Raw genomic sequence first — 224,391 nt, 5'->3', positions numbered from 1 at the left:
CCGATGGCGCCAAGGAGCGTTTCCTCGAAGGCCGTTCCGACCGGGACGACTGGACGCAGGTGCGTGACATCCTCGACGTCTGGTTCGACTCGGGCTCGACCCATACCTTCACGCTGGAGGATCGCCCGGACCTGAAATGGCCGGCCGACGTCTATCTCGAAGGTTCCGACCAGCATCGCGGCTGGTTCCATTCCTCGCTGCTGGAATCGGCGGCGACGCGTGGCCGCGCGCCCTATGACACCGTCATCACCCATGGTTTCACCATGGACGAGCACGGCCGCAAGATGTCGAAGTCGCTCGGCAACACGGTCCTGCCGCAGGACGTGATGAAGGAATCCGGCGCCGATATCCTGCGCCTCTGGGTCATGACCACCGATTACTGGGAAGACCAGCGCCTCGGCAAGACGATCATCCAGACCAATATCGACGCCTATCGCAAGCTGCGCAACACCATCCGCTGGATGCTCGGCACGCTGGCCCACGATACCGGCGAGGACATCGCCTATGCCGAGCTGCCGGAACTTGAAAAGCTGATGCTGCATCGCCTGGCCGGGCTCGACCGGCTGGTGCGCGACGGCTACGACGCCTTCGATTTCAAGCGCATCACCCGCGCGCTGATCGATTTCTCCAATGTCGAGCTTTCGGCCTTCTATTTCGACATCCGCAAGGACGCGCTCTATTGCGACGCCCCGTCGAGCCTGCGCCGCCGGGCAAGCCTTGCGGTCATCCGCAAGCTGTTCGAATGCCTGGTGACGTGGCTCGCGCCGATGTTGCCCTTCACCACGGAAGAAGCCTGGCTGTCGCTGAAGCCGGATGCGGTCTCGGTGCATCTGGAGCAGTTCCCGGCCGTGCCCGCCGAATGGAACGATGCAGGCCTGGAAGCGAAGTGGGACAAGATCCGCGAGGTCCGCAAGGTCGTGACCGGCGCGCTGGAAATCGAGCGCAAGGACAAGCGTATCGGCTCCTCGCTGGAGGCGGCACCCGTTGTCTACATCACGGACAAGGATCTGCTGGCGGCACTGGAAGGCCAGGATTTCGAGGAAATCTGCATCACCTCGGGTCTGACCGTGGTCGAGGGCGATGCCCCGGCCGATGCCTTCCGCCTGTCCGAAGTGCCCGGCGTCGGCGTCGAGCCGAAGCGGGCGGAAGGGCGCAAATGCGCCCGCTCGTGGCGGATCACGGCCGATGTCGGCTCCGATCCCGACTATCCGGACGTCTCGGCACGCGACGCCGAGGCGCTGCGCGAGCTGGCTGCGCGCACACGGTAAAGACTCTGGAAACTCTGCCGGATGAATTGCTCTTTGGCGGTTCATCCGGTATTGCTGCCTGAAAATGGCCGGATTTCTCGGGCAAGCGCCAGAAAACGGGGATACGGCAAGACCTGTTCGAACCGGCGTGGCTGGAAGGGTAAGCATGAAGATCAAGCATGAGTTTCGAGTGGCCGCCGGCTTCGCGGCGCTGATGGGCGCCTGCCTGTCGCTCACCGGCTGCATGTCGAGCCCCACCTACGGCACCGACAAGACGGCGGCCGAGCAGCTTGTCGACGACCTCAGCTCGGCGGTGACCGTCGGCAGCTCCAAGCCGAAGAACAACATTGCCTATAGCCCGCGCCCGGGCCTCGTCCTGCCCAAGGACAAGCAGCAGGCGGCGCTGGTCGCGCCGCAGCAGTCGGTAGCCGGCAAGGACAATCCGCAATGGGTGGAATCGCCGGAGGAAACCCGTTCGCGCCTCGTCGCCGAAGCGGACGAGAACAAGAACAAGCCGCACTACCGCTCGCCGCTCGCCACCACCGGCGCCAATGGCCGGGCGCTGTCTGACAAGGAGCAGCAGGCCGCCTATCGCGCCGCGCGCGCCGAGCAGAACGGCGCCTATGAGGAGCGCCGTTTCCTCTCCGATCCGCCGAGCAAGTATCGCGCTGCCGATCCGGCAGCCCTGACCGATCTCGGCGAGCCGGAAAAGGCCAAGGAAAAGCGCCGCAAGAAGGCCGCCGTTTCCGACAAGCAGGATTCGAGCTGGTGGGTTCCCTTCCAGTAAGGATTTGAAATTCATTGGCAAGTTCTGCGGCGCTTCGGCGCCGCTTTTCGTTGGGGCATTTCCATGAAATGCACGAAGACAAAAAGACGGGGTGACGACATGGATGCGCGTGTAGACGAGAAGGCAGGCGGCGGGCTGCTGATCCGCGAGGCGGAGCGGGCGGATGCGGCCACGATCCTGCGCTTCGTTCGCGAGCTGGCGATCTACGAGAAGGCCGAACACGAGGTGGCGGCGACCGAGGAAACGGTGGCCGAATCGCTGTTCGGCCCGGCCTCGGTGACGCGGGCGCTGATCTGCGAGCGCGACGGTGTGGCGATCGGTTTCGCCGTCTGGTTCTTCAGCTATTCCACATGGCTCGCGAAGAACGGCCTCTATCTCGAAGACCTCTATGTGACGCCGGATGCGCGTGGTTCGGGCGCGGGCAAAGCGCTGATGAAGCGGCTCGCCCGCATCGCCGTCGAAAACGGCTGCGGCCGTTTCGAATGGAGCGTGCTTGACTGGAACGAGCCGGCCATCCGCGTCTACGACGCCATCGGCGCCGAGCCGCAGGCGGAATGGCTGCGCTACCGCATGGCCGGCGAGGCGCTGAAGGCCTTCGCCGCCGAGTGAGTTTATTCCTCCGGCCGCCGTCCCGCGAAGAAGTTTTTCAGCAGCGCCGAGGCTTCCTCGGCGCGAAAACCGGAATAGACGTCCGGAGCATGATGACAGGTCGGACGGGTGTAGAAGCGCACGCCATTGTCGACCGCGCCGCCCTTGGCGTCCTCCGCCCCGTAATAGAGGCGGCGAATGCGGGCAAAGGAAATGGCGGCGGCGCACATCGTGCAGGGTTCGAGGGTGACATGCAGGTCGGCGCCGTTGAGCCGCTCGTTGCCGAGCAGCCGCGCCGCCTCGCGCAGCACGAGGATCTCGGCATGCGCGGTGATGTCGTTCAACTCGCGGGTGCGGTTTCCGGCGCGCGCCAGCGGCCGGCCATCGAGCACCAGCACGGCGCCGACGGGGATTTCGCCGCGTTCGCCGGCGGCTTTGGCCTCCTCCAGCGCCATCCGCATGAATTGATTTGTCGGCGGCATGCCTCTATTTCCCTCTTAACCGAAGCCGCGCGACCTGATACGACAGCCAAAACCAAGGCAAACAGCAAATGACTTTCAAAGACAAGCCCCAGCGGGGCGGGGCGAAGCGTCCCGGCAGCGACAAGAAACACGGCGAGCGGAGCTTCAAATCCGCCGCAAAGGGCGCGGAGCGTCCGGCTAAGAGTTTTTCGGCCAAGCCGAAGGCGGAGGATGCCGCCCCCGCATCCGACAAGGCGGAGCGTATTTCCAAGCTGATCGCGCGCGCCGGCGTCGCCTCGCGCCGCGATGTCGAGCGGATGATCATGGAAGGCCGGGTGAAGCTGAACGGCAAGGTGCTGGACACGCCGGTCGTCAATGCGACGCTCGCCGACCGCATCGAGGTCGACGACATGCCGATCCGCGGCATCGAGCGCACCCGTCTCTGGCTCTATCACAAGCCGGCCGGCCTGGTGACCACCAATGCCGATCCCGAAGGACGCCCGACCGTCTTCGACAACCTGCCGGAAGGCCTGCCGCGCGTCATGTCCGTCGGCCGCCTCGACATCAACACCGAAGGGCTGCTGCTGCTCACCAATGACGGCGGTCTCGCCCGCGTGCTCGAACTGCCGGCGACCGGCTGGCTGCGCCGCTACCGCGTGCGCGCCCATGGCGCCATCGACCAGGCGGCGCTCGACAGGCTCAAGGACGGCATCGCCGTCGACGGCGTGCTCTATGGCGGCATCGAGGCGACCCTCGACCGCACGCAAGGACACAATGTCTGGATCACCATGGGCCTGCGCGAAGGCAAGAACCGTGAGATCAAGAACGTGCTCGGCGCCATCGGCCTCGAGGTCAACCGCCTGATCCGCATTTCCTATGGCCCGTTCCAGCTCGCCGACCTACCGGAGGCGCAGGCGCTGGAAGTGCGCGGCAAGACGCTGCGCGACCAGCTCGGCCCCCGCCTGATTGCCGATTCCAACGCCAATTTCGAAGCGCCGATCTACGAAGCGGAGAAGGCGGAAGAGGAAGAACGGGCCCCGGCCGGCTGGAAGGCCGAACGCGCCGATAGGCCGCGTGGCGACAAATCCCGCGACGAGGGGCCGCGCGGCGAAAAACCCTATCGCGAAAAGCCCGGTGACCGCCGCGAAAAGGCGCTTGGACGCCTAGACACCCGCCGAGAGGAGCGCGGCGAAAAACGTTTCGGCGGTGATCGCGACCAGAAATTCGGCGGCGACCGCGAAAAGCGCAGCGCCCCCCTGACGCGTCCGCGCACCTCCAATGTCTGGATGGCGCCCGGCGCCCGGCCCGTGGCCGAAAAGGCCGCCAAGCAGGGTGGCGAGGCCGCGACCGAGAAGCGCGCGCCGCGTCCGCGCCCCGAAGGCGCGCCGGCCACCAAGCGTTTCGGCCGTACCAAGGATGGCCAGCCCACCCGCACCACGACCAAGCACGATCCCGACCGCAAGGGCGGCGGAAGGCCGATGACGCGTGGCGCCGCTGCCGGCCCGCGCGTGCTGGTCAATCGCGCCGAGGAAGACCGCGACTGGATCCGCGCCGAGGCGCCGGCCCCGCGCAGCCGCGACGAGGCCGATGCCCCGCGCCGTGGCCGCGATTTCGGCGACCGCAAGCCCCGCGATTTTGGCGATCGCCCGCCGCGTGGCGACTTCGGCGACCGCAAGCCGCGGGATTTTGGTGACCGCAAGCCGCGCGAATTCGACGATCGCAAGCCGCGCGGCGAGCGCTCCTTCGGTGACGGCGAGCGTCCCGCCCGTTCGTTCCGCAGCGACCGCCCCGAGGGTGGCGAGCGCCCGTTCCGCTCGGACAAGCCGTTCAAGAGCCGGGAAGGCGCGGGCACCGGCAAGCCCTTCGGCGGCAAGCCTGGCGGTGGGAAATCCTTCGGCGGCAAACCGGGTGGCGGAAAGTCATCTGGCGGCAAGCCCGGCGCGGGCAAGCCGCGCTCGGACCGTCCTTCGGGCGGGGATCGCCCCTTCGGCGGCAAGCCGGGCGGTGGCAGAGGCAATGGCGGCGGAAAGGGCATGACGCGCGGTGCGGATCGTCGGCGGTGAATTTCGGGGCCGCGCTCTGGCCACGCCGCAGTCGAATGCCATTCGCCCGACGACGGACCGGACGCGCGAAAGCCTGTTCAATATCCTCTCCCACGCCTACCCGGAAAGCCTTGACGGCACGCGGGTGATCGACCTGTTCGCCGGCACCGGCGCGGTCGGGCTGGAGGCCCTGTCGCGCGGTTGCCGCCAAGCGCTGTTCGTCGAGAGCAGCGTCGAGGGGCGGGGCCTGCTCTGGGAAAACATCGAGGCGCTCGGCCTGCATGGCCGGGCCCGCATGCTGCGCCGCGACGCCACCAAGCTTGGCGGCGTCGGCACGGCCGAGCCGTTTCATCTGCTGTTCGCCGATCCGCCCTATGGCCAGGGCGCCGGCGAGAAGGCCTTCGAGGCGGCGCATACCGGCGGCTGGCTGCAACCCCAGGCGCTCTGCATCCTCGAAGAGCGCGCCGATGTCGTGCCGGCGCTCAGTGATGCCTTCCGCTTCCTTGAAAACCGCACCTTCGGCGATACGAAGATGCATTTTTATCGTTACGCGCCGTGACCTGTCCAACGGTAGCCGTCGCCTTCGGCGGCGGCGGCGCGCGCGGTCTCGCCCATATCCACGTCGTCGAGACGCTGGATGAGCTCGGCCTCAGCCCGGTGCGCGTCGCCGGCGCTTCCATCGGCGCCATTGTCGGGGCCGGCATGGCGGCGGGCATGCGCGGCGAAGACATCCGCGAGCACACGCTTTCCACCCTTGGCCGCAAGGCGGTGGTCGCCCATCGCCTGTGGAGCCTGCGCCCGCCCTCGATGCGCGCGGCCATGGGGCGCGGTTTCCGCTTGGGGCAGTTCGATCTGGAGCGCATCCTGCGCGCCTTCCTGCCGGCGCAGGTTCCAGGCAGTTTCGAGGCTCTGCCCACCCCGCTGCACGTCTCCGCCACCGATTATTACGGGCAGCGGGAAGTCGTGCTCGAGGCTGGCGACCTGTTTCCGGCGCTCGCCGCCTCCGCCGCCATTCCGGCGCTGTTCATGCCGGTGACGGTCGAAGGTCGCATCATGATCGATGGCGGCATCTTCAATCCCGTGCCCTACGAGCACCTGATGCCGCATGCCGATATCGTCATCGGCGTCGATGTCGTCGGCGCGCCGGAAGGGGACGGAACCCATGTGCCGAACCGCGTCGACAGCCTGTTCGGCGCCGGTCAGTTGATGATGCAGGCGGCGATTTCCATGAAGCTGCGGCTGCAGCCGCCGCATATCTTTCTGCGCCCGCCGGTCAACCGTTTCAGGGTGCTCGATTTCATGAAGGCGCGACAGATTCTGGCCGAAACGGCGGTCGTCAAGGACGAGCTGAAGCGCGCCCTCGACCTCGAATTCGAAAAGTGGGCCCGCTCATGATGCGGCGGCATCCTCGACGGCCGGATCGGGCATTTCGTCGTAGTCGTCCACCTGGCGTTTCGGCTTGAGCAGCGGCTCCGGCTTGACCGGGCGCGAAAAGAGCATGTGCCGCCCGGCCTGCAGGCCGTCGGTCGCCTGCAGCACCAGGCGCTCCTCGTCGCGGCGGCGGATGTCGTCGCCGATGGCGGTGGCCTGTTCCTCGCCGAGCCCCAGAGCCTCCAGCGTGCGCCGTCCGAACAGCAGACCCGATTCCAGCGTCTCGCGCAATTCGTAATCCACCCCTTGCGCCCGCAGCGAAAGGGTGTGGACGCGGTCGTAGGAGCGGACGAAAAGCTGAGCCTGCGGAAAATCCGAACGGATCAGCGCCACGATGCGGTCGGTGATTTCCGGCTTGTGGGTGCAGACGGCGATCAGCTTGGCCTTCTCGATGCCGGCGGCCAGCAGCACGTCCTTGCGGGTGCCGTCGCCGAAATAAATGCGGAAGCCGAAGCTCGAGGCCTGGCGCACGCGGTCGGCCGAGAAATCGATGACGGTGACGTCACGCCCGCCGGCCAGGAGAATTTGCGAGGCGATCTGGCCGAAACGCGAGAAGCCGATCATCAGCACATCGGAGCCGGCGCCCTCGAAATCCTCGTCCATCTCCTCATGCGCTTCTCCGGTGAGGAAGCGCCGCGACAGGCGCGCCGCCAGTGGCGTCAGCGCCATGGAGAGCGTGACGATGGCCGCGAGCAATGAAGCGTCGGCATTCGACATCAACGAATGCGCCGCAGCGGTGGTAAACAGCACGAAGCCGAATTCGCCGCCCTGCGGCAGCAGGAAGGCGATGCGCACGGCATCGTTATGGCTGGAGCCGCCGGCGCGGCAGACGCCGTAGATCACCAGCCCCTTGAGCAGCATCACCGCCGGCACGGCGATCAGGATGGTCGCCGCCTTGTCCAGGATGACGGCGAGATCGAGCGACAGGCCGACGCCGATGAAGAACAGGCCGAGCAGGATGCCGCGAAACGGCTCGATATCGGCTTCCAGTTCGTGACGATAGGAGGATTCGGCCAGCATCACCCCGGAGAGGAAGGCGCCCATGGCCATCGATAGGCCTGCCGCCTGGATCAGCGTCGCAAAGCCGATGACGACGAGCAGGGCGGCGGCGATCATCACCTCGCGCGCCCCGGTGCGGGCGATGACCTGGAATAGCGGCGTCAGCAGGAAGCGGCCGGCCAGCACCGTCACCGAAACCGCCGCCACCGCGATGGCGAAGCTTTGCAGCGGCGAGCCGCTGCTGTCCACGCCGCCGTCGAGAATGGTGATCAGCGCCAGAAGCGGCACGATCGCCAGATCCTGGAACAGCAGGATGCAGAAGGACAATTGCCCGTAGCGGGTGTTGAGATCGCCAGATTCGCCGAGGATCTGCAGCGAAAAGGCGGTGGAGGAGAGCGCGAGGCCGAAACCGGCGACCAGTCCCGCCTTCCATTCGACCCCGAAGACGAGCGCCAGCGCAAACAGCGCCGCGCCGCTCACCAGCACCTGCGCCAGCCCGATCCCGAAGATATCGCGGCGCAATTGCCAGAGCCGCGAGGGTTTCAGTTCCAGGCCGATGACGAACAGCAGGAAGACGACGCCGAGTTCGGCGACGCTCAATATGTCCTCGCCGTCATGGATGAGGCCGAGGAGGGGGCCGATGACGACGCCGGCGGCGAGATAGCCGAGCACGGTGCCGAGCCCCAGCTTCTTGAACAGCGGCGCGGAAACGACCGCGCCGCCGAGCAGGACAAGGGCTTCGGAAAACACGGGATGGGCGGATGACATGGGTTTCGTCTCGTTTGGTATGGCGTCTGCAAGGGCAGGCGCGGGGGAATCGGCCGCCTTGCCCTTGATGCTTTTGGATGCGCACAATAAATGGAACCGGAACGAAAGGCCAAATCATGTCTTCTGAAATCGATTCTGCCCCGCTTCTGTCCCGTGCCGCCGAATTGATCGAGCTTGCCCGCGCCGCCGGCGCCGACAAGGCCGATGCCGTGGTGGTGCGCTCGCGCGCTCGCTCGGTCAGCGTTCGTCTCGGCAAGGTCGAGGGCGTCGATGCCTCCGAAAGCGACGATTTCTCGTTGCGCGTCTTTGTCGGCGACAAGGTCGCCAGCGTCTCGGCAACGCCCGGCGCCGATCTCCGGGCGATCGCCGAGCGTGCCGTCGCCATGGCCCGCGTCTCGCCGGAAGACCCCTATGCCTGCCTTGCCGACGAGGCCGATCTGTCCCGCGACTATCCCGATCTCGACCTGTTCGATCCGACGGAGGTGTCGGCCGAGGAATTGACCGAGGCGGCGCTGGCGGCCGAAGCGGCCGCCCTCGATGTCTCCGGCGTCTCCAATTCGGCGGGCGCTTCGGCCTCCGCCGGCATGGGCGGGCTGGTGCTGGTCACCTCGCATGGTTTTTCCGGCAGCTATGCCGGCTCGCGTTTCGGCCGTTCGGTCAGCGTCATCGCCGGCGAAGGCACCGGCATGGAGCGCGACTACGATTTCGACAGCCGCCTCTATTACGCCGATCTCGACGGCGCCCCCGAGATCGGCAGGCGCGCCGGCGAGCGGGTGGTCAAGCGGCTGAACCCGCGCCAGGTGGCGACCGCGAAGAACGTCACCGTCGTCTTCGATCCGCGCGTGGCGCGCGGTTTCGTCGGCCATCTTGCCGGCGCGATCAACGGCGCGTCCGTCGCTCGCAAGACCAGTTTCTTGCGTGACATGATGGGTAAGCAAGTCCTTGCGTCGGGTATCAGCCTCACCGACGATCCGCTGATCCGTCGCGGTTCCGCCTCGCGGCCCTTCGACGGCGAGGGCGTCACCGGCCGCAGGCTCGCCATGGTCGAGGACGGCATTCTCAAGCATTGGTTCCTGTCGACCTCGACCGCCCGCCAGCTCGGCCTGAAGACCAACGGGCGCGGTGTGCGCGGCGGCAATCTCGTCAATCCCGCCTCCACCAATCTCCTGCTCGATCCGGGCAGCCGGACGCCGCAGGAACTGATCGCCTCGGTCGGCACCGGCCTTTACGTCACCGAACTGATCGGACAGGGGGTCAACATGGTCACCGGCGAATATAGCCGCGGCGCCACCGGTTTCTGGATCGAGAACGGCGAGCTCGCCTTTCCGGTCGCCGAGGTCACCATCGCCTCGAACCTCAAGGACATGTTCCTCAAGGTCACGCCGGCCGATGACATCGACTACAGCTTCTCGATCGCGGCCCCGACGCTCGCCATCGAGGGCATGACGCTGGCGGGCCTTTGATGGGCGATGCGGCCGGCTCCTGGGCGGAGGATCTCGATCTCATTCGCGCCGCCGCCAGCGCCGCCGGCGAAGTCGCGATGGGCTTCTTCGGCAAATCGCCGGAGGTCTGGTACAAGAACGAGAACCGTTCGCCGGTCAGCGCCGCCGATTTCGCCGCAAACGAAAAGCTGGCGCAGATTCTGCGCGCCGCCCGGCCGAATTACGGCTGGCTGTCGGAAGAAACCGAAGATGATGCCGCCCGCCTCGGCTGCGAGACGCTGTTCGTGGTCGATCCCATCGACGGCACCCGCGCCTTCATCGCCGGGCTGGACACCTGGTGCGTCAGCGTCGCGGTGGTGCATCGCGCCGTCCCGGTGGCCGGCGTGCTGGTCGCGCCGGCGCTCGGCGAGGATTTCTGGGCCGCGGCCGGCGCGGGCGCCTGGAAGAACGGCAAGGCCATCTCCGTTTCGGCGCCGGTGCGCGGCGCCCGCCTGCAGCTTGCCGCACCCGAAGACATCGTGTCCCGTTTCGAACCCGGTTTCCGCGCCGGGGTCGAGCGTATCCGCCATGTGCCCTCGCTTGCCTACCGGCTCGCCATGATCGCCGACGGACGCATCGACGGTACGCTGGTCAAGAAGAACTCCCATGACTGGGATCTGGCCGCCGCCGACATCATTCTCGCCGAAGCCGGCGGGCAACTGGTGGGATTGGAGGGCAGGCCGCTCGCCTACAACCGGGAAACCGTCGCCCACGATACGCTTTGCGCAGCCTCCGCCGAGGTTCTGCCGCATCTGCTGGCCAATCTGACGCGGATCTGAAACGTTGACCTTTCGGGAAAAATCTCGCATGTGACTTGCCGAGGGAGTGAAGTTCGGGAAAAGGCAAATGATGCAAACCAACGACAAGAAGCAGCTCCTCCACCTGGTATTCGGCGGCGAGCTGGACGATCTCACCAAGGTCGAGTTCCGCAATCTCAAGGATCTGGACATCGTCGGGATCTTTCCTGATTACGCGACCGCGCTGAGTGCCTGGAAGGCCAAGGCACAGCAGACCGTCGACAACGCGCATATGCGCTATTTCATCGTCCACATGCACAAGCTCCTCACTCCGGACGAGGCATGACGGGCTGGGCGGGATCGCTGTCGCGGTTCTGCCCGACATGACAGGCCGGGGCATTTCCACACGTCCCTCGGGACGGCGGAAATCCTCCGGACAAGGAAACGACTGGATTGCGGCGCAGGCGCGCCCCCACATCGTTTCGCCGCACCGGCACCGATCCGTTTACGACGTCGAAAAAGACTGATGACATTGGGGAGTTGGCATTTGAAGGCGATGATGGGCGCGGGCCGGAGCGACGGCCAATGAGCAGTGGTCTGGCGCGCGCGGCACTCACCGGCTATCGCTGGGCAGGCATGGTCGCCTATCCGCTGATCGGCCCCTATCTCGCGCTGCGCGCCGCCAAGGGCAAGGAAGACCGGGCGCGCCGCGGCGAGCGCTTCGGCCATGCCAGCCTGCCGCGCCCGCAGGGGCCGCTGATCTGGTTCCATGCGGCCAGCGTCGGCGAGACCAATGCGGTGGTGCCGCTGATCCGCGAGATGCGCCGCCGCGAAATCAACGTCGTGCTGACCACCGGCACCATCACCTCCGCCAAGGTTGCCGAAAGCCGGCTGGGCGCCGATGCCATGCATCAATACGTGCCGCTCGACCTCAAGCCCGCCGTTTCGCGGTTCCTCGATTACTGGCAGCCGGATGTCGCCATCATCGCCGAATCCGAGATCTGGCCGACGACCATCATGGAACTGGGCCGCCGTCATATTCCGCAGGTGCTGGTGAATGCCCGCATGTCGGATCGCTCCTTCGCCCGCTGGCGCAAGCGCCCCGCGATCGCCGAGGCGCTGTTCGAGCATCTGGCGCTGGTGATTGCCCAGTCGGATGTCGATGCCGAGCGCTTCCGCGATCTCGGCGCCCTGCCGGTGATGGTCTCCGGTAATCTCAAGGTCGACAACGACATGCCGCCGCACAACCCGGAGGATCTCGCGCGTTATCGCGGCCAGATCGGCGCGCGCAAGACCTGGGCGGCGATCTCCACCTTCGAGGGCGAGGAAATGGCCGCCGCCACCGTGCATCGCACGCTGAAGGAGCGCGACGGCCTGCTGACCATCGTCGTGCCGCGCCATCCCGAACGCTGCGACGAGCTGGAAAAGGCGCTGGTCGAAAAGGGATTGAAGGTGGCGCGCCGCACCCGCAACGATGCCCTGACCCCCGATGTCGATATCTTCCTCGGCGATACCATCGGCGAGATGGGGCTTTACCTCGGCCTGACCGAAGTCGCCTTCGTCGGCCGCTCGATGTTCGCCGAAGGCGGGCAGAACCCGCTGGAGCCCGCCATGCTCGGCTGCGCCGTGCTCTCCGGCGGCCATGTGCAGAATTTCCGCGACACCTATCAGCGGCTGGCGCGCAATGGCAGCGCCCGCATGGTGCGCGATGTCGAGATGCTGGTGAAGGCGGTGCATTACCTGCTGACCAACGACGCCGCCCGCCAGTCGATGATCAAGGCCGGGCTCGACACCGTGCAGGACATGCGCGGCGCGCTGATCTCCACCGTCAAGGGGCTGGAGCCCTATATCAATCCGCTCACCGTCAAGGCACGCCTGCATCCGCGCGCCGCCGCCCCGGCCTGAGCCGCATCCATTACCCGCAGGAGGAATCGCCCATGCCATCGCCCCGCATCAAGGCCATCCTGTTCGACAAGGACGGAACCCTGCTCGACTATGCCAAGAGCTGGCTGCCGGTGAATCGCGAGCTTGCCCTGTTCGCCGCGCGTGGCGACGAAACGCTGGCCGCGCAACTGCTGCTCGGCTGCGGCATGGATCCCGAAACCGGCCATGTGGTGCCCGACAGCCTGCTGGCCGCCGGCAATACGGTCGAGATCGCCCATGGACTGGTCGCCGCCGGCTCGCCGATTGCAACCGACGAACTGATCGCCGAGCTCGACGCCCTCTTTGCCACCGGCGCCGACCGGGCGGTGGCCGTCACCGATCTCGGCCCCTATTTCGCCGGGCTGAAGGCCAAGGGTTATTATCTCGGCGTCGCCTCCAGCGACAACGAGCGCTCGATCCGCGCCACCGCCGAGCGCTTCGGCTTCGCCGCCTTTCTCGATTACGTCGCCGGCTATGACAGCGGCTACGGCGTCAAGCCGGAGCCCGGCATGTTGCTCGGCTTCTGCGCCGCCGTCGGCGTCATTCCGGAAGAGGTGGTGATGGTCGGCGACAACAATCACGACATGCATATGGGCCGCAATGCCGGCGCCGGCATGACGGTTGCGGTGCTGACCGGCACCGGCTCGCGCGCCTCGCTCTCCGCCGCCAGCGACCATTGCCTCAACGACATCACCGAGCTGGAAAGCGTTCTCCCGGCCCTCGAAGTGGCGTGACCGGATGATTTCGGAAGCGCCGCCTTTCTGGTGGACAAAACCCGGCCTGCGGGCGTGGCTGCTCTGGCCCGCCTCGTTCCTCTATGGCCGCGTCGCCCGCTATCGCATGAACCACGGCAAGCGGGCCGCCATTCCCGTGCCGGTGGTCTGCGTCGGCAATTTCACTGTCGGCGGCGCCGGCAAGACGCCGACGGCCATGGCGCTGGCCAAGGCGGCGAAGGAGAAGGGGCTGAAGCCCGGTTTCCTGAGCCGTGGCTATGGCGGCTCGCTCGACGTGACCACGCTGGTCGATCCCGACCGCCACCGCGCCGTCGATGTCGGCGATGAGCCGCTGCTTCTGGCGCGCGAGGCGACGACCGTCGTCTGCCGCCGCCGGGTCGAGGGGGCGAAAAGGCTGGTCGCCGAGGGCGTTGACGTCATCATCATGGATGACGGCTTCCAGAGCGCGCGGCTGACGGTCGATTACGCGCTGATCGTGGTCGACAGCCGACGGGGCATCGGCAACGGCCATGTCGTGCCGGGCGGCCCGGTGCGCGCGCCGATCCGCACCCAGTTTCGCCATGCCTCGGCGCTGATGGTGGTCGGCAGCGGTTCGGCGGCGGACCGGCTGGTGCGCCAGGCGGCGCGCATGGGGAAAAGCGTGGTCATCGGCGCGCTCGCCACCCATCCCGAGCCCGATCTCGCGGGCCGCAAGGTCTTCGCCTATGCCGGTATCGCCGACCCGGACAAATTCTTCCGCACTGTCGAGGCGCTCGGCGCCGTCATCGCCGGAAAACGCGTCTTCGGCGACCACCATCACCTCTCCGACGACGAAATCGCCGACCTGATCGCCGACGCCGCCAAGCAGGACGCACTGCTGGTCACCACCGCCAAGGACCTCGTCCGCCTCACCGGCCATCACGGCAAGGCCGAGGAACTGGCCCACCTTTCCCGCGTCGTCACCGTCGAGATGACGTTCGATAATCCGCATGCGCCGGGGCAGATTCTGGATGCAGCGGCGAAAGTGGCGAAGGCGCGGATGCTGGCGGGGGGGAGGGATTAACCCCTCACCCTACAAGCGGGGCGAGGGACTTGCCCCACGCAGCGTCATCGTTTTTGGGAAGCCCATGCGGCATATCCCCTTCTCCTCATGAGGGAGAATGGGTTTGAGGCAAGCTTTCGTTCCATGCGGTCGACTTGTCGCGCGCGGAAAGGGACTTGGCCCGTAAGTCCCGCGTACGGGGAGACGGTGGCCGGCAAACCGGATGAGGGGCTATCGCGGTTCGATCAATTCCGCTGCTGGATCGGCAAAGCCCCGGCGCGCTTGTCGGCCTCCAGCGAGGCGGATGCGTCGGCATAGGGCTCCTGCCGGGCCACACTCCAGTAGCGCAGCTCGTCGAGCGGGATGTGCCTGCCGGTCATCGCGCAGGTGACATAGTGGCCGGGCGACAGGATCTGGAAGTCGGCATCGAGATATTTGATCTTCGCTTCCGTATTGCCGAAGCCTTCGAAACGGTTCATGCGCACTCTCCTGCCGCGGATCATCGGATTGCCATACTCCGAGCGTCGCCCGATTTCCAGTTTTTTCAGCTCCGCCCGAACAGCCGTTCGATATCGGAAAGTTTCAGTTCGATATAGGTCGGCCGGCCGTGATTGCACTGGCCGGAGCCGGGCGTCGCTTCCATCTGCCGCAGAAGCGCGTTCATTTCCTCGACCCGAAGACGCCGGCCGGAGCGCACCGAGCCGTGGCAGGCCATGGTGGCGGCGACGTAGTCGAGCTTGGCGCCAAGTCCGGAGGCCGTGTCCCATTCGGCGATCTCGTCGGCGAGCTGGCGGATGAGGCCGGCTGCGTCCACCTCGCCGAGCATGGCCGGCGTCTCGCGCACGGCAATCGCGCCGGGGCCGAAACGTTCGATCGCCAGCCCAAGCCGGTCGAATTCTTGCGCATGGACCATCAGCCTGTCGCAATCCTCTTCCGGCAGGTCGACGATCTCGGGAATCAGCAGCGCCTGCGAGGCGAGCCGCTTGTCCTTCATGCCCTTGCGTAAGGCTTCGAACACCAGCCGCTCATGCGCGGCGTGCTGGTCGACGATAACAAGCCCGTCGCCGGTCTGGGCGACGATGTAGTTTTCATGGATCTGCGCCCGCGCCGCGCCAAGCCGATGGTCGGCGTCTGGAACGGGCGCTGCGGTCGTAACCGGCTCCTCCGCTCGCGCCGAAGGCTGCGAAAAGGCGGCAAAGGGCTGTTGTGCCGGTTCGCGCATCGTGCCGCCGGAAAAGCCCGTGTCGAGCGGGCGCGACGGCGAGCTTTGCGCCGACCAGGGCTGCGTCGGCGCGGGCCGCGCAAAACCGGAAAATCCGGGGCGGAAGGCGCGCATCATGCCGTCGGCGCCGGTGGTCGCCGCCCGGTCGCCATGGCGCGCCAGCGCCTCGCGGATCGCGCCGACGATCAAGCCGCGCACCAGCCCGGGATCGCGAAAGCGCACATCGGATTTCGCCGGATGCACGTTGACGTCGACCAAAGCCGGATCGACGGAGAGCGCCAGCACCGCAATCGGATAGCGCCCCTGCGGAATGGTTTCGGCATAGGCGCCGCGGATCGCCGAGAGGATCAGCTTGTCCTGCACCGGCCGTCCGTTGACGAAGGCATATTGATGGGCGGAATTGCCGCGATTGAAGGTCGGCACCCCGGCAAAGCCGGTCAAGCCCACATCCTCGCGCATCGCGTCGAGTTCGATGGCGTTGTCGCGGAATTCCTTGCCGAGCACCTGCGCCATGCGGGCGAGATGGTCGTCGCCGGTCGCGGGAAATTCCAGCGTCGTCCGGTCGGCGCCGGAGAGCACGAAACGCACCTTCGGGAAGGCGATGGCCATGCGCTTGACGATCTCGGTGATCGCCCCGGCCTCGGCCTTTTCGGTCTTTAAAAATTTTAGCCGCGCCGGGGTGGCGAAGAACAGGTCGCGCACCTCGACCACGGTGCCGGGATTGACGGCGGCCGGGCGCGGCGGCGTCAGCCGGCCGCCGTGGACGGAAATTTCCGCGCCTTCGGACGCGCCGGGCCGGCGGCTGAGGATGGTCAGCCGCGCCACCGAGCCGATGGACGGCAGCGCCTCGCCGCGAAAGCCGAGCGTGCGGATATCGGTGAGGCTTTCCTCGATCTTCGAGGTGCAGTGGCGCTTCACCGCCAGTTCGAGGTCGGCGGGACTCATGCCGGCGCCGTTGTCGGAAACGCGCAGCAGGCTCTTGCCGCCGCCGGCGGTGGCGATCTCGATGCGGGTCGCGCCGGCGTCGATGGCGTTTTCGATCAGCTCCTTGGCGGCGCTGGCCGGCCGCTCGATCACCTCGCCGGCGGCAATCTGGTTGATGACGGTTTCGGAAAGCTGTCTGATGGCCATGCCGGCGCTTCTAGCGCAAATCCCCGTCGATGGAAATGCGGCCGGCGGCTGGGTTGTGGATGCGCCGAGGATTTCGCGCCGCAGCCGAGTGATTTTAATCTCGCCTTAATTGAAGCATGGCAATTGTCGATGAGGCGGGAAGGCATCGTGCGGGGAACCGTGCCTGGCGCCGGCAGCGGCCATCGGCCGCTTCCCGCGCAATCGACAACCGCCGCCCGACGCGCCGCGTTTGCGCGTCTCTTGAGACGGAGCGTATTGTCCCGGCGCGGCGGAGAGTGGCGTGGAGAGTGGAATGAATGACGCAATGTCATTCGAGGCGGGGCTTCAAGGGCAATGGCTGGACGCGGCCGGCGATGCGCTGACGGCTGCCTTCATGCTCTTTGACGCCGATGACCGCATCCTCGCCGTCAGCCGGCAATTGCTGGTTTATTTTCCGGTCAGCCCGCATGTCGTGGTGCCTGGCGCGAGCTTGCATGATTTCCTCGGTGCTGCCTATGATGTCGGGCTGCGCTCGATCTTCGGTGGCGCGGCCCAGCGGGGTGCTGGCGCGCGCGCTGACTGGATCGCCGACCGGCTGGCGCTGTTCTGGCGCGAGCGCGGCGACGTCACCGAAAAGCAGGGCATGGACCGCTGGCTGCGGCTGGTGCGCCGCCGTCTGGCCGATGGCACCGGCCTGCTGGTGGTCACCGATCCCAGCGAGACCAAACGCCGCGAGGAACAGTGGCGCAACGACCTGGAACGGGTGCAACTCACCGAGGAGATCCTCGATTCGCTGCCCTATCCGCTGTTCGTCAAGGATCGCAGCCTCACCTATGTCGCGGTCAACAAGGCCTATTGTACGCTGCGTGGCATGACGCCGGAGGATCTGCTCGGCAAGTCGCTGTTCGATACGCTGCCGGCCGCACTCGCCGCCCGCTTCGATGCCGTCGACCGGCAGGTGATGAATTCCGGCCTCGCCGCCACCGTCAGCGAAAAGCTGGTCCATCCGGACGGCCGCGAGATGACGGTGCCGACCCGCAAGTGGCGGCTCGGCCGGCCGGGGCATTACTTCCTGGTCAGCACGGTCGCCGACCCCTCGGATTTCGACACCCATGGCGATGCCGTCATCGTGCCCGATACCGCGCTCGCCGTGACTGAAGCGATACCGGAAACGGCGACCGAAACCTGGTTCCCGGATCGCCTGCTCGGCGGGCGGGTACTGGTGGCCAGCGCCGATGCGGCGCTGGCGGCTACCGCCCTGCCGGCCTTGAAGCGGCTCGGCATCGATGCGTGCGTGGTGCGCGATGAGACCGAGCTTGCCGCCTTCCTCGAAGCCGCCGCGACCGCTGGTGTCTGCGTCGATCTCGTCGCCATCGACCGGCGGCTGGGGCCACGTGCCCTCGATATCGCCCGGCGGCGCGGCCATGAGGCGGTCGGTCTGGAGGAAACGCAGTTCGCCGAGCGGCTCGGCTATCTCGCCTTGCGCCATTTCAACCGCCGTGAACCGTTGACGAGCCTGCCGGCCGCGCAGGATCGTCCGCCCGAGGCGGCGCCGGCCTCGGGCATCGACGTGTTGGTTGCTGAAGACAACGACATCAACCGCATCGTCTTCTCGCAGATCCTCGATAGCCTCGGCTATAGCTATGTGGTGGCGACCGACGGCGCCGAGGCGGTGGATTTCTGGGCGCTGCATCGCCCCGCCATCGTGCTGATGGACACGACCCTGCCGGGCATGAACGGTTGCGAGGCCACTCGCGCCATCCGCACCCAGGAGGCCGCGACCGGCACCCGCACGCCGATCGTCGGCGTGCTCGCCCAGGCCTTCGATCTCGACCGCCAGCGCTGCCTGGAAGCCGGTATGGACGACACGCTTCTCAAGCCGATCAGCCCCGATGTGCTCGAAGCCGTGTTCCAGCGGCATATCCCGCAGCGGGCGCTCGCCTCCATCGCCTGATCGATAAAGCGCCGAAAAACGTGTCAACTCCCAAAATTGAGGGATATGGGCAGGCCCGCGACAGGGTGGGGCTCTAAGGTACTTCTTAATATTCCTCGATCATTCTTCCCAGGTGGAGGAAGCAACAGGAAGTGCCGAAGTGCCCATGAGAGCCGTCGAGACTGGCCTGCCGCAGGTCAGCCAGAACGAATTGCAGGCGATGGCCTACACCGACCCGCTGACCGGGCTCGGCAATCGCTACCGGATGCGCGACAAGGTGCGGCTGCTGGCCGCCGAACGTGCCGAGGATCCGGCGCCCTTCGCGATCGGAATCGTCAATCTCGACGGGTTCAAGCCGATCAACGACCTGTTCGGCGCCGATGCCGGCGATGAGATTCTCTGCCAGGTGGCGCATCGGTTGAAGGCCTGCGTGCCGGAAGGCGCCTACGTCACCCGCCACGACGGCGACGAATTCGCTTTCGTTCTGCCGCTGGTCTTCGAGCGCTCCGGCGCCGAGCGCCTCGGCCAGACCATCCGCGACGTGCTCTCGGCCCCTTACGATCTCGGCGATCGCAACGTCCGTCTCTCCGCATCCTTCGGTTTCGCCATCTACCCCTTCGCCGGCGATCGGTTCGAGGATCTGGTCAAGAGCGCCGAGACGGCGCTCTACCGTTCCAAAAGACGCGGCCGCGGCCAGATCACCGTCTATTCGCGCGAGATCGCCGAGGAGATGAAGCGGGCGACGCAGCTCGAACAGGCGTTGCGCAACGCCATCATCAACGACCAGGTCGAGGTCTATTTCCAGCCGATCGTCAACCTGCAGAACGATACGGTGCTGGGTTTCGAGGCGCTGGCGCGCTGGAACGATCCCGATCTCGGCTTCGTCTCGCCCGCCGTCTTCGTGCCGCTGGCTGAGGAGCGCGGCTTCATCGACGCTTTGTCGGAGGCGTTGCTGCGCAAGGCGGCGGAGGCGGCCCTTTCCTGGCCGCGCGACCTGTTCTTGTCCTTCAACCTGTCGTCTGCCCAGCTCATGGATCCGGCAACGGCCAACAACGTCTTGTCGATCGTCAATCTCGTCGGGCTCGACCCCAAGCGGCTGGAGCTGGAAATCACTGAGACCGCGGTGATGGGCTGCGCCGACACCGCCCAGCGCATCATTGCCGAACTGCGCCAGGCCGGCGTCCACATCGCGCTCGACGATTTCGGCACCGGCCAGTCCAGCCTCGGGCGCCTGCGCGATTTCACCTTCGACAAGGTCAAGGTCGATCGCGCCTTCGTCTCGCGCATCGCCACGGATCGCACCAGCGAGGAGATCGTCAAGGCGATCATCTCGATGTGCGACGGGCTGGGGCTGGAGGTGGTGGCCGAGGGCATCGAGACCATGCGGGAGGCGACGAAGCTGAAGCAGCTCGGCTGCGGCATGGGCCAGGGCTATTTCTACGGCAAGCCGGCCGATGCCGCCGCCACCGTCGTCTGCGCCCGCCGTTTCTACCAGGATACCGGCGCCGACCTGGCGATGCGCGCCGCGCTCTGACGCATCAAGGCGCGGCGGTGGCGTCGTCGCGATCCCTTTGCCCTTCCTGCAGCAGCCAGTCGCGCACCCGCGCCGCATGGGCGTTCAGCTCGCGCCCGCGCGGCCAGACGACGTAGAACGCCTTGCCCGTATCCAGCAGGTGATTGCCCACCGGCACCAGCGCGCCGGAGCGGATCTGCAGGCCGGTCAGGTGCTTCCAGCTCAGCGCGATGCCATCGCCGGCCAGCACCGCCTGGATGACCAGCACGTAGTCATTGATCGCCAGCCGGCGCCCGTGCGGTGCATAGGCGACGCCGGCGCTGGCGAACCAGTCCGGCCAGTCGCAGGCGACGCGCACCGGCTCCTCCAGCCAGATCAGCCGGTGGCGGGCGACCTCCTCGGGCGTCGATGGAAAGCCATGCGCCTCGATGAAGGCGGGGCTGGCGACCGCGCCGATGATTTCCGGCGATAGCAGCGCCGCATGATAGCGCGGCCAGTCGGCGGGGTCGCCGCCGCGAATGCCGAGCGGAATCTGCTCCTCCTCCAGCTCGAGATCGCGCACGCCCGTCTGGATGCGCAGATCCACTTCCGGCAGGTCGGCGCGCATTCGCGCCAGTCGCGGCAGCATCCACATCGAGGCAAATGCGGTGGATGCGGCGAGCGTCACATTGACCTCGCGGCCCTTGGCGCGAATGTCCTCGGCCGATTTCTGGATGCGGGCAAGACCGGCCGAGACGTCGGCATGGAAGCGTTCGCCGACCTCGGTCAGTTCCACCGAGCGATGCAGGCGGTGGAACAGCGGCACGCCGAGCTGCGCCTCCAGCCCGCGCACCGCATAGGACACCGCCGCCTGACTCATGCCCAGCTCTTGGGCCGCGCGGGTGAAATTCTCGTGCCGCCCGGCCGCCTCGAAGACGATCAGGCTGGTGGCGGACGGCAGCAGGCGGCGGAAACTCGACATGACGGGAAAGGCTCTGCGATAAGATGAGCTTATATCATTCCTCGAATTTTTGCGGCGTCACAAGGGATTGTTTTATCCCTAGCATGAGCGGAAATGGAGGAACACGACATGGCCGCGGCATTGGGCGCTGAAATCGAAACACCCCGCAAGGCAAGAGGCGGGCGCAGCGGCCGCCGCGAAGGCACGGCCAAGCCGCTTGGGGTGCCCTATATCGTGCGCGGCATTCCGACCTATGACATTCTCTCCGAGGAAAACCTGCTCAAGATCGAGCGCACCGCCGATCGCATTCTCGCCGAAGTCGGCATCGCATTCCGCGACGACCCCATCGTCCTCGATTACTGGAAGCGCGCCGGCGCCAGGGTCGATGGCGAACTGGTCCGCTTCGAGCCCGGAATGCTGCGGGAAATCGTGTCCTCGGCGCCGGCCGAATTCACCCAACATGCCCGCAATCCCGCCAACAACGTGCAGATCGGCGGCAACAACGTCGTTTTCTCTCCGGCCTACGGCTCGCCCTTCGTCATGGATCTGGACAAGGGCCGGCGCTACGGCACGATCGAGGATTTCCGCAACTTCATCAAGCTGGCCCAGGCCAGCCCCTGGCTGCACCATTCCGGCGGCACGATCTGCGAGCCGGTGGATATCCCGGTCAACAAGCGCCATCTGCATATGGTCTACAGCCATATCAAATATTCCGACCGCGCCTTCATGGGCTCGATCACGGCGGAGGAGCGCGCCGAGGATTCCATCGCCATGGCGCGTATCCTGTTCGGCGCGGATTTCGTCGACAGGAATTGCGTCATCCTCGGCAATGTCAACGTCAATTCGCCGCTCGTCTGGGACGGCACGATGACGAAATCGCTTCGCGCCTATGCGCGCGCCAACCAAGCGGCGGTCGTCGTGCCTTTCATCCTTGGCGGCGCCATGGGGCCGGTCACCAATGCCGGGGCGATTGCCCAGTCCTATGCCGAAACGCTGGCCGGCTGCGCGCTGACGCAGCTGGAGCGCAAGGGCGCGCCTGTTATCTTCGGCAATTTCCTGTCCTCCATGTCGCTGCGCTCGGGCTCGCCGACCTTCGGCACGCCGGAGCCGGCCATCGGCTCGATGGTCGTCGGCCAGCTCGCCCGGCGGCTGAAGCTGCCGCTGCGCTGCGCCGGCAATTTCTCCAATTCCAAGCTGCCGGACGGACAGGCGATGCAGGAAGGGCTGATGTCCATGCTCTCGGCCGTGCATTGCGGCGCCAACTTCATCCTGCATTCGGCCGGCTTCCTCGACGGCCTGCTTGCCATGTCCTACGAGAAATTCGTCATGGATGCCGATCTCTGCGGGGCGCTGCATTCCTATCTCGCCGGCGTGACCGTCGACGACAATACGCTGGCGATGGATGCCTTCCTGCAGGTCGGCCCCGGCAGCCATTTCCTCGGCTGCGATCATACGATGCGCAACTACACCACCGCCTTCTGGGATTCGACGCTTTCGGATAACGAACCCTTCGAGAAATGGAGCGAGGAGGGCGGCTCGACGGATATGGCGACCCGCGCCAACCGCCAATGGAAGAAAACGCTCGCCGAATACGAAGCGCCGCCGCTCGACGTCGCCACCGACGAGGCGCTGCAGGATTTCATCGCACGCAAAACGCAAGGCGTCGCCGACGCCTGGTATTGAACGAAAGAAGGCGACACGCGCGTGCCGCCTTCTCTACGGAATGGATCAACCATCCCTCGTTCCGGACATCCTGCCTTACTGGGCCGGCTGGGCCGGAGCCGGAGCCGGGGTGACCGGTTCGGCGGGGGTCGTCGACGAGGTCGTCGTGTTGTCCATCGGGGTCATGCCGACGCCGGAATTGGCATTGTTGCGCTCGGCGCTCTGCATGGCGAGCGTCTTGAATTCCGGCGCGGCCTTCAGGGATTCGGCCGTTTCGGTGGTCGTCAGCTTCATGTCGGACCCTTCGGGGTTCTGCGATACGGCGATGTTTTCCATCGGTACGGCGACATTCTTTTCGCCGATGCCCAGGAAGCCGCCCACGCCGACGATGGCTGCGACGATACCGCCATCCTTCTTCATGATCAGGTCGTTGATGCTGCCGACATTGTCGTTATTGGCGTTATAGAGCTTCTGACCGATATAGGTGTTGGCGCTGATCTGGTCAGGGGCCTGCTGGGTCAGATAGCCGGCGCCGGAAGCCGTGGTGGTCGCAGGCATGGTCGTGCTGTCCTCCATCGTCGCCGTCGGCGCCTTGGGGGCGTTCGGATCGCTGGCGGTCTGCGCAAAGGTGGTCGTCGCGCCAAAAAGAAGAGCACCGGCGGCCGCTGTGGTGAGGAGTTTCTTGATCATGGGAATCTACCTTTCAGGTCATCGGTTTTCATTCTGGCACGCAAGCGATCGCTAAATCTGCTGGTCGTTTCCGCGCCGGTTCGAATGAGAAACCGGATGGGTGAAGGTTTGGTTCCGAGATGAATTTCCGAAAAATTTGCGGAACTTTTTATCCGTTTCGCGGTTGGAAGGTGCCGTTTCCCAATCCCGGCAGCCCGCATTTCTCGCCGCGCGCCAGCATGTGCTTTCGACGCGCGGCGGTTTTCTCAGAGGCGAAACAGCGGATCGGCGACGCCCTTGACGGCAATGCCGAGCTCGAAGGTGAAGCCCGCCTGCGGATCGGCGGCGCGCATCGCCTCGTCCATGCCCTGCCAGGCGGAGGTGACCAGCAGCCGGTCGAGCTTGGCGCCGATGAAGGCCGGGCAGGTCGTCTGCCGCGCCGGCAACGCGTGGCGGGCGACGAGCCTTCCGTCCGGCGCATAGCGCTCGATGGCGCCGCCGCCCCAGCGCGCGTTCCAGACATGGCCCTCGGCATCGCAGACCGAGCCGTCGAAATCCGCGCTGCCGCCGGCGGCGTCGACGAAGGGCTGCGGCGCGCCCGCCGGCAGGCCGGTTTTCGGGTCGAGCGCCACGCGCATCATCACATTGACCTTGCTGTCGACGAAATAGCCGGTTGCGCCATCCGGCGAGAAGCAGATGGAATTGGGAATGCTGACCTTGTCGTAAAGCCGCGTCACCGCCGTTCCCGCGACGTGATAGATCGCCCCGGCGCCGGTCTCGGCCGAACGGCCCATCGTGCCGATCCACAGCGCGCCCGACGGATGCACCCGCCCGTCATTGGAGCGGTTGCCGGGCTTGCCGTCCTCCAGCACGACGTAGCGCGTCAGCGCCCCGCTCGTCATATCGCGTAAAAACAGGCCGGCATCGCTGGCGATCAGCTGCCGCGTCCCGTCGATCCTGGCGAGCACGCTGCCCATGAAGGGCAGGGCGTGCACGCGTTTGACGCCCGAGCCGAGATGCAACTCGTGCAATTCCTTGCCGACGATGTTGAACCACCAGGCGGTGTCGGTGGCGGCGTCATAGGCGGGGCCTTCGCCGAGCGTCAGCGCGGCGTCGCAGAGGATGCGGCCGGCGAATTCCGAAGTCTCCACCATGCTCAGCTCCCGATGGCGGCGTCATAGGCCGCAAGCGTCAGTCTGGCGCGCTCGGAGACCTCGGCCGCGCTCATGCCGGGCTTGTAAAGCGAGGTGCCGAGGCCGAAGGCGAGGATGCCGGCAGTCGTGTAATCGCGGAAATTCCGGTCCGACACGCCGCCGACGGCCGCAATCAGCAGGCCGGTCGGCAGGATGGCGCGGATGGCGGTGATGCCGGAAGCGCCGAGCGCGCTGGCAGGGAAGAATTTCAGGCCCGTCGCCCCGGCCCTGGCGGCGAGCAGCGCCTCGGTGGCGGTGAATACGCCCGGCATGGTCACCATGCCGCGGGCGGAGGCTTCGGTGATCACGTCCGTATCGACATTCGGGCTGACCATCAGCCGGCCGCCCGCATCGTCGAGCCGAGCGACGTCCTCGACGGTCAGCACCGTGCCGGCGCCGATCAGGCAGTTCTTCGGCGCGATCCGCGCCGCCGTCTCGATGGAGCGGAAGGGGTCGGGCGAATTCAGCGGGATCTCGATGGCCGTGAGGCCGGCCTCGATCAGCGCGCCGACCACCGGCTCTGCCTCCTCCGGCTTCAGGCCGCGCAGGATGGCGATCAGCGGATACTTCATCTCAGGGAAGGGGATGCGGGTCATGGGCGTTTTCCTAAGAGCATTTCCAGGAAAAGTGTGAAGCGGTTTTCCGTCCGGAAATGCGTTGAAAGAACAGATGGAGCTTTTTCGCGTTTGAGGCGTAAAGGCTCTATCGGGTCAGGGGCCAGATCGAGACGGCGGCGGCATGCAGGCCGCGCCGCACCGCCTCGTCGGCATCGATGGTGGTGCAGGCGATCGACAGCGTCGCGAAAGCGGCCTCGTAGAGCGTCTGCAGCCGCCCGGAGGCGACGAGGCGCACGACGACGCCCTCGTCATCCTGCTCCAGCGCGCCGGCGATCTCCAGCCCGATCAGGTGGCCGGAGATCTGCGCCCGCGCCGCGTCGGCCGGCAGGCCATGCAGCAATTGTCCGGCGCGGGCGCGAAACAGGAGGTTGCTGATATCGGCCGGCTTTTCCCACGCCTCCAGCACCGCCGCGCCGAACCTGTTGTCGTCGAAACCGTCGGAGACGACGGCATGCGACAGGATCGAATGGCGGGTGACGACGTCGAACAGTTCGCCGGTCATGTAGGTGGAAAAGCCTTGCACGGTATCGCCATCGACCTCGACCCATTTCGAATGGGTGCCGGGCATGCAGACCCTGTGGGCACCCTCGCCGAAGGCGGTCAGCGCCCCCAGGAGCTGGGTTTCCTCGCCGCGCATGACATCGGGCGCTTGTGTGCGGCGCTGGGCGAGGCCCGGCAGGATGCGCACCTCGCGCGTCTGGCCGGGAACCGACACCGCCCCGGTGAGGATGGCATCGAGCGGCGCAGGCAGGTCGACATAACCCGCCTCGACCCAGCCCTGGCGGGCGCCGGCCATGCCGCAGACCAGCACCGGCAGCCCGGCCGGCGCGGCGATCGCGGCAAGATGGCCGTCGAGGATGGCGCCAAAACCGCTGGCGGCGGCCACCGTCATGCCTTCGCCGCTGCGGCGCTCGGCCAGGACATCGCCATGGCGATCGAGCATCCATAGCCGGAAGCTGCTGGTGCCCCAGTCCACGGCGATATAGGCGGGATTGCTCATGCGACGCCTCCACGGATGGCCATTGTTCCAATATTTGGAACTTGATTTGACTATATGGAATTATCGGTATAGACTTGGCGAAGTCAAGCAAAAGCAATTCCGGCAGAACCGTGCAGTGGTTTGCGCCTGGAATTGCGCAGGTAAGGACACGGGCATCATGGTCGACGACGGCGCGGCGACGGGAACGCTCGGCAAGGCGATCGCCACGCTATCGCTGGTTTGCGAGGCGGAGGCGCCGCTGCGCTTCACCGATATCCTCGAACGCTCCGGCCAGCCGCGCGGCACGCTGCACCGGCAATTGACGCATCTGGTCGCCGAAGGCCTGCTCGACATCGGGCGGGACCAGCTTTATGCGCCGGGGTTGCGGCTGTTGAGCCTTGCCGCCTCGGCCTGGTCGCGCAACGAGATGCGGCGGCTGGCCGAGCCGCATCTGCAGGCCCTGAACGCGCTGACCGGCGAGACCGTTCACCTGGGCGTGCTGCGCGGCTCCGAGATCGTCTACCTCGACAAGGTCGAAGGAAGGCAGGCGATCCGCATGTATTCGCAGATCGGCCGCGCCTCGCCGGTCTATTGCACCGGCATCGGCAAGGTGGCGTTGTCGGTTCTGGCAGCGCAGGCGCGCGCCGTGCTGCTGGAACGCCTCGACCTGCGGCGGTTTACGCAAAACACCCATACCGATCTCGCCGCGCTGGTGCGGGAGATCGAGGAGATTGCGCAAAATGGATACGGTTTCGACCGTGAGGAACATGAAGACGGCATTCACTGCGTGGCTGCGCCCATCGTCTCGCTGGATGCCTCTCTTGCCGGCGGGGTGTCCGTCACCGCGCCGTCTTTTCGTGTCGCCATGGCGCAGATGGCCGATTGGGCGCCGGCCGTGCGCGATGCCGGACGCGCCGTCAGCCGTGACATTGCCGTGCGGATGAGCCCGCGACCCGCATGGGGCTGATCGGCAAACCTCTCAGCGCCTGAACCAAAAATGGATAGGCGCGGCGATTTGTTAAGACTTGAAATAATAGAGTCGCCTTAGCAAAATCGCAGAGATTCGCTCTGGGGGGAGTGAGGTTCGTCAGGAGAAGCAGCCGGTGCGCCGGCAGGGATTCGCCGGACCATTTATCGAGATATGATGGTGGATATGGAAGATACGCCGCCGCGTAAGGGGGCTCGCTTTTTGCAGGAAATCGCCGGCCTGAAGACGCAGTTCGATATGCTGCGCTTCATGCGCCGGCTGGCCGAATCCTTCGGCGCCCGCGCTTTCATGGTGCTGAACCTGCCGTCGAAGACCTCGCTGGAACTCTCGGCCAATTCGGTGATCACCAATTGGCCGGTGGAATTGCTGACGCTCTACGATCGCGAGGGCATGCTGGCGGGCAGCCCGCTGCTGCGGCAGATGCGCAAGAGCACCGTGCCGTTTTCCTATGACCTCACGGCCGGCGACATGCGCCGTTCGGATGCCGCGGCGGATATCGTCATCGGCCTGTTCGAGCGCTTCAACATGCCGCGCGGCGCCTATTTCCCGACCCACGACGCGTCCGGCCTGCGCGGTGCGGTTTCGTTTTCCGGCGACCGGGCAACGTTCAGCATCGACGAGATGATGACGCTCGCCTTCCTCTCGACCTGCATCTACGACCGGTTGGCGGAGCTGCGCAGCCTCGATGCCGACGCCTCCTCGGCGCTCACCGACCGTGAGATCGATTGTCTCAACTGGACGGCCGCCGGCAAGACCAGCGTCGAGATCGCCGAGATCCTCAAGCTTTCCGAACACACGGTCAACCATTACCTCAATCGCGCGACCAAGAAGCTCGACACCGTCAATCGCACCCAGGCGGTCGCCAAGGCGTTGCGGATCGGCATTATCAAATAGTTGTTTCGGGTCATCGATCTGCCCGGCGATTGTGCATTGCACATATTTTCGGCGCGGCGCCATATCGCGACAGCCGGCCGGCGGAATGACCAAGGTATTGAAAAGGCGCCCTGTTTCGCCGCAGTGAAAACTGGCACGGAATCTGCTTCTGTCCTGGTGGTCCAGAGGGGACTTGTACCGATAGCGCCGAAAAACGGCTGCACGGCAAGACCGCCGGGTCGCGGAAATCGCCAGCCTCGAGGGAAGGCGTCGGTTCCCGTGGCCCGGCGGTCCTGTATCCGGATGCACCTTCCGTTCTCCCGTCCACATCGATTTCCGCCGAAGTTGCGTCGGGCGCCATTGGCGAAGCCGGCGCGGTCGATTATCTAGAGCTGTTCCAGCCGATGACGGCGCTTGTGCGCCTAGCCTTGCGGCAGGACAAAGAAGGGGAGGCGTTCGGCGATTACGCCGGAAGCATCCTCAAGCGGCAGACAGAATGGAGAAGACGCCATGAGCGACGTCACCAAGGATCAGGTCATCGCCAAGCTGAAGACGGTGCGCGGCCCGGATTTCGAAAACAGCATCGTCGATCTCGGCATGGTCTCGGATGTGTTCATCGCCGATGGCAAGGTCTATTTCTCGATCACCGTTCCCGCTGAGAGCGCCAAGGATCTGGAGCCGATGCGCCAGGCGGCCGAACGCGCCGTGAAGGATATCCCGGGCGTCAAGGGCGCCATGGTGGCGCTGACCGCCGACAAGAAGGCGGCGACCTCCGCGCCCGCGGCGCGTCCTGTCGCCTCCGCTCCCGGCGGCCATCATGGCCACGCGCATGGCCCGGGCGGCCACGGCGGCCCGCGCCCGCCCGCCAAAGCCGGCGTGCCCGGTGTCGGTGCCATCATCGCCGTCGCCTCCGGCAAGGGCGGCGTCGGCAAGTCGACGACGGCAGTCAACCTGGCGCTCGGTCTTCTCGCCAACGGCCTGCGCGTCGGCATCCTCGATGCCGATATCTATGGCCCTTCCATGCCGCGCCTGCTGAAAATCTCCGGCAAGCCGCAGCAGATCGACGGCCGCATGATTCGCCCGATGGAAAATTACGGCCTCAAGGTCATGTCGATGGGCTTCCTCGTCGACGAGGAGACGGCGATGATCTGGCGCGGGCCGATGGTGCAATCGGCGCTGCTGCAGATGCTGCGCGAGGTCGCCTGGGGCGAGCTTGACGTGCTGGTCGTCGACATGCCGCCCGGCACCGGAGACGCGCAGCTCACCATGGCCCAGCAGGTGCCGCTGGCCGGCGCGGTCATCGTCTCGACACCGCAGGATCTGGCGCTCATCGATGCCCGCAAGGGGCTGACCATGTTCCGCAAGGTCGAGGTGCCGGTGCTGGGCATCGTCGAGAACATGAGCTATTTCATCGCCCCCGACACCGGCAATCGCTACGATATCTTCGGTCATGGCGGGGCGAAGAAGGAGGCCGAGCGCATCGGCGTGCCTTTCCTCGGCGAGGTGCCGCTGACCATGCGCATCCGCGAAACCTCCGACGACGGCACGCCCGTGGTGGTCTGCGAACCCGACGGCGTTTCGGCGCGCATCTATCGCGAGATCGCCGCCAAAGTCTGGGATCAGTTGGGCGCCAGCCCGGCGCGCAGCGCGCCCGCCATCGTCTTCGAATAGCCGCCTGCAAGGCAGGCATGCAGCCGGGGGGCTTGATTCTTTCCCGACTTTCGGTCAGATGCGCTTGGAAACGGGGCAGGGGGGTGCCGCGCGTGGCGAAATGGCGAGGTCGCGGGTGGAACCCACCGACAGGTGCGACACGGCCTGAAGCTTTGCGCACCGGCATCGAAAAGCACGCGACGGCCAGAACGCACCCTTTGCCGGTGCAGGAGTGATTGCTTGATCAACGCCTATCGTTTCAGCGGTGCGCCCGTTGGCCTCGCGCTTGTCCGTTGATGGTGAAGCCGGTGCATTTGCTCGTTTTCCCTGATTTTTTCCGTTGGAAAGGCGGGCTTTAAGCCTGTTTCGTTTCATGTCTCATCCTGAAGGTCACGCCGCGACCGGCGACAAGAAACAGTCCGGCCTGCTGGCGCTGGCGCTCGGTTCCGTCGGCGTCGTCTATGGCGACATCGGCACCAGCCCGCTCTACGCCTTCCGCGAAGCGCTCAAGCCGATTTCGCATGACGGGCTCACCCAGTTCGAGATCATCAGCCTGATCTCGATGATGATCTGGTCGCTGACCGTCATCGTCACCGTCAAATACGTGCTGTTCCTGCTGCGCGCCGACAATGACGGCGAAGGCGGCACGTTGTCGCTGCTGGCGCTGTTGATGAAGACGGCAAACGGCCATGCGGCGCTGCTGATGCTGCTCGGCCTGATCGGCGCCGCACTTTTCCTCGGCGAGGTGATGATCACGCCGGCGCTGTCGGTGCTTTCGGCGGTCGAAGGGTTGAAGCTCGTCGCGCCGACCATGACGCAATATATCGTGCCGATCTCGGTGACGATCCTGGTCTGCCTGTTCGCCATCCAGTCGCATGGCACCGGCGCGGTCGGGCGCTTCTTCGGCCCGGTCACCGCGCTCTGGTTCCTGGTCATGGCCGGCGCCGGCGTCGCCCATATCGCCGACGATTTCTCGATTCTCGCCGCCTTCAACCCGTTCTACGCCTTCTCCTTCATGCATGAGGAAGGTTTCCTCGGCCTCATCGTGCTGGGCTCGGTGTTCCTGACGGTCACCGGCGCCGAGGCGCTCTATGCCGATCTCGGCCATTTCGGCCGCCGTCCAATCCAGATCGCCTGGTTCACGCTGGTCTTCCCGGCGCTGACGCTGAACTATCTGGGGCAGGGGGCGTTGGTGCTGAAGCATCCGGAAGCGGCCGGCGAACCCTTCTTCCTGCTCTTCCCGCATTGGGCGCTGCTGCCGGTCGTCATTCTCGCCACGGCGGCGACGATCATCGCCAGCCAGGCGGTCATCACCGGCGCCTTCTCGCTGACACGCCAGGCGATCAACCTCGGCTATCTGCCGCGCATGGAGATCCTGTTCACCTCCGAGACCAATACCGGGCAGATCTACCTGCCGGCGGTCAACACCATCCTGCTGATCGGCGTGCTGATGCTGGTCATCACCTTCCGCTCCTCCGAATCGCTGGCGACCGCCTACGGCATCTCGGTGACCGGGGCGATGCTGATCAGCTCCATCCTCGCCTTCGAATTCCTGACGGTGCGCTGGCATTGGTCGCGCATCGCCGCCGCTGCGACGCTGGCGCCCTTCGTGGCGCTGGAACTGGTCTTCCTCGGCTCGAACATCCTCAAGATCGAGCAGGGCGGCTACGTGCCGGTGATGATCGCCTCGACCTTCACATTGATCATGTGGACGTGGCGGCGTGGCACGCGCATCCTCGCCGCCCGCACCCAGCATACCGACATTCCGCTGTCGGCCTTCATCACCTCGATCGAGCGCAAGAGCGCTCACGCACCGGCCTCCGTGCCCGGCACGGCAATCTTTCTCACCAGCGATCCCGACAGCGCGCCGGCCGCGCTGTTGCACAATCTCAAGCACAATCACGTCCTGCACGAGCGCAACGTCATCCTGACGATCCGCACCGTCAACCGGCCGCGTGTCCGCCCCGAGGAGCGTTATGAAGTCGAGCAGATCAGCGAGCGCTTCTCGCGTGTGAAACTGACCTTCGGCTTCATGGAATCGCAGAACGTCACCTATGCGCTGGCGCAGTTGCGCAAAAGCGGGCTGAAGTTCGACATCATGTCGACCTCCTTCTATCTCGGCCGGCGCAAGCTGGTGCCGGATGCGAAATCAGGCATGCCGCACTGGCAGGACCGGCTGTTCATCGGGCTCGCCAATAGCGCTACCGATCCTTCCGACTATTTCCGCCTGCCGGCCAACCGCGTCGTCGAACTCGGATCGCATGTGATCATCTGACGCACGGAACCTTCGCGCCGCGGCGGTAAATCGTTAAAATTCCTGGTCAATTTCGCCCTGACGCCGGTCCCGGTTTCAGGGCGTTTCCGTTTCCGAAGCCCGAATTAGGCCACCTTCGGCGGGCAAGGGGCCCGGATTAACCAAGCATAAAGGTTAATGCGCGATTCTCCGATGCGTTGTCTCGCGTCGTCTTGTCCCCCGTGGAGTACCGTGTTGCGTCAGAAGCGTCGTCCGTCCCGGAAGCCTCGTTTTCGTGCTGAAAACTGGGTGTCTCCTGCCGTCTTCGGCCTGGCCATGTGGCTTGGTTTCCCCTCGGCCCCCGCCTATGGCGATCTCGCCGGGCTGCTTGCCGGTCTTGATCGCGGCAGCGAAAGCTGGCGCATGGTGCTGACCAATTCGCCCGCCGGCTCGATCCATCAGTCTGAATTGGCCTTTGCCGATCCGACGATCACCGGCGCGATCGGGCCCGATGCCGGCCTGGTGCTGCCCGATGGCCGCCGCGTGGCGATCGGACAGGTCAAGAAGGGCGACGGGACGCCGGACGAGGATCGGATCAACCGCCATGACAAGAAGGGGCGGGTGATCGCGGTGGAGAAGGTACTGCCGCCGAAGGATTTCTCGGCCGGTTCCGTGCTGCAGCGCACCTCCTCGCTTTTGACGCCGCAACTGGACGGCAAGGAGGCCCCCGGCTTCGTCAAGCCGAAGATCGGCGGCAAGGAGCTGCAGATCGCCGCCGCCTTCTATCGCAAGAAGGAACCGGCGGCAGCCGCCGGCGTGCCTTCGTTGCTTGCCGATCTCGTCACCAGCGACAAGGCTGACGTGCTGGCCACCGCCTATGCGCCGGCCGCCCCCGATTATTCCCGCGAATCGCCCTTCGATTCCATTCTCGCCAAGCCCGCCGATGACGGCCGTTTCGTGCCGAAGATCGGCCCTGAGGACCATGCCTGGGCCGCGAACGTGCTGCCGCCTTCCGTCTTTTCGCCGGCAGAGCAGCAATGCCTGGCCTCCGGCGTCTATTTCGAGGCGCGTGGCGAGTCGGTGAAGGGCCAGGCGGCCGTTGCCCAGGTCATCCTCAACCGGGTGCGCAATCCCGCCTATCCCAAGACCATCTGCGGCGTCGTCTATCAAAACGAGGACTGGCGCAACCGCTGCCAGTTTTCCTTCGCCTGCGACCGCATCAAGGACCGGGTCAATTCGGAATATCACTGGAAGATCGCCCGCGACGTCGCCATGGCGGTGACGGCCGGAAAAATCTGGTTGCCCGAAGTGGGCTCGGCGACGCATTATCATGCGATCTACGTCTGGCCGCGCTGGGCGCGCAGCATGGAAAAGGTCGGCCGCATCGGGCTGCACGTCTTCTATCGCACCCATGGCGGCGGCTGGAGCTGACGCGAGAATCGCCCGGTCCTCGCGCAGCCGGCGGCAGATTCTTTGCGCGATTGCGTCAGCATTCGCCTAAGGGTTTGAATTTTTACAGTAAAATAGACTCTGAACAACCGCAGCCCCCGCCTTGACTATGCGGGCTGTCAAAACTATGTTGCCGGCGACTTCAAAACGGGTCGAAAGGTGCTATTTACCTGTGGACCATCCCTTCCTGGCTATCGGCAGATTGAGGCAGGAAAAGGACGGCAACGCAGATGGAGAAGCACCATGACGGATAACCGGGACCAGGGTCTGGAGACGCGCCGCAAGCAGCTTGAAGCCGAATTGGCTGGGGTTCGCAAGCAGGCGGCGGATGAGCAGGGCAGCGAAAGACGCGCCGAGGAAAGCCGCAAGGGCTACGCCATGGCGATGAAGCTTTCCAGCGAGTTCATCGCGGCCATCGTCGTCGGCGCCATCCTGGGTTATCTGTTCGACCATTTCGTCGGCACCGCGCCCTGGGGGATGATCATTCTCCTGCTTCTGGGGTTCTGCGCCGGCGTGCTGAATGTGCTGCGATCGGCGGGTCTTGTGGCGAAGCCGCATCCCAGCGACAGGCAGCCGGGACATAAATAAGGCGGGCGGTCCTTCATGGGCCTTTCGTCTTCGAGAGAGGCCACCGCCTGACCGGCGGGAGACATGAAAGAGACCAGACCGTGTCAAACGATCCGATCCACCAGTTTGTGATCCAGAAGATTGTTCCGATCGAAATTGGCGGCATGGACTTCTCGTTCACCAATGCCTCCCTGTTCATGGTGGCGAGCGCCGCCGTCGCTGCGGGTTTCCTGTACTTTGCGACCTCGTCGCGCAGCCTCATCCCGACGCGGGCCCAGTCGGTCGCCGAAATGTCCTATGAGTTCGTGGCCTCGATGCTCAGGGAAGGGGCGGGCAGTCACGGGATGAAGTTCTTCCCGATGGTGTTCTCGCTGTTCATGTTCGTGCTGACTGCAAACCTGCTCGGCATGATCCCGTATTTCTTCACCATCACCAGCCAGATAATCGTCACCTTCGCCCTGGCCCTGCTCGTCATCGGCACGGTGCTGGTTTACGGTTTTTACAAGCACGGACTGCATTTCTTCCAGCTTTTCGTGCCCTCGGGCGTTCCACCGGTCCTGTTGATCCTCGTCGTACCGATCGAGCTGATCTCGTTCCTGTCGCGCCCGATCTCGCTTTCGGTTCGTCTTTTCGCCAATATGCTGGCGGGTCACATCACGCTGAAGGTGTTCGCGGGCTTCGTCGCCTCGCTCGGAACCCTCGGTGCGCTGGGTGTGGGCGGTGCCGTCCTGCCTCTTCTGATGACGGTCGCCCTGACCGGTCTCGAATTCCTCGTCGCCTTCCTCCAGGCTTACGTCTTTGCGGTTCTGACTTGCATGTACCTCAACGACGCGATCCATCCCGGCGGGCACTAAGGATAACGACAACGGCGCCGTGCCGGCGCCAGTCATTCGCCGCAACAATCCATTCTAAGGAGTTCTATCATGGAAGCGGAAGCAGCAAAGTTCATCGGCGCGGGTCTGGCTTGCCTCGGCATGGCCGGCACGGCTCTCGGCCTCGGCAACATCTTCGGCAGCTACCTCTCCGGCGCCCTGCGCAACCCGTCTGCCGCTGACAGCCAGTTCGGCCGTCTGGTATTCGGCTTCGCCGTTACGGAAGCTCTGGGCATCTTCTCGCTGCTCATCGCTCTCCTCCTGCTCTTCGCCGTCTGATATTCGGCTGGGAATAGGGATCACGGCTCGTTTCTCGCGAGCCGTGATCCCGCATGATGCAGGACACCTGGAGGTGAGCATGTTTGTGACTCCGGCTTACGCCGAAGAGACCCCGGCCGCAACCGCACCGGCGGGGCAGGACGCCGCCGCAACCGCGGCCCACGGCACAACCCCGGCTGCCGGCGAAACACACACGGAAACGGGCGTTGCCCACGAAGCCGGCCACGGCTCGGGCGTTTTCCCGCCGTTCGACACCACGACATTCCCGTCCCAGATTCTCTGGCTGGTCATCACGTTCGGCCTGTTCTTCATGCTGATGAAGAAGGTCATCGTTCCGCGCGTCGGTACCATCATCGACAATCGCCAGGACCGTATCTCCCAGGATCTGGATCAGGCTTCACGCCTGAAGGCCGAGGCCGACGCCGCCGTCGAGACCTATGAAAAGGAACTCGCCGCCGCCCGCGCCAAGGGCAACGAAATCGCCTCCGCCGCCCGCGACGCCGCCAAGGTCAAGGCCGATGCCGAGCGCGCCGCCGTCGAAGCCGATGTCTCGGCCAAGCTGGCCGCCGCCGAAGCGCGCATCGCCGACATCAAGGCAAAGGCATTCGCCGATGTCGGCACGATCGCGGAAGAGACGGCCGGCACCGTCGTCGAGCAGTTGCTCGGCAAGCAGGTTCCGCAGGGCGACGTCGCCGCCGCCGTTGCCGCCGCAAAGCAGGAGGCTTGAGACCAACATGGCATTCGATGCAACATTCTTTGCCCTTGTCGGCCTCGTTCTCTTCCTGGCGCTGATCGTCTATCTCAAGGTGCCGGGCATGGTGGCCAAGAGCCTCGACGCCCGCGCCGATGAAATCCGCAACGAGCTGGCCGAAGCCAAGCGCCTGCGCGAAGAGGCCCAGCACCTGCTCGCCGAGTATCAGCGCAAGCGCAAGGAAGCCGAAGCGGAAGCCGCCGGCATCGTCGCTTCCGCCGAGCGCGAGGCGCAGGCCCTGACCGCCGAAGCCAAGCAGAAGACGGAAGAATTCGTCGCCCGCCGCAACGCGCTGTCGGAACAGAAGATCAAGCAGGCCGAGACCGACGCGATCAACGCCGTGCGCTCCGCCGCCGTGGACCTGGCGATCGCCGCCGCCGAAAACGTCATCGCCAAGAAGAGCGATGCCGCCGTGCAGTCCGATCTCTTCAACCGCGCCGTCGGCGACGTGAAGACGCGCCTCAACTAAGCGGATGTCACCATCCTGGAATTTGAAGAACCGGCCTTAGTGGCCGGTTTTTTGCTGTTCGGGCACCGGATGGGAAGAACGCCTATTCCTCCGGACTGTCGGGCGCGGTCGCGCGAAACGGGCGGAAGCTGAGGCGGTGCAGCGGGCAGGGTCCGTGGGCATCGACGGCGCGGCGATGGGCGGGGGTAGGATAGCCGGCATGCGTCCCAAAACCGTAATGGGGATAGACGAGACCGGCGCGCGCCATCATCCGGTCGCGGGTCACCTTGGCGATGATCGATGCGGCGGCGATCGAAACCGAGCGGGCGTCGCCCTTGACCAGCGCCCTGCCGAAGCAGGGCAGGCCGGGCGGCACGTCGCGCCCGTCGACCAGCACCAGTTTCGGCGCGATGCACAGGCTCGCAACCGCACGGCGCATGGCGTCGAGGCTGGCCTTGCGGATATCGGTGGTATCGATGCGCCCCGGCCCGGAGGACGCGACGGAAACCGCGACGGCGCGGGCGAGGATAATCCCGTAGAGCGCTTCGCGCTCGGCAGCCGTCAGCTTCTTGGAATCGTTCAGCCCCTCTGGAATGGCGTCGGGGTCGAGGATGACGGCGGCAGCCACCACCGGGCCGGCCAGCGGCCCGCGCCCGGCCTCGTCGGTGCCGGCCACCGGCCATTGCCCGGCATGGCGGCCGGCAAGCTCATGGTTGAAATCCGGGACGAGGGGCAGGGGATCGAACAGCATCGGGGCATTCCGGAAAAAGCGGATTGCCGGTCTTCTACACGAAAACGCGGCAACCTGAAAAGCAGGGAGAATCGGGCGGCGTTCATGGAACGATGCGGCGGACCATGGACGCCCGCCCGATCTCCTGCAAGCCCCGCCGGAAGGACCGGTCATGGTCCGTCAGGGGCGGCGGACCGGCGGGGCATTCCGGCGGCGAGGCGGTGGAACGCCGACCGGAAATTTCTGTCTCCGAGCATTTCCTGGAAATGCTCCCGGCAAGGACGCTGCGCGGCTTGCCGGAATTGTAGCGGTTTACAGCAGTTGAAGCTGCACGCCGCTACCGCTCGGCGGCACGAACAGGTCATCGCGCAGATGCATGCCGCGCCGGCCGAGGCCGAGCCGCTTAACCGCCATCTCGAAGCGGCGGCCGATCTGCCAGGCATAGGGACCGCTGCCCTTCATGCGCTTGCCGAATTCGGCGTCGTAATCCTTGCCGTCGCGCATCGAGCGCACCAGCGACATCACATGCCGATAGCGGTCGGGATAGTGTTGCAGCAGCCAGTCGCGAAACAGCGGGCTGACCTCCAGCGGCAGGCGCAGCAGCACATAGCTGGCTTCGGTCGCGCCCGCGGCATGGGCGGCGTCGAGAATGCGCTCGATCTCATGGTCGTTGAGCGCCGGGATGATCGGCGACACCAGCACGCTGGCGGGAATGCCGGCCTCGGTCAGCGCCTTGATGGCGTCGAGCCGGCGGCCCGGTGTGGCGGCGCGCGGCTCCATCGCCCGCGACAGCTTGCGGTCCAGCGTGGTCACCGAGATGCCGACCTTGGCGAGGCCGCGCGAGGCCATGTCCTGCAGAATATCGATATCGCGCAGCACCAGCGCCGACTTGGTGACGATGGCGACCGGATGGTTGGCCTTCTGCAACACTTCCAGGATCTGGCGCATGATGCGCCATTCGCGCTCGATCGGCTGGTAGGGATCGGTGTTGGTGCCGATGGCGATGGTGCGCGGCTTATAGCCGGGCTTGGCCAGTTCCCTCTCCAGAAGCCTCGGTGCATCCGGCTTGGCAAACAGCCGCGTCTCGAAATCGAGGCCGGCCGACAGGCCCATATAGCTGTGGGTCGGGCGGGCGAAGCAATAGATGCAGCCATGCTCGCAGCCGCGATAGGGATTGACCGAGCGATCGAAAGGAATGTCGGGGGAATCGTTGCGGGTGATCGCCGTGCGCGGCTTCTCGACCTGGACCTCGGTCTTCAGCGCCGGCAACTCGTCGAGCGTCTGCCAGCCATCGTCGAAGGCGACATGCTCGCGCGGCTCGAAACGTCCCTCGGGGTTCAGCCCGGCGCCGCGGCCGCGGCGGCGCGACCCGTCGATCCTGAGGCCGGACGCCGCCAGCATCGCATCGGCGAACTCCGCCGTATTGGCGGGCTGAAAGGCAGCCCGACCCACATGAGACAGATCGTTCATTGGTCATCTCCGGTCGAGTGCGGTGCGACGCACTCCCTGGTTCCTGATTAAATTCCTATCCCGGAAACAAGAACATTGCAAGAACAAAATGCGGAACGCTTGCCCTTGGCCTTTTGTGCTGCGATGCGGTAAAGAGAGGTATGCTGACGATCCTGATGGAAACCCGCAATCACGAGGCCGAACTGGCGCAGACCCTGTCGGTGCTGGTCGCCGGCGCGGTCGAGGGGCTGGTCAGCGACGTGGTGATTCTCGATTGCGGTTCGCACGATGGTTCGTCGCGGGTGGCAGATGCCGCTGGCTGCCGTTTCTATCGTGACTGGGAGATCGGCACGGTACTCGAATCGGTGCGCGGCGACTGGCTGCTCATTATCGAGCCGGGCGCACGGCCGCTGAGCGGGTGGATTGACGAGATCGCCGATTATGTCGGCTTCGGCCGCCAGCCGGCGCGCTTTTCGCTGTCGCGGCATGATCGCCCGCCGGTGTGGCGGCGGTGGCTGAGGAAGGAAGGGCCGTTGGAATGCGGTTTGCTGATCGCCCGGCGCCAATCGCTGGCTTACGTCGGGCCGGGCATGCGGCTTGCCGATCTGGCGACGGCGGCAAAGCCGGTGCGGCTGAAAAGCGAGATCGTGCCGGCCCGGGCGATGCGGCAGGCGCGGGATGAGAGCATAATCCGACCGGAGTGAAACGAGGATCGAACAGCGCTCTAAGCCTTGCCGCGCTTCAGGTGCTCGTCGAGCCGCGGCATGATTTCCACGAAATTGCAGGGCATGTGGCGATAGTCGAGCTGTGCCGCCAGAATGCCGTCCCAGGCATCCTTGCAGGCGCCGGGGGAGCCCGGCAGCACGAAGATGAAGGTGGCGTTGGCGACACCGCCGGTGGCGCGCGACTGGATGGTCGAGGTGCCGATCTTGTCGTAGGAGATGCGGTGGAAGACTTCGGAAAAGCCGTCCATGCGCTTTTCGAACAGCGGCTCCAACGCTTCCGGCGTGACGTCGCGGCCGGTAAAGCCGGTACCGCCGGTAGTAATCACCACGTCGATGTCACAGTCCTTTGTCCAGGATTCGACCTGATCGCGAATCGTCTGCTTGTCGTCAGGGACGATGGCGCGGGCGACGAGGCGATGGCCGGCCGCCTCGATGCGGGCGGCTAAGGTGTCGCCGGAGCGGTCGTCGGCGGTTGTGCGGGTGTCGGAGACAGTGAGCACGGCGATGCCGACGGGGATGAAGGGGCGGTTTTCGTCCAGACGCGCCATCAATGATTTCCTGCTCGGGTTGCGGTCGCCTCGACGAACCAGTCCGGCTTTTCCGCACGAATCGCAGCGCAGGCATGCCCGGCGCTATGCGTATCGTCGAACACGCCGAAAGCCGTGGCGCCGGAGCCCGACATGCGGGCAAACCGCGCGCCGTGGGCGGCCAGCAGGCCGAGCGCGTCGCCGATCTCGGACACCAGTGCCCGCGCCGGGTTTTCGAGGTCGTTGCGCGTCGCTGCGAGCCAGGCCAGCCAACCGTCGTCGGCGGGCAGAGGACGCGGCAGCGGCGGGTTGGTCTTCGCCGTCAGGCGGCGAAAGATGTCCGGCGTCGAAACCGGCAGCAGCGGATTGACCAGAACCATTGGCAGGACAGGCAGGCTGGCGAGCGGCGTGATCTTCTCGCCGATGCCTTCGGCGAGGAGCGGCCGACTGGCAAAACACATCGGCACATCGGCGCCGAGTGTCAGCAGCAGCGCGTCGAGTCCGGCGACCGGGTTTTCCACCCGCCACAGGCGCATCAGCGCGCGGATGCAGGCGGCGGCATCGGCCGAGCCGCCGCCGATGCCCGATGCGATCGGCAGGTTCTTTTCGAGATGCAGGGAAACCGGCGGCGCCGGCCGCCCTTTGGCTAGAAGCAGGGCGCGCAAACCATCGCGGGCACGGATCACCAGATTGTCGCCCGCCTCCGATATCAGCCCCGCGCCGAAACGTCCCGACAGCGCGAAGACATCGCTGCCGGCCGGCATGGCGGTGACGCGGTCGCAGAGTTGCGCGAAGGCGACCACGCTTTCCATTCGATGATAGCCGTCGGGCCTTTGACCGACGACAGACAGCGCCAGATTGATCTTGGCCGGCGCCGCTTCGGTGATCGCCTGTTCATGCATGCGGGGGCGCTTACTTGACGCCCGCCGGCAGCTTGATGGTCTCGCCCGCCTTCAGTTCACCGGCGGCATCCTTGAGCGACGGATTGAGCTTGAGGATGTCGCTGGCGCGCTTGGCGTCGCCGAGCATCTTTTCGGCGATCTTGGCGACGGTGTCGCCTGCCAGCACCGTATAGTCGGCTGTCGCGCCATCGGCATTGGCCGAAGCCACCTGCTGCGCGGGATCGCTCAAGCCATCCTTGATCTTGGCCTCGATCTTGGGGATCTCGGTCATCTCAGGCTTCATGGTCAGCGCCCGCTGCCATTGGTAGCGCGCCTCGAACTTGCGCCCGACGCGCCAGTAGGCGTCGCCGAGATGGTCGTTGAGCGTGGGATCGCCGGCCTTGAGCTGCACGGAGCGTTCCAGTTCGTCGACGGCGTTGTCGTAGCGGCCGAGGCGATAATAGGCCCAGCCGAGCGAATCGACGATATAGCCGTCATCCGGGCGCAGCTCGGCGGCGCGCTTGATCATCTCGAGCCCTTCGTCGAGATTGCGGTTCATGTCGACCCAGGAATAGCCGAGATAGTTCAACACCTGCGGCTGGTCGGGGTTGAGTTCCAGCGCCTTGCGGAAATTCGGCTCGGCCTGGTCCCATTTCTTCAGCCGCTCATAGGCGATGCCGCGCTGGAAGAACACCGCCCAGTTGCTGCGATTCGGCAACGGGCCGATGGCGTCGACCGCCTTGTCGAAATTCTCGGCCATGGCGGCATAATCCTTGGCATCCGAAAGCACGCCGCCATAGGCGAGATAGCTGCGGATGTCCTTGGGATCGGAAGCGATCAGCGTTTGCAGGTGTTTCTTGGCTTCCTCGATATCGCCGGTCTGGGCGAGCGCCAGGCCGAGCTGCAGCTCGGAAATGCGCCGCATCGGCGAATCCTGCGGCACGCGCTTGTAGAATTCGATGGCGCGTTCGGGCTGTTCGGCGCCTTCCGCCAGCCCGCCGAGCAGCACCAGCGTATCGGCGCTTTGCGGGTCGAGCGCGAAGCTTGCCTGCAGGTAGAGCGCGACGGCATCGTCGGCGCCCTGCCGGTTCAGGGCGCTGCCGACCGAAAACAGCACGGCCGCCGCCCCTTGCGCTGCGGTCTGCACCTGCTGCTGCGGCTTGCCGCCCTGCTCGATGGTCTCGCGCAGGGCCTTCAGCGGCGCGTAATTGTTGATGAAGTTGTCGCCGGCGGCAATCGCGTTGAGAGCCTTCTGCTTGTTGCCCTGCTGCGCCTCCAGCGTCGCCAGTGCGATGACGGCGCGCACATAGGTGTCGGGCGCGGTCTGGCCGCCGTCGCGGTCGGCGACGGCTTCGTTGAGATGCGAGCGGGCCTTGGAGACATTGCCGGTGGCGGCGGCGAGCGCGCCGGCATGATAGTTCTTGAAGATGCCGAACCATTGCGGCCCCTTCATGCCCTCGATCATCGACAGGGCTTCCTTGCCCTTGCCGCTGCCCATGCGCGCCCAGGCGACGATGAGGCTGTTCATCATCCGCTCGAGATCGTTCGGGCCGCTATATTTGAGGATCTTCTCGGCCTCGGCGTAATTCTTGTCGTAGATGGCGTTGAGGCCGCGCACGACGGTGGTGATGCGCTCGACCGAAGGATCGTTCTTCATGTCCTCGGCCAGCTTCACGCCGTCCTTGAAATCGCCGTTCATGAACAGCGCGATCATCAGCCGCTGGCGGATCTCGGGATTGGCCGGCTCCAGCTCCAGCGCCTTGCGATAAAGGCTGATGGCGGTCTTGTAGTCCTTGTCGACATCCGCGGTGCGGCCGGCGAGGAAGGCGCCGGAAAACGTGTCGACGCCGGCCGGATCGAAGGGTTTTTCCGCGACGGCCGGCGTTGCCGTTTCGGCGCGCGCGGGCTGGAAACCAGCCGCGCCGAGCGCCAGGACGAACGCGAAGGCTGCACCGGAGAGAAGACGGATGGCAAATCTTTGCCGCATGAAAATGCCTTTCAACGAGGAACGGGCCGAACCCTGGACATGGACAGGTCGCGCGCGATGATTCCGCAACAGAATGGCTTTTTTGAAGCAGCGCTGCAAGGAAATCCGCGCCGGGGTCCGGTCGGGCGATGCGGGCGGACGAACCTCATCCGCCCGCATCGTCGTGGAGCCGGATGTCAGTTCACGCGCTGGATGGAGAAATCGATCACGTCCATCAGCGCCGATTTCCACGGCGATTGCGGCAGCGGCGCCAGCGCGTCGCGGGCGATCGTGCCGTAATGCTTGGCCCGCGCGATGGTGTCGGCAAGGCTGCCATATTTGGTGATCAGCCCGAGCGCCGTCTCCAGGTTGGCATCGTTGCTGTTGCCACCCTCGATGGCGTCGCGCCAGAAGGCGCGCTCCTCCTCGGTGCCGCGGCGATAGGCCAGAATGACCGGAAGCGTGATCTTGCCCTCGCGAAAATCGTCGCCGACATTCTTGCCGAGGTCTGCCGCCTTGCCGCCATAATCCAGCACGTCGTCGACGAGCTGGAAGGCAAGGCCGAGATTCATGCCGTAGGATTTCAGCGCGTTGCGGCCGGACTTGTCGGTCTTCGCCACGATCGGCCCGACTTCGGCGGCGGCGGCGAACAAAGCGGCGGTCTTGGCGCGGATGACTTGCAAATAGTCGTCCTCGGTCGTCTCCATGTTCTTGGCGACCGAAAGCTGCAGCACCTCGCCCTCGGCGATGACGGATGCGGCGGTGGAGAGCACGTCGAGCGCATCGAGCGAGCCGACATCGACCATCATGCGGAAGGCCTGGCCGAGCAGGAAATCGCCGACCAGCACGCTTGCCTGGTTGCCCCAGATCGTGCGGGCGGTGGATTTGCCGCGGCGCAGGTCGCTTTCGTCGACGACGTCGTCATGCAGCAGCGTCGCGGTGTGCATGAATTCGACGCTGGTAGCGAGCTTGACGTGATGGTCGCCCTCATAGCCGAACATCGAGGCGGAAGCGAGCGTCAGCATCGGGCGCAGGCGCTTGCCGCCGGAGGAGATCAGGTGGTTTGCGACTTCCGGAATCATCTGCACGTCGGAGCCGGCCTTGGAGAGGATGAGCTGGTTCACCCGTTCCATGTCGGCCTTTGTCAGGTCGACGAGCGGCTTCACCGATGCCGTTCTGTTCTTGTTTTCCTCAATCGGTATCACGACGCCCAACGATCCGGACTCCTGTTCAAATACGTCGGGGGACAATAGAAAGGGCGGGAGAGTGCGGCAAGAGGCGATTTGCCACGTTCCCTTGAAATCGACGGAAATTGACGAAAGGAAGGCCCCACGAATGCTCGAACTCATCCGCACCAACGATGCCGTGCTCCTGTCCTTTGCCGAAAGCCTGATGCGCGATGCCGGCATTCATTGCCTTGTCGCCGACCAGGGCATGAGCATCCTCGAAGGGTCGCTCGGCATGTTGCCGCGCCGCTTCCTGGTCGAGGCGGAGCGGGCGGAGGAGGCCAAGCGCATCCTGATCGATGCCGGGCTCGGCGGGGCGCTGCGCGATGGCGACGCCTGAGACGGTCGACGCCTTCCATTACGGCCGCTTCCATGTGGTGCAGCCGAAGGGGCGCGGCCATCGCTCCGGCATGGATGCCATGCTGCTGGCGTCGCTCGTCGACGACGAAAGACCGGTCCGGGTCGCCGATCTCGGCGCGGGGGCGGGTGCGGCCGGCATGGCCGTCGCCTCGCGCCTCGACCGGGCTGAGGTGACGCTGTTCGAGCGCTCGCAGGAGATGGCCGACTATGCACGCCGCAGCATCGACCATCCGCTGAATGCCCGCATCGCCCCGCGCCTGACGCTTTTCCAGGCGGATGTGACCGCGACCGGCAATGCCCGCCGCGCCATGGGGCTGGAGGACGACGTCTTCGACCATGTCATCCTCAACCCGCCTTTCAACGACGGGTCCGACCGGCGCACGCCGGATGCGCTCAAGGCCGAGGCGCATGCGATGACCGAGGGCCTGTTCGAAAGCTGGCTGCGCACCGCAGGCGCGATCATGAGGCCCGGCGGGCAAGTGTCTTTGATCTCAAGGCCGGAATCGATCGCCGAAATCATCGATGCCTGCGGCCGGCGCTTCGGCGGGCTGGAGATCACGCCGCTTTATCCGCGCGCAGGCGAAAACGCCGTGCGTATCCTCGTCACCGCGATCAAGGGGTCGCGCGCGCGCCTGTCGCTGCGCGCAGCCCTTACCATGCACGACGAAGGCACGCATCGCTTCTCGGCCTATGTCGACGATCTCAACAACGGCCGCGCCGCTTATGCCCGAAAGCGTTGAAAAGCGGTTTTGCGTCCGGAATCGCGTAAAGCAGGGAATACGTCCTTGTGTTTGCCGTGGCGATGCACACATAACCGGCAGTATTTACGGAAACGGAACGAGAGAATGGCGGGTTTTCTGAAACGGCTGGTCCCCAAACGGCTTCGCAAGCGAGAATTGGTGATCCCGGTCGTGCGCCTGCAGGGCGCGATCATGGCCGATGGCTCGCCGCTGCGCCCGGCGCTTAACCTCGCTTCCATCTCCGCCTCGCTCGACAAGGCGTTTTCGATGAAGGACACGCCGGCCGTCGCCATCGCCGTCAATTCGCCCGGCGGCTCGCCGGTCCAGTCGCGGCTGATCTATAGCCGCATCCGGGCGTTGGCAGAGGAAAAGGGCAAGCGTGTCCATGTCTTCGTCGAGGATGTCGCGGCGTCGGGCGGCTATATGATCGCGCTCGCCGGCGACGAGATCGTCGCCGATCCGTCCTCGATCGTCGGCTCCATCGGCGTCGTTTCCGGCGGCTTCGGTTTTCCGGAGTTGCTGCGCAAGATCGGCGTCGAGCGCCGCATCTATACGGCGGGCGAGAACAAGGCGATCCTTGATCCCTTCCAGCCGGAAAAGCCCGGCGATATCGAGCACCTGAAATCGCTGCAGCTCGATATCCACGCCACTTTCATCGACATGGTCAAGGCCAGGCGCGGCCATCGCCTGTCCGGCGACCCGGAGGTGTTTTCCGGCCTGTTCTGGACCGGCACGCGCGGCCTCGAACTCGGCCTGATCGACGGCCTCGGCGACATGCGCGGCGAATTGCGCAAGCGTTACGGCGAGACGGTCAAACTGGAGCTGGTGACGGCGACGCGCGGCCTGCTCGGCCGGCGCATTCCCGGCGTCGGCGGCTCCTCAGCGGCGGTCGACATTGCCGGTGCGGCCGCGGGCGGCCTGGCGTCGGTGCTGGAAGAAAAGGCATTATGGGCCCGGTATGGGTTATAAGCCAAGCGGGCAAAGCGATTCCAGCAAAAGTGCGAAGCGGTTATGCGTCCGGAATTGGGTCAACGAAAAGCAATTCCAGCAAAGGTGTGAAGCGGTTTTGCGTCCGGAATTGCGTCAACAAAAAAGGGGAGGGGCATGCCACAACTGATTCTCATCATTCTTCTCGCGGTCTGCGGATGGCTGTTCTATCGCCGCTTCATCCGCGATGCCGAGAGACTGACGACCCGCACGCGCCAGCAGGAGCGCGAACGCGAAACCGGGGCCATGGGCACGCTGGTCAAGGATCCCGCGACCGGCGAATATCGCGTGCGCCGCGACGGCGAGTAAGCCGGCCGGCCTCAGCTTGCCAGCCGGGGCCGGTTGATGATCTTCATGAAAAGCGCCTGCATCGCATCGGAAATGCCCTGTGTCGGGCTCACCTCGAAGAACAGGCCGGGCGAGGCGCAGGCTTGCATCTTGGTGGAAATCTCGCTCTGGAACGGCTTGATCCAGCTGTTGTACCAGCTGTTCTTCGGCAGCGGCAGATAGGTGGTGTAGAGCACCGCGATGGAGATGCCGCGATCCTTCAAGGGTTTGCAGAAGGAAGTGTCGATCGGCTCCTGGCAGCGGTTTCCGGTCAGCGTCTTGGTGCAGCCCTTCGGCTTGTAGCTGTCGCCGACGCCGTCGGCGACGAAGAACAGCACCTTCTGCCGGTCGCTGGGCCCGGTACCGAGGCCGGGGGTGTCGATGATCGCGTTCATCTGCGTCAGGGCGCTGTCGAAGCTGGTCTGCTGGTCGTTGTTGTAGCCCTGCTTGGGAATGGTCATCAGGTCGACGGCGTCGGTAAACTTGCGCACGGTGTCGAGATTGGCGTTGGGCGCGGAGATCGCCGTCAGCTTGGCGTCCTCGGCCATGGCGCCGAAAGTATAGACGCCCATGCGGTACTGCTCGGGAAAACGCATGACGGATTTCGCCGTCTGCGTCAGTTCCTGCGTCGCCTTGCGCACGGTGTCGATGCGCATGGAAACGCCCAGCTTCTTGGCAAGATTATAGTAATTGTTGGGATTTCCGGTCTCGTGGCAGGCGAACGCGCATTTGTCGCCGGTATTGGCTTCCATCGTGGCGATGTCGGCCGGCGTCGCGCCGACGCCCATCGAAGGCGTGTTGTCGAGCAGCATGAAGAAATCGATATAGGAGCCGAGCTGATAGAGCGCCTTCGCCGTGCCGGAAATCGGGATGTAGGACTTGCCGATGACGCCGAGGAAGGTGGTCGGCACGCGCGCTTCGAAACTGACGTTGGATGACACGGTATTGGCATTGCGGGTGACGTCGACGTCGAGTTTCAGCGCGCCACTTTCGAATTCTTTCTCCACCGGGTCGGCGAGGCCGCGCGCGGCGAGCTGGGCGGTGAACAGCTTGCGCGCGTCGTCGATGGCGGCAGCGATCTGCCCGTCGGTCATCATCTGGCGCGCGGCGGCGATGCCGCTGGATTTTTCGGCGATGGCGCCGAGTGCTGCGGCATCGGCCGCCGCCAGCATGTGTTCGCGCTGGTCCAGCGCCCGGCTGAAATCGATGGCCAGCCCGACGACGCCGCACAGCGGCAGCGCCAGAAGCGCGGTGATGATGCCGAAATTTCCACCCCTGTCGCGCAACAGCCGGGCGATCTGTCCTGTTCCGCTCATGTTTTCCTCTGATGTCGGGCCGGGCGCCGCCGGTGCATACCGTCGCATAGCATCCGCGCCTTAATACCCGTCTAAGCAACATCGTTAAGGAACTGCCTCCGCGCCCGCCGCCCGGCCCCAAAAGCCTTGACCCGTGGGCCGTGGCATGGCACCTGTCCGCGTAATTCCAAGACAGCTACAACAGTGATATCGCCGATGACGCCTTCGCTCCTGCCCGACCATATGCACCCGACCCGCTCGTTCCAGGGTCTGATCCTGACGCTGCATAACTACTGGGCGGACAAGGGTTGCGCCGTGCTGCAGCCCTACGACATGGAGGTCGGCGCCGGCACCTTCCATCCGGCGACCACGTTGCGCGCGCTCGGCCCCAAGCCGTGGAAGGCCGCCTATGTGCAGCCATCGCGCCGCCCCTCGGACGGTCGCTACGGCGAGAACCCGAACCGGCTGCAGCATTATTACCAGTATCAGGTCATCCTGAAGCCGAACCCGTCCAACCTGCAGGAGCTCTATCTCGGCTCGCTGGAGGCCATCGGCCTCGATCCGCTGCTGCACGATATCCGCTTCGTCGAGGACGACTGGGAAAGCCCGACGCTCGGCGCCTGGGGTCTCGGCTGGGAGTGCTGGTGCGACGGAATGGAAGTCTCGCAGTTCACCTATTTCCAGCAGGTCTGCGGCATCGAATGCGCGCCGGTCTCGGGTGAGCTGACCTACGGCCTCGAACGCCTCGCCATGTATGTGCAGGGCGTCGACAACGTCTACGACCTCAACTTCAACGGCCGCGAGGGCGACGAGAAGATCACCTATGGCGATGTCTTCCTGCAGGCCGAGCAGGAATATTCCCGCCATAACTTCGAATATGCCAATACCGAGATGCTGCATCGCCATTTCATCGATGCGGAAAAGGAATGCCAGGCGCTGCTCGCCGCCGGAGCGCCCGGCGATACCAACGCCCTGCACAAATGCGTGCTGCCGGCCTACGACCAGTGCATCAAGGCGTCCCACGTCTTCAACCTGCTCGATGCGCGCGGCGTCATCTCGGTGACCGAGCGCCAGGCCTATATCCTGCGCGTGCGCACGCTGGCGAAAGCCTGCGGCGAAGCCTTCCTGCTGACCGACGCCGGCGGCGCCAACTGGGTCAAGGCCGCCTGATCGGCAATCGCCCCTCTTCCCGCGCAAGTCGCGGGACTCATTCCCCGTAAAAGACCATTCCGTTTCGCCAAAACCTTAGGTAACACTAGGGGACGGCAAGCGCCGGTGCGGCGCGCCCGAAAGCAAAACGGGGACGAAACGGTGATCTATGTTCTGATTGTCGTCGCGGTCATCGCGATCTACGTCATTTTGATCTATAACGGTCTGGTCAAGGCCCGGCAGATGGCCCAGGAGGCCTGGTCGGGCATCGACGTGCAGCTCAAGCGCCGCGCCGACCTCATTCCCAATCTGGTCGAGACGGTCAAGGGCTATGCCTCCCATGAAAAGGACACGCTGCGCGAAGTGACGGAACTGCGCACCCGGGCGCAATCCGTGCCGCCGGGCGATGTCGCCGGCCGCGCGGCGGTGGAGGGCGCGCTGTCGCAGGCCATCGGCCGGCTGCTGGCGGTCGCCGAAGCCTATCCCGACCTCAAGGCCAACCAGAATTTCGCCGAGCTGCAACGCTCGCTGGAAGGCGTCGAAGGCGAGTTGCAGATGTCGCGCCGCTATTACAACGGCGCCGCCCGCGACCTGAACGTCAAGGTCGAGAGTTTTCCCTCGAACCTGATCGCCGGTCCCTTCGGTTTCAACAAGGCGGCCTTCTTCGAAATCACCAACGAGGCCGACCGCGCCGTGCCGACGGTGAAATTCTGAACCCGCGCCGGGGGAGTTGTCGTCATGACCCGCTTCTTCGCCGCCATCCTCGGATTTTGCGCGCTCTGCCTTGTCGCGGCCGGCGCCAGGGCCGAGGAGTATATCGCCGCCTTCGACCAGCAGATCGTGCTTTCGCGCGATGGCACGATGACGGTCACCGAAACCATCGACGCCAATGGCGAGGGCCGCGACATCAAGCGCGGCATTTTCCGCGATTTTCCGCTGACCATGGTCGATGCGAAGGGCCGCAAGCAGACGGTGGATTTCGACCTGCGCTCGGTCGAGCGCGACGGCAACAAGGAAGACTATCATACCGAAAGCATTTCCGGCGGCATCCGCATCTATATCGGTAACAAGGACGTGATCCTGCCGCCGGGCATGCATCGCTATCGCCTGACCTATACTACCGGCCGCCAGATCCGCTATTTCGCCGATCACGACGAGCTTTACTGGAACGTCACCGGCAATGGCTGGCTGTTCCCGATCAATGCCGTTTCCGCCAGCGTGACGCTGCCGGAGGGTGCGAAGGTGCTGGACACGATCTATTTCACCGGTCCCCTCGGCGCCACCGGCAAGGATGCCACGGCGAAGGCCTCCGGCAACCATGTCGATGTCTCGACCACCCGGCCGCTCGGGGCCGGCGAGGGCCTGACCTTCGCCCTCAGCCTGCCGAAGGGCGTGATCGACCCGCCGAGCGCGGCGCAGAACGCCGCCTGGGCGCTGCGTGACAGCATGGCCTATGTCTTCGGGCTCGGCGGCTTCGCCGCCGTCTTCTTCTATTACCTCTGGTCCTGGGTGAAGGTCGGGCGCGATCCGAGCGCCGGCGTGATGGTGCCGCGCTGGGATGCGCCGGACGGGATTTCGCCCGCGCTGGTCAACTATATCGACAACAAGGGATTTTCCGGCGGCGGCTGGACGGCCTTTTCCGCCACCGCCATCAATCTCGCCGTGCGCGGCTATGTGGTGCTGGAGGATCTGACCGGCTCGGTCTCCATCCGCCGCACCGAAAAGCCGGTGACCGAAAAGCTGGAAACCGGCGAAAAGCGCCTGCTCGATACGGTGCCTTCCCCCGGTGCGACGCTGAAGATCGACAAGGCCAATGGCGCGCGCATCAAGACGGTCGGCGAGACGTTTCGCGCCGCCATCGAGAAGGAGCATCGCGGCGAGTATTATAGGGCCAATATCGGCTATATCGTCCTCGGCGCGGCGCTGAGCCTCGCCGCCATCGCCGGCGTGGTCTTCCTCGGCGGCCTGTCGGATACGGCGATGGCGATGCTGGTCGGCGGCGTGGTCGTCGCCGTCGTCATCGGCTGGATTTCGCTGTCGCTGATTTCGGGGACGCGCAAGATGAATTCGCTGGTCGCCCGCATATTTCTGATCATCGTCGCCGCCGTGCTGATGTTCTTCGGCGCCGGCATCCTGCTGGCGATCGCCGCCGGCGCCTATGTCGAGCTTGGCGATCCGCATGAATACCTGCCGGTCTATGGCGTCGGCGGCATCGCGCTGCTCAACATCCTCTATTTCTTCATCATGGGTGCGCCGACACCGCTGGGACGGCGGATGATGGACGGTATCGACGGGTTGCGCCAATACCTGACGCTGGCCGAGAAGGACCGCATGAACATGGCCGGCGCCCCCGCCATGTCGCCGCAGCATTTCGAGACGCTGCTGCCTTATGCCGTTGCCCTCGGCGTCGAAAAGCCGTGGTCGGAGGCCTTCGAGACCTGGCTGAAGACGGCGGCCGCGGGTGCCGTCGCCTACAGCCCTGTCTGGTATGCCGGCAGTCATGGCAATATCGGCGAGCGCATAGGCGGCTTTTCCTCGTCGATGGCGAGCACGATCCGCTCGACGCTGCCGGCGCCGCAGTCGTCCTCCTCGTCAGGCTTTTCCGGCGGCTCCTCCGGTGGCGGCGGCGGCGGCGGGGGGGGCGGAGGCTGGTAACTGCCCGCCAGTTTTTGAAGCCTTAGCGGATGACAAGTGCGCGCCGGCTTGCTAAGTCGGCGGCTCTCCGTTTGCGAACCGAAAAGTCTGACCCGATGCCCGATCTTCTCATCGAACTCCGCTCCGAGGAAATTCCCGCCCGCATGCAGCGCAAGGCGGCGGGCGATCTGAAAAAGCTGGTCACCGATGCGCTGGTGGAAGCAGGCCTGACTTACGAGGGCGCCCGCGAATACTGGACGCCGCGCCGCCTGACGCTGGACATTCGCGGCCTGACCGCCCGCTCCGCCGATGTGCGCGAGGAAAAGAAAGGCCCGCGCACCGATGCCAACGAAAAGGCCATCGAAGGCTTTCTGCGCTCGGCCGGGCTTGCCTCGGTCAGCGAAGCGCAGGTGCAGAGCGATCCGAAGAAGGGTGATTTCTACGTTGCGGTCGTCGTCAGACCCGGCCGGGCGGCGGAAGAGATCGTCGCCGAGGTGATGCCCGGCATCATCCGCAACTTCCCCTGGGGCAAGCCGATGCGCTGGGGCGCGGCCTCGGCCGAACCCGGTTCGCTGCGCTGGGTGCGCCCCCTGCAATCCATCGTCTGCACGTTCGGCTCGGAGCATGACGAAACCGTGGTCATCCCCTTCGAGATCGACGGCATCGTCGCGTCCAACGTCACCTATGGCCATCGCTTCCATGCGCCGCAGGCGATCACCGTGCGCCGCTTCGACGATTACGCCGCCAGCCTCGAAAAGGCGAAGGTGGTGCTGGATGCCGAGCGCCGCAAGCAGATCATCGCCCAGGACGCCGCCAACCTGACCTTTGCCAACGGCCTCGATCTGGTCGAGGACGAGGGCCTGCTGGAGGAAGTCTCCGGCCTTGTGGAATATCCGCAGGTGCTGATGGGCACGTTCGAGGAGGATTACCTCGCCATCCCCGGCGAAATCATCCGCCTGACCATCAAGACCAACCAGAAATGTTTCGTCACCCGCCGCCAGGGCAGCGAAGACCTTTCCAACCATTTCATCCTCGTCTCGAACATCGAGGCCAAGGACGGCGGCAAGGAAATCGTCCACGGCAACGGCAAGGTCGTGCGCGCCCGCCTGTCGGACGCCAAGCATTTCTGGACCCGCGACCAGGGCGACCTGCCCGATCTCGACACGCTGAAGCCATCGGCCGAAAAATTCGGCCTGGATCTCAAAAAACCGCTCGACCAGCGCATGGCCAAGCTCGATGCGCTGAACGTCACCTTCCATGCCAAGCTCGGCACCCAAGGCGAACGCGTCGCCCGCATCCGCGCTCTGGCGGAAAAGCTGGCGCCCATCGTCGGCGCCGATGCCTCGCTGGTGGAGCGCGCCGTGGTGTTGGCCAAGGCCGACCTGCGCACTGAGGCCGTCGGCGAATTCCCCGAGCTTCAGGGCGTCATGGGCCGCAAATATGCCGGCCTACAGGGCGAGCCAGCATCGGTCGCCATTGCCATCGAAGACCACTACAAGCCGCAAGGCCCTTCGGATCGCGTGCCGGACGACAAGGTGGCGATCACGGTCGCCTTGGCTGACAAGCTCGATACTCTGAGCGGCTTCTGGACTATAGGTGAAAAGCCAACGGGCTCGAAGGATCCTTACGCGCTGCGTCGCGCGGCGCTTAGTATCGTCCGCATTGCATTGGAGCGTAAAGTCCGTTTGCCGCTGTTCGATCTATTGAAGAGCCAAAAAGAGAATATCCAAGAATCTATCCGTGCGACTCAGGCAAGAGAAAAAGCCGGATTTCTTGGATTGATAGTAGAAATACATGGGGTTGTTGGTGATGGACTGGATTGTGAACGCGACCTCCTGTCCTTCTTCCACGACCGCTTAAAAGTCTACCTGCGCGATCAGGGCGCGCGCCACGACATCATCGATGCCGTGCTGACGCCGGACGCCGACGATCTGTTGATGGTCGCCCGCCGCGCCGAGGCGCTGACCGCCTTCATCACCTCCGAGGACGGCAAGAACCTGCTGGCCGGCACCAAGCGCGCCACACAGCTTCTTGCGGCCGAAGAAAAGAAGGGCACCGTCGTCGCCGATGGCGTCTCGGAGGCGCTGCTGAAGCTCGACGCCGAAAAGGCGCTGTTTGCCGCGATCACGCAAGCCACCAAGGCCGCCGCCGAAGCGGTCGCGACGGAAGATTTCCGCTCCGCCATGCAGGCGCTGTCTACGCTCCGCGGCCCGGTCGACACCTTCTTCGAGGATGTTCTGGTCAATGACGAGGACGCCGCCATCCGCGCCAATCGTCTGGCACTGTTGAAGGCAATCCGCGAGGCGACCGGCACCGTCGCCGATTTTTCCAAGATCGCCGGCTGACATTGCGCGGGCGCGGGCCGGAAAAAATCCTGGTCAGCGCCTGCCTGATGGGGCAGGCGGTGCGCTATGACGGCGCCGCCAAGCCGCTCTCCCATCCGATCATGGACCGCTGGCGGGCCGAGAGGCGGCTGGTCACCCTGTGCCCGGAAATGTCCGCCGGCCTGCCCGTGCCACGCCCGCCCGCCGAAATCGAGGCCGGCGCCGATGGCGAGGCGGTGCTGGACGGCCACGCCCGCATCCTCGAAATCACCGGCGGCGACGTCACCGAACCCTTCCTCGCCGGCGCGCAAAATGCGCTTGCCCTCGCGCACGCCGAAAATTGCCGCTTCGCGCTGCTGATCGACGGCAGTCCGTCCTGCGGCTCCGGCTTCATCTATGACGGCACGTTTTCCGGCACCCGCCATGCCGGCAACGGCGTGGTTGCCGCGCTGCTGCGACGCGAGGGGATCGCGGTCTACGCCCATAGTGAGATCGAGGCATTGGCGGCGCGGATCATGGCGCTGGAAGCAGAGTAACCGGCGCCAGGCAAAGTTCGCTGATTTTCGCAGATGCGACCGGTGATGTGAAACGGAGCATCCCGAGGGAGAAGGGATTTGCGGCAGCGATGTGCTTCATACTGCAAAGCCGAAAGAGGGCGTTCACACCCGAAACGCAAAGCGCCTCCGATGGATGAGATCGGAGGCGCTGGGGCCCTTGGGCCGGTGGATCGGCTGGTGGGGCAGGGAACGGGGCGATTATGGCTGCAAACGAAGTTCAAATTTTGACGCGTCTAGCGGTTTGACGGCTGCGGCCGTTTCGACCGGTGCGGCAGCGGCCGGATCGGTGTCCAGCGCCGCCGTGGTGGCCGACTTGTCGATGCCGTCGCGCGGCGGCGCGGCGGTCGTGCCGATGGCGGCGGCTTCGATGGCCTGTGTCTGCGTGCTGATCATGGAGTCGGCGACGGGAACGGCCGTGGCGGGTTTGGTTGCCGGGGCTGTTGTCGCCGGCTGGGCGGTCTCGTCCTGCTTCGGCGGGTTGCTGATATAGACGACCGGCGAGCCGCCCATCCAGGCCTCGGTGCGCACCACTTTCTTCTCGCCGTTGATGTCCTTCAGTTCGATCGTCTGCGTGCCCGTGCGCAGCGCTGGCACGATATAGCTGTCGCGATGCACGACGGGCTTGGGGGCCGGGCAATCGGCGCAGGATTTGACGACGATGCTGCCGGCCTTCGTCGTCGCGCCGACCGTCTCAATGGACGAGGCGAGCGCCGGCCCGGCAAGGATCAGGGCGGTGGCGAGGGTGAAGTGAAAGCGCATGGAACGAACTCCCGTCGATCTTTGAACGGGAGACTATGCTCGCTTCCTTTCGATCCGGTCAGGATCTTCGGTAAAAATTGAACGAAGCGTCGGTTTTTCAGCCACGCTCGCGTTCGACCGCCCGCCAGCCGATGTCGCGGCGGCAGAAACCGTTGTCCCACTCCACCGCATCGACCAGCGCATAGGCGCGCGCCTGCGCCTCGCCGACGCTCGCGCCGCGGGCGGTGACGTTGAGCACACGGCCGCCGGTCGCGACGAGTTGCCCGTCCTTCAAGGCTGTGCCGGCATGGAACACCTTTGCTCCGTTCTGCGGATCGGGCAGGGCGCGGATCGGCGTGTTCTTGTCGTAGGCGCCGGGATACCCCTTGGAGGCCAGCACCACGGTCAGCGCCGCGTCGTCGCTCCATTCGGCGGAGACCCGGTCCAGCGTGCCGGTGGCGGCGGCGTTGAGCAGCGGCAACAGGTCGCTTTGCAGCCGCATCATCAGCACCTGGCATTCCGGATCGCCGAAGCGGACATTGTATTCGATCAGTTCCGGTCCCCTGGCGGTGATCATCAGCCCGGCGAAGAGCACGCCGGTGAAGGGGTAGCCGCTTTCGGCCATGCCGCGAATGGTCGGCTCGATGATCTCCTTCATCGTCCGCTCGACCATGTCGGGCGTCATCACCGGGGCGGGAGAATAGGCGCCCATGCCGCCGGTATTCGGACCGGTATCGCCGTCGCCGACGCGCTTGTGATCCTGAGCGGTGGCGAGCGCCAAAGCCGTCTTGCCGTCGGAGAGGCAGAAGAAGCTGGCTTCCTCGCCATCGAGGAACGCCTCGACCACGACTTCCGCGCCCGCAGCGCCGAATGCGCCCTCGAAGCAGTCATCGACGGCGGCCAGCGCCTCTTCGACGGTCATGGCCACCGTCACGCCCTTGCCGGCGGCAAGCCCATCCGCCTTGACGACGATCGGCGCGCCCTGCTGGCGGATATAGGCCTTGGCCTTCGGAGCATTATTGAAACGCTCATAGGCGCCGGTCGGTATGTCGTAGCGGGCGCAGAGATCCTTGGTAAAACCCTTGGAGCCTTCCAACTGGGCAGCCGCCGCCGAAGGTCCGAAAGTGGCGATGCCGCCGGCACGCAACGCATCGGCAAGTCCGGCGACCAGCGGCGCTTCCGGCCCGACGACGACGAGGTCGATGTCCGCCTCGCGGCAGAAGCTCAGGACGGCGGCATGATCGTCGGTATTGAGCGAGAGCAGGGTGGCGCATTCGCCGATGCCCGGATTACCCGGCGCGGCGAAGAGTTCGGTCAGAAGCGGCGATTGCTTCAGTTTCCATGCCAGCGCATGTTCGCGTCCACCCGATCCGATCAGCAGAACCTTCATCGCTTGTCCCTTCCTTTCCGACTTCTGGCGGGTTAAGGGCGCAAGGGACAAAGGTCAAGGGCCGAAGGCGGGGAGGGCGGCGCGCTTTCCTGTGGGCGCGACCAAGGAAACCGTTGTTTGGCCGGCTTGCATCGCTATCTTCGGCCGAATCGCAATCGTCGACAGGAAGTGAACCATGGCCGCAGACACCGCCGCTCTCGCCGCGATCATCGCCTCGGAAATCAACGCCCGCGCGGGGCAGGTGACGGCCGCCATCGGCCTGCTCGACGAAGGCGCGACCGTGCCCTTCATCGCCCGCTACCGCAAGGAAGTGACCGGCGGGCTGGACGACACCCAGTTGCGCACGCTGTCGGAGCGCCTGGTCTACCTGCGCGAACTCGGCGCGCGGCGCAAGGCGATCCTCGACAGTATCGACGGCCAGGGCAAGATGACCGAGGAACTGCGCGGCAAGATCGACGCCGCCGTCACCAAGGCGGAGCTGGAAGATCTCTATCTGCCCTACAAGCCGAAGCGCCGCACCCGCGCCGAAATCGCCCGCGAGCGCGGACTTGCCCCGCTGGCCGAGGCCATCCTCGCAAACCGCGTTGCCGAGCCGGCGAAACTGGCCGAAACCTATCTGTCGGCCGATGTGGCGGATGTGAAGACGGCGCTGGAAGGCGCCCGCGACATTATCGCCGAAGGCATGACCGAAAATGCCGACCTGCTCGGCCGCCTGCGCAACTATATGAAGGACCGCGCCTTCCTGCGCGCCAAGGTGATCGACGGCAAGCAGGCCTCGGGTGAAAAATTCGCCGATTATTTCGACCATGCCGAACGCTGGGCGACCGTTCCCGGCCACCGCGCGCTCGCCATGCTGCGCGGCTGGAACGAGGAAGTGCTGGCGTTGACCATCGATGTCGATGCCGAGGATACCTCGGCGGTCAAACCCGTCGAGCGGACGATTGCGGCGGCTTACGAGATCGGCCAAAAGGGTGCTGCCGACCGCTGGCTGGCCGACGTCGCAGGCTGGACTTGGCGGGTAAAACTCTCGGTGTCGCTCTCCCTCGACCTGATGCGCGAATTGCGCGAACGGGCGGAGGAGGAGGCGATCCACGTCTTCGCCCGCAACCTGAAGGATTTGCTGCTCGCCGCGCCCGCCGGCTCTCGCGCCACCATGGGCCTCGATCCCGGCATCCGCACCGGCGTCAAGGTGGCGATCGTCGACGGCACCGGCAAGCTCTTGGAAACCACCACCGTCTATCCCTTCCCGCCGAAGAACGACGTGCGCGGCACGCAGGCCGAGCTGGCATCGCTGATCCGCAAGCACAAGGTCGAGTTGATCGCCATCGGCAACGGCACCGGCAGCCGCGAGACGGAAAAGCTGGTGGCCGACATGCTCGCCGCCCTGCCGGCGCCGAAGCCGACCAAGGTCATCGTTTCGGAAGCCGGCGCTTCGATCTATTCGGCTTCCGAAACGGCGGCCAGGGAATTCCCCAACATCGACGTGTCGCTGCGCGGCGCCGTCTCGATTGCGCGCCGCCTGCAGGATCCGCTGGCGGAGCTGGTCAAGATCGACCCGAAATCCATCGGCGTCGGCCAGTATCAGCACGATGTCGATCAGCAGCGCCTCAGCCGCTCGCTGGATGCGGTGGTCGAAGATGCGGTGAATGCCGTCGGCGTCGATCTCAACACGGCCTCGCCGCCGCTGCTGGCCCGCGTTTCCGGTCTCGGGCCGTCGATTGCCGAATCCATCGTCGCCCATCGCGACCAGACCGGCCCGTTTGCCAGCCGCAAGGATCTCTTGAAGGTGCCGCGCCTCGGCAACCGCACCTTCGAGCAATGCGCCGGCTTCCTGCGCATTCCGGGTGGCAAGGAACCGCTGGATGCGTCCTCCGTCCACCCGGAAGCCTATGGCGTCGCCAAGAAGATCGTCGCCGCCTGCGGTCGCGACCTGCGCAGCCTGATGGGCGACAGCCAGGTGCTGAAGGGTCTCGACCCCCGCCAGTTCGTGGACGAGACTTTTGGTCTGCCGACTGTGCGCGATATCATCGCCGAGCTGGAAAAACCCGGTCGCGACCCGCGCCCGAGTTTCAAGACCGCGACCTTTGCGGAAGGTGTGAACGAAATTTCCGACCTCGTGCCCGGCATGGTGCTGGAGGGCACGGTCACCAATGTCGCCGCCTTCGGCGCCTTCGTCGATATCGGCGTGCATCAGGACGGGCTGGTGCATGTCTCCCAGCTCGCCGACCGCTTCGTCAAGGATCCGCATGAGGTGGTCAAGGCCGGCGATATCGTCAAGGTGCGGGTGGTCGAGGTCGATGCCAAGCGCAAGCGCATCGGCCTGTCGATGCGCAAGGATGATGGCGCCATGCCGTCCTCGCCGTCCCGCGATGCCAAGTCCGGCGGCGGTCCCAAGCCCGGCGGCCTCAAGCCCGGTGGAAAGCCGCCGCAGGCCGGCAAGAAGCCGGAAACGCAAGGGAGTCTCGGCGCTGCACTGGCCGCGGCAATGCAGCGCAAATAGCGCTTGTTTACCGTAAAGCGTCGGGACTGTTGTTATTCTGCAACAGTCCCGACAAGAGCATTCGGAATCGCCGGAATCGACTTGTCATTTGCTAAGGTCGGCATAGATTTTTTCAGTGTGAAAAGTCTGGTTCCGTCAGTTCTTGTATGATTGCAGGATTGGCCGGAGCCGACAACTGGCCAGGCCTGCCAGACCGACCGGTTGCCTGCTTCGGGACGATCCCCAACCGAAGAGCGAGAGGCTTGCAGTCTGTGCCTGAATGCGTGGGAAGCGGCCGGAATATGGCCGTGCCTTCCATTCCCGTCAGTCCATGCAAGCCTCCCGAAACGACTGCCGATCCGCTTTTCATGATTGCGGAGCCTCAAGCCCTTGAGAGGTCGCGGCTCGTTAGGTTTGCGCATCGACGCCGGCCTGCCGGCGCCTTTTCGATGCCGGTCAAGGTTTGGGGGTTTTGCATGTCATTGGATTTGCGTGGTCTGATCGGTCGCATCGTCCGCAAGGGAAACCTGACGATCGTTTATGCCTCGGGCGAAACGGTCGTCTATGGCGATGACGGGGGGACGGCAGTGCGTATCCGGCTGGCGGACGCGGCGGCCGAGGCGGAACTGGCCGCCGACCCGACGCTGAAGCTTGGCGAGCTTTTCATGGACGGCCGCTTCGTCATGGAGCAGGGCAGCATCTATGATTTCCTCGAACTGGTGAAGGGCAACACCATTAACGAGGTGTTTTCTCCCCTTATGGCGGCGCGGCTGATCGGCCGCACGGTGGTGTCGCAGATCGCCGCCCGCAACCCGATCAACCGCAACCGCTACAACGTCGCCCATCATTACGACCTGAGCGCAAAACTGTTCGACCTGTTCCTCGACGAGGACTGGCAGTATTCCTGCGCGTATTTCAATCCGCCTGGCATCGGCCTGGACGAGGCGCAGCTCGCCAAGAAGCGGCATATCGCCGCCAAGCTGCTGCTGGAGCCCGACCAGTCCATTCTTGAAATCGGCTCCGGCTGGGGCGGCATGGCGATGTATCTGTCGGAAGCCGTCGGCGCCGACGTCACCGGCATCACGCTCAGCGAAGAGCAGCTCAAGGTCTCGCGCGACCGCGCCGCCAGGCGCGGCCTGTCGAACCGCGTGCGGTTCGAGCTGCAGGATTACCGCTACCTGAAATCCCAGACCTACGACCGCATCGTCTCGGTCGGCATGTTCGAGCATGTCGGCCGCACGCATTACGATCGCTTCTTCCGCAAGGCGGCGGAATTGCTGTCGCGGGATGGCGTCATGGTGCTGCATTCCATCGGCCGTCCCAAGCCGAGCTACATGACCAATCCCTTCATCGAGAAGTATATTTTCCCTGGCGGCTATATCCCGTCCGTCGGCGAGGTCGTGCCCTCGGTGGAAAAGGCGGGGCTTCTGGTGCGCGACGTCGAGATCCTGCCGCTGCACTATGCCCAGACGCTGCGCGCCTGGCGCGAGCGCTTCGTCGCCCGCAAGGCGGAGGCGGTGGCGCTCTATGACGAGCGCTTCTTCCGCATGTGGGAATTCTATCTCGCAGGTTCCGAAATCGCCTTCCGTTGGGACGAGCTGTTCGTCTTTCAGATGCAGATCGCCCGTCAGCAATTCGCCACGCCCGACAACCGTAACTACATCCAGGAGCGGGAGGCCGTGCTCAAGCAATTCGAGGCGACCCGGCCGCCGCTGGAGAGGGTGGCGTTCTGAGCCCTATACCGATGCGCGCAGTGCGCCCCACGCCCCTTGGTTAACAGGCTGGTAAGCCGCGCGGTTTAGGTTGCGTGAAAATCCACCGGCCGAGGCGCCGGCTGGTTCTGTCTTGCGTCAAAGGGGTGCCCTCATGCTCAGGTTCTTCGCCTCCGCCGCTGCCGCGGCGGTGCTGCTTTCGTCGGCGTCGTCCGCCTGTGCCGGTGATGGCCGGCCCTGGTGGTCCGGGGACTGGTACGTGTCGGTGGGTGGCGCTGCTTTCTCCGCGCCGCGCTTCGAGGGTGCCAACAGCCGCAAGCTGCAATTCGCGCCGATGTTCTCGGTCGGCAAGGTCGGGCCGGCCGTGCGGTTTTCCTCGCGCAACGACAATCCGTCCGTCTCGCTGTTCGACAATGGCGCGGTGCGCGCCGGCATCGTCGGCAAGCTGGTGACCAAGCGCGACGAGGGCACCGATGCCGAGCTGGCCGGCCTGTCCGAAGTGCGCTGGGGGCTGGAGGCCGGCGGTTTCGTCGAGGTCTATCCGACCGAATGGCTGCGGGCGCGCGCCGAGGTCCGCCACGGTATCCGCAGCCATCAGGGCGTCGTTGCCGATCTCGCCGTCGATGCCTTCACTGATATCACGCCGACCCTGCGCCTCTCCGGCGGCCCGCGCGCCACCCTCGCCAGCGCCAAGTTCTTCGATGCCTATTACGGCGTCGATGCCGCCGAATCGGCCAAATCCGGCCTCAGCCAATACGAGCCGGGGAGCGGCGTGCATTCGCTCGGCGCAGGTGCGGCGCTCACCTGGCAGGCGACGGACGCGATCACCACCAGCGCCTTTACCGAATATCGCCGTCTGACCGGCCCCTCCGCCGATAGCAGCCTGGTGCGCGAACGCGGCGCGCGCGACCAGCTCCTGATCGGCCTCTCCGCCACCTACAAGTTCGGCTTCACCCTCGACTGAAGGCTGGCGACCAGGGCGAAAAGGGATTTCGAACCTGACGGCGATGCTGTAGAGCGTTTGAACGAAGAACGCCGCAGGAATCGCCCATGCTGTCCGATATCGTTTCGCCCGGCCGCGTCGCCGACGCCCCCTCGGGAAATTTCGTCTACCGGCTGCTGCCGCGCTGGCTGTGGCCCTATGCGCAGCTCGCCCGCTGGGACCGGCCGATCGGCTGGCAACTGCTGATGTGGCCCTGCTTCTGGTCGGCGGCGCTGGCCGGCAATGCGGCGATGGCGCAAGGCGCATTTTCCTTCGGCCGCTTCGTCTTCCACCTCTTCCTGTTCTTCCTCGGCGCGGTCGCCATGCGCGGTGCGGGCTGCACCTATAACGATATCGTCGACCACGATATCGACATGCAGGTGGCGCGCACCCGCTCTCGCCCGCTGCCCTCCGGTCGCGTCAGCCGGCTGCAGGCGAAGATTTTCCTGTTGCTGCAAGCGCTTGTCGGGTTGATCGTGCTGTTGCAGTTCAACGGCTTCACCATTTTTCTCGGTATTCTGTCGCTCGGTATCGTCGCGATCTATCCCTTCGCCAAACGCTTCACCGACTGGCCGCAATTCTTTCTGGGACTTGCCTTTTCCTGGGGCGCGCTGGTCGGCTGGTCGGCGGTCTTCGGATCAATATCCTTTGCGGCGATCGCTCTCTACATCGCGGCGATCGCCTGGACGATCGGTTACGACACGATCTATGCCCATCAGGACAAGGAGGACGATGCGCTGATCGGCGTGCGCTCCACCGCCCGCCTGTTCGGCGATGCGACGCGCTGGTGGCTGATCCTGCTCTATGGGCTGACGCTGCTTCTGCTGTTGATCGCCTTCATCGCCGGCGGCGCGGCGTTTCCGGCCTATCTCGGCTGGCTCGCCGCCGCGATCCTGCTCGTCTGGCAGATCGCCGTGCTCGACATCGACGATCCCGCCGATTGCCTTGCCCTGTTCAAGTCGAACAACCGGGTCGGGGCTATCCTGTTTCTCGGGCTGACGCTCGCCATTCCCTTCGCCGGATAAATACAAACGCCGTCCCCTCCGCAGGGATGGGAGGGGACGGCGTCTTCGCGGTGGATCGCGGAGGTCTGTACATTCATAACGCGCGAAGCGTGCTTTCGTTCGCTTCGCCGGTTGGGGAAACGCGTCAGCTGCGGGCGATGATCTCGCGTCCCTCGATGCGCATGGCGACGCCGAGCTTGCCGGTGCGGCGGCGCACGAGGAAACGCGGGCGGCGCGCGGCGAAATGCGAATGGCGGCGGCGCGGCTTTGCCGCATCGGTGCGCACGTCGCCGAGATGATCTTCCAGCGGCCGGGCGACGCCGTCGGCTTCGACCATCAGCATCGGGATCTTGTAGAATTGCGACCAGCTGCGCCAGTCGGCGGCGATATCGCAGAGATCGTGGGCGACGAGCAGCGGAATGCACAGATCCGGATCGTCGTGATGCAGTTCCAGCGTCACCGTCACCTGGCCGTTGCCATGGTCTATGGCGCGGGCGGCGACGCCCTTGAAGGCGCGGGCCGGCAGCGCGATCGACAGCGGCAGGCCGCTGCCGGAGAGAACCTTGCGCATCACGGCGCCGCGTTCGTCGAGCGTGATCGTGACGCCGCCGCTGTCGGTCCGGGCGGAAAGGCTCACCTGCTGCGGAAAGCGCGTCGGATCGACCCTGAGCGTCGTTCCTGCCCATGCGGGCTTCATCACCGTGTTCGTCATCGTTTCTTACCCTTGTTTATACCTTGAGAGCCGTCGTGTTCGGCATCCCGCGGGACTTTTCGTCCTCTGATGGGGGCAAGATAGCCGCCGCTCCTTGACCTGCGGCTTAAAAATCGCGGTTAAGAAAGCTTTGCGATGTCAGATGGTTAGCGAATACGAACCTGTCAGGGTTTGCAAAGTCTGAAAACTGTTCCGTCCTGATGCGCGGGCCGCTTGCGGCCCTTGCGCATCAAGGGACGCGAAAGCCCCGTAAAGCCCCATGCAAGCCAGGCTTTCTACAACCGGATCCAAATGGCTTCGGCTCGAAAGGTGTCCCATGGTCTCGACCTATCTCAGCTACAATCTGGTGGTGCGCAATTTGAAACAGTCGCTCACCCGTGTCGCGGATCAGACGCAGGTGGCCCGCGATGCCGCCTATTACAAGGACAATATCGGCAAGGTGAAATCGCTGGACGAGTTCATGAAGAACGACCGGCTGTATCAATATGCGATGACCGCCTACGGCCTTGAGGACATGATTTACGCCAAGGCCTTCATGAAGAAGGTGCTGCAGAGCGATCTCACCGATTCCTCCAGTTTCGCCAACAGCCTGACCGATTCGCGCTACCGCGATTTCGCCGCCGCCTTCTCCTTTTCCAGCGGAGACAAGGCGATCGCCCAGACGACGGTGCAGACCGACGAGATGGTCGATCTCTACAACACCACCATCCAGAACCAGTCGGATGCGCTGGCCGAGGAGACGCGCTACTACAACATCGCCATCGACAGCGTGAAATCGGTCGACGACGTCCTGAACAACGACCGGTTGCGCGGCTACGTCTTCACCGTCTTCGGCATCGACGAAAACAGCTGGTCGCGCGAGACGGTGCGCAACCTGATGAGCAGCGATCCCGACGATCCCAACAGCTATGTCAACACCACCTGGGGGCCGCGGCTGCTCGATCTGAACAGCCGCATCACCCAGGCCAATAGCGAAATTTCCGACGCCACCACCAAGATTGCCGATTACCAGACGCAATTGCAGCAGGACGGGGCCGACGTCGCGGATCTGAACGCCAAGATTTCCGAGCAGCAGCTCATCGTCAGCGGCCGGACATCGCAGATCACCAGCTACAACAACTCGATCGCCGCCATCAACAACTACTTCGACCTCGCCGCCGCCTTTGATTTTTCCGCCGACGGCACCGTGCCAAGCGGTTCGACGGCGCAGACCGCCGACAAGAAAAGCGCGATGAACGAGCTCTACGTGCTGGCCAATCCGCGCGTGACGCCTTCGGCCGCCCTGCTCAACAAGCAGTATTTCGAGCAGAAGGTGGCGAGCGCACGGACCGTCGACGAGCTGTTCGGCGATCCCTTCGATCGGCGCATCTTCGATTTCCTCAATGCCGCCTATGGCATCAACGCCATCGTGCCCTCGACCATCGAGAACATCCTGACCAGCGACCGCGATCCGGACAATGCCAGCAGCTACGTCAACATGGCGGGATCGAAGAAGGACGCCTATCTGGCGCTGATGAACGCCTTCAACTTCAAACAGGACGGCACGCTCGACACCGGCGTTTCGGCGCAGACGGCCGACCAGACGAAGCAGACGACCAACTACTACATGGCCGCCTATAACGACAAGGACGATGCCGCCGACGAGGCCGCGATCAAGCAGTACAAGTCCGGCCTGACCAACGTCACCTCGCTCGACACCTTCATGTCGACCTCCACGGTCTATAATTTCGCCCTGAAGGCGGTCGGGCTCGATCCGACGAAGGTCAGCACGCTGACGATCAAGAACGTGCTGAAGAGCGACCTCAACGATCCCAAGAGTTATGTCTATACGCTGAAGGACGATCGTTATGTCCAGCTTGCCAAGGCCTTCAACTTCGATGCCAAGGGCAACATGACGACGCCGCTCGCCGTCCAGAGCACGGTGGCGATCACCCAGATCGCCAAGGACTACATCATCGCCAAGACGAAGTTCGCCTCGTCCAGCGAGAAGGACGCGTTGCGCAAGACGGCGGAATCGGAGGCGCAGTATTACCAGGACAATATCGGCAAGATCGACAGCGTCAGCGAATTGCTGGCCGATCGCAAGCTGATGAACGTGGTTCTGACTGCCAAGGGCATCGACCCGAAGACCGTCACCGACGATTACCTGAAGAAGATTTTCGCCTCCGATCTCAACGACCCCAAGAGCTTCGCCAACACGGAAAAGGACGACCGCTTCGCCGAGATCGCCGCCTCCTTCAATTTCGACGCCAAGGGCAATGTCACGCGTCTGGAGGCCGGCACGGTGCAGCAGCGCGGCCAGCTTCTGGAAACCCAGCACAAATACCTGCAGCAGACGCTGGAAGTGCAGCAGGGCGAGGAAAATGCCGGCGTGCGCCTGGCGCTCTATTTCGAGCGCAAGGCCGGAGACATCACCTCCGCCTACGACATCCTCGGCGATACGGCGCTGGCGGAAGTCTTCCGCACCACCTACAGCCTGCCGGACGAAATCGCCAACATGGATATCGACCAGCAGGCCAAGCTGGTGGAGAAATATATGACGCTCAGCGAGCTCAGCGATCCGGATAAGCTCGCCAAGCTCTTGCAGCGCTTCACGGTCATGTACGACCTGAAGAATTCTGGCGGCACGGACAATCCGGTGCTTGCCCTGTTCAGCAATTCCGGTGCTTCGATCAGCGGCGATACGCTGATGGCGATTGCCCAGCTCCGCAGCGGTTATTAAGTCGCTGCCAAGACCTTGCCGGGGTTCATGATTCCGGCGGGGTCGAAAGCCTGCTTGACCCGGCGCATCAGCTCGATTTCGATCCCGTCGCGGATGACCGCCAGCTCGTCGCGCTTCAACTGGCCGATGCCGTGCTCGGCCGAGATCGAGCCGCCATGGGCGAGCACGATGGCGTGGACGATGGCATTGATCTCGCGCCAGCGGGCGAGGAAGGCCTGCTTGTCGGCGCCGACCGGCTGGGAAATATTGTAGTGGATGTTGCCGTCGCCCATATGCCCGAAGGCGCAGATGCGGGCGCCCGGCATGGCGGCGAGCACGGCCTGGCCAGCCTCCTCCATGAAAGCGGGAATATGCGAGACCGGTACGGAAACATCGTGCTTGATCGATCCGCCCTCCGGCTTCTGCGCCTCCGACATGCTTTCGCGCATATGCCAGAGCGCCTGCTGCTGGGCGATGGAACCGGCGATCACCGCATCCTCGATCAGCCCGGCCTCGTACCCGTCGGCCATCAGCGCCTCGATCATCGCCTGCGCGGTCTCGGCGGAATCGGACGTGGAGATGTCGACCAGCACATACCAGTCATGCGGGGCGGGCAGGGGGTCGCGCACGCCGGGAATATGGCGGGTGGTGAAATCGATGCCGATGCGCGCCATGAGCTCGAAACCGGTCAGCGCCGCGCCGCAGCGCTGCGTGGCGCGGTCGAACAGGGCGAGCGCTGCCTCCGGCGATTTCAGGCCGGCAAACGCGACCTGATGCCCCTTCGGCTGCGGAAATAACTTCAGCACGGCGGCGGTGATGACGCCCAGCGTGCCTTCGGCGCCGATGAACAGGTCGCGCAGGTCGTAGCCTGTATTGTCCTTCTTCAGGCGGCGCAGCCCGTTCCAGATCTCGCCGGTCGGCAGCACGACCTCGAGGCCGAGGCAGAGCTGGCGCATATTGCCATAGGCGAGCACGGCGGTGCCGCCGGCATTGGTGGAGAGGTTGCCGCCGATGCGGCAGGACCCTTGCGAAGCGAGCGACAGCGGAAACAGCCGTCCGACATCCCCCGCCGCCCTGTGGACGTCGTCGAGAATGCAGCCGGCTTCGGCCACGAGGATATTGGCGACCGGATCGACGTCGCGGATACGGTTCAGCCGCTCCAGCGCCAGGATGAGATCGTGGCCGCCCTCGCGCGGCGTCTGCCCGCCGACATGGCCGGTATTGCCGCCCTGCGGCACGATCGGCGTGCCGGTCTCGCTGGCCAGCGCCAGGATGGCCGAGACCTCCTCGGTGCTGCCCGGTTTCAGAAGAAGCGGCGACGCGCCCCGGTAGAGCCCCCGGCTTTCCACCAGATGCGGCGCGATCTCCTGCTGGTCGCGCACGGCATGGCGGTCGCCGACGATGGCGGCGAAACGGTCGAGAAGAGCGGAGGCGTCGGACATGGGTCTACTCCCGGGGGTCAGGGACGGGGGGCGGCGGCGCGGGCGAGGCGGTCGTTGATCGCTTCGCCAAGCCCCGTTCGCGGGATCGCGGTGACAGCGATTGCGGTTGCCCCCGTCGCGTCCGCCTTCTTCATGAAATCGAACAGGTTGGCGGCGGCTTCCGCCAGATCGCCGGAAGGGCTGAGATCGAAGACGGCGACAGCATCGGCCTCGCCGGCAACGGCCGCACCGGCGAAGCGGATCAGCGCCTCGCCCGGCGAGACGGCGGCCGCATCGAGCCGCATGGCCGCGCCCGGCGCATAATGCGAGGCGAGCATGCCCGGCGCCTCGATGGTCGCGCCGGAGGCGGCGGGCCGGATGAGCGGCCGGCCGGCGACGGCCTCGATCTCCTCCGCCGCCACGCCGCCGGGGCGCAACAGCCGCAGCCGGTCGCCCTCGACCTTGACGATGGTCGATTCGACGCCGACGCCGGCCGGGCCGCCGTCGAGGATCAGCGGGATCTTTTCCCCGAGATCGGCGGCGACATGGGCCGCACTGGTCGGGCTGATCTTGCCGGACGTATTGGCGCTGGGGGCGGCGAGCGGCCGGCCGAAGGCGGCGATGACGGCGCCGGCAAAGCCGCGCGGGCAGCGCAGCCCGATGGTGTCGAGCCCGGCGCTGGCGAGGTCATGGATCGGGCTTTTAGGCCGGCGCGGCAGGACAAGCGTCAACGGCCCGGGCCAGAAGGCCTCCGCCAGCCGCCGCGACAGCGGATCGAACGCGGCGTGACGTTCGGCCATCTCGAGCGTCGCCACATGGCAGATCAGCGGATTGAAGCGCGGCCGGCCCTTGGTCTCGTAGATGCGGGTGATCGCTTGAGGATTGGTGGCGTCGGCGGCAAGCCCGTAGACGGTCTCGGTCGGCAGGCCGATGGGAAACCCGTCCGCCAGCGCCGAGACGGCGGCGGCGATGGCCTCGTCCGGCCGGTTCTCGATGTCGATCAGTCGTGCCATGCTTGCGTGCCCTGCGGGGCGCGGCGCGACGCCGCGCGGTCGCCACACGCTTTAGCGCGCGGCGGGGCAGGGGGCAACGATCTTTCAGCGGCGATATTAAAGCTTCCGGATGATCTCGCGCAACCGGGCGCTGCGGGCGCCGAGCATCAGCACGTTCTTCAGTGCAATTCTCGGATCGTGGGTGCGAAACAGCAAGCCGTTGCCGCGCACCTCGCGATTGACCTCCAGCCGCTTGCGCTCGCTGTCGGGCTGCATGGCGATGGCGAAATACATGCGCGGCAGGTGTCGGTTGAAGTTCGACAGCGACTTGCCGTCCTCTGCGATGTCGGCGCAGAAATTGGCGATGTAGAACGACCATTTCAGCTCGTCGAATTCGGCGAACCTGGTCTTCGAGGCGGTGACATGACAGTAGCCGAGATGCGGCAGGTCATCGATGATGCGGTGATAGAGCATCTTCGGCAGGTCGATCGACTTGTGGAAGCTGACGAGCCGCTCATGCGCGTGCTCGCCGACGGCCAGCAGCTTGCGGCCGGTGATCTCGGCGACCTGGTCGTGGCTGAGATAGCGGCGCTCTTCCTTGCCGCGCCGCCCCTTGTCGCGGTTGAAGCGGCCGGTGCGCAGGAAGTCCGAGTGAAACGTCTCCAGCATCGGCACCTGCGTGTGCCGGCTGCCGCTCGCATCGAAATATCTCACCTTGGACATCGCACCCGCTCCCGCGTCTTCCCGAGCGGCCAAAACCGCCTTTCAACCGTTCTAGGAAGTGGCGGTTTCCCGAGGCTTGCGCGCTGACGGAGGGCTTGGCGCCGTTCTCCGGTCACATCAGCGTGATGACGGAAAGATGAATGCAGAATGAACCCCAGGTTCATGCCGGATTATGGCGAAAGGATGTAGGATGGATCATCTCTTCGCCGTCTATTGGAAACTAAGGCGACGGAACCAATTGCGAGACGATGCGTTTTCTTTTCGGAAACTTTTTGCGGGAGTAATCGGTATGAATAGACTGATGACCAAGATCGCCACGGCGGCCCTGTCGGCTGCGGTGGTTTTGTCCAGCATGGCCCCGGCGGGCGCGATGCAGATGCCGCGCGTGCAGGCCGCGTCCGAAGGTGACGTCATTCAGGTCCAGCAGGGTCACCGCCAGGGCGTCCGGCCATTCTACAACCAGCAGTGGGGCGGTCATTGGCGTGGCGGCGATCGCGGCTGGCGTGGCGACCGTGGCTGGCGTCATGACGGCTGGCGTCGCGGCGGCTGGGAGCGCCATGGCTGGTATAACGGCCATCGCGGCTATCGCGGTTACCGCCATGGCTATCGTTACCACAATGGTTACTGGTTCCCGCTGGCCGCCTTCGGTGCCGGTGCGATCATCGGCGGCGCGCTGTCCGCTCCGCCGCGGGCGAGCTATTCCGGTTCGATGAGCCCGAGCCATGTCCGCTGGTGCGAGAACCGCTACCGCTCCTATCGCGCCTATGACAACACGTTCCAGCCGAATCGCGGCGCGCGCCGGGCCTGCATTTCGCCCTATTCCTGATCGGGTCTTTCCCGCTCGCGAAGCCCCGCCCGTCAAACGGCGGGGTTTTGTTTTGGCGTAATTCCGCTTTTCAGAGAATGCCCGCCCGTCGCAGCAGCCACCAGGCGAGCAGGATGGAGAGCACGATAAGCCCCACGGCATAGGCCGTGCCGGCAGTTCCGCCGGCGAAAGGCAGATGCGAGGTGTTCATGCCGAAGAAGCCGGTCACCAGCGTCGGCGGCAGCAGGAAGGCGGTCATCAGCGACAGGATGTAAAGGTGGCGATTTGTCTCGGAGGAAAGCTTCGAGTCGATTTCCTCGTGCAGCAGCCTTGCCCGGTCCTGCAGCGCATAGACGTCGTGATCGACCGCCTCCAACCGTGCGGTCAGCCGCAGCGCCACGTCCTCGAAACCGGGTGGAATATCCTCCTCTTCGGATGCCGCGGCGCGGCGCATCTGCGCCAGCACGGTGCGCAGGTGGCGATGCAGGCGCACCACGGTGCGCCGCACCGGCGCCAGCCGCCGCCGTTCGTCGCGCGGCGTGTCGTCATAGACGAAATCCTCGATGAGGTTCAGCTCGTCCGCCATTTCCATGGTGAGCGCGATCAGCGTGCGCTGGAATTCGGCGACCAGCGTTTCGAAGACATGGATCGGCCGGCCATATTTGGCGGCGTTCTTCTCGATGAGCGCCCGGGCGCGGTCGATGCTGCGCAGCGGCTGCAGCCGGGTGGTGACGATCATCCTGTCGGTCAGCGCGAAATGCAGCCAGCCGATGTCGCGGGTGTCGGAATCGAATTCACGCTGGAAATCCACCAGCGTGCCGTAGACGATGCCGTCCTCGGCATTGACGGCGGCATGGGCGTCGTGGGTGGTCAGGGCCGCCCGCGCCGGCTCGCTCAGGCCCTGCATGCCGTCGAGAAAGGCGGGCACGCGCGCATCGGCGATATTGAGATGCAGCCAGATGAAGCCGTCGTCCGGCGCAAGGTCGTCGCGCCGGCAATCGAGCGGCAGGCGCAAGGCCCGGCGGTCGGCTCCGGAGGAGAAGCGGTAGGCCCAGACGAGGCCGGGAATATCGGTGGAATGCAGCAGCATGAGGCGTCTCGCGAGACAGGGGACGGCGCCGCTTTTACATAAGTTTTATGACAGTTTGCCGTCACCCGATTTTCATGGTCGCGATCCGGAAAACGCGGCAATAGGATAGGCGCATGAGTCGCGGAGGATTTTCGATGTACAAGGCGCCGGTTGACGAGATCCTGTTCACCCTGAAGCATGTGGCCGGGCTGGAGGCGGCGCTTGACGAGGGCGCCTTCGGCGAGCTCGGCGGCGATCTGGTGGACGCGATCCTGTCGGAGGCCGGCCGCTTCGCCGAAGGCGAGATCGCGCCGCTTTCCGAAATCGGCGATCGCCAGGGCGCGCGCATCGCGGATGCCGTCGTCACCCTGCCGGATGGCTGGGCCGATCTCTACCGCCGTTGGGCGCAAGGCGGCTGGAACGGGCTGACCGCGCCCGAGATTTTTGGCGGCCAGCATCTGCCGCATCTTTTGAATGTCGCCGCCTTCGAAATGTGGAATTCCGCCTCGATGGCGTTTGCGATTGGCCCGACGCTGACCGTCGGCGCCATCGAGGCGCTGGAGGCGCACGCCGCCGAAGCCTTGAAGCAGGCCTATCTGCCGCGTCTCGTCAGCGGCGAATGGATGGCGACGATGAACCTGACCGAGCCGCAGGCCGGCTCCGATGTCGGCGCGCTGACGGCGCGGGCGGAACGTGCCGGCGACGGCAGCTACCGCATCTTCGGCCAGAAGATTTTCATCACCTGGGGCGAGCATGACGCGACTGAGAACATCGTCCATCTGGTGCTGGCCCGGCTTGCCGATGCGCCGGCGGGCACGCGCGGCATCTCGCTCTTCCTCGTGCCGAAATTCCTCGTCAATGACGATGGCTCGCTTGGTCCCCGAAACGATGTCTTTGCGCAGGCACTGGAGCACAAGCTCGGCATCCACGGCTCGCCGACCTGCGTGATGCTCTATGGCGACGGCCGTTTCGGGCCGGAAAAGGGCGCAATCGGCTGGCTGGTCGGCGAGGAGAACAAGGGCCTCGCCTGCATGTTCACGATGATGAACAATGCGCGCCTTCTGGTCGGCATGCAGGGCGTGGCGATTGCCGAGGCCGCGACCCAGAAGGCGCTCGCCTATGCCGCCGAGCGCCGGCAGGGCAGGGCTATCGGCTGGACGGGCGCGGGCATGAGCCCGATCATCGACCACCCGGATGTCGCCCGCATGCTGCTCACCATGCAGGCGCTGACCCAGGGCGCGCGCGCCATCGCCTATACCTGCGCCCACGCCATCGACCGCGCCCGGCAGGAAACGGAAGGCAGCCACTGGCAGGAGCGCGCCGCTCTCTTGACCCCGGTCGCCAAGGCTTTTTCCACCGATGCCGGCGTCGATGTCGCCTCGCTCGGCGTGCAGGTGCATGGCGGCATGGGTTATATCGAGGAAGCTGGGGCGGCGCGCCTGCTGCGCGACGCCCGCATCGCCCCGATCTACGAAGGCACCAACGGCATACAGGCCATCGATCTCGTGACGCGAAAGCTGTCGCTCTCCGGCGGCCAGCATATGCGCGGTCTCGTCGACGAGCTGCGGAAAATCGCCATCGCCACGGCGGGGCAGGATGGTTTCGGCCAGACCGCCACGCGGCTGGATGCGGCCCTTGCAAATCTCGCCGAAACGGCCGAATGGCTGCTGCTTCGGCAGGCGGAGGGCGCGTTGCCGGTGGCGCTTTCCGGCGCGACGCCCTTCCTGCGGCTGTTCGGCCTGGTGCTGAGCGGCTGCTATCTCGCCAAGGGAGCGCTGGTCGCCGCGCCGGGACAGGCGCGCCGCATCGCGCTCTGCCGCTTTTTCGCGGAAAACCTGCTATCGGAAACGGCGGCGCTCAAGGACCGCGTCGTCAACGGTGCCGAAAGCCTGGCGCTTGCCGCATCCCATCTTCCTGAGGAGACCCCATGACCCAGATTCTCGTGGAGACGGCGGAAAGCGCCATCCGCGTCATCCGCTTCAACCGCCCGGAAAAGAAGAATGCCATCACCACGGCGATGTATCACGAATTGACGGCGGCGCTGGCGGCGGCGGCGCAGGACGATGCGGTGCGCTGCATCGCTTTTCTCGGCACGCCCGGCTGCTTTTCCGCCGGCAACGATCTCGCCGATTTCCTCGCCTTCGCCGAGGAGAGCCCGGATGAACAGCCGGCCGCCTTCGCCTTCCTCAAGGCGCTGGCCGGTTTCGAAAAACCCGTGGTCGCCGGCGTCGACGGGCTGGCGATCGGCATCGGCCTGACGCTCAACCTGCATTGCGACCTGACGATTGCCTCGGATCGCAGCCTGTTCCGCACGCCTTTCGTCGATCTCGGCCTGGTGCCGGAGGCGGCCTCCAGCCTGATCGCGCCCGGCATCATGGGCCACCAGCGCGCCTTCGCGCTGCTCGCCATGGGCGAGGGCATGACGGCCGAGGAGGCCCGCGCCGCCGGTCTCGTCTGGCGCGTGGTGAGCCCGGAGGCCGTCGAGACCGAAACGCTCGCCGCCGCCCGAAAACTCGCCGGCCGCCCCATCGAAGCCCTGCGCGCCACCCGCGCTTTGCTGAAGAGCGACAGCGCTGCGATCTTTGCCCGCATGGAAGAGGAAGTGGCGCTGTTCACCGAACGGCTGAAAAGCGACGAGGCCCGCGCGGAATTTAGACGGTTTTTGAAGCGGTAAGTCCCCGCAATTCGTCATCCTCGGGCTTGTCCCGAGGATCTGCCAACATACACCAAGCAATTGACGATAATGGATTATCAGGCGTGCTTAGATCCTCGGGACAAGCCCGAGGATGACGAAGGAGATGGAAGCGGAAGCCCTTAAGCCTTCTCCAGCACCGCGACCGCCTCCACATGCGGCGACCACAAGAACTGGTCGATAGGGGTGACGCGGGTGAGGCGATAGCCGGCCTCGATGAGGATGGCGAGGTCACGGGCCAGCGTCAGCGGGTTGCAGCTCACCGCCACGATCTTCTTCACGCCGGAACGGGCGATTTCCTTGACCTGCGCTTCGGCCCCGGCGCGCGGCGGGTCGAAGACCACGGCGTCGAAAACCTTCAGCTCCTGCGCTGTCAGCGGCCGACGGAACAGGTCGCGCTTCTCGACCGTCACCGGCTTCAGCCCCTGCGTGTTGCGTGCCCCGTGATCCAGCGCCTTCAGCGCCTTGTCGTCGGATTCGGCGGCATGGACGCGGCCGATGCGCGCCAGCCGCAGCGTGAACGTGCCCGCACCCGCGAAGAGATCGGCGATGCGCTTGGCCTTGCCGACATGGGCGATGACGAGGTTTGCCATGGCATCCTCTGCCGGCTTGGTCGCCTGGGTGAAGGCGCCGGGCGGAGGCGTGACGCTGGCGCCGCCGAAATCGATCACCGGCTTCACCGGCTCGACAAGGATCTCGCCGTTGACCGACACGCGGGCGATGCCGCGCTGGGCGAGCACGGTTTCGATGCCGGCGCGGCGCTGCTTGTCCGAGAGGGGTTTCAGCCCCTCGAAGGCGAGGTCGAGACCGGCAGGCGTTTCCAGGACCGTGATGCGGAAGGCATCCGCCGAGGTCGCCAGCATCTTCGCGATGGCGCGGATCGTCTCCAGCCGCGCCACGATGCCGGGCGCGGCGATGGGACATTCCTGGATATCGACGATATGATGCGTCTCGGCCTGGTTGAAGCCGAGCAGCATGTCCTTTTCGGTGCGCCGCGCCGCCAGCGCCACGCGGCGGCGCTCGCCGGGATGGGCAACGACAAGCGGATCGACGTCGATCTCGATGCTCTTGGCCTTCAGCGCCTCGATCACCAGATTGCGCTTGAAGGCATGATAGGGCGCGTCCTTGAGATGCTGCAAAGTGCAGCCGCCGCAGGTGCCGTTGACGCCGTCAGGCCCGAAATGGCGGCAGGCCGGCGCCTGCCGTTCGGGCGAGGGGGTTAGCAGCGAGATCAGCGTGCCCTGGTTCTTGATGCGGGCGACCGAGACCGTTTCGCCCGGCAGTGCGAAGGGCACGTAGAGCGGGCCTTGATCGGTATGGGCGATGCCGTCGCCCTGGGCGCCGAGGCGCGAGATGGTGACGGTTTGCGCGCTCATGGCTTTTCTCCGGCGAGCAAGAATTCCCTGTTGCCGTCGCCGCCCTCGATCGGCGAGGGAATGAGGCCGAGGCTTTTCCAGCCCATGTCCTCGACGAACCAGCGCTCCAGTTCGGCGGCGACGTCGGGAGCCGTTTCCGGCGCCTTCAGCAGCCCCGCCTTGCTGATCGCATCGCGCCCGGCCTCGAATTGCGGCTTGACCAGCAGCACGGCGCGCGCGCCCGACGGCGCAAGTTCAAGCGCCGGAGCCAGCGCCAGCTTCAGCGAGATGAAGGAAACGTCGGAGACGATGAAATCGATCGGCTCCTCGCCGATGTCGTCTGTGGTGAGGTAGCGGGCGTTCAGCCCCTCGATATTGGTGACATCGGGGTTTTCGCAAACGCGCGGGTGCATCTGGCCATGGCCGACATCGATGGCGATGACATGCGCCGCGCCGCGTTTCAGCAGCACTTCGGTGAAGCCGCCGGTCGAGGCGCCGACATCGAGACAGAGGCAATCGGCCGGATCGAGCCCGAAATGATCGAGCGCCGCATCCAGCTTCAGCGCCGCGCGCGAGACGTAATCGAGCGCGGGATCGTCGATTTCGATGGCCGCATTGGCGGCGACCACGAGGCCCGGCTTGACGACGGTCTTGCCGTCGACCTTGACGGTGCCGCGTGAGATGGCGTCGCGGGCGCGCGAGCGACTGGCGACGAGATTGAGATTGACCAGAAGCTGGTCGAGACGGAGCGTTTGCGTGGACATGGCACCGTCAATGGCCTGCCTTGCGCGCCCGCGCAAGGGTTTTGTCGGAGCCGGTCAGAGCCAGACGATGCGGCCGGGATATTTCTTGATGCCGTCGACGGCGATGCGCGACAACCAGCTCCGCTTGTCCTCTTCCTCCGGCGTGGCGATCGCCGCCTGCTGGGTCAGGCCGTAGGCGCTGCGCATGTCCGGCAGCTTGGATTGCAGATGGTCGATGATCTGCTGCTGCAGGGCAGCGTCGAAGGCGGGGCGTTCCTCGGCGAGGGCCGGTGTCGAAAAGGCAGCCAGAAGCAGTGCCGAAAGCAGTGTCTTGCTCAGCATGGCGGTCGATGTCCCTGTTGAAATCTTTATGTTTTCTTATGTCGGCGAGATTACCAGCCGGACCTTCAGAAACCGCAAAGGAGAATGGTTACGCGTGTCCGAAACGGCATGGTTTCGAAGCCGTTGCCGGTCCGCGCGCATCTGGCCGGTCGCGGCGTCTTGAGGGCGCCGGCCGGCTGACATAGGGTATTTGGCATAAAGCGGCCAAGGGAGGGGAAAGTGATGATCGCGAAACTGGGTGCGGTGCTTGCCGCCTGCCTTCTGGCCGGCCCGGCGCTCGCCAACGACACCATGGCCGAGCTGAAGACCGGCGGTCTCACCTATGTGCAATCGACCGAGGTTTCGATGGAGGAGGAAAATCTCTTCGTCTCGCCGGACGAGATCCGCGTCGATTACGTCTTTTCCAACGAGACCGACAAGGACGTCCACAGCGTCATCGCTTTCCCGATGCCGGATGTGACGGGCGGGCCGGAACAGAACATCGCGCTTTCCGACACCGAATCCGACAACATGCTGGATTTTTCCGTGACCCAGGACGGCCAGCCGATCCGGCCGGAATTGCAGCAGCGTGCGCTCGCCAACGGTATCGATGTCGCCGCCGAGCTGAAGGCGAAGGGCGTGCCGCTGCCGCCGCTGAGCAAGGCCGCCGTCGCCGCCGCCGATGGGCTGGATGCGGCCACGAAAGAGGATTGGGTCGGCCGCGGCATCATCATGACCGAGGAATACGATGCCGGCAACGGCATGGAAAGCCATGCTTTGCCGCTTTGGACCCTGCAATCGGTCTATTGGTGGAAGACGACCTTTCCGGCGAAATCCAAGGTGCGCGTCCGGCATCGCTACAAGCCGAGCGTCGGCGGCACGGTCGCCACCACGTTCCTCGACGAGAACAACCAGCCGAAGGGCGAGCGTTACCAGGAATATGTCAGGCGTTTCTGCATCGACGACACGATGGTCAAGCTCGCCCGCAGGTCCAATGCCGACATGGCCGCGGGAAAACCCTATTTCGTCGAGAACTGGATCTCCTATGTGCTGAAGACCGGCGCCAACTGGAGCGGCCCGATCAAGCGTTTCAAGCTCACCGTCGACAAGGGGGCGAAGGAGAATTTCGTCAGTTTCTGCGGCGCCGGCGTGAAGAAGACCGGCCCGACCACCTTCGAGATGACGGCAGAGGATTTCTATCCCGACCACGACCTCGACATCCTGCTGCTCGTGGCGACCGAAGCGATGCAATGAGCGATGTCGCGGGATGGAAACGGTCCGACATTGGTTCGAAACGGGACGCGGGATTGAAAGCGCTTTAGGAATTGGAAGACATTTTCTGGGAAACCGAGGGAGTGTTTGGAATTCCTGCGCCGGTTTCCAGGATCGGCCTGTTTGCGCGTGAGCGGTCCGGCGTATATCGGCCTGGCATCGCCGGGAAAGCATGAAGGTGGCCGTGTTCACGCTGCAGAATTTGCAATCGATCCTCTCCGCCCTGCCGGATCCGACTTTCGTTCTGACCCGGAGCGGGCGCTACGCAGCCGTGTTCGGCGGCAAGGATCATCGCCATTATCATGACGGCAGCGGCCTGATCGGCAAACGCATGTCCGAGGTGCTGATCGCGGAAAAGGCCAGCTGGTTCGCCGCCGAGATCGCCACGGCGCTCGCCAGCCGCGCCCTGCACATCATCGAATACAGCCTCAGCGGCTCCGATGTGCAGGGGCTGCGGGCCGAGGGGCCGGACGAGACGATCTGGTTCGAGGGGCGTGTGCAGGCGCTGGATTTCCCCGTCGAGGGCGAGGAAGCCGTCGTTTGGGTCGCCAGCAACATCACCGACAAGAATGCCGCCCAGCAGAAGCTGCGCCACATGAGCGAGACTGACGCGCTGACTGGCCTCTACAACCGCCGCAAGCTGCTTGAGACGCTGGACGACCGCCTGGGCGTCTTTTCCCGCGACCGTATTCCGACGGCGGTGCTGATCTTCGACCTCGACAATTTCAAGCGCATCAACGACGAGAGCGGCCATCATGCCGGCGACGACGTGCTGGTGGAAATCGCCGGTATCTGTCGCCGGAACCTGCGCAAGACCGATCTGGTCGCCCGCCTCGGCGGCGACGAATTCGTGGTGGTGATGCCGGGCATGGCGCAGGAGGATGCGTTTCCCATCGCCGAGCGCCTGCGCGACCTTGTGCCGGTGACGCTTCGGCGGACCTTGCGGCAGGAATCGACCATCAGCGCGGGCTTGAGCGAATTCTGGCTGCCGGACCGCTCCTCGGACGACGTGCTCCGGCGCGCCGATGCGGGCCTCTACATGTCCAAGCGCGCGGGGCGAAACCGCATCTCGGCGCTGTAGGCTCCGCGTCGTATTTCCGCCACGAAAACATCACGATTGGTTCAGTCTGCATTCACCGTGCAAGGCGGATTCTAAGGGTGTCAACAATGCAAGGACCATTGTCATGCAGACGCCCTTGGTGAAATCCATTCTTTACGCCGGCCTGCTTTGCGCCGGCTTGGGCGGCAACGCGCTTGCCATGCCGCTTGGCGCCATGCCGGCCGTTTCCTCGCCCCCGGTGACGCAGGTCGATTATGCTTGCGGCCGCGGCTGGCATCTCAACGACTGGAACGAATGCGTTCGCAATCGCTGGCGTCCGCCACCGCCGCCACCGCCGCCGTGGGCTCACCGGGGCTGGGGACCGCGTTATGGCGCCTGGGGCGACGGGCCACGCGGCCATTGGCATCATCGCCGCCCGCCTCCGCCGCCGGATTGGTATTGATTCAGACATGAAAAAAAGGCCGGGAGACGATCCCGGCCTTTTGCATGGAATGAAATGAAGGTCTATCCGGCCGCGCCGACTTCCAGCGGTTTCTGGCCGAGTGCCCGGAAGACCGCGGTGACGATGCCGGCCCGGTCGAGGCCGGCCTTGGCATACATCACCTCGGGCTTGGCCTGTTCCATCCACAGATCCGGCAGGACCAGCGGCCGCACCTTCAGGCCATGATCAAGCAGGCCTTCGAAGGCGAGGAATTGCAGCACCTGGGAGCCGAAGCCGCCGACCGCGCCTTCCTCGACGGTGATCAGCACCTCGTGATGGCGGGCAAGCTGGCGGATGAGATCGGTATCCAGCGGCTTGGCGAAACGCGCATCGGCGACCGTTGTCGACAGGCCGGCGGCATCGAGATCTTCCGCCGCCAGCAGACAGTCGGCGAGGCGCGTGCCGAAGGAGAGCAGCGCCACCTTGGCGCCCTGCTTGACGATGCGGCCCTTGCCGATCTGCAGAATTTCGCCGCGCACCGGAAGGTCGACGCCCACACCTTCGCCGCGCGGATAGCGGAAGGAAATCGGACCGTCGTCATGGGCAGCAGCGGTGCGCACCATATGCTTCAGTTCCGCCTCGTCGGCCGCCGCCATGACCACGAAACCGGGCAGCGAGGCGAGGAAACCGGTATCGAAGGAGCCTGCATGGGTCGGCCCGTCGGCGCCGACGAAACCGGCGCGGTCGATGGGGAAACGAACGGGCAGCTTCTGGATCGCCACGTCATGCACCACCTGGTCGTAGCCGCGCTGCAGGAAGGTGGAATAGAGCGCGCAGAACGGCTTGAAACCTTCGGTGGCAAGGCCGGCGGCGAAGGTCACGGCATGCTGCTCGGCGATGCCGACATCGAAGGTGCGCTTGGGGAAAATCTCCGCCAGCTTGTCGAGCCCGGTGCCGTTGGGCATGGCGGCGGTGATGCCAACGATTTTTTCGTCGTGGCGGGCTTCTTCCACCAGCGCATCGGCGAAGACGGCGGTATAGCTCGGCGCATTCGGCTTGGCCTTGGCCTGCGCGCCGGTGATGACGTCGAACTTGTTGACGCCGTGATACTTGTCGGCCGCTGCCTCGGCCGGGGGATACCCCTTGCCCTTCTGCGTCACCACATGGATCAGCACCGGCCCGCGCTGGTTGTCGCGCACATTGCGCAAGACGGGCAGCAGATGCTCGAAGGAATGGCCGTCGATCGGGCCGATGTGATAAAAACCCATCTCCTCGAACATCGTGCCGCCGGTGACATAACCGCGCGCATGCTCGACGGCGCGGGTGATGGCGCGGTCGATGTTCTTGCCGAGATAGGCGGTCAGCTTCTTGCCGAAATCGCGGAATCCCATATAGGTGCGACCCGAGGCCAGGCGGGCGAGATAGGCGCTCATCGCCCCCGTTGGCGGGGCGATCGACATGTCGTTGTCGTTGAGGATGACGATCAGCCGCGCGTCGAGCGCGCCGGCATTGTTCAACGCCTCATAGGCCATGCCGGCCGACAGCGCCCCGTCGCCGATGACGGCGATGACCCGGCGGTCGGTCTGGCTGAGTTCGGCGGCGACCGCCATGCCGAGGCCGGCGGAAATCGAGGTCGAGGAATGCGCCGCCCCAAAGGGGTCGTATTCGCTCTCCGCCCGCCGGGTGAAGCCGGAGAGGCCGTCTTCCTGGCGCAGGGTGCGGATGCGTTCGCGGCGGCCAGTGAGGATCTTGTGCGGATAGCACTGGTGGCCGACATCGAAGATCAGCCGGTCGTTGGGCGTATCGAAGACCTTGTGGATCGCCATGGTCAGCTCGACGACGCCCAGCCCGGCGCCCAGGTGCCCGCCGGTGCGCGACACGGCGTCGATCATCTCGTCGCGCAACTCGCGGGCGAGCTGCGGCAGGTCGCGGTCGTCGATCTTGCGCAGATCGGCGGGAACCTTGACCGTGTCGAGAAGCGGCGTGCTCAGCATCTGTGTCACAGGCGATGGCCTTCCTGTCCGTGAAATCGGTATTATGTCGCTCTAATCCATAAAGGCGAGCGGCGAAAGACGTGATCCGTTAACAAGTCATGACTTTATGGTCGAAACGCGGTCATCCCTGCGGCAGCGGCACGAATTCCTCTCCGTCGCCGGGCACGATATCGAAACGCCCGGTGCGCCATTCTTCCTTGGCCTGCTCGATGCGCTCCTTGGACGACGAAACGAAATTCCACCAGATATAACGCTTGGTCGACAGCGCAGCACCGCCGAACAGCATGATATGACAGCCCTGCGGCCCGCCTTGCAGCGTGATGGCATCGCCCGGCCGGAAGACGAGAAGCTGGTCGGCGGCGAATTCGTCGCCGGCAACCACGAGGCTGCCGGAGAGCACGTAGATCGCCCGTTCCTCGTGTTCGGCGGAGAAGGGGAAACGGCCCCCGGCCTCCAGCGTCAGGTCGACATACAGCGTATCGCTGAACACCGACACCGGCGAGCGGGCGCCGTCGAGATCGCCGATCACCACCCGGCCGCTGGCGCCCTTCTGCGCGATCAGCGGCATCGCTTCGCGTTCGGTATGGGCAAAAGCGGGGTCGATCTCCTCCTTATGGTCCGGCAGCGCCAGCCAGGTCTGCAGCCCGGACATGGACAGCGGCTGGCCGCGCAGGTTTTCCGGCGTGCGCTCGGAATGGACGATGCCGCGCCCTGCGGTCATCAGATTGATGTCGCCGGGGCGGATGGTCAGTTCGGTGCCGAGGCTGTCGCGATGCTTGATCTCGCCGTCGAACAGATAGGTGACGGTGGACAGCCCGATATGCGGATGCGGCTTGACGTCGAGCGCCTCGCCGGCCCGCAGGATGGCCGGCCCCATGCGATCGAAGAAGATGAAGGGGCCGACGAGCCGCCGCCGTGCGGTCGGCAGCGCCCGGCGCACGGCAAAGCCGCCGATATCGCTGGAGCGCGGAATGATCAGCTGTTCCAGCGCATCGCAGGAAAAGGCATCGCCCGCGACCGGATCCTGGCCGGGAAAGAAACTCATGGACGTTGCTCCCGTGTCGGGGCGCAAGCGGCGCGGAGATTATTCTCCGTCCAGCGGCTCTGCGCCTTGCGGTTTTCCGGCCCGGTCGAGCCGGATTTTCTCGATGCGGTTTTCGGCGGCGTTGAGCAGCGTTTCGCAATGCTTCTTGAGGGCTTCGCCGCGCTCGTAGATGGCGATCGACTCGTCCAGCGCCACGTCGCCGCGTTCCAGGCGCTGCACGATGCCTTCCAGTTCGGCCACCGCCTTTTCGAAGCTGTAGCCGGTCACGTCGGCCGCCTGGTTTGCCGTGGTTGGGCTCGTCTCGCTCATCGTCATCCTCTCATCAGTCTCAGAATATGCATGCCGGCGGATTCCGCCAGGCCTTCAAGGTCGTAGCCGCCTTCCAGAACGGAGACGAGGCGGTTATGCGCATGTTTGCCGGCCAGTTCCATCAGCCGCCCGGTCGCCCAGTCGAAGTCGTCGCCGGTCAGGTTGATCTGCGCCAGCGGGTCGCGGTAATGGGCGTCGAAACCGGCCGAGACCAGGATCAGGTCCGGCGCGAAATTGTCCACCGCCTTCAGCACCCGCGACTTGAAGGCATCGCGAAAATGCTCGCTGCCGTCATTGGCCGAAAGCGGCGCGTTGACGATGGTGCCGAAGCGGCCTTCCTCGCTCTTGGCGCCGCTGCCGGGATAAAGCGGCATCTGGTGGGTGGAGCAGAACAACACGTTGGGATCGTCCCAGAAGATGTCCTGTGTGCCGTTGCCGTGATGCACGTCCCAATCGACGATGGCGACGCGCTCGGCCCCATGCGCCTTCATGCCATGGCGGGCGGCAATCGCCACCGTGTTGAAGAAACAGAAGCCCATCGCCTTGTTCTTTTCGGCATGGTGGCCGGGCGGGCGGGCGGCGAGGAACACATTGTCGGCGGCCCCAGAAAACACATCATCGACGCCGGCCAGCGCCCCGCCGATGGCGGTCAGCGCGGCTTGGAAACTTTTCGGGCTGGCATAGGTGTCGGCCTCGATCTGGTTGATCTCGTCCTCTTCCTCCGGCATCTGCCGCATGACGGCGAAGAGATGCTCTTCCGGGTGGGCGAGCGTCACCGCATCCTCATTGGCCTGCGGCGCCTGCTTGCGCTCCAGCCCGGCGAAATTGCCATGCTCCAGCGCGATGTTGAGCGAGCGCAGCCGGTCGGCGCGCTCGGGGTGGCCGGGCGGGGTGATGTGCTCCAGAAAAATCTCGTGCTCGTAAAGACGCGTCGCCATCCTGACCGTTCCCGGAGTTCGCGGAGCCAGCCTTGAGCCTGCTGCGCCTGCCTGTCCACAGCAGATGGGGCAGGGCGGAGGTGTTTTCAACAGAAGATCGGCCACTCAGGACGGCGGCGTATTCTCGCAGGCTGTGCTAGAATGATGTCAAACAGAGCATTTCCGGGAAAAGTGGATAGCGTTTTTCCATTCTGAAATGCAAAAACGCGCGCTGGCGGGGGCTTCGGCGGCAGAGAAGGGGGAAGCATGAATGACGGCATGGCAGAGAGCACGACAATCGGGCAGACGGAGATCCGCATTCCCTATCGCGACATTGACGCATCGGGCGCGATGCATGCCAGCGCCTATATTTCGCATGCGGAAACCGCCATCCGCGCCTTCTGGCGCTATCGCCCCGTCATCGACGACGAGCCGCTGTTCTCGGTGCGCAAGTTCGAATGCGTCTGCCATCGCGTGCCGCGCGCGGATGAGGCGGTGCAGTTTTCCGTGCGAGTGGAAAAGATCGGCGGCCGCACCGTCGGTTTTGCGGTGGCAGCCGATATCGGCAACGAGCAGCTTGCCGATATCGAGATCACCTGGACCGCCCTCGACCGCGAAACCCGCGAGCCGACGGCCCTTCCGGAGGAGATCAGGGACTGGCTCTACCAGTTCCTGCCCTAAGATTTAGACGCGCTGCGGCAGGAGCGGATAACCGACCATGACGGCGCGGGCCGCAAGTGCTGCGATTGCCGCCTTCAGCACGTCGCCGGGAACGAAGGCGAGGTCGCCGAGGAAGGCTTTTGAAAAGCCCATGCCGGTCGATTGCGCCAGCCAGACAATACCGAGCAGGTGATCGATCACGATGCCGCCAAGGGCGGCGGCGACGAAGAACTCGGCGATCTGGCGTCCGCCCGATTGTCCGGCACGCACCAGCCGCTCCGACACGAGACCGGCGACATAGGCGGCCGGAACGAAGCCGACGAGATAACCCGCCGGCGGCGCGACGAAAACGCCGAGCCCGCCGCGACCGCCCGACAGCACCGGCAGGCCGATGGCCGCCACAAGCAGGAACAGAAGAACGGCCAGCGCCCCGCGTTTCGCGCCGAGGATGACGCCCGCCAGCATGACGCCGAGGGACTGCGCATGGATCGGCACGGGGATAAAGCCGAGCTGTACCGGCGGGATCACGCCGAGAACGACGATGATCGCGGCAAACAGGGCGGTCAGCACCAGATCGCGTGTCTTCATTCCAATCTCCTTATGAGCACGATGCTCTCGCTGTTCAGAAAACGCATGGCTTTATGGCTGCCGGAAGCCGCGCGCGTCAATGGCTGCGGCAATGCTGTCGGCGTCCCGAAGCGTCAGGATGATGAGCGGCATGAGCGTGGCAAGCGCCCGGGGCCTGACGCCGCGCGCCGCCTGCGCCTGTGAAATCGCCTCGTAACGGCCGAGAATCTCCGGCACGAAACGCACGACCAGGGCGCTGGCGAGGCCGATATCCGCCGCCCGCGCCAGCCCCGCCTTTTCCAGCGGCGTGGCGGCCAGCGTGATTTCGTCCATGAACTGCGTGATCGACACTGTCGCCGTCACCGCACCGGCAAACAGCATCAGCGCGGTGAGCCTGAGCAGCGCCGTCACCGCCTGCGCCGCCGATTGGAATAGCAGTGTGAACAGCGCCACGGCCACGATCGTCACCAGCGCGGGGATGAGCCGCCGCAGCGCCTCCCGCAGACCCATGCCTGCGGAAAAATAGCAGGCTGCGCCGGCCAGCGCCGCAATTGCCAGCGGCAAGGGGCGGTCGAGCAGAAAAACGGCGACGCTGACCGTCACCAGCACGATCAGTTTGAGGCGCGGCGGCAGCCGGTGCTGCCAGGTCTGCCGGTCGACATAAAGCGCCTTCATGCTCCCGCGATCTCCCGGTAGTGGGCGATGGCCTTGCCCGGCGTATCGTCCGCCGCCAGCCGCCCCTCGTGAAACAGCAGCACCCGCTCGAAATCCTCGACCAGTGCCAGGTCGTGGCTGATGACGATCAGCCGCTGGTCGAGCGCTGCGATGGTTTCGGCGACGCGCTTGCGGTTCTTCAGGTCGAGCTGGTTGGTCGGTTCGTCGAGGATCAGCCAGTCCGGTCCGGTGACCAGAACGGCGGCGAGCGCCGCCAGTTGCAGTTCGCCGCCGGAAAGCTCATGCGCCCGCCGCTCGGCCAGATGGGCGATGCCGAGCCGCGCCAGCACGGCCTCCGTCGCCGCCGCCGTCTCGGCCTTGCTCAATCCACGATGCTTGAGCCCGAAGGCAATGTCGTCCTTGACGATCGGCAGGATGATCTGGTTCTGCGGATTCTGGAAGATGAAGCCGACCCGGCCGAGCACCTGCCGTCCGTCCTTCACCGTATCCAGCCCGCCGACGCTGACGCTGCCGGGGGTAGGCGGCACCTGGCCGTTGATCATGCGCGCAAACGTCGTCTTGCCGGAGCCGTTGAGGCCGATGATGCCGATGCGCCGCTCGCCGAGTGCCAGCGACAGCGGCTCCAGCACCTGCCGCCCCGCAAACCGCGCGCCGGCTCCGTTGAAACGGATATTCAATCTGCAAACCCCTTCATTGCACCCGTCGCCGCTCTATAAAGCAATTCCGGGAAAACTGTGCAGCGGTTTTCCGGCGTGAAACCGTCTATCGGCGCTGTTGCCAGGAATGGGAATATATGCCTATCATCCCGCCATGACGATTCACCTCTCCAATCGCGATGCGCGTCGCGTGTTCATGGCGCGGCAGGGCCTCAGCGACCCGCCGAACAAGGCGCTGACCAAGCAGGGCCTGCTGGAGCTGATCGAACGGCTCGGCTTCGTGCAGGTCGACAGCGTCCAGACGGTCGAGCGCGCCCATCACCAGATCCTGTTCGCACGCAACCAGACCTATCGCCGCGAACACCTGACGGCGCTTCTCGAAGAGGACCGCGCGCTTTTCGAACACTGGACGCATGACGCCTCGATCCTGCCCTCCGCCTTCTTCCGCTACTGGAAACACCGTTTTGCGCGCCGCGCGCCGATCATCCTGGAGCGCTGGCGCAAATGGCAGGGAGAGGGCTTCGACACGGCGTTTTCCGAAACGCTGGAGCGGATCGCCGCCGGCGGGCCGGTTCTGTCGCGCGATCTCAAGGCCGAGGAGCATAAATCCGGCGGCTGGTGGAACTGGCATCCCAGCAAGACGGCGCTGGAATTCTTGTGGCATACCGGCCGGCTGGCGATTTCCGGGCGGCAGAATTTCCAGAAAATCTACGACCTGACCGAACGCGTCCTGCCGGCGCATCATTACCAGCCGGAAGTCTCCGAAGCGGAATTCGTCGACTGGTGCTGCCGCAGCGCGCTTACCCGTCTCGGCTTCGCCACCCATGGCGAGATCGCCGCCTTCTGGGATCTGGTCTCGCCGCAGGAGGCGAAAGATTGGGTGAGCGGCCATCGCGACGACCTCGTGGAGGTCACGGTCGAGACCGTCGATGGCAAGCCGCGCGCCGCCGTGGCGCTGGCCGATTTCCCGGCAACGCTCGCCGCCGTGCCGGAACCGCCGTCGCGTATCCGCGTCCTCAGCCCCTTCGATCCGATGATCCGCGACCGCGCCCGCACCGAGCGCCTGTTCGGCTTCTTCTACCGCATCGAGATCTTCGTGCCGCAGGCCAAGCGCGAATACGGCTATTACGTCTTCCCGCTGCTCGAAGGCGACCGCTTCGTCGGCCGCATCGACATGAAGGCCGACCGCAAGCGCGGCGTCCTCGACGTCACCCGCCTGTGGTGGGAACCCGGTATCCGCAATTCTTCCGGCCGCCTCGAAAAACTCGACGCCGAACTGCAGCGCCTTGCCCGGTTTTCGGGCATGGAGCGCGTGGAGTATGCGGAGGGGTGGCTGGGGTGAACGAGCCGTACCGGCCTGCCCTGTAAAGTCCGCCCGTTTATTCCGAAACGCGTTCCTTGCCCACCTGTCCCCGGTCGCGCAGGAAATGGTCGGCGATGGCGCAGGCGACCATGGCTTCGCCGATAGGCACGGCGCGGATGCCGACGCAGGGGTCGTGGCGGCCCTTGGTGCGCACGTCGACATTGTTGCCGTCGGCATCGATGGAACGGCGCTCGGTCAGGATCGACGAGGTCGGCTTGATGGCGAAGCGCGCGACGATCGATTGGCCGGTGGAGATGCCGCCGAGAATGCCGCCGGCATGGTTGGAGAGGAACAGCGGCTTGCCGTCATTGCCCATGCGCATCTCGTCGGCGTTTTCCTCGCCGGTCAGTTCGGCGGCGCCAAAGCCTTCGCCGATCTCGACGCCCTTGACGGCGTTGATCGACATCAAGAGCGAGGCGATATCCTGGTCGAGCTTGCCGTAGATCGGCGCGCCGAGGCCGGCCGGCACGCCTTCGGCGACCACCTCGACCACGGCGCCGATGGAGGAACCCGCCTTGCGAATGCCGTCGAGATACGCTTCCCAGACCGGCACGATGGCCGGGTCAGGGGCGAAGAACGGGTTGTTGTCGACCTCTGCCCAATCCCAGTTGGCGCGATTAATCTTGTGCTTGCCAATCTGCACCAGCGCACCGCGCACGGTGACGCCTGGCACGACCTTGCGCGCCAGCCCGCCGGCGGCGACACGCGCCGCCGTCTCGCGCGCCGAGGAGCGGCCGCCGCCGCGATAATCGCGAATGCCGTATTTGACGTCATAGGCGTAGTCGGCATGGCCGGGACGATAGCGGCGGGCGATCTCGCCGTAATCCTTGGAGCGCTGGTCGGTATTCTCGATCAGCATCGAGATCGGCGTGCCCGTGGAAATCATCGTCTCGCCGTCGTCGTCGACCATGACGCCGGAGAGCACCTTGACCAGATCCTCCTCGCGCCGCTGGGTGACGAAGCGCGACTGGCCGGGTTTGCGCTTGTCGAGCCAATGTTGCAGTTCGCCAAGCGTAAAGCGGATGCCGGGCGGGCAGCCGTCGACGACGCAACCCAGCGCCGGGCCATGGCTTTCGCCCCAGGTGGTGACGCGGAAAAGATGACCGAAACTGTTATGCGACATGACGAGGACCAGGCGTTTGAAGCATTTCCAGGAAAAGTGCGAAGCGGCTTTCCGTCCGGAAATGCATTGATACAAAGACGCGGCCTGAGGCAGGGGAGCCGGGCCGCTGGAAAGAAGCGGCCCACTCATAGAGCATTTCAGGGGAAAGGGGAAACCGCTTTTCGGTGCGGAAATAGGCTCACCCGGCCTTGCGCCACGGCTCGTTGCGAACGAAGTCGCAAAAGGCGTCGAAGGAGAGCGGCTTGGCGAAGGCGTAACCCTGCAGGGTATCGCAGCCGAGGTCGCGCAACACGCGGGTATGCTCGAAGCTTTCCACTCCCTCCGCGACGGTCTTGACGTCCAGCGAATGGGCGATCTCGATGATCGAGCGCACCAGCGCCCGCTCCTGTGCCGACTCGAGGATTGGCTGAACGAGCTGCCGGTCAATCTTCAGGCGATGCGGGCGAAGCTTGAGCAGGCTGACGATCGAGGTATGGCCGGTGCCGAAATCGTCGATTTCGATATCGATGCCGAGAGATTTGATGCGGTCGAGATTGTGCGAGACGATGTCCTCGCTCTCGTCGAGGAAGATGGATTCGACCAGTTCGAAGGACAGCGCGCCGGGCTGGATGGCAAGCCCCTGCAGGGTTTCGTAGAGATCGGGTTCGTGCAGGCGGCGCGAGGAAACGTTGACCGACACCTTCGGCACGTCGATGCCCATGGCGGCCCAGCGCATCCGGTCCTGGAGCGCGGTTTCGAGCACGATGCGGTCGAGGGTCGAGACGACGTTGAGTTCGTCGGCGATGCGCAGGAAGCGGTCGGGCGTCAGGATGCCCTTTTCGGGATGGTTCCAGCGCACCAGGGCCTCGACGCCGGTCAGCTTCATGGTGCGGGCGTCGAATTGCGGCTGGTACCAGGCGGTGAACTGGTCCTTTTCCAGCCCGACAAGGATGTCGTCGGCGACGCGCTTGGCGGTGACGATCTCGGCCTGCAGGTTGAGGGTGAAGAATTCGTGGCGGTTTCGGCCTGTCGCCTTGGCGCGATAGAGGGCGATATCGGCATTGACCAGCATCTGGCGGGTGTCGAGATACATGCCGCTCGCCTGGGCGATGCCGATGGAGACGCCGCAGCGGCAGGAAAATCCTTCGAAGTCGATCGGCTGGCGCATCTGCTCGATGACGCGCGTCGCCAGGGCCGCCATGGCGCTGGGATCGGCATTGTCGGTGACGACGATGACGAATTCGTCGCCGCCGATGCGCGCCACCAGATCGGTGGAGCGGACATTGTGCTCCAGGACGGCGGCAGCATGTTCCAGCATCGCGTCGCCGGCGGCATGGCCGAGCGTGTCGTTGATCTGTTTGAAGCGGTCGAGGTCGATATGCAGGATGGAAATCGACTGCGCCCGCCTCTGGCTGATTTCGGAGAGCTTTTCGAGTTCCACATCCAGCTTGCGGCGATTGCCGAGCATGGTCAGCGGGTCGTGCAGGGCATTGTGCTCGATGCAGCTCTTGGCGAATTGCAGCTCGATATTCTTCTGCTCGGCCTCGGCCTTGGCGGATTTCAGCGCCTCGGTCTTCACCGCGTCGGAGGTGAAGTCGAAGGCGATTCCGATCACCCGGTCGCGGCCGTCCTTGGTGCGGTGCACCTTGCCGATGGAGCGGATATAGCGCAGGGAGCCGTCGGCCAGCATCTTGCGCACCACCAGCGGTTCGGTCGTTCCGTCGTCGACGACGCGGTCGTTGCAGGCCGTGGCGAGCTGCCGGTCTTCCGGGACGACAAGGTCGAGCCACTGCCCGGTCGTCAGCCGTCCGTCCGTATAGGGCAGCTCGTAGAGATGATGCATGCGCTCGTCCCAGAACTGCATGCCGCTGGCCAGATCCACTTCCCAGGTGCCGCAGCGATAGGAATCCAGCGCCAGGTCGAGCTTGCGCGACAGCTCCTCCAGTTCCTGCTCGCGGCTGGAGAGCTCGCTGAGCGCCAGCTCCAGTTCGGCATTCTTGATGTCGCTGGTTTCCTTGGCGGTGCGCAGGTCGACATTCATGGCGACATCGGCGGTGACGTCCCAGACGATGCCGATGGTGCGCGGCGTGCTGCCGCCGGAATAATGAGCGCCGACCGAGCGCAGGTGCCGTATGGCGCCATCGGGCTGGACGATGCGGTATTGCACGCTGGAAGGGGCGCCCGCCACCGAGCAGGTGAAGAAATGGGTTTCCGCCGTCAGCCGGTCCTGCGGATGCACCATGTCCAGCCAGTCGGCCAGGGTGCTTTTCATATCCTCGTTGCCGAAGCCGTGAAGCTGGGCGGTGCGGCCGTCCCACAACAGTTCGGCATCGCCGCGATCCACTTCCCAGATGCCGATTTTGGAGGATTCCAGCGCCAGGTGCAGGCGTTGCGACACTTCCAGCAGCTTCGTCTCGCGCGCCTGCAGCGCGCTGACATTGCGGCTGCGTTCGATCATCAGCAGGCAGGAGAGGAAGACGGGCGCGACGATGATGCCCGAGGTCAGCGCGATCACCAGCCGCAGGAAAGCCTGGTTCGGCGGCACCTCGTCCCAGCCGTCGGCGGGAATGGCGGCCAGCACCCAGGCGCCGCCCGGCACCGAGAAGATGCGCTGCACCGGCCCGTCGTCGAGGATCCGGGCATCGCCGAAGAAGACATGCGGCTTCAGCCCCGGCGCCGGTTTCTGGCTGAGCGCCAGCTTCAGGTGCTGCAGATGCGGATAGCGCTGCTGGCTTTCCGAGCCTTGCGCCGGTAGGAGGCCGGTGACGCGGTAGAACTGGGTTTCGTCGATGATGGCGCGCACCGCGCCCCAGACGCTGTGGGCGTCGCCGTCACGCGTGATCACCGGAAAGATCAGCACGAAGCCGCCGTGATCCTCGCCGAGCACCACCGGGCCGGCAAAGCGCGCCGACAGCCGGTCGGCGGCAAGTGCAGCGGACGGATTGGAGCCAAGGATGCGGCGCACGTCCTCGCCGATCGTGATATCGTCGGCGCGGGCCGGAAAGGTTTCCTTGACCACGAAATCCGGCGCGATCGAGACGCTGCGGAAATGCGGGTTCTGCAACAGCACGCGCTGGATCTGCTCCGCAACCCGTTCCCTCGGCATGTCCGGGGCCAGCGCCATCCAGTTGGCAAGATTGCGCAAGACGGAAAAATCGGTGCTGATCTGTCCCATGATCCGCGCATGGATCAGGGCGACGTCGTTTTCGGTGCGGATGTGCAGTTCGCGCCGGTAGAAATTGCTGTTTTCCCGGTCGAGGATGAAGCCGAGCGTCATCACCACGGCGGAGACGACGACGGCTGCCACGATCGAGGCGCGCGAGGCGCGGAAAATCTCCCGGAAACCCTTGCTACGTGGCGACGCGAAACTCACCTTGATGGAACCCCTTTTTGTAGTTGTAGCGAACAATAGAAGCACGCCAGTTAAATTAGAATTGACCGGCCATGGCAGCTTTCGACCTGCCAAAAATCGGATGGGCTTGATCGCACCCCGATTTGCGTTCATCAATTGGGCCGGATTTGTCACCGTTTCGGGCAAATTTCGCCATATTCGAGAGGCTATTTACATCATGAAATTCATTGATTTGCAGACATACAGGGCCCGAAAGATGCGCTTCATCATCGCCGCACTTCTGACCACCGCCAGCTTGCTGTCGCCGTTGAAGGGTTTTGCCGAGAGCGCCGATGTGGAGGCGACCATCAAGAAGGTCGATACCGGCAACCTCAGCCTGACGCTGGACGACGGCAAGACCTACCAGGCGCCGGAGGAATTCGACTTCAACGGGCTGAAGGCCGGCGTCAAGGTCATCGTCTTCTATACCGAGGTCGACGGGCGCCGTGTCATCAACGACCTGCAGGTCGTCGAATAGGTCTCAAGGAAGGGGGTCAGAGCCAGGCGACGGATTTTCCGTCGCGGTCGATGCGCAGGACGCGGTCCTGCGGAATGCCGATTTCGGCCGCCTCGTCGCGCGGCATGTCGGCCAGCAAGCGGAACACGGCGCGGATGACGCCGCCATGGCAGACGCAGACCGTCGGCCTTTCCACCGAAGACAGCCAGGAGCCGATCCGCCAGGAGAGGATTTCATAGCTTTCCGCATCGGCGCCCGGCGGGATGAAATCCCATTTCGCGGCGCGTCGCGCCGCGACGCGCTCCGGCGTCACCTGCTTGAGTTCCCTGAGCGTCGAGCCTTCCCAGTCTCCGAAGGAGATCTCCATCAGCCGCTCGTCGATGCGGTAATCGCCGGGCACCAGGCCCATGGCGGCGCGCGCCAGTTCCATGGTCTGGCGGGCGCGCCCCAGCGGGCTGCTGACGAAATCATAGGTGGAAACGGTGTCGCCGAGCAGGCCAGAGAGCGCCAGCCCGTTCGCATGGGCCTGCTCGCGGCCAAGCGCGTTCAAGGGAATGTCCTTCTGCCCCTGCAGCCGCGCTTCGGCATTCCAGTCGGTCTGCCCGTGACGGATCATATACATCAGCACGGGCAGAAACCTTTTGATCCCTTATGCAATTCCGGGGGGAAAACCGCGTCGCGATTTTCCTGGAATGGCTTCAATCCTTGATGACGGAAATATCGGGCGCGTCGACCGCCTTCATGCCGACGACGTGATAGCCGCTGTCGGCGTGATGCGTCTCGCCGGTCACCGAGCGAGACAGGTCGGAGAGCATGTAGAGGCCGACATCGCCGACTTCCTCGATGGTGACGGTGCGGCGCAACGGCGCGTTGTATTCGTTCCACTTGAGGATATAGCGGAAATCGCCGATGCCGGATGCGGCCAGCGTTTTGATCGGGCCGGCGGAAATGGCGTTGACGCGGATGTTCTTCGGGCCGAGGTCGACGGCGAGATATTTGACGCTGGCTTCGAGTGCCGCCTTGGCGACGCCCATGACGTTATAGTTCGGCATCACCTTTTCGGCGCCGTAATAGGTCAGGGTCAGCATCGAGCCGCCTGATGTCATCAGCTTTTCGGCGCGGCGGGCGACGGAGGTGAAGGAATAGACCGAGATCTGCATCGTCTTGGCGAAGTTTTCCGGCGTCGTGTCGACATAGCGCCCGGTCAGTTCGTCCTTGTCGGAAAAACCGATGGCATGGACGAGGAAATCGATCTTGCCCCAGCGCTTTTCGAGATCGGCGAACACCGCGTCGATGGTCGATTCGTCGGAAACGTCGCAATGGCCGGCCAGCACCGCATTGATTTCGGCGGCCAGCGGCTCGACGCGTTTCTTCAGCGCATCGCCTTGATAGGTCAGGGCAATTTCGCCGCCCTGCGCATGGATGGCCTTGGCGATACCCCAAGCGATCGACCGGTTGTTGGCGACGCCCATGATCAGGCCTCGCTTGCCCTTCATCAGACCGGATGCTTCAGCCATAATGTGCTCCCTCGGTAATGCGACGATTTGCCTATGGCATAGGCCGATGTCCGGTTCAAGCTTGGGCGAGATCATCAACTGTTAGGGATCGTAACAAAGGGTGCACATGTCACGCAAATTTCACAAATAAAGCCCCTCGCGCATGCTGCGCATCAGGTCGGTGACCTTGTCGTCCGGTTTTTCCCACAGGACGAGGCGGATTTCGACCACGAGATCGCCCTTGCCGCCGCCGGCCTTGGGAAGTCCGAGGCCGGGAATGCGGATCGTCTGGTCGGAACCGCTCCAGGCGGGCACCACGACTTCGACCGGACCGGTGGGCGAGTCGGTCACCGTCGTCCAGCCAAGAACGGCGTTCTGGAGGTTGACAGGCAGCGCGGTAATGACGTCGCTGCCTTGGACCCGGAACGGGCCGTTCGGGTCGACGCGAAGAGTCACCGCGACATCGCCGCGCTGCAGGCCCTGCAGTTTAAGCCCCTGGTTGCGCAGCTTGATCACGTCGCCGTCGCCGGCGCCCGGTTCGATCTGGAAGCGGCCGTCCTTGCCGTCCGGCAGCGGCACGGTGATCCAGTTGAGCTTCATCAGGTCGTCGACGGTGACGGTGGCGATGGCGGCGACGTCCGGCGCCTTGTCGAGCGCCGGCGCCGTGCCGCGGATGCGGCGCACCAGCGAGGTGAGAAGATCGATCGCCTGCGCCGGCAGCGAATTGGGACGGGCGGCCTCCGCCGTCTCGCCGTCGCCGAAGGCCGGTTCGCTGCGTGCGGTCTGGGTCGCCGTGGCGTTGACGCCGTAAGCGGCGGATGCGCCGGCGGCATTCTGGCCGGGGGAGGGCTGGCCGCTGACCGGCGGTTGCTGGCCGGGCGGCACGCCGAAGATGCGCGAGATCACCTCTTCCGGGGTCTCCATGCTCGGCGTCGCGTTGACCCCCGCCGTCTGGCCGGCGGGTTTTTGCTGCGCCTTGCGGGCAGCTTCGGCGCGGGCCAGTTCTTCCATCACCTTTTCCGCATTGGCGCGGGCGGCCTTGGCGCGCTCGGCGGCCTCGCGGGCCGCCTCGCGCTTCTGCTGGAAAGTCTGCTCCTGCCTGCCGCCTTCGGCGCGCTTCAGGCGCGCGTCGAAACGGCTGCGTTTCTTGGGGTCTTTGAGGATGTCGTAGGCATGGCCGATTTCGGCGAAACGGTTGTTGGCCGTGGGATCATCCTGATTCTGGTCGGGATGGGCCGTTTTCGCCTTGGTTCGCCAGGCTGCCTTGATCTCGTCTGGTCCGGCGTCACGCTTGACGCCCAGCACGGAATAGGGATCGCGCATCTCTAATCACCGCTCAACTCTATACAGGGTGAAACGTCTCGAGACAGACGACGTTCCCTGCAACGCAAAACAACGCGTGCATTCCGGCTTGCCGCCCCTTTTGTCCCGGGCGGCGGGTCGCACGGGACCGATTGTCGCAGAGCTTTCCTAACCGGAGGTTACGCGCCCGGCGGATTCTCACGCAGGCCGAGTCCCGTTTTCAGGCACGAAAGAGGGATTATTGCGCTTCCTGGAAGCTGAGCAACTGCCAGCGGCCATCGTCGCGCAGGCAGGTCTGGCCGGAGAAATTGGCGATGCCGCGATAGGAATGGCGGGTCGTCTGGAAGGTGCGGCAGACGCTGGCGCCGCCGGTCTGCTCGGCAATGGCGGTAATGACGCCGGCGCTGCCAGTGGAGGCGTTCGCCCAGGGCAGCGGCTTTCCGTCAAGCTTTGTCACGTCGGCGGAGGTGACGGCATTGCTGACGGTCATCTCGTCGGACACGGTCTCCGGGTTCTTCTGATTGGTGACGGTGCTGGTGGAGATCGACTTGTCGACGCCGCCGCCGAACATGTCCATGGAGCCCATGCAGCCGCTCAAAGCCAGCATCGCGGAGATCGTCAGGGTCATAACGCCGACTTTGGCGGTCAGATCCTTTTTATGGCGCGACGACTTTGCTATGACTTTCACCTTGCGACCGATCCGGTTCACGAATCCTGAAACGACGATTAATCAAGTCCGGGGCATTTTACCTATCATGACCGACAATGCGTTAACAACCGGTGACTTCACCGAGGAAAACGAGCCCTTCGCCCTCTTCGCCTCCTGGCTCGCCGACGCCGAAAAATCGGAGATCAACGATCCCAACGCCGTGGCGCTGGCGACCGTCGATGCCGATGGCCTGCCGAATGTGCGCATGGTCCTGCTGAAGGGCTTCGATCGCGACGGATTCGTGTTCTACACCAATTTCGAGAGCCAGAAAGGACAGGAAATTCTCGGCCAGAAGAAGGCGGCCATGTGTTTTCACTGGAAATCCCTGCGGCGCCAGGTGCGCCTGCGCGGCCCCGTGGAGATCGTCACCGACGCCGAAGCCGACGCCTATTACAAGACCCGCCCGCGCGGCAGCCGCATCGGCGCCTGGGCGTCGAAGCAGTCGCGACCGCTGGAAAGCCGCTTCGCGCTGGAAAAATCGGTGGCCGAATATACCGCCCGCCATGCGCTGGGCGACATCCCACGCCCGGCCCACTGGTCCGGCTTCCGCATCCGCCCGCTGTCGATCGAATTCTGGCACGACCGGCCCTTCCGCCTGCACGACCGCATCGAATTCCGCCGCGCCGCGCCGGAGGGGGATTGGACGGCGAAGGTGCGGATGTATCCGTAATTTTTCCGGGCACTGCTCCTCTTTATGGATGGAAACCGTCGCCCCAACCGCTTCTCCGCTTGTGGAGAAGGAGTTGGGCCAAGTCTTGCTTGACCAGTTATCCCGTCAGCCGGAATGGTATGCCTGACGCGAGTGCGCGCACATAGCGGCGCTTCTGGTAGAAACCGTTAAGCGAAACGCGGGGCAGGGCGGTTAGCAATTGGCCCGCGCTCAGCGTTCCCGGCCGTGTCGTCACCCCGACGGAAAAACCGAGGCGGGCGGCCAGCGCGAAATCGCGCGGCGTCGCGGCGAGCGGATCGCCGTAGGGATAGGCGATGGTGGTCGGCCGCTTGCCGGCGATCGCCTCGATGCGGTCAGCCGAGGCGCGCATTTCCTGTTCCGCTTCGGCCTCGTCGAGCAGGCCAAGCGCCCGGTGGCTGATCGTATGGGCGCCGAGCGTGACCAGCGGATGGGCGGCGAAGCTCTTCAATTCGTCGGCATCCAGGGTCAGTTCCGCCACGATGGCGCGGGCATCGATACCGGCTTCCGCTGCCCGCCGGTCGAGATCGGCCACATGCCGGGCCTCGCCAGCGCGGAGGATGGTTTCGCCGAGCCGGGCGAAGGCGGCATATTTTTCCGCTGGCGAAGCGTCGGATTTTTCGAGGAGCGCCGCGCCGGTTTCCCACCACATGGAATGGCTGCGGTCGACATAACCGCCGGCGACGAACACCGTGAACGGAACGCCATGCCGGGCAAAGACCGGCAGCGCATGGTCGCGATTGTTACGATAGCCGTCGTCCAGCGTGAAGACGGCGAAGGGTGGATGCGCCGCATCGGCAAGCGCCGCCGGCACCCTGTCCAGCGGCAGGAGCCGATAATTCTGGGCCTGCAACTGCCGTATGGCGGCATCGAGAAACTCCGGCGTCACCTCCAGATGGCCGTTGGGATCGAAGGCGCGGGCGATTTTCGGGCGGACATGGTGCAGCGTAAAGATGATGCCGCGCCCGCGCGCCGCGCCCATGAGGCCAGCCGCAGCCATCAGGCCGGCGGCTTCCAGCCCGCCGGTGATCGCCGCGCGCTTGACGCCGCGGCGCAAGGATTGCCTGAGGCCGGAGCCCATCCGCCTGTCCTTTCGATTGCCTCGCATTGAGCCGACAATCTAGGCGGGGGCCGTTAAGCCTTGCTGAACATCACGCCTGCGTGCCGCCGACGGTGATCTGGTCCATGCGCAGATGCGGCTGGCCGACGCCGACCGGCACCCACTGCCCGCCCTTGCCGCAATTGCCGATGCCGGTATCGAGCTTGCTGTCGTTGCCGACCATGGTGACGCGCTTCATCGCGTCCGGGCCGTTGCCGATCAGCATCGCGCCCTTGATCGCCGGGCCGATCCTGCCGTTTTCGATCAGATAGGCTTCGGTGCATCCGAAGACGAACTTGCCGGAGGTGATGTCCACCTGCCCGCCGCCGAACGAGACGGCATAGATGCCCTTCTTCACCGAGGCAATGATTTCTTCCGGGCTTTTGTCGCCGGAGAGCATGTAGGTGTTGGTCATGCGCGGCATCGGCTGATACGCATAGCCCTGGCGACGGCCGTTGCCGGTCGGCGTCATGCCCATCAGCCGGGCGTTCTGCCGATCCTGCATGTAGCCGACGAGGCGGCCGTTCTCGATCAGCACGTTATAGCCGGACGGCGTGCCCTCGTCGTCGATGGAGATCGAGCCGCGCCGATTCTCGATGGTGCCGTCGTCGACCACGGTGACGCCGGGGGCGGCGACCATTTCGCCGAGCAGGCCGGCGAAGGCCGACGTCTTCTTGCGATTGAAATCGCCTTCGAGACCGTGGCCGACCGCCTCGTGCAGCATGACGCCCGGCCAGCCATTGCCGAGCACCACATCCATGGTGCCGGCCGGCGCCTCGATCGCCTCGAGATTGACCAGCGCCTGGCGCAAGGCTTCGTCGGCGCCGCTCCGCCAGCTTCCCGCGGTGATGAAATCGCCGAAACCGATGCGCCCGCCGGTGCCGAAGGAGCCGCTTTCCTGCCGGTCGCCATCGCCGACGACGACGGAAATGTTGAGCCGCGTCATCGGCCTGACATCACGAACGCGATGCCCGTCGGCGCGTAAAATATCGATCGTCTGCCAGCTTGCGGCCAGCGAGGCAGTCACCTGGCGCACCTTGTCCTTGGCGCGAAGATAGGAGTCGATCTCCTTGAGAAGGTGCACCTTCTCCTCGAAGCTCGGCGCACCGATCGCGTTGTCCTCGCCGTAGAGCTTGCGGTTGGTGCGCGCCGGCGCATCGGAGTAGCTACCGGCATAGCCGCGCGTCACCGCACCCACTGCATCGGCGGCGCGCTTCAGGCTGCCGAGCGACAATTCGCCGGAATGAGCATAGCCGACAGCCTCTCCCGCCACCGCGCGCAGGCCAAAACCCTGGTCGGTATTAAAACTGCCGCCCTTGAGACGGCCGTCGTCGAAGGTGAGCGACTCCGCCTGCGATTGCTCGATGAACAATTCGCCGTCATCGGCGCCGGACAGCGCCTCCGCGACCGCCGCCCGCAGCGTCGCCTCGTCGGCATCGAAAAGGGTGAGAAGGTCGCTGTTGGTCATGGCTATCGTTCCTCGATCCGCTGCGAAAGCGCGCGACCCGTTTCCGCGTCGCACACTTTATATATAGGGCCTGCCGCCGATGTAGGTGTCGGCGGGGCCGCCGGCAAGGGCGCTTGCCGGGACAGGCATCAGGGCAGGGCGTCGTAGCCGTCGGCGAACCCCTTGAGATCGACCGGAATGCCGATGCCTTCCTCCGGCGTCTGGAAGACGATAAAGGTCGCCATCGCGCCGCTGCGCAGCGTCTTCAGGAGTTCGTCCTCCAGCACGACCTCGGCATAGCAGCCATCGGCGAAGCAACGCACGAAATAGGCGCGGCCGATATCCTTGCCATCGATGTTGAGGCCGAGGCCGTTGGGCAGCAACACGCCGAGCGGCGCCAGAACGCGCAAAATTTTCGCCTTGCGATCGGCCGTTTTCAGCACGACGACCGAGAGGCCGACTTCCGGCCGGTCGTCGGCGATCACGTTCTGCATCAGGGCGCATTGCTCGCCATTGGCGCCGGCCGGCTGGTCGCAGACGATCGACCACGCCCCGTGGTTGGATTTCACGGTGCCGGGTTGGGCGGGCGTGCTGCCGGGCTTGGGGGCGGTCTGCGCCTGGCCCTGCTTGGCCTGGTCCTTTTGCTGCTGGGCGCTCGCCGGAGCATGTGTGGCGAGGAGGGCGAGCCCCGTCAGGACTGCGGCGCGCCGCGCAAGGGAAAGAAGAGCCATGAGAACCTCAAGAATTCGAATCACTCGGGCGAAAAACTCGCCCGTATGTGCATGAAAAGGCGGATTGCTTCAATTCCAGCGCAACGCGGCGGAAATTGGACCGTTTCCGGGCGTAGCGCAAGCGTTTCCGTGCTCGTGCGTACACAGCAAAGGGGCGAACTGACGGCAAAATTTGATCGGGAGCAAAAATGCCGCACAGGCTTTTTTTGACAGATGTTGCGGCGGGGGGCAAACTGTGGTTTGAAGCGGGATGATAGCATGGATTCTGCGTTTGAGTTTGATCCACATCAAGCGCTTGAGGGAGATACGTTGTGATTAATAGAGCTTATGCAGTTCTGACCGGGCTGGTCTGTCTGCTCTTCGCTTCCGGCGCCTTTGCCGATCAGCCGTTTCCGTGGCAGATGGGCATGCAGCCGGCGGCGTCGCCGATCATGCATGAAATCCGCTGGTTCGAGCAATATACCCTGTGGTTCATCGTTCCGATCACGCTTTTCGTTCTGCTGCTTTTGATCGTCGTTGTGGTGAAGTTCCGCGCCAGCGCCAATCCGGTGCCGTCGAGGACCAGCCACAACACCGCGATCGAAGTGGTCTGGACCGTGGGGCCGGTCCTTATCCTGCTCTTCCTCGCCATTCCCTCCTTCAACCTGCTGACCGCACAGCTCACCCTTCCGCAGAATCCGGATCTGACGCTGAAGGCGACCGCCACCCAGTGGCAGTGGAACTACGAATACACCGGCGAAAAGCCGCTGGCCTTCGATTCCTACCTGCTGAAGGATGACGACCGCGCCGCCGCCGGCAAGGAAGACAAGGCCGTCTATCCGCGCCTGCTCGCCGTCGACAACGAAATGGTCCTGCCGGTCAACAAGGTGGTGCGCCTTCTGGTCACCGCCGCGCCGACCGACGTCATCCATGCCTTCGCCATGCCGTCCTTCGGCGTGAAGATCGACGCCGTTCCGGGCCGTCTGAACGAAACCTGGTTCAAGGCGGAACGCGAAGGCCTGTTCTACGGCCAGTGCTCGGAACTGTGCGGCAAGGATCATGCCTTCATGCCGATCGCCATTCGCGTCGTCTCCCAGGAGAAGTATGACGCCTGGATGGCGGCTGCGGCCACGAACCTTCAGGAAGCAAACAAGACTTTGATGGCCGCCACGGATCTGAAGAAGACCGTCGACGTCGCCGCAAACGCAGAATAAGAGGCAGGAGAGGACAATGGCTGGACCATCCGCTCACGACACCCATGCGCACGGCGACGCGCATGACGACCATCACGACCACGCGCACAAGCCGTTGAGCTTTTTCACGCGCTGGTTCCTTTCGACCAACCACAAGGACATCGGCACGCTCTACCTGATCTTCGCGATCATCGCGGGCATCATCGGCGGCGCGCTGTCTATCGCCATGCGCGCCGAGCTGCAGGAGCCGGGCATCCAGATCTTCCACGGTCTGGCCTCCATGGTCTACGGCTTCGAAGGCGACGCCGCCATCGACGGCGGCAAGCACATGTTCAACGTGTTCACGACCGCACACGCGCTGATCATGATCTTCTTCATGGTCATGCCGGCGCTGATCGGCGGCTTTGCAAACTGGATGGTGCCGATCATGATCGGCGCGCCGGACATGGCCTTCCCGCGCATGAACAACATCTCCTTCTGGCTGATCGTTCCGGCCTTCCTGCTGCTGCTGCTGTCCATGTTCGTGGAAGGCCCGGCAGGCGCCTATGGCGTCGGCGGCGGCTGGACGCTCTATCCGCCGTTCTCGACCACGGGCATGCCCGGGCCGGCGGTGGACCTGGCGATCTTCGCCATCCACATCTCCGGCGCTTCGTCGATCCTCGGCGCCATCAACTTCATCACCACGATCCTGAACATGCGCGCGCCGGGCATGACCCTGCACAAGATGCCGCTGTTTGCCTGGTCCGTGCTGATCACCGCCTTCCTGCTGCTGCTGTCGCTGCCGGTTCTGGCGGGCGGCATCACCATGCTGCTCACCGACCGCAACTTCGGCACGGCCTTCTTCTCGCCGGAAGGCGGCGGCGACCCGATCCTGTTCCAGCACCTGTTCTGGTTCTTCGGTCACCCGGAAGTCTACATCCTGATCCTGCCCGGCTTCGGCATCATCAGCCACATCATCGCCACCTTCTCGCGCAAGCCGATCTTCGGTTACCTCGGCATGGCCTATGCCATGGTCGCCATCGGCGCCGTCGGCTTCATCGTCTGGGCGCACCACATGTATACGGTCGGCATGTCCTTGGACACGCAGCGTTACTTCGTGTTCGCGACCATGGTCATCGCCGTTCCGACGGGCGTGAAGATCTTCTCGTGGATCGCGACGATGTGGGGCGGCTCGATCTCGTTCCGCACGCCGATGATCTGGGCGATCGGCTTCATCTTCCTGTTCACCGTCGGCGGCGTCACGGGCGTCCAGCTCGCCAATGCCGGCCTCGACCGCTCGCTGCATGACACCTATTACGTCGTGGCCCACTTCCACTACGTTCTGTCGCTCGGCGCCGTCTTCGCCATCTTCGCGGCCTGGTACTACTGGTTCCCGAAGATGACCGGCTACATGTATTCCGAAAAGCTGGGCAACCTGCATTTCTGGGTCATGTTCGTCGGCGTCAACCTGGTGTTCTTCCCGCAGCACTTCCTCGGCCTTGCCGGCATGCCGCGTCGCTATATCGACTATCCGGATGCTTTTGCCGGCTGGAACTATGTCTCGTCGGTCGGCTCTTACATTTCCGGTATCGGCGTGCTGATCTTCCTGTTCGCTGTCTTCGAAGCTTTCTCCAAGAAGCGCGTCGCTGGCAACAATCCGTGGGGCGAAGGCGCCACCACGCTGGAATGGCAGCTTTCTTCGCCGCCGCCCTTCCACCAGTGGGAACAATTGCCGCGCATCAAGTAAGATCGCGAAAGGCATTCGAGACCAGGCGCCGCGACTTCGCGCGCGGCGCCCCTGATATGAGTAGGACGGGTTCCATGACGGTTATCGACAATCACGAGGCACTGGGCGCGGACGGCGGGGTTCGCCTGTCGGAGGCCAATGCGCGCGATTTCTTCGAACTTCTCAAGCCGCGCGTCATGTCGCTCGTCGTCTTCACGGCCTTTGCCGGCCTTATCCTGGCGCCCGGCTCCATCCATCCGGTGCTCGGTTTCATCGCCATTCTCTGCATCGCCGTCGGCGCAGGTGCGTCCGGCGCGCTCAACATGTGGTACGACGCCGATATCGACGCGGTCATGTCGCGCACGGCCAAGCGTCCGATCCCGGACGGCCGCGTGACGCCCGGTGAGGCGCTCGCCTTCGGCCTGATGCTGTCCTTCTTTTCCGTCGCCATCCTCGGCCTGGTGATCAACTGGTTTGCCGCCGGGCTTCTGGCCTTCACCATCTTCTTCTATGCCGTCATCTACACGATGTGGCTGAAGCGCTGGACGCCGCAGAACATCGTCATCGGCGGCGCTGCCGGCTCCTTTCCGCCGATGATCGGCTGGGCCTGCGTCACCGGCGGCGTGTCGATGGAAAGCATCGTTCTCTTCCTGATCATCTTCCTGTGGACGCCGGCGCATTTCTGGGCGCTCGCCCTGTTCAAGATGCGCGATTACGGCGCCGTCGGCGTGCCGATGATGCCGAACGTCGCCGGCGAGGCCTCCACCAAGCGGCAGATCGTCGCTTATACGCTGCTGACCGCCGTCATCGCCGTCGTGCCCGCCGCCGCCGGCTGGGCCGGTCCGGCCTATGGCGTCTTCGCCGCCGTTCTCGGCGCCGTCTTCCTCATCTGTTCCATCGCCGTCTGGCGGATGCCGGACGGCGATGAGAAGATGGTGCCGGCCAAGAAGATGTTCGCCTATTCCATCCTCTATCTCTTCGCGATCTTCATGGCATTGATGTTCGATACCATCGTTCCGCGGATCATCGTCCTTCTCGCAGGTGCGGCATGAACGACCGGATTATCCTGACCGAAGCGCAGAGAAAATCGCGCCGCGGCCGCAACATCGCCCTTGGCTTCGCGCTCGCCGGCCTCGTCGTCCTGTTCTATGTCGTGACGCTGATCAAGTTCGGCGCCGGAATGCAGGGGTGAACCGATGACCGAGAACCGCCAATCTCCCGCTCCGCGCTCACGCAACGACGCCGTCGTCGTCGGCGTTTGCCTGGCCTTCGTCGGCGGCATGATCGGCATGAGTTATGCCGCCGTGCCGCTCTACGACATGTTCTGCCGCGTGACCGGCTATAACGGCACGACGCAGCGCGTCGAGCAGGTGTCGACCACCATCCTCGACCGCAAGATGACGGTGACCTTCGACGCCAACGTCGCGCCCGGCCTGCCGTGGGAATTCAAGCCGCTGCAGCGCGAGGTCACCCTGCGCATCGGCGAGACGGCGCAGGTGGAATTCGAGGCGAAGAACACCTCGGACGTGCCGACGACGGGCCAGGCGATCTTCAACGTCACGCCGATGGTTGCCGGCGCCTATTTCAACAAGGTCCAGTGCTTCTGCTTCAACGAAACCGAGCTGAAGCCCGGCGAAACGCTGAAGATGCCGGTGGTGTTCTACATCGATCCCGACATCGTCAACACGCCGGAGACCAACAATATCGGGACGCTGACCTTGTCCTATACCTTCTATCCGCGGGAGAACGCCAAGCCGGTGGCCTTGCGTTCGGGGACGGATGGAGCGGAAACGAATAAATTGTGAGAGGCAAGTTCCCGGTTCGCCGGGAGCGTTATGAGCCTGTCGACGGTGGGAACCGGTCTTCGCGACCACGACAGGCTCGCAACAGAGAGAAAGACTTTCGGGGATTGCTGATATGGCCGATGCGCACCAGAAGAACCACGATTATCACATCATCGACCCAAGCCCGTGGCCGTTCCTGGCGTCCGTAGGGGCCTTCGTCATCACCTTCGGCGGCGTGGCCTACATGCGCTACCTGAACGGCGGCTCCTTCAAGCTGTTCGGTCTGGAACTGGCCACCCCGTGGCTGTTCTTCATCGGCCTGGCGCTGGTGCTGTACACCATGTACGGCTGGTGGGCGGATACGGTGAAGGAAGCCCATGAGGGCCACCACACCCGCGTCGTGTCGTTGCATCTGCGCTACGGCATGATCATGTTCATCGCTTCGGAAGTGATGTTCTTCGTCGCCTGGTTCTGGGCCTTCTTCGACGCCAGCCTGTTCCCGCATGAGGTCATCCAGGCCTCGCGCCTGGAATTCACCGGTGGCCAGTGGCCGCCTAAGGGCATCGAGGTTCTCGACCCCTGGCACCTGCCGCTCTACAACACCGTCATCCTGCTGCTGTCGGGCACGACGGTCACCTGGGCGCACCATGCGCTGCTGCACAACGATCGCAAGGGCCTGGTTTACGGCCTGGCGCTGACCGTTGCGCTCGGCGTGCTGTTCTCCTTCGTGCAGGGCTACGAATATGCCCACGCTCCCTTCGCCTTCAAGGCGTCGATCTATGGCGCGACCTTCTTCATGGCGACCGGTTTCCACGGCTTCCACGTTCTGGTCGGCACCATCTTCCTGCTGGTCTGCCTGCTGCGCGCCATGAAGGGCGATTTCACCCCCAAGCAGCATTTTGGCTTCGAAGCCGCCGCCTGGTACTGGCACTTCGTCGACGTCGTCTGGCTGTTCCTGTTCTTCGCCATCTACATCTGGGGTGGCTGGGGCGCGCCGATCGCCCACGGCTGATCGGCCGACAGGCAGGACTGGATTTCGGCCCGCGTTTCGCGGGCCGTTTTCGTTTCGGGCATTTTCGTTTCAGGCAGGGACAAAAGCGCGCAAGCCGCGATAGCCGGTGAGCCCGCGTTGGACGGCGGCAGAAAATGCCGTTACCAAGGACAGACAGACAAAGAGGCCAAGCGATGAGCAACGACAACGCCCACTATCCCCCCGTCGATCCGATCAAGGTCGGGCTGGCGGGCCATTGCCCGCGCTGCGGCCAGGGCAAGCTGTTCGACGGGCTCGTGAAGATCAAGCCGCGCTGCGCCAATTGCGGGCTGGATTATGCCTTTGCCGATTCCGGCGACGGCCCGGCCGTATTCGTCATCCTGATCATCGGCTTCCTCGTCGTCGGCCTGGCGCTCTGGGCGGAGGTGAATTACCACTGGCCGGTCTGGCTGCATATCCTGCTCTGGGGGCCGCTGACGATCATTCTGTCGCTGGCCCTGTTGCGCGGCTTGAAGGGCGTGCTGATCGCGCTGCAATATCGCAACAGCGCCTCCGAAGGAAAAATCGACCGTGAATGAGGCCGCCCTGCCGCGCAGCCGCGGCCGCCGCATTTTTGCAGGCGTCGCCTTTCTCGTTGCGCTCGCCATTCTGCTGTCGCTCGGCACCTGGCAGGCGCGGCGCCTCGTCTGGAAGGAAGCGCTGATCGCCGAGATCGAGGCGCGCCGCCATGCCGCCCCGACGCCGCTCGGCGAGATCGAGGCAATGGCGCTTCAAGGCGGCGACGTCGATTACCGCACGACCACGGCGACCGGCCTTTTCCAGCATGACAAGGAGCGGCATTTCTTCGCCACCCATGACGGACAGTCAGGCTTTTACGTCTATACGCCGCTGCAACTGGATGACGGTCGTTTCCTGTTCGTCAACCGTGGTTTCGTGCCCTATGAGCGCAAGGAGCCGGGAACGCGGCTGGCCGGCCAGATCGCGGCCGGCCCGGTGACCGTCAACGGCCTCGCCCGCGCCAAGCTTCCCGAAAAGCCTTCTTCGCTTGTGCCGGACAACGATCCGGCGAAAAACATCTTCTACTGGAAGGATCTGGACGCCATGGCCGCGACCGTCGACCTTCCGGCGGACAAGGTGCTGCCCTTCTTCGTCGATGCCGATGCGACGCCCAATCCGGGCGGCCTGCCGATCGGCGCGGTGACGCAGGTCGACCTGCCCAACAATCACCTGCAATACGCCGTCACCTGGTACGGGCTGGCGGCGGCGCTGACGGCGGTGGCGGGCACGATGTGGTGGCGCAACCGGCGTGGCGGCTGAAGGGGAGGGGCAAGCGCTTTTTGCCGCTTTGCCGTTTCATCGTCGGCATTTTGTGTTACATCGCCATCGAACGACATCATGCGATACATGAACGCGATGTCGAACAGGATGAACAGCGCGCGTCAAGGGATTCGAAAGACTCATCCTTTTCCCGCCGCGCTAGAAGAGTGAGGCAGGACAGGCATGGATATCGCCGTTTCCAAACCGCCCTTGACGATCCGGCTCTGCGGGCCGCGCGGCTTCTGTGCCGGCGTGGACCGTGCCATCCAGATCGTGGTTCTCGCGCTGAAATCCTATGGCGCGCCGGTTTATGTCCGTCACGAGATCGTCCACAACCGCTATGTCGTCGAGGGGCTGGAGGCCAAGGGCGCGGTCTTCGTCGAGGAACTCGACGAGATCCCGCCGGAGCATCGCCAGCAGCCGGTGGTGTTTTCCGCCCATGGCGTGCCGAAATCCGTGCCGGAGGATGCGGTCGCCCGCAACCTGTTCTATCTCGACGCCACCTGCCCGCTGGTTTCGAAAGTGCACAAGCAGGCGATGCGCCACCAGCGCCTCGGCCGCCATGTCATCCTCATCGGCCATGCCGGCCATCCCGAGGTGATCGGCACCATGGGCCAATTGCCGGAGGGGTCTGTGTCGCTGATCGAGACGGTCGAGGATGTCGATGCCTATGTGCCCGCCGATCCCGACAATCTCGGCTATGTGACGCAGACGACGCTGTCGGTGGACGATACCGCCGGCGTCATCGCGCGGCTGATGCAGCGCTTCCCCAACCTGACGGCCCCGGCGGCGGATTCGATCTGTTACGCAACCACCAACCGCCAGGATGCGGTAAAGGCTGCGGCCCCCGGCTGCGACCTGTTCATCGTCGTCGGAGCGCCGAATTCTTCCAATTCCAAGCGGCTGGTCGAGGTGGCGCTCCGTGCAGGGGCCACGCGCTCCATGCTGGTGCAGCGCGCCTCGGAAATTGACTGGGATACCATCGGCCCGATCTCGACGCTCGGCATGTCCGCCGGCGCGTCCGCCCCGGAAGTGATCGTCAACGAGATCATCGCCGCGTTCCGCGAGCGTTTCGACGCCCGCGTCGAACTGGCGGAGACGGTGGAAGAAAACGAGCATTTCCTGGTCAACCGTGAATTGCGCAGCATTCCGCTTGAACACGAGGATATGGCCTTCGTCAACGGCTGAAGGCCGGTCCCGCGCGAAGGTTTTCACCTAAAAATTCCATCCGAAAGACCACGATCTTGGCAGTCTATACCGATATCACCGAAGACGATCTGAAGGCGTTTCTGGCGCAATACGAGGCAGGCGAATTGCTCTCCTATAAGGGCATCGCCGAGGGGGTGGAGAATTCCAACTTCCTGCTGCATACCAGCCGTTTTCCGCTGATCCTGACGCTTTACGAAAAGCGGGTGGAGAAATCGGATCTGCCGTTCTTCCTCGGCCTGATGCAGCATCTGGCCGATCGCGGCCTGTCCTGCCCGCTGCCTCTGCCGCGCCGGGACGGCGAGTTGCTCGGCGAACTTTCCGGCCGGCCTGCGGCGCTGATCTCCTTCCTCGAAGGCATGTGGCTGCGCAAGCCCGATGCCCGCCATTGCCGCGATGTCGGCGAGGCGCTGGCGAAGATGCACGTCGCCGGTGCGGATTTTCCGCTCAAGCGCCCGAATGCCTTGTCGATCGACGGCTGGCGGGTGCTGTGGGACAAGTCGGAAGCGCGCGCCGACGAGGTCGAGCCCGGCCTGCAGGCCGAAATTCGCGGCGAGATGGATTTTCTGGCGGCGAACTGGCCGTCCGATCTGCCCGCCGGCGTCATCCACGCTGATCTTTTCCCCGACAACGTCTTTTTCCTGAACGACCGTCTATCGGGCCTGATCGATTTCTATTTCGCCTGCAACGACCTGCTCGCCTATGACGTCTCGATCTGCCTGAATGCCTGGTGCTTCGAAAAGGACGGTTCCTACAACATGACCAAGGGCATGGCGCTGCTGGAAGGCTATGAAAGCGTCCGCCCGCTCAGCGACGCGGAAGCTGCCGTCCTGCCGATCCTGGCGCGCGGCTCGGCGCTGCGTTTCTTCCTGACCCGCCTCTACGACTGGCTGATGACGCCGGCCGGCGCTCTGGTCGTCAAGAAAGATCCGCTGGAATATCTCCGCAAGCTGCGATTCCATGCGGCCATCGCCTCGGTCAGCGAATACGGCCTGACGCGATAATGAAGAAGATCGAGATTTTTACCGACGGCGCCTGCTCGGGCAATCCCGGGCCGGGCGGCTGGGGCGCGGTGCTGCGCTATGGCGATGTCGAAAAGGACATGTTCGGCGGTGAGGCCGGCACCACCAACAATCGCATGGAACTCATGGCGGCGATCTCCGCCCTCAACGCCCTCAAGGCAGCCTGCGACATCGACCTCTATACCGACAGCAAATACGTCATGGACGGCATTTCCAAGTGGATTCACGGCTGGAAACGCAACGGCTGGCGCACCGCGGACAAGAAGCCGGTGAAGAATGGCGAACTCTGGCAGGCGCTCGACGAGGCCACACAGCGGCACACCGTCCGCTGGCACTGGGTCAAGGGCCATGCCGGCCACCCGGAAAACGAACGCGCCGACGAACTCGCTCGCAAGGGCATGGAGCCGTTCAAGCGGTGAGCGCCGCTTGCTGTGCGCCCGAATCCTTCTGGAGCGCTGTTCGATCTGATTGAATCAGATCGGCACTCTAAGCTCTTTTGTTTGAAGCATAATCTTGTCGATCCTCGTTTCACTCCGGCCGGATTATGCTCTAAGGTCGGCGGATAAAACACCGAGAGGGAGAGGGTGAATGATCCTGCATTGTGTATTCCTGCGCTTCAAGGCCGCGTTACAGGCGGCGGACAAGCAGGAGATTTTCGAGGCCGTGGCGGTGCTGAAGGCGGTGATTCCGGGGATGGTCGACGTCAAGTTCGGGCCGAATGTCTCGCCAGAGGGGCTGAACGGCGGCTTCGTCGACGGTTTCGTGGTGACCTTCGAGGATGCGGCGGCCCGCGACGCCTATCTGGTGCATCCCGAGCATGTCGCCGTCGGCGACCGCATCGTCGCAGCGCTGGATGGCGGCCTGTCGGGCCTGCTGGTCTTCGACATGATCGTCTGATGAAAAAGCCGCCCGGAGAAAGCTCGCGGGCGGCTTGAATGTTTTGGGGCAAAGCCCCGTTGCGACTCGTGAAACCGATCCTCAGAGCTGCTGCAGCATGGCGTCTGCGGCGGAGACGGTCGCCTGTCCAGGGCTTTCCTCGACGTTCAGCGACTTGACCACGCCGTCCTCGACCAGCATCGAATAGCGCTTCGAGCGCACGCCCAGGCCGCCGCCCGAGAGATCGACGTCGAGGCCAAGCGCTTTGGTGAAGGCGCCGTCCCAATCGGCGAGGAAATGGATCTTGCCGAGCCCGCCGGACGATTGCGCCCAGGCGCCCATCACATGCCAATCGTTGACGGCGACGACGGCGATGTCGTCCACGCCCTTGGCGAGGATGGCGTCGCGATTGTCGAGATAGCCGGGCAGGTGGTTGAGCGAGCAGGTCGGGGTGAAGGCGCCGGGCACGGCGAACAGCACGACGCGCTTGCCGGCAAACAGCTGGTCGGTGGTGATCTCCACCGGACCGTCCGCGGTCTTTTCCTTGAATGTGGCCTGGGGCAGGCGGCTGCCGATAGCAATGGTCATGATCGGTCTCCTCGTGGTGAAAATGCGGCCCGGCCATAAGGCCGGCGCTCAACTATCGGGATTTCCTTGGCTTTTATCCCTTCGCCGGGAACTATATCCGCAGGTCACCGAAAGGCAAGGACGGTTTCCATCGCCCGTGCGCCGCTTTTCACCAGGATGCGCCATTGTTTGCCCCTCGGCGCGTAGTTGCGCGGCAGTTGCGGCAGCACGATCTCGGTCGAAAGCCCGCCTTCGACGGGTCTCGCCTTGTCCTGGCGGGTAAAGACATAACCGGCCGGGCCGGTGACGATGATGTCGGCATCATGCGCGCCGCCCGGCAGCTTGAGCTGCACCTGCAGGCGGCCCAGATCCGGCGTCAGCGCGAAGGCGGCAACGGAAAAATCCGCGCCCGGCTGTTCAGGAAGCCGCGCGGCGGCGGCGTTGAGGATCGCGATCTCCTCGGCATGGCTGCCGCCCTTGCCGGTCACCGGCAGCGAAAACGTCGCCTGGAAGGGGATGCAGATGTTCTTGCAGACGCCGATGAAGGCCTGCGCGTCGATCTGCGCCGCCTTGCCGTGCTCGGCCACCGCAAAGGAGAGCGGCAGGGTCACCGGACCGTCATAGCCGAAATCATTGGCCGGGCCGGCGGTGAGGTGCTTGGGCACGGGATAGGCGATCGCCTTCAGCGAGACGTTGCCGCCGGGCAGGGCCGCGACCTGGGGCGGGATACCGCTTTCGCCGGGCTCGCGCCAATAGGTGATCCAGCCGGGTTTCGGCTCGATCTGCAGGCCGGCGCGGATATGGCCGGAGGCATCCGGCGGCAGCGCCACGATGCGCATTCGCCCGCCCTCGCTTTCCGCCCACCTGCTCATCGCGGCCGCTGCGGGCGAGGGTGGGATGAAGGACAGGGTGAGGCCGGCTGCGGCGCCTGCGGCAAGGAGGGCATGCGAAAAAATTCTCTTCATGGCATCGTGGTTTAGCCGAGCATGATGCAAACATGAAGGCGGTCGACGTTGATTTTCGGTTGATTGCGCCGCATCATTGCCCCATCTTCTTGATGAGACGCAAATCAGGCGCGGCCGGCCAATGGCCCAAGCGTCCGGTGCAACGGATCGGAGGGCCTATGAAGCTGTCGGCATTGACGGACAAGCGCGAACGCGGGTTTCTGGATGGGCACTTTCTGATCGCCATGCCCGGCATGTTCGACAGCAATTTCGCCCGCTCGGTCGTCTATGTCTGCGCCCATTCCTCGGCAGGCGCCATGGGTTTCGTCATCAACCAGCCGCAATCGATCACTTTCACCGACGTGCTGCTGCACCTGCAGCTCATCCGCAAGAACGACGCCATCCTGCTGCCGGACGAGACGCGGCACTTCCCGATCCGCTCCGGCGGGCCGGTAGAGACGGGGCGCGGCTTCGTGCTGCATTCCGACGACTATGCCAGCGACAGCAGCATACCGATCAGTGATGACATCTCGTTGACGGCGACGCTGGACGTGGTCCGGGCGATTTCCAATGGCCGCGGTCCGCGCCGCGCGACGATGATGCTGGGTTACGCCGGCTGGGGCGCCGGCCAGCTGGAGCGCGAGATCGCCACCAATGGCTGGCTGAACTGCCCGGCCAGCGAAGAACTGATCTTCGATAACAATCTCGACGACAAGTATGAGCGCGCGCTTGCCCTGATGGGGGTCACCCCCGCCATGCTGTCGCGCGATGCCGGCCACGCCTGACCGGCGATTCTACCGGTGCGCGTAGTGGACGACGGGGGCGAGTGGCCGGGCCGAAACCGCGCGCCGATCGTCCGGCCGTGGACGGCTAACGAATTTCTGCGCCGCCGGGGAACGAAAACGAAGCTCCTGCCGTTTATCAGGTGCAAGCACGAATTCAGCATTCGTAGCGCTCATGGTAGCCTAAGGAGATTTTTGATGGGTAGCACCACCGATAAGGTTCAGGGATACGCCAACCAGGCCGCCGGCAAGGTCAAGAAGGCCGTCGGCGACGCCGTCGATAGCCCGAAGATGGAAGCGGAAGGCCATGTCCAGGAAGCCAAGGGTCGCGCCCAGGTTGCGACCGGCAAGGTCAAGGATGCGGTGAAGGACGGGATCGACCGTCTCTGATCCGCTGGCGGACAACCGAATTCGAAAGCCTGCCCGGCCTGCCGCGGCAGGCTTTTCGACGAACAGGGGGCGCGTAGGCGCATGAGGCTCTATACCTGCGACCATTGCGGACTGACGGCGCATTTCGACAATAGAAGCTGCGTCAATTGCGGCCATCGGCTCGGCTTCGTGCCGGAGACGATGGCGATCCATGCCTTCGAGGAAGAGGGTGACGCCTGGCGGGTGATCGCACGGCCGGAGCAGCGCGTGCGCTTCTGCGCCAATGCCGATCTCGACATCTGCAACTGGACCGTCCCGGCCGAGTCCGGTGCCGTCTATTGCGAGGCCTGCCGCCACAACCGGCTGGTGCCCAACATCGAAACCCCCGAGGGTATCGAGCGCTGGCGGCGCATCGGCCAGGCGCAGCGCCATCTGTTCTATTCCTTCCTGCGGCTGAAGCTGCCGCGCCCGGATCGCATCGAAGATCCGAAGGGCGGCCTGGTCTTCGATTTCCTGGAGGACACCGTCAACCCGGACGGCAGCGTCACTCCGGCGATGACCGGCCACGACGAAGGCCTGATCGCCATCCGCGTCGCCGAGGCCGACGACGTCACCCGCGAGGCGGCGCGCACCGAGATGAACGAGTACTATCGCACGCTGCTCGGCCATTTCCGCCACGAGTCCGGGCATTTCATCTGGAACAGGCTGGTGCGAGACCGCAACCGCTTCGAACCCTTCCGCGCCGTCTTCGGCGATGAGCGCGAGGACTACGCCGCCGCCCTGCAGCGCCATTACGACAGCGGCGCCCGGGCGGATTGGCAGAGCGATTTCATCAGCGCCTATGCCAGCGTCCACCCCTGGGAGGACTTTGCCGAATGCTTCGCTCATTACCTGCATATCGTCGACACGCTGGAAACCGCGCGTGCCTATGGGCTGGCGATCGACCCCAAGGGGCATGACGAGATGGCGACCGAAGTCACATTCAACCCTTATGCCGCCCGAAGCGCCCAGCAGCTCGTCGACGCCTGGGTGCCGCTGTCGGTGGCGCTGAACAGCATCCACCGCAGCATGGGTCAGCCGGATCTTTACCCTTTCGTGCTGTCGCCGGCGGTGGTCGGCAAGCTCGAATTCATCCACAAGCTGATTTATGACGCGAAAAGCTTCGATCCGCCGGCTTCGGAAAAGAAGGCTTCAGAATAGCGCGGAGAAGGGGAGGAACCGCACCCGCACGGCTTGGATTCGCTCGGGTTTTACGCCCGCTTGGTCAGCGGAAACCGCTCCTTCAGCAGGCGCAACACGGAATCCGCGCCGATGGGCGGGCCGAAGAAATAGCTTTGGCCGAAATGGCAGCCGAGCTTGCCAAGTTCGGCGGCGTCCTCTTCCGACTCGATACCCTCGGCGACCACCTGCATGTCGAGTTCGCTGGCCATGGAGATGATCGAGCGCAACAGGATCGGCCGCTTCGGCGTGGTGTCACGCACCAGCGCCTTGTCGATCTTGATCGTGTCGAAGGGGAAACGGGTGAGGTAACCCAGCGACGAATAGCCTGTGCCGAAATCGTCCAGCGCCAGGCCCAGGCCGGTTTCCTTGAGCTTGTCGAGCACCAGCCGCGCCTGTTCCGGGTTTTCCATGACCATGGATTCGGTCAGTTCCAGCTTGATGCGCTCCGGCGGGCAATGGGTTTTCGCGAGAATGGCCCGGACGTCCGAATAAAGCTCGTTGTTGAGCAGCTGCGCGCTGGACAGGTTGACCGAGATGAAGATCGGCACGTCGCCGGCAAATTGCTGCCAATGAACGAAATCCGAGGTCGCCCTTTCGAGCGCGAAAACGCCGAGCGGGGCGATGAGATCGGAGGATTCGGCGACCGGGATGAATTCCATCGGCGGCACGACGCCGCGCTTGGGATGATCCCAGCGCATCAACGCCTCGAAGCCGACGATTTCCGCATCGGTGAGCCGCACGATCGGTTGGTAGACCAGCGACAGTTCTTTGCGCTCGATGGCGCGGCGCAGGTCGGATTCGAGCTGCAGCCGGTCGGCGCCAAAGCTGCGGAAGGCCGGCTGGAAGGGCTCGACGCGGTTGCCGCCGGCGCGCTTGGCCCGGTACATCGCCAGTTCCGCGTCGTTGAGCAGGCCGGCGGCACTTTCCTGCTGGTCGACCCAGGAGGCAAGGCCGATGGACGCGGTGAGGATGATCTCGCGATTGGCAAAATTCAGCGGCACCATGATCGCCTTGGACAGCGCATCGGCGAAATCCGCCACCTTGGCCGGATCGCGCTCGGAGACGAGGATCAGGCCGAACTGGTCGCCGGAAAGCCGCGCCAGGGTGTCCTGTGGCTTCAGCAGGCGCCGCAGCCGGCGGGTCAGGGCGATGAGGATATTGTCGCCGGCGGCGATGCCGAGCGTGTCGTTGATCTGCTTGTAGCGGTCGATGTCGATGGCCATCACCGTCGGGCGCACGCTCTCGCCGGTGGAGGCGAGCGCCAGCACGCTTTCGAGGCGGTCCAGGAAGACCTGGCGGTTGGGCAGGCCGGTCAAATTGTCATGCATGGCGTCGTGCAGCAGCCGCTCGACGGAATTCTTCTGCTCGGTGACATCGACGACGGTGCCGACGCAGCGGATGATTTCGCCGTTGGAGCCGAGCACCGGCCGGGCGCGGATCGCCAGCCAGTGGAAATGGCCGTCCTCGGCGCGGATGCGGAATTCATGGTTCAGCCGGCCGCGACGATGTTCCAGCAGCACGTCGAGCGTGGCGCGAAACCGGTCGCGGTCGTCGGGATGCAGGCGCGGCAGCCAGTTGCGCGCCGGCCCGTGCATCGAGCCGGGGGGAAGGCCGAGCTTCATCGAAATGTCGGGAATGGTGACGACGCGGTCGCGCGCCACGTCCCAGTCCCAGACGGTGTCGCCGGAGCCGGTCAGCGCCAGGGCCTGCCGCTCCAGATCGGAAAACAGCCCCTGCTGATAGGCGCCGCCGGCAAAGGCATGCTGCATGACGGTAAAGCCGATCAGCAGCACGATTAGCACCAGCCCGCCGCCGAGCGCTGGCTGGATGATGTCGTTGGACAATTGCCCCGTCACCGTCAGCCAGGCGCCGAACAGCCAGACGAGGATCAGCGCCCAGGCGGGCACCAGCAGGATGGCGCGGTCGTAGCGGTTGAAGCCGAGATAGATGATCAGCACGATGCCGACGCTGGCGGTCAGCGCGAAGGAGAGCCGGGCGATGCCCGACGCAATGGAGGGATCGTAGATGGCGACCCCGAACAGGGCGGCGAGCCCGAGGATCCAGGCGAAGGTGACATAGCCGAGATGGGTGTGCCAGCGGGCGAGGTTCAGATAGGTGAACAGGAAGATCACCAGACTGGAGGCGAGCGCCACTTCGGCGCAGGCGCGCCATATTCGCTGGTCGGAGGAGGTGATGCTGATCAGCTTTTCGAGGAAGCCGAAATCGACGCAGATATAGGCGAGCACCGCCCAGGCGAGCGCTGCCGTGGCCGGCAGCATCGAGGTGCCCTTGACCACGAACAGGATGGTGAGGAACAGCGCCAGCAGGCCGGCAATGCCGAGCACGATGCCGCGATAGAGCGTGAAGGCGTTGACCGTATCCTTGTAGGCGTCCGGTTCCCAGAGATAGATCTGCGGCAGGTCCGGCGTCGACAGTTCGGCTACGAAGGTGATGACCGAGCCGGGGTTGAGGGTGATGCGGAACACGTCGGCCTCCGCGCTGGGCTGCCGGTCGAGCGCGAAGCCTTCGCTCGGCGTGATCGAGGCGATGCGTTGCGAGCCGAGATCCGGCCAGAACAGTTTCGAGCCGACGAGGCGGAAATGCGGCGCGACGATGACGCGTTCGAGCTGTTCCTCGGAGACATTGGCGAGCGCGAAGACGGCCCAGTCGCCCTGGTGGTTCTGCGAGCTGGCGCGCACCTCGATGCGGCGGCGGATGCCGTCGGCGCCGGCGGCGGTGGAAACCTGGAAGGCCTCGCCCTGGTTGGTGTAGATCTCGGTGGTGCTGGTCAGATCGAGCGCGGTGTCGTCGCGGGAAATCTTGATCGGCTCCGCTGCTGTCGCGGATTGGCACAGCATGACCGCGCCAAGCAGAAGAGCGGCGACAAAAGCGAGAAATCTGCCCGGCAGGGCGAGGAATATGCTTCGGCTTGAATTCATAGGGCTTCAGGATGTCCCGTCGCTGTACCGGTCGTTGGGCAATCGCGCATACAGGACGTGATCGCGCCAGGCGCCGTTGATCTTCAGATAGTCGCGCAAGTAACCTTCACGGCGAAAACCGGCCTTTTCCAGCAATCGTATGCTGCGTTCATTGTCCGGAATACAGGCTGCCTCGATACGGTGCAACTGAAGCCCGGAAAAGATGTAGGGTATAACCAGCCGAAGTGCGGCGAACATATGACCTTGGCCGGCATATTTCTCGCCCATCCAATAGCCGATCATGCAGCTTTGCGCGGCGCCCCGCCGGATGTAGCCGATGGTGATGCCGCCGAGCAGCGCCTGGTCGGAGCGGCGGAACAGGAACAGCGGCACCGCCTGACCGGCCGAAAACTCCTCCGCATTGCGCTGCACCCGGCGGCGGAAGGCGGCTTCCGTCAGTTCGTCTGAGCGCCAGACCGGCTCCCAGGGTTCGAGGAACCGGCGGCTTTCCATCCGCAGGTCGTGCCATTGCCGGTAATCGGCATGACGCGGCAGTTTCAGGCTGACGGCGCCATCGGCAAGTTCAATGGGATCGGACTGCCGCGACAGGAACCGAAACACCGATCTTGCCATGCATCGCTCCTGGCTGCGGGCGCCGGCCCAAAGGATGGAATGCCGCGATCGTCCTGTCCGGGGAAGGCCTGAAGCGGCCCTGCGCCCGGACATGTCGCCGCGGTTCAGCGCTTGGCGGCAAGCGCCTTGACGTCGGGCGCGCCGGATGTCGACAGCGAACCCATGATGTCCGGCAGCGGCGCCAGCTGCTCCAGCGGGCCGATGGCGGAAAGTGTCGGCGTGGTATCGAAGAACAGCCGGCCGGCGAGATCGGTCAGCCGCTCGGTGGTAATCCCGGCGAGGCGATCCATCATCTCCTGGTTGGAGATCAGGCGGCCGTAGAGCATCATCTGCCGCGCCATCTGGCCGGCGCGCGCCGCCGGGCTTTCCTGGCCCATCAGCAGTTGCGCGCGGATCTGGGCGCGGGCGCGCTCGATTTCCTGTTGGTCGATCTTCTCGGAAGCACGGCGCAGTTCCTCGATCAGCACCGGCATCAATTCCGGCAGGTTCTCGCCGCCGGTCGCGGCATGGATGCCGAAGATGCCGGTATCGGAAAAGCCCCAATGGAAGGCATAGACCGAATAGCAGAGGCCGCGATTCTCGCGCACTTCCTGGAACAGGCGCGAAGACATGCCGCCGCCGAGGATGTTGGCGAGGATCTGCGAACAGTAGAAGTCGCGGGCATGATAGGCCTTGCCCTCGAAGCCGAGCAGAACCTGCGTATCCATCAGGTCTCGGTCCTCGCGCACTTCACCGCCGGTATAACGGGCGGTTTCGAAGACGGGCGGTGCCTCGGAACTCTGCGGCAGGCTGGCGAAGCGTTCCTCCACCTGGGTGACGAAGGCCTGGTGATCGACCGCGCCGGCGCCGACCACGAACATGCGGTCGGTGGTGTAGTTGCGTGAAAGATAGGCGCGGATATCGTCCGGCTGGAAGCCCATCACCGTCTCCGGCGTGCCGAGGATCGGCCGGCCGATGGTCTGGTCGCGATAGGCGACACCCGAGAAACGGTCGAAGACGACATCGTCGGGCGTATCCTCGGCCGCGCCGATTTCCTGCAGGATGACGTTCTTCTCGCGCTCGAGCTCGCCCTCGTCGAAGGCGGATTCGGTCAGGATGTCGGCGAGGATGTCGACGGCAAGCCCGGTATGGTCCTTGAGGACGCGGGCGTAATAGGAGGTGGTTTCGGTCGAGGTGGCGGCGTTGACCTCGCCGCCGACATTCTCGATCTCTTCGGCGATCTCACGCGCGGTTCGGCGCGCCGTGCCCTTGAAGGCCATGTGTTCGAGAAGGTGAGCGATCCCGTGCTCTGCTTCGGTTTCGTTGCGCGATCCGGATTTGATCCAGACGCCGAGAGCGGCGCTCTCGAGATTCGGCATGTTTTCGGTAACGACCGTCAGCCCGGATTGGAGCCGGGTACACTCAACATTCATCGTCTATAACTTTCTGCGCCTTGTCTAACGTCCCGCGCGGGCATGTTCGCCGACAAAGCTTTCGACGGTTTTAAGCTCGGCCGCGAGAACGTCAAAGCGCTCCTCCCTGTCCATCAATCCATGGAGCCACGACGGAAGCGCCGGGTCAATACCGGATGCGGATTTTACCGCGGCCGGGAATTTGGCCGGATGCGCCGTCGCCAGCGTCACCATCGGACTATTGGCTTTTTCATGCTTCTTGGCAACATGCACGGCGATGGCCGTGTGCGGATCGAGCAGATAGCCGGTCTCGGCAAGCGTCTCGCGGATGGTGTCGCGCACCTGCCGTTCGCTGGCGCGGCCGGCGCGGAACTCGCGGCGGATGGCCTTCAGCGCGCTCTCCTCGATGTCGAAGGCGCCCGATTGCTTGAGGCCGGCCATGGCGCGGGTAACGGCGGCAGCGTCGCGGCCATGGGATTCGAACAGTAGCCGCTCGAAATTCGAGGAAATCTGGATGTCCATCGACGGCGAGGTCGTCGCCTTGACGGCGCGCATCTCGTAACGGCCGGTCTTCAGCGTGCGAGCGAGGATGTCGTTCTCGTTGGTGGCGATCACCAGCCGGTCGATGGGCAGGCCCATGCGCTTGGCGACATAGCCGGCGAAGATATCGCCGAAATTGCCGGTCGGCACGGTAAACGAAATCTTGCGGTCCGGGCCGCCGAGGGCGATGGCAGTGGCGAAATAATAGACCACCTGCGCCATGATGCGCGCCCAGTTGATCGAGTTGACGCCGGCAAGCTTCATGCGCTTGCGGAAGGGGGCGTCGTTGAACATCTCCTTCACCAGGCTCTGGCAATCGTCGAAATTGCCCTCGATCGCCAGCGCATGGACATTGGCATGCGGCGTCGTGGTCATCTGCCGCTGCTGCACCGGCGAGACCTTGCCATGCGGGAAGAGGATGAAGATATCGGTGCGGTCGCGTCCGCCGAAGGCGTCGATGGCGGCCCCGCCGGTATCGCCCGAGGTGGCGCCGACGATGGTGGCGCGCTGGTCGCGCTCGGTCAGGACATAATCCATCAGCCGCGCCAGCAGCTGCATGGCGACGTCCTTGAAGGCCAGCGTCGTGCCGTGGAACAGTTCGAGGATGAAGGAATTCGGGCCGGTCTGGACGAGCGGCGTCACCGCCGGATGGCGGAAGGTGGCGTAGGCCTCGTCGATCATCGCCCGGAATCTATCAGCGGGAATTTCGCCGCCGGTGAAGCGGTAGAGAACCTCGAAGGCGATCTCCTGGTAGGATTTGCCGCGCAGCGCCCGGATTTCCTTTTTCGACATCGCCGGCCATTCGCGCGGCACGTAAAGCCCGCCATCGGTGGCAAGCCCTGCCAGAAGGGCGTCGCTGAAGCCAAGCGCGGGGGCGTCGCCCCGGGTCGAAACATAGTCCACGGTGGTCATCCTTTACGTGTCGGGCGAGAGGCGGAGGAGGAGAAGCGGCAGAAGCATAGCGCGGCCTTGCCGCCGACGCCGGTCTTTTCGCGCCAGGACTGCCGCCCGGTCTTCGCGAACGGGCCGGCCGGCTCTGTGGCGGGTGCATTCGGCAAAGGTGAAAATTCCGTCAAAACAGCGCTTTCCCAATCGATTTTTCCATGCGTCGCTGCTATAGACCATCGCCGCGGGTCGTTAAAGGGCCGCATTCATCTTTGCGTGGCCCATTTGCCTTGGGTCAATGCGGCGAAGCTATCAGGGGAGTGGTTGTATCGTGTCTGTTCAGGTTTGGCGCCGAATCGTTCCCGTGATCTCGCTGCTGGCTCTCGCGGGCTGTACGACGGGGCAGAACCCGTTGTCTTCCGCCGCGACCGAGCCGAAGCCGGAACCGCAGCTCGCCACCAACACCATGGTGGTCGAGGGCACCTGCCCGAAGGTCTTCCTGCGCGACGAAACCGCTTTCTATCGCAGCTACGGCAAGGGCGGCGACAACGATCCGGCCAAGGTCGCCTACCAGGCCTCGATCGCAGAGACCTCGCGCGCCTGCACGATGGATTCGACGTCCCTGAACATCACCGTCGTCGCCAAGGGCCGCCTGGTTACCGGGCCGCTCGGCGCATCCGGCCGCGTCGTGCTGCCGATCCGCGTCGAGGTGCTCGACGGCGACAACTCGCTCTATTCGGAGCTGACCCGTTTCGAGGCGGAAATTCCCGCCAGCGGCGAGGCGACGCAATTCGTGTTCCGCAAGGACGGGATCACCATTCCCGGCGGCGCCGGCAAGCTGGCGCGCATCTATATCAGCTTCGATCAGGCCCCGGCCAAGGCCGCTCCGGCCAAGCGCCGCAAGAAATAAGCCTGCCGCTCCGGTGAAGCTCGGCCTCCTGCGCAATCCCGTCGCCGGCTCCGCCAGAGCGCGCAAGCGCTGGCCGGCGCTGCTGTCCGCCTTCCGGCAGGCATTTGACACCGTCGAACTGGCCGAGACGGATGCCGCCGACGATACCGCGAGGCTCGCCCGGCATCTGGCGCTTGATGGAGCCGATCTCGTCGTCGCGGTTGGCGGCGACGGCACGCTGGGCGAGACCGTCGATGGCCTGCTGACGGCAGGGCTTTCCTCGCCGCCGCATTTCTCCTTCGTCATGCAAGGGACCGGTTCGGACTTTTCCCGCAATTTTCCGGCCGTATCGCCCATCGAGGCGGTGCCGGCGGCGATTGCCGCTGCACCCGCCCGGCCGCTCGATATCGGCCTGCTGACCTGCGTCGATGTCGAGGGACGGGCGTACCAGCGCCATTTCGTCAACATCGCCAGCTTCGGCGTCTCTGGCCCGACGGTGAAGGCGGTGAATGGCGCCAGCCGCGGCCATTGGCTGCCGGGCTCGCTGCGTTTCCTCTATCATGCGGTGCGCGAAATCCTGCGCTACCGGCCGGACCGTGTCCGCATCCGGCTGGACGGCGAGGAGGTTTATGCCGGCGGCATCACGGTGGTGGCGGTCGCCAATGGCGGCTGGTTCGGCGGCGGCATGAAGGTGGCGCCCGAGGCGGATACGGCCGATGGCCGGTTCGACGTGGTGATCGTGCCGGAAAAATCCACCTTCGCCATCCTGCGGGTCATGCACCGCATCTATCTCGGCAGCCACGGCGCCGATCCGCGCATCCTGTTCCGCCGCGCGAAGCTGGTGGAGGTCGAACCGCTGGAAGGCGCGGCGCCGGCGCTGATGGATTGCGACGGCGAGGCGCCGGGAACCATTCCGGCCCGCTTCGAAATTCTTCCGCAGGCTTTGCAGCTGAAAATCTGAAAATCAGAAGGCGCCGGACCATTCCGACATGGCGGCCACGGTCGCCGGCAGGTCCACCATCCGCGAGATCACCGTTTCGGCGCCGGCATCGGTCAGCCGGTCGGCATGGGTGGGGTAGGTGTGGCTGCCGCCGGTGAAGCCGACGACGCGCAGGCCCGCGGCGCGCGCCGCATGCACGCCATGCACCGAATCCTCGACTACCAGCGTGCGCTCGGGTTTTCCGCCCATCTGCCTGAGGCCGTGCAGGTAGATATCCGGGCGAGGCTTGCCGCGATCCGGCCCCAGATCCTTGGCCGAATAGATATGCGGCGAAAAATACTCCCGCAGGCCGACCTTGCCGAGCATGGCGTCCAGCCGGTGCGAGGAGGAATTCGAGCAGATGGCGCGCGGCTGCGTCAGCCGCGCCAGCGCGAATTTCACGCCCTCGACGATCTTCACCTCGCGGCCGAGCTTGGCGTCGAGCAGCTTCTCCGATTTGTCGAGCAGCGAGGCCGGCAGCGGGATATCCGCCTCCTTCTCGACGGTGAACAGAATGTCGCGCCAGGTCATGCCGGCGAAGCGCTCGCACATTTCCTCGACGCCGATGGGATAGCCGGCTTCCGTGAGCAATGCCGATTCCACCTTGGCGGCGATGATTTCCGAATCGACGAGCACGCCGTCGCAATCGAAGAGCAGGAGGTCGAAGGACATGGGCGCGCCTTTGATCGTGAAAAACAGGCGCATTTCCAGGAAAAGTGCGAAGCGGTTTTCCGTCCGGAAATGCGACAGGACAAAAGATAGCGCGGCTTACACGATGGCGGCCCCGATCTCAACACTCAGCGCAGCATGGCTCCCATGTCGCGGATGCTATTGCACGGTGACCTCGCTGCGCTCGCCCGCCTTGACGCTGGCCGGCATCTCCTTGGTGGCGACATCGCCCTTGAAGGTGACCTGCACCAGATAATCGCCGGGATGCAGCGTATCGCTATGCTCCTCGGCAAAGGCATAGGAAAGCTCCTTGCGATTGCCCTGGATATCCTTCGTGGCTGAAAGCACCGTGATCTTCTCCGCCCCCGGCGCCTTGATGGCGAGCACGCCGGCATCGAGATTGACGATGACGTCCTTGCCTTCGCCACCCTTGATGCTGAAGGGGGTCTCGACCGTGGTCGAGCCGAGCTGGGCGCTCAGCAGGTAATCGCCGGCGGGCACGTCGAGCTTGGTGCCGGTGCCGTAGGTATAGCCGAAACGCTTGCGCTCGCCGTTGATGTCGGCGTTCCTCGACAGCACCTGGAAGAAGACGTTGGAGGAATCCACCTCCGGGCCCTTCTCGGTATAGATCGCCTTGTTGTTGATGACGCCGGCGGCGATGACGATATCCGCCTTGACCTCCTTGCCGGCCTCGACGGCGATCTCCTGCTCGACGCTGGCGCTGCCGAGCGAGCCCTTGACCTTGAACGAACCGGCCGGCGCATAGAATTTCGACGGGCCGTAATAGGTCGTCTGGTAAGAGCCGAAATCAAGCGCCAGCGCCGCATCGCTGCCGGCGTCCGGGCCGTTCGCCTCGCGCTTCGGCGTCAGTTCGACATGCCCGGCGTCGAAGACGACTTTCGGGGTTGCGACCGCAGTCTCGGTGACGTCGAAGGCGACCTGGCGCTCGATCCAGCTATCCAGCTTGGCGGTGGCCACATAGCGGCCGGCCGGCAGATGGAGGGCGAATTTGCCGTTATAGAGGAAATCGACGTGATCGCCTTCCGGTTCGTCGCCGCTGCCGGCCTTGAAGATCTCCCAATAGACGGCGCTGTTATCGGCCAGCGACGGACCGCCTTCGCTCAAGAATGCCTCGGCGACGACGTTCTTCTCGGGCTTTTCCTCCGCCGGGGAGGGTTTTGCCGGCTCGGGTGCCGGCGGGGCCGAGACCGTTGCGGCAAGCGCCTTGGACAGTTCGTCGGCATCCGCCGCCGGGAAATAATGGCCGCCGGTATTCTCGGCAAGGCAGGCGACCTGCTTGCCTTCCTCCTGCGTCAGCCCGAAGCCGACGACGTGGACCGTGAAATCGACGCCCTGCTGCTTCAGCTCGGTCGCCAGCGCGCAAGGATCGGCATCGCAGGTCTCCAGCCCGTCGGTGATCAGGATGATGGTCGCCTTGTCCTCGGTATATTTCAGCGCCTCGGCCGCCGCGCGCACCGAGGCCGCCAGCGGCGTCTTGCCCTTGGGATTGACGCCGTTGACGAATTTCGCGATCGCCGCCTCGGTGCCGACCGCCGGCGGGATCGCCAGCTCGATATCGGCGCAGGAGCCCTTTTCGCGGTGGCCATAGACCATCAGCCCGAGCGCCGTGGTCTGCGGCACGCTTTTCAGCACGGTGGAGAGGGTTTCGCGGGCAATCGCGATCTTGGTTTTGCCGCTGATCTTCGCCCACATCGAGCCGGAGGCGTCGAGGATGATCATCGATTGCTCGGCCGCCCGGACCGGGATCGCCAGGACGGGGGCCGTAAGCCATGCAAAAACGAATGCGATGAGGGTGACAAGGCGCATTTGCGAACTCTCCGGTTGTCGCGCGAACAGTCTCATATCAGGCAGGTTCAGGCAACGGCGCCGGAACGGGTCAAATTTCTTTTGCGCGGCCGGGCGACCTTCAGGGTTTGGTAACCAAGTTCGGTAACCATAAGCGCTGTCACATCAAAGTTCTGCGTCCAGCGTAAAAAGCGAGTATCGAATGGCGTCTGTTCTCCCGCTTGCCGGCCTTCGGAAGGCCGAGCATTCCCATGCCTGGCTCGACACGATCATCAAGGGCGATTGCGTCGCCGCTCTCGAAGCGCTTCCCGACAATTCCGTCGATGCGATCTTCGCCGACCCCCCGTACAATCTGCAACTCGGCGGTTCGCTCCACCGTCCCGACCAGTCGCTCGTCGATGCCGTCGACGACGAATGGGACCAGTTCGCCTCCTTCGAGGCTTACGATGCCTTCACCCGCGCCTGGCTGCTCGCCTGCCGCCGCGTGCTGAAGCCGACCGGCACCCTCTGGGTGATCGGCTCCTATCACAACATCTTCCGCGTCGGCGCCATGCTGCAGGATCTGAACTTCTGGATCCTCAACGACATCGTCTGGCGCAAGACCAACCCGATGCCGAATTTCAAGGGCCGCCGTTTCCAGAACGCCCATGAGACGCTGATCTGGGCCAGCCCGAACGCCAAGGCCAAGGGCTATACCTTCAACTACGACGCCATGAAGGCGGCAAACGACGACGTGCAGATGCGCTCCGACTGGCTGTTCCCGATCTGCTCGGGCGGCGAACGGCTGAAGGATGCCGAGGGACGCAAGGTGCATCCGACCCAGAAGCCGGAAGCGCTGCTCGCCCGCGTCATCATGTCGTCGACCAAGCCCGGCGACGTCGTGCTCGATCCCTTCTTCGGCTCCGGCACGACCGGCGCCGTTGCCAAGCGCTTGGGACGCCATTTCGTCGGCATCGAGCGCGAGCAGGATTACATCGATGCGGCAAGCGCCCGCATCGACGCCGTCGAGCCGCTTGGCAAGGCGGAGCTGACGGTCATGACCGGCAAGAAGGCCGAGCCGCGCGTCGCCTTCAACGTTCTGGTGGAATCGGGTCTGGTCAAGCCCGGCCAGGTGCTGACCGACGCCAAGCGCCGCTACAGCGCCATCATCCGCGCCGACGGCACCGTCGCATCCGGCGGCGAGGCCGGCTCCATTCATCGCCTCGGCGCCCGGGTTCAGGGACTGGACGCCTGCAACGGCTGGACTTTCTGGCATTTCGACGATGGGCAATCCCTGCGGCCCATCGACGATTTGCGGACCATCGTCCGCAACGATCTGGCCAAGGCGGATTAAACCCCGCCAAGGCTGGAGCCAGCTACGGTGCGGCCGGTTTTCGTACCTTCAGTCCCGGTCGTGTCGCACGGCGCCCAAGGAAGAGAAGCCTTGGGCGCCTTCTCTTTGTTACGGCTGCTGCAGAAGCTGCAGCGAGCACGACACGAGGCTATCCAGACGCATTTCGAGCGCTTCTGCCAGCCGCAATAAAAGCGGATTAACTAATCAGGCCGAGCCCCAGCAATTCGATTCGCAATTTTTCCGGCCCGGTGAAATGCAGGGCTTCGGCCCAGCCGGCGGCCGTCGCGCCCTCGACATTAACAAGCGTGTCGTCGATGAACACTGTCGCGGCCGGGTCGAGCCCGAAATCCCCGGCGTGCCTGTCATAGATCGCCTTGTCCGGCTTGATCAGCCCGATCTCGCCCGAAACGGTGACGCCGCGCGGCCGGTTGAGGAACGGAAACATCTCCCGCGCCTCGGAAAACGTGTCGGCGGCGAAATTGGTCAGCATGGTGACGTCATGGCCGGCATCGATCAGGCCCTCGAACAACGCCACCGTTCCCTCGATCGGATGCGGCACCATTTCGCGCCAGTGGCGGCGGAAAGCGCGGATATTCTCGGCATGGTCGGGATGGGCTTCGATCAGCAGCGCCTCGGCCTCGCGCCAGTCGCGGCCGCGATCCTGCTCCAGGTTCCAGTCATGGCTGCAGACATGGGTGAAGAACCAGGCCCGCTCCGCCTCGTTGGGGATCAGCCGGCGATAGGGCAGGTGCGGATCGTAATGGATGAGCACCTTGCCGATGTCGAACGCGATGTGGCGGATGGCCATGGTCTATCCCTTTTGCCCCGGTTTAAAGGCATCCGGAAGCGCTTGGGCTATCGCCTTTTTCATCACGGTTGGCAATGCCTCGTCCCCAAGCGCCGCAATCGCCTGCCACCAGCCGTCCGGCCGTTCGAGGCGCGGCGTTTCGGCTTCGAAGACGGAGAGCCGCAGCTCGAAATGGGTGAAGACATGGGTGACGACGCCCCGGTGCCGCCAGTCGGCGGGGAAGGGCGCGGCGGCCTCCGTCGCATCGCCGTCGATGCGCGCCGTCCAGGCGGAATTGGGAATCTCCGTCATGCCGCCGAGCAGCCCGGTCTCCGGCCGGCGGCGCAGGAAGACCGCTCCGTCCGGCGAGACGGCGACGAAGGCGGCGCCCACCCGCACCGGCTTCTCTTTCTTCGCGGCCTTCACCGGAAAATGTTCGGGATCGTGCCCGGCGAGCGCGCAACAGTCCTCGCGGAAGGGACAGAGCGCGCAGGCCGGCCGCTTCGGCGTGCAGATCGTCGCGCCGAGATCCATCATCGCCTGTGCGAAATCGCCCGGCCGATCCTTGGGCGTCAGCGCAGCGACATAGGATTTGAACAGTGGTTTTGCCGCCGGCAGCGCCTCCTCGATGGCGAAGAGACGCGAGACGACGCGCTCGACATTGCCGTCCATGACCGGGGCCGGCTGGTCGAAGGCGATGGCCGCGACCGCCGCCGAGGTATAGTCGCCGATGCCGGGCAGGGCGAGCAGGCCTTCCTGGGTTTGCGGAAAGCGTCCGCCATGCTCGCGGGCGACGGCTTCGGCGCATTTCTTCAGGTTCCGGGCGCGGGCGTAATAACCCAGCCCCGCCCAGGCGGCCATCACCTGCTCGGAGGGGGCGTCCGCCAGATCGGTGACCTTGGGCCACAGCGCCAGGAATTTTTCGAAATAGGGTTTGACCGCCTGCACGGTGGTCTGCTGCAGCATCACCTCCGACAGCCAGATGTGATAGGGTTCGGGGCGAACGCCCTTCGCAGCCATCGCCGGCGAGACCCGCCACGGCAACTCCCGGTGGTGCCGGTCATACCAGAAGATGAGTTTCTTTGCGAGATCGGGCTTTTGTGATATGGGCATCGGATGAGTCTGCATCGGGGCCGAGAAAAGAGAATAATGGTGAACGAGTCAAGTGAGCCCCTGTCCGCCCGGCCGCAAGGGCCGGAGGAAGCGCTCGCGCCTCGTCTGCCGATCCTCGTCATCAACCTCGACCGCGCCGGCGACCGCATGGCCGAAATCACCCGCAATGCCGCCGAAAGCGGCCTTGCCATCGAGCGCATCAGCGGCGTCGACGGCAAGGCGGTGCCGCCCGCGCAATGGGTGGATGTCGACGAGGCCTTGTTTGCCCGCCGCACCGGGCGCGGGTTGTTGCCCGGCGAATACGGCTGTTACCGCAGCCACCTCGCCGCCCTGTCGCGCATGGTCGAGAGCGGCGTGCCGGCGGCGATCATCGTCGAGGACGATATCGTCATGCCGCCCGATCTCATCGCGCGCGCCTCGGCGATGATGGAAACGCTGCCTTCTGCGGATGTGCTGAAACTCGTCAATCATCGTGCCCATGGTTTCGAGCCGGCGGCGGTGACGCCGCGTGGCGACCGCATCGGCCGCTGTCTTTGGGGGCCGCAAGGCTCCGCCGCCTGTTATCTGGTGACGCGATCAGGTGCCCGCAAGCTGCTCTCGTCCTTGAAGGTCATGAGCCTGCCCTTCGACGTCGCGCTGGAGCGCGGCTGGGAGACGGGGGCGGAAACCTATGTCAGCGAGACCGATCTCGTCGGTTTCGGGGATCTGCGCGCCGCGACCATGATCGGCACGCGCGCCGATTATCGCGCGGTCAAGCCGGCGCGCTGGCGGCGCCTGCCGGCGCAATTGTTCCAGCTCGGCGAGATCCTGGCCCGTCGGCGCTATGCCCGCGCCATGCCGAAAAAGGCGGGTTGAGATGGCCGGCGAGCGGAAATTTTCCGGCGAAAGCCCCACACGGCGTAAAACCCCGCGCGGCGCGCATCAGCTTGCGGAACTGGCAAACGGCGTCATCGATCCGGTGCTTGCCCGCCGCGCCGGCATTTCCACGGCGCTGCTCGGCTCATGGCCCGATATTGCCGGGGCGGATTTCGCCGATTGCACCCGGCCGGAAAAGATCGCCTGGCCGCGCCGCGATGACGGCGACGGGCGCGGCGGCGGTTTCCAGTCCGGCGTGCTGACGATTGCCTGCGAAGGCGCGCGCGCCCTGTTCCTCACCCACGCGCAGGGCGAGCTGATCGGCCGCATCAACGGCTTCTTCGGCTTCCCGGCTATCCGCCAGATCCGCATCGTGCAGAAGCCGGTGTCGCCGGTGACCCGCACCAACCGCAAGCCGCCGCCGCTGAAGGGCGCGGCGGCGGAACGCCTGTCCCACATGGTCGAGGGCATCGAGGGCGACCGGTTGCGCGCCGCGCTGGAGCGGCTCGGCACCGCCGTGCTGCAGAAGACGCCGGGCCGCCGACGCTGATCGCCCGGCAAAGATGACGAAAATTTCATGCGTCCGGTCGCGTGCCGGTCACAATTCTTTGAAGGAATGGTTTGCGAGACCGCTTGTCGGCGCTTCGTCGCCGGGATATCGACGACGTTTGAAACTATAACCGCCGCTTCAACTTGGGTGAACCTATGCCGCTTTCCGAAATGACCATGACGAAACGCCAGTTCCTGGCAGGCGTTGCTGCAACGGCGATCGTCGCGCCGCTCATCTCGGCCTTCCCGGCATTCGCCCAGCAGGCGGAAATGCCGCAATCGGACGGCGATGTCGATATGGCCGCCGTTCTGAAGCCCGGCGCCCTGCCGGAAATGGCGCTGGGGCCGGAAGACGCCAAGGTGCAGATCGTCGAATACATGTCGATGACCTGCCCGCATTGCGCCCATTTCCACAACACCACCTTCGACGAGATCAAGAAGAAGTATGTCGATAGCGGCAAGGTCCGTTTCATCATCCGCGAATTCCCCTTCGATCCGCGCGCGGCGGCCGCCTTCATGCTGGCCCGCTGCAATCCGCAGAAGCCGGAGGAACTCGGCAGCGCGCTGCAATATTTCCCGATGGTCTCGATGCTGTTCAAGCAGCAGGAAACCTGGGCCGCCGCCCAGGACGGCCGCGCCGCCCTGATGCAGATGGCCAAGATGGCCGGTTATACACAGCAGAGCTTCGAGGCCTGCTTGACGAACCAGAAGCTTCTGGATGATGTGAACAGCGTGCGCGAGCGCGGCGCGAAGGATTTCGGCGTCAATTCCACCCCGACCTTCCTGATCAACGGCAAGCGTTATTCTGGAGACATGACGGTTGAAACCATGTCGGCCCTCATCGACAGTTTCCTCTGATCGTCCTGCCGATTTGCGGGCGGCGAGAGCCGCCCGCATGAGCGCTTTTCTGGTGCGGATCGCCGCGCCATGAAATTCAATCGCCTGCGCCTGCTCGGCTTCAAGACCTTTGTCGAGCCGACCGAATTCGTCATCGAGCCGGGGCTCACCGGCGTCGTCGGCCCGAACGGCTGCGGCAAATCCAATCTCGTCGAGGCCCTGCGCTGGGTCATGGGGGAAAACTCCTACAAGAACATGCGCGCCTCGGGCATGGACGACGTGATCTTCTCCGGCTCCGGCAACCGCCCGGCCCGCAATACCGCCGAAGTCGGCCTGTTCCTCGACAATAGCGACCGCACCGCGCCCGCCGCCTTCAACGATGCCGATGAATTGCAGGTGACGCGCCGCATCGAGCGCGAGCAGGGCTCGGTCTACCGCATCAACGGCAAGGAAGCCCGCGCCAAGGATGTGCAGCTGCTGTTTGCCGATGCTTCGACCGGCGCGCGCTCACCCTCCATGGTGGGCCAAGGCCGAATCGGCGAGCTGATCCAGGCGAAGCCGCAGGCCCGCCGCCAGTTGCTTGAAGAAGCCGCCGGCATTTCCGGCCTGCATTCGCGCCGTCATGAGGCGGAGCTGCGCCTGCGCGCCGCCGAAACCAATCTCGAACGCCTCGACGACATCACCTCGCAGCTCGACAGCCAGATCGAAAGCCTGAAGCGACAGGCGCGCCAGGCGAACCGCTTCAAGGCGCTGTCGGCCGATATCCGCGCCCGCGAGGCGATGCTGTTGCATATCCGCTGGGTCGAGGCGAAGGAAGCCGAGGGCGAGGCCGATAGCGGCCTCAACCAGGCGACGATGCGCGTCGCCGAAAAGGCGCAGGCGCAGATGGAGGCCGCCAAGCAGCAGGCCGTCGCCAGCCTGAAAATGCCGGAACTGCGCGAGGCCGAGGCCCGCGCCGCCGCCGCCCTGCAACGTCTGCAGATCGCCCGCGCCCAGCTCGACGAGGAAGCCAGCCGCGCGCTGCGCCGCCGCGACGAACTGACCCGCCGCCTTGCCCAGCTCGGCGAGGACGTCAGGCGCGAGGAGCGGCTGGTGGCGGAAAACGCCGAGATCCTTTCCCGCCTCGCCGCCGAGGAAGAGGAGCTTTCCGAAGTGCTTGGCGACGCCGGCAGCCATGCCGACGATCTGCGCGCCGCCTTCGAGGAGGCGGCCGCGCGTCTCACCGAAAGCGAACGCGCTTTTTCCAGCCTCACCGCCGCCCGCGCCGAGGCTGCCGCCGCCCGCACCCAGATCGAACGCACCCTGCGCGATCTCACCGACCGCAAGATGCGGCTGGAGCGTCAGGCCATGGAGGCGTCTGGCGAAATCGCGGCACTGGAGGCAAAACTCGCCGACTTGCCCGATCCGGAGGAAAAGCGCGCCGTGGTCGAGGCGGCCGAAATCGCCGCCGAGGACGGCCAGATCGCTGTCGAATCCGCCGAAGGCGATGTCGCCGCCGCCCGCCAGTCGGAAACCTTGGCCCGCGCCCCCGTCGAAGCCGCCCGCGCCCGCCTCAACGGTTTGACCACCGAAGCCCGCACCATCGAGAAAATGCTGAGCGCCGGCGCGTCTGCCGGCCGGTTTGCCGCCGTCGCCGAGCAATTGAGCGTCGAGCGCGGTTATGAGACGGCGCTGGGCGCCGTTCTCGGCGAGGATCTGGACAGCGCCCTCGATCCCGCCGCGCCCGCCTATTGGACGCTGAACGGCGATGTTTCAGGCGATCCGGCCTTGCCGGCAGGCGTCGAGCCGCTGTCGTCCCATGTCCGCGCCCCCGCCGAACTTGCCCGCCGCCTGAACCAGATCGGCCTCGTTTCCACCGAGGACGCGCCAAGACTGATGGCAGCGCTGAAGCCCGGCCAGCGGCTGGTGACCAAGGACGGCGCGGTGTTCCGCTGGGACGGCCATGTCGCCGGCTCCGAAGCGCCGAGCGCCGCGGCGCTTCGCCTTGCCCAGAAAAACCGCCTGACCGAATTGACCGCCGAAATCGACGAGGCCTCCATCGCCCTGGAAGACGCCGAGGCGCGGTTGCAGGCGGCCGGCGCGGCGATCCGCGCCGCCGAGCAAAAACTCTCCGAGGCCCGCGACATCGCCCGTCTCGCCGTGCGTCATCTCTCCGAAGCCCGCGACGCCTTGGCCCAGGCCGACCGCGCCGCCGGCGACCTGTTGCGCCGCCGCGACGTCATCACCGAATCCGCCAGCGGAATCGCCGGCCAGATCGAGGATCTGCTGGTGCAGGAGGAAACCCTGCGCATCGAGCTGGAAGACGCCCCCGACCTGACCGAACTCGACCTTTCGCTGCGCGAAGCGCAGGCAACCGTCGCCGCCGATCGTGGCGTGGCGGCCGAAGCCCGCGCCCGCCACGAAGGTCTGGCGCGCGAAAACGAGGCCCGCCAGCGCCGCCTGCTGGCCATTGGCCAGGAGCGGGTGAACTGGCAGGCGCGGGCGCAAGGCGCGCAAGCCCAGATCGCAACCTTGCGCGAACGCGAGGAGGAAGCGCGCGAAGAGTTCGCTTTGCTGGACGAGGCCCCCGACGAATTCGAGGAACGCCGCTACGCCCTGACGCGCGAACTCGCCAAGGCCGAGGAAGCCCGCAAATCCGCCGCCGATCATCTGGCCGAGGCCGAAACCCGCCAGCGCGACGCCGACCGCATCGCCACCACCGCGCTTGCCGAACTGGCCGAAAGCCGCGAGCAGCGCGGCCGCATCGAGGAACGGCTGGTCTCGGCCCGCGAGCGCCGCATCGAGACGGAAACTCGCATCCGCGATTCGCTGGGCGTCGCCCCGCATGAGGCGATGCGCCTCACCGGCCTCGCGCCCGGCGAGGCCCTGCCGGAGCTGCGCAGCGTCGAGCGCGATCTCGACCGGTTGCGCATGGAGCGCGAGCGCCTCGGCGCCGTCAACCTGCGCGCCGACGAGGAGCAGAAGGAGCTTTCCGACAAGCTGACCGGCCTCGTCGCCGAGCGCAACGACATCATCGACGCCATCCGCAAGCTGCGCGCCGCCATCCAGAGCCTGAACCGCGAAGGCCGCGAACGCCTGCTTGCCGCTTTCGATGTGGTCAACGAACAGTTCCAACGTCTATTTACTCACCTCTTCGGCGGCGGCACGGCGGAATTGCAATTGATCGAATCCGAGGATCCGCTGGAAGCCGGCCTCGAAGTGCTGGCCCGCCCGCCGGGCAAGAAGCCGCAGACCATGACGCTGCTTTCCGGCGGCGAGCAGGCGTTGACCGCGATGGCGCTGATCTTCGCCGTCTTCCTCACCAATCCCGCGCCGATCTGCGTGCTCGACGAGGTCGATGCGCCGCTCGACGACCATAATGTCGAGCGCTATTGCAACCTGATGGACGAAATGGCCGCCTCCACGCAGACGCGTTTCGTGATCATCACCCACAACCCCATCACCATGTCGCGCATGAACCGCCTCTTCGGCGTCACCATGGTCGAGCAAGGCGTCTCGCAGCTCGTTTCCGTCGATCTGCAAGCCGCCGAACGCCTGCTCGACGTCGTCTGAATTTTGTTCAGCCTGCATTCATTGTGCAATGCAAAAATAGATGGCAATTTGCAATTTTCATCGGGTTCCATCTGGCGTAGTGTCATGCGCGAGGCGAGGGAACCTCGAGGGTGGGAACAGCATGACCAAGTGGGTGTACACGTTCGGGAATGGCAAGGCGGAAGGCCGGGCGAGCGATGTGACCCTTTTGGGCGGCAAGGGCGCCAATCTCGCGGAAATGGCGAGCCTCGGCCTGCCGGTTCCCCCCGGTCTTACCATCGTCACCGAGGCCTGTTCCTGGTTTTACACCCATGGCCGCACCCTGCCGGACGCCATGAAGGCACAGGTGCTGGACGGGCTGGCCCATATGGAAAAGGCGACCGGCCGGCGCTTCGGCGATCCCGAACGGCCGCTTTTGCTTTCCGTCCGTTCCGGCGGGCGTGCCTCCATGCCCGGCATGATGGATACCGTCCTCAATCTCGGCCTCAACGACCACACCGTCGAGGCGCTCGGCCACGATGCCGGCGACGCCCGTTTCGCGTGGGACAGCTATCGCCGCTTCATCCAGATGTATGGCGACGTCGTCCTCGGCCTCGATCACGAAGTTTTCGAGGAAATCCTCGAGGACGAGAAGGCCCGGCTCGGCCATGAATACGATACGGAACTCTCCGCCGTCGAATGGCAGCATATTACCCAACTCTACAAGGCGATGCTGGAAGAAGAACTGGGCGAGCCCTTCCCGCAGGATCCGCAGGAGCAGCTCTGGGGCGCCATCGCGGCGGTCTTCGCCAGCTGGATGAACGCCCGCGCCGTCACCTATCGCCAGCTCCACAATATACCCACCGCCTGGGGCACCGCCGTCAACGTCCAGGCCATGGTCTTCGGCAATCTCGGCAACAGCTCGGCCACCGGCGTCGCCTTTACCCGCAACCCGTCGACCGGCGTCAAGGAACTCTACGGAGAATTCCTCGTCAATGCCCAAGGAGAGGATGTCGTCGCCGGCATCCGCACGCCGCAAAGCATCACCGAGGCCGCCCGCATCGCGTCGGGCTCCGAAAAGCCGTCGCTGGAAAAGCTGATGCCGGAAGTGTTCGGCGAATTCAGCGCCATCTGCACCCGCCTCGAGGCCCATTACCGCGACATGCAGGATGTGGAATTCACCATCGAGCGCGGCAAGCTGTGGATGCTGCAGACCCGCACCGGCAAACGCACCGCCAAGGCGGCGATGCGCATCGCCGTCGACATGGTCGATGAAAAGCTGATCGGCCAGGACGAGGCGGTGACGCGCATCGAGCCGGCCTCGCTCGACCAGTTGCTGCACCCGACCATCGATCCGCGCTTCGAGCGCACGGTCATCGGCTCCGGCCTGCCGGCCTCACCCGGCGCGGCGACCGGCGAGATCGTCTTCACGGCGGAGGAAGCGGTCGAGGCCAGCGAGGCCGGCCGCAAGGTCATCCTCGTGCGCGTCGAGACCAGCCCGGAAGACATTCACGGCATGCACACCGCCGAGGGCATCCTGACCACGCGCGGCGGCATGACCAGCCATGCGGCGGTGGTGGCGCGCGGCATGGGCACGCCCTGCGTCGCCGGCGCCGGCACCATGCGCGTCGACCTGCGCGGCGAGCGGTTGATCGGGCTCGGCGGCGTCACGCTCGGCAAGGGCGATATCATCACCATCGACGGCTCCTCCGGCCAGGTGCTGAAGGGCGAGGTGCCGATGCTGCAGCCGGAACTGTCGGGCGATTTCGGCCGCATTATGGAATGGGCCGACCGCAACCGCCGCATGACGGTGCGCACCAATGCCGATACGCCGCAGGATGCCCGCGCCGCCCGCTCCTTCGGCGCCGAAGGCATCGGCCTGTGCCGCACCGAGCACATGTTCTTCGAGGGCGACCGCATCCATGTCATGCGCGAGATGATCCTCGCCGAGGGCGAGGAGGGCCGCCGCTTGGCGCTCGACAAGCTGTTGCCGATGCAGCGCTCGGATTTCACCGCGCTGTTTTCGATCATGCACGGCCTGCCGGTCACCATCCGCATGCTCGATCCGCCGCTGCATGAATTCCTGCCGAAATCCGATGCCGAGATCGCCGAGGTGGCGCAGGCGATGGGCATGGAGCCGGCGCATCTGCGCCAGCGCGTCGATGCGCTGCATGAGTTCAACCCCATGCTCGGCCATCGCGGTTGCCGTCTCGCCATTTCCTATCCCGAGATCGCCGAAATGCAGGCGCGCGCCATTTTCGAGGCGGCGGTGGAGGCGGCGCGCGAAACCGGCGCGCCGGTGGTGCCGGAAATCATGGTGCCGCTGGTCGGCCTGCGCGCCGAGCTGGATTACGTCAAGGGCTGCATCGATCGCGTCGCCCGCACCGTCATGGACGAGGCCGGCATGCGCATCGATTACCTCGTCGGCACGATGATCGAGCTGCCGCGCGCAGCCCTTCGCGCCCATTCCATCGCGGAAGCGGCCGAATTCTTCTCCTTCGGCACCAACGACCTGACGCAGACCACCTTCGGCATTTCCCGCGACGATGCCTCCGCCTTCCTCACCACCTACCAGCGCAAGGGCATCATCGAGCACGATCCCTTCATCTCGCTGGATTTCGACGGCGTCGGCGAGCTGATCCGCATCGCCACGGAGCGCGGCCGCCGCACCCGCAACGACATGAAGCTCGGCATCTGCGGCGAACACGGCGGTGATCCGGCCTCGATCCACTTCTGCGAGGATATCGGCCTGGACTATGTCTCCTGCTCGCCCTTCCGCGTGCCGATCGCCCGGCTTGCGGCAGCGCAGGCGGCGATCCGTGGCAAGAACGGATAAGGGGTGAGGGCAGCGGCAAAACGCTTGCTTGTCTCAACCGGGGCAAGGGGTTACAGATCGTGTGAACGTCCTGTCGACCGGATTCGCCGCTTGCCCCGGATAGCTGACCGATGACCATTCGTTACGACCGGCCGGTTTCGCATGCGGCCCATTTTTCCAGACGGATCGGCCAGTTTTCGCTGCTGCTGTTCGTGGTCGTGCTGGCCGCCCATCGCTTTTCGCTGATGCCGACGCCCTATTGTGTGGCGCTGGTGCTGCTCTCCGCCGGCTTCGCGCTGCTGGCTGTGCTGTTGGCATTGATCGGCCTCAACAGCCTGTGGCAGGTGGCGGCGCGTGGCGGCGGGGCGGCGACGGCCGGGCTGTTCTATGCACTGGCGCCGATCGCGCTTGTCGCCTGGGGCGCTTACGACTATTTTCGCTATCCGCCGATCTACGACATAACAACCGATATCGGCGATCCGCCGCCCTTCCTCGACTCCGTCAAGGCCGACCAGATCTGGCTACCGCGCAACGCCATCATTACCGACAGCGACCGGTTGCAGCAATTGTCGGCCTATCCCGGCCTGATCGGGCGCCGCTACAACGGCGCGCTCGACCGGGTCTTCGAGGCTGTGGAAAAGGTCAACGCCCAGAGCCGCATAAAAATCCGTCACGGCGACGGGCTGGAAAAGACCGAGGCCGATATCGCCGACCTGCCGGCCAAGCCGGCGGGCGCGGAAGAGGAGGCCGTGCCGGATACGCTGGACAACGTTCCCGTGCCGTTGCCGCGCCCCAACATCGCCTCCGACCTGCCGCTGATCGGCCAGCAGGGCGATGTGCTGCTGCAGGGCGAAACCCGCTCGCTGATCCTCGGTTTCCCCTCAGATGTCGTTATTCGCCTGCGCGAGGAGGCTGAGACGACGCTGGTCGATATCCGCGTCGTCTCTCGCTATGGCCAGCACGACCTCGGCTACGGCGCCACCGTCGCCGACGATTACCTCAAGGCGCTGGACTCGGAGCTTTTGGGGCTTTCCGGCGGTTGAAATCCGGCATTCCAGTAAAATGTAAAGTGGTTTGCGCCCGGACATGCCCTATGGGCTTGCGGCGAAGGCTGTGGAGAGCCAGTCGGCCAGTTGCCGCGCCGCCGGCGCCAGCCGCTGGAAATCGCGGGCGACGAGAAAATAGGCGCCGTGGACCAGCACCGGCTCGAAAAGCCGCACGATCCGGCCGGTCAGGAGATCTTCCCGCGCCATGGTGAGATCGACGATCGCGACGCCCTGGCCGCGCAGCGCCGATTGCAGCACGAGCGCGGCGTCGTCGAAGATCGGGCCGCGTTCGCTGCCCGTATCCGGCAGGCCCGCCGCCGCCAGCCAGCGCTTCCACAGGTCGCGGTTTTCCTCATGCACCAGCGGAAGATCGAGCAACTCGGCGGGTTCTCGCGGCATTCCCTGTTCGGCCAGCAGGGAGGGCGCGGCGACCACCGCCATCTCGCATTCGTAAAGCAGTCGCGCCTGCGTTTTCGGCCAGTTCCGCGCCGCCGGCGCATAGCGCACCGCCAGTACCGGCCCGTTGACGCGAAAGCTGACGAGGCGCGGATCGGAGTCGACCTGCACGTCGATATCGGGGTGCTGCGCATTGAATTGCGGCAGCGCCGGCAGTAGCCGCCCGGCGGCAAACGAGGGCTCGACGCTGATGCGCACCAGCGCCCGCGTCATCGGCGTCAGCGCCGCCGCCTGCACCGCGCCTTCCATCCGGTCGAAACAGGCGACGAGCACGTCGAGCAGGTCGCGGCCGGCCGGCGTCAGTTTGATCGCGCGGTGATGGCGCTCGAACAGGGCCTTGCCGAGTTGATCTTCCAGCCCGCGGATCTGCCGGCTGACCGCCGCCTGCGACACGAAAAGCTCCTCGGCGGCAAGCGTGATGCTTTCCAGCCGGCCGGCGGCCTCGAAGCTGCGCAGGGCCGTCAGCGGCAGGCGTCCGCGTTTCATTGGCATAACCTCAAGTCAATCGAAGCCGACGATAAACTCGTTTGAGGCCGGAGGCCAGACGGGCGCACAATTGGTCATCGATAACACGAGGAGATGTGCCATGGGCGAAGTCCTCGCCATTCTGCTGGACGTGGTCCGGCTGATGACATTGCAAACGGGCTCACGCCCGCTCAACCGGCCAGTTCGTATGCCGCCGCAAGCGAGGGATAACCCTCGGTCGCGATCAGACCCTTTTCGAGCAGATCCTCGATATGGGCCAGAACCGAAAGCCCCGCGGCCCCATGCAGGCGCGGATCGGTATCGCGATAAATGGCCTTCACCATATCGGCAATATGCCGGTCCCCGGCCTTGATCCGCTCCAGCACGGCGCGTTCGCGCATGCGCCGGTGGGTGCGCAGTGCCCTGAGGAAGGCCGGCGGATCGGCGACCGGTCCGCCATGGCCGGGAAAGAACATGCGGTCGTCGCGCTGAAGCAGCCTTTCGAGCGAGGCCATGTAGTCGCTCATGGCGCCATCCGGCGGCGCGACGATCGAGGTCGCCCAGGCCATGACATGATCGGCGGAAAACAGGATGCCGATGCCATCAAGCGCGAAGGCAGCGTGATTGGCGGTATGGCCGGGGGTGAGCACGGCGGAGAGCGTCCAGCCATCGCCCTCGACCCGGTCGCCCTCGCCAAGCGCGATGTCCGGGCGGAATTCGCTGTCGGCGCTTTCGGCGAAGGGATTGGTCTCGCCGGCATGCAGCGGCCGGGCGGCGCGATGCGGTCCCTCGGCGACGACGATGGCCCCGGTCGCCTCTTTCAACCGGCGGGTCAGCGGCGAGTGGTCGCGATGGGTGTGGCTGACGGCGATATGAGTGACCTCGCGGCCCTCCAGCGCCCGCATCAGCGCCGAAAAATGCGCCTCGTCCTCCGGCCCCGGATCGATGACCGCGACGGAGCGGCCGCCGACGATATAGCTGTTGGTGCCATGGAAGGTGAAGGGGCTGGGGTTGTTGACGGTCAGCCGCTGCACCCCGGGCGCCACCTCGACGGCGACGCCGTAGGCCGGATCGAAGCTGGTATCGAAAGGCGGAGGGGCGCTGTCCTTCACTTATATTCGATCTCGATGAACGACATGAATTCCGTGCCGCCATTGACGACATTGTGGGAGATGCCCGCCTCGCGGCGATAGGGCATGCCCCGGGCAACCTCGACGCGGCGGCTGCCACCTTCCTCCTCGATCAGGAAATGGCAATCGGTCATCGGCACGACGACGTAACCCAGCCCATGGACATGATGGCCGGTATCGGCGCCCGGCTCGAAATCCCAGCGGATGATGCGCACGACGTCGTCGTCGAGCAGGGTCGTGGGAATGGCGGGCGGTCTGGCGCGGAACTGGCTCATGTCTGTCTCCTCTTTCGCGCCCTTGCTAGCATGTTCGGCCCCGCCGCATAATCCCTTAAATCGGATTTGCCGGGCGCGACCACGCAAGCTTTCGCGCAGAAAACTGCACCATGTCTCAAGTTAGTGATTGTCGATGCCCTTAAGCTTTGCTAATCAGGCGCCGTCTCGGCGACGCGCTTCGCGCCTCGCCCTGGTGGGGCGTCGCCAAGCGGTAAGGCACCGGTTTTTGGTACCGGCATTCCCAGGTTCGAATCCTGGCGCCCCAGCCATTTTCTGAAATCCATCTATTGATTGTCCGGTGATTACGCTGCACGACTTGATTGCGTCGGTCGCTGCTCCATTTCCCGATTTCCCGGCCTTCGGCAGCGACCGGGTGAACGACAAGGGAGTTTTCAGATGGGTATTTTCAGTTCGATCAAGGAAAAACTTTTCGGCAAGGCGCATGCGGCCGAGACGGTTGAGACGGCTGCGGCACCTGCGCCGGCCGCGCCCGAGGCGGCCAAGCCGGTGACGGCGGGCGCGGCCGCAGCGCCGGCAGCGCCGGCACCGGGTGCGCAGCCGTCGGCCCCGTCCACTTCGGTAGCGCCGTCCGCTCCGGCCTCGACCGCGCCGGTCGATGTCGCCGCGATCATGGATGAGGCGGTGAAGAAGAATGGACAGAAGCTCGATTGGCGCCATTCGATCGTCGACATGATGAAGGCGCTTGATCTCGATTCCAGCCTGGCCGCCCGCAAGGAACTGGCCCAGGAACTGCATTACACCGGCGATACGAACGATTCCGCGACCATGAACGTCTGGCTGCACAAGGCGCTGATGAAGGCGCTGGCCGACAATGGCGGCAAGGTTCCGGCAGAATTGCTGGATTGAGACAGCGCGCCGGCCGGCATCAGGTGCCGGCCGGCCTGTCGCGCTGTGTCGATTGCCTTTCGAACAGGGTGAAGCCGATATCGACGACTTCGTCGCGGGATGCGGTCCCGCGTATGACGCGGATCATCATGTCGGCGGCCTGCTCGCCGAGGTCGTAGCGCGGCACCCGCACCGTCGTCAGCGATGGTTGCGCCAAAGCGGCATAATCGAGATCGTTGAAACCGCATATGCCGAAATCCTGCGGCACGCGGATGCCGAGCCGCTGGCATTCGAACAGGATGCCGAGCGCCAGATCGTCATTGTGGCAAAAGGCGCCGTCCGCATCCGGAATGGTGTCGAGAATCCGCCGTAGGAATCGCGATCCGAGCCCGACGCTGCTCGGCGCATCGTCGAAGATCTCCCAGGCGGGATCGTAGACGCCGGCATCGCGCATCGCATTCTCGTAGCCTTCGCGGCGCAGCAGACTTCCGCCGCGCGGCCGGCCGTCGACCAGCGCGATGCGGCGATAGCCCTTGTCGAGCATGTGGCGGGTCGCCATGCGGCTGGCCAGTTCCGTATCGATACCGATCACCGAGCCTGCCCGTTCGCTGCTGACATCGCTGATCTGCACGATCGGGCAGGGCGCATGCCGCAGCCGCGCCAGCGTTTCGCCGGCCGGAGCGACGCCGACGAAGATCAGCCCGCTCGGGCGCTGGGCGAGCAGCATGCGCACCTTCTGCTCCATCGTCGCCTGGTCGAACCGGGTATTGGCGTACTGGATGCCGAAGCCGCTGCCGCAGAGCCGATCCTCGATGCCGGTCATGATGTCGAGCAGCGGCACATGGGTGAGCGTCGGCATGATGAGGCCGATGACGCCGCTGTCGCGGCTGGCGAGCGCCCGTGCCGCGAGATCGGGCACATACCCCATCTGCTCGACGGTTTCGAGAATACGGTTGCGCAATTCCGGCGACACTCGGCCGGGGACGCGCAAGGCGCGCGAAACTGTGATGGCGCTCACTCCGACAACGCGCGCGACGTCGCTCAACGTCACCCGGCTCTTGTCCCCGCGTGTGTGTCTGCCCCTCAATCCCTGTCCCTTACCCGCAATTTCAGGCTAGTCGCACCTTGTCCTGCAATCAAGGCGTGCTGTGAATTATCACCTTTTCATATAAGCATATGATGAACGAATAAAGTGCGAATTCTAGCGCGATTTCTAGGGAGTAGACCGTGCCCGCATCTTATGCGCCGGTGTTTTCGCGACGGCGACTGGCAGGGACGGCGCGGCGGGAGCGTGGAAAAGCGATTGCAACGGGTTGCAGCGGCCTGCGCAATACGGCTAGCCGGATGCATCTGCTGTTCTTGGCGGTGAACGATCAAATCGGGAGGGTTTCAACTGGTCGGAGTGGCAAGATTCGAACTTGCGACCCCCACGTCCCGAACGTGGTGCGCTACCAGACTGCGCTACACTCCGTGACCAGTGGCGCCTCTATAGACCAGCGATTTTGGATAGACAAGCGGGGTGCGACAAAAAAATGAAGGGATCGATGAAAAAAAATCAGCTGCACGCGGGACCCCCGATAAGCGATTGAAAAGGCGGGGGGAAATTCGGTGCCCTGCGGGAAGGCGGGTGCTGCGGCGGCCTTGCGCCCAGCTTTCATGGTGGCGGCGCGGTGACGCTTGCAAGAATTCTGCGGGCTGCGCGCGAATGGTGATTTTCTTCCGGCGAAATTGGCGCTAGAGCGGGCGCGGACAGCCGCGAAACCGCCTTTTCCCAAGGGTTTCGTCTCGCGGCCGGGGACGACAGCATTTCCTGGAAACGTGCGAACCGGTCGGGAAATGCGACCATGCTAGATGATCAAGGGACATGAGATCATGAATTTGCGCATTCTTACCCTGGGGGGGCTGATGCTGGCTCTCGCCGGATGCACCACCACAGGCGGCATTGCCAGCAACCCGCTCGAAGCCCGCTGGAACGGCAAGTCGGCCGGCACCTTCTTCGCCGCTTACGGCCCGCCGATCTCCGACGTCGAAACCGGCTCGGCCACCGTCTATACCTGGCGCGGCGGCTACAAGACGGTTCGCGTTCCTGCCAAATACGAGGAAGGCGAAAAGGGCAAGAAGGGCAAGCGTATTGCCGCAGCCAAGACCGTCTACCTGCGCTGTGAAGCCCGCATCACCGTCGGCCAGGATTATCTGATCCGCGATATCCAGGCGATCGCCGACCGCCCTGGCGCCAACGGCCCGTCCTACTGCGCCGAATTCCTAGACGCCGCGAAAAAGTAAAGAATGAAAATAGCGAGGGGGCCTTTCGGCCCCCTTTTTCGTCTTAGATGTCGCTCGCCGCGTCGTCCCAGAACTGGGCGGCTTCCGCCGCGGTCAGGCGCTTGACCTCGGCTTCGTGGCGGCGGCTGGCGAAGAGTTCGCTGGCCATGATCTGGTCGGCGAGATCGGCCGGCAGCGACAGGATGACGCGGTTGCCGTCGCGGTGGATGCCGTCGACGGTCGCCTGCTTGCCGGTCACCATGCCGCCGGCCACCGTGTTGTTGGTATCCGGGTCGATCAGGATGAAAGCGCCGGTGGCGCGGTTCTGCTCGTAGGGGTCGAAGATCGCCGCCTCGTCGAAGGATAGCTTCACCTTGCCGATGGCGTTCATCGGCAGGGATTCGGCCGCATTCCACGCGCCGGACTTGAGGTCGAGCAGGGTCAGCGGCTGGACGCTGACGCGCTGGCGGCGCGTACCGGCCTTCAGCCAATAGCGCTTGGTCGGCTGGATGCCTTCCGGCTGCAGCGCGACGATCTGGGCGTCGAAGGAGAGGCCCACCTGCGGCTGGCTGTCGATGGAGACGATCATGTCGCCGCGCGCCACGTCCACCTGCCGGTCGAGCACGAGGGTGATGGCGTCGCCGGCAACGGCGGCATTGCGCACCAGGTCGAAGGTGACGATCTGCGTGACATTGGCGACCATGCCCGAGGGCAGGATGGCGACGGAATCGCCCGGCTTCACCGAGCCGCCGGCAACCGTGCCCTGATAGCCGCGAAAACTTTCGCCCGGGCGTGAGACGCGCTGCACCGGCAGGCGGAAACCGACCGCCTGCGACGAGCGGATGGTCGCCAGTTCCAGCGCCTCCACCAGCGTCGGGCCGTCATACCAGGGCATGGCGGCCTTGCCTTCGTAGACGACGTTCTCGCCCTTCAGCGCCGACATCGGGATCGCCGTCACCTGCTTGACGCCAAGCGACAGCGCGATCTCGCGGAATTCATGGGTGATGCGCTCGAAGCCGGCGCGGTCGTAATGCGTCAGGTCGATCTTGTTGACGGCCAGCACGAACTGGCGGATGCCCATCAGCGCCGCGATGGTGGCGTGGCGGCGGGTCTGCTCCAGGATGCCGGCGCGCGCATCGACCAGCAGCACGGCGAGATCGGCGGTCGAGGCGCCGGTCGCCATGTTGCGGGTATATTGCTCGTGGCCGGGCGTATCGGCGACGATGAAGGAGCGGCGGTCGGTGGCGAAATAGCGATAAGCGACATCGATGGTGATGCCCTGTTCGCGTTCGGCCTGGAGACCGTCGAGCAGCAGCGCGAAATCGGGCAGGCCGAGATCGTTCTGCTTGCCGCTGTCGCGCTTCAGGGTCGCGGCCTGGTCTTCCTTCACCGCCTTGGTGTCCCAGAGCAGGCGGCCGATCAGCGTCGACTTGCCGTCGTCGACGCTGCCGCAGGTGATGAGACGCAGCGGCCTGGAATCGCGCGCCGCCGGCGCCTTGGCAGGCGCAGCTTCGGGCAGGATGGAAAGAGTTGCGGAGTGCTGGGCGGTCATCTCAGAAATATCCTTCGCGCTTCTTCTTTTCCATCGAGCCGGACTGGTCGCGGTCGATGGCGCGGCCCTGTCGTTCCGATACGGTTGCGATTTCGAGTTCGGCGATCACGTCTTCGAGGGTGGTGGCTTCGGAGCGGATCGCGCCGGTCAGCGGGAAGCAGCCGAGCGTGCGGAAGCGGATCATGCCTTCCTGTTTGACTTCGCCGGGCAGCAGTTCCAGGCGCGGATCCTCGGCGAGGATCATCATGCCGTCGCGTTCCACGAACGGGCGCTTGGCGGCGTAATAGAGCGGCACCAGCGGAATGTCCTCGGCCTGGATGTAGCGCCAGATATCGACTTCCGTCCAGTTCGACAGCGGGAAGGCGCGCACGCTTTCGCCCTGGCGGATCATGCCGTTATAGATGTTCCACAGTTCCGGGCGCTGGTTGCGCGGATCCCAGCGATGGTCGGGGGTGCGGAAGGAATAGATGCGTTCCTTGGCGCGGCTGGCTTCCTCGTCGCGGCGCGCGCCACCGAAGGCGGCGTCGAACTTGCCGGCATCGAGCGCATGGCGCAGCGCTTCCGTCTTCATGATGTCGGTGTAGAGCGCCGAGCCATGGGTGAACGGCGTGATGTTTTCGGATGCTCCGCGCGGATTGATATGCTCGATCAGGTCGAGATCGTATTTCTTGACGATCTCGTCGCGGAAGGCGATCATTTCCTTGAACTTCCAGCCGGTGTTCACATGCAGCAGCGGGAAGGGCACGCGGCCGGGATAAAAGGCCTTGCGGGCGAGATGCAGCAGGACGGAACTATCCTTGCCGATCGAATAGAGCATCACCGGGCGCTCGAATTCGGCCGCGACCTCCCGGAAGATGTGGATCGCCTCGTTTTCCAGCGCCTTGAGGTGCGGATCGAGCGGCGGCTTGGTGGATTGCGGATTTCTCAGTTCCTGCTCAGGGCGGGCATCGGACATTCATAAACTCCAGAAAACCTTTGAGATGGCGAAGCGGCTGTCCCAAGGCCGCGCCCCGCCCGGGAGGAGAGGGCGGGGTCGCAGGGGAGGAAGGGTCAGGCGGCGCTGCGCATTCGGTTCATTGTGCGATGGCGGTTGCGGGTGTTTCGTGGACATGCAGCCCGCATTCGCGTTTTTCGTCGTTTTCCCACCACCAGCGGCCGGCGCGCTCCGGCTCGCCGGGCTTGATGGCGCGGGTGCAGGGCTCGCAGCCGATGGACGGGTAACCGCGCGCATGCAGCGGATTGACCGGCACGCTTTCGGCCTCGACATAGGCGTTGATCGCCGCAATGTCCCAGTCGGCCAACGGATTGACCTTGATCAGACAGCGCTCGGGATCGTATTCGGCAAACGGCGTTTCGGCGCGGTTGCCGGACTGGCCGCGGCGCAGGCCGGTGATCCAGACGGTGGCGCCTTCGAGCGCCTTCGCCAGCGGCTTCAGCTTGCGCACGCCGCAACAGGCATGGCGCGCCTCGACGCTTTCATAGAAGCCGTTGAGGCCGTATTTGGCCGCATAGGCGTCGATATCGGCCTGCTCGGGATGGAAGCGGCGGATCGACATGCCGAAGCGCTCCTCGGTCTCGGCGATCAGCGCTATGGTTTCGGGAAACAGGCGGCCGGTTTCGAGCGTGACGACATCGATCGGCAGGCGCTGCGTGCCGATGACGGCAGCGATGACCTGATCCTCGATGCCAAGCGAGGTGGTGAAGACAGCGCGACCGCCAAGACCGGCGACCATCGACAGCCGCCCGGCAAGATCGAGCCCCGCCAGGGTGTCGTTCAACGCGGCGGCATCCGCAATGGATTGATGTGCAGTCATGAAAACAGATCCGGATTCAACTTGGCCGGATTATTTCAGTTTGCAGCGCAGCAGGACAGAAATAGCCATCCCGAATCGTGACGGGCTAGAGCAAATATCTCTTCGAAGCCTCGATCCGGTAGAAAACGAAAGGCCACTCTAAAACGAGATTATCTACCTTTTTTATAGATTTTGTCAAGCGGGAGAGGCGTGATCTTCAGCCCGCCGCGCCCTCAGCGCTGCGGCGATGAACACCCGCGACAGGCCGTGATAGAGCGGCTCGCGCGAGATCAGCCGCGAGGTGACATAGCCGATCATCGCCACCGCCATGATCGGGATGACTGCCTCGTGGTCGCCGGTCATTTCGAGGATGATGACGAAGGCGGTCATCGGCGCCTGCACCACGCCGGCGAAATAGCCGGCCATGCCGAGGATCGCCGCGAGCGGGATGCTGACGCCGAGCAACTGTCCGATGCTGCTGCCAAGGCCGGCGCCGACCGACAGCGACGGCGCGAAAATGCCGCCGGGAATGCCGGACAGCATCGACAGGAAGCTGGCGGCGAGCTTGGTCAGGAAGAAATACCAGGGCAGCGCCTGGCCTTCGATCGCGCCGCGCGCCTGTTCGTAGCCTGTGCCGAAGGTATGGCCGCCGCTGGCGACGCCGATCACCGCCACCGCCAGGCCGCAGAGACCGGCGACCAGCAGCATGCGTTTTACGGGATCGGGATGCGCCCAGCGGCGCAACCGCTGCCCGAGCCTGAGCGCCAGCGCGCTGAACAGCGCCCCGAGCGCCCCGCCGCCGACGCCGCAGAACAGGACGAGGCTCCATTCGCGCGCCCCGACCGGCATCACATGCGTCGAGCCGAAATAATTATAGCTGCCGGACAGCCCCAGCGCCGCAAGGCCGGAGAGGATGACGGCGGTCAGCACGATGCCGTTGGCGCGCGATTGGTAGCTGCGGCTCATCTCCTCGATGGCGAAGACGATGCCGGCCAGCGGCGTGTTGAAGGCGGCGGCGATGCCGGCGGCGGAGCCGGCGAGGATCAGCCCGCGGGCCTGCGCCATGCCACCGAAGCGGGCGACGGCGAGCATGATCGACGAGCCCACCTGCACCGTCGGCCCCTCGCGCCCGATCGAGGCGCCGCAGAACAGGCCGACGACGGTGAGCAGGATCTTGCCGAAGGCGAGCCGCAGCGACAGCAGCCGCTTGCGGTCGAGATCGTCGTTGAGATGGCGCGCGGCGATCGCCTGCGGAATGCCGCTTCCCTGCGAATTTGGAAACAGCCGCGCCGCCAGATAGCTGCAGAGCACGAAGCCGGCCGGCGTCAGCAGGAGCGGCAGCAGATAGGCCAGCGGATGCACCGCCGTCGCCGCCTTGAACAGATGCTGCGCCGCATCCGCCGCCCGCGCGAAGCCGACGCTGATCACCCCAATCGCCAAGGCCCCTGCCCAGAAGACGATCCTCGGTTTCCAGAGTGCCCAGGAGCCCCAGACGACACGCGACCGGCGGAGCATTTTCATCTTCTTGTAATCGGCGGGCATCACGACTTTTCTACGCTGAGATCAACGTCTCCTTATCCGCCGCATGATCTCCCATTGCAACCGCATCTTTGTCGTGGCTTCACCGGTCGCTTTCCCGCCAGCGCGGATTGATCCACGGTTCCTGGTTGGAGCGGGGCAGGGGCTGCTTGCCGAGAATGTGGTCGGCGGCCTTTTCGCCGGTCATGATCGACGGGCCGTTGAGATTGCCATAGGTCACATGCGGGAAGATCGAGCTGTCGGCGACACGCAAGGCTTCGATGCCGATGACCCGGCATTCGGGATCGACGACCGCCGTCGGGTCCGTCGCCGCGCCCATCTTGCAGGTACCGCAGGGGTGATAGGCGCTTTCCAGATGCTCGCGCAGGAAGGCGTCGATCTGCTCGTCACTCTGGACGGACTCGCCCGGCTGGATTTCCGGCCCGCGAAACGCGTCGAAAGCCTTCTGGCCGAAAATCTCGCGGGTGAGGCGCACGCAGTGGCGGAATTTTTCCCAGTCTTCCGGGTGGCTCATATAATTGAAGCGGATCACCGGATCGGCCTTCGGATCGGAAGAACGCAGGGTGACGTTGCCGCGCGATTTCGACAGGTTGTAGCCGACATGCACCTGGAAACCATGGCTCTTGGCGGCGGCCTTGCCGTCATAGGAGATGGCGACCGGCAGGAAGTGATACTGGATATCCGGCTGCCGCACGCCCGGCGCGGAGCGCAGGAAGGCGCAGGCCTCGAACTGGTTCGAGGCGCCGAGCCCGCCCTTGGACAGCAGCCATTGCGCGCCGGCGACCCCCTGCCAGAACCAGGGCAGCCAGGAATACAGCGACACCGGCTTGGTCGAGACCTGCTGGAAATAGAATTCCATATGGTCCTGAAGATTGGCGCCGACGCCGGGACGGTCGACCTTCACCTCGATGCCCATGTCCTTCAGGTGCTGCGCCGGGCCGATGCCGGAGAGCATCAGCAGTTTCGGCGAGTTGAAGGAGGAGGCGGCGACGATCACCTCGCGCTTCGCCCTGACGACCTCGACCTTGCCGCCCCGCTCGATTTCGACGCCGACCGCCCGGCCGTTCTCGATGACGATCTTTCGCGCGAAGCAGTGGATGAGTTCGACATTCGGCCGCTTCAGCGCCGGCTTGAGATAGGCATTGGCGGCCGACCAGCGCCGGCCCTGGTAGATGGTCTGCTCCATCAACCCGAAGCCTTCCTGTTTCGAGCCGTTATAATCCTGCGTCGTCTCGAAACCGGCCTGTTGGCCGGCCTGGATGAAGGCGTGGAACAGCGGATTGGTCATCGGCCCGCGCTGCACATGCAGCGGCCCGTCGGTGCCACGCCAGCCTTCCTCGCCGCCATGGCTGTGCTCCATGCGCTTGAAATAGGGCAGCACGTCCGCATAAGCCCAGCCCTGCGCGCCGAGCGCCTCCCAGCGGTTGAAATCCTCGGCATGGCCGCGCACATAGACGAGACCATTGATCGAGGAAGAGCCGCCGATCACCTTTCCACGGGGCGCGGTGATGCGGCGGTTATTCAGATTCGGCTCGGGCTCCGAGAGATAGCCCCAGTTGTAGCGCTTCATGCTCATCGGCCAGGCAAGGGCCGCCGGCATCTGGATGAACGGACCGAAATCGCTGCCGCCGAATTCCAGCACGGCCACCTTGTGCTTGCCGTCCTCCGACAGCCGGTAAGCCATGGCCGAACCCGCCGAGCCGGAGCCGATGATGACGAAATCTGCGTTCTGCATTGTTTTTCTTTCTATCAGTACGGTGCCTGAACCGGACCGGTGCCGACATAGACGGTCTTGAGCTCGGAATAATGCTCCAGCGCGGCGGCCGAGTTTTCGCGGCCGAAGCCGGATTGCTTGGAGCCGCCGAAGGGAATTTCGACCGGCGCGAGGTTGTAGGCGTTGATCCACAACGTGCCGGCTTCCAACTGGTCGACGACGCGGTGGGCGCGCGAAAGATCGCTGGTGAAGACGCCGCCGGAGAGGCCGAATTCGGTGGCGTTAGCGCGGGCGATGACCTCGGCCTCGTCATCGAAATCGAGCACGCACATGACAGGCCCGAAGATTTCCTCGCGGGCGATGGTCATCTCGTCGGTGACGTCGGCGAAGACGGTCGGCTGCACGTAATAGCCTTCGCCGGCAACATTGTTGGGAATGCCGCCGCCGGTGAGAAGCGTTGCGCCCTCGGCCTTGCCCTTCTCGATATAGGCAAGAACCTTAGCGCGCTGCGCCCAGGAGACCATCGGGCCGAGCTGCGTCGCCTCGTCCATGGGATCGCCGATCAGGATTTTTTCGGTGCGCTCCTTGAGGCGGGCGAGGAAGGTGTCCTTGATCTTCTTCTGCACGAAGACGCGGGTGCCGTTCGAGCAGACCTGGCCGGTGGAGTAGAAATTGCCGAGCATCGCCCCGCCGATGGCCGAATCGATATCGGCATCCTCGAAGACGATCAGCGGCGACTTGCCGCCGAGTTCCATGGTCACATGCTTGAGATGGCCGGCGGCGGCTGCCGCCACCTTGCGCCCGGTCGGCACCGAGCCGGTCAACGACACCTTGGCGACATCGGGATGGTTGACGAGCAGCGGCCCGGTGTCACGGTCGCCCTGGATGACGTTGTAGAGGCCCTTGGGCAGACCGGCCTCGTGCAGGATTTCGGCGATTTTCAGCGCGCCGAGCGGGGTGTTTTCCGAGGGCTTGAAGACCATGGCATTGCCGGCGATCAGCGCCGGCGCGCCCTTCCAGCAGGCGATCTGCTGCGGATAGTTCCAGGCGCCGATGCCGACGCAGACGCCGAGCGGCACCCGCTTGGTATAGGCGAAATCGCCGCCGAGTGGGATGTAGTCGCCGTTCAGCGCCGTGGCGGCGATGCCGCCGAAGAATTCGAAGGAATCCGCGCCCGAGGTCGGGTCGGCGACGATGGTTTCCTGGATCGGCTTGCCGGTATCCAGCGTTTCCAGCTCGGAAAGCTCGCGGTTGCGCTCGCGCATGATCTCGGCGGCGCGCTTGAGGATGCGGCCGCGCGCGGTCGGGCTCATGGCAGCCCATTCCGGCTGGGCGCGCTTGGCGGCCGCGATCGCCTTTTCGATAATGGCGGGGGTTGCCGCATGCAGGCGGGCGATGACTTCGCCGGTCGCCGGATACAGGCTTTCGATCACCGTGCCGTCGGTGTCCTCGACATAGTCGCCATCAATGAAGTGCGAGGCTTTCGGTTGGGCTTTCATCTTATTCTCCTCGCGGATAGCGTTTGGATTCTTCGAGATTGTCGAGGTTCATGTGGTTGCGCATGTAGCGCTCGGAGGCGCGAGCCAGCGGCTGATGGTCCCAGGGGTAATAGGCGCCGTTGCGCAGCGCCTCATAGACCACCCAGCGCCGCGCCTGGCTTTCGCGCACGGCGGAATCAAAGGCTTTCATGTCCCAGCGCGCCTCGCGCCTGGCGCGGAAACGCCCGAGCGTTTCGGCATGAGCCGGGTCGGTCGCGAGGTTGGTCAATTCCTTCGGATCGGCGTCGAGGTCGTAGAGCTGCTCGGGATCGAGTTCGCAATGGATATATTTCCACTTGCCCTCGCGAATGCCGACCAGCGGCGCATAGGAGGCCTCCGCCGCATATTCCATCAGCACCGGCTCGGTGCGGGCAACGCCGTCGATCATCGGCACGAGGCTGATGCCGTCCGTCCACGGCTTGACCTCGTCCATGGAAATGCCGGCGAGATCGGCCAGCGTCGGCGTCACGTCGAGGTTGGACGTCGGGGTCGTATGCAGGCCGGGGGATATTCCGGGACCGGCGACCATCAGCGGCACACGCGCCGAGCCCTCGAAAAAATTCATCTTGAACCACAATCCGCGCTCGCCGAGCATGTCGCCATGGTCGGAGCAGAACAGGATATAGGTGTTGTCGAGCATGCGCGTGCGCGTCAGCGTGTCGACGAGTTCGCCGACCTTGTCGTCGAGATAGGAAATGTTGGCGAAATAGGCCCGGCGCGAGCGGCGGATATCCTCTTCGGTGACGTCGAAATTCTTGTAGTCGCAGGAGAAGATGATGCGCTGCGAATGCGGGTCCTGCTGTTCCAGCGGCATCGCGCCGACTTCCGGCAGCAGATGCTCGCAGTTTTCGTAAAGATCCCAGTATTTGCGCCGCGCGACATAGGGGTCGTGCGGATGGGTGAAGGAGACGGTCAGGCACCAGGGGCGGCGGCCCTGATCGTCGTTCTCGCGCGAGAGATGGTAGAGCTTCTGGTTGGCGAGGAAGGCGACCTCGTCGTCATATTCCATCTGGTTGGTGATTTCGGCGACACCGGCGCCGGTGACCGAACCGAGATTGTGATACCACCAGTCGATGCGTTCGCCGGGCTTGCGATAATCCGGCGTCCAGCCGAAATCGGCCGGATAAATGTCGGTGGTCAGCCGTTCCTCGAAACCGTGCAACTGGTCCGGCCCGACGAAATGCATCTTGCCCGACAGCGCCGTGTAATAGCCGGCGCGGCGCAGGTGATGCGCATAGGTGGGGATCGAGGAGACATATTCGGCGGCGTTGTCATAGACCTGGGTGCGGCTGGGCAACTGGCCGGCCATGAACGAGGCGCGCGCCGGCGCGCAGAGCGGCGACGAGGTGTAGTTGTTGCTAAATCGCGCCGAGCGGGCCGCCAATGCTTTCAGATGCGGGGCATGCAGAAAATCCGCCGGCCCGTCCGGGAAGAACGTGCCGTTGAACTGGTCGACCATGACGATCAGGATATTGGGTTTTACGTGGCTCAACGAGGTATTCCCTTGATGGATGGAGAGTGTTGCCGGCGATAGGATACGAAAAGAATCACGACGCCTTGCCCAGCTGCGTCGACAGGTAATCCTCCGTCAGCGCCACGCAGGTCTCTATCGAAAGCGGCGAGGCCCGCAACCCCTGGCGGATATAGAGCCCGTCGATCATCGCCGCCGTGCCTTCGGCGATCCGCGCGGCGTCCTCATCCGGGCAGAGCGTCTTCAGCGCCGAGACGAGATCGGAGCGCAGCCGGCGGGCATAGACGACCAGCAGCCGGCGCATCGGTTCCGACCGCTGCGCCTCGACATAGAAGGCGAGCCAGGCGGAAATCGTCTCCGGCGAGAACTGGTCGGCCTGGAAACTGATCCGCACCACCGCCGAAAGCCGCGCGCGTGGCGTCTCCGCCGCCTTCAGCGCCGCGACGACGTCGATATGCAACTGGCGCAGCAGGCTGCGGATCGTCTCGACCATCAGCCGGTCCTTGGAGCCGAAATAGTGATGGGCGAGCGCCGCCGAGACGCCGGCCTGGCGCGCGATCTGCGACATGGTCACGTCGAGCGAGCCGTGATCGCCGATGGCGCGAAGCGCGGCATCGACGAGCGCCTTGCGGCGGATCGGCTCCATTCCCAGTTTCGGCATCGGCCTTCCCCTTTTGCAGGCCAGGATATTTTTGATTGATCCATCAATCAATAAAAATTGCGCATCGGTTTCGATTTTTTGTAACCGAAATCTGCGGTTGTGCGTTATGTTGCCGATCCAGTGCTTTGTGAAAGATAGGGGCTTGCTATGACAGAGTTGGGTCGCGGTTTCGGACCATCGCATCTTCAGGTCAAATGGGGCTGGTTCGTCGGTATCGGCATCCTGCTGCTGATCTGCGGCGCGGTGGCGCTGGTGAACCTCATCGCGGCGACGGTGGTGTCGGTCTATTACGTCGGCATGCTGATGGTGATCGGCGGCATCCTGTCCATTGCCCATGGTTTCCAGGTCAAGGGCTGGGAAAGCGCCATTCTCTGGGCCCTCGGGGGTGCCCTGTATGTGCTGGCGGGCGTCTTCGCCTTCCTCAATCCGATCCTCGCTTCCGCCGCGCTGACGCTGATGCTGGCGGCGGCGCTGATTGTCACCGGCGTGGTGCGCGTCATCGTCGGCCTGCGCATGAAGGGCGTCTCGGGCAGCGGCTGGATCGTCTTCGCCGGCGTCGTCACGGCGCTGGCGGGGGTCGTCATCGCCATCGGCTGGCCGGTGAACAGCCTGTGGATCCTCGGCGCCTTCCTGGCGATCGACCTGCTGATGCAGGGCTGGTCGCTGCTGTTCCTCGGCCTTGCGCTGCGCCGCGCCGGCGGCTGAAATCCGCTTCGGATTGTCATCCAAGTTTCATATTGCGAAAACGTTTCCTTGACGATTTGCGGGCAAAAATCCCTTTGAAAACAAAGGGGGCATGTCCGGGAGCGCTTGGCAACCTGGGCGTGCGGAAACGAACAGGGATGAACGATGTCGGCCTTTGCCTCGGACGTGCAGCGCCTGCCTCCGATCGCCGCGGAGCATGTGGCCTCGTTGGCGAAACTTGTCATGGAATGTGCCTTCCAGCCAATCGTCGAGGCGGGAACCGGCACGGTTTTCGGTTATGAATCGCTGATGCGCGGTTTCGATCGCCTCGGTTTCCACACACCGCTGGAACTGCTCGACCGGGCGGAAAAATCCGGTCAGCTCCTGTCGGTCGAGCAGATGCTGTCGAGCCGGGCGGTTGCGAAGTTCGCGACCATCGAGAACTGCACCACGGCGACGCTGTTCCTCAATCTGGATGCGCGGCTGATCCCGCATGGCGACCTGCTGCTCGAAAGCCTGTTGCAGCACCTGCGCAAGAACGCCATCCCGCCATCGTCCATCTGCTTCGAACTGTCCGAGCGGGTCGACAATACCAGCGTGCCGGAATTCGCGGACCTGGTCGCGCGTATTCGCAAGGCGGGCTTCAAGCTGGCCATCGACGATTTCGGCGCCGGCCATGCCGAGATGAAGCTGCTCTGCGACTATCCCGTCGACTATCTCAAGATCGACCGCCATTTCGTCGCCGAGATCGACCGCCGCCCGCGCAAGCGCCACCTGTTCAAGACGGTCGCGCAAATGGCGCATGTGCTCGGCATCCGCGTCGTCGCCGAGGGCATCGAGACCGAGGCGGAATTCCTCGCCGCCCGTGAATGCGGCGCCGATCTGGTGCAGGGCTGGTTCATCTCCCGGCCCACCACCTTCCTCTCCGAGCTGAAGCCGGCCTATCCGCACCTCCACGATCTCGGCATCATGAAGCGCGGCCGCCAGCAGTCTCTCGACGAGATCCTCATCCGCAAGCAGGTCGAGCAATTGCCGGCGGTCTATGAAAGCGACAGCATCGACAGCGTCTTCGATCTTTTCCGCCGCAATCCGCAGCAGGCCTTCTTCCCGGTGCTCAATGCCAATGGCGAGCCGCGCGGCATCATCCATGAGCATCACCTGAAGGAATATATCTACCAGCCCTTCGGCCGCGACCTGCTGAAGAACCGGGTCTATCAACGCTCGATCTCGAATTTCGTCGATATCGCCCCCATCGTCGGCCTGGATGCCGATGCCGACCGTCTCACGGCGATCTTCGCCAACATGAACGGCTCGGACTGCATCATCCTCACCGACAACATGCGCTATGCCGGCGTCGTCTCCGCCGCCTCACTGATCAAGGTTATCAACGAGAAGCAGCTCAAGGTCGCGCAGGACCAGAACCCGCTGACCGGCCTGCCGGGCAATCGCGCCATCCGCGAATTCATGCAGGGCGCTGCCCGCGATGGCGATGAGACGCGCTTCTTCTGCTATTGCGACTTCGACAATTTCAAGCCGTTCAACGATCGCTACGGCTTCCATCTCGGCGACCATGCGATCTCGCTGTTTTCGGCGCTGCTGCGCCGCTATTTCTTCTCGGACGGCGATTTCCTCGGCCATGTCGGCGGCGACGATTTCTTCATCGGCCTCAGCGACTGGACCCGCGAGGAACTGACCGAGATTCTCGACCGGCTGCTCGGCGATTTCCAGAAGGACGTCGCCGATCTCTATCCGGAAGAAGACCGCCGGCTCGGCCGCATGATCGGTCATGACCGCGACGGCGCCGAGCGCGATTTCCCGCTGATGCGCTGCTCCATCGGCGTGCTGGAACTGCCCGATGGGCTCGTCATCGACGATATCGGCCGCGTCAGCGCCGCCATCGCCGCCGTGAAGGCGCAGGCGAAGACCTCGCAGGACGGCATCGACATCATGCGCTTCGGGCAGGCTCCGGAGGGCGAGGGCGAGACAATCGCGTCTTGACGCCAGCGGCAATCCGCCGGCTTTTCAAGCCGGGGCGCTTGCCCTATGTCGAAAAGACAAGCGAAAGAGGAGCGCCTTCCCATGTCCCAGTCCACCGCCACGTCCCTGCCGACCGAGATGCGCCATGTGGCGCTGGACGGGTTCGGCGCGCCGGACGTGATGACCGTCGCGCGCGGGCCGGTGCCGCAACCGAAGCCGGGCGAGATCCTGGTGCGGGTCGAAGCCGCCGGCGTCAATCGTCCCGATGTCGCCCAGCGCCAGGGCAGCTATCCGCCGCCGAAGGGCGCCAGCCCCATCCTCGGCCTTGAGATCGCCGGCGAGGTCGTCGCGCTCGGCCAAGGCGTCAGCGGCTTTGCCCCCGGCGACAAGGTCTGCGGTCTCGCCAATGGCGGCGGTTACGCCGAATATTGCCTGTTGCCGGCCGGCCAGGCGCTGCGCTTTCCCAAAGGCTACGACGCCGCGCGCGCGGCGGCGCTTCCCGAGACCTTCTTCACCGTCTGGGCCAATCTCTTCCAGATGGTCGGCCTTACCGAAGGCGAAAGCGTGCTGATCCATGGCGGCTCCAGCGGCATCGGCACGACGGCGATCCAGCTCGCCCACGCCTTCGGCGCGACGGTCTATGCCACCGCCGGCTCGAAGGAAAAATGCGACGCCTGCGAGAAGCTCGGCGCCGTCAGGGCGATCAACTATCGCGAGGAGGATTTTGCGGCGGTCGTCAAGGACGTCACCGGCGGCAAGGGCGTCGACGCCATCCTCGACATGATCGGCGCCGCTTATTTCGAGCGCAATCTTGTCAGCCTGGCCAAGGACGGTTGCCTGTCGATCATCGCCTTCCTCGGCGGCGCGGTCGCCGAAAAGGTCGACCTCACCCCGATCATGGTCAAGCGCCTGACGGTGACCGGCTCGACCATGCGCCCGCGCACGGCGGAAGAAAAGCGCCTGATCCGCGACGAGCTGCTCGAACAGGTCTGGCCGCTGATCGACGCCGGCCGCATAGCCCCGGTCATGCACGCCGTGCTGCCTTTCGATCAGGTGGCCGAGGCGCATCGCCTGATGGAAAGCAGCAGCCATATCGGCAAGATCGTGTTGAAGCTGGTGTAAGCGCGAAGACGTTTTTTTGGAATGAGCGGGCTTCCGCTTGTTTCCGTCTTCCCGGGAGAAGAGGAGGATTCCGGTGAAGTCACGCCTTCAGCAAACGCTTCAATCCGTTTCCTGCGCCCGGATCGCCATCACCCTTTTGAAAGCCGGGCGGGCCTGGCAGCGTGTCAGCCAGGCCCGGACCCGGGGCGCTGCCTCGAACATTGCCGACTGGCTCATGGCATATCGGAACACTTCTGCGACATTGAGGTCGGCGACCGTAAAGCGGTCGCCGAGGATATAGTCGCGGTCGGACAGATGTGCATCGAGCACGGAGAAGGGGGTGCGCAAGGCCACTCGGGCGGCGCCGATGGTTGCCTTGCCTTGGTCGCTGTCCTCGGCCTTGACGTCATAGGTGAGGATGATGCGCACCGCATGCGGTTCGACCTCGGTCGCCGCCCAGGTCGTCCATTGCAGCATCGCGCCTTCCTCCGTCACGGATTGCGCCGAGAGCGGGCCGGGATATTTGCGCGCCAGATAGAGGTTGATCGCCAGCGATTCGGTCATGACGAAACCGTCATCGTCGATGGCAGGAATGAAACCCATCGGATTGACGGCGCGAAACGGCGCGGAGGCAGTGTTGAACGGCGCGTCCGCCGCCAGCGGTTCGGCCACCCGCCGCGCCTGGACGACCGGCACGCTTTTCACCTCCAGCCCCAGTTCCTCCGCCATCCAGTAATTGCGTGCCGCCCTTGACCGGTAGACCCCGTAAATCGTCAGCATGTCATCCTCCCTGAAAATACCGCCACGACCTTATTGCGGAAGGGCATGAAGGGAAACCGGGACAAAGGGGTACAAACTGATGAAATCTTGCGATGAAACCCATCGGTACGGCACATCAGAGCCGATTGCGCTCCACGGTCAGATGCGAAAACCCATTTGCCCCCGATAGCGCCAGCTCGTCCGTCGCCCGGTCGTTCCAGCGGAAGCCGACCACGCCGCCATCGGGCGTTTCCTGGAGGATGTTGTCCGATATCAGCGCCGTTCCCGCACCCTCGACCACGGAGACGGCGATGCCGACCGGGGCCTGGCGGACGATATTGCCCGTGGCGACGATATTGCGCAGATACGGCCCCCAACCGAGCGACATGCCCCATTTCGGAGCATTCTCGATGACGTTGCCGGTCACCGACGTATCCGCCTCGACGGCGATGCCGAAACCGAAGCCAGCGCCGTCATGCGCGTAGGGGCCTGTCGTTTTCAGGTTGCGGATGACATTGCCCGCGACGCTCGCCAGCCGCCCGCCCTCGTTGAAATTGACGATCAGGATGCCGTTGGCGGCGTCGTCGATCATGTTGGCCGAGACGATGGCGCCCTCGAAGCCGAATTCGGAATAGATGGCGGTCTCGCCCGAGCGCAGGCACTGGTTCTGGACGATCTGCACGTTGGAGCCGGCATTGGAGCGGATCGCCGAAAAGGCGCAGTCGCTGACATGGTTGCCGCAGACCATCACCCCGTCGGCGCGAAAAATGTTGATGCCGTTGCCGTTCTGGCCGGTGCCGCCGTTCTTCGCGGCGATATGGGAGATGCGGTTGCCGCTGACCATGGTGTTGTCCTCGCCCTTGGTCCAGCGATGCACGAGGATGCCGCCATTGCCGCAATCGGCGACCGTGTTGCCGGTGATCGAAAGCCCGCTGCTTTCAATGGCATGGATGGCGGCGTCTCCCGCCCCGGTCAGGCGCGAGCGCCCGATGCGCCCGCCGCAACGCTCCAGCAGCACGGCATTCTTGCGGCTGCCGGCGATCTCGCAATCCTCGATGACGACGTCCCCGACGCTGCGCAGATGCACCAGCGCGCCCGCATAATCGCCGAGCCAGCGATTGGCGCCGTCGATGACGATGCCGGTCAGCGAGACATGGGCAGCGCCGTTGGCGGCGAACAGGTGGCCGTTGCCGGTATAGACGATGCGCGATGCTCCGGGCACGCCGATAATGCGGGCATTGTCCGGCAGGTCGATGTTGGAGATGCGGTAGTTGCCGGGCGGCAGGAAAAGCGGCCGGTTGGCGCCGGCCGCCTGTTTCAGCATCCGTGCAAACCGCCGGCTCTGGTCGTCTTCCGCCCCCGGCAGCAGGCCGGCGGCGGCGGCGTCGATCGAGCCGCGCAAATCCACCGGCGTGATGTCGGCGGCACCGGCGCGTGAAACGGGCGTTGCGGCCAGCGCGGCGGCGCCGAGGCCTCGCAGAATCGATCGTCGTGACAGCATGGCGGTTTGATCTCCTTGGTGAAAACCAAGCAGGAAGCGTGCCAGGCCGGCGTGTGCCGCTCCGGCACAGTGGCGGCGGACACGACCGGGTAATCGTTTTAAGGATAAAATGATTGTCGGCTGTTAAATCTCTTAGGTTGATTTAGCATTCTATTTGAAACCTGCTGGCAGACTGTGTTTAAACATGCATAAGGAAATGATCGCTAAAGTTACATGATCCGCGATAGGTTGCAGGCAGGGGCTTAAAGGCTGGGGAGCGGGCTCGAATGACGGATGCCGGAATACGTTGCGCCCGGCGGGCGGATGAGGGTGGCGACACCGACGAGACAACCCTTCGGCTGGTGGCGGCCGCCTCGACGCTCGCCCGCAACGCGATGTTTTCCGGTCGGATCGACGGCGACATCGCCATATTGCGCACCGTGCTCGACCAGATCCCCGACCAGATTTACGTGAAGGACCGGCAAAGCCGGTTTCTATTCGCCAACCGCGCCACACTGCTCGCCAACGGCGCCACGGAGCAGGAGCAACTGCTCGGCAAATCCGATTTCGAAATTGGCGATCGTGAATCGGCGGAAGGTTTCTACCGCGTCGAGCAGCGGATCATGGACGAGGCGGCCGCGCAGTTCGACATCGAGGAAAGCCTGCGCCGCGGCGACCAGACAAAGAGCTGGTGGCTGACGACGAAGATTCCGCTCACCGATGATCAGGGCCGGGTCATCGGGCTGATCGGCATTGCCCGCGACATCACCCAGCGGCGGCGGGAAGAGGCGATTCGCAGCGGCCAGTCGACCCTCCTCGAAATGATCGCCCGCAACGAAAAGCTTCAGACCATCCTCAAGACACTGGTGCTGCTGGTCGAATCGCAGATCGACGGGCTGAACGCCTCCATCCTGCTGCTGGATGCGGAGGGCGAGCGGCTGCATCTGGGGGCGGCGCCCAACCTACCTTCCGCGTATAATGCCCTGATCGAAGGCATCGCCATCGGCCCGATGGTCGGTTCATGCGGCAGCGCCGCCTGGCTCGGCAAACCGGTGGTCGTGTCCGATATCCTGCAGGACCGCCGCTGGGCGGATTACAATGGCCTGGCGCAGCTCTACGGTTTCCGCTGCTGCTGGTCGACGCCGATCCTGACGCAGCAGGGCAACGTGCTCGGCACCTTCGCGCTGTATGGCCGCGAACCGCGCGAGCCGACGGCGGTGGAGATGGATCTGGTCGCCATGGCGACCCATATCGCCGGCATCGCCATCGAGCGCCAGCATGCCGAGGATCGGATGCATTTCATGGCGCATCACGATCCGCTGACGGGCCTGCCGAATCGCTCCTTCTTCAAGGAAAAGCTCAGCCAGACGCTGCATCAGGCGAGGATGAACCGCCAGCATGTCGTTCTCGCCTATGTCGACCTCGACAATTTCAAGCGCATCAATGACAGCCTCGGCCATGGCGCCGGCGACGAGCTTCTGCGCCAGATCGCCGGCCGGATGCTGGAATTCACCCGGGCTTCCGATCTGGTGGTGCGCCTCGGCGGCGACGAATTCGTGCTGGTCTTCGCCAACCAGTCGCGTGGCGAGGGCGATATCCTGCCGCGCCTGCACCAGTTGCGCGCCAGCCTGTCTAAGCCGATGACCATTGCCGGAATGACGGTCTCGGCGACCTGCAGCATGGGCATCGCCACCTTCCCGGAGGACGGCGAGACCATCGATGCGCTGCTCGCCAATGCCGATGCCGCCATGTACCGGGCCAAGCAGCTCGGCCGTGACGGGCTGCAGGTGTTCAACGGCAAGGAAACGCCGGCCGCCATCGCCGCCGGCGACCGGCTGGAGGAACTGCGCAGCGCAATCGCCGGCGACCAGCTCTATCTCGACTACCAGCCGCAGATCGATGCCGGCACCGGCCGCATCCTCGGCGTCGAGGCGCTGGTGCGCTGGAACCATCCCGAACTCGGCGTGCAGCCGCCCGGCCATTTCATTCCGTTGGCGGAGGCCACCGGCCTCATCCTGCCGCTCGGCCTCTGGGTGCTGAAGACCGCGTGCCGGCAGAACAAGGCCTGGCAGGTGCTCGGCCTGCCGCCGGTGATCATCGCCGTGAACGTGTCGCCCAGGCAGTTCTGCGATCCGGCGCTGGTCGGGCAGGTCCGGCAGGCGTTGAGCGAGACCGGGCTCGACCCGCGCTATCTCGAGCTGGAGCTGACTGAAAACGCCGTGATGCAGGACACCGACAGCGCGCTCGCCACCATGCGCGCGCTGGAAGAACTCGGCGTGCGCCTGTCGATCGACGATTTCGGCACCGGCTATTGCAATCTCGCGGCGCTGAAGACGCTGCCGGTCAATCGCCTGAAGATGGACCGTTCCTTCATCGAGGCCCTGCCGCACGACGCCACCACCTCGGCGATCGCCTCCGCCGTGATTGCGCTGGCGCAAAAGCTGAAGCTCGGCATCATCGCCGAGGGGGTGGAGACTGCAGAGCAACTGCAATACCTGCGCAACAGCGGCTGCGACGAGGTGCAGGGCTTTCATTTCTCCGCTCCGGTCGATGCCGGCGGCATCGAGGCGCTGTTGCGCCGGGCGGGCTGAAAACCGCCGCCCCATCTCCGTCATGCCCTGCCTTGTGCCGTGCAGCTGCCGACGCCTGAGGGACGTATGCTCAGACCCTTGGGACATCTCAGGGATGACGCGGGTGGGGTGAGGTTTCGACAAGCGGAAGATGGAGGAAAAAATTCCTCGACGCCTGCCTCTGGCGTTCGCGCCGGCAGCCGCTACATTCATGCCAATGAGACCGGAAAAACTGCTGTTTCCCGCCCCGGAGGGCCTGTATTGCCCGGCCGGCGGCTTTCATGTCGATCCCGTCCGCCCGGTCGCCCGCGCGCTGATCACGCATGGCCATTCCGACCATGCCCGCGCCGGCCATGGCGCGGTGCTCGCCACGCGCCAGACGCTCGACATCATGCGCCTGCGTTATGGCGAGAACTTCTGCGACAGCGAGCAGGCGGTCGGTTTTGGCGAGGAGGTGTCGCTGAACGCTGTCCGGGTCCGTTTCCATCCGGCAGGCCATGTGCTCGGCTCGGCGCAGATCGCCATCGAAAGCGGCGGCACGCGCATCTGCGTCTCCGGCGACTACAAGCGCCAGCCGGATCCGACCTGCACGCCCTACGAGCCGGTCGCTTGCGACGTATTCATCACCGAGGCGACCTTCGGCCTGCCAGTCTTCCATCATCCCGATCCGCGCGCCGAAATCGGCAAGCTCCTGACATCGCTGAAGCAGTTCCCGGAACGCACCCATCTGGTCGGCGCCTATGCGCTCGGCAAGGCGCAGCGGGTCATCGCGCTGTTGCGCCGCGCCGGCTACGATGAGCCGATCTTCATCCACGGGGCGCTGACGAAACTCTGCGACTATTACCAGGCGCAGGGCATCGATCTCGGCGATCTGCGTCCTGCGACCGTCGAGCGCGGCAGCGGCGAGAATTTTCGCGGGGCGGTGGTCGTGGGCCCGCCCTCGGCCTTTGCCGATCGCTGGGCGCGGCGGTTTTCCGATCCGGTCACCAGTTTCGCCTCCGGCTGGATGATGGTGCGCCAGCGCGCCAAACAGCGCGGCGTCGAGCTTCCGCTGGTGATCTCCGATCATTGCGACTGGCCGGAACTGACCGCCACCATCCGCGACCTCGCGCCCTCGCAGGTCTGGGTGACGCATGGACGCGAGGAGGCGCTGGTGCGCTGGTGCGATCTCGCCGGCATTGCCGCCCGGCCGCTGCATCTCGTCGGCTATGAGGACGAGGGGGATTGATGCGATGAAATCCTTCGCCGCCCTTCTCGACCGCCTTGTGCTGACGCCCGCGCGCAACGGCAAGCTGAAGCTGCTCTCCGATTATTTCCGCGATACGCCCGATCCCGACCGCGGCTACGGACTTGCCGCCATTGCCGGCACGCTGGATATACGCTCGGTCAAGCCGGCCATGCTGCGCGAACTCGTGCTCGAGCGCATGGACGAGGCACTGTTCCGTTATTCCTACGATTATGTCGGCGATCTCGCCGAGACGATCTCGCTGGTCTGGGACGAGGAGCGCGAGGACAGGACTGCCGACGATCCCGGCCTTGGCGCCGTCATCGCCGAGATGAACCGGCTGGGGCGCACGGAGGTGCGCAGCCATGTGCGAACGCTGCTCGACCGGCTGGACACGTCGAGCCGTTTCGCCTTCCTGAAACTCGTCACCGGCGGCCTGCGCATCGGCGTCTCGGCCCGGCTTGCCAAGCAGGCGCTGGCCGATTTCGCCGGCAAGGATGTCGGCGAAATCGAGACGCTGTGGCACGGGCTGGAACCGCCCTACCTGCCGCTCTTCGCCTGGCTGGAAGGCAAAAGCGACCGGCCGGTGCTGGCGACGCCCGCCATCTTCCATTCGGTGATGCTGTCGACGCCGGTGCAGGAGGGCGATCTCGACGGGCTCGACCCGAAGGATTTCGCCGCCGAATGGAAATGGGACGGAATTCGCGTGCAATTGTCGGGGTTCGGCTCGACCCGGCGGCTCTATTCGCGCAGCGGCGACGATATTTCAGGCGCATTTCCCGATATCGTCGCGGCGATGAATTTCGAGGGCGTGATGGATGGCGAGCTGCTGGTCGGTGGCACCGCCCGTTCCAACAGCCCGACCCGCACCTTTGGCGACCTGCAGCAACGCCTGAACCGCAAGACGGTCAGCGGCAGGATGCTGGAGGAATTCCCGGCCTTCATCCGCGCCTATGACCTGCTGTTCGACGGCGATGCGGATATCCGCCCGCAAACCTATCTCGAACGCCGCACCCGCCTGACCGGGCTGATCGAGCGAGCGCCACACGACCGCTTCGATCTCTCGCCGCTGGTGCCGTTTTCAAGCTGGGAGGAACTGGACCGGCTGCGCATGGAACCGCCCGATCCGGTCATCGAGGGCGTGATGATCAAGCGGCTCGACAGTTCCTATCAGGCCGGCCGCGCCAAGGGGCCATGGTTCAAGTGGAAACGCAACCCCTATAATATCGACGCCGTGCTGATGTATGCCCAGCGCGGCCATGGCAAGCGCTCCAGCTATTATTCCGATTTCACCTTCGGCGTCTGGACCAAACTAGATGGCAAGGAACAACTCGTGCCGGTGGGAAAAGCCTATTTCGGCTTTACCGATGCCGAGCTGGAGGAACTCGACCGCTTCGTGCGCAACAACACCACCGACCGTTTCGGTCCGGTAAGGGCGATCCGCGCCGAGCGCGATTTCGGCTATGTGGTCGAGGTCGCCTTCGAAGGCATCAACCGCTCCAGCCGCCACAAGTCCGGCGTCGCCATGCGTTTTCCCCGCATCGCGCGGCTGCGCGCCGACAAGCCGCCGATCGAGGCAGACCGGCTCGACACGCTGCTGGCGATGATCGAGGGCTGACGCGGCTCAGCCGCCGCGCCGCCAGCTTGCGAAAGGATGTTCCAGCGCCGGCAGGGCGGGAACGTCGAGATGGCAGGGGGAAAGCCCGGCGCGGGCGCGCTCCGCCATCATCTGGTAAGCGCGCTCCAGATGCGCGGTGATGCGTTTTCCGTTGAACAGTGGCGCGGAGAAGCGGTTTTCCTCCAGCCGCTCCTTCAGCTCGGCGATCTTGCGCGGCGCGCGCGCCATGGCGGCGGCCATGTCGCAGAAGGCGGTGTCGTTGGCAGCCGTCAATTCGCCGAGCCCGATGGCGTTCAGCAGGCTTTCGGAGACGCGCGCGGCAAAGCTTCCGCCGCGCACCGTCAGCACCGGCAGCCCGGCCCAGATCATGTCGGAGGTCGTGGTATGGCCGTTGTGCGGCATGGTATCGAGGCCGAGATCGGCCAGCGACAGCCGCGCCAGATGGTCGGCATAATCCACATGGCCGGTGAACAGGATGCGCGACGCGGCAATGCCGCGCGCGGCAAAGGCGTCGAGCAGGTTGCGCCGTGCCAGCGGTTCCTCGCAGAGCATCCACAGCACCGCCTCCGGCGCCTTGGCCAGGATGCGGCTCCACAGGTCGACGGTGCGGCCGGTGATCTTCTGCGCCGAATTGAACGAGGCGAAGACGAAGCCGGTTTCCGGCAGATCCCAGTCGGCGCGGCGCGCGGCGCGCGGCAGCGGCCGGCTTTCGGAATCGTTGGGCTGGTAGGTTTCCGGCAGGCGGCAGAGTTTTTCCGCATAGAAGGGTTTTGCCGCATCCGGGGTCACGAACCGGTCGCTGATCGCATAATCGAGATCGGCGCCGTGGATGCTGCCGGCAAAGCCGAGATAGGCGGCCTTGACCGGCGCATCGGCGCGCTTGACGATGCCGGGGCGGGCATCGCCCGCGGCAAACCCCTTGAGATCGACGAGGATATCGATGCCGCGCGCGGCGATCGCCTCGGCGGCACCGGCATCGTCGATTTCATCGACGCGCACGATGGCGCGGCGCACAAAGGCGGGAAAACCCGTCTCCTGCCAGCCGCGCAGGGCGGGATCGGTATAGCAGAACAGCGTGACGTCGAATTGCACCCGGTCATGCATGGTGAGCACCGGCGCAAACAGCCGCATGGTCGCATGATCGTAAAAATCGTTGGAGAGATAGCCGATGCGGATTTTTCCGCCGGGTGCCGAAAACGCACGGCGCGCGGGCGCGGCCGGCACGGCGGCGAGCCGCAGCGAATCGGCGTTGGGCCGCGCCTGCATCGCCTCGTCATCCGAGCGCAGCAGCCGGTCGGCGGCGGTTTCCTCGGAAAGCAGCCGGTCAACGCCCGGCGCATCGGGATCGGCGATCTCCGCCTCGAAGGCGGCGGCGTTGGCGAGATCGCAGACACGCCGGCCAGCCGCCAGCCGCGCCATGCGCAGGCCGGCATCGCCGGGAAAGCGCTGGCAGGCGGCGTCGAGCTCGGCCAGCAGGCGCGGATGATGGCCGGCGGCGCGAAGGGCCGCGAGCAGAAGATCGGTCTGCGCGCGATCCTTGCGGTCTAGGCGGTCGAGATGGGCGAGCGCGTCGTCCGCCCGTCCGGTCGCAATGAGCGCGCCGATGCAGATCGTGGCGATGCCGGGATCGGCGGGAAAGCGCTCGAAGGCGAAATCCGCGAGATCGGCGATGGCGGCATCGTTCCCGGCGGCCTGGAACAGGTCGAGCGCGTTGCGCAGGAGCGCATCGGTCCCGGGGCCGGACAGGCGGGCGGCTTCGGCATAGGCTGCGGCGGCCTGCAGCGGCTCTCCGAGACGCGCGAGCGTATCGCCAAGCAGGGCGTGGATATCCTGGCTTCGGATCTTTTCGGCCGTGATCGCCCGGCGCATCAGGTCGGCTGCAGCTTCGAAATCGCCCAGCTCGAAGGTTTGCAGGGCCAATGTCATCGTCTGGCTCATGGTCTCAAGCCCCTCCGCTTGCGGGTGCGCCGGCGGCGCGCCGTCTTGCCGTTCGTCCATCGGAATCCCCAGAGTCTGTCCGCATCCCCGAACGGCAGGCCGCCTGAGGGGATGCTATCGAAAACCGGTTTCATTTTCGTTCCGATGGGCTCAACCATGCCGCCGCGCGCAAGCTGTGATCGAGGCGCGCGACCTCGGGAGTGTCCGCGCCGAAACTTGCGCGAAGCTGGAGCCGGTCGAAACGGGTTGAAGCTTATGCCGTGAGAAGCGCGGCGGCGCGGACAGTGCCGACCTCGATGCCGTTCCAGTTGCGCATGGTGCGGTTGGCAAGGCCAAGGAGCGCGTCGCGCTCGGCGCTATCGGGTTCGAAATAGCGGGCGAGCAGGGCGGCGACCATGCATTCGGCGGCGCGTGTCGCGCCGTCCTCGCATTTGAGCGCGATCGACAGGCCCTTTTCCGGCAGCAAGGCGCAGAACACGCCCTCGGCGCCGGTCTTGGCGAAGATGCGGCCGGGCGCGATTTCCATCAGTTTGGTGCAGGCGCGGCCCGTGCCGGCGACATACCAGGGTTCGGCCATGCAGGCATCGATGATGCGGCGCGAGGCCGTGGCGCGCGCCGGCGACAGGCCCTTGCCGGTCAGCATCCGGGCAAAGCCGAGCGCCAGCCCCTTCAGCGGCATGGCATAGGTGGGGATCGAGCAGCCGTCGATGCCGCAGGCGTCGGCATCCAGCGTCGCCCCCGTCAGCCCCTCCATGACGCCGCGAATCTCGGCCTGCAGCGGATGGTCGTAAGTGCTGTAGCCCCTGGGATCGATTTCGCCATGGCAGCAGGCGCAGACGAAGCCGGCATGTTTGCCCGAGCAATTGTTGTGCAGGGCGGTCGGGGCGGAAAGCGTCCTTGCCTGGTCGATCAGCACCTTCTGCTCGAACGACCAGTGGGCGCCGCATTCCAGCACGTCCGCCTCGCGGCCGGCGCGCTGCAGCATGGAAGCGGCAAGCGCCGCATGGCCTGCTTCGCCGGAATGCGAGGACGCGGACAGCGCCAGTTCTTTCGTGCCGAAGCCATAGGCATCGGCCGCGCCGCCTTCGACCAGCGGCAGCGCCTGCATCGCCTTGCAGGCCGAGCGCGGGAAGATCGCGGCGTCGCTGTCTCCGAGCGAAAACACGGTCTTGCCGGTATCGTCGACGACGACGGCAAGGCCGCGATGGCGGCTTTCGACCCGATTGCCGCGGGTGACTTCGACGAGAACGGGATTGGTCATGGAAACGCGCTCCGGCAAGGGGACTCAAACGCATGGGATGGTGGCCAGCATTATCGCGCGTCGCAGCGAATGCCAACGGCTTTCGATGGCCGCGCTCCGGCGACGACATTGATGTCAGAGCATTTCCAGCCGAGGCGTGATCGCTTCGGCGCCGGACAATGCGGCAAAACAAAAATGTCTAGCCGATCCGATAGGCGCAGCGGCGCGCCCCTTGCAGCAGATGTTCGGTGCGCTCGACGGGTGCGGCAAGAACGTTGCGAAAAATATCCAGTTCCGACCGGCAGAAATTGCGGCAGGCTGAGGCGGCGGCGCAGATCGGGCAGTGGTTTTCGACGAGAATGAAGCATCCGTCGTCCTCCTGCCACCAGCTCGCCATATAACCCTCGGCCATGCGCAACGCCGCCAGCCGGGCGATGCGGTCGGCAAGCGTCGGTGCATCGGCGAGTGTCTCGCGGTAGAGCGCCTCCGTCTTTCGTTCGCGGGCGGCGATGACGGTTTCCAGCGCGTCGGGGCCGAGTTCGGCGCCGATGGCGTCGATGAGGGCGAGCGCCATGTCGGCATGGCCGTCCGGAAAGCTGCGATGACCGGCGCCGGTGAGTTGCCAGCTCTGGCGCGGGCGGCCGCGACCGCCGCCGGCTTCCGAAACGCCTTCCACCAGCCCGTCCTCGGCAAGCTTGGCCAGTTGCTGGCGTGCGGCTTCGCCCGTCAGGCCAAGCGCAGCGCCCAGCGCCGCCGTCGATTGCGGGCCTTCGGTTTTCAAAAGGAAGAGCAGCCTGTCACGCGGGGAGGGTCGCATTATTCTTGTCCGGAGCCGGCTTGATTAATCGCGGCGTTCATGTAATTTCCAAGAGATAACTTGGAATAAAACGAAACCCCTGACATTGCAACGTCCGATACCGGAATTTTAAATCATGTCTTCGCCCGTTTCCGCCCGCTCCGCCAGCCTCTGGTCGCTGTTTGCGCCCGGCCATCTCGGCGCCAGCCTGATGCTGGCGGGCGGCATTTCGCTTTATGCCGTCGAGACCTATGTCACCGCCACGATCATGCCCTCGGTGGTGCGCGATATCGGCGGCCTGCCGCTGTTCGCCTGGGTGACGACGCTTTACGTCACGGCCTCGGTGCTGGGGTCGGTGTTCATCGCCATCCGCCCGCGGGGCATGAGCCTCAACCGCACCTATTCGATCGGAGCGGCGCTGTTCCTGCTGGGAAGCCTGATCTGCGCCATCGCGCCGAGCATGGAGACCGTGCTCATCGGGCGCGCCGTGCAGGGGTTCGGGGCTGGCACGCTGGCGACGCTCGGCTATGCCTTCATCCGCTACGCCTATCCCGAAAGCCTGTGGAACAAAGCCTCGACGCTCTATGCGGCGATCTGGGGCATTTCCACTTTCGTCGGCCCGACGCTCGGCGGTTTCTTCGCCGAAGGCAGCGCCTGGCGCCATGCCTTCGCGCTGATCGTGCCCTTCGCGCTGGCCATGGGCCTGCTGGCCCCCTGGTTGCTGCCGAGAGGCGAGGACGACCGGCAGGAAACCAAGGCGCCCGTCGGGCAGATGGTGCTGCTGACGGTGTCGCTGCTGCTGGTCAGCTTTGCCGGCACCACGGAAAATGTCGGCCTGCGGCTGTGGCTGGTGGTCGGCGCGGCCATCGCCATCGGCGGCATGGTCGTGGTCGAGCGGCGGGCGTCGCTGCGCCTGCTGCCGCGCGGCGGCATCGCGCTGTCCATGCCGATCTCGCGGGTGTATCTGGCGATGTTCATGCTGCTGGGCGCGCTGACATGCGACATCTACATTCCCTACTTCCTGCAGACCCTGCATCGCGTCACGCCGCTGGTCTCGGGTTACATCGTCGCGCTGGTCGCGCTCGGCTGGACGGCGGCGGCCTTTCTCAGCAGCAATTTCAAGGGCGAGACCATGCGCCGGTCGATCATCTGGGGTGGCCTGATGGAGGCGGCCTGCATCGGGCTCCTGGCCTTCAGCCTGGCGCGGCCGAATCCCGAGGGCGATCTCGTGGTGCTCTCGGCGGCGACCGTGCTGATCTTCGGCATGGGGTTCGGCGTCGGCCTCGGCTGGGCGCATCTGGTCACCCATATCCTGCATCTCGCCGCCGATGACGAGAAGGACAAGGCGTCCGCCGGCATCACCACCATGCAATCGCTCGGCAGCGCCTTCGGCGCGGCTCTGGCTGGCGTGACGGTCAACAGCACCGGCCTGCTGCATCCGGGCGGCCTCGAAGGCAATGCATCGGCTGCCGCCTGGCTCTTCGCGCTCTTTGCCCTGCCGGCGCTGGCGGCGGCGCTTGCCGCGCTGTCGCTGCCGCGTCCGCGCTTCGGGGAGATGACCGCGTGAACGCGCCGTCACCCATGGCGCAGCCAATGCCGGGCGAGCGTGAGATCGCGGAGAGAATCAAGGCGGCCGGCATCCGCCTTCGCTTCGACAAGGTAGTCCTCCGGCTCGTCGCCGGCGTGCGGGAGGCCACGGCCGGGCTGGTCCGCGAAAACGACACGGTGATCTTCACGCTGACCGCGCCGATCAGGCAGCCGGCGAAGACCGCCGCTGCGATAGCGGAACTGGTGCGCGGCAACCTGCCCGATGGCGAATTGCGCCGCGACATTTTCGAAAACCAGATCGTGCTTTGCCGCGTGACGGATGTCGGCGACGACATGCCAAGGGTCATCGGCTTCGTGCACAATTCCGGATCGGACGCCGGCCTCATTCTTGCCCTGGCCAGGTCGCACCTGGCTTAAGCTTCGGCAAAGCCGAGCCTGATCATGTCGGCTTCCATCTCGGCGCGCACCCAGCTTTTGAAGGCGGCGACCTTGGCCGGATCGCGCCGGCCGGGCGGGGTAACGAAATAATAGCCGGCGCCGGTGCGGGCGCGGATGGAAAACGGCGCGACCAGCCGCCCATGTTCCAGGCTGCGACTGGCGAGCGTCTGCCAGGCCAGCATCACGCCCTGTCCGGCCAGCACCGCATCGAGGCACAGCGACGCTTCGTTCAGCACATGGCGCGGCGTTATCGTGCGCCCGCCAAGGCCGGCGGCCTCCAGCCAGGTCTCCCAGGTGAAGCTGCTATGGGCGTCGGTCACCACCGGCAGCCGCAGGATATCCTCGGGCGCCGACAGGCCGGCGGCCATCTGCGGCGTGCAAACCGGGAAGATCTCCTGCGCCAGAAAGGCTTCGGCGACGACGCCGGGCCAGCGCCCGTCGCCGACGCGGATGCACACGTCGACATCGCCGAGCGCGGGATCGACGAGCTGCGTCGTCGCGTCGATGCGCAGGCGGATATGCGGCTGCACCGCCGAAAAGCCATCCAGCCGATGCACCAGCCAGCGCGCGGCGAAGACCGGCGCGACGGAAATCGTCAGCACCGTGTCGTCGCGCCGGCGCCCTTCCGCCACCGCTTCGCCAAGCAGCCGGAAGCCGGCGGTCAGGCGTTGCAGCACGGGCAGGGCGGCGGCCGTCGCCACCATGCCGCGCGGCGTCCGCTCGAAAAGCGCCCGGCCGAGCTGCGCCTCGGCCTTGATCACCTGCTGGCTGACCGCGCCGGCGGAGACGCCGAGCTCGTCGGCCGCCGCCTGCAACGAGCCGAGCCGGGCGACCGCCTCGACGGACTTGAGCGCGTTGAGATGCACGAGATTGAGCGGTTTCATCCAGTTTTTCTATACCCTCCACCCGATAAACTCAATTGATGGCACGGCGGTTCAGGCGCAATCCTTGGATGTAAACGGGTGGAAAACGTCCTGGCACGGAGGCAATGATGTTCAAGTTTTTATGGAGACGTCGTTTCGTCCGCAATACGGACGATACCGGAGGGGACAAGGCCCTGTGGCAATGCGATTCGCTCGGCCATCGGCAGCTGGCCGCCATGTCGCTGCGCGAACTCGCCGACCTGCCGCCGGATGTGCTGCGCGATCTGTGCGTCACGCCCCTGTCGCGCTGCAAGCTGCCGTTGCCCGCGCCGCGCGCGCCCTGCCGGCGCACCTGATCGAAGACAAGCTTCGCGCCAGTTGGCCTTGCCATGATGCAAGCCGGACTCATGGGTGAGAAGCGGTTTTTCGATGACGTTTGATGATTGCAGGTTCCGGCGGCTTTCCTTCGTTGCGCTGTTGGGCGGTGTCGCCATGCTGGGCGGTTGCACCGATACCAGCCGCATGAATGTCGACGTCTTCCGCGCCGAGACGGCGCCGGTCTTCTACCAATACCAGCCGGTGGACCAGACGCCGCCGGTGGCGCGGCGCACGCAACTCTACGCCAGCTCCTTCCACCAGACCTACGGCCTGCCGGTCTCCAACCCGCTGCACACCGCCTATTACGGCGAAGTGCGCGACGACGACCGCACGCTGCCGGCCATTCCCTACCGGAAGATCGACCCGCGATACCTGCGCCAGGAGGTGAGCTACCGCACCGCCGAGCCGGTCGGCACCATCGTCGTCGATACCCGCGAGCATTTTCTCTATCTCGTCCAGGCGGATGGCAGGGCGATGCGCTACGGCGTCGGCCTCGGGCGCGAAGGCTATGCCTGGACCGGCCGCGGCGTGGTGCAGTGGAAGCAGAAATGGCCGCGCTGGACGCCGCCGGACGACATGGTCGGCCGCCAGCCGGAACTGCGCCAGTATGCCGCCGCCAATGGCGGCATGAACCCCGGCCTCGCCAATCCGCTCGGCGCCCGCGCCATGTATATCTTCAAGGACGGCCAGGATACGCTGTACCGCATCCATGGCACTCCGGACTGGCGCTCCATCGGCAAGGCGACCTCCTCGGGCTGCGTGCGCATGCTCAACCAGGACGTCATCGATCTCTACGAACGCGTGCCCGCCAAAACCCGTGTCGTGGTGATGTAGGGCCGCTCACGTCCGCGTGAAGCGCGCGGGCGCGGTGGACGCCGGCAGTTTGCAACCGTATATTTTCCGGAAGACGGAACCGGAACGTGATTCCATGCGTTTCGCCGCCGATATTTTCGTTGTCCTCGTAAGCGTTTCCTGGCCATGACCCCATCCTTTCCTTCCCTGTCGCGTCGCGGTTTTCTATCGCTGACGGGGCTCGGCGCTATGTCCGCGCTATCCTCCTGCGCTTCTCCCTATACGTCGCGCGTCGAATATCGGCCGGTTGTCGTGCAGCCGGTCGCCATGCCCGTCAATGGCGGCGTCTACGCCGGCGGCGGCGATCCCGAGCTCGATCGCATCTATGGCGAGACCTATGACGGCGGCTTCCTCATTCCCGCCGTGCCTTACCAGCGCATCGATCCGCGCTTCTATCGCCAGCGCGTCGCCAATCCCACCGGCGAGCCGCCGGGCACCGTTGTCGTCGATACGCAGTCGCGTTTCCTCTATCTGGTGGAATCCGGCGGCACGGCGATGCGTTACGGCGTCGGCATCGGCAAGGAAGGCTTTGCCTGGTCGGGTGAGGGCGTCATCCAGTGGCGGCAGAAATGGCCGCGCTGGAAGCCGCCGAACGAGATGGTGGCCCGCAAGCCGGAACTGGCGCAATATTCCATCGAGAACGGCGGCATGGAGCCGGGCCTGATGAACCCGCTCGGCGCCCGCGCCATGTATATCTTCCAGAATGGCCAGGATACGCTTTATCGCCTGCACGGTTCGCCGGAATGGAATTCCATCGGCAAGGCGGTGTCGTCTGGCTGCGTGCGCCTGATCAACCAGGACGTCATCGACCTGTACGACCGGGTGCCCACCAAGGCCCGCATCGTCGTCTGGCAATAAAATTCGGAGCATTTCCGAACGGAAAACCGGTATCCACTTTTCCTGGAACTGCTCTAACGAATGGCCGCGAGGTCGCCGCGCAGGCGGCCGACGCCGCCATCCTCGAACAGCGTGTCGATCTCGTCATGCGTCGCCTGCCAGGCGGGCAGGGCGGCGATCAATTTTTCGCGCCCGGCCTCGGTGAGTTTCAGGCGCTTGCCGCGCCGGTCCTTCGGGTCGGGGGCGATGTCGACGAGGCCGCGCCGCTGCAAAGGTTTCAGCATCGCCGTCAGCGTCGTCCGGTCCATGGCGATGAGTTCGGCCACCGGCCCCATCGGCGGCGGCTCGGGGCGGTTCAGCGACATCAGCAGCGAAAATTGCCCGTTCGTCAGCCCATGAGGGCGCAATGCCTCGTCGAAACGCCGCGCCAGGGCGCGTGCCGCCCGCTGCACATGCAGGCAAAGGCACGTATCGCGCACATGCAGGGTCGTGGAAAAAGGAATCAGTTCCTGGTTTGACATGGCCAATATATGTTGATATCAACCTAATCAGTCAACGGGAACACATGACGAACACCTGAGGAGGTCGACATGGAAAATGCCGTGGTATCTCGCGAGGAGTGGCTGGAGGCGCGCCGCGCGCTGCTGGCGCGAGAAAAGGAACACACCCGGGCGCGCGATCGCCTGAATGCGGAGCGCCGGGCGCTGCCCTGGGTCAAGGTCGACAAGGACTACCGTTTCGATACGCCCGAAGGGCGCAAAAGCCTCGCCGATCTCTTCGGCGACCGCAGCCAGCTCATCATCTATCATTTCATGCTCGGGCCGGATTGGCAGGCGGGATGCCCCGGCTGCTCCTTCCTCGCCGATCACCTCGACGGCGCGCTGGCGCATCTCAACCATCACGATGTCACGCTCGCCGTCGTCTCGCAGGCGCCGCTCGAAAAGATCGCCGCCTACAAGCGCCGCATGGGCTGGCATTTCCCCTGGGTCTCGTCCTTCGGCAGCGATTTCAATTTCGATTACGGCGTGTCCTTTACCAAGGAGCATCTGGCCGGCGAGACGGTGAACTACAATTTCACCGACATTCCGCCCGCCGAGGCCCATGACGAGCTACCCGGCCTCAGCGCCTTCTATTGCGACGGCGACGGCACGGTCTATCACACCTATTCCACCTATGGGCGTGGGCCGGAGGAACTGATCGGCACGCTGATGATTCTCGACCGCGCGCCCAAGGGCCGCAACGAGGACTCGACCATGGATTTCGTGCGCCGCCACGACGAATATGAGGACAAGCCCAGGGACGGCGCCTGCTGCCACTGAACCCCCGACGCAAAGGAGACAGGCATGATGGAACAGCCGAAACCGATCGAGCAGCATCGCTTTCTTGAAAGGCTCGTCGGCATCTGGGATGCCCTGCCCGACGAGGGATCGGCCGAAACGCCGCAATGGACAGAGACCGGCCGCTCCATGGACGGCCTCTGGTTCGTCGTCGAAGGTAAGGCCGACATGGGCCCCGATGGCCAAACCCGCACCTTGATGACGCTGGGTTACGACCCGGCGCAGCAGCATTATGTCGGCACCTGGGTCGGCACGATGATGACCAAGCTCTGGGTCTACAAGGGCTGGGTCGAGGACGACGGCAGGACATTGACCTTGGAGGCCGAAGGCCCCGCCTTCGACGATCCCGGCAAGACGGCGCTCTATCACGACGCCATAACCTTTCTCGATGACGACCACCGCCGCTTTACCGGCAGCGTCCGCCAGCCGGACGGCACGTTCAAGCAATTCATGGCGGTGGATTTCCGCCGCCGCACCTGAACCCGAGGGGGAATGCCATGGGCGACATGCAAGGAAAATTCGTCTGGTACGAACTGATGACAACGGACATTCCCGCCGCCGCGCGGTTCTACAATTCGGTGGTCGGCTGGAATGCGCGCGATGCCGGCATGGGCCTCGAAAGCCCCTATTGGCTGCTGGAAATGCCGGGGCAGAAACAGGCGACCGGCGGCCTGCAGGCCTTGCCGGAGGACATGAAGGCCATGCGCGTGCCGCCGAACTGGACCGGTTACGTGGCGGTCGACGATGTTGACGCCACCGCTGAAAAATGCGTCGAACTCGGCGGCACCATCCGCCGCCCGCCCGACGATATCCCCGGCATCGGCCGTTTCGCGGTGCTCGCCGATCCGCAAGGGCCGGTCATCATCGCCTTCAAGCCGGCGCCGATGGACGGCGACATGCCGCCGGAGCCTGCCATGGGCACGCCGGGCTTCGTAGGCTGGTGTGAACTCTACGCCAAGGATGTCGACAAGGCCTTCGATTATTACCGGCAATTGTTCGGCTGGGAAAAGATCGACGAGATGGACATGGGCCCGAAGGGCAAATACCTGCTGTTCGGCCGCGACGGCCAGATGACCGGCGGCATGATGCGCCAGGAGGAGGACGGCCCCTTCTGCGGCTGGAGCTACTACTTCGCCGTCGACACGCTGGACGCCGCGCTCGACCGCGTCAAGGCCGGCGGCGGCAGGGTGCTGGAAGGCCCCATGGAAGTTCCCGGCGCCTGGGTGCTGCAAGCCCAGGATCCGCAAGGCGCCTACTTCTGCCTCGTCGCGCCGGTGCGGTGAGCGGGGTTCCCTGCTTCGAAGCCGGGAGCCGGCCTTTCTGGCAAACCGGTCAAAAAGCAACCAGACGTCATCCTCGGGCTTGTCCCGAGGATCTGCCTTCGTTCATTTAAGCAATTGAAATATCATAAATTTCCACCGTCGGCAGATGCTCGGGAAAAGCCCGGGCATGACGGAGGAAAATGCGTCGGCGCATACGATGCGCCGTGGACACCGAAAAAATCTTACCGCCGCAAGCTCCCCAGAATCCCGCGCACCAGCGCCCGGCCGACCTGGGTCGCCACCGTGCGCGCCACGCTTTTCATCGCCGCCTCGACCACCGTCTCGCGTTGATACCCGCCGGAGCGGCCGCGGGTTTCGCGCGGCGCCGGCTCCTGCTCGCGGTCGTTGCCGAAACCGGGCAGGGTCCAGCGGCCGGCAGCGCTGTCGTCCTTCTGTTCGCTCGGCTGCGGCGCGGGAGCAGGGGGCGGGGCTTGCTGGGCGCCCTTGCCGGCGCGGGCGGCGAGGATCTCGTAGGCCGACTCGCGGTCGAAATCCTCGTCATACATTTCCGCGACCGGGCTGACCGACAGCACCTTGCGGCGCTCCTCCTCGCTCACCGGGCCGAGGCGCGATGAGGGCGGGCGGATCAGCGTGCGCTCGACGATCGAGGGCGCGCCCTTGCCTTCGAGCATCGAGACCAGCGCCTCGCCGGTGCCGAGCGTGGTGATCGCGGTCGCGCAATCGAAGGCCGGATTGGGGCGGAACGTATCGGCGGCGGTCTTCACCGCCTTCTGCTCGCGCGGCGTATAGGCGCGCAACGCATGCTGTACGCGATTGCCGAGCTGGGCGAGCACGGTTTCCGGCACGTCGAGCGGGTTCTGCGTCACGAAATAGACGCCGACGCCCTTGGAGCGGATCAGGCGCACCACCTGCTCGACCCGCTCGATCAGCACTTTTGGCGCATCCGTAAACAGGAGATGCGCCTCGTCGAAGAAGAACACCAGCTTCGGCTTGTCCGGGTCGCCGACCTCCGGCAGTTCCTCGAACAGTTCCGACAGCAGCCACAGCAGGAAGGTGGCGTAAAGGCGCGGGTTCATCATCAGCTTGTCGGCGGCGAGAATGGAGATCGCCCCGCGGCCGTCATTGGTGGTGCGCATGATGTCGGAAATCTTTAGCGCCGGTTCGCCGAAGAAATGCTGCGCGCCCTGTTGTTCCAGCACCAGCAGCCCGCGCTGCAGCGAGCCGATGGAAGCCTTGGAGACGAAGCCGAACTGGTTGGAGATCTCGGTGGCATGCTCGCCCATATAGTTGAGCATCGCCTGCAGATCCTTCAGATCCAGCAGCGGCAACCCGCCCTGGTCCGCGATCTTGAAGGCGATGTTGAGCACGCCTTCCTGCGCTTCCGATGCATCCATCAGCCGCGCGAGCAGCAGCGGCCCCATCTCGGCCATGGTGGTGCGCACCCGATGGCCCTTTTCACCGTAGAGATCCCAGAAAATGACCGGGAATTCCTGGAAATCGTATGGCGAAAGCCCGACCTGTTCGGCGCGCTTCAGCAGAAAATCCTTGGGCTCGCCCATGGCGGCGAGGCCGGAGAGATCGCCCTTGATATCGGCGCAGAACACCGGCACGCCGGCATCGGAAAAGGCTTCCGCCAGAATCTGCAGCGTCACCGTCTTGCCGGTGCCGGTGGCGCCGGTGATCAGCCCGTGGCGATTGCCGAATTTGAGGTCGAGATATTCCGGCTTGTTGATGCTGTCATCCGGGTTGCGGCTTGCGCCGATGAAGAGCTTTCCATCCTCGACTGTCAAAATGCGCACTCCCTGGCCATTGCCGCGCACGGCATGCTTTTCATTGAATCGTTTCCTTGCTGTTATAAGGATAGCGCGGCATGGCGACAACATCGGTCGCGCCCGCGAGACAACAAGGAGCACAGCGCATGAACGAACTCGTCACACAGATCGCCGACAAGGTGGGCATCGAACCGGCCTTGGCGGAAAAGGCGCTGGGCATGATGCTCGGCTTCCTGCAGCGCGAGGCCGATGACGGCGCCGTGGCGCGGATGATCGAGGCGATCCCCGGCGGCGCCGATCTCGTCGCCCGCTTCAACGGCGAATCCGCCGGCGGCGGCGGTCTGCTCGGTAGCCTCATGGGCGCGCTCGGCGGTGGCGGCGGCGTCATGGGCCTCGGCCAGCAATTGATGAGCGAAGGCCTGGGCATGAGCGAGATCGGCGCGCTCGCCAAGGAAACCATCGCAATGGCCAAGCAATATGCCGGCGATGAGGTCGTGGATCAGGTCGTGGCCTCGGTGCCGGGGCTGAGCCAGTTCATTTGATGGGATTTTGAGGGCGGCAGCGGATCGGCCAATTCCCGCCATCCGCTGACCCACCCAACCTCTCTTTCGTCATGGTCGGGCGTGTCCGGACCATCTGCCGACGGCAGAAAGCGCCGACACGTCAATGGCTTGAGTGGCCGAAGGCAGATCTGCGGGGCAGGTGCGAGAATGACGGAGAACGTAGACTTTCAAGCTCTCTGCGCCACGAGAAAGAATCGCGGAAACGGAAACAGCCGTTTGCCATCCGCCTGCGGCGGATAGGCCGCGTCGATGCGGGCGCGATAGGCGTCGAGGAAGGCTTCCGCATTGTCTTTGCCGACGGCGGCGAGATAGGGGCGCAGGCCGGTGGATTGCACCATGGCGACGATCGCGGCCGCATCCGCCATCGGGTGGCGATAGACGATGCTCCATGTCCTGACGTCGCGGGCTTTTGGCGCGAGGCGGTCGCGATAGACTTGCCGGTCGGGCAGGGTGCGGCGGCGCAGGCTCTTGCCGGCGAAACCCGATGCCCAGGGGCCGTCATGCAGGGTTTCTTCCATCAGCAGATGCGAGGGCTCGTCGAGATTGTTCGGCATCTGCACGGCGAGCACGCCGCCGGGGTTCAGGCAATCCATCAGCCGGTCCATCACGTCGAGATGATCGGGCAACCATTGGAACACGGCATTGGCGAACAGCAGGTCGACAGGCTGCGACGGGGCCCAGCCCGCCAGATCGGCCTGCTCGAAGGTCAGCGCCGGCAGGCGGTTTCGCGCGGCGGCCAGCATATTCTCGTCGCTGTCGACGCCGGTGATCTCGGCATCCGGGTAGCGCGCCAACAGCAGTTCGGTGGAATTGCCCGGCCCGCAGCCGAGATCGACGGCGCGGCCAACTGTTTCCAGCGGCACGCCCTCCAGCAGGTCGCGCGCCGGCTGCGTGCGCTCGTCCTCGAATTTCAGATATTGCGATGCCGACCAGACCATGTTCCGTTTCCTTTCAGAACCGCGTGATGACGCTGATGCCGAGATCGGTGGAGCTTTCCATGGCCATCAGCGCCGGCACGGCCTCTTCCAGCGTAATCGTGCGCTTCACCAGTTTTTGCGGGGCGAGCTTGCCGGTCGCCAGCATGTCCATCATCGCGTCGTAGCGCCAGGCCTGCATGCCGTGACTGCCGTAGATTTCAAGTTCATGCGCCAGCACGAGGCCCATGGGGATGGCGGGGGTCGCATGCTCGGCGAGCATCAGCCCCACCTGGACATGCCGGCCGCGCCGCCGCAGGTTGCGGATCGAATTGACGCAAGTGACGCTGTGGCCGAGCGCATCGATGGAGACATGCGCGCCGCCGCCGGTGATCTCCTTCACGGCCTCTGCCACGTCGGCCGTCGCGCCGGCCTTGATGGTCGCCACCGCGCCGAGCTGGCGGGCGAAATCCAGCTTCTCGTCCGTGATGTCGATGGCGATGACATTGGCGCCGAGCGCCGTGGCGATCATGATCGCCGAAAGCCCGATGCCGCCGCAGCCATGCACCGCCACCCATTCGCCCGGCCGCGTGCGGCCCTGGTCGACGATGGCGCGGAAGGAGGTGACGAAGCGACAGCCGAGGCTGGCGGCGGTGGCGTATTCCATGTTGTCCGGCAGGCGTACCAGATTGAGGTCGGCGGTCGGGATCGCCACATATTCGCCAAAGCTTCCCCAATGGGTAAAGCCCGGCTGGAACTGGCTGGGGCAAACCTGCTGGTTGCCGGAATGGCATTCGCTGCACCGCCCGCAGCCGGAAACGAAGGGCACGGTGACGCGGTCGCCGACCTTGTAGCGCATCACGCCGCCCCCGGTCGCGACGATGGTGCCGGCAAATTCATGGCCCGGCACATGCGGCAGCACGATATCGGCATCATGCCCCATCCAGCCATGCCAGTCGCTGCGGCAGAGCCCGCTCGCCTCCACCTTGATGACCACGCCGTCCTCCGATGGCGTCGGGTCCGGCAGGGTGCGGATCTCCGGCGTCTGCCCGAAGCGCTCGAAATACATGGCTCTCATGGATGGCATCCCTAGCTTGTCTGCGGGCGATGATCGCATGGCCTCGCCATGGCAGAAAGCCGGGAACGCATGAAAATTATTGATGGAATTATTCGTCAAGCTTTTGTTTTTGCGCAAAATTCCGAAATTACAGGGATATTCTCGGACAGTTTCTTGCAAAAGCGTCAATGCGTCGGCTTTCTCCTTGACCGGTCGCATGGGCGGCGTTTCATGGATCTATCTTGAAGAGGAGAAGCTACCGATGACTGTGAACACCGCCGCCCCGACGACCACCTGGACCCATGTCGACGGCGAATGGCTGTCGGGCAATCCGCCGCTCATCGGCCCGACCTCGCATGCCATGTGGCTCGGCTCGACGGTGTTTGATGGCGCTCGCTGGTTCGACGGCATCGCCCCCGATCTCGACCTGCATTGCCAGCGCGTCAACCGCTCGGCACTGGCGCTCGGCCTCAAGCCGGTGAAGACGGCGGAAGAGATCGAGGCGCTCGCCTGGGAGGGTGTAAAAAAATTCGACGGCAGGACGGCGATCTATATCAAGCCGATGTATTGGGCCGAGCATGGCCGCTTCGGCGTCGTCGCGCCCGATCCGGAATCGACCCGCTTCGCGCTTTGCCTGTTTGAGGCACCGATGAACACGGCGCGTCCCTCGCGGCTGACCGTCTCGCCCTTCCGCCGCCCGACGCCGGACACGGCGATGACCATGGCCAAGACCGGCAGCCTCTACCCCAACAGCGGCCGCATGCTGGTCGAAGCTACATCGCGCGGCTTCGACAATGCACTGGCCCGCGACATCAACGGAAACGTCGCGGAAACCGCGACTTCCAACATCTTCATGGTCAAGGACGGCGTCGTCTTCACCCCGGCGATCAACTTCACCTTCCTTGCCGGCATCACCCGCGCCCGCATCCTCGGCCTGCTGCGCCAGGCAGGCTTCGAGGTGCGGGAGGCGACGCTGACCGTCGAGGATTTTCTGACGGCCGACGAGGTGTTCATGACCGGCAACTATTCCAAGGTCGCGCCGGTGGTGCAGCTCGACGAACGCAGCTACCCGGAGGGGCCGGTGGCGAAGAAGGCGCTGGATCTGTACATGGACTGGGCGCATGGCCGCGCCGGCGGAGAGGAGTGAAGGGGGCCGGCGGGTGAGAGCAGGCCCCACCCGCCTTATTTCGGCACCCCGACCGTGACGATATCGCTGCCCAGTTCCGAGCCGATCTCGACCGCCTTCGTCCGCTTGTCATAGACGCAGATGAAGCTCGCCTTGCCCTTGCCCGCCTTCAGCGGACCGGTGACGATGGCGAGGCCGAAGCGTTCGCTGCCGAAGGGATCGACGGCGACCTTCGCGCTCTTCAGCGACGGTTTTGCCGCAGCCGCGCATTTGGCCTTGACGTCGGCGGCAAGGGCGGCCCAGGCGTCGCCGGAGGAAGCGTGGGCCAGCGGGGCGATGGCCAGGATCGTCATCACGGCAAGCGGCAGGGCGAGGATGGTCTTCATGCAAAAAACTCCGTTTTTTCCCGGCTGCGCGGGGCTGTGGGCTCGGCATTGTTTTTCTGCGAATAGCGCTTTGAAACATAGGTGAATTTTCCGCGAGCGTACCGTTTTTTGGCATTTCGCCGGTTGCCACATGCGCCACACGCTCCTATGTTCCCGCACGACCGTTTTTTCAGGTTGAAGCCTCTGCCAAATAAGGGAGATCACGCCATGGCTTTCGAATTGCCGCCCCTGCCGTATGATTACGAAGCGCTTGCCCCCTTCATGTCGAAGGAAACGCTCGAATATCACCACGACAAGCACCACAAGGCCTATGTCGACAACGGCAACAAGCTGGCCGCCGAAGCGGGCATGTCCGATCTTTCCGTCGAAGAGGTCGTCAAGAAGTCGTTCGGCACCAATGCCGGCCTGTTCAACAACGCCGCCCAGCACTACAACCACATCCATTTCTGGAAGTGGATGAAGAAGGACGGCGGCGGCAACAAGCTGCCGGGCAAGCTGCAGGCCGCAATCGATTCCGACCTCGGCGGCTACGACAAGTTCCGCACCGATTTCATCGCCGCCGGCACGACGCAGTTCGGCTCCGGCTGGGCCTGGCTGTCGCTGAAGAACGGCAAGCTGGAAATCTCCAAGACCCCGAACGGCGAAAACCCGCTGGTTCACGGTGGCCAGCCGATCCTCGGCGTCGACGTGTGGGAGCATTCCTATTACATCGACTACCGCAACGCCCGCCCGAAGTACCTCGAAGCCTTCGTCGACAGCCTGATCAACTGGGATCATGTCCTGGAAATGTACGAAGCCGCCGCCAAGTAACCGGCATTTCGTGACGGATTTATTCGACCCGGCGCTGGCTCCAGCGCCGGGTTTTCCTTTGCGATGCTATGTCTTGCTGAGTATATCCATAAGAGCCGGAAAGTGGATTTCGGATTTGCGCGGGGGCAGTCCGACGGAAAAGGTTCCGTGACACTTTTACCAATGGGATCAATTGTTTCATCACTCTTTTGTTACTTCCATCGGGCGAATTTGCTGTGACATTTGGTAGCGCAGCGAAGCGGCCGGCAGTGCGGCCTTCGCCAACCCGATGGGAGACGAAGCATGAGATTCAGATTGATCGCCACTGCGGCGCTGGCCGCGGCCCTTGGCGTCGGCACCGCCCTTGCCGCCGGCACCAAGGATGAGCGCGAAGCCATCATGAAAAAGATCGGCGGTGCGATGGGGCAGCTCGTCGCGATCACCAAGGACGAAAAGCCCTATGACGCGGCGGTCGTGAAAACCGCGCTGACGACGATTGCCGAAAGCGTGAAAGCTTTCCCCGATCAGTTTCCGCCGGGCTCGGAAAAGAACAGCCCCGCCGCCAGCCCGAAGATCTGGGAAAACATGGATGACTTCAAGGCCAAGGCCGACAAGCTGCACGCCGATGCCGAAGGCCTGCTGGCGCAATTGCCGGCCGACAAGGCAGGTGTGGGCGCGGCGGTCAAGGCGCTGGGCGCGGATTGCGGCGCCTGTCATCAGGCCTATCGCCTGAAGGTCGATTGACCCGAGCGATAGGCCTTTCCGGATCGACGCACGGCCGCCGGCTTTGGCTCCGGCGGCCTCCATCGAAATCTCCCTGATCAAGGAGCGTGCCATGGCGGGAAAGAGGACGCGCATCCTCCTGTCTCTGGCCGGCATCGCCGTCGTCGGCGCCGCCGCCCTGTTTTACCTGACCCTGCCGGCGCCGCTGCCGGAGGCGCATTGGGCCGGTCTCGGTGAACCCGACACCGCCAATGGCGAGCGGGTGTTCTGGGCGGGCGGCTGTGTCAGCTGTCATGCGGCGCCGGGATCGGAAGGAGACGCCAAAAAGGTGCTTGCCGGCGGGCTGGCCCTGAAAAGCCCGTTCGGCACCTTCCATGTGCCGAATATCTCGCCCGATCCTGCGGCCGGTATCGGCAGCTGGACATTGGCGCAGTTCGGCAACGCCATGACCCGCGGCGTCGGCCCCGGGGGCGAGCATCTCTACCCGTCCTTTCCCTACAATTCCTATGCGCGGATGACGCCGAAGGATGTCAACGACCTCTTCGGTTTCCTGAAGACCTTGCCGGCCAGCGCCAATGTCGCGCCGCCGCACGAACTGCCGTTCCCATTCAACCAGCGCATCGCGCTCGGTGGCTGGAAACTGCTATTCTTCAACGACGGCCCGCGCGCGCCGCTGAGCGCCAGCGGCGATCAGGTCAAGCGCGGCCAATATCTGGTCGAGGGCCTCGGCCATTGCGGCGAATGCCACACGCCGCGCAATCCGCTTGGCGGCTTCAAGTCCGGCGAATGGCTGGCCGGGGCGCCGAACCCGGAAGGGCAGGGGCGAATCCCCGACATCACCCCCGGCTCGAAATCCATCGGCCAATGGAGCGAGGCCGATATCGTCACCTATCTCGAAACCGGGTTTACCCCCGAATTCGACTCGGTCGGCGGCTCGATGGTCGAGGTGCAGCAGAACATGGCCAGACTGCCGGCCGAAGACCGCGAGGCGATCGCGGCCTATCTGAAGGCGATCCCGGCGCTTTAGGCGGACGCGGAGAATTCCTGGCCGAACTGGGCGACATAACCGTCCAGCTCCGGGCTGCCATGGCCGAGCGCGCGAAAGATTTCGGCGGTGAAGGTGACGGGTGCAGTGCCGGCGGCGGTGATGATGTTGGCATCGCTTACGGCGGCAGCGGTGTTTCGGTATCGCGCGCGGCCGTGATAGGCCTCGGTGGTTTCGAGCAGTTCGAGGGCGTTCGAGGTATGGGCGACGTCATCAAGCACGCCGGCGCGGGCGAGCGCCAGGGTTGCGGCGCAGATGCCGGCGACCAGCTTTCCGCGTTGCGAAAAGGCGCGGATGGTCGCGGAAATGTCGGGCGCATCCTGTGTCTGCCAGCTCTCGCCGCCGCAGACGACGAGCGCGTCGTAGGCGTTCGGATCAAGCGTGTCGATGGCGGCCTGCGGCATGGCGGTCATGCCGCCCATGGAGGTGACCGGCCGGGCGGCCGGCGTCGCGACGACGAAATCGAGGCCGAGAAAGCTGCGGCCCTCGGCCATCAGCAGCGCCACTTCCCAATCCGCATATCGATCCGTCAACGCGACAGCGATGGTCGTCATACCGGTTTCCTTTCCTGGACGGGGCTCATGCGAGCGCCTGCATGAAGCGCATGCCGGTCACCGGCAGGGCCTTGAAATCCATATGTTCGTAGAAGCGATGGGCGCGGAAGTTGCCGGTCGCGGCGGCGACGGACAGGTAATCGCAGCCGGCCGTGCGGGCCTGCTCGCGGGCGCGGGCGACCAGATGTTCGCCGATGCCGTTGCGGCGATGGCCGTTGCGCACGAAGAGATGGTGCAGATCCATGCCGCGTTTTCCCTCCTGCGCCCTGTAGAGCGGCACGAGAATGGCGTAGCCGATCAGGCCTTCGCCGCTATCGGCGACCAGCGCCTGGATCCACGGCATCGGGCCGAACAGGTCGCGTTCCAGCTCCTCGGCGGTGATCCGCGCGGCGTCGCCATGATCGGCGGCCAGCAGCGCGATCATCTCCTTGAGATCGGGCAGGTCGCGCGGCTTGGCCATGCGGATGACCACAACGGGCGGACGGGAAAGGGTAAGATCGATATCGTCGGTCATTGGCGTTTTCCTTTTGCGAGGTTTGCCGCCAGGACGCCGTTTTCTCCTAAAAACAAAGCCGCCCTGGAGGCGGCTTGTTTCGACATGATCAGTCTGGAGCCGCCCTTATCGGAAGGCCCAAAAATACGAACGGGAAATGGGTGCGCGTTTGATCATGTCGCAGAGATTCCCCGAAACGCCCAACTTGTCAAGAGCAAATCACACCGGCGGATGATCGCCCTCGCAAAGCCCGTGGTCGGACAGCGCCCGGATGACATAGCAATCGCCGATTGTCTGGCCGTGGCAATGGGAGACGATGCGCTCCAGCTCGTTCTCCAGCTTGCGCAACCGGGCGATGCGTTCGCGCACGGAAGAGAGATGGCTGGCGGCGATGCGGTCGGCGCGCGCGCAGGGTTCGTCGGGATGCTTGCTGAGGCTGATGAGCTCGCGGATCTCGTCCAGCGAAAGGCCGAGCGCCCGGGCATGACGGATGAAGACCAGCCGCTCCAGGTCGGCGCGCGTATAGCGCCGCTGGTTGCCCTCGGACCGCTCCGGCGCGGCCATCAGGCCGGATTGCTCGTAATAACGGATGGTCGGAACCTTGACCTCGGCCTTGCGCGACAACTCGCCGATCGACAGCATGATGCATCCCCATGAAAAGCTCTAGTCTCTAGAGATAGGTCTTCGCGGGATGATTGCAAGCCGTGCGATCACACGGCCTGCGTTTTGGCGGCCTCGTCCGAGCCGCCCTGCGCCCGGTCGCCGGCGCCGAGTGCCTGCAGCACCGCCTTGCGGATCTCGTCCTCCATGGCCTGGCGCTCTTCCGGCGGCATGGCGGCGAGGTCGCTTTCGGTCAGGCCCTTGCGCTCCAGATACTGGGCGCGGATCTTCTCGGCGATGCTCATCTTCGCCCATTTGTGCAGGTCGTCGAAGAGATCGTCGCGCGCCTGGGTCTGCTTGGCGGCATCGGCGGAAAGGGCAGGGGCATCGTCGCTGCCGCCGACGGTCAGGTTCCACAGCGCCTGCGACAGGGCGGGCGCCGGCACGGTCTGCGCGCCGGTGAGCGGGATATCGTCGGAGGGGCGGCGGTTGCGGCCGGATGTGTCGTCATCGCCCTGCTCGGGCAGCGGCGAATTGCCCGTCTGGTAGGACAAGGCGGAGACGGAACGGGGGCTGCTGCCGATCTTCATGGGCGCGATCCTGGCTGAAATGACGGGGTTTCCGAAAATCTCGGCCTCATGCCGGCAAACCTGCTCGAGCGCAGGAAAAAGGCGCCCGTCTGCGGGGCGCCCTCAAGGTTCGTCGAGAGAATTACGCGTAGAGAATTTCGCGTCCGGTCACATCCTCGTCTTCCAGATAGAGGGCGCTGACGCGGGCGGCGAGATCGGAGGCTTCGGCGACCGAATCGGCATAGCCGGCCGGAAAGGCGAAATTGTCGTTGGCGCGGCCGTCGTCGATCGCCCAGAGGGCGTCGGACAGCGCGGTGGACAGCAGCGTGCTGCTTTCGACGGCGGGCGAGAACTTGCGGGCTCCGGTCGCGCCCTGCGCGTCCGCGGATTCCTCGATCTCGCCATCGGGCCGCTGGAAGCGTCCCTGGTTGTAATAATACCCTTGCAAGCCGCTTTCGATGCGCATTGGTCCATCTCGACAAGGTGGTGGTTAATGGTTCGTTAACCATTGAACCTTGCGCGAAGCTTGCGTCACCGAGCATTTCCAGGAAAAGTGCGAAGCGGTTTTCCGTCCGGAAATGCGGAAAAGCAAAGAGATAGAGCAGCTTCGCGTTTCGAAGAAAGGCGGAGGTGCTCTAACGGAAAGCCCCGAAAAATCGGGGAGAATCGAAAACGGCCGCCCCTTTGTCAGGGAGCGGCCGTTAACGACAGGTTAAATTTTGGCAGGCGGTTTACATCTTGCCGGCGACCTTGATGGCGAAGGCGTATTCGAAGGCGACTTCCTCCAGACGCTGGAAGCGGCCGGAGGCGCCGCCATGGCCGGCATCCATGTTGGTGCGCAGCAGGATCGGCTGGTCGCCGGTGGTCTTTTCGCGCAGGCGCGCCACCCATTTCGCCGGTTCCCAATAGGTCACGCGCGGATCGGTGAGGCCGGCCAGCGCGAGGATCGGCGGATAGGGACGGGCATCGACATTCTCATAGGGCGAATAGGCGGCGATCCAGCCATATTCCTCCTCGGAATCGATGGGATTGCCCCATTCCGGCCATTCCGGCGGCGTCAGCGGCAGGGTGTCGTCGAGCATGGTGTTGAGCACGTCGACAAAGGGTACGGCGGCAATGAAGGCGGCGAACTTTTCCGGCGCCATGTTGGCGACCGCGCCCATCAGCATGCCGCCGGCCGAGCCGCCCTCGGCGACGATGCGGCCGTAGGAGGTGTATTTCTCGGCGGCCAGATAATCGGCGGCGGCGACGAAATCCTTGAAGGTATTCTCCTTGTTCTGCATCTTGCCGTTTTCATACCAGGCGAAACCCTTGTCCTTGCCGCCGCGAATATGGGCGATGGCGTAGACGAAGCCGCGATCGACCAGCGACAGGCAGCTTGTATTGAACGAGGCGGGAATGGTGATCCCGTAGGCGCCGTAACCGTAGAGAAGGCAGGGCGCCGTGCCGTCGAGCACCAGATCCTTGCGGTGGAGCAGGGTGACGGGCACGCTTTCGCCATCCCATGCGGGGGCGAAGACCCGGCGGGTGACATAGTCGTCTGGGTTATGGCCGGAGGGCACTTCCTGCGTCTTCAGCAGGGTGCGCTCGCGCGTCGCCATGTTGTAGTCGAAAAGCTGCGTCGGCGTCGTCATCGAGGAATAGGAGAAGCGGATGATGTCGGTGTCGTATTCGGCAGCGCCTTGCAGGCCCAGCGAATAGGCTTCCTCGGCAAAGGCGATGGCATGTTCCGCGCCGGTCTTGCGGTCGCGGATCATGATCTGCGGCAGTCCGTCCTTGCGCTCCAGCCAGACGAGATGGCGGGCGAACGCCATGTGGCTGAGGATCAGCTTTCCCGGCGTATGCGGCACGACCTCGCGCCAGTTCTCGCGGAAGGGCGCCGTAACCGGCGCTTCCATGATCTTGAAATCCTTGGCGCCATCGGCATTGGTGAGGATATAGAAGACGTCGCCGCCCTCGCACATCGCATATTCAAGGCCTTCCTCGCGGGGAGAGACCAGCAATGGCTCGGCGTTCAGGTCCTTGGTCGACAGCAGTCGGTATTCGCTGGTCTCGTGGTCGTGGATGTCGATATAGATGAAGTCGTCGAGCAGCGAGCCGCCGACGCCCATGAAGAAGCCGGGATCGGTCTCTTCATAGACCAGCCGGTCGGAAGATTGCGGCTGGCCGACGATGTGATGGTAGATTTTCGAGGGACGGTGGTTCTCGTCCTGCAGCGTATAGAAAAAGCTCTTGCCGTCCGGCGCCCAGGCGCCGCCGCCGCCGGTATTTTCGACGATGTCGGCGAGATCGGCGCCGGTTTCGAGGTTGCGAATGCGCAGCGTGTAATATTCCGAGCCCTTGTCGTCATAACCCCAGAGCGCATGGCTATGATCGGTGGTGGCGTCGAGGCCGGCGAGGCGGAAATAGGCCTTGCCTTCCGCTTCCTTGTCGCCGTCGAGCAGCACCCGTCGGGTGGCGGTGTCGCGGTAATCGGCATCGCGGGCCGTGCGGAAATAATGCGGCTGCTCGCCGCCGGTCACATAGAAGCTGCCATAGGCATAAGGGCCGTTCTTCAGCGGCACGGAGCTGTCGTCTTCCTTGATACGGCCCTTCATCTCGGAAAAGAGCTGCTTCTGCAGCGCGGCGGTATCGGCCATCGCCGCCTTCATATAGGCGTTCTCGGCCTCCAGATGGGCGCGGATGGCGGGGTCGAGGATTGCGGGATCCTTGAACATCGCCTGCCAGTTGCCGTCCCGCAGCCAGGCATAGTCGTCGATGCGCGCAATGCCGTGGCGGGTGTCCTCGACGGGGCGCTTCTCGGCGACGGGGGCGGCGGGGAGGGAGTGGAAAATCGACAAGCAGGCCTCCGGGGTCAAAGGCATTTCCGGAAAAAAGCGGATCGCGGTCTTCCATCCGGAAATGCGGCAAAGCAGGGTTGGGACTTCACAGATAAAGCGCCGCCGGGGGGCGATCAAGGGCGGCGGCGCGGCTTGCGCGAGGCTTGCCGGGCATCCGCTTGTGGATTCGAGATCACATTCTGACCACATTGATGAAGGATTTGTTGCCGCGCTGCCACAGGTCGTCTATAAAGCGACCGCCGGCCTGGGAGCGTCCCTGTCGTCGGCGCACGCCCGTTTGATGAACACTTTCAAAGAATTGGTGAGAATGATGAAGCTTGCCGCGCCCGTCGCCGCCCTTGTCGCCCTTCCGTTTCTATCCATCGCAACGCCCGGCTTTGCCGTGGATGCGCGAATCGCCAGGCAACTGGAGGCGCTCGATCCCGATACGCGGCTGGAACAGGCCTGCGACACCGAGGCCATGGCGCGCATCAGCGCCGGCAAGGGCGGCTTCAAGGCCGACAAGGTGATCGCCTATACCTTCGCCGAGCCGGAGCGGGAGGGCGATTCGCTGAATGCGCCCGGCGCGGTGTTCCGCAGCCGCGGCGAATGGTATCGCCTGTCCTTCAATTGCCTGACCGGCCCGAAGCGCATCAATGTCCGCAGCTTCGATTATGAGGTCGGCAGCATCGTCCCGCATGAGGAATGGACGGAGAATTATCTCTACGACTGATTGCCGCCTCGGCGCGCGCCATCATAAAACGGCCCGATTCGCGGGGGCATTCCAGCGCCTGGAACCGCCCAGAAACCCTTGGCCAACGGGATTGTCTCACATGCTTCGTGCCATTGCCTGTCTTTCGCTGCTTGCCGCGCTGGCGCTGCCGCTCCAGGCGGCCGAAATCCTTCCGCATGGCGCGAAGGCCAGCGCGCCGAAATCGAATGGCGGCAAGGGGCTGGTCGAGCCGAAGCTGACCGTTCCGCGCGGCGGCGACGTCACCCGCGTGGCCTTGACCTTCGATGCCTGCATGGGCAAGACGGATCTGCGCATCCTCGATACGCTGATTTCCGAAAACATCCCCGCCACCCTGTTCGTCACCGCGCGCTGGCTGAAGCACAACCCGCAGGCGCTGGCGCGGATCACGGCGCGGCCCGATCTGTTCGAGCTGGAAAACCACGGCGAAAACCACATTCCCGCCGTCGATCGCCCCGTCACCATCTACGGCATCCCCGCCGCCGGCTCGCCGGAAGCCGTGGCGAAGGAGGTGCAGAACGGCGCTGCCGCCATTCGCGCCGCCACAGGGCTGGAATCGCACTGGTTCCGGGGCGCGACGGCGCGCTATAGTCCGTCTTCCATCGCCGCCATCCGCGCCATGGGTTTCGAGATCGGCGGCTACTCGGTCAATGGCGACGGCGGCTCGCTGCTCGGTGCCCGCGAGGCGGAAAAGCGCATCGCCTCGGCCAAGGACGGCGACGTGGTCATCGCCCACATCAACCAGCCGACCCATGCCGCCGGCGACGGCGTCGTCAAGGGCATCCTCAAGCTGAAGGCGCGCGGCGTCCAGTTCGTGCGTTTGCAGGATGCCCCGCCAAGCCCGCCGGGAAATTGATCCCTCAGCCTGGCGACGGTCGGTCCAGCGCGAAATCGTCAAACCAGTCGCGCCAGTCGCCGCGCGCGAAGGCGCCGGCCATCTGGGCGGCCATGTAGGAAAAGGTGATGCCGTTGCCGCCATAGCCATAGGCGGCGAACAGGTTTTGCGTGCCGGGCACCCGGCCGATCAGCGGCAGGCCGTCTTCCGTTTCGCCGAAGGCGCCGCACCAGGCATGGGAGAGCGCCGGCTCTGCTGCCGGCCACAGGCGGCGCAGTTTTTCGCGCAAGGCTTCGGCCTTGGCCGGCAGTTTCGAGTCGCGCAATGCCGGATCGTCGATTGCCTCGTCCTCGCCGCCGATGACGATGCGGTTGTCGGCGGTGGTGCGCAGATAGAGATAGGGTTCGCTCGCTTCCCAGATCAGCGCCCGCTCGGGCCAGAGGGCATCCGGCGCTTGCGGCACGGTGGCGACCGCCCAGCTCGAGGCGATCTTGTGGATTTCAGGCATGATGAAGCCCGGCATGACATAGCCGGTCGCGAGCACCGCATGGCGGGCCTCGATCACATGCGGCGTGTCGGTCTCGATCGTCACCCGGCCGCCCTCCTCGTGGAAGGCCGTTGCCGTGGCATCCACCAGCCGCGCCCCATGCGCAGCGGCCCAATGCAGCAGCCCCCACGCCATGCACAGCGGATCGGCCTCGGCCGAGCCGGGCGAATGGATCGCGCCGGCGCGGCCGATGCTGAAGCGTTCGGCCAGTTCAGCCGCGGGCAGGAAACGGCCGGGCAGGCCGGCGCGTTCGCGCAGCAGCATTTCCTCGATCAGGCTGTCCGGCGCCTGCTCCTCGCCGGCGATATAAAGCGTCGGGCGCGGACGGAAGGCGCAGTCGACACGCAGCGACGCCATCAGCGCCGCAAGGCCTGAAACCGCCGCATGGCTGCGGCGATAGATGGCGGCGGCGCGCTCGAAGCCGTAATAGCCGGCGAGTTCGCTGAGCGGCGCGTCGATTTCCCATTCCAGCATGGCGGTGCTGGCCGAGGTGCTGCCGAGGCCGGGGCGTTCGCGGTCGACGACGCAGACCGAAAGGCCCATCGCCGTCAGGACCTGCGCCGTCAGCGCCCCGGTGATGCCGCCGCCGACGATGGCCACGTCCACCTTGAAGCTGTCGTCGAACGGCTGGCTTTGCGGCCGCCGCGCCTCGCCGCCCCAGGGCGAACGGCCGCTGACGAGATCGCTGTGGCTGGTCTCGGTGAAATCGAAGGGGGCATGGTCCAAAATCTACGCTCCTCGGATAGGCTTGAAAGTGTGGATCAGCCCGGAAGCTGCGGCATCGGCCGGTCGTCGGGCAGGGTCTCGTTGATGATGGTCATGACGATCAGCGACAGCGGCAGGGCGAGCATGGCGCCGACGGCGCCCCACATCCAGCTCCAGAAGATGATGGCGACGAAGATGATGAAGGGATTGATTTCCAGCCGCTTGCCCATGACGCCGGGAATGACCAGGTTTTCCGTCACCAGGTGGATGCTGAAGAAGGCGAGCGCCGGCAGCACGCCGATGATGAGCGTATCATGCGAGAGAATGCCGGCCGCCGCCAGCGACAGCGTCATCAGCGCAAAGCCGAGATAGGGCACGAAGCTGGAAATGAAGGCGAAGACGCCCCAGAGCACCGGCATGGAAAGGCCGCCGAAATAGGCGATGACCGTCACCACCGCGCCGATAGAGGCATAGACCAGTGCGGCGGTGGCGAAGTAGAAGCCGAGCGCCTCCTCGATGGCGTTGAGGATTCGGATCGCCGTCAGCCGCTTGTCGCGGTTGCGGAAGGTCAGGATCAACGCCTTGCGCAATTGCAGCCGGCCCATGAGGAACAGAAGCAACGCCGCGAAGAAGATCAGCGCCTGCACCAGCGCCGGCGTCAGCCCGGCCGCCAGCAATTGCAGGATGCTGCCGGTATTGGTGAGCAGCCCTTCCATCGACACCGGGCCGCTGGTGAACGAGGCCGGGGTGATGCGCAGCCATTCGATGCGCTGCAGATAGGGCATGATGCGCTTGACCGCGCCTTCGACCATATCAGGCGCGTTCTGCGCCAGATTGGCGACCGGCTCTGCCAGCGCATTGACGATCAGGAAAACGCCGAGGCCGAACAGCGTCGAGAGCAGGATGGCGCTGAGGATCGGCGGCAGCCCGAGCTTGTGCAGCTTGTCGGCGAGAAGGCCGAGGATGAGCCCCACGACCACTGCCAGCGTGATCGGCATCAGCACCGCCGACATGGTATAGACGACAGTCAGCACCGCGATGGTGAACAGGCCGATGATCGACCAGATCTTGGCGAGATCGAGATTGTCCCGCTCGACGCGCACGCGAACCAGGCCGGGCTCCTCCCGCGCGCCGTTTCGCGCCAGATCGGCCAGCGGCTGCACCTGCCCCGTGCGCTCCGGTTCGTATGCCATTGTGATGTTCCCCCGATGGATATCCTGCCTATGAATGCGCGAAAGGCCCGCCGGTTCCGGCGGGCTTTCATGACGGCGGATATAGGGAGGAATCAGGCGGTCAGCCTGAGGCCGATGCCCCACGGATCCTTCAACGACCAGACGCCGTTTTCGGCGGTCGCCTTGATGGCGTGGGCGTCGAGATTGGCGAGCGCCGCCTTCAGCGCCGCGGCGTCGTTGAAGTGCAGCGTGTAGTCGGACAGGCCGCTCATACCGTCGCTGCGCGCCTGTGCGCCACGGCTGTTCCAGATGTTGGCGGCGACGTGGTGGTGATAGTCGCCGGTCGCGAAGAAGCTGGCGCCGGGATAGTTGGCCATCATCTTCAGGCCGAGCACATCGCGGTAGAAGGTATTGGCCTGCGGGATATCGCCGACCTGAAGATGGATATGGCCGATGGCGGAACCCGGCGCCATGCCTTCCCAGGCGTCGGTCGGCGCGCTGTCGTAGAGCGCCTGCAGGTCGAGGCGGCGGGTATCCATCTCGACGGTGCCGTCGGGGCGGAAATTCCAGGCCTCATGCGGTCGGTCGGCATAGATCTCGATGCCGTTGCCCTCGGGATCGGAAAGATAGATCGCTTCGCTGACCAGATGGTCGGAGGCGCCGTCGAGCGTGACGTTGTTGTGGGCGGCATGGCGCAGCCAGCGGGCCAGTTCCGTGCGGTCCGGCATCAGGAAGGCGGTGTGGAACAGGCCGGCGGCATTGCGCGGCGCGGCGCGCACGTCACCGCGCGTCGTCAGCGTCAGCAGCGGCACGCCGGCGGCGCCGAGAACCTCGCCGCTCATGCTCTTGTCCAGCACCGACATGCCAAGCATGGTCCGGTAATAGGCCGAGACGGTCGGCAGGTCGACGACGACGAGATGGGAATGGCCGACATAGGCCGGCCGGGTCAGGGCATAGGAAGGCTTGGGCATGGTCTCGGTCTCCGTTCTGCTGAGGGCCGGCGAAGCGCCGGCCGCAACCGCGCCCACCGCCGCAAGGCTCAGAAATCCGCGTCTGTCGAGTTGGGTCATCGGGAAAGGGCCTCCTTCGCACCTCAAGCCGGTTCCGGCCAACCGCGGAGCGGTTCTGCCTCCGCGATGGCATGAACGGAAAGGATGCGCTGCCGAAGATATGGCCCATCGCCATTGTTCATGGAAGATCATGTTTCAGCGATGCATCGTCAATGCGATGTTGACGACGAGATTTCACCGAAACTTGATCGGAATCAAGGTGCGCGTCGCGGCCGCGCCGCTATGCTGTCTTCATCAGAAGCGAGCAGAAAGGGCAGGCCATGTACAAGAAGATCCTCGTTCCGATCGAAGCCGGCGCATTGGAGAAGGGAGAGCGCATTTTCCGCAAGGCGGCCTCGCTGCTCGATTCCGGCGGCGAAATCATCCTGCTCAACGTCGTCGAGCAGGCGCCGACCTACCTGATGCTCGATTTCCCCGCCGACCTCATCGAGGGGGCGATTTCCGATGCGCGTGAAAAGCTGCAGGGGCTGCTGTTGAAGACCGGCATACCCGCGCGCATCCAGCTTCGCCAGGGCCCGCCGGCGCGCGAGATTCTCGAAGCCGCCAAGGAGCTCGGCACGGATCTCATCGTCATCGCCTCGCATACGCCTGATTACACCAATTATTTCATTGGCGCGACGGCCGACCGCGTCGTGCGCCATTCATTGTGCTCGGTTCTCGTCGACCGTTGAGGGAGGACGCCATGGACGTCAGACATTTCGAAGACCGCTTGCGCGCCCGCCGCCACGAACTCGAAGGCCGGCTGGATCGCATCGAGCACGATTTCGAGCAGCCGCGCAATCCAGACGACGACGACCGGGCGCTGGAGCGCAACAATGACGAGGTGCTCGACAGCCTCGGCCTGCAGGGGGAGCAGGAACTGCGCGCCATCGGTGCGGCGCTGGACCGCATCGCGGCCGGCAGCTTCGGCCGCTGCACCCGCTGCGGCGCGACGATAACCGCCGCGCGGCTGGAGGCGGTGCCCTATACGCCGTTCTGCGAGGCCTGCGCCCGGGAGCTCGAGGACGGCTGATTATTCGGCGGAAGCGCCGTCCTCGCCATTGTCGCTGTTGAAGGCGGCCCTGGCGGCTTCCATGCTTTCCGGGCCGAAGCGCCCGGTGATGGCGCCGGAATAGAAACCGGCGCGCTTCAGCCGCTTTTGCAGGCTGGTGTAGAAATCTTTCGGCCATTCGATGCTGGGCTCGTTCAACTCGTCGAGCGCGCCCTGTTCGCCGCCCGTCAGCGCGCTCATGAACAATTCCGCCGCCTTGACGCCGTTGACGGCGACGCCGTCGCCCTCGCCGTAGAGATAGGCGGCATTGAGGAAGGCGAGCGTCTGTCCCTGCGCCATTGCCTTCTCGTAATATTGCCGCGCCTTGGCGAAATCCTGCTCGATGCCGGTGCCCTGGTAATACATCACGCCGATATTGTTCTCGCCGTCGGGATCGCCGAGATCGGCGGCCTTCTTGTACCACTTCACCGCCTGGTCGATGTTCTTCACCAGCCCGTCGCCCTGCTCATAGGCATAGCCGAGCTCGACCATCGAGGCCGCCTGGCCGCCCTCGGCGGCCTTGCGATGCCATTCGAGGATCTCCTGCTTGCGGTCGGTGCCGTCGTCGAGGCCGGCAAGCGCGAAGCCGAGATGGCTCATGGCGGCTGCGTCGCCGGCATCGGCCGCCTTGCGATACCAGGCGATCGCCTGTTTCGCATCCGGCTCGATGCCCTCGGTATTGTCGAACAACCCGCCGAGCGCATCCATGGCCTCGACCTCGCCGAGATCGGCGGCGGTCTTCAGGATCGCCATGGCGGTGTGGACGTCTGCCTCGACCCCGTTGCCGTCGCGATAGGCAAGGCCGAGCGCGGTGATAGCAGGCGGATATTTGGCATCGGCCGCGATCTTGAAATAGGCGGCCGCGCGGGCGAAATCCTTTGTCGTGCCCCGGCCGTCGCGGTAGAGCGTGCCGAGATTGTGGGCTGCGATCGGCACGCCGGCCGCCGCTGCGCGCGAATAGAAGTCGAAGGCTTTCTTCAGGTCGGCCTGCACGCCTTCGCCGTTTTCATAGAGCTTGCCGAGATTGCCGGTGGCGGCGGCATAGCCGGCGTCGGACGCCTTTGTGAAAGCCTCGCGCGCCTCCTTGAAGCGTTTGCCGGCCAGATAGGCGCGGCCGAGTTCGAAACGATAGCGTGGCTCCGCCGGCATGTCCTTCACCGCCGCCTCGCAGGCGGTGATCGCAGCGGCGGCATCGGCGATCTCGGTGCCGGGGACAGCGGCCGGCTTTTGCGGATCGAAGCGGCCGGCGGCGAGGCTGTCGCAACTCTCGCCGGTGCCGGCCGCGAAGGCCGGCGACAACGCGGCCAGTGCGGTGATGATCAGCAGCGGCGAGGCGGCCTTGCGGGCGTTCCATGCCATGACGGTGTTCCTCTCAAAGCCGGGGCAGCGTGGGATGCGCAGACCCCATCATCGCCGATTCGCCGGCATAAGGGAGCGGCCAGTTCAGGGCGTTTTGCCGGAAAGGGCATTTTTATTTTTTTTTGGATGGATCATTGTGCGGCGTATCGCAAAGCGGTTGGCTTCGCTCGTGGCGCCCTTTCCCCTTCTCCCCGAAGGGAGAAGGGGATGGAGCGGCGATTTCCTCAACCAATACGCGTCGGCGGTGGCAATTTATCACCACTCACTTTGGCTCGAACACCATCGCATGGCCGTTCATGCAGTAGCGCAGGCCGGTCGGCGGCGGCCCGTCGGGGAAGACGTGGCCGAGATGCGAATCGCAGGAGGCGCAGCGGATTTCGGTGCGCACCATGCCATGCGAGGTGTCGCGCAATTCGCGCACCGCACCCGGCGTCACCTCGCGGAAAAAGCTCGGCCAGCCGCAGCCGGCGTCGAACTTGGTATCCGAGAGGAACAGCGGCGCATCGCAGGCGGCGCAGCGATAGAGCCCCGTCTCGAAACTGTCCCAGTAAGGCCCGGTGAAGGCGCGCTCGGTGCCGTGCTCGCGCATGATCTTGTACTGGATCGGCGTCAACTGCTCACGCCATTCGGCGTCGCTCTTCTCCACCTTGGGAATCGTCGTCTCGCTCATGTCGGCCTCCTTCACATTTCGGGATGTCGCATAGATAGGCATGATCCCCGGCCAAGACAATGCGCGGACGCTTCCCCCTCCGTCGGCCGAAATCGGTTGAGAGGGCCGGCCGATTATCCTAATCAAGGGACGCTGATCCGCCCGAAACGCCTCGAGAAGGAGAGGGAATGACATCAGGCGCCACCGAGGCGACCTTTGCGGCGCTCGTCCTGCCCTTCCTCGGCGCCGTTGTCGCGCCTGTGCTGGCCGGCCGTTTCGGCGCGCGTGCGGCCTGGGGGCTGGCGGTGTTGCCGGCGCTGTCTTTCCTGCATTTCTGTTCGCTGGTGCCGGAGATCGCCGGCGGGGCGCCGGTGACCGGCGGTTATGCCTGGGTGCCGAGCTACAATCTCTCCTTCTCCTGGTATCTCGACGGGTTGTCGCTGACGTTTGCGCTGCTGGTCACCGGCATCGGCGCGCTGATCGTGCTGTATGCCGGCGGCTACCTGAAGGGCCATGTTTTGCAGGGGCGCTTTCTCGCCTTCCTCTTCCTGTTCATGGGGGCGATGCTGGGGCTGGTGGTCTCCGACAGCTTTCTGATGCTGTTCATCTTCTGGGAGATGACCTCGATCACCTCCTTCCTGCTGATCGGCTTCGACCATGAACGCCGCGCCGCGCGCCGCGCCGCCCTGCAGGCGTTGGTGATCACCGGCGGCGGCGGGCTGTTCCTGCTGGCCGGCCTGCTGCTGCTCTGGAACGTCACCGACGTCACCCAGATGTCGCTGGCGCTGCCCTATGGCGAGGCGTTGAAGGCCAGCCCCTATTATCTCGCGGTGCTGCTCCTGGTGCTGATGGCCGCCTTCACCAAATCGGCGCAGTTTCCCTTCCATGCCTGGCTGCCGAACGCCATGGAGGCGCCGACGCCGGTCTCGGCCTACCTGCATTCCGCGACCATGGTGAAGGCCGGCATCTACCTGCTGATGCGGCTCTATCCGGCACTGGGCGGCACGGCGGCCTGGGAGATCATCCTGCCGGTCTTCGGCGGGCTGACGCTGATCGTGGGCGCCGTCATGGCGGTGGGCGAAAGCGACCTGAAGCGGATGCTCGCCTATACCACGCTCGCCTCGCTCGGCCTTCTCGTGCTGCTGCTCGGGGCCGGCGGGGATGATGCCGTCGAGGCGGCGGTGCTCTATCTCATGGCCCACGCGCTGTTCAAGGGCGCCTTCTTCATGCTCGCCGGCATCCTTGATCACGAAACCGGCAGCCGCGACATCACCGCGCTCGGCGGTCTCGTCTCGGCCATGCCGCTGACCTTCGCGATCACGCTGGCGGCCGCACTTTCCATGGGAGGCCTGCCGCCCTTCTTCGGTTTCCTCGCCAAGGAGGAGATCTATGCGGCGCTCGCCGGCGGCAATCTCCGCGCCATCCTGCTGACCGCCACCGTCGTCTTCGGCAATGCGCTGATGTTCGCCGTGGCCTTCGTCATCGCGCTGAAACCCTTTCTCGGGGCCCGCAAACCGACGCCCCGCGCCCCGCATGAGGCGCCGATATTGCTGTGGCTCGCCCCGGCCGTGCTGGCGCTGGCCGGCCTCGTCGCCGCGCTGCTTTCGCCCCGGTTTCATGCGCTGTTTTCCACACCGATGGCCAGCGCCGTGCGCGCCGCGCCGGCGCCGGTCGAGATCGGCCCGATGCCGCATTTCGGCCTGCCGCTGCTCCTGTCGGTTTTCACCATCTTTGTGGGCATCGGCGTCTGGCTGCTCGCCGACTGCCTGCGCCCGGCCGTCGCCCGGCTGGTCGCGACCCTGTCGCCGGGGCCGGATGCAGCCTTCGACGAATTCATCGCCGGCCTGCTGGCTCTGGCCCGGCGGGTGACGCGGCTCACCCAGCCGGGGCGGCTGCACATCTACATGACGGTGATGTTCGCCACGCTTGCCGCCGCGCTGTTCGTCACCCCGGCGCTTTATGGCGAATGGCCCGCCTGGCCACGCTTCGCGCCGCTGCTGCCCTCGGAAGCCATGATCTTTGCCGTCGCCGTCATCGGCCTGGGCGCGGTCATTACCGCTCGCCAGCGGCTGACGGCCATCGTCGCGCTCGGCATCCAGGGTTTTGCCGTGGCGGTCATCTTCGTCTTCTATTCCGCCCCCGATCTCGCCTTCACCCAGTTCATGGTCGAGACGCTGTCGGTGGTGATCCTGACGCTGGTCATGACGCGGCTGCGGCTCTCGGTCGTCGACCGGCGCGCGCCCCGGCGGCGGCTGGTCGATGGGGCGCTGGCGCTGGCCGGCGGTTTCGGCCTGGTGCTGCTGACGCTGAAAACCCTCGAAACGCCCTTCGATCCGGCGCTCTCCCTGTTCTTCGGCCAATGGTCGCGGGTGATTGCCCATGGCCGGAACGTCGTCAACGTCATCATCGTCGATTTCCGCGGCACGGATACGCTCGGCGAAATCGCCGTGGTCACCGCCGCCGGCCTTGCCGTGCTGGCCCTGCTGCGCCGTCGGGCAACGCGGAGAGGCAAGGCATGAACACGCCGATTTTCCGCGCCTTCGCCGTGCCGCTGACGGCGCTGATGCTGATCGCCTCGCTGTTCATCCTGCTGCGCGGCCACAATGCGCCGGGCGGCGGGTTCATCGGCGGTCTCGTCGCAGCCGCCGCCTTCGCCCTGCAGGCCGCCGCCTTTGGCCCTATGGCCGTGCGGCGGGCGGTGAAAGTCTCGCCGCTGTCGGTCGCGGCGTTCGGGCTCTCGGCCGCCTGTGTCGCCGGCTTGTTCTCGGCGCTGGCCGGTATGCCCTTCATGACCGGGCTGTGGATCGAGCTGCATCTGTTCGGCATCACCGTGCCGCTCTCCACCGTCATGCTGTTCGATGCCGGCGTCTATCTGGTGGTCGTCGGCGCGGTGACAGCGATCGCGCTGGCGGTGGAGGAGGAAGAGCCATGATCGAGCCGTGGCTTGCCGTGCTCTCCGGCCTGTTCTTTTCGGCCGGCATCTATCTGCTGCTGGCGCCGCATCTGTTGCGGGCGCTCATCGGCTTCGCGCTGTTCGGCAATGCCGTCAATCTCCTGCTGTTCCTCTCCGGCCGGGTGACGCGCGATGCGCCGCCGATCATCGGGGAGGCAGAGACCGCGCTGAAGGCTGGGGCCGCCAATCCGCTGCCGCAGGCGCTGATCCTCACGGCCATCGTCATCTCCTTCTCCTTCTTCGCCTTCCTGCTGGTGCTCGCCTGGCGCGCGTTTCGCGATCTCGGCGCCGAGGAAGTCGATGGCCTCGACCGCGCCGAACCGCGCGACCGGCCCGCGCCGCCGGGAGGCTATTGAATGGCCGCGCCGATCCCGAACCTCTCCGCCGCGCTGAACCTTGCCGCGCCCACGAGTGCGAGCTGGCTGACGATCCTGCCGGTGCCCCTGTGCTTTTCGCTCGCCGCCATCCTTGTCATCCTCCGGCGTCACTCGATATTGCAGCCGGTGATCGCAACGGCGGGCCTGTTGCTGCTGGTGGGGCTGAACGCGGCGCTGCTGGTCGCGGTGATCGCCGAGGGCCCGGTCACCATGGTCATGGGCCGCTGGCTCCCGCCCTTCGGAATCGCCTTCACCGTCGATCTCACCAGCGCGCTGTTTACGCTCGCCGCCTCGGTGGCGGCGCTGGCCGCCTGCCTGTTCGCGTCAGGCGATATCGATGCCGCCGCGCGCGGGCAGGGCTTTTATGCCTTCCTGCTGCTGCTGATGGCCGGCGTCTGCGGCGCGCTGACCACCGGCGACATCTTCAACCTCTATGTCTGGTTCGAGGTGACGCTGATCGCCGCCTTCGGCCTGATGGCGGTCGGCGAAGAGCCCGAGCAGATCGACGGCGCCTGGACCTATGCGCTGATGAACCTCGTCGGCACAGCCCTGTTCCTTGCGACGGTTGGTTTGCTCTATGCGCGTTTCGGCACGCTGAACATGGCCGATCTCGCCCGGGAAATCCGCGCCGGCGAGGGCGCGCAGCCGGGCATGACGCTTTCCGTGCTCTTCCTCTTTGCGCTCGGCCTCAAGGCGGCGGCCTTCCCGTTGCAGATGTGGCTGCCCGCCGCCTATCACACGCCGCGCCTGACGGTCTCGGCCCTGTTCGCCGGCCTGATGACCAAGGTCGCGATCTATGTGCTGCTGCGCCTGTTCGTTATGCTGATGCCTTTGCAGCGCGAGGAACTCAGCCTGCTGATCGTCACCGCCGGCGCGGCCTCGATGCTGGTGGGCGCGCTCGGCATGCTGGCCGAGGATGACCTGCGCCGCGTCGCCGGTTTCGGTGTGATCGCCGGCGTCGGAAACATGCTTTCGGGATTGGCGCTCGGCAGCCCCGGCGGCGTCAGCGGCGCCATCCTCTATGCGCTGCATTCGATGCTGGCGATGACCGCGCTCTATATCGCCGTCGCCGGCATCGGTAGGCGTTTGGGCAGCTTTTCGCTGGGCCAAGCCGGCGGCCTCTATGCCCGCGATCCCCTCTTCGCCTTCCTCTGCCTGGCCCTGTTCTTTGCCGTGTCAGGCCTGCCGCCGCTTTCCGGATTCTGGCCGAAGGCGATTCTCACTAAGGCGGCGCTGGATATCGGCGCCTGGTGGCTGGCGGGCGCCATCCTGCTTTCCGGCTTCCTGACGACGATTGCGCTTGCCCGCATCTTCCTGCTCGCCTTCTGGCGCCCGGCGGCAACGGCGGAGATAGGCCCGGCGGCAAGCGGCACCGCCGCGCTCACCCTTCTGGTCGCCCTGATTGCCGGCTTCGGCCTGCTGCCGGAGGGCGTGTTGTCCTTGGCGCAGGAGGCTGCCGCCAGCCTTTCGGCGGCCGATGCCTATGTCGGCTCAGTCTTTCCGGGCGAGGCTTCGCCATGAGTCGCGCCGCCGCCTTCCTTCTGGTCCTCACCGCCTGGACGGCGCTGAGCGGCAGCCTCGCGCCGCCCGATCTTGCCCTTGGCGCGCTGCTGGCGCTGCTCGTGCTCTTCCTGCTGCGCCACCATCTCGATCATCCACGCCTGCGGGTGCGCCCGCTCGGCCTCGTCTTGCTGTTTCTCCTGTTCCTGAAGGAGTTCGCGCTTTCGGTGCTGGCGGTGACGGCAACGGTCCTGCGCCCGCGCCAGCGCCTCGATCCGCGCATGGTGAGCGTGCCGACCGCGCTGGAGGGCGAGTTCCGTGTTGCGCTGCTCGCCAACCTAATCACCCTGACGCCCGGCACGCTGACCGTCGACATCTCCGACGACGGCCGCACCCTCCACGTCCATGCGCTGGATTGCGCCGATCCCGAAGCCTTGCGCCGCGGCGTCGCCGAGGGGTTCGAACGTCGCATCCGCGAGGCTTTCCCATGACGGAAAAAATCCTGCAGGCCGCGCTGTCCCTGTCCTTCATTCTCGTCGGGCTGTCGCTGCTGATGATCGTCTGGCGTTTCCTGCGCGGGCCGACGCTGGCCGACCGGGTGGTGGCGCTGGATACGCTCACCGCTGCCGCCATGGGCCTGATCGCGCTCGTCGCCATCCGCAGCGGCTTTTCGCTGTTCGTCGATATCGCCGTCGTGCTCGGCCTCGTCGGTTTCCTCGCCACCGTGGCCTTCGCCCGCTTCCTGCTGATGCGCGGCGCCGAGGATGAGCGTCCGGCGCAGCCGCAACGCCGCAAGGGAAGACGCCGATGACTTCAGCGCTCGATCTCCTCGTTGCGGCGCTGCTCGTTGCCGGCGCCTTCTTCACCTTCACGGCGGCGCTCGGTCTTGTGCGCCTGCCGGACCTCTACACCCGCATGCACGCCGCCTCCAAGGTGGGGACGGCCGGCTCCGGCCTGCTGCTGCTCGCCGCCGGACTGCACGCCCAGGACGGCGCGGTTGTAGCCCGCGTGCTGGTCGGGCTGGGCTTCCTCGTGCTCGGCGCGCCGGTGGCTGCCCATCTGATCGCCCGCGCCGCCCGGCGAACCGGCTTCGAACCCTAATGAAAAGCAAATCCGGCAAGCGTTGTGGTTGAAAAAGGCATCCGCGGAATTTCTACCCTTGGATGAACGGTTGTATCAAGTCGAAACAAAGGCTTTTCCTGAAGACCTATCGTTTGAAGGTTGCAACGTTGACCCGCAACAGGAAGTAAATTCTAGAATAATTAATTGGACTTTTGCGGGAATAGTGGTAAGCGAAGAATTATAGAGTTACGATATCGAATAAAGCTGAACCGCTTCGATTCGGGAAAGCGCCGGGAAAACCGGTGCGAGCGTGGGAATTGAGCCGTCAATTGCTGCGCGAGGAGAGGTCGGAAAGCGGTCGATGTCGAAAACGCATGATCCGCCCATGCGCGCAGGCCGAAGCTTAGGGGTAGGCTTCGATCGGTCTTCGGACTGCCTGCAGCAGGGGCGGCAATGCGCGACTCTGAAATGATGCGTGTCCGATCGATTCGGCCAGACCGCGCCGGCGGATACAGGGCAAGAGTTTTGAACAGGAGTACGAAACATGACAGACTCGAGCTTGGGCAACGGTCCCGAACTGTTGGTTGAGCTGACCGCCGATATCGTCGCGGCTTATGTGAGTAATCACGTCGTCCCGGTCGGCGAGCTTTCGAATCTCATTTCCGATGTGCATTCCGCCCTGAGCAACACCAGCGCCCCTTCCGCGCCGGTCGCCGTCGTCGAGAAACAGAAGCCGGCGGTTTCGGTGCGCAAGTCGGTGCAGGACGATCAGATCACCTGCCTGGAATGCGGCGGTTCGTTCAAGTCGTTGAAGCGTCACCTCATGACCCATCATTCGCTGTCTCCGGAAGAGTATCGCGAAAAATGGGAATTGCCGGCCGATTATCCGATGGTCGCCCCGGCTTATGCGGAGGCACGTTCGCGCCTTGCCAAGGAAATGGGCCTCGGTCAGCGCCGCAAGCGCGGCAAATAAGCCGCGCTGCGACAGGAGGACGGTCGGGTCTCGATCCGGCCGGGTTTCCGGTCGCGGTTTTTTGCAAAGCCGGAAGGCCGGGCGCGATGCCCGGTTTTTTGTTGATTGTGATTAGGAAAATTTACCTAATTTGTTAAGCTCTCAAGGGTCGTTCCTTGGGCCTCCCGATTGGCGAGAACATCGTCGACACATAAAGCCCGATAAACATGCAATGGGCACGACGAGTAGAAGCGTAGACTTCTTACGCACCGGGAGGAGCCAAAGAGCCTCTCGATCGTCATGCCAAGCCTTGCGTCGGATCATCCAGAAGCATCGATATATTTATAATTGTCAACCACTTGGAAGCCTGATGCGCATCCTGGGGCAAGCCTGGTGATGACGTTGACGGATCGGTGACAGACTGTCGATGGGCTGCCCGCCTGCGCATGATCCGCCGAAATTATCCAGTTTCATCAACAATGGGTTGCCGGAATCACTCGCTCTCTTCCCCATGCGTGCCAATGGGTGTATGAATAAATTCCTAATCTGGAGAGCGCCATGACACGAGACCTCGACCATAGCATTGAACCGCCCCGATTGTCATCCGCCGAACAGGCGTCTCCGCTTGCCGGGCCGGTGCGTGTGCCGGTGCGCACCGTTTGCCAGGTTGTGCGGCAAATCGCGGTGGAAATGATCCAGCTGGCCTCCGATCGGGTGCAGGCCCGCCGCGACCGCCGCCGGGCGACCGCGCATGTGCGCCAGATCGCCATGTATGTCTGCCATGTGGCGCTCGGCCTGTCGCAGAGCGAGATCGGTCTCGCCTTCGGGCGTGACCGCACCACGGTCGGCCATGCCTGCGCCGTCGTCGAGGATCGCCGCGACGATCCCGCCTTCGATGAGTTCGTCGCGGCGGTCGAGCGTCTCGCGGTTTCGGTTTTCGGCGCGGCCGGAGCGGCACGGGATGAATAAGCAGGAAATCGATATGGGCCATGCGCTGGAAGGGTTGCTGCGGTTTGCCGGCAGCCGGGTTTTGACGCTGAAGGAGGGGTCCGGTGCGGGCCTGCGGCTGCGCCGCGAAGACGGCGCCGAGCGCACCGTCCCCGCCGCCGCCGTTCGCCGCGCACTTGCCGATGGACTGCTGGCCCGTGAGGCCGATCGTCTGAGGGCAACAGCGGATGCGCGCGGCTTCCTGCGCCGCCGCCTGTGCGGGGCGGGCGAGGAGGCCTATGGCGCCCAGCACCGCGACGACGAGATGGCGAAAGTCGAGGTGGAGGGCGCGGCGGCGATCGTGCGCATCAACCGGGCGGAATCGCCGCTCGGCGCGCTCGCCCGGATGAAGGACCGGCAGGGCGGCCAGTTTCTACCCGAAGAGGCGGTGGCGGCCGGCGAGCGCCTGCATGCGGATTTCACCCGCGGGCAGTTGCAGCCGCGCGTCACCGCTTCCTGGGAGCCGCGCCTCGCGAGCCGCGGCGACGGCGCGCGCGGCGGCATCGCCGATCTCACCGACAGCGCCCTTGCCGCCCGCCGCCGCGTCTCCCAGGCGGTCGACGCCATCGGCCCGGAACTGGCCGGCGTGGCGCTGGATGTCTGCTGCTTCATGAAGGGGCTGGAAACCGTCGAGCGCGAACGGCAATGGCCGGCGCGCTCGGCAAAGCTCCTGCTGCGCGCCGCCCTCCTGTCGCTCTCGCGCCACTACCACCCGCCTGCGCCGGATCGGCGTGCGTCGACACTGCATTGGGGCGCTGAGGATTATCGGCCGTCTTTGTAGAACAGCCTAGGCCGCCAGCCGGACGCGGGCCTCGTCGCGGATGCGCTTGACCATGGAGCGCAGGCCGTTGGCGCGCTGCGAGGAGAGGTGTTCCACCAGCCCGATCTTGCCGAAGACGTCGATGGCGTCGAGATTGGCGATCTCCGAGGCATGCTTGCCGGAATAGGTGGCGAGCACGATGGCGACCAGGCCGCGCACGATATGCGCATCGGAATCGCCCTCGAAAGTCAAAACCGGATCGGCGCCGTCGCCCGCATGGGTGACGAGCCAGACCTGGCTGGCACAGCCCTGCACCTTGTTTTCCGATGTGCGCTTGTCCTCGGGGAGATCCGGCAGCGCCTTGCCCAGCTCGATGACATAGCGGTAGCGGTCTTCCCAATCGTCCAGGAAGGCGAAGTCGTCGATGATCTCTTCGAGTTGGCTCATGATAGTGTCCTGCGGTTTGTGCCGCATATAGAGCAATTCCAGCAAAAGTGCGAACCGGTTTTGCGTCCGGACTTGCGGCAGGCAGCATGGAAGTCTTGTTTGGTGCAAAAAAGAAGCGCCCGGCGGCAGGGACAGGGCCGCGGGCGCAGGGAAATTGTCAGGGCAGGCGACGGTTACGGGCGGGCCGGCTTGTGCTGCGGCAGCGGCGCGATCGTGCCGGTGGTCACGTCGTCGTCGATCAGCGGCAGGCGGGCGCCATCCTCGGCGCTGGCCACCTTGGTGCTCTCGTCGCCGAATTTGGTGTCCAGGAATTCATAGGCGATGCGCGCGCCTTCGCGGGCCCGGTGGCCAAGCGCGGTAAAGGTCTCGCCGCCCTTTTCGCAGACCTCAGGCTTTTCGGTGCAGAGCGCGCTCACGTAATCATAGGCGCCGCTGGCCGCCGAGAGCGCATCGGAAATCTCCACCTTCGGCCCGGCTTCCAGCTTGCCGGTGGCATCCCTGTCGAAAATCGGCAGCAGCACCAGCACGAGCCCGAACCAGAACGATCCCTTGATCAGAAACCACATCGTCTTTTCCCTGTTTCCTGCCCGGTCTTGATGCCGGGTCTAAGGTGGGCGGCCGCTCCTTTTCGCTTGGCGAAGCGATTCGGATCGGAGAGCCCTTTCGATCTGCGGTTACCCTAAGGCCTGTCCGGCGAATATGGTTTTGAAGAAGCCGTTCGGATTATCCGCAAATTTAAGTCGAATGCCGTCTTTCCGCATTTGAACGGTATTTGCGGCGAATTTGAGCGAGCGGCGTTAAGCATCTGGGCAGAGGGCTCCCGGCAATGCCGGGCTTTGCGGGCAGGGCCTCGGCCACAAAGGTTAACACTGTGGCGAAAATTCGAAAAAAGCCAGTGCTTACCGTATGTTAACCACGCCCGGCGATCTGCGCGAAAATGGGCTTTGGGAGGTCCTCCCATGCCTTTCCGGGGGGTGGTTTTATCCTTTCCTTAAGCGCGCAAGCCTAATGTCGGCGCAGGAAAGAACCCCATTTCAGGTCTTGGCGTGCAGGTATCGGGTAACATAGCGCAGAGGATGACGGCAGTGGCGGAGCGGGCGGCGGAAGGCTGGTTGCTGCGCACCGGAAGCCGCGCCGCGACATCGGGCGAGATCGCGTATCTCAGCCGTATCGCCCTTGGCGCGGCAACCGGGCTGATCGCCATGCCGGCGCTGCTCTCGGCTTTCGTCAGCCCCGCCGTTGCCATTCCCGTCGGTGTCGCGCTCGTCTCCTCGGCCTTCCTCATCGGCGCCGTCGGCGGTATCGCCTGGCTGCGCGGCAGCCCGGACGAGCCGGCCGCAACGGCGACGGAGACCGATCAGGCGCTCGATATCGCCAGCGTCTGCGCCGGCGCCGTGCTCTTCCTCGATCCGCAGGGCAGCGTCACCGGCTTCAGCGGCCGCGATCGCGACACCTTCCTCGGCTGGATGCGCGATCCGCAGGGCCGCGGTTTCTATGATCAGCTGCATGTTTCCGACCGGCTGGATTTCATGCGCGCCGTCGACAGCCTGCGCCAGGGCGCGCGCGATGTCAGCGTCGACCTGCGCATCGAGCGGGCCGCGCCGCTTGGCCCGGCGGTCGCCGAGCAGTTCGTCCACATCCGCCTCGACATGACCGCGCTTGCCCAGGACGGGGATGGGGCGCTCAGCGCCATCTTCGGCCAGATGCGCGACGTATCCGACGAGCAGGCGCTGAAGAGCGACGCGGCGCGCAAGGCGGCGGAGGCAGAAAGCGCCAACGACGCCAAGTCGCGTTTCCTCGCCGCCGTCAGCCATGAGCTGCGCACGCCGTTGAACGCCATTCTCGGCTTTTCCGATATCCTGATCGGCGAATATTTCGGCCGGCTGGAAAACGACCGCCAGCGCGAATATGTCCGCCTCATCCGCCAGTCCGGCGCCCATCTGCTCTCGGTGGTCAACACCATGCTCGACATGAGCAAGATCGAGGCCGGGCGCTACGAACTGATGATGGAGCCCTTCGCCATCGCCGATTCGGTGCGCGCCTGCGAGGAAATGCTGGCGCTGCAAGCCCGCGAAAAGGGCGTGACGCTCACAAGCCGCGTCCAGCGCGGCCTTGGCGAAATCACCGCCGATCAGCGCGCCATCCAGCAGATCCTCATCAACCTCGTCGGCAATGCCGTCAAGTTCACCGAGGACGGCGGTGTCGTCACCATCGATGCCGCGGCCAGGGATGGCGAATTGACGCTGGCGGTCAGCGATACCGGCATCGGCATCGCCGAAAGCCAGCTTGCGCAGATCGGCCGGCCGTTCATGCAGGTACAAAACGAATATACCCGCCGCTATGAAGGCACCGGCCTCGGCCTGTCGCTGGTCAAGGGCCTGGTGGCCCTGCATGGCGGGCGGTTCTCGATCGCGAGCCGTCCGGGCGAGGGCACGATCATCACCGTGACGGTGCCGATGGACGGATCGGGCGCGGTGACCGCCGAGGCGGACATCCTTGATATCGAGGCGCAACGCCCTGTGGAATTTCCGCCGCGCCTCAAAAACGCCGCACCTTTCGCCGACTCGCGGCATGGAGAAAGAGACCATGGCCAAGCGACCGCGAAAATCGCCTGACCCGTTCAGGACACCGTCTTCGAAGAAACCCCGGCGTATTCATCCGGCGGTCGCCGTTTCGGGCGCCGCGTTGGGCCTCGCCGGGCAGGGCATGGGCGCGACGGCGCGCATGGTCGGGCGCTATCCGACGCTGATGCTCGGCGGCGCGGCCTTCGCGGTCGCCATGTCCTTCATTTCCGCCAATGCGCTGTGGTATCAGCACGGCAATCATCCCGCCCCGATTTTTCGCACCCGCGATGCGCATGACCAGACGGCGTTCGCCGGCGCGCCATCGAATGCGGCAGAGGCGCGCCCGGCCGATGTGACCACTTTCCGCATCGAACGCGCCGACGGCACGACGGAAACGCCGGACCCGGCCGCGACCGCCGCCGTCCCCGCGGCGCCGGCGCGCAAACCCTCAGCCCTGATGCGCGACGTCCAGGGGGCGCTGATCGGCCACGGCTTTTACGACGGCCCCGCCGACGGTTATGGCGGCCCGCGCACCACAGCCGCCATCCTCGCCTTCGAAAAAAGCGCCGGCCTGCAGCAGACGGGACAGGCGAGCGCCGACCTGCTTGCCGCGCTGCTGACGGTGAAGAGCAGCGCCGGGACCGTGCCGGGCGAAAGGCCGAATGACGTCGCCAGCGATGCCGGCACGCAGATCGATCCGGTCGCGGCCGCGATCCTCAAGGCGGACAAGCAGCTTCCGGTCAGCCCCGCCGCGCCCAAGCCTGACCTGGTGATGAAGATCCAGCGCGGCCTTACCAATCTCGCCTATGCCGATATCAAGGTCGACGGTGTCGCCGGCGACGTCACCCGCAAGGCGATCCGGCATTTCCAGAAGCATTACCGCCTGGCCGAGACCGGCGAACCCAGCGAAACCGTACTTAAAAAGATGAAGGAAATCGGGGCCTTGTAAGCCGATGGCCCGCATGGTGTGAGCGGGGCGGAAAGCGTGTCGCATGTCGGGGACGAAAACCGGCCTCCACTTTTCCCGGAAATGCTTTATCACGTCCCCATGCGCCTGCGTTCCGAAATCTTCGTCTCCGCCCTGACCCGCCAGGTCTTCAACCGTGGCGGCTATGCCGCCATCGAGTACAAAGGCGCCGAGTCCGCCGGCGCCATCTATCTGCGCCAGCGGTTTCGCGATGGCCTCGAAAGCCTCTATGCTCCCGCGCCGCAGACGGTGTTCGGCGAGGACGAGGCCGAAACCCGCCTCTTCGAATGCCGCTTCGACAGGGTCGAGCCAGCGGCCATCGACGATTTCATCGCGCGCGAACGCCGCTTCGATCCCGACCTCTGGCTGGTGGAACTGGAAATCGACGAGATCGGCGATCTGGTGAGCGTGGTCGGGTGACGGGCGCCGCAGGCGCTCGGCAGCTCAGCGTCGGCCGATGGATTTGATGTTGCTGACGGGGGGGATCTGGTCGGCGGGTCTGGGGTGTCGGCCGGCTTCTTCCTGGCGGAAGGTGTAGCTGTCGGCGCGGCGCCAGGCTTCGACGCGGGCGTCGCATTCGGCGGGGTCGAGGGTGGAAAGCAGGATCTGCGCCCTGGTGCGCCGCCCGGCCTGTTCGCCGAGATGCGGATAGAGGCGGGAGAGGATGAAGGCGCCGTCCTCATCGGCGAGGCCGAGGCTGATCAGCGTCGTCGCCAGCTGCTGCCCGGAAATGTCCAGCATGATGCGTTCCGACAGGAAACGGCTGGCCGAGAGCGCATCGGCAAGCGCCGTCGCGAAATGATCGGCATCGCGGGTGCGGGCGAAACGCACCAGCAGCGCTTCCTGGGTGGCATCGAGGCTGCGCAGGCCCAGCCGGTCATTGGCGGGCGGATCGAGATGGCGCACGAGGTTGCGCAATTCCTGCCGCAACTGCTCCTCGCGTTCATGGATTTTCTGGCGCTGGACCTCTTCTTCCGAAAGGACAGGGACCGTCGGCGCGACGGCCTGGGGCTGGGGCGCGGCGGCAGGCGGCGGGGCAACAGGCACTGCGAGCAGCCCGGCGCCGCCGCGACCCGGCATCTCCTGGCGTATGCCGACCAGCGCATCGACGACCATCGGCGAGAGATTGTCGCGGCGGGCGATCGCCTTGGCATGCGCGCCGCCCTGGCTGCGGGCGATGGTGATCAGCGTCTGGTCGCTGATCGCCTGAGAGCAGGTGAGGAAGGGGGCGGCGACGCCGATCGGCTGCGAGCCGATGAACAGCGCCACAGCTTCGGGAATGTTGGGGCATTGGGAGAGGGCGGCGACGGCCTGGCGCCTGGCTTCCTCGCTGGAGGCCTTGAACAGGGGCGCGAAGAGTTCGGCGAACTGCCGCAGCTCCGATCTGGTCGGGTAGCGCAGATTCTCGAAACTGGTCACGGTCGCCATCAGAACCACATCCTTCTTTCGCATGGCCTGCGGGCTTTCAAGGTCTCGAAACCGATCGGTCACGGAAATCACTCACATACGCAAAACGTCACGGGTCAAATTAGAACAAAATCCTTAAACGCTTGTTAACTATGGATTACCTTTCAAGGGGCACAGCCAGGCGCCGCGCGCTGCGGTGTCGTTTTCAGGCCAGGACGAAGCGTGACCACGAAGCCACACCTGTCCAAAACCCCTATGCTTCAGGGGCGCGAGGCGGAGATTTAAACTTTTGTTAAGGGGTCCGGGCGCTCAATGCGACACGGGCGGCTTTCGAACGATATCGCTTCCCGGACGTTAATCCCATCAGCGACCGCGCATGCGTGCCGTCGACGGATGGACGAGAAAGGCGCAGATGCCTGGGGCGAAGGAGGCCCGCAGGGTGCGCCGGCCCGCATAGGGCAGGATGAGATTCCATCGCATTCATCCGTCTCATTTGGCTTGCGAAATTCCATCGGGAAAACCGTTCGCGTTTTTCCGGGATAGCTTTGGATGGAGACGAGCATGGCAGACGTAGTCCATATCCGCGACAGGCTCGCGCAAACGCCGCGCCGAACCGCAAAACCCTTCCAGGACGCCGAGATTCTATTGTTCACCGGCGTGCGTTACGAGCGCATCGAGTTTTCCGCCCAGCCAGCGCCGGCCAAGGAAGCGGCGCAGCCGGCCAGCGCTTACTGATCGCTCGACGCCCCCGGCGTAGCACCTATCGCGAAGGCATCGCAGGTCGCGCCCGCCAGGAATGCCTGCGCGGCATCCTCGAGGCTCTTGCGCGGCGACAGCGTGCGCAGGACCACATAGCCCTCGGCGCGCGGCATTTCCACGAGGATCGATTGCGACAGGCTCTCCGGCAGCGCCTTGCGCAGCGTCGTCAGCGCCACCGGCGAGGCGACGAGAACATCGACGCCGCCATCCACCGACGTCCTGTCGTTCATGCTGAACACCTCGTTCGACGAACTGTCATATATCGCCAGCGACCAGAACGGCACATCGCCGCCGGCCACCAGCCGCACCGGCTGGTCCTCTATATCGAAGGCGCAGACCGCCGATTGCAGAAAGGGGTCGCCATCCGAAAGCCCGCTGCCGTCGGGCCGCTTGCCGACCCCATAAAAGCGGTTGAGATCGCCCTTGGCGAGCACGCCGGTATATGCATCGAGCCCGGTGAAATGCGGCAGCGCCAGAATGATGATCAGATGCAGCAGCGCCGCGCCGACGAGACCGGTGATCACGGTGAAGACGATCTTAAGCATGGCCGCACCCGATGCGCTGCAATTGCGGCATGGAGAGATCGATGAGCCCGGAGCTGCCGGCCGTCGGCGTGTCGAACAGGGTCAGCGCCAGCGTCACCGCCCGGTCGTCCCCCGGCAGCGGCAGCCAGTTGCCGCTCTGGGCGTCGGTGGCGACCGAAATCACGAAGGAACTGTCCGGCTGACGGCCGATCACCCAGGAATTCAGCCCGGCCGGCAGGCCGTCTCGGGCGATCGGCGCATTGCCGCCGCGGTCTGCGACGTACAGCGTCCACAGCCGCGCCGGCGGCGTCTGGCCGGTGATGCGATAGCGGCAGGAAGAGCGCAGCGGCTGGCCGCCATCGTCCTGTGTGGCGGTGAATTTCAGGCCCTCGGCGGTGCCGAGCAGCAGCTTTCCGGCGCGGGCGCGGTGGGATTTCGCGTAAGGGTCGGCATCGGCCGTCTGGGCCCGCGGAAAGGCCTCCCAGGCCCCGAGCTTGATGGCGCCGAAGCCGGAGGAGGCGTTCAGCGCATAAAGCGTCGTGGCGATGCCGCCGCCGAAGGCGATGATGAGCGCCAGAGCGACATAGAGGGGGACCCGGAACACGATGCGGCAGCCTCTTTGCGCTTATCGGAAAAGGGAAAGGATCATTCGGCGCTCGCCACCTTCTGGGTGCCGAGCGGCTTTGCCTCGCGCAGCTTGTCGCCGAGCGCGCGCAGCAGGCGCGTGGCATCGACCGACAGCGAGCGCGGGCGGATGAGCGGCGGCAGCGCCCCTTCCTCGGTTTTGGCGACCGCCTGCGGCTTGGCATCCTTCGGCGGCAGCGGGTTCTCGATGCCGGGAATCGGCCTAAGCTGGATGCCCTGATGGGCGTAATCCATCAGCCGCTTGAAGGTCATGGCCGGCAGCGAGCCGCCGGTCATGTTGTTGGTCGAGGTATAGTCGTCGTTTCCGAACCAGACGGCGCAGGTGTAATTGCCGGTGAAGCCGACGAACCAGGCGTCGCGATAGGCCTGCGTCGTGCCGGTCTTGCCGGCGGTGACGATGCCGTTGTCGAGGGCTGCCTTGCGCGCCGTGCCCATGACCGGGATCTGCGACAGCATGTAGTTCATCGAGGCATTGGCTTTTTCGGACAGGATCCGCTTCGGGGCCGGCTCGTCGCGGTCGAAATCGTAGAGCACGCGTCCATCATAGCCGATGACCTGCGTGATGCCGTGACGGCGCGATTGCACGCCGCCGGCGGGGAAGACGGAATAGCCCGTCGCCTGGTCCATGACCGTCATTTCGGACGTGCCGAGCGGAATGGTCTTGTCGTTGCGGATCGGCGTCTCGACGCCCATGGCCTTGGCCATGTTGACGATGGTGTCGATGCCGAGTTCGTCCTTGGCAAGCCGCACCGGCACGGTGTTGATCGACTTGGCGATGGCGGTGAGAAGGGTGATCCTGCCCGCATAGGAGCGGCCGTAATTCTGCGGCGACCAGCCGCGCCAGGTGATCGGCGCATCGACGATGGTCGTCTGCGGCGTCATGCCCTTTTCCATGGCCGCCGCATAGGTATAGACCTTGAAGGACGAGCCCGGCTGGCGCAGCGCCTTGGTGGCGCGGTTGAACTGGCTCTCGCCGTAATCGCGTCCGCCGACCATGGCGCGCACCGCCCCGCCATTCTCGATCATGACAAGCGCGCCCTGCTTGACGCGGTAGCCCTCGCCATATTCGCGCAGGCTGGTCTCCACCGATTGCTCGGCTGCCTTCTGCAGCCCCATGTCGATGGTGGTGCGCACGATCAGCGAATGCTCGGGGAAGCGGGTGGAAAGGCGCTGCACCTCGTCGAACGCCCAGTCGAGAAAGAAATCCGGCGCCTCGACCTCGTTGCGGTCGATGACCGTCGCCGGGTTGCGTCGCGCCGCGATCACCTGGCCCTCGGTCATCATGCCGCTCTGGACGAGGTTGCTGAGCACCTCGTTGGCGCGGGCGCGCGCCGCCGGCAGGTTGACATGCGGGGCATATTTGGCCGGCGCCTTGAACAGGCCGGCAAGGATCGCCGCTTCCGCCAGATCGACCTCGCGGATCGACTTGCCGAAGTAGAATTGCGCTGCCGCCGCCGCGCCAAACGTGCCGCCGCCCATGTAGGCGCGGTCGAGATAGGTGCGCAGGATCTCCTTCTTGGAGAGGTTCGCCTCCAGCCACAAGGCGAGGAAGGCTTCCTTGATCTTGCGCTCGATGGAGCGCTCGTTGGAGAGGAACAGGTTCTTGGCGAGCTGCTGCGTCAGCGTCGAGCCGCCCTGGACGACGCCGCCGGCGCGCGCATTCTCCGTCATGGCGCGGATGAGACCGATGAAATCGATGCCGAAATGATCGAAGAAGCGGCGGTCCTCGGTCGCCAGCACCGCCTTGACGAAATAATCCGGCAGGTCGTCGATGGGGACGGAATCCTCATGGATGATGCCGCGATGGCCGATGACATTGCCGTAGCGATCGAGGAAGGTGACGGCGAAGTCGCCGCGATTGCGCCAGTCGTCCTTGGTTTCCTCGAAGGCCGGCTGGGCGAGCGCCAGGAGAACGACGGAGCCGGCGGTGCCGAGCGTCGCGGCCTCGCCGAGCACCTCGAACACGCCGCGCTTCCAGCCTCGCACCCGGAAACGGCGGAAGAAAATGGTGATCTCTTCCCAGATTTCGCCCGCCTTGAACCCGGCGTTCCAGACGGTGGAATCGATCCAGGAATCGATGCGCAGCAGGATGTGCCGCTTGCGGGGAGGACGGTTTTCGGGGGGAAGAGGTTCCTGCACCTGCGATACGCTCCAGTTCCCGCTGACTGCTTTATGCCTTGACGTGGCCACATCCTGCCGTCAGAGCATGGACCTGAACCGATACGCCCGCAGGGTTAACAAACCGATATCGTGGCATCATTGGGGAATTGCGCAAAAAGAACAAGAGTTGCGGTGCAACAGCGGCGCGGAATCGCCGCGCTCGCGGAAAATTGAAAGAGCCATGGCCGACGACGAACAACCCTTCTGGAAAACCAAGCCGCTGGGCGAAATGAGCCAAGCGGAATGGGAAAGCCTGTGCGACGGCTGCGGCCTGTGTTGTCTCAACAAGCTGGAGGACTGGGACACCGGCGAGGTGGTGTTCACCAGCGTTGCCTGCCGGCTGCTGGACGGGGAAAGCTGTCGATGCTCCAGCTATCCGAACCGGCAGGACATCGTGCCGGATTGCATCCAGTTGACCCCTGAAGCCGTCCACGAGATCCCCTGGCTGCCGCCGACCTGCGGCTACCGGCTGGTGCGCGACGGCGAGGATCTCTACTGGTGGCATCCGCTGGTTTCGGGCGATCCCGAAACCGTTCATATCGCCGGCATCTCCGCCCGCGGCCGCACCGTCAGCGAGGATGAGGTCGATGTCGACGATTTTGAGGACTACGTCGTCGAATGGCCGCTGACGGTCGGGCAGGATACGCAGCGGAAATAAGAAAAAATTCCGATATAGGAAAATAGTCCTTGACGGCGTGACGGTCGTTTGATAGGGTTCAGGCATAGTCGAAGAGTTGCGCCGAAACGCATTTCCAGGAAAAGTGGAAACCGGTTTTCCTGGAAATGTACAGAAAAATCGGGCGGCGGCGGTGGCAAGGATTTTTGGAGAGCGGCGGTTCCTTTCGGGACGGCCGCTTTTTTGTTGGAGCGCGGGCAATGGAAAATGTCGATCTCGACCTGTTTGCCGATTGGCCGGAACAGCCCGGCGGGAGGCGGGAAACGCGGCTGTCGCCCCACGCCGGCCTGTTGATGCTGGAGGTCAAGTCGCGGGAGGCGGGTCAGGACGATCTGCGCATCCTGCTGGGCGACATGACCCGCGAGATGCGGGCGCAATTCGATTATTTCCGTACGCTGCGCGAAAGCGCGGAGAAGGCGCTCGCCGATCCCGCCGATGAGGCGGCGGCGAAAGCCTCGCGCGCCGACGCCAAGGCGGCGAGCGACGCCATGTCGCTGATCGTGCGCACGCTGGAAAAGATCGACAGCCTGCAGCGCCAGTTCGCCCATGACCAGCAGATGGAAGTCGAACGGCAGGCGGATGCGCTCGATCCCGCCGCCGCCCGGGCCCATTTCCTGGCGCTGATCGACGCTCGCGCCGAGGAAGAGGCAATCATTCGTTTCGAATGTTTCAAGCAGGACTGGCTGAATGCGCACACCCCAACCACCGCCGCCGAGCCGCAACCGCCGCCGCCGCGACAAGGCGATGACGGGCAGGGCGACGGCGATCTTTTGCGAACATGAGCGCGGCATGGCGGATATCGCGGGCAAACACGAGGCGCGGCTGACCGAGGCCGCAACGGCGGCGCTGGAGGCGGGCCGCCGGCTGCTTGCGCCGGCGCGACCTGGGCAGGAAGAACGGGATGCGGTTTTACGCCCGGACATGCGAGACGGCGACCTGGTCGCGCTCCCCGGCGATCCGCTGGAGTTCGCCGGCGTTCTTTCCCGCGACTGGACATTTTTGCGCCGCCGCGAGCAGGCGCCGCCGCCGGGCGACTGGCGAAGCTGGCTGATCCTCGGCGGGCGCGGCTCCGGCAAGACGCGGGCGGGCGCCGAATGGGTGCATGAACTGGCGACGCGGCATCCGAATGCGGGTGAATTGCGCATCGCCCTGGTCGCCGAAACCTTGGGCGATGCCCGCGAGGTGATGATCGACGGCGCCTCCGGCATCTGCCGGATCGCCCGGGCGAAACGGCCGGATTTCGAAACCTCGCGCCGCCGGCTCGTCTGGCCGAGCGGGGCGATGGCCCAGATCTTCTCGTCCGAGGATCCCGAAAGCCTGCGCGGACCGCAATTTCATTTCGCCTGGTGCGACGAACTGGCGAAGTGGAAATATGCGCAGGAATGCTGGGACATGCTGCAATTCGGCCTGCGCCTCGGCGCGCGGCCGCGCCAGCTCGTCACCACCACGCCGCGGCCGGTGCCGCTTCTGAAGGCGCTGATGGCCGATCCCGAGACGGCGCTGACCCGCATCAGCACCAGCGCCAACCGCGCCAATCTGGCGCCGGGCTTCATCGAGGCGCTGGCCAGCCGCTATGGCGGCTCCCGGCTCGGACGGCAGGAGCTGGACGGCGAACTGATCGAGGACCGGGACGACGCGCTTTGGAAACGCGAGACCATCGAGGCGCTGACGCTACGCGTCACCGGTCCGCTGCGGCGCATCGTCGTGGCGGTCGATCCGCCGGCAAGCGCCGGTGCGAATGCCTGCTGCGGCATCGTCGTGGCCGGGCTCGATGCGGCCGGGCGCGGGGTGGTGCTGGCCGATTGCTCAGCGCCGGCGGCGAGCCCCGCCGCCTGGGCGGGCGCGGTGGTGCGTGCCTATCGCCGTTTCGACGCCGACCGTATCGTCGCCGAAATCAACCAGGGCGGCGACATGGTGAGCGCCATGCTGCGCAGCGTCGATGCCGCCCTGCCGGTGACCACCGTGCGCGCTACGCGCGGCAAATATCTGCGCGCCGAGCCGGTCGCTGCCCTCTATGAGCAGGGGCGGGTGATCCATGCCGGACGTTTTTCCGAACTGGAGGACCAGATGTGCGATTTCGGCCCGGAGGGCCTGTCCTCGGGCCGCTCGCCGGATCGTCTGGACGCGCTGGTCTGGGCGCTGACGGCGCTGATGCTGGAGGGCGCGGGCGAACCGCGCGTGCGCGGGATTTGAATTGCGGTCAAACAGAAAAAGCGGCCGAGAAGGCCGCTTTCCGATGGGGTCTTGAGCGGAGACGCTCCGGCGGCGTTCGCGCTCAGCGTGCAGCGACCGGCTGCGGGGCCGGCTCGCGAACCTGGCGCCATTCGGATTCCATGCGGTCCAGAACATGCTGCGGAATGGGCTGCGGGGCCTTGATGATTTGGGCGCTGGGCTGCATCGACACTCTCCTCAAATGGTTCACTCGGGCCGATAAAACGGGATATGGAGCGCTTGGTTCCATATCCTTCATGAAAAGTAAATCAGGGTCTAAATCCATAAAACGATTTAGATTTTTTAAAATCGATTGAAATATTTCCGCCTTCCGTGGAGAGGCGAGAACGAGGGCTGGCATCATGGTTATCAACCGACGGTTTTTCTTCGACCACATTCGCTCCGGCCCGTTTCGCGGAAAATTGTCCCCGTCCCAAGTCAAGGGCATGGAGGCAATTCTCGGCCATTGGGAGGCCTGGGGGCGGCGCGGCGACGACCGCTGGCTCGCCTATATCCTGGCGACGGTTTTTCACGAGACGGCCGAAACCATGCAGCCCGTACGCGAGACCCTGGCCGATGATGACGCCAGGGCCATCGCCATTCTCGAACGCGCCTTCGCCGAGGGACGTCTGCGATGGGTGAAGACGCCCTACTGGCGTCCCGACGAGACGGGGCGGAGCTGGCTGGGGCGCGGTTTCGTGCAACTCACCCACCGGCGCAATTACGAGGCGATGTCGGCGATCACCGGCATCGATCTCGTCGCCGATCCCGACCGCGCCATGGAAACCGGGCCGGCGCTCGCCATCCTGTTCGAGGGCATGGCGCGCGGCAGTTTCACCGGCAAGAAGCTGTCGGACTATTTCGAAGGCGGCAACGAGGATTGGGTCGAGGCGCGGCGCATCGTCAACGGCACCGACCGAGCGGCGCTGATCGCCGGCTACGGGCGCAGCTTCTATGCGGCTATCGGCCATAGACCGTCAGCATGTCCAGGAAAAGTCGAGGGCGGTTTTCCGTCCGGAAACGCGTAAAAACCATGGGACGGCATGACGCGTTGAACCGTCGGCCAAGCCATGATAATCGCGGCTCGATCCGAATGGGAGCCTGCCATGATCCGCCACATCGTCTTCTTCACCGTGCCCAACGAAGCCGATCGGGCGGCGGTGCGCGCCGGCCTGTCGATCCTGACGGATATTCCGCATGCGACATGCGTGGAGATCGGCGACAACGTCAAGAAGGACCATTTCGGCAACGAGGTCGATTTCGTCGTCTATGCCGAATTCGAGGACGAGGCGGCGATGGCCGCCTACAAGGCGCATCCGAACTACCAGGCCTCCATCGAGTTGGTCCGTCCCATCCGCGACCTGCGCATCGCCGCCGATTTCGACACCGCTAAGGCGGTGACGGAGAATTTGCACCGCGCCTGAACCGGCGATCTGCCGTCCCGGCAAAGCTGCCGCAACCTGTCATGACGGGAGAGAGCATCCGCTCTCGCCCCGTTTCCGGCTGATTTCAAGCAACTGGAACCCGACTCTCTCTTTCGATGTGTTTTAAGATAGTTTTCGATATATCGAACTCTTGCGTTTCCGCGCGGCTTCGCTATATTGAGACATATCGAAAACATATCTGAAGGAACTTTCCATGTTTGAACATTTCGAAGGCCGGCGTGACCGGCAGCATGACGACCGGCACGCTTGTGACCGTGGCGACCGTGGCGGGCGGGCCGAGCGCCACGAGCGCTGGCGGGAGATGATGATGGCCATGGGGCGCGGCCCGTTCGCCCGCGGCCCGCGCGGACGCGGTCCCGGCCGCGACGGATTCGACGGCGACGACGATTTCGGCGGTCGCGGGCGTTTCCTCGGCCAGGGGCATATCCGTCTGCTCGTCCTGTCGCTGATCGAGGCCGAGCCGCGCCATGGCTATGACCTCATTCGCCAGATCGAGGAAATGAGCGGCGGCGCCTATGCGCCGAGCCCGGGCGTCATCTATCCGACGCTGACCCTGCTGGAGGAGGCTGGCTATGCCGCGACCGCTTCCGAGGGCAACAAGAAGCTCTATACGATCACCGACGAGGGCAAGGCCCATCTGGAGGAGAATCGCGAACATGCGCGCCGGATCGTCGACCGCCTGACCGCGCTTGGCGAACACATGCGGGCACGGGCCGAGCGCCACGGTCGCGGCCGCGACGAAGGCCCGGAATTGCCGCGCGGCGTCGATGCCGCCTTCCTCAATCTGCGCGAGGCGGTCGCACGGCGCATCGGCAAGGACGAGGCCGCCGCGACCGAAATCGTGCGCAGGCTGCTCGCCCTTGCCGAGGAGATCGGCTGAGGCGGCCTCGCCGCCCATTCCTGGCATTCAAGCCGGCCCGCGTCACCTTTGGAGACGCGGGCCTTTTCGTTTCAGGCTTTTGTTTCGACCGCATGATCCGAGGCCGAAGCGGTCCCGCTTCGACTGGAAATACTCTTGGCCGCGCCCGACGCCGCCCGCTTTCGAGAAGGACGATCCCATGAAACTTCGATCCCTGCTGCCATGGCGCGCCATGGCGGAGCGAAACGCCGTGTCCGATACGAAGGCCGTTTCCGGTCTTTCAGCCTTTGCCGGCGAGGCGCGGGCGGCCTGGACGGCGCGCTCCTATCCGGCGCTGGCGCGCGAAGGCTTCATGCGCAATCCGGTGGCCCACCGCGCCGTGCGCATGATCGCCGAGTCCGCCGCCGCCGTGCCCTGGCTGGTCTATGAGGGCGAGCGCGAGATCGAGGCGCATCCGCTCGTCGATCTTCTGGCCCGTCCCAACGCACGCATGGGCGGGCCGGATTTCTTCGAGGCGCTCTACGGGCATTTGATGCTGTCGGGCAATGCCTATGTGCAGCCGGTGCTGGCGGCGGGACGCTTGCGCGAGTTGCACCTGCTGCGGCCGGACCGGGTCAGCGTCGTCGCCGGCGCCGATGGCTGGCCGATCGGCTATGATTATCGCATCGGCAATGCCGTCCGGCGCTTTGCCGCCGAGCCGGCGGAGGGGTTGGGGCTCCTGCATCTGAAGCTGTTCCATCCGCTCGACGACCACATCGGCTTTCCGCCGCTGGCCGCCGCGCAAACGGCGCTCGACCTGCACAATGCCGCCGCCACCTGGAACAAGGCGCTGCTCGACAATTCCGCCCGTCCTTCCGGCGCGCTGGTCTACCAGCCGAAGGAGGGCGGCAATCTCTCGCCCGATCAATACGAGCGGCTGAAGGCGGAACTGGAGAATGGTTATGCAGGCGCCGTGCGCGCCGGAAGGCCGCTGCTGCTCGAAGGCGGGCTCGACTGGAAGACGATGAGCCTTTCGCCGCGCGACATGGATTTCATCGAGGCGCGCAACGGCGCGGCGCGCGATATCGCGCTCGCCTTCGGCGTGCCGCCGATGCTGGTCGGCATTCCCGGCGACGCCACCTATGCCAATTACCAGGAAGCCAACCGCGCCTTCTACCGCCTGACGGTGCTGCCGCTGATCCAGCGCATCGGCGCCAGTCTCTCCGCCTGGTTGTCGCCGGTCTACCGCGAAAGCCTGCGTCTGGAACCCGATCTCGACCGCATCGCCGGGCTGTCGGCCGAACGCGATGCGCTCTGGGCGCGGGTCGGGGGCGCGAGCTTCCTCACCGAGGAAGAGAAGCGTCAGGCCGTCGGATACTGAAGTAAATTCAGGGGCCTGGATTCAGCGGCGGAATCGGTTTCCGAGCCGGTTGAATCGCCGTGTGAGGCGCTTGACGCGCTACGCGAGAAAACGCGGCCAGGTGCTTTCTTCGACTCCGAAATCGTATTTCGCGCCTGCGAAATGATGCTCGAAACGTAAGCACAGTCTAACCGGAGGATGTTAACGATGGCTGACTTCGGCAATGAGCCGGGCCTTTGGGCCGCGCGTGCGGCAGGCGCATCGGCGGGAGCGGCCGTCTCGCTGATCTACCTGCTGCCGCAAAGCCGCCGCGAGGCGGCCGGGCGCTTCTTCACCGGCCTGACCTGCGGCCTGATCTTCGGCGCTCCCACGGGGGCATGGCTGATCGACCGCATGCAGCTTGCCGGCCAGATGTCGCCCTTCGAAACGCTGCTGGCCGGCTCGGCGGCGGCGAGCCTCGGCGCCTGGTGGGCGCTCGGCATTCTCGCCCGCATCGCCGGCCGCTATGGCGCTCGCCCCGAGCGCTGATCCCTTTCAATCCCAGGAGACATTCATGAGGAACGCTGATCGCGGGCCGCGCCCCGCCACGACCCGTTTCGCCGCCCTGACGCTAAAGGGCGTCAGCGGCGAGGGGCGGTTTTCCGGCTATGCCAGCCTGTTCGGCGAGGTCGATCTCGGCAAGGACGTCATCGAGCGCGGCGCTTTTTCCCGCTCGCTGACGGAGCGCGGCTCGGGCGGCGTGCGCATGCTGTTCCAGCACGACCCGGCCGAACCCATCGGCGTCTGGACCACGATCCGCGAGGATGCGCGCGGCCTTTATGTCGAGGGCCAGCTCGCCACCGGCGTCGCCCGCGCCCGCGAGGTGCACCAGCTGATGAAAAGCGGCGGCCTGGACGGCCTGTCGATCGGTTTCCAGACGGTGCGCGCCCGCAACGACGCCAAGGGCGGCATCCGCCGCATCCTGGAGGCCGATCTCTGGGAGATCTCGGTCGTCACCTTTCCGATGCTGCCTTCGGCACGCGTCTCCAACGTCAAGCATGCCCGCTGGTTTCGCGATGCCGAAACCGAGCTGGCCCGCACGCTGCGCCGCGCCGCGCGCAACCTCTTCAAACCCCGTCAGCCCTCGAAAGGATAGCTGCATGAGTGAAGCCACGCACAAGAATCCCGCGCCGGAAATCAAGGCCGTGCCGGACAATGTCAACGCCGCCTTCGACGAGTTCATGTCGGCCTTCGAGAGTTTTCGCGAGGTCAACGATCGTCGCCTCGACGAGATCGAAACCAAGCTGACCGACGACGTCGTCACCCGCGAGCGCGTCGAGCGCATCAACCGCGCCATGGACGAGCAGAAAAGCCTGCTCGACCAGCTCATGGTCAAAAAGGCCCGCCCGCCGCTGGGCCGTGGCGGCGGCATCGAGGCGAGCGAGCACAAGGCCGCCTTCGACGCCTATATCCGCCGTGGCGACGAGGGCGCGCTTCGCGATCTCGAAGCCAAGGCGTTTTCCGGCGGGAGCGGCGCGGATGGCGGCTATCTGGTGCCGCCGGAAACCGATACGGAAATCGGCCGCCGCCTGTCGGTGGTCTCTCCCATCCGATCGCTCGCGACGGTGCGGCAGGTGTCGTCGGCCGTGCTGAAGAAGCCGTTCTCGCTGAGCGGCCTCTCCTCCGGCTGGGTGGCGGAAACGGCGGCGCGGCCGCAGACCGGCACGCCGCAGCTTGCCGAACTGTCCTTCCCGACCATGGAGCTTTACGCCATGCCGGCCGCGACGCAATCGCTGCTCGACGACGCCGCCGTCGATATCGAGGCCTGGATTTCGTCCGAGGTCGATATCGTCTTCGCCGAGCAGGAGGGCGCTGCCTTCGTCGCGGGCGACGGCACCAACAAGCCGAAGGGGTTCCTGTCCTATGCCACGGTCGCCGACGGCGGCTGGAGCTGGGGCAATGTCGGCTATATCGCCTCCGGTGCGGCCGGCGCCTTCAAGACCAGCGGCCCTTCTGACGTGTTGATCGACACGATCTATGCGCTGAAGGCCCGCTATCGCCAGAATGCCGGCTTCGTCATGAACCGCAAGACGCAGGCGGAGATCCGCAAGTTCAAGGATGCCGACGGCAATTACCTGTGGCGTCCGCCCGTTGCCGCCGATCAGCCGGCCTCGCTGATGGGCTTTGCGGTGACGGAAGCCGAGGACATGCCGGATATCGCGGCCAACGCGCTGTCCATCGCCTTCGGTGATTTCCGCGCCGGCTATCTGGTCGTGGACCGCACCGGCGTGCGCATCCTGCGCGATCCCTTCTCCGCCAAGCCCTATGTGCTGTTCTACACCACCAAGCGCGTCGGCGGCGGGGTGCAGGATTTCGAGGCGATCAAGCTGGTGAAGTTCGCCGCGAGCTGAGCGTTTTCGCGGTTCTCCCGCAGGCGCGGCGCTTCGACGCCGCGCCTGCATCCTTTCCCAATATCCGGAGATATCCATGACCTATGCCCTGATCGCGCCGCCGGCGGCGGAGCCGTTGACGCTGGCCGAGGTGAAGGCGCATCTGCGCCTCGACGGCGACGATGAGGATGGCCTGCTGACAGGCCTGATCCGCACCGCCCGCGAACATCTGGAACGCATGAGCGGGCTGGCGCTGATCAGCCAGGGCTGGCGGCTTTATCTCGATCGCTGGCCGGACGGGCCGGCTCGGATCGGCAAGGCGCCGGTGCGCGCGATCGACGCGGTGACGGTCTATGACGCGGCCGGCGATGCTGTCAGCGTCGCGCTCGACGGCCATGTGCTTGACGGCGAGGCGGTGCCGGCGCGACTGATGATGGCGCAAAACCCGGCCACGGCACGCGCCGTCAACGGCATCGAGATCGATTTCACCGCCGGCTTCGGCACCGCCGTCGACGTGCC

Annotated in this window: 217 protein-coding genes and 2 tRNA genes (2 of these 219 running past the window's edge); 125 read left to right on the top strand and 94 right to left on the bottom strand. The window is 64.9% G+C overall.

The window, feature by feature from the left end; all coding sequences use genetic code 11:
* The 3 genes from ileS to P7F60_RS01605 form a co-directional block, all read left to right on the top strand.
* Positions 1-1,268: the 3' end of an isoleucine--tRNA ligase gene (gene ileS, locus P7F60_RS01615; RefSeq protein WP_277915953.1), read on the top strand. 1,639 nt of this gene lie to the left of the window's left edge; only the last 1,268 of its 2,907 coding nucleotides appear in the window; the start codon falls outside the window, past its left edge; it ends in the stop codon at positions 1,266-1,268.
* Between the two features lie 145 nt (positions 1,269-1,413).
* Positions 1,414-2,034, top strand: coding sequence for a hypothetical protein (locus tag P7F60_RS01610; protein ID WP_277915952.1), 621 nt, complete (start codon positions 1,414-1,416; stop codon positions 2,032-2,034).
* A gap of 99 nt (positions 2,035-2,133) precedes the next feature.
* Positions 2,134-2,643, top strand: coding sequence for a GNAT family N-acetyltransferase (locus P7F60_RS01605; protein WP_277915951.1), 510 nt, complete (start codon positions 2,134-2,136; stop codon positions 2,641-2,643).
* Positions 2,644-2,645: 2 nt separating this feature from the next.
* On the opposite strand, the gene P7F60_RS01600 is transcribed toward P7F60_RS01605, so the two are convergent.
* Positions 2,646-3,104 carry a nucleoside deaminase gene (locus P7F60_RS01600; protein WP_277915950.1) on the bottom strand — a complete coding sequence of 153 codons (459 nt, stop codon included), beginning with the start codon at positions 3,102-3,104 and terminating at the stop codon, positions 2,646-2,648.
* A 68-nt stretch (positions 3,105-3,172) separates the two neighbouring features.
* Here P7F60_RS01600 and P7F60_RS01595 point away from each other — a divergent pair, with 68 nt between their 5' ends.
* From P7F60_RS01595 to P7F60_RS01585, 3 genes are read left to right on the top strand one after another with little or no spacing between them, the layout of a single operon-like run.
* Positions 3,173-5,146 (top strand): pseudouridine synthase, encoded by a 1,974-nt coding sequence (locus P7F60_RS01595; RefSeq protein ID WP_277915949.1) that lies wholly within the window; start codon positions 3,173-3,175, stop codon positions 5,144-5,146.
* Entirely contained in the window at positions 5,127-5,684 is a 558-nt protein-coding gene (rsmD, locus tag P7F60_RS01590) for a 16S rRNA (guanine(966)-N(2))-methyltransferase RsmD (protein ID WP_277915948.1), read from the top strand. The genes P7F60_RS01595 and rsmD overlap by 20 nt, the downstream gene beginning before the upstream one ends.
* A complete protein-coding gene (locus P7F60_RS01585; RefSeq protein WP_277915947.1) occupies positions 5,681-6,520 on the top strand; it encodes a patatin-like phospholipase family protein in 840 nt (279 codons plus the stop codon). The genes rsmD and P7F60_RS01585 overlap by 4 nt, the downstream gene beginning before the upstream one ends.
* On the opposite strand, the gene P7F60_RS01580 is transcribed toward P7F60_RS01585, so the two are convergent.
* Positions 6,515-8,323: a monovalent cation:proton antiporter-2 (CPA2) family protein gene (locus P7F60_RS01580; protein WP_277915946.1), complete on the bottom strand. Its 1,809-nt coding sequence runs from the start codon at positions 8,321-8,323 to the stop codon at positions 6,515-6,517. The two genes, P7F60_RS01585 and P7F60_RS01580, sit on opposite strands and share 6 nt — an antisense overlap.
* Before the next feature lie 116 nt (positions 8,324-8,439).
* Here P7F60_RS01580 and P7F60_RS01575 point away from each other — a divergent pair, with 116 nt between their 5' ends.
* The 6 genes from P7F60_RS01575 (at position 8,440) to lpxK (ending at position 14,240) form a co-directional block, all read left to right on the top strand.
* Complete coding sequence (locus P7F60_RS01575) at positions 8,440-9,786, top strand: TldD/PmbA family protein (protein WP_277915945.1); 1,347 nt, start codon at positions 8,440-8,442, stop codon at positions 9,784-9,786.
* Positions 9,786-10,583, top strand: coding sequence for a 3'(2'),5'-bisphosphate nucleotidase CysQ (locus tag P7F60_RS01570; RefSeq protein WP_277915944.1), 798 nt, complete (start codon positions 9,786-9,788; stop codon positions 10,581-10,583). Before P7F60_RS01575 ends, P7F60_RS01570 begins: the two co-directional genes overlap by 1 nt.
* A gap of 67 nt (positions 10,584-10,650) precedes the next feature.
* Complete coding sequence (locus P7F60_RS01565; protein WP_277915943.1) at positions 10,651-10,887, top strand: DUF4170 domain-containing protein; 237 nt, start codon at positions 10,651-10,653, stop codon at positions 10,885-10,887.
* Between the two features lie 239 nt (positions 10,888-11,126).
* The gene (gene waaA / locus P7F60_RS01560) at positions 11,127-12,446 is read left to right on the top strand and encodes a lipid IV(A) 3-deoxy-D-manno-octulosonic acid transferase (protein WP_277915942.1); all 1,320 of its coding nucleotides are present in this window, start codon (positions 11,127-11,129) and stop codon (positions 12,444-12,446) included.
* A gap of 32 nt (positions 12,447-12,478) precedes the next feature.
* A complete protein-coding gene (locus P7F60_RS01555) occupies positions 12,479-13,198 on the top strand; it encodes an HAD family hydrolase (protein ID WP_277915941.1) in 720 nt (239 codons plus the stop codon).
* Positions 13,199-13,202: 4 nt separating this feature from the next.
* Positions 13,203-14,240 carry a tetraacyldisaccharide 4'-kinase gene (gene lpxK, locus P7F60_RS01550; RefSeq protein ID WP_277915940.1) on the top strand — a complete coding sequence of 346 codons (1,038 nt, stop codon included), beginning with the start codon at positions 13,203-13,205 and terminating at the stop codon, positions 14,238-14,240.
* 224 nt (positions 14,241-14,464) lie between these two features.
* On the opposite strand, the gene P7F60_RS01545 is transcribed toward lpxK, so the two are convergent.
* Positions 14,465-14,698, bottom strand: a complete 234-nt coding sequence (locus P7F60_RS01545; RefSeq protein ID WP_277915939.1) for a DUF2093 domain-containing protein — start codon at positions 14,696-14,698, stop codon at positions 14,465-14,467.
* 65 nt (positions 14,699-14,763) lie between these two features.
* On the bottom strand, positions 14,764-16,572 hold the full coding sequence (gene mutL / locus P7F60_RS01540) for a DNA mismatch repair endonuclease MutL (protein WP_277915938.1): 1,809 nt from the start codon (positions 16,570-16,572) through the stop codon (positions 14,764-14,766).
* A 292-nt stretch (positions 16,573-16,864) separates the two neighbouring features.
* On the opposite strand from mutL, the gene P7F60_RS01535 reads away from it, so the two are divergent.
* Both P7F60_RS01535 and P7F60_RS01530 read left to right on the top strand, forming a co-directional pair.
* Positions 16,865-18,505 carry a response regulator gene (locus P7F60_RS01535; RefSeq protein WP_277915937.1) on the top strand — a complete coding sequence of 547 codons (1,641 nt, stop codon included), beginning with the start codon at positions 16,865-16,867 and terminating at the stop codon, positions 18,503-18,505.
* 145 nt (positions 18,506-18,650) lie between these two features.
* Positions 18,651-20,018: an EAL domain-containing protein gene (locus P7F60_RS01530; protein ID WP_277916491.1), complete on the top strand. Its 1,368-nt coding sequence runs from the start codon at positions 18,651-18,653 to the stop codon at positions 20,016-20,018.
* Between the two features lie 4 nt (positions 20,019-20,022).
* Here P7F60_RS01530 and P7F60_RS01525 read toward each other — a convergent pair whose 3' ends face one another.
* Positions 20,023-20,958, bottom strand: coding sequence for a LysR substrate-binding domain-containing protein (locus P7F60_RS01525; RefSeq protein ID WP_277915936.1), 936 nt, complete (start codon positions 20,956-20,958; stop codon positions 20,023-20,025).
* Positions 20,959-21,066: 108 nt separating this feature from the next.
* Here P7F60_RS01525 and P7F60_RS01520 point away from each other — a divergent pair, with 108 nt between their 5' ends.
* On the top strand, positions 21,067-22,620 hold the full coding sequence (locus tag P7F60_RS01520) for a trimethylamine methyltransferase family protein (protein ID WP_277915935.1): 1,554 nt from the start codon (positions 21,067-21,069) through the stop codon (positions 22,618-22,620).
* Positions 22,621-22,695: 75 nt separating this feature from the next.
* Here the strand turns inward: P7F60_RS01520 and P7F60_RS01515 are convergent, their stop codons facing one another.
* The 4 genes from P7F60_RS01515 to P7F60_RS01500 form a co-directional block, all read right to left on the bottom strand.
* Positions 22,696-23,289, bottom strand: a complete 594-nt coding sequence (locus tag P7F60_RS01515; RefSeq protein WP_277915934.1) for a PRC-barrel domain-containing protein — start codon at positions 23,287-23,289, stop codon at positions 22,696-22,698.
* Between the two features lie 245 nt (positions 23,290-23,534).
* Entirely contained in the window at positions 23,535-24,422 is an 888-nt protein-coding gene (locus P7F60_RS01510) for an SMP-30/gluconolactonase/LRE family protein (protein ID WP_277915933.1), read from the bottom strand.
* A gap of 2 nt (positions 24,423-24,424) precedes the next feature.
* Positions 24,425-25,057: a 2-dehydro-3-deoxy-6-phosphogalactonate aldolase gene (locus P7F60_RS01505; RefSeq protein WP_277915932.1), complete on the bottom strand. Its 633-nt coding sequence runs from the start codon at positions 25,055-25,057 to the stop codon at positions 24,425-24,427.
* Positions 25,058-25,163: 106 nt separating this feature from the next.
* Positions 25,164-26,078: a 2-dehydro-3-deoxygalactonokinase gene (locus P7F60_RS01500; protein ID WP_277915931.1), complete on the bottom strand. Its 915-nt coding sequence runs from the start codon at positions 26,076-26,078 to the stop codon at positions 25,164-25,166.
* Positions 26,079-26,235: 157 nt separating this feature from the next.
* Here P7F60_RS01500 and P7F60_RS01495 point away from each other — a divergent pair, with 157 nt between their 5' ends.
* The 10 genes from P7F60_RS01495 to P7F60_RS01450 all read left to right on the top strand — a co-directional run bounded on the left by P7F60_RS01495 (position 26,236) and on the right by P7F60_RS01450 (position 36,188).
* The gene (locus P7F60_RS01495; protein ID WP_277915930.1) at positions 26,236-27,024 is read left to right on the top strand and encodes an IclR family transcriptional regulator; all 789 of its coding nucleotides are present in this window, start codon (positions 26,236-26,238) and stop codon (positions 27,022-27,024) included.
* A 186-nt stretch (positions 27,025-27,210) separates the two neighbouring features.
* Positions 27,211-27,939, top strand: a complete 729-nt coding sequence (locus tag P7F60_RS01490; RefSeq protein ID WP_277915929.1) for an autoinducer binding domain-containing protein — start codon at positions 27,211-27,213, stop codon at positions 27,937-27,939.
* A 489-nt stretch (positions 27,940-28,428) separates the two neighbouring features.
* Entirely contained in the window at positions 28,429-29,589 is a 1,161-nt protein-coding gene (locus P7F60_RS01485; protein ID WP_277915928.1) for an Mrp/NBP35 family ATP-binding protein, read from the top strand.
* A gap of 352 nt (positions 29,590-29,941) precedes the next feature.
* Positions 29,942-31,843, top strand: coding sequence for a potassium transporter Kup (locus tag P7F60_RS01480; protein WP_277915927.1), 1,902 nt, complete (start codon positions 29,942-29,944; stop codon positions 31,841-31,843).
* 171 nt (positions 31,844-32,014) lie between these two features.
* Positions 32,015-33,232: a cell wall hydrolase gene (locus tag P7F60_RS01475; protein ID WP_277916490.1), complete on the top strand. Its 1,218-nt coding sequence runs from the start codon at positions 32,015-32,017 to the stop codon at positions 33,230-33,232.
* A gap of 261 nt (positions 33,233-33,493) precedes the next feature.
* On the top strand, positions 33,494-33,838 hold the full coding sequence (locus P7F60_RS01470; protein WP_277915926.1) for an AtpZ/AtpI family protein: 345 nt from the start codon (positions 33,494-33,496) through the stop codon (positions 33,836-33,838).
* An 80-nt stretch (positions 33,839-33,918) separates the two neighbouring features.
* Complete coding sequence (locus P7F60_RS01465; protein WP_277915925.1) at positions 33,919-34,671, top strand: F0F1 ATP synthase subunit A; 753 nt, start codon at positions 33,919-33,921, stop codon at positions 34,669-34,671.
* Positions 34,672-34,740: 69 nt separating this feature from the next.
* Positions 34,741-34,968: a F0F1 ATP synthase subunit C gene (locus P7F60_RS01460; RefSeq protein ID WP_277915924.1), complete on the top strand. Its 228-nt coding sequence runs from the start codon at positions 34,741-34,743 to the stop codon at positions 34,966-34,968.
* A 79-nt stretch (positions 34,969-35,047) separates the two neighbouring features.
* Positions 35,048-35,695, top strand: coding sequence for a F0F1 ATP synthase subunit B (locus P7F60_RS01455; protein WP_277915923.1), 648 nt, complete (start codon positions 35,048-35,050; stop codon positions 35,693-35,695).
* A 7-nt stretch (positions 35,696-35,702) separates the two neighbouring features.
* On the top strand, positions 35,703-36,188 hold the full coding sequence (locus P7F60_RS01450; RefSeq protein ID WP_277915922.1) for a F0F1 ATP synthase subunit B: 486 nt from the start codon (positions 35,703-35,705) through the stop codon (positions 36,186-36,188).
* Between the two features lie 82 nt (positions 36,189-36,270).
* On the opposite strand, the gene P7F60_RS01445 is transcribed toward P7F60_RS01450, so the two are convergent.
* The gene (locus tag P7F60_RS01445; protein WP_277915921.1) at positions 36,271-36,918 is read right to left on the bottom strand and encodes a ribonuclease HII; all 648 of its coding nucleotides are present in this window, start codon (positions 36,916-36,918) and stop codon (positions 36,271-36,273) included.
* A gap of 291 nt (positions 36,919-37,209) precedes the next feature.
* Complete coding sequence (locus P7F60_RS01440; protein ID WP_277915920.1) at positions 37,210-38,367, bottom strand: PA0069 family radical SAM protein; 1,158 nt, start codon at positions 38,365-38,367, stop codon at positions 37,210-37,212.
* Between the two features lie 140 nt (positions 38,368-38,507).
* Between P7F60_RS01440 and P7F60_RS01435 the strand changes: the two genes are divergently transcribed.
* Positions 38,508-39,050 carry a glycosyl transferase gene (locus tag P7F60_RS01435; protein ID WP_277915919.1) on the top strand — a complete coding sequence of 181 codons (543 nt, stop codon included), beginning with the start codon at positions 38,508-38,510 and terminating at the stop codon, positions 39,048-39,050.
* 20 nt (positions 39,051-39,070) lie between these two features.
* On the opposite strand, the gene moaB is transcribed toward P7F60_RS01435, so the two are convergent.
* From moaB to P7F60_RS01415, 4 genes are all read right to left on the bottom strand, one after another.
* Positions 39,071-39,619 (bottom strand): molybdenum cofactor biosynthesis protein B, encoded by a 549-nt coding sequence (gene moaB, locus P7F60_RS01430; protein ID WP_277915918.1) that lies wholly within the window; start codon positions 39,617-39,619, stop codon positions 39,071-39,073.
* Positions 39,619-40,500, bottom strand: a complete 882-nt coding sequence (locus P7F60_RS01425; RefSeq protein WP_277915917.1) for a 4-(cytidine 5'-diphospho)-2-C-methyl-D-erythritol kinase — start codon at positions 40,498-40,500, stop codon at positions 39,619-39,621. Before P7F60_RS01425 ends, moaB begins: the two co-directional genes overlap by 1 nt.
* Before the next feature lie 10 nt (positions 40,501-40,510).
* On the bottom strand, positions 40,511-42,466 hold the full coding sequence (locus tag P7F60_RS01420; RefSeq protein ID WP_277915916.1) for a tetratricopeptide repeat protein: 1,956 nt from the start codon (positions 42,464-42,466) through the stop codon (positions 40,511-40,513).
* A 176-nt stretch (positions 42,467-42,642) separates the two neighbouring features.
* On the bottom strand, positions 42,643-43,659 hold the full coding sequence (locus P7F60_RS01415; RefSeq protein WP_277915915.1) for a polyprenyl synthetase family protein: 1,017 nt from the start codon (positions 43,657-43,659) through the stop codon (positions 42,643-42,645).
* Positions 43,660-43,780: 121 nt separating this feature from the next.
* Between P7F60_RS01415 and P7F60_RS01410 the strand changes: the two genes are divergently transcribed.
* From P7F60_RS01410 to P7F60_RS01395, 4 genes are all read left to right on the top strand, one after another.
* Positions 43,781-44,011: a DUF2007 domain-containing protein gene (locus tag P7F60_RS01410; protein WP_277915914.1), complete on the top strand. Its 231-nt coding sequence runs from the start codon at positions 43,781-43,783 to the stop codon at positions 44,009-44,011.
* Positions 43,998-44,771, top strand: coding sequence for a methyltransferase (locus tag P7F60_RS01405; protein WP_277915913.1), 774 nt, complete (start codon positions 43,998-44,000; stop codon positions 44,769-44,771). Before P7F60_RS01410 ends, P7F60_RS01405 begins: the two co-directional genes overlap by 14 nt.
* A 105-nt stretch (positions 44,772-44,876) precedes the next feature.
* On the top strand, positions 44,877-45,740 hold the full coding sequence (locus P7F60_RS01400) for a S49 family peptidase (protein ID WP_277915912.1): 864 nt from the start codon (positions 44,877-44,879) through the stop codon (positions 45,738-45,740).
* Between the two features lie 135 nt (positions 45,741-45,875).
* On the top strand, positions 45,876-46,067 hold the full coding sequence (locus P7F60_RS01395) for a hypothetical protein (protein WP_277915911.1): 192 nt from the start codon (positions 45,876-45,878) through the stop codon (positions 46,065-46,067).
* Between the two features lie 11 nt (positions 46,068-46,078).
* Here the strand turns inward: P7F60_RS01395 and P7F60_RS01390 are convergent, their stop codons facing one another.
* A complete protein-coding gene (locus P7F60_RS01390) occupies positions 46,079-47,401 on the bottom strand; it encodes a TadE/TadG family type IV pilus assembly protein (RefSeq protein ID WP_277915910.1) in 1,323 nt (440 codons plus the stop codon).
* 195 nt (positions 47,402-47,596) lie between these two features.
* Here P7F60_RS01390 and P7F60_RS01385 point away from each other — a divergent pair, with 195 nt between their 5' ends.
* The 5 genes from P7F60_RS01385 to P7F60_RS01365 all read left to right on the top strand — a co-directional run bounded on the left by P7F60_RS01385 (position 47,597) and on the right by P7F60_RS01365 (position 54,023).
* The gene (locus tag P7F60_RS01385) at positions 47,597-48,550 is read left to right on the top strand and encodes a glycine--tRNA ligase subunit alpha (protein WP_277915909.1); all 954 of its coding nucleotides are present in this window, start codon (positions 47,597-47,599) and stop codon (positions 48,548-48,550) included.
* A gap of 141 nt (positions 48,551-48,691) precedes the next feature.
* Positions 48,692-49,243 (top strand): LemA family protein, encoded by a 552-nt coding sequence (locus P7F60_RS01380; RefSeq protein WP_277915908.1) that lies wholly within the window; start codon positions 48,692-48,694, stop codon positions 49,241-49,243.
* 24 nt (positions 49,244-49,267) lie between these two features.
* On the top strand, positions 49,268-51,184 hold the full coding sequence (locus P7F60_RS01375) for a DUF2207 domain-containing protein (RefSeq protein WP_277915907.1): 1,917 nt from the start codon (positions 49,268-49,270) through the stop codon (positions 51,182-51,184).
* Positions 51,185-51,279: 95 nt separating this feature from the next.
* Entirely contained in the window at positions 51,280-53,508 is a 2,229-nt protein-coding gene (gene glyS, locus P7F60_RS01370; RefSeq protein WP_277915906.1) for a glycine--tRNA ligase subunit beta, read from the top strand.
* 2 nt (positions 53,509-53,510) lie between these two features.
* Positions 53,511-54,023 carry a DUF523 domain-containing protein gene (locus P7F60_RS01365; protein WP_277915905.1) on the top strand — a complete coding sequence of 171 codons (513 nt, stop codon included), beginning with the start codon at positions 53,511-53,513 and terminating at the stop codon, positions 54,021-54,023.
* Between the two features lie 219 nt (positions 54,024-54,242).
* On the opposite strand, the gene P7F60_RS01360 is transcribed toward P7F60_RS01365, so the two are convergent.
* Entirely contained in the window at positions 54,243-54,803 is a 561-nt protein-coding gene (locus P7F60_RS01360) for a plant virulence effector HPE1-like domain-containing protein (protein ID WP_277915904.1), read from the bottom strand.
* Between the two features lie 97 nt (positions 54,804-54,900).
* Positions 54,901-56,172 carry a phosphoribosylamine--glycine ligase gene (gene purD / locus P7F60_RS01355; RefSeq protein WP_277915903.1) on the bottom strand — a complete coding sequence of 424 codons (1,272 nt, stop codon included), beginning with the start codon at positions 56,170-56,172 and terminating at the stop codon, positions 54,901-54,903.
* 175 nt (positions 56,173-56,347) lie between these two features.
* Between purD and P7F60_RS01350 the strand changes: the two genes are divergently transcribed.
* The 4 genes from P7F60_RS01350 to ubiA all read left to right on the top strand — a co-directional run bounded on the left by P7F60_RS01350 (position 56,348) and on the right by ubiA (position 62,370).
* Positions 56,348-58,672: a Tex family protein gene (locus P7F60_RS01350; protein WP_277915902.1), complete on the top strand. Its 2,325-nt coding sequence runs from the start codon at positions 56,348-56,350 to the stop codon at positions 58,670-58,672.
* 455 nt (positions 58,673-59,127) lie between these two features.
* Positions 59,128-60,384, top strand: a complete 1,257-nt coding sequence (locus P7F60_RS01345; protein ID WP_277915901.1) for a cyclopropane-fatty-acyl-phospholipid synthase family protein — start codon at positions 59,128-59,130, stop codon at positions 60,382-60,384.
* A 133-nt stretch (positions 60,385-60,517) separates the two neighbouring features.
* Positions 60,518-61,327, top strand: coding sequence for a MipA/OmpV family protein (locus P7F60_RS01340; protein ID WP_277915900.1), 810 nt, complete (start codon positions 60,518-60,520; stop codon positions 61,325-61,327).
* Positions 61,328-61,413: 86 nt separating this feature from the next.
* Positions 61,414-62,370, top strand: a complete 957-nt coding sequence (ubiA, locus tag P7F60_RS01335) for a 4-hydroxybenzoate octaprenyltransferase (RefSeq protein WP_277915899.1) — start codon at positions 61,414-61,416, stop codon at positions 62,368-62,370.
* Between the two features lie 124 nt (positions 62,371-62,494).
* Here ubiA and P7F60_RS01330 read toward each other — a convergent pair whose 3' ends face one another.
* Positions 62,495-63,061, bottom strand: a complete 567-nt coding sequence (locus P7F60_RS01330) for a DUF6101 family protein (protein ID WP_277915898.1) — start codon at positions 63,059-63,061, stop codon at positions 62,495-62,497.
* A 316-nt stretch (positions 63,062-63,377) separates the two neighbouring features.
* On the opposite strand from P7F60_RS01330, the gene P7F60_RS01325 reads away from it, so the two are divergent.
* Entirely contained in the window at positions 63,378-65,783 is a 2,406-nt protein-coding gene (locus P7F60_RS01325; RefSeq protein ID WP_277915897.1) for a DUF1217 domain-containing protein, read from the top strand.
* On the opposite strand, the gene P7F60_RS01320 is transcribed toward P7F60_RS01325, so the two are convergent.
* From P7F60_RS01320 to P7F60_RS01310, 3 genes are all read right to left on the bottom strand, one after another.
* The gene (locus tag P7F60_RS01320; protein WP_277915896.1) at positions 65,780-67,204 is read right to left on the bottom strand and encodes an FAD-binding oxidoreductase; all 1,425 of its coding nucleotides are present in this window, start codon (positions 67,202-67,204) and stop codon (positions 65,780-65,782) included. The two genes, P7F60_RS01325 and P7F60_RS01320, sit on opposite strands and share 4 nt — an antisense overlap.
* A gap of 17 nt (positions 67,205-67,221) precedes the next feature.
* The gene (locus P7F60_RS01315; protein ID WP_277915895.1) at positions 67,222-68,196 is read right to left on the bottom strand and encodes an L-threonylcarbamoyladenylate synthase; all 975 of its coding nucleotides are present in this window, start codon (positions 68,194-68,196) and stop codon (positions 67,222-67,224) included.
* Between the two features lie 96 nt (positions 68,197-68,292).
* Positions 68,293-68,898 (bottom strand): DUF6656 family protein, encoded by a 606-nt coding sequence (locus P7F60_RS01310; RefSeq protein WP_277915894.1) that lies wholly within the window; start codon positions 68,896-68,898, stop codon positions 68,293-68,295.
* Positions 68,899-69,187: 289 nt separating this feature from the next.
* Between P7F60_RS01310 and P7F60_RS01305 the strand changes: the two genes are divergently transcribed.
* Positions 69,188-69,724 carry a BA14K family protein gene (locus P7F60_RS01305; RefSeq protein WP_277915893.1) on the top strand — a complete coding sequence of 179 codons (537 nt, stop codon included), beginning with the start codon at positions 69,188-69,190 and terminating at the stop codon, positions 69,722-69,724.
* 70 nt (positions 69,725-69,794) lie between these two features.
* Here the strand turns inward: P7F60_RS01305 and P7F60_RS01300 are convergent, their stop codons facing one another.
* Positions 69,795-70,793, bottom strand: a complete 999-nt coding sequence (locus tag P7F60_RS01300; RefSeq protein WP_277915892.1) for a transporter — start codon at positions 70,791-70,793, stop codon at positions 69,795-69,797.
* 134 nt (positions 70,794-70,927) lie between these two features.
* On the opposite strand from P7F60_RS01300, the gene P7F60_RS01295 reads away from it, so the two are divergent.
* Together P7F60_RS01295 and P7F60_RS01290 are read left to right on the top strand one after the other, a co-directional pair.
* A complete protein-coding gene (locus tag P7F60_RS01295; protein WP_277916489.1) occupies positions 70,928-72,703 on the top strand; it encodes an acyl-CoA dehydrogenase in 1,776 nt (591 codons plus the stop codon).
* A complete protein-coding gene (locus tag P7F60_RS01290) occupies positions 72,700-73,446 on the top strand; it encodes a crotonase/enoyl-CoA hydratase family protein (RefSeq protein ID WP_277915891.1) in 747 nt (248 codons plus the stop codon). Before P7F60_RS01295 ends, P7F60_RS01290 begins: the two co-directional genes overlap by 4 nt.
* Positions 73,447-73,586: 140 nt before the next feature.
* Here the strand turns inward: P7F60_RS01290 and P7F60_RS01285 are convergent, their stop codons facing one another.
* From P7F60_RS01285 to P7F60_RS01275, 3 genes are read right to left on the bottom strand one after another with little or no spacing between them, the layout of a single operon-like run.
* Positions 73,587-74,840: a class I SAM-dependent RNA methyltransferase gene (locus P7F60_RS01285; protein ID WP_277915890.1), complete on the bottom strand. Its 1,254-nt coding sequence runs from the start codon at positions 74,838-74,840 to the stop codon at positions 73,587-73,589.
* A complete protein-coding gene (locus P7F60_RS01280; protein WP_277915889.1) occupies positions 74,837-75,583 on the bottom strand; it encodes a TlyA family RNA methyltransferase in 747 nt (248 codons plus the stop codon). Before P7F60_RS01280 ends, P7F60_RS01285 begins: the two co-directional genes overlap by 4 nt.
* A gap of 54 nt (positions 75,584-75,637) precedes the next feature.
* Positions 75,638-75,904, bottom strand: coding sequence for a hypothetical protein (locus P7F60_RS01275; RefSeq protein ID WP_277915888.1), 267 nt, complete (start codon positions 75,902-75,904; stop codon positions 75,638-75,640).
* A 225-nt stretch (positions 75,905-76,129) separates the two neighbouring features.
* Here P7F60_RS01275 and P7F60_RS01270 point away from each other — a divergent pair, with 225 nt between their 5' ends.
* From P7F60_RS01270 to P7F60_RS01260, 3 genes are all read left to right on the top strand, one after another.
* On the top strand, positions 76,130-77,137 hold the full coding sequence (locus P7F60_RS01270; protein WP_277916488.1) for a DUF4424 domain-containing protein: 1,008 nt from the start codon (positions 76,130-76,132) through the stop codon (positions 77,135-77,137).
* A 190-nt stretch (positions 77,138-77,327) separates the two neighbouring features.
* Entirely contained in the window at positions 77,328-78,236 is a 909-nt protein-coding gene (locus P7F60_RS01265; RefSeq protein WP_277915887.1) for a sensor domain-containing diguanylate cyclase, read from the top strand.
* Positions 78,237-78,339: 103 nt separating this feature from the next.
* Positions 78,340-78,657 carry a hypothetical protein gene (locus tag P7F60_RS01260; protein ID WP_277915886.1) on the top strand — a complete coding sequence of 106 codons (318 nt, stop codon included), beginning with the start codon at positions 78,340-78,342 and terminating at the stop codon, positions 78,655-78,657.
* Between the two features lie 62 nt (positions 78,658-78,719).
* On the opposite strand, the gene dxs is transcribed toward P7F60_RS01260, so the two are convergent.
* The 4 genes from dxs to P7F60_RS01240 form a co-directional block, all read right to left on the bottom strand.
* Entirely contained in the window at positions 78,720-80,639 is a 1,920-nt protein-coding gene (gene dxs, locus P7F60_RS01255; RefSeq protein WP_277915885.1) for a 1-deoxy-D-xylulose-5-phosphate synthase, read from the bottom strand.
* A gap of 112 nt (positions 80,640-80,751) precedes the next feature.
* Positions 80,752-81,675: a pirin family protein gene (locus P7F60_RS01250; protein WP_277915884.1), complete on the bottom strand. Its 924-nt coding sequence runs from the start codon at positions 81,673-81,675 to the stop codon at positions 80,752-80,754.
* Between the two features lie 39 nt (positions 81,676-81,714).
* A complete protein-coding gene (locus P7F60_RS01245) occupies positions 81,715-81,990 on the bottom strand; it encodes an exodeoxyribonuclease VII small subunit (protein WP_277915883.1) in 276 nt (91 codons plus the stop codon).
* A complete protein-coding gene (locus P7F60_RS01240; RefSeq protein WP_277915882.1) occupies positions 81,987-82,922 on the bottom strand; it encodes a histone deacetylase family protein in 936 nt (311 codons plus the stop codon). Before P7F60_RS01240 ends, P7F60_RS01245 begins: the two co-directional genes overlap by 4 nt.
* Before the next feature lie 246 nt (positions 82,923-83,168).
* On the opposite strand from P7F60_RS01240, the gene P7F60_RS01235 reads away from it, so the two are divergent.
* Positions 83,169-83,582, top strand: a complete 414-nt coding sequence (locus P7F60_RS01235; RefSeq protein ID WP_277915881.1) for a thioesterase — start codon at positions 83,169-83,171, stop codon at positions 83,580-83,582.
* 3 nt (positions 83,583-83,585) lie between these two features.
* On the opposite strand, the gene P7F60_RS01230 is transcribed toward P7F60_RS01235, so the two are convergent.
* From P7F60_RS01230 to P7F60_RS01220, 3 genes are read right to left on the bottom strand one after another with little or no spacing between them, the layout of a single operon-like run.
* Positions 83,586-84,149, bottom strand: a complete 564-nt coding sequence (locus P7F60_RS01230) for a biotin transporter BioY (protein WP_277915880.1) — start codon at positions 84,147-84,149, stop codon at positions 83,586-83,588.
* A 51-nt stretch (positions 84,150-84,200) separates the two neighbouring features.
* Positions 84,201-84,803: an energy-coupling factor transporter transmembrane protein EcfT gene (locus tag P7F60_RS01225; RefSeq protein ID WP_277915879.1), complete on the bottom strand. Its 603-nt coding sequence runs from the start codon at positions 84,801-84,803 to the stop codon at positions 84,201-84,203.
* On the bottom strand, positions 84,800-85,480 hold the full coding sequence (locus P7F60_RS01220) for an ABC transporter ATP-binding protein (RefSeq protein ID WP_277915878.1): 681 nt from the start codon (positions 85,478-85,480) through the stop codon (positions 84,800-84,802). The genes P7F60_RS01225 and P7F60_RS01220 overlap by 4 nt, the downstream gene beginning before the upstream one ends.
* A 133-nt stretch (positions 85,481-85,613) precedes the next feature.
* Between P7F60_RS01220 and P7F60_RS01215 the strand changes: the two genes are divergently transcribed.
* The gene (locus tag P7F60_RS01215) at positions 85,614-86,801 is read left to right on the top strand and encodes a winged helix-turn-helix domain-containing protein (RefSeq protein ID WP_277915877.1); all 1,188 of its coding nucleotides are present in this window, start codon (positions 85,614-85,616) and stop codon (positions 86,799-86,801) included.
* A gap of 37 nt (positions 86,802-86,838) precedes the next feature.
* On the opposite strand, the gene aroC is transcribed toward P7F60_RS01215, so the two are convergent.
* Together aroC and P7F60_RS01205 are read right to left on the bottom strand one after the other, a co-directional pair.
* Positions 86,839-87,945, bottom strand: coding sequence for a chorismate synthase (aroC, locus tag P7F60_RS01210; protein WP_277915876.1), 1,107 nt, complete (start codon positions 87,943-87,945; stop codon positions 86,839-86,841).
* Between the two features lie 178 nt (positions 87,946-88,123).
* Positions 88,124-91,258, bottom strand: a complete 3,135-nt coding sequence (locus tag P7F60_RS01205) for an EAL domain-containing protein (RefSeq protein ID WP_277916487.1) — start codon at positions 91,256-91,258, stop codon at positions 88,124-88,126.
* A 274-nt stretch (positions 91,259-91,532) separates the two neighbouring features.
* Here P7F60_RS01205 and P7F60_RS01200 point away from each other — a divergent pair, with 274 nt between their 5' ends.
* Positions 91,533-91,793 (top strand): DUF1344 domain-containing protein, encoded by a 261-nt coding sequence (locus P7F60_RS01200; protein WP_277915875.1) that lies wholly within the window; start codon positions 91,533-91,535, stop codon positions 91,791-91,793.
* A 16-nt stretch (positions 91,794-91,809) separates the two neighbouring features.
* Here P7F60_RS01200 and P7F60_RS01195 read toward each other — a convergent pair whose 3' ends face one another.
* The 4 genes from P7F60_RS01195 to P7F60_RS01180 form a co-directional block, all read right to left on the bottom strand.
* Positions 91,810-92,400 carry a histidine phosphatase family protein gene (locus P7F60_RS01195; protein WP_277915874.1) on the bottom strand — a complete coding sequence of 197 codons (591 nt, stop codon included), beginning with the start codon at positions 92,398-92,400 and terminating at the stop codon, positions 91,810-91,812.
* 70 nt (positions 92,401-92,470) lie between these two features.
* Entirely contained in the window at positions 92,471-93,289 is an 819-nt protein-coding gene (gene fabI, locus P7F60_RS01190) for an enoyl-ACP reductase FabI (protein WP_277915873.1), read from the bottom strand.
* A gap of 120 nt (positions 93,290-93,409) precedes the next feature.
* Positions 93,410-94,591, bottom strand: coding sequence for a DnaJ C-terminal domain-containing protein (locus P7F60_RS01185; RefSeq protein WP_277915872.1), 1,182 nt, complete (start codon positions 94,589-94,591; stop codon positions 93,410-93,412).
* 217 nt (positions 94,592-94,808) lie between these two features.
* Complete coding sequence (locus P7F60_RS01180; protein ID WP_277916486.1) at positions 94,809-95,258, bottom strand: RT0821/Lpp0805 family surface protein; 450 nt, start codon at positions 95,256-95,258, stop codon at positions 94,809-94,811.
* 67 nt (positions 95,259-95,325) lie between these two features.
* On the opposite strand from P7F60_RS01180, the gene pdxH reads away from it, so the two are divergent.
* A complete protein-coding gene (gene pdxH, locus P7F60_RS01175) occupies positions 95,326-95,949 on the top strand; it encodes a pyridoxamine 5'-phosphate oxidase (protein WP_277915871.1) in 624 nt (207 codons plus the stop codon).
* A gap of 97 nt (positions 95,950-96,046) precedes the next feature.
* On the opposite strand, the gene P7F60_RS01170 is transcribed toward pdxH, so the two are convergent.
* The 3 genes from P7F60_RS01170 to P7F60_RS01160 form a co-directional block, all read right to left on the bottom strand.
* The gene (locus P7F60_RS01170) at positions 96,047-97,048 is read right to left on the bottom strand and encodes a polysaccharide deacetylase family protein (protein WP_277915870.1); all 1,002 of its coding nucleotides are present in this window, start codon (positions 97,046-97,048) and stop codon (positions 96,047-96,049) included.
* Positions 97,049-97,118: 70 nt separating this feature from the next.
* Positions 97,119-98,534 carry a metalloprotease TldD gene (gene tldD / locus P7F60_RS01165; RefSeq protein WP_277915869.1) on the bottom strand — a complete coding sequence of 472 codons (1,416 nt, stop codon included), beginning with the start codon at positions 98,532-98,534 and terminating at the stop codon, positions 97,119-97,121.
* Between the two features lie 128 nt (positions 98,535-98,662).
* Positions 98,663-99,268 (bottom strand): invasion associated locus B family protein, encoded by a 606-nt coding sequence (locus tag P7F60_RS01160; protein WP_277915868.1) that lies wholly within the window; start codon positions 99,266-99,268, stop codon positions 98,663-98,665.
* A gap of 287 nt (positions 99,269-99,555) precedes the next feature.
* On the opposite strand from P7F60_RS01160, the gene coxB reads away from it, so the two are divergent.
* The 12 genes from coxB (at position 99,556) to P7F60_RS01100 (ending at position 109,338) form a co-directional block, all read left to right on the top strand.
* Positions 99,556-100,437 carry a cytochrome c oxidase subunit II gene (coxB, locus tag P7F60_RS01155; RefSeq protein WP_277915867.1) on the top strand — a complete coding sequence of 294 codons (882 nt, stop codon included), beginning with the start codon at positions 99,556-99,558 and terminating at the stop codon, positions 100,435-100,437.
* Positions 100,438-100,453: 16 nt separating this feature from the next.
* A complete protein-coding gene (gene ctaD / locus P7F60_RS01150) occupies positions 100,454-102,142 on the top strand; it encodes a cytochrome c oxidase subunit I (protein ID WP_277915866.1) in 1,689 nt (562 codons plus the stop codon).
* A 74-nt stretch (positions 102,143-102,216) separates the two neighbouring features.
* Positions 102,217-103,173: a heme o synthase gene (locus tag P7F60_RS01145; RefSeq protein WP_277915865.1), complete on the top strand. Its 957-nt coding sequence runs from the start codon at positions 102,217-102,219 to the stop codon at positions 103,171-103,173.
* Entirely contained in the window at positions 103,170-103,313 is a 144-nt protein-coding gene (locus P7F60_RS01140; protein WP_277915864.1) for a hypothetical protein, read from the top strand. The genes P7F60_RS01145 and P7F60_RS01140 overlap by 4 nt, the downstream gene beginning before the upstream one ends.
* 4 nt (positions 103,314-103,317) lie before the next feature.
* Positions 103,318-103,926 (top strand): cytochrome c oxidase assembly protein, encoded by a 609-nt coding sequence (locus P7F60_RS01135; RefSeq protein WP_277915863.1) that lies wholly within the window; start codon positions 103,318-103,320, stop codon positions 103,924-103,926.
* Positions 103,927-104,038: 112 nt separating this feature from the next.
* Positions 104,039-104,917, top strand: a complete 879-nt coding sequence (locus P7F60_RS01130) for a cytochrome c oxidase subunit 3 (RefSeq protein ID WP_277915862.1) — start codon at positions 104,039-104,041, stop codon at positions 104,915-104,917.
* A 173-nt stretch (positions 104,918-105,090) separates the two neighbouring features.
* Entirely contained in the window at positions 105,091-105,474 is a 384-nt protein-coding gene (locus tag P7F60_RS01125; protein ID WP_277915861.1) for a DUF983 domain-containing protein, read from the top strand.
* The gene (locus P7F60_RS01120) at positions 105,467-106,213 is read left to right on the top strand and encodes an SURF1 family protein (protein WP_277915860.1); all 747 of its coding nucleotides are present in this window, start codon (positions 105,467-105,469) and stop codon (positions 106,211-106,213) included. Before P7F60_RS01125 ends, P7F60_RS01120 begins: the two co-directional genes overlap by 8 nt.
* Before the next feature lie 183 nt (positions 106,214-106,396).
* On the top strand, positions 106,397-107,401 hold the full coding sequence (gene ispH, locus P7F60_RS01115; protein WP_277915859.1) for a 4-hydroxy-3-methylbut-2-enyl diphosphate reductase: 1,005 nt from the start codon (positions 106,397-106,399) through the stop codon (positions 107,399-107,401).
* A gap of 56 nt (positions 107,402-107,457) precedes the next feature.
* Entirely contained in the window at positions 107,458-108,423 is a 966-nt protein-coding gene (locus tag P7F60_RS01110; RefSeq protein WP_277915858.1) for a homoserine kinase, read from the top strand.
* On the top strand, positions 108,423-108,860 hold the full coding sequence (rnhA, locus tag P7F60_RS01105) for a ribonuclease HI (protein WP_277915857.1): 438 nt from the start codon (positions 108,423-108,425) through the stop codon (positions 108,858-108,860). The genes P7F60_RS01110 and rnhA overlap by 1 nt, the downstream gene beginning before the upstream one ends.
* A gap of 169 nt (positions 108,861-109,029) precedes the next feature.
* Positions 109,030-109,338, top strand: coding sequence for a Dabb family protein (locus tag P7F60_RS01100; RefSeq protein ID WP_277915856.1), 309 nt, complete (start codon positions 109,030-109,032; stop codon positions 109,336-109,338).
* An 81-nt stretch (positions 109,339-109,419) separates the two neighbouring features.
* On the opposite strand, the gene P7F60_RS01095 is transcribed toward P7F60_RS01100, so the two are convergent.
* A complete protein-coding gene (locus P7F60_RS01095; protein WP_277915855.1) occupies positions 109,420-109,905 on the bottom strand; it encodes a peroxiredoxin in 486 nt (161 codons plus the stop codon).
* 104 nt (positions 109,906-110,009) lie between these two features.
* Positions 110,010-110,849 carry a protein-disulfide reductase DsbD domain-containing protein gene (locus P7F60_RS01090; protein WP_277915854.1) on the bottom strand — a complete coding sequence of 280 codons (840 nt, stop codon included), beginning with the start codon at positions 110,847-110,849 and terminating at the stop codon, positions 110,010-110,012.
* A gap of 158 nt (positions 110,850-111,007) precedes the next feature.
* Between P7F60_RS01090 and P7F60_RS01085 the strand changes: the two genes are divergently transcribed.
* From P7F60_RS01085 to P7F60_RS01075, 3 genes are all read left to right on the top strand, one after another.
* Positions 111,008-111,613 (top strand): YqgE/AlgH family protein, encoded by a 606-nt coding sequence (locus P7F60_RS01085; protein WP_277915853.1) that lies wholly within the window; start codon positions 111,008-111,010, stop codon positions 111,611-111,613.
* A 195-nt stretch (positions 111,614-111,808) separates the two neighbouring features.
* Positions 111,809-112,000: a CsbD family protein gene (locus P7F60_RS01080; RefSeq protein ID WP_277915852.1), complete on the top strand. Its 192-nt coding sequence runs from the start codon at positions 111,809-111,811 to the stop codon at positions 111,998-112,000.
* An 81-nt stretch (positions 112,001-112,081) separates the two neighbouring features.
* Positions 112,082-113,179: a putative zinc-binding metallopeptidase gene (locus P7F60_RS01075; RefSeq protein WP_277915851.1), complete on the top strand. Its 1,098-nt coding sequence runs from the start codon at positions 112,082-112,084 to the stop codon at positions 113,177-113,179.
* A gap of 50 nt (positions 113,180-113,229) precedes the next feature.
* Here the strand turns inward: P7F60_RS01075 and P7F60_RS01070 are convergent, their stop codons facing one another.
* The 4 genes from P7F60_RS01070 to thrC all read right to left on the bottom strand — a co-directional run bounded on the left by P7F60_RS01070 (position 113,230) and on the right by thrC (position 119,594).
* Entirely contained in the window at positions 113,230-116,139 is a 2,910-nt protein-coding gene (locus P7F60_RS01070; RefSeq protein WP_277915850.1) for a sensor domain-containing phosphodiesterase, read from the bottom strand.
* A gap of 6 nt (positions 116,140-116,145) precedes the next feature.
* Positions 116,146-116,751: a GNAT family protein gene (locus P7F60_RS01065; protein ID WP_277915849.1), complete on the bottom strand. Its 606-nt coding sequence runs from the start codon at positions 116,749-116,751 to the stop codon at positions 116,146-116,148.
* 104 nt (positions 116,752-116,855) lie between these two features.
* A complete protein-coding gene (locus P7F60_RS01060) occupies positions 116,856-118,163 on the bottom strand; it encodes a pitrilysin family protein (protein ID WP_277915848.1) in 1,308 nt (435 codons plus the stop codon).
* A gap of 24 nt (positions 118,164-118,187) precedes the next feature.
* A complete protein-coding gene (gene thrC, locus P7F60_RS01055; protein WP_277915847.1) occupies positions 118,188-119,594 on the bottom strand; it encodes a threonine synthase in 1,407 nt (468 codons plus the stop codon).
* Between the two features lie 304 nt (positions 119,595-119,898).
* Here thrC and P7F60_RS01050 point away from each other — a divergent pair, with 304 nt between their 5' ends.
* Positions 119,899-120,477: a hypothetical protein gene (locus tag P7F60_RS01050; protein WP_277915846.1), complete on the top strand. Its 579-nt coding sequence runs from the start codon at positions 119,899-119,901 to the stop codon at positions 120,475-120,477.
* 13 nt (positions 120,478-120,490) lie between these two features.
* Positions 120,491-121,417, top strand: coding sequence for a YegS/Rv2252/BmrU family lipid kinase (locus P7F60_RS01045; RefSeq protein ID WP_277915845.1), 927 nt, complete (start codon positions 120,491-120,493; stop codon positions 121,415-121,417).
* 3 nt (positions 121,418-121,420) lie between these two features.
* Here P7F60_RS01045 and P7F60_RS01040 read toward each other — a convergent pair whose 3' ends face one another.
* Together P7F60_RS01040 and P7F60_RS01035 are read right to left on the bottom strand one after the other, a co-directional pair.
* Positions 121,421-122,107 (bottom strand): HAD family hydrolase, encoded by a 687-nt coding sequence (locus P7F60_RS01040; protein WP_277915844.1) that lies wholly within the window; start codon positions 122,105-122,107, stop codon positions 121,421-121,423.
* A gap of 156 nt (positions 122,108-122,263) precedes the next feature.
* On the bottom strand, positions 122,264-123,931 hold the full coding sequence (locus P7F60_RS01035; RefSeq protein ID WP_277915843.1) for a VWA domain-containing protein: 1,668 nt from the start codon (positions 123,929-123,931) through the stop codon (positions 122,264-122,266).
* 181 nt (positions 123,932-124,112) lie between these two features.
* Here P7F60_RS01035 and P7F60_RS01030 point away from each other — a divergent pair, with 181 nt between their 5' ends.
* A complete protein-coding gene (locus P7F60_RS01030) occupies positions 124,113-125,243 on the top strand; it encodes a site-specific DNA-methyltransferase (RefSeq protein WP_277915842.1) in 1,131 nt (376 codons plus the stop codon).
* 196 nt (positions 125,244-125,439) lie between these two features.
* On the opposite strand, the gene P7F60_RS01025 is transcribed toward P7F60_RS01030, so the two are convergent.
* Positions 125,440-126,051 (bottom strand): HAD family phosphatase, encoded by a 612-nt coding sequence (locus P7F60_RS01025; RefSeq protein ID WP_277915841.1) that lies wholly within the window; start codon positions 126,049-126,051, stop codon positions 125,440-125,442.
* A gap of 3 nt (positions 126,052-126,054) precedes the next feature.
* Positions 126,055-127,143, bottom strand: a complete 1,089-nt coding sequence (mutY, locus tag P7F60_RS01020) for an A/G-specific adenine glycosylase (RefSeq protein ID WP_277915840.1) — start codon at positions 127,141-127,143, stop codon at positions 126,055-126,057.
* Positions 127,144-127,179: 36 nt separating this feature from the next.
* Between mutY and P7F60_RS01015 the strand changes: the two genes are divergently transcribed.
* The 6 genes from P7F60_RS01015 to P7F60_RS00990 all read left to right on the top strand — a co-directional run bounded on the left by P7F60_RS01015 (position 127,180) and on the right by P7F60_RS00990 (position 136,752).
* Positions 127,180-127,998: a glycosyltransferase family 25 protein gene (locus P7F60_RS01015; protein WP_277915839.1), complete on the top strand. Its 819-nt coding sequence runs from the start codon at positions 127,180-127,182 to the stop codon at positions 127,996-127,998.
* A 1-nt stretch (position 127,999) separates the two neighbouring features.
* The gene (locus tag P7F60_RS01010) at positions 128,000-128,548 is read left to right on the top strand and encodes a DciA family protein (protein WP_277915838.1); all 549 of its coding nucleotides are present in this window, start codon (positions 128,000-128,002) and stop codon (positions 128,546-128,548) included.
* 155 nt (positions 128,549-128,703) lie between these two features.
* Positions 128,704-129,405, top strand: coding sequence for a DsbA family protein (locus P7F60_RS01005; RefSeq protein ID WP_277915837.1), 702 nt, complete (start codon positions 128,704-128,706; stop codon positions 129,403-129,405).
* A gap of 69 nt (positions 129,406-129,474) precedes the next feature.
* Positions 129,475-132,936 (top strand): chromosome segregation SMC family protein, encoded by a 3,462-nt coding sequence (locus P7F60_RS01000; RefSeq protein WP_277915836.1) that lies wholly within the window; start codon positions 129,475-129,477, stop codon positions 132,934-132,936.
* Between the two features lie 121 nt (positions 132,937-133,057).
* Positions 133,058-135,730, top strand: coding sequence for a pyruvate, phosphate dikinase (ppdK, locus tag P7F60_RS00995; RefSeq protein ID WP_277915835.1), 2,673 nt, complete (start codon positions 133,058-133,060; stop codon positions 135,728-135,730).
* Positions 135,731-135,840: 110 nt separating this feature from the next.
* Positions 135,841-136,752, top strand: coding sequence for a DUF1499 domain-containing protein (locus tag P7F60_RS00990; RefSeq protein ID WP_277915834.1), 912 nt, complete (start codon positions 135,841-135,843; stop codon positions 136,750-136,752).
* 48 nt (positions 136,753-136,800) lie between these two features.
* Here P7F60_RS00990 and P7F60_RS00985 read toward each other — a convergent pair whose 3' ends face one another.
* From P7F60_RS00985 to P7F60_RS00975, 3 genes are all read right to left on the bottom strand, one after another.
* Entirely contained in the window at positions 136,801-137,697 is an 897-nt protein-coding gene (locus tag P7F60_RS00985) for a LysR substrate-binding domain-containing protein (RefSeq protein WP_277915833.1), read from the bottom strand.
* A 170-nt stretch (positions 137,698-137,867) separates the two neighbouring features.
* A complete protein-coding gene (locus P7F60_RS00980; protein ID WP_277915832.1) occupies positions 137,868-138,788 on the bottom strand; it encodes an MBL fold metallo-hydrolase in 921 nt (306 codons plus the stop codon).
* Positions 138,785-139,081 (bottom strand): cupin, encoded by a 297-nt coding sequence (locus P7F60_RS00975; RefSeq protein ID WP_277915831.1) that lies wholly within the window; start codon positions 139,079-139,081, stop codon positions 138,785-138,787. The genes P7F60_RS00980 and P7F60_RS00975 overlap by 4 nt, the downstream gene beginning before the upstream one ends.
* Positions 139,082-139,275: 194 nt before the next feature.
* Here P7F60_RS00975 and P7F60_RS00970 point away from each other — a divergent pair.
* A tRNA-Gln gene (locus P7F60_RS00970) sits at positions 139,276-139,350 on the top strand.
* A 127-nt stretch (positions 139,351-139,477) separates the two neighbouring features.
* Positions 139,478-139,948: a DUF3597 domain-containing protein gene (locus tag P7F60_RS00965; protein WP_277915830.1), complete on the top strand. Its 471-nt coding sequence runs from the start codon at positions 139,478-139,480 to the stop codon at positions 139,946-139,948.
* A gap of 19 nt (positions 139,949-139,967) precedes the next feature.
* Here the strand turns inward: P7F60_RS00965 and P7F60_RS00960 are convergent, their stop codons facing one another.
* Complete coding sequence (locus P7F60_RS00960) at positions 139,968-140,978, bottom strand: LacI family DNA-binding transcriptional regulator (RefSeq protein ID WP_277915829.1); 1,011 nt, start codon at positions 140,976-140,978, stop codon at positions 139,968-139,970.
* Positions 140,979-141,321: 343 nt separating this feature from the next.
* Positions 141,322-141,398, bottom strand: a tRNA-Pro gene (locus P7F60_RS00955).
* A gap of 401 nt (positions 141,399-141,799) precedes the next feature.
* Here P7F60_RS00955 and P7F60_RS00950 point away from each other — a divergent pair.
* Positions 141,800-142,210, top strand: a complete 411-nt coding sequence (locus P7F60_RS00950) for a hypothetical protein (RefSeq protein WP_277915828.1) — start codon at positions 141,800-141,802, stop codon at positions 142,208-142,210.
* A gap of 43 nt (positions 142,211-142,253) precedes the next feature.
* On the opposite strand, the gene cysN is transcribed toward P7F60_RS00950, so the two are convergent.
* The 8 genes from cysN to betI form a co-directional block, all read right to left on the bottom strand.
* Positions 142,254-143,741: a sulfate adenylyltransferase subunit CysN gene (gene cysN, locus P7F60_RS00945; RefSeq protein WP_277915827.1), complete on the bottom strand. Its 1,488-nt coding sequence runs from the start codon at positions 143,739-143,741 to the stop codon at positions 142,254-142,256.
* Position 143,742: 1 nt separating this feature from the next.
* A complete protein-coding gene (gene cysD / locus P7F60_RS00940; protein ID WP_277915826.1) occupies positions 143,743-144,696 on the bottom strand; it encodes a sulfate adenylyltransferase subunit CysD in 954 nt (317 codons plus the stop codon).
* A 118-nt stretch (positions 144,697-144,814) separates the two neighbouring features.
* Positions 144,815-145,555, bottom strand: coding sequence for a phosphoadenylyl-sulfate reductase (locus P7F60_RS00935; protein ID WP_277915825.1), 741 nt, complete (start codon positions 145,553-145,555; stop codon positions 144,815-144,817).
* Between the two features lie 174 nt (positions 145,556-145,729).
* Positions 145,730-147,076: a chloride channel protein gene (locus P7F60_RS00930; protein ID WP_277915824.1), complete on the bottom strand. Its 1,347-nt coding sequence runs from the start codon at positions 147,074-147,076 to the stop codon at positions 145,730-145,732.
* Between the two features lie 79 nt (positions 147,077-147,155).
* Entirely contained in the window at positions 147,156-148,808 is a 1,653-nt protein-coding gene (gene betA, locus P7F60_RS00925; RefSeq protein ID WP_277915823.1) for a choline dehydrogenase, read from the bottom strand.
* A 14-nt stretch (positions 148,809-148,822) separates the two neighbouring features.
* Positions 148,823-150,286: a betaine-aldehyde dehydrogenase gene (betB, locus tag P7F60_RS00920; RefSeq protein WP_277915822.1), complete on the bottom strand. Its 1,464-nt coding sequence runs from the start codon at positions 150,284-150,286 to the stop codon at positions 148,823-148,825.
* 1 nt (position 150,287) lies between these two features.
* Positions 150,288-151,817, bottom strand: a complete 1,530-nt coding sequence (gene betC / locus P7F60_RS00915; RefSeq protein ID WP_277915821.1) for a choline-sulfatase — start codon at positions 151,815-151,817, stop codon at positions 150,288-150,290.
* Positions 151,818-151,872: 55 nt separating this feature from the next.
* On the bottom strand, positions 151,873-152,457 hold the full coding sequence (betI, locus tag P7F60_RS00910) for a transcriptional regulator BetI (RefSeq protein ID WP_277915820.1): 585 nt from the start codon (positions 152,455-152,457) through the stop codon (positions 151,873-151,875).
* A gap of 147 nt (positions 152,458-152,604) precedes the next feature.
* Here betI and P7F60_RS00905 point away from each other — a divergent pair, with 147 nt between their 5' ends.
* The 3 genes from P7F60_RS00905 (at position 152,605) to P7F60_RS00895 (ending at position 156,240) form a co-directional block, all read left to right on the top strand.
* Entirely contained in the window at positions 152,605-153,162 is a 558-nt protein-coding gene (locus tag P7F60_RS00905; RefSeq protein WP_277915819.1) for an HdeD family acid-resistance protein, read from the top strand.
* A 144-nt stretch (positions 153,163-153,306) separates the two neighbouring features.
* On the top strand, positions 153,307-155,139 hold the full coding sequence (locus P7F60_RS00900; protein WP_277915818.1) for a GGDEF domain-containing protein: 1,833 nt from the start codon (positions 153,307-153,309) through the stop codon (positions 155,137-155,139).
* A gap of 81 nt (positions 155,140-155,220) precedes the next feature.
* Entirely contained in the window at positions 155,221-156,240 is a 1,020-nt protein-coding gene (locus P7F60_RS00895; RefSeq protein ID WP_277915817.1) for an NAD(P)H-quinone oxidoreductase, read from the top strand.
* A gap of 99 nt (positions 156,241-156,339) precedes the next feature.
* On the opposite strand, the gene P7F60_RS00890 is transcribed toward P7F60_RS00895, so the two are convergent.
* Both P7F60_RS00890 and P7F60_RS00885 read right to left on the bottom strand, forming a co-directional pair.
* Positions 156,340-156,999: a glutathione S-transferase family protein gene (locus tag P7F60_RS00890; RefSeq protein ID WP_277915816.1), complete on the bottom strand. Its 660-nt coding sequence runs from the start codon at positions 156,997-156,999 to the stop codon at positions 156,340-156,342.
* A 115-nt stretch (positions 157,000-157,114) separates the two neighbouring features.
* Positions 157,115-158,479: a TIGR03808 family TAT-translocated repetitive protein gene (locus tag P7F60_RS00885; RefSeq protein WP_277915815.1), complete on the bottom strand. Its 1,365-nt coding sequence runs from the start codon at positions 158,477-158,479 to the stop codon at positions 157,115-157,117.
* A 266-nt stretch (positions 158,480-158,745) separates the two neighbouring features.
* On the opposite strand from P7F60_RS00885, the gene P7F60_RS00880 reads away from it, so the two are divergent.
* The 3 genes from P7F60_RS00880 (at position 158,746) to P7F60_RS00870 (ending at position 163,871) form a co-directional block, all read left to right on the top strand.
* Positions 158,746-161,049, top strand: a complete 2,304-nt coding sequence (locus P7F60_RS00880) for an EAL domain-containing protein (protein WP_277915814.1) — start codon at positions 158,746-158,748, stop codon at positions 161,047-161,049.
* A 196-nt stretch (positions 161,050-161,245) separates the two neighbouring features.
* On the top strand, positions 161,246-162,256 hold the full coding sequence (locus P7F60_RS00875) for a ligase-associated DNA damage response exonuclease (protein ID WP_277916485.1): 1,011 nt from the start codon (positions 161,246-161,248) through the stop codon (positions 162,254-162,256).
* Between the two features lie 4 nt (positions 162,257-162,260).
* Positions 162,261-163,871 (top strand): cisplatin damage response ATP-dependent DNA ligase, encoded by a 1,611-nt coding sequence (locus P7F60_RS00870; RefSeq protein WP_277915813.1) that lies wholly within the window; start codon positions 162,261-162,263, stop codon positions 163,869-163,871.
* 6 nt (positions 163,872-163,877) lie between these two features.
* Here P7F60_RS00870 and P7F60_RS00865 read toward each other — a convergent pair whose 3' ends face one another.
* The 3 genes from P7F60_RS00865 to P7F60_RS00855 form a co-directional block, all read right to left on the bottom strand.
* A complete protein-coding gene (locus P7F60_RS00865) occupies positions 163,878-165,869 on the bottom strand; it encodes a glycosyl transferase (RefSeq protein ID WP_277915812.1) in 1,992 nt (663 codons plus the stop codon).
* Positions 165,870-166,062: 193 nt separating this feature from the next.
* Positions 166,063-167,070: an asparaginase gene (locus tag P7F60_RS00860; RefSeq protein ID WP_277915811.1), complete on the bottom strand. Its 1,008-nt coding sequence runs from the start codon at positions 167,068-167,070 to the stop codon at positions 166,063-166,065.
* A gap of 178 nt (positions 167,071-167,248) precedes the next feature.
* Entirely contained in the window at positions 167,249-167,866 is a 618-nt protein-coding gene (locus tag P7F60_RS00855) for a metalloregulator ArsR/SmtB family transcription factor (protein WP_277915810.1), read from the bottom strand.
* Between the two features lie 115 nt (positions 167,867-167,981).
* Here P7F60_RS00855 and P7F60_RS00850 point away from each other — a divergent pair, with 115 nt between their 5' ends.
* Together P7F60_RS00850 and P7F60_RS00845 are read left to right on the top strand one after the other, a co-directional pair.
* Positions 167,982-169,412 carry an MFS transporter gene (locus P7F60_RS00850; RefSeq protein WP_277915809.1) on the top strand — a complete coding sequence of 477 codons (1,431 nt, stop codon included), beginning with the start codon at positions 167,982-167,984 and terminating at the stop codon, positions 169,410-169,412.
* A complete protein-coding gene (locus tag P7F60_RS00845) occupies positions 169,409-169,810 on the top strand; it encodes a hypothetical protein (RefSeq protein WP_277915808.1) in 402 nt (133 codons plus the stop codon). The genes P7F60_RS00850 and P7F60_RS00845 overlap by 4 nt, the downstream gene beginning before the upstream one ends.
* Here the strand turns inward: P7F60_RS00845 and P7F60_RS00840 are convergent.
* Positions 169,807-170,715 (bottom strand): LysR substrate-binding domain-containing protein, encoded by a 909-nt coding sequence (locus tag P7F60_RS00840; RefSeq protein WP_277915807.1) that lies wholly within the window; start codon positions 170,713-170,715, stop codon positions 169,807-169,809. The genes P7F60_RS00845 and P7F60_RS00840 overlap by 4 nt on opposite strands.
* 107 nt (positions 170,716-170,822) lie before the next feature.
* Here P7F60_RS00840 and P7F60_RS00835 point away from each other — a divergent pair, with 107 nt between their 5' ends.
* The 3 genes from P7F60_RS00835 to P7F60_RS00825 all read left to right on the top strand — a co-directional run bounded on the left by P7F60_RS00835 (position 170,823) and on the right by P7F60_RS00825 (position 172,782).
* The gene (locus tag P7F60_RS00835) at positions 170,823-171,050 is read left to right on the top strand and encodes a hypothetical protein (protein ID WP_277915806.1); all 228 of its coding nucleotides are present in this window, start codon (positions 170,823-170,825) and stop codon (positions 171,048-171,050) included.
* Between the two features lie 73 nt (positions 171,051-171,123).
* A complete protein-coding gene (locus P7F60_RS00830) occupies positions 171,124-171,906 on the top strand; it encodes a L,D-transpeptidase (RefSeq protein ID WP_277915805.1) in 783 nt (260 codons plus the stop codon).
* A 144-nt stretch (positions 171,907-172,050) separates the two neighbouring features.
* On the top strand, positions 172,051-172,782 hold the full coding sequence (locus tag P7F60_RS00825) for a L,D-transpeptidase (protein WP_277915804.1): 732 nt from the start codon (positions 172,051-172,053) through the stop codon (positions 172,780-172,782).
* 53 nt (positions 172,783-172,835) lie between these two features.
* Here P7F60_RS00825 and P7F60_RS00820 read toward each other — a convergent pair whose 3' ends face one another.
* Positions 172,836-173,282, bottom strand: a complete 447-nt coding sequence (locus P7F60_RS00820; protein WP_277915803.1) for a MarR family transcriptional regulator — start codon at positions 173,280-173,282, stop codon at positions 172,836-172,838.
* Between the two features lie 69 nt (positions 173,283-173,351).
* Here P7F60_RS00820 and P7F60_RS00815 point away from each other — a divergent pair, with 69 nt between their 5' ends.
* From P7F60_RS00815 to P7F60_RS00805, 3 genes are read left to right on the top strand one after another with little or no spacing between them, the layout of a single operon-like run.
* The gene (locus P7F60_RS00815) at positions 173,352-174,080 is read left to right on the top strand and encodes a thioredoxin family protein (protein ID WP_277915802.1); all 729 of its coding nucleotides are present in this window, start codon (positions 173,352-173,354) and stop codon (positions 174,078-174,080) included.
* Between the two features lie 27 nt (positions 174,081-174,107).
* Positions 174,108-174,578 carry a DUF1579 domain-containing protein gene (locus P7F60_RS00810; protein WP_277916484.1) on the top strand — a complete coding sequence of 157 codons (471 nt, stop codon included), beginning with the start codon at positions 174,108-174,110 and terminating at the stop codon, positions 174,576-174,578.
* 17 nt (positions 174,579-174,595) lie between these two features.
* Complete coding sequence (locus tag P7F60_RS00805; protein ID WP_277915801.1) at positions 174,596-175,381, top strand: VOC family protein; 786 nt, start codon at positions 174,596-174,598, stop codon at positions 175,379-175,381.
* 221 nt (positions 175,382-175,602) lie between these two features.
* On the opposite strand, the gene P7F60_RS00800 is transcribed toward P7F60_RS00805, so the two are convergent.
* Entirely contained in the window at positions 175,603-177,171 is a 1,569-nt protein-coding gene (locus tag P7F60_RS00800; protein WP_277915800.1) for a helicase HerA-like C-terminal domain-containing protein, read from the bottom strand.
* A gap of 128 nt (positions 177,172-177,299) precedes the next feature.
* Between P7F60_RS00800 and P7F60_RS00795 the strand changes: the two genes are divergently transcribed.
* Positions 177,300-177,695, top strand: coding sequence for a hypothetical protein (locus tag P7F60_RS00795; protein WP_277915799.1), 396 nt, complete (start codon positions 177,300-177,302; stop codon positions 177,693-177,695).
* A 188-nt stretch (positions 177,696-177,883) separates the two neighbouring features.
* On the opposite strand, the gene tam is transcribed toward P7F60_RS00795, so the two are convergent.
* Both tam and P7F60_RS00785 read right to left on the bottom strand, forming a co-directional pair.
* The gene (tam, locus tag P7F60_RS00790; protein ID WP_277915798.1) at positions 177,884-178,654 is read right to left on the bottom strand and encodes a trans-aconitate 2-methyltransferase; all 771 of its coding nucleotides are present in this window, start codon (positions 178,652-178,654) and stop codon (positions 177,884-177,886) included.
* Positions 178,655-178,667: 13 nt separating this feature from the next.
* Positions 178,668-179,708 carry a zinc-dependent alcohol dehydrogenase family protein gene (locus P7F60_RS00785; RefSeq protein WP_277915797.1) on the bottom strand — a complete coding sequence of 347 codons (1,041 nt, stop codon included), beginning with the start codon at positions 179,706-179,708 and terminating at the stop codon, positions 178,668-178,670.
* 241 nt (positions 179,709-179,949) lie between these two features.
* On the opposite strand from P7F60_RS00785, the gene P7F60_RS00780 reads away from it, so the two are divergent.
* Positions 179,950-180,834, top strand: a complete 885-nt coding sequence (locus P7F60_RS00780) for a branched-chain amino acid aminotransferase (RefSeq protein ID WP_277915796.1) — start codon at positions 179,950-179,952, stop codon at positions 180,832-180,834.
* Between the two features lie 35 nt (positions 180,835-180,869).
* Here the strand turns inward: P7F60_RS00780 and P7F60_RS00775 are convergent, their stop codons facing one another.
* Complete coding sequence (locus P7F60_RS00775) at positions 180,870-181,199, bottom strand: hypothetical protein (RefSeq protein WP_277915795.1); 330 nt, start codon at positions 181,197-181,199, stop codon at positions 180,870-180,872.
* A 207-nt stretch (positions 181,200-181,406) separates the two neighbouring features.
* Between P7F60_RS00775 and P7F60_RS00770 the strand changes: the two genes are divergently transcribed.
* From P7F60_RS00770 to P7F60_RS00760, 3 genes are all read left to right on the top strand, one after another.
* Entirely contained in the window at positions 181,407-182,009 is a 603-nt protein-coding gene (locus tag P7F60_RS00770) for a superoxide dismutase (protein WP_277915794.1), read from the top strand.
* 282 nt (positions 182,010-182,291) lie between these two features.
* On the top strand, positions 182,292-182,732 hold the full coding sequence (locus P7F60_RS00765) for a cytochrome c (protein WP_277915793.1): 441 nt from the start codon (positions 182,292-182,294) through the stop codon (positions 182,730-182,732).
* A gap of 91 nt (positions 182,733-182,823) precedes the next feature.
* Positions 182,824-183,738 carry a cytochrome c gene (locus P7F60_RS00760; protein WP_277915792.1) on the top strand — a complete coding sequence of 305 codons (915 nt, stop codon included), beginning with the start codon at positions 182,824-182,826 and terminating at the stop codon, positions 183,736-183,738.
* Here the strand turns inward: P7F60_RS00760 and P7F60_RS00755 are convergent.
* The 6 genes from P7F60_RS00755 to P7F60_RS00730 form a co-directional block, all read right to left on the bottom strand.
* Positions 183,735-184,310: a type 1 glutamine amidotransferase family protein gene (locus P7F60_RS00755; RefSeq protein ID WP_277915791.1), complete on the bottom strand. Its 576-nt coding sequence runs from the start codon at positions 184,308-184,310 to the stop codon at positions 183,735-183,737. The two genes, P7F60_RS00760 and P7F60_RS00755, sit on opposite strands and share 4 nt — an antisense overlap.
* A gap of 25 nt (positions 184,311-184,335) precedes the next feature.
* Positions 184,336-184,824 (bottom strand): GNAT family N-acetyltransferase, encoded by a 489-nt coding sequence (locus tag P7F60_RS00750; protein WP_277915790.1) that lies wholly within the window; start codon positions 184,822-184,824, stop codon positions 184,336-184,338.
* 198 nt (positions 184,825-185,022) lie between these two features.
* Positions 185,023-185,445, bottom strand: a complete 423-nt coding sequence (locus tag P7F60_RS00745; RefSeq protein WP_277915789.1) for a helix-turn-helix domain-containing protein — start codon at positions 185,443-185,445, stop codon at positions 185,023-185,025.
* 68 nt (positions 185,446-185,513) lie between these two features.
* Entirely contained in the window at positions 185,514-185,993 is a 480-nt protein-coding gene (locus P7F60_RS00740) for a hypothetical protein (RefSeq protein WP_277915788.1), read from the bottom strand.
* 121 nt (positions 185,994-186,114) lie between these two features.
* Complete coding sequence (locus tag P7F60_RS00735; RefSeq protein ID WP_277915787.1) at positions 186,115-186,438, bottom strand: hypothetical protein; 324 nt, start codon at positions 186,436-186,438, stop codon at positions 186,115-186,117.
* Between the two features lie 265 nt (positions 186,439-186,703).
* Positions 186,704-188,812 carry a S9 family peptidase gene (locus P7F60_RS00730; protein ID WP_277915786.1) on the bottom strand — a complete coding sequence of 703 codons (2,109 nt, stop codon included), beginning with the start codon at positions 188,810-188,812 and terminating at the stop codon, positions 186,704-186,706.
* A gap of 307 nt (positions 188,813-189,119) precedes the next feature.
* Here P7F60_RS00730 and P7F60_RS00725 point away from each other — a divergent pair, with 307 nt between their 5' ends.
* Both P7F60_RS00725 and P7F60_RS00720 read left to right on the top strand, forming a co-directional pair.
* The gene (locus tag P7F60_RS00725; protein WP_277915785.1) at positions 189,120-189,524 is read left to right on the top strand and encodes a DUF930 domain-containing protein; all 405 of its coding nucleotides are present in this window, start codon (positions 189,120-189,122) and stop codon (positions 189,522-189,524) included.
* A gap of 100 nt (positions 189,525-189,624) precedes the next feature.
* Positions 189,625-190,398: a polysaccharide deacetylase family protein gene (locus P7F60_RS00720; RefSeq protein ID WP_277915784.1), complete on the top strand. Its 774-nt coding sequence runs from the start codon at positions 189,625-189,627 to the stop codon at positions 190,396-190,398.
* A gap of 4 nt (positions 190,399-190,402) precedes the next feature.
* Here the strand turns inward: P7F60_RS00720 and P7F60_RS00715 are convergent, their stop codons facing one another.
* The 3 genes from P7F60_RS00715 to P7F60_RS00705 all read right to left on the bottom strand — a co-directional run bounded on the left by P7F60_RS00715 (position 190,403) and on the right by P7F60_RS00705 (position 193,871).
* Positions 190,403-191,650, bottom strand: coding sequence for an FAD-dependent oxidoreductase (locus P7F60_RS00715; RefSeq protein ID WP_277915783.1), 1,248 nt, complete (start codon positions 191,648-191,650; stop codon positions 190,403-190,405).
* A 35-nt stretch (positions 191,651-191,685) separates the two neighbouring features.
* The gene (locus P7F60_RS00710) at positions 191,686-192,822 is read right to left on the bottom strand and encodes an AI-2E family transporter (protein ID WP_277915782.1); all 1,137 of its coding nucleotides are present in this window, start codon (positions 192,820-192,822) and stop codon (positions 191,686-191,688) included.
* Between the two features lie 92 nt (positions 192,823-192,914).
* Positions 192,915-193,871, bottom strand: a complete 957-nt coding sequence (locus P7F60_RS00705) for a VOC family protein (protein WP_277915781.1) — start codon at positions 193,869-193,871, stop codon at positions 192,915-192,917.
* A 260-nt stretch (positions 193,872-194,131) separates the two neighbouring features.
* Here P7F60_RS00705 and P7F60_RS00700 point away from each other — a divergent pair, with 260 nt between their 5' ends.
* Positions 194,132-194,542, top strand: a complete 411-nt coding sequence (locus P7F60_RS00700) for a universal stress protein (protein WP_277915780.1) — start codon at positions 194,132-194,134, stop codon at positions 194,540-194,542.
* An 11-nt stretch (positions 194,543-194,553) separates the two neighbouring features.
* Positions 194,554-194,883, top strand: coding sequence for a TraR/DksA C4-type zinc finger protein (locus tag P7F60_RS00695; RefSeq protein ID WP_277915779.1), 330 nt, complete (start codon positions 194,554-194,556; stop codon positions 194,881-194,883).
* On the opposite strand, the gene P7F60_RS00690 is transcribed toward P7F60_RS00695, so the two are convergent.
* Positions 194,884-196,260: an SEL1-like repeat protein gene (locus P7F60_RS00690; protein WP_277915778.1), complete on the bottom strand. Its 1,377-nt coding sequence runs from the start codon at positions 196,258-196,260 to the stop codon at positions 194,884-194,886. It lies immediately after the preceding gene.
* A 262-nt stretch (positions 196,261-196,522) separates the two neighbouring features.
* Entirely contained in the window at positions 196,523-196,930 is a 408-nt protein-coding gene (gene msrB / locus P7F60_RS00685) for a peptide-methionine (R)-S-oxide reductase MsrB (RefSeq protein WP_277915777.1), read from the bottom strand.
* 167 nt (positions 196,931-197,097) lie between these two features.
* On the opposite strand from msrB, the gene P7F60_RS00680 reads away from it, so the two are divergent.
* The 10 genes from P7F60_RS00680 (at position 197,098) to P7F60_RS00635 (ending at position 205,521) form a co-directional block, all read left to right on the top strand.
* Positions 197,098-199,428, top strand: coding sequence for a putative monovalent cation/H+ antiporter subunit A (locus P7F60_RS00680; RefSeq protein WP_277915776.1), 2,331 nt, complete (start codon positions 197,098-197,100; stop codon positions 199,426-199,428).
* Complete coding sequence (locus P7F60_RS00675) at positions 199,425-199,841, top strand: MnhB domain-containing protein (RefSeq protein WP_277915775.1); 417 nt, start codon at positions 199,425-199,427, stop codon at positions 199,839-199,841. Before P7F60_RS00680 ends, P7F60_RS00675 begins: the two co-directional genes overlap by 4 nt.
* Positions 199,841-200,218 carry a Na+/H+ antiporter subunit C gene (locus tag P7F60_RS00670; protein WP_277916483.1) on the top strand — a complete coding sequence of 126 codons (378 nt, stop codon included), beginning with the start codon at positions 199,841-199,843 and terminating at the stop codon, positions 200,216-200,218. The genes P7F60_RS00675 and P7F60_RS00670 overlap by 1 nt, the downstream gene beginning before the upstream one ends.
* Complete coding sequence (locus P7F60_RS00665; RefSeq protein ID WP_277915774.1) at positions 200,219-201,760, top strand: Na+/H+ antiporter subunit D; 1,542 nt, start codon at positions 200,219-200,221, stop codon at positions 201,758-201,760. It abuts the gene before it with no gap.
* Positions 201,757-202,230 carry a Na+/H+ antiporter subunit E gene (locus P7F60_RS00660; protein ID WP_277915773.1) on the top strand — a complete coding sequence of 158 codons (474 nt, stop codon included), beginning with the start codon at positions 201,757-201,759 and terminating at the stop codon, positions 202,228-202,230. Before P7F60_RS00665 ends, P7F60_RS00660 begins: the two co-directional genes overlap by 4 nt.
* Complete coding sequence (locus P7F60_RS00655) at positions 202,227-202,550, top strand: cation:proton antiporter (RefSeq protein WP_277915772.1); 324 nt, start codon at positions 202,227-202,229, stop codon at positions 202,548-202,550. The genes P7F60_RS00660 and P7F60_RS00655 overlap by 4 nt, the downstream gene beginning before the upstream one ends.
* On the top strand, positions 202,547-202,840 hold the full coding sequence (gene mnhG, locus P7F60_RS00650) for a monovalent cation/H(+) antiporter subunit G (RefSeq protein WP_277915771.1): 294 nt from the start codon (positions 202,547-202,549) through the stop codon (positions 202,838-202,840). Before P7F60_RS00655 ends, mnhG begins: the two co-directional genes overlap by 4 nt.
* 505 nt (positions 202,841-203,345) lie before the next feature.
* Positions 203,346-203,774, top strand: coding sequence for a MucR family transcriptional regulator (locus P7F60_RS00645; protein ID WP_277915770.1), 429 nt, complete (start codon positions 203,346-203,348; stop codon positions 203,772-203,774).
* 537 nt (positions 203,775-204,311) lie between these two features.
* On the top strand, positions 204,312-204,722 hold the full coding sequence (locus tag P7F60_RS00640) for a helix-turn-helix domain-containing protein (protein WP_347276850.1): 411 nt from the start codon (positions 204,312-204,314) through the stop codon (positions 204,720-204,722).
* On the top strand, positions 204,715-205,521 hold the full coding sequence (locus P7F60_RS00635; RefSeq protein WP_277915769.1) for a DUF6456 domain-containing protein: 807 nt from the start codon (positions 204,715-204,717) through the stop codon (positions 205,519-205,521). Before P7F60_RS00640 ends, P7F60_RS00635 begins: the two co-directional genes overlap by 8 nt.
* Before the next feature lie 6 nt (positions 205,522-205,527).
* Here P7F60_RS00635 and P7F60_RS00630 read toward each other — a convergent pair whose 3' ends face one another.
* On the bottom strand, positions 205,528-205,947 hold the full coding sequence (locus P7F60_RS00630; protein ID WP_277915768.1) for a SufE family protein: 420 nt from the start codon (positions 205,945-205,947) through the stop codon (positions 205,528-205,530).
* Between the two features lie 173 nt (positions 205,948-206,120).
* Positions 206,121-206,513 (bottom strand): DUF5330 domain-containing protein, encoded by a 393-nt coding sequence (locus P7F60_RS00625; protein ID WP_277915767.1) that lies wholly within the window; start codon positions 206,511-206,513, stop codon positions 206,121-206,123.
* A 510-nt stretch (positions 206,514-207,023) separates the two neighbouring features.
* Between P7F60_RS00625 and P7F60_RS00620 the strand changes: the two genes are divergently transcribed.
* The 3 genes from P7F60_RS00620 to P7F60_RS00610 all read left to right on the top strand — a co-directional run bounded on the left by P7F60_RS00620 (position 207,024) and on the right by P7F60_RS00610 (position 209,898).
* The gene (locus P7F60_RS00620) at positions 207,024-208,562 is read left to right on the top strand and encodes a HAMP domain-containing sensor histidine kinase (protein WP_277915766.1); all 1,539 of its coding nucleotides are present in this window, start codon (positions 207,024-207,026) and stop codon (positions 208,560-208,562) included.
* Positions 208,534-209,460, top strand: a complete 927-nt coding sequence (locus P7F60_RS00615) for a peptidoglycan-binding domain-containing protein (RefSeq protein WP_277915765.1) — start codon at positions 208,534-208,536, stop codon at positions 209,458-209,460. Before P7F60_RS00620 ends, P7F60_RS00615 begins: the two co-directional genes overlap by 29 nt.
* A gap of 99 nt (positions 209,461-209,559) precedes the next feature.
* A complete protein-coding gene (locus P7F60_RS00610) occupies positions 209,560-209,898 on the top strand; it encodes a DUF1491 family protein (RefSeq protein WP_277915764.1) in 339 nt (112 codons plus the stop codon).
* A gap of 24 nt (positions 209,899-209,922) precedes the next feature.
* Here P7F60_RS00610 and P7F60_RS00605 read toward each other — a convergent pair whose 3' ends face one another.
* Positions 209,923-210,969, bottom strand: coding sequence for a DUF2336 domain-containing protein (locus P7F60_RS00605; RefSeq protein WP_277915763.1), 1,047 nt, complete (start codon positions 210,967-210,969; stop codon positions 209,923-209,925).
* A 477-nt stretch (positions 210,970-211,446) separates the two neighbouring features.
* Here P7F60_RS00605 and P7F60_RS00600 point away from each other — a divergent pair, with 477 nt between their 5' ends.
* Positions 211,447-211,620: a hypothetical protein gene (locus tag P7F60_RS00600; RefSeq protein WP_277915762.1), complete on the top strand. Its 174-nt coding sequence runs from the start codon at positions 211,447-211,449 to the stop codon at positions 211,618-211,620.
* Here the strand turns inward: P7F60_RS00600 and P7F60_RS00595 are convergent.
* Genes P7F60_RS00595 through P7F60_RS00585 form a run of 3 tightly spaced genes read right to left on the bottom strand, consistent with a single transcriptional unit; the run spans position 211,614 to position 214,952 of the window.
* Entirely contained in the window at positions 211,614-212,189 is a 576-nt protein-coding gene (locus tag P7F60_RS00595; RefSeq protein ID WP_277915761.1) for a DUF1254 domain-containing protein, read from the bottom strand. The genes P7F60_RS00600 and P7F60_RS00595 overlap by 7 nt on opposite strands.
* Positions 212,182-212,772, bottom strand: a complete 591-nt coding sequence (locus P7F60_RS00590) for a DUF1214 domain-containing protein (protein ID WP_277915760.1) — start codon at positions 212,770-212,772, stop codon at positions 212,182-212,184. Before P7F60_RS00590 ends, P7F60_RS00595 begins: the two co-directional genes overlap by 8 nt.
* Positions 212,773-212,813: 41 nt before the next feature.
* Positions 212,814-214,952 carry a transglycosylase domain-containing protein gene (locus P7F60_RS00585; protein WP_277915759.1) on the bottom strand — a complete coding sequence of 713 codons (2,139 nt, stop codon included), beginning with the start codon at positions 214,950-214,952 and terminating at the stop codon, positions 212,814-212,816.
* 202 nt (positions 214,953-215,154) lie between these two features.
* Between P7F60_RS00585 and P7F60_RS00580 the strand changes: the two genes are divergently transcribed.
* The 3 genes from P7F60_RS00580 to P7F60_RS00570 all read left to right on the top strand — a co-directional run bounded on the left by P7F60_RS00580 (position 215,155) and on the right by P7F60_RS00570 (position 217,842).
* A complete protein-coding gene (locus P7F60_RS00580; protein WP_277915758.1) occupies positions 215,155-215,631 on the top strand; it encodes a YcgN family cysteine cluster protein in 477 nt (158 codons plus the stop codon).
* 218 nt (positions 215,632-215,849) lie between these two features.
* A complete protein-coding gene (locus P7F60_RS00575) occupies positions 215,850-216,431 on the top strand; it encodes a hypothetical protein (RefSeq protein WP_277915757.1) in 582 nt (193 codons plus the stop codon).
* 139 nt (positions 216,432-216,570) lie between these two features.
* Positions 216,571-217,842 carry a terminase family protein gene (locus P7F60_RS00570; RefSeq protein WP_277916481.1) on the top strand — a complete coding sequence of 424 codons (1,272 nt, stop codon included), beginning with the start codon at positions 216,571-216,573 and terminating at the stop codon, positions 217,840-217,842.
* Between the two features lie 82 nt (positions 217,843-217,924).
* Here the strand turns inward: P7F60_RS00570 and P7F60_RS00565 are convergent, their stop codons facing one another.
* A complete protein-coding gene (locus P7F60_RS00565; protein WP_277916519.1) occupies positions 217,925-218,257 on the bottom strand; it encodes a hypothetical protein in 333 nt (110 codons plus the stop codon).
* Here P7F60_RS00565 and P7F60_RS00560 point away from each other — a divergent pair.
* From P7F60_RS00560 to P7F60_RS00525, 8 genes are all read left to right on the top strand, one after another.
* Positions 218,223-218,888 (top strand): hypothetical protein, encoded by a 666-nt coding sequence (locus P7F60_RS00560; RefSeq protein ID WP_277915756.1) that lies wholly within the window; start codon positions 218,223-218,225, stop codon positions 218,886-218,888. The two genes, P7F60_RS00565 and P7F60_RS00560, sit on opposite strands and share 35 nt — an antisense overlap.
* Before the next feature lie 78 nt (positions 218,889-218,966).
* Positions 218,967-219,284, top strand: a complete 318-nt coding sequence (locus P7F60_RS00555) for a Dabb family protein (protein WP_277915755.1) — start codon at positions 218,967-218,969, stop codon at positions 219,282-219,284.
* 214 nt (positions 219,285-219,498) lie between these two features.
* Complete coding sequence (locus P7F60_RS00550) at positions 219,499-220,185, top strand: PadR family transcriptional regulator (protein WP_277915754.1); 687 nt, start codon at positions 219,499-219,501, stop codon at positions 220,183-220,185.
* 178 nt (positions 220,186-220,363) lie between these two features.
* Positions 220,364-221,524 carry a phage portal protein gene (locus tag P7F60_RS00545; protein ID WP_277915753.1) on the top strand — a complete coding sequence of 387 codons (1,161 nt, stop codon included), beginning with the start codon at positions 220,364-220,366 and terminating at the stop codon, positions 221,522-221,524.
* A 186-nt stretch (positions 221,525-221,710) separates the two neighbouring features.
* Positions 221,711-222,031, top strand: coding sequence for a DUF6107 family protein (locus P7F60_RS00540; RefSeq protein ID WP_277915752.1), 321 nt, complete (start codon positions 221,711-221,713; stop codon positions 222,029-222,031).
* Positions 222,032-222,056: 25 nt separating this feature from the next.
* The gene (locus tag P7F60_RS00535) at positions 222,057-222,638 is read left to right on the top strand and encodes an HK97 family phage prohead protease (protein WP_277915751.1); all 582 of its coding nucleotides are present in this window, start codon (positions 222,057-222,059) and stop codon (positions 222,636-222,638) included.
* Positions 222,639-222,642: 4 nt separating this feature from the next.
* A complete protein-coding gene (locus P7F60_RS00530; RefSeq protein WP_277915750.1) occupies positions 222,643-223,893 on the top strand; it encodes a phage major capsid protein in 1,251 nt (416 codons plus the stop codon).
* A 76-nt stretch (positions 223,894-223,969) separates the two neighbouring features.
* Positions 223,970-224,391, top strand: the 5' portion of a protein-coding gene (locus P7F60_RS00525; protein ID WP_277915749.1) for a head-tail connector protein. The gene runs 142 nt beyond the window's last position; only the first 422 of its 564 coding nucleotides appear in the window; the start codon lies at positions 223,970-223,972; its stop codon lies off the right edge, out of view.

The sequence above is a fragment of the Rhizobium sp. YJ-22 genome, assembly GCF_029601685.1.
In the GTDB taxonomy this organism is placed as follows: domain Bacteria; phylum Pseudomonadota; class Alphaproteobacteria; order Rhizobiales; family Rhizobiaceae; genus Metarhizobium.
This window is presented reverse-complemented; position numbering and strand designations above follow the sequence as displayed.

Excerpts from the sequence above, each read along its gene's own strand:
- P7F60_RS01610 (WP_277915952.1), top strand. The coding sequence starts at position 1,414 with ATGAAGATCAAGCATGAGTTTCGAGTGGCCGCCGGCTTCGCGGCGCTG.
- P7F60_RS01605 (WP_277915951.1), top strand. The coding sequence starts at position 2,134 with ATGGATGCGCGTGTAGACGAGAAGGCAGGCGGCGGGCTGCTGATCCGC.
- P7F60_RS01600 (WP_277915950.1), bottom strand. The coding sequence starts at position 3,104 with ATGCCGCCGACAAATCAATTCATGCGGATGGCGCTGGAGGAGGCCAAA.
- P7F60_RS01595 (WP_277915949.1), top strand. The coding sequence starts at position 3,173 with ATGACTTTCAAAGACAAGCCCCAGCGGGGCGGGGCGAAGCGTCCCGGC.
- P7F60_RS01580 (WP_277915946.1), bottom strand. The coding sequence starts at position 8,323 with ATGTCATCCGCCCATCCCGTGTTTTCCGAAGCCCTTGTCCTGCTCGGC.
- P7F60_RS01575 (WP_277915945.1), top strand. The coding sequence starts at position 8,440 with ATGTCTTCTGAAATCGATTCTGCCCCGCTTCTGTCCCGTGCCGCCGAA.
- P7F60_RS01570 (WP_277915944.1), top strand. The coding sequence starts at position 9,786 with ATGGGCGATGCGGCCGGCTCCTGGGCGGAGGATCTCGATCTCATTCGC.
- P7F60_RS01565 (WP_277915943.1), top strand. The coding sequence starts at position 10,651 with ATGATGCAAACCAACGACAAGAAGCAGCTCCTCCACCTGGTATTCGGC.
- waaA (WP_277915942.1), top strand. The coding sequence starts at position 11,127 with ATGAGCAGTGGTCTGGCGCGCGCGGCACTCACCGGCTATCGCTGGGCA.
- P7F60_RS01555 (WP_277915941.1), top strand. The coding sequence starts at position 12,479 with ATGCCATCGCCCCGCATCAAGGCCATCCTGTTCGACAAGGACGGAACC.
- lpxK (WP_277915940.1), top strand. The coding sequence starts at position 13,203 with ATGATTTCGGAAGCGCCGCCTTTCTGGTGGACAAAACCCGGCCTGCGG.
- P7F60_RS01545 (WP_277915939.1), bottom strand. The coding sequence starts at position 14,698 with ATGAACCGTTTCGAAGGCTTCGGCAATACGGAAGCGAAGATCAAATAT.
- mutL (WP_277915938.1), bottom strand. The coding sequence starts at position 16,572 with ATGGCCATCAGACAGCTTTCCGAAACCGTCATCAACCAGATTGCCGCC.
- P7F60_RS01535 (WP_277915937.1), top strand. The coding sequence starts at position 16,865 with ATGAATGACGCAATGTCATTCGAGGCGGGGCTTCAAGGGCAATGGCTG.
- P7F60_RS01530 (WP_277916491.1), top strand. The coding sequence starts at position 18,651 with ATGAGAGCCGTCGAGACTGGCCTGCCGCAGGTCAGCCAGAACGAATTG.
- P7F60_RS01525 (WP_277915936.1), bottom strand. The coding sequence starts at position 20,958 with ATGTCGAGTTTCCGCCGCCTGCTGCCGTCCGCCACCAGCCTGATCGTC.
- P7F60_RS01520 (WP_277915935.1), top strand. The coding sequence starts at position 21,067 with ATGGCCGCGGCATTGGGCGCTGAAATCGAAACACCCCGCAAGGCAAGA.
- P7F60_RS01515 (WP_277915934.1), bottom strand. The coding sequence starts at position 23,289 with ATGATCAAGAAACTCCTCACCACAGCGGCCGCCGGTGCTCTTCTTTTT.
- P7F60_RS01510 (WP_277915933.1), bottom strand. The coding sequence starts at position 24,422 with ATGGTGGAGACTTCGGAATTCGCCGGCCGCATCCTCTGCGACGCCGCG.
- P7F60_RS01505 (WP_277915932.1), bottom strand. The coding sequence starts at position 25,057 with ATGACCCGCATCCCCTTCCCTGAGATGAAGTATCCGCTGATCGCCATC.
- P7F60_RS01500 (WP_277915931.1), bottom strand. The coding sequence starts at position 26,078 with ATGAGCAATCCCGCCTATATCGCCGTGGACTGGGGCACCAGCAGCTTC.
- P7F60_RS01495 (WP_277915930.1), top strand. The coding sequence starts at position 26,236 with ATGGTCGACGACGGCGCGGCGACGGGAACGCTCGGCAAGGCGATCGCC.
- P7F60_RS01490 (WP_277915929.1), top strand. The coding sequence starts at position 27,211 with ATGGAAGATACGCCGCCGCGTAAGGGGGCTCGCTTTTTGCAGGAAATC.
- P7F60_RS01485 (WP_277915928.1), top strand. The coding sequence starts at position 28,429 with ATGAGCGACGTCACCAAGGATCAGGTCATCGCCAAGCTGAAGACGGTG.
- P7F60_RS01480 (WP_277915927.1), top strand. The coding sequence starts at position 29,942 with ATGTCTCATCCTGAAGGTCACGCCGCGACCGGCGACAAGAAACAGTCC.
- P7F60_RS01475 (WP_277916490.1), top strand. The coding sequence starts at position 32,015 with ATGCGTTGTCTCGCGTCGTCTTGTCCCCCGTGGAGTACCGTGTTGCGT.
- P7F60_RS01470 (WP_277915926.1), top strand. The coding sequence starts at position 33,494 with ATGACGGATAACCGGGACCAGGGTCTGGAGACGCGCCGCAAGCAGCTT.
- P7F60_RS01460 (WP_277915924.1), top strand. The coding sequence starts at position 34,741 with ATGGAAGCGGAAGCAGCAAAGTTCATCGGCGCGGGTCTGGCTTGCCTC.
- P7F60_RS01455 (WP_277915923.1), top strand. The coding sequence starts at position 35,048 with ATGTTTGTGACTCCGGCTTACGCCGAAGAGACCCCGGCCGCAACCGCA.
- P7F60_RS01450 (WP_277915922.1), top strand. The coding sequence starts at position 35,703 with ATGGCATTCGATGCAACATTCTTTGCCCTTGTCGGCCTCGTTCTCTTC.
- P7F60_RS01445 (WP_277915921.1), bottom strand. The coding sequence starts at position 36,918 with ATGCTGTTCGATCCCCTGCCCCTCGTCCCGGATTTCAACCATGAGCTT.
- P7F60_RS01440 (WP_277915920.1), bottom strand. The coding sequence starts at position 38,367 with ATGAACGATCTGTCTCATGTGGGTCGGGCTGCCTTTCAGCCCGCCAAT.
- P7F60_RS01435 (WP_277915919.1), top strand. The coding sequence starts at position 38,508 with ATGCTGACGATCCTGATGGAAACCCGCAATCACGAGGCCGAACTGGCG.
- moaB (WP_277915918.1), bottom strand. The coding sequence starts at position 39,619 with ATGGCGCGTCTGGACGAAAACCGCCCCTTCATCCCCGTCGGCATCGCC.
- P7F60_RS01425 (WP_277915917.1), bottom strand. The coding sequence starts at position 40,500 with ATGCATGAACAGGCGATCACCGAAGCGGCGCCGGCCAAGATCAATCTG.
- P7F60_RS01420 (WP_277915916.1), bottom strand. The coding sequence starts at position 42,466 with ATGCGGCAAAGATTTGCCATCCGTCTTCTCTCCGGTGCAGCCTTCGCG.
- P7F60_RS01410 (WP_277915914.1), top strand. The coding sequence starts at position 43,781 with ATGCTCGAACTCATCCGCACCAACGATGCCGTGCTCCTGTCCTTTGCC.
- P7F60_RS01405 (WP_277915913.1), top strand. The coding sequence starts at position 43,998 with ATGGCGACGCCTGAGACGGTCGACGCCTTCCATTACGGCCGCTTCCAT.
- P7F60_RS01400 (WP_277915912.1), top strand. The coding sequence starts at position 44,877 with ATGGCGGGTTTTCTGAAACGGCTGGTCCCCAAACGGCTTCGCAAGCGA.
- P7F60_RS01395 (WP_277915911.1), top strand. The coding sequence starts at position 45,876 with ATGCCACAACTGATTCTCATCATTCTTCTCGCGGTCTGCGGATGGCTG.
- P7F60_RS01390 (WP_277915910.1), bottom strand. The coding sequence starts at position 47,401 with ATGAGCGGAACAGGACAGATCGCCCGGCTGTTGCGCGACAGGGGTGGA.
- P7F60_RS01385 (WP_277915909.1), top strand. The coding sequence starts at position 47,597 with ATGACGCCTTCGCTCCTGCCCGACCATATGCACCCGACCCGCTCGTTC.
- P7F60_RS01375 (WP_277915907.1), top strand. The coding sequence starts at position 49,268 with ATGACCCGCTTCTTCGCCGCCATCCTCGGATTTTGCGCGCTCTGCCTT.
- glyS (WP_277915906.1), top strand. The coding sequence starts at position 51,280 with ATGCCCGATCTTCTCATCGAACTCCGCTCCGAGGAAATTCCCGCCCGC.
- P7F60_RS01360 (WP_277915904.1), bottom strand. The coding sequence starts at position 54,803 with ATGCGCTTTCACTTCACCCTCGCCACCGCCCTGATCCTTGCCGGGCCG.
- purD (WP_277915903.1), bottom strand. The coding sequence starts at position 56,172 with ATGAAGGTTCTGCTGATCGGATCGGGTGGACGCGAACATGCGCTGGCA.
- P7F60_RS01350 (WP_277915902.1), top strand. The coding sequence starts at position 56,348 with ATGGCCGCAGACACCGCCGCTCTCGCCGCGATCATCGCCTCGGAAATC.
- P7F60_RS01345 (WP_277915901.1), top strand. The coding sequence starts at position 59,128 with ATGTCATTGGATTTGCGTGGTCTGATCGGTCGCATCGTCCGCAAGGGA.
- P7F60_RS01340 (WP_277915900.1), top strand. The coding sequence starts at position 60,518 with ATGCTCAGGTTCTTCGCCTCCGCCGCTGCCGCGGCGGTGCTGCTTTCG.
- ubiA (WP_277915899.1), top strand. The coding sequence starts at position 61,414 with ATGCTGTCCGATATCGTTTCGCCCGGCCGCGTCGCCGACGCCCCCTCG.
- P7F60_RS01330 (WP_277915898.1), bottom strand. The coding sequence starts at position 63,061 with ATGACGAACACGGTGATGAAGCCCGCATGGGCAGGAACGACGCTCAGG.
- P7F60_RS01325 (WP_277915897.1), top strand. The coding sequence starts at position 63,378 with ATGGTCTCGACCTATCTCAGCTACAATCTGGTGGTGCGCAATTTGAAA.
- P7F60_RS01320 (WP_277915896.1), bottom strand. The coding sequence starts at position 67,204 with ATGTCCGACGCCTCCGCTCTTCTCGACCGTTTCGCCGCCATCGTCGGC.
- P7F60_RS01315 (WP_277915895.1), bottom strand. The coding sequence starts at position 68,196 with ATGGCACGACTGATCGACATCGAGAACCGGCCGGACGAGGCCATCGCC.
- P7F60_RS01310 (WP_277915894.1), bottom strand. The coding sequence starts at position 68,898 with ATGTCCAAGGTGAGATATTTCGATGCGAGCGGCAGCCGGCACACGCAG.
- P7F60_RS01305 (WP_277915893.1), top strand. The coding sequence starts at position 69,188 with ATGAATAGACTGATGACCAAGATCGCCACGGCGGCCCTGTCGGCTGCG.
- P7F60_RS01300 (WP_277915892.1), bottom strand. The coding sequence starts at position 70,793 with ATGCTGCTGCATTCCACCGATATTCCCGGCCTCGTCTGGGCCTACCGC.
- P7F60_RS01295 (WP_277916489.1), top strand. The coding sequence starts at position 70,928 with ATGTACAAGGCGCCGGTTGACGAGATCCTGTTCACCCTGAAGCATGTG.
- P7F60_RS01290 (WP_277915891.1), top strand. The coding sequence starts at position 72,700 with ATGACCCAGATTCTCGTGGAGACGGCGGAAAGCGCCATCCGCGTCATC.
- P7F60_RS01285 (WP_277915890.1), bottom strand. The coding sequence starts at position 74,840 with ATGAGCGCGCAAACCGTCACCATCTCGCGCCTCGGCGCCCAGGGCGAC.
- P7F60_RS01280 (WP_277915889.1), bottom strand. The coding sequence starts at position 75,583 with ATGTCCACGCAAACGCTCCGTCTCGACCAGCTTCTGGTCAATCTCAAT.
- P7F60_RS01275 (WP_277915888.1), bottom strand. The coding sequence starts at position 75,904 with ATGCTGAGCAAGACACTGCTTTCGGCACTGCTTCTGGCTGCCTTTTCG.
- P7F60_RS01265 (WP_277915887.1), top strand. The coding sequence starts at position 77,328 with ATGAAGGTGGCCGTGTTCACGCTGCAGAATTTGCAATCGATCCTCTCC.
- P7F60_RS01260 (WP_277915886.1), top strand. The coding sequence starts at position 78,340 with ATGCAGACGCCCTTGGTGAAATCCATTCTTTACGCCGGCCTGCTTTGC.
- P7F60_RS01250 (WP_277915884.1), bottom strand. The coding sequence starts at position 81,675 with ATGAGTTTCTTTCCCGGCCAGGATCCGGTCGCGGGCGATGCCTTTTCC.
- P7F60_RS01245 (WP_277915883.1), bottom strand. The coding sequence starts at position 81,990 with ATGACGATGAGCGAGACGAGCCCAACCACGGCAAACCAGGCGGCCGAC.
- P7F60_RS01240 (WP_277915882.1), bottom strand. The coding sequence starts at position 82,922 with ATGGCGACGCGTCTTTACGAGCACGAGATTTTTCTGGAGCACATCACC.
- P7F60_RS01235 (WP_277915881.1), top strand. The coding sequence starts at position 83,169 with ATGAATGACGGCATGGCAGAGAGCACGACAATCGGGCAGACGGAGATC.
- P7F60_RS01230 (WP_277915880.1), bottom strand. The coding sequence starts at position 84,149 with ATGAAGACACGCGATCTGGTGCTGACCGCCCTGTTTGCCGCGATCATC.
- P7F60_RS01225 (WP_277915879.1), bottom strand. The coding sequence starts at position 84,803 with ATGAAGGCGCTTTATGTCGACCGGCAGACCTGGCAGCACCGGCTGCCG.
- P7F60_RS01215 (WP_277915877.1), top strand. The coding sequence starts at position 85,614 with ATGACGATTCACCTCTCCAATCGCGATGCGCGTCGCGTGTTCATGGCG.
- aroC (WP_277915876.1), bottom strand. The coding sequence starts at position 87,945 with ATGTCGCATAACAGTTTCGGTCATCTTTTCCGCGTCACCACCTGGGGC.
- P7F60_RS01200 (WP_277915875.1), top strand. The coding sequence starts at position 91,533 with ATGCGCTTCATCATCGCCGCACTTCTGACCACCGCCAGCTTGCTGTCG.
- fabI (WP_277915873.1), bottom strand. The coding sequence starts at position 93,289 with ATGGCTGAAGCATCCGGTCTGATGAAGGGCAAGCGAGGCCTGATCATG.
- P7F60_RS01185 (WP_277915872.1), bottom strand. The coding sequence starts at position 94,591 with ATGCGCGATCCCTATTCCGTGCTGGGCGTCAAGCGTGACGCCGGACCA.
- pdxH (WP_277915871.1), top strand. The coding sequence starts at position 95,326 with ATGACCGACAATGCGTTAACAACCGGTGACTTCACCGAGGAAAACGAG.
- P7F60_RS01170 (WP_277915870.1), bottom strand. The coding sequence starts at position 97,048 with ATGGGCTCCGGCCTCAGGCAATCCTTGCGCCGCGGCGTCAAGCGCGCG.
- tldD (WP_277915869.1), bottom strand. The coding sequence starts at position 98,534 with ATGACCAACAGCGACCTTCTCACCCTTTTCGATGCCGACGAGGCGACG.
- ctaD (WP_277915866.1), top strand. The coding sequence starts at position 100,454 with ATGGCTGGACCATCCGCTCACGACACCCATGCGCACGGCGACGCGCAT.
- P7F60_RS01145 (WP_277915865.1), top strand. The coding sequence starts at position 102,217 with ATGACGGTTATCGACAATCACGAGGCACTGGGCGCGGACGGCGGGGTT.
- P7F60_RS01140 (WP_277915864.1), top strand. The coding sequence starts at position 103,170 with ATGAACGACCGGATTATCCTGACCGAAGCGCAGAGAAAATCGCGCCGC.
- P7F60_RS01135 (WP_277915863.1), top strand. The coding sequence starts at position 103,318 with ATGACCGAGAACCGCCAATCTCCCGCTCCGCGCTCACGCAACGACGCC.
- P7F60_RS01130 (WP_277915862.1), top strand. The coding sequence starts at position 104,039 with ATGGCCGATGCGCACCAGAAGAACCACGATTATCACATCATCGACCCA.
- P7F60_RS01125 (WP_277915861.1), top strand. The coding sequence starts at position 105,091 with ATGAGCAACGACAACGCCCACTATCCCCCCGTCGATCCGATCAAGGTC.
- ispH (WP_277915859.1), top strand. The coding sequence starts at position 106,397 with ATGGATATCGCCGTTTCCAAACCGCCCTTGACGATCCGGCTCTGCGGG.
- rnhA (WP_277915857.1), top strand. The coding sequence starts at position 108,423 with ATGAAGAAGATCGAGATTTTTACCGACGGCGCCTGCTCGGGCAATCCC.
- P7F60_RS01100 (WP_277915856.1), top strand. The coding sequence starts at position 109,030 with ATGATCCTGCATTGTGTATTCCTGCGCTTCAAGGCCGCGTTACAGGCG.
- P7F60_RS01095 (WP_277915855.1), bottom strand. The coding sequence starts at position 109,905 with ATGACCATTGCTATCGGCAGCCGCCTGCCCCAGGCCACATTCAAGGAA.
- P7F60_RS01090 (WP_277915854.1), bottom strand. The coding sequence starts at position 110,849 with ATGAAGAGAATTTTTTCGCATGCCCTCCTTGCCGCAGGCGCCGCAGCC.
- P7F60_RS01085 (WP_277915853.1), top strand. The coding sequence starts at position 111,008 with ATGAAGCTGTCGGCATTGACGGACAAGCGCGAACGCGGGTTTCTGGAT.
- P7F60_RS01080 (WP_277915852.1), top strand. The coding sequence starts at position 111,809 with ATGGGTAGCACCACCGATAAGGTTCAGGGATACGCCAACCAGGCCGCC.
- P7F60_RS01075 (WP_277915851.1), top strand. The coding sequence starts at position 112,082 with ATGAGGCTCTATACCTGCGACCATTGCGGACTGACGGCGCATTTCGAC.
- P7F60_RS01070 (WP_277915850.1), bottom strand. The coding sequence starts at position 116,139 with ATGAATTCAAGCCGAAGCATATTCCTCGCCCTGCCGGGCAGATTTCTC.
- P7F60_RS01065 (WP_277915849.1), bottom strand. The coding sequence starts at position 116,751 with ATGGCAAGATCGGTGTTTCGGTTCCTGTCGCGGCAGTCCGATCCCATT.
- P7F60_RS01060 (WP_277915848.1), bottom strand. The coding sequence starts at position 118,163 with ATGAATGTTGAGTGTACCCGGCTCCAATCCGGGCTGACGGTCGTTACC.
- thrC (WP_277915847.1), bottom strand. The coding sequence starts at position 119,594 with ATGACCACCGTGGACTATGTTTCGACCCGGGGCGACGCCCCCGCGCTT.
- P7F60_RS01040 (WP_277915844.1), bottom strand. The coding sequence starts at position 122,107 with ATGTCCTTCGACCTCCTGCTCTTCGATTGCGACGGCGTGCTCGTCGAT.
- P7F60_RS01035 (WP_277915843.1), bottom strand. The coding sequence starts at position 123,931 with ATGCGCCTTGTCACCCTCATCGCATTCGTTTTTGCATGGCTTACGGCC.
- P7F60_RS01030 (WP_277915842.1), top strand. The coding sequence starts at position 124,113 with ATGGCGTCTGTTCTCCCGCTTGCCGGCCTTCGGAAGGCCGAGCATTCC.
- P7F60_RS01025 (WP_277915841.1), bottom strand. The coding sequence starts at position 126,051 with ATGGCCATCCGCCACATCGCGTTCGACATCGGCAAGGTGCTCATCCAT.
- mutY (WP_277915840.1), bottom strand. The coding sequence starts at position 127,143 with ATGCCCATATCACAAAAGCCCGATCTCGCAAAGAAACTCATCTTCTGG.
- P7F60_RS01015 (WP_277915839.1), top strand. The coding sequence starts at position 127,180 with ATGGTGAACGAGTCAAGTGAGCCCCTGTCCGCCCGGCCGCAAGGGCCG.
- P7F60_RS01010 (WP_277915838.1), top strand. The coding sequence starts at position 128,000 with ATGGCCGGCGAGCGGAAATTTTCCGGCGAAAGCCCCACACGGCGTAAA.
- P7F60_RS01005 (WP_277915837.1), top strand. The coding sequence starts at position 128,704 with ATGCCGCTTTCCGAAATGACCATGACGAAACGCCAGTTCCTGGCAGGC.
- P7F60_RS01000 (WP_277915836.1), top strand. The coding sequence starts at position 129,475 with ATGAAATTCAATCGCCTGCGCCTGCTCGGCTTCAAGACCTTTGTCGAG.
- ppdK (WP_277915835.1), top strand. The coding sequence starts at position 133,058 with ATGACCAAGTGGGTGTACACGTTCGGGAATGGCAAGGCGGAAGGCCGG.
- P7F60_RS00990 (WP_277915834.1), top strand. The coding sequence starts at position 135,841 with ATGACCATTCGTTACGACCGGCCGGTTTCGCATGCGGCCCATTTTTCC.
- P7F60_RS00985 (WP_277915833.1), bottom strand. The coding sequence starts at position 137,697 with ATGAAACGCGGACGCCTGCCGCTGACGGCCCTGCGCAGCTTCGAGGCC.
- P7F60_RS00975 (WP_277915831.1), bottom strand. The coding sequence starts at position 139,081 with ATGAGCCAGTTCCGCGCCAGACCGCCCGCCATTCCCACGACCCTGCTC.
- P7F60_RS00965 (WP_277915830.1), top strand. The coding sequence starts at position 139,478 with ATGGGTATTTTCAGTTCGATCAAGGAAAAACTTTTCGGCAAGGCGCAT.
- P7F60_RS00950 (WP_277915828.1), top strand. The coding sequence starts at position 141,800 with ATGAATTTGCGCATTCTTACCCTGGGGGGGCTGATGCTGGCTCTCGCC.
- cysN (WP_277915827.1), bottom strand. The coding sequence starts at position 143,741 with ATGACCGCCCAGCACTCCGCAACTCTTTCCATCCTGCCCGAAGCTGCG.
- cysD (WP_277915826.1), bottom strand. The coding sequence starts at position 144,696 with ATGTCCGATGCCCGCCCTGAGCAGGAACTGAGAAATCCGCAATCCACC.
- P7F60_RS00935 (WP_277915825.1), bottom strand. The coding sequence starts at position 145,555 with ATGACTGCACATCAATCCATTGCGGATGCCGCCGCGTTGAACGACACC.
- P7F60_RS00930 (WP_277915824.1), bottom strand. The coding sequence starts at position 147,076 with ATGCCCGCCGATTACAAGAAGATGAAAATGCTCCGCCGGTCGCGTGTC.
- betA (WP_277915823.1), bottom strand. The coding sequence starts at position 148,808 with ATGCAGAACGCAGATTTCGTCATCATCGGCTCCGGCTCGGCGGGTTCG.
- betB (WP_277915822.1), bottom strand. The coding sequence starts at position 150,286 with ATGAAAGCCCAACCGAAAGCCTCGCACTTCATTGATGGCGACTATGTC.
- betI (WP_277915820.1), bottom strand. The coding sequence starts at position 152,457 with ATGCCGAAACTGGGAATGGAGCCGATCCGCCGCAAGGCGCTCGTCGAT.
- P7F60_RS00905 (WP_277915819.1), top strand. The coding sequence starts at position 152,605 with ATGACAGAGTTGGGTCGCGGTTTCGGACCATCGCATCTTCAGGTCAAA.
- P7F60_RS00900 (WP_277915818.1), top strand. The coding sequence starts at position 153,307 with ATGTCGGCCTTTGCCTCGGACGTGCAGCGCCTGCCTCCGATCGCCGCG.
- P7F60_RS00895 (WP_277915817.1), top strand. The coding sequence starts at position 155,221 with ATGTCCCAGTCCACCGCCACGTCCCTGCCGACCGAGATGCGCCATGTG.
- P7F60_RS00890 (WP_277915816.1), bottom strand. The coding sequence starts at position 156,999 with ATGCTGACGATTTACGGGGTCTACCGGTCAAGGGCGGCACGCAATTAC.
- P7F60_RS00885 (WP_277915815.1), bottom strand. The coding sequence starts at position 158,479 with ATGCTGTCACGACGATCGATTCTGCGAGGCCTCGGCGCCGCCGCGCTG.
- P7F60_RS00880 (WP_277915814.1), top strand. The coding sequence starts at position 158,746 with ATGACGGATGCCGGAATACGTTGCGCCCGGCGGGCGGATGAGGGTGGC.
- P7F60_RS00875 (WP_277916485.1), top strand. The coding sequence starts at position 161,246 with ATGAGACCGGAAAAACTGCTGTTTCCCGCCCCGGAGGGCCTGTATTGC.
- P7F60_RS00870 (WP_277915813.1), top strand. The coding sequence starts at position 162,261 with ATGAAATCCTTCGCCGCCCTTCTCGACCGCCTTGTGCTGACGCCCGCG.
- P7F60_RS00865 (WP_277915812.1), bottom strand. The coding sequence starts at position 165,869 with ATGGACGAACGGCAAGACGGCGCGCCGCCGGCGCACCCGCAAGCGGAG.
- P7F60_RS00860 (WP_277915811.1), bottom strand. The coding sequence starts at position 167,070 with ATGACCAATCCCGTTCTCGTCGAAGTCACCCGCGGCAATCGGGTCGAA.
- P7F60_RS00855 (WP_277915810.1), bottom strand. The coding sequence starts at position 167,866 with ATGCGACCCTCCCCGCGTGACAGGCTGCTCTTCCTTTTGAAAACCGAA.
- P7F60_RS00850 (WP_277915809.1), top strand. The coding sequence starts at position 167,982 with ATGTCTTCGCCCGTTTCCGCCCGCTCCGCCAGCCTCTGGTCGCTGTTT.
- P7F60_RS00840 (WP_277915807.1), bottom strand. The coding sequence starts at position 170,715 with ATGAAACCGCTCAATCTCGTGCATCTCAACGCGCTCAAGTCCGTCGAG.
- P7F60_RS00835 (WP_277915806.1), top strand. The coding sequence starts at position 170,823 with ATGTTCAAGTTTTTATGGAGACGTCGTTTCGTCCGCAATACGGACGAT.
- P7F60_RS00830 (WP_277915805.1), top strand. The coding sequence starts at position 171,124 with ATGACGTTTGATGATTGCAGGTTCCGGCGGCTTTCCTTCGTTGCGCTG.
- P7F60_RS00825 (WP_277915804.1), top strand. The coding sequence starts at position 172,051 with ATGACCCCATCCTTTCCTTCCCTGTCGCGTCGCGGTTTTCTATCGCTG.
- P7F60_RS00820 (WP_277915803.1), bottom strand. The coding sequence starts at position 173,282 with ATGTCAAACCAGGAACTGATTCCTTTTTCCACGACCCTGCATGTGCGC.
- P7F60_RS00815 (WP_277915802.1), top strand. The coding sequence starts at position 173,352 with ATGGAAAATGCCGTGGTATCTCGCGAGGAGTGGCTGGAGGCGCGCCGC.
- P7F60_RS00810 (WP_277916484.1), top strand. The coding sequence starts at position 174,108 with ATGGAACAGCCGAAACCGATCGAGCAGCATCGCTTTCTTGAAAGGCTC.
- P7F60_RS00805 (WP_277915801.1), top strand. The coding sequence starts at position 174,596 with ATGGGCGACATGCAAGGAAAATTCGTCTGGTACGAACTGATGACAACG.
- P7F60_RS00795 (WP_277915799.1), top strand. The coding sequence starts at position 177,300 with ATGAACGAACTCGTCACACAGATCGCCGACAAGGTGGGCATCGAACCG.
- tam (WP_277915798.1), bottom strand. The coding sequence starts at position 178,654 with ATGGTCTGGTCGGCATCGCAATATCTGAAATTCGAGGACGAGCGCACG.
- P7F60_RS00785 (WP_277915797.1), bottom strand. The coding sequence starts at position 179,708 with ATGAGAGCCATGTATTTCGAGCGCTTCGGGCAGACGCCGGAGATCCGC.
- P7F60_RS00780 (WP_277915796.1), top strand. The coding sequence starts at position 179,950 with ATGACTGTGAACACCGCCGCCCCGACGACCACCTGGACCCATGTCGAC.
- P7F60_RS00775 (WP_277915795.1), bottom strand. The coding sequence starts at position 181,199 with ATGAAGACCATCCTCGCCCTGCCGCTTGCCGTGATGACGATCCTGGCC.
- P7F60_RS00770 (WP_277915794.1), top strand. The coding sequence starts at position 181,407 with ATGGCTTTCGAATTGCCGCCCCTGCCGTATGATTACGAAGCGCTTGCC.
- P7F60_RS00765 (WP_277915793.1), top strand. The coding sequence starts at position 182,292 with ATGAGATTCAGATTGATCGCCACTGCGGCGCTGGCCGCGGCCCTTGGC.
- P7F60_RS00760 (WP_277915792.1), top strand. The coding sequence starts at position 182,824 with ATGGCGGGAAAGAGGACGCGCATCCTCCTGTCTCTGGCCGGCATCGCC.
- P7F60_RS00755 (WP_277915791.1), bottom strand. The coding sequence starts at position 184,310 with ATGACGACCATCGCTGTCGCGTTGACGGATCGATATGCGGATTGGGAA.
- P7F60_RS00750 (WP_277915790.1), bottom strand. The coding sequence starts at position 184,824 with ATGACCGACGATATCGATCTTACCCTTTCCCGTCCGCCCGTTGTGGTC.
- P7F60_RS00745 (WP_277915789.1), bottom strand. The coding sequence starts at position 185,445 with ATGCTGTCGATCGGCGAGTTGTCGCGCAAGGCCGAGGTCAAGGTTCCG.
- P7F60_RS00740 (WP_277915788.1), bottom strand. The coding sequence starts at position 185,993 with ATGAAGATCGGCAGCAGCCCCCGTTCCGTCTCCGCCTTGTCCTACCAG.
- P7F60_RS00735 (WP_277915787.1), bottom strand. The coding sequence starts at position 186,438 with ATGCGCATCGAAAGCGGCTTGCAAGGGTATTATTACAACCAGGGACGC.
- P7F60_RS00725 (WP_277915785.1), top strand. The coding sequence starts at position 189,120 with ATGATGAAGCTTGCCGCGCCCGTCGCCGCCCTTGTCGCCCTTCCGTTT.
- P7F60_RS00720 (WP_277915784.1), top strand. The coding sequence starts at position 189,625 with ATGCTTCGTGCCATTGCCTGTCTTTCGCTGCTTGCCGCGCTGGCGCTG.
- P7F60_RS00710 (WP_277915782.1), bottom strand. The coding sequence starts at position 192,822 with ATGGCATACGAACCGGAGCGCACGGGGCAGGTGCAGCCGCTGGCCGAT.
- P7F60_RS00705 (WP_277915781.1), bottom strand. The coding sequence starts at position 193,871 with ATGACCCAACTCGACAGACGCGGATTTCTGAGCCTTGCGGCGGTGGGC.
- P7F60_RS00700 (WP_277915780.1), top strand. The coding sequence starts at position 194,132 with ATGTACAAGAAGATCCTCGTTCCGATCGAAGCCGGCGCATTGGAGAAG.
- P7F60_RS00695 (WP_277915779.1), top strand. The coding sequence starts at position 194,554 with ATGGACGTCAGACATTTCGAAGACCGCTTGCGCGCCCGCCGCCACGAA.
- P7F60_RS00690 (WP_277915778.1), bottom strand. The coding sequence starts at position 196,260 with ATGGCATGGAACGCCCGCAAGGCCGCCTCGCCGCTGCTGATCATCACC.
- msrB (WP_277915777.1), bottom strand. The coding sequence starts at position 196,930 with ATGAGCGAGACGACGATTCCCAAGGTGGAGAAGAGCGACGCCGAATGG.
- P7F60_RS00680 (WP_277915776.1), top strand. The coding sequence starts at position 197,098 with ATGACATCAGGCGCCACCGAGGCGACCTTTGCGGCGCTCGTCCTGCCC.
- P7F60_RS00675 (WP_277915775.1), top strand. The coding sequence starts at position 199,425 with ATGAACACGCCGATTTTCCGCGCCTTCGCCGTGCCGCTGACGGCGCTG.
- P7F60_RS00665 (WP_277915774.1), top strand. The coding sequence starts at position 200,219 with ATGGCCGCGCCGATCCCGAACCTCTCCGCCGCGCTGAACCTTGCCGCG.
- P7F60_RS00660 (WP_277915773.1), top strand. The coding sequence starts at position 201,757 with ATGAGTCGCGCCGCCGCCTTCCTTCTGGTCCTCACCGCCTGGACGGCG.
- P7F60_RS00655 (WP_277915772.1), top strand. The coding sequence starts at position 202,227 with ATGACGGAAAAAATCCTGCAGGCCGCGCTGTCCCTGTCCTTCATTCTC.
- mnhG (WP_277915771.1), top strand. The coding sequence starts at position 202,547 with ATGACTTCAGCGCTCGATCTCCTCGTTGCGGCGCTGCTCGTTGCCGGC.
- P7F60_RS00645 (WP_277915770.1), top strand. The coding sequence starts at position 203,346 with ATGACAGACTCGAGCTTGGGCAACGGTCCCGAACTGTTGGTTGAGCTG.
- P7F60_RS00640 (WP_347276850.1), top strand. The coding sequence starts at position 204,312 with ATGACACGAGACCTCGACCATAGCATTGAACCGCCCCGATTGTCATCC.
- P7F60_RS00635 (WP_277915769.1), top strand. The coding sequence starts at position 204,715 with ATGAATAAGCAGGAAATCGATATGGGCCATGCGCTGGAAGGGTTGCTG.
- P7F60_RS00630 (WP_277915768.1), bottom strand. The coding sequence starts at position 205,947 with ATGAGCCAACTCGAAGAGATCATCGACGACTTCGCCTTCCTGGACGAT.
- P7F60_RS00625 (WP_277915767.1), bottom strand. The coding sequence starts at position 206,513 with ATGTGGTTTCTGATCAAGGGATCGTTCTGGTTCGGGCTCGTGCTGGTG.
- P7F60_RS00620 (WP_277915766.1), top strand. The coding sequence starts at position 207,024 with ATGACGGCAGTGGCGGAGCGGGCGGCGGAAGGCTGGTTGCTGCGCACC.
- P7F60_RS00615 (WP_277915765.1), top strand. The coding sequence starts at position 208,534 with ATGGCCAAGCGACCGCGAAAATCGCCTGACCCGTTCAGGACACCGTCT.
- P7F60_RS00610 (WP_277915764.1), top strand. The coding sequence starts at position 209,560 with ATGCGCCTGCGTTCCGAAATCTTCGTCTCCGCCCTGACCCGCCAGGTC.
- P7F60_RS00600 (WP_277915762.1), top strand. The coding sequence starts at position 211,447 with ATGGCAGACGTAGTCCATATCCGCGACAGGCTCGCGCAAACGCCGCGC.
- P7F60_RS00595 (WP_277915761.1), bottom strand. The coding sequence starts at position 212,189 with ATGCTTAAGATCGTCTTCACCGTGATCACCGGTCTCGTCGGCGCGGCG.
- P7F60_RS00580 (WP_277915758.1), top strand. The coding sequence starts at position 215,155 with ATGGCCGACGACGAACAACCCTTCTGGAAAACCAAGCCGCTGGGCGAA.
- P7F60_RS00575 (WP_277915757.1), top strand. The coding sequence starts at position 215,850 with ATGGAAAATGTCGATCTCGACCTGTTTGCCGATTGGCCGGAACAGCCC.
- P7F60_RS00570 (WP_277916481.1), top strand. The coding sequence starts at position 216,571 with ATGCGAGACGGCGACCTGGTCGCGCTCCCCGGCGATCCGCTGGAGTTC.
- P7F60_RS00560 (WP_277915756.1), top strand. The coding sequence starts at position 218,223 with ATGGTTATCAACCGACGGTTTTTCTTCGACCACATTCGCTCCGGCCCG.
- P7F60_RS00565 (WP_277916519.1), bottom strand. The coding sequence starts at position 218,257 with ATGTGGTCGAAGAAAAACCGTCGGTTGATAACCATGATGCCAGCCCTC.
- P7F60_RS00555 (WP_277915755.1), top strand. The coding sequence starts at position 218,967 with ATGATCCGCCACATCGTCTTCTTCACCGTGCCCAACGAAGCCGATCGG.
- P7F60_RS00550 (WP_277915754.1), top strand. The coding sequence starts at position 219,499 with ATGTTTGAACATTTCGAAGGCCGGCGTGACCGGCAGCATGACGACCGG.
- P7F60_RS00545 (WP_277915753.1), top strand. The coding sequence starts at position 220,364 with ATGAAACTTCGATCCCTGCTGCCATGGCGCGCCATGGCGGAGCGAAAC.
- P7F60_RS00540 (WP_277915752.1), top strand. The coding sequence starts at position 221,711 with ATGGCTGACTTCGGCAATGAGCCGGGCCTTTGGGCCGCGCGTGCGGCA.
- P7F60_RS00535 (WP_277915751.1), top strand. The coding sequence starts at position 222,057 with ATGAGGAACGCTGATCGCGGGCCGCGCCCCGCCACGACCCGTTTCGCC.
- P7F60_RS00530 (WP_277915750.1), top strand. The coding sequence starts at position 222,643 with ATGAGTGAAGCCACGCACAAGAATCCCGCGCCGGAAATCAAGGCCGTG.